This is a genomic window from Streptococcus sp. M334 (assembly GCF_000187745.1).
GTDB lineage: Bacteria > Bacillota > Bacilli > Lactobacillales > Streptococcaceae > Streptococcus.
In genome coordinates, this window is sequence record NZ_GL732486.1 from 420712 (window position 1) to 611408 (window position 190697).

At 38.0% G+C, this 190697-nt stretch carries 167 protein-coding genes, 1 tRNA gene, 7 pseudogenes and 1 riboswitch; of the genes and pseudogenes, 46 read left to right on the top strand and 129 right to left on the bottom strand.

What is annotated here, in order from left to right; all coding sequences use genetic code 11:
* Positions 1-68: 68 nt before the first annotated feature.
* The 5 genes from tet(M) (at position 69) to HMPREF0851_RS06620 (ending at position 3596) form a co-directional block, all read left to right on the top strand.
* Positions 69-1988, top strand: coding sequence for a tetracycline resistance ribosomal protection protein Tet(M) (gene tet(M) / locus HMPREF0851_RS06605; protein WP_000691735.1), 1920 nt, complete (start codon positions 69-71; stop codon positions 1986-1988).
* Between the two features lie 363 nt (positions 1989-2351).
* Entirely contained in the window at positions 2352-2597 is a 246-nt protein-coding gene (locus HMPREF0851_RS0103755) for a hypothetical protein (RefSeq protein WP_001813542.1), read from the top strand.
* On the top strand, positions 2594-2929 hold the full coding sequence (locus HMPREF0851_RS06610) for a hypothetical protein (protein WP_000806926.1): 336 nt from the start codon (positions 2594-2596) through the stop codon (positions 2927-2929). Before HMPREF0851_RS0103755 ends, HMPREF0851_RS06610 begins: the two co-directional genes overlap by 4 nt.
* Before the next feature lie 12 nt (positions 2930-2941).
* On the top strand, positions 2942-3310 hold the full coding sequence (locus HMPREF0851_RS06615) for a hypothetical protein (protein WP_000567222.1): 369 nt from the start codon (positions 2942-2944) through the stop codon (positions 3308-3310).
* Complete coding sequence (locus tag HMPREF0851_RS06620) at positions 3297-3596, top strand: DUF5960 family protein (protein ID WP_001072467.1); 300 nt, start codon at positions 3297-3299, stop codon at positions 3594-3596. Before HMPREF0851_RS06615 ends, HMPREF0851_RS06620 begins: the two co-directional genes overlap by 14 nt.
* Before the next feature lie 117 nt (positions 3597-3713).
* Here HMPREF0851_RS06620 and msr(D) read toward each other — a convergent pair whose 3' ends face one another.
* From msr(D) to HMPREF0851_RS06635, 3 genes are all read right to left on the bottom strand, one after another.
* Positions 3714-5177 carry an ABC-F type ribosomal protection protein Msr(D) gene (msr(D), locus tag HMPREF0851_RS06625; protein ID WP_000420313.1) on the bottom strand — a complete coding sequence of 488 codons (1464 nt, stop codon included), beginning with the start codon at positions 5175-5177 and terminating at the stop codon, positions 3714-3716.
* A gap of 119 nt (positions 5178-5296) precedes the next feature.
* Complete coding sequence (mef(A), locus tag HMPREF0851_RS06630) at positions 5297-6514, bottom strand: macrolide efflux MFS transporter Mef(A) (RefSeq protein WP_000417519.1); 1218 nt, start codon at positions 6512-6514, stop codon at positions 5297-5299.
* A 385-nt stretch (positions 6515-6899) separates the two neighbouring features.
* Positions 6900-7070, bottom strand: coding sequence for a hypothetical protein (locus HMPREF0851_RS06635; protein WP_000873143.1), 171 nt, complete (start codon positions 7068-7070; stop codon positions 6900-6902).
* Positions 7071-7591: 521 nt separating this feature from the next.
* Between HMPREF0851_RS06635 and HMPREF0851_RS15575 the strand changes: the two genes are divergently transcribed.
* Positions 7592-7783: a cysteine-rich KTR domain-containing protein gene (locus HMPREF0851_RS15575; protein ID WP_001860868.1), complete on the top strand. Its 192-nt coding sequence runs from the start codon at positions 7592-7594 to the stop codon at positions 7781-7783.
* Positions 7784-7842: 59 nt separating this feature from the next.
* Here the strand turns inward: HMPREF0851_RS15575 and HMPREF0851_RS06645 are convergent, their stop codons facing one another.
* Positions 7843-8196 (bottom strand): helix-turn-helix transcriptional regulator, encoded by a 354-nt coding sequence (locus HMPREF0851_RS06645; protein ID WP_001227347.1) that lies wholly within the window; start codon positions 8194-8196, stop codon positions 7843-7845.
* A gap of 504 nt (positions 8197-8700) precedes the next feature.
* Between HMPREF0851_RS06645 and HMPREF0851_RS06650 the strand changes: the two genes are divergently transcribed.
* Both HMPREF0851_RS06650 and HMPREF0851_RS06655 read left to right on the top strand, forming a co-directional pair.
* Positions 8701-9123, top strand: a complete 423-nt coding sequence (locus HMPREF0851_RS06650) for a sigma-70 family RNA polymerase sigma factor (RefSeq protein WP_000804885.1) — start codon at positions 8701-8703, stop codon at positions 9121-9123.
* The gene (locus HMPREF0851_RS06655) at positions 9120-9350 is read left to right on the top strand and encodes a helix-turn-helix domain-containing protein (RefSeq protein WP_000857133.1); all 231 of its coding nucleotides are present in this window, start codon (positions 9120-9122) and stop codon (positions 9348-9350) included. Before HMPREF0851_RS06650 ends, HMPREF0851_RS06655 begins: the two co-directional genes overlap by 4 nt.
* A gap of 225 nt (positions 9351-9575) precedes the next feature.
* Here HMPREF0851_RS06655 and HMPREF0851_RS16425 read toward each other — a convergent pair whose 3' ends face one another.
* Positions 9576-9827 carry a hypothetical protein gene (locus HMPREF0851_RS16425; protein WP_001845478.1) on the bottom strand — a complete coding sequence of 84 codons (252 nt, stop codon included), beginning with the start codon at positions 9825-9827 and terminating at the stop codon, positions 9576-9578.
* On the opposite strand from HMPREF0851_RS16425, the gene HMPREF0851_RS06660 reads away from it, so the two are divergent.
* A complete protein-coding gene (locus HMPREF0851_RS06660) occupies positions 9811-10014 on the top strand; it encodes an excisionase (protein ID WP_000814511.1) in 204 nt (67 codons plus the stop codon). The two genes, HMPREF0851_RS16425 and HMPREF0851_RS06660, sit on opposite strands and share 17 nt — an antisense overlap.
* 81 nt (positions 10015-10095) lie before the next feature.
* Complete coding sequence (locus tag HMPREF0851_RS06665) at positions 10096-11313, top strand: tyrosine-type recombinase/integrase (protein ID WP_001291557.1); 1218 nt, start codon at positions 10096-10098, stop codon at positions 11311-11313.
* Positions 11314-12329: 1016 nt separating this feature from the next.
* Here the strand turns inward: HMPREF0851_RS06665 and HMPREF0851_RS06675 are convergent.
* The 15 genes and pseudogenes from HMPREF0851_RS06675 to HMPREF0851_RS15590 form a co-directional block, all read right to left on the bottom strand.
* Positions 12330-15143, bottom strand: coding sequence for a phage tail tip lysozyme (locus HMPREF0851_RS06675; protein WP_000653458.1), 2814 nt, complete (start codon positions 15141-15143; stop codon positions 12330-12332).
* Positions 15144-15154: 11 nt separating this feature from the next.
* Positions 15155-17467 (bottom strand): VirB4-like conjugal transfer ATPase, CD1110 family, encoded by a 2313-nt coding sequence (locus HMPREF0851_RS06680; RefSeq protein ID WP_001820715.1) that lies wholly within the window; start codon positions 17465-17467, stop codon positions 15155-15157.
* The gene (locus tag HMPREF0851_RS06685) at positions 17460-17819 is read right to left on the bottom strand and encodes a PrgI family protein (RefSeq protein WP_001097591.1); all 360 of its coding nucleotides are present in this window, start codon (positions 17817-17819) and stop codon (positions 17460-17462) included. The genes HMPREF0851_RS06680 and HMPREF0851_RS06685 overlap by 8 nt, the downstream gene beginning before the upstream one ends.
* Positions 17820-17872: 53 nt before the next feature.
* Positions 17873-18727, bottom strand: coding sequence for a conjugal transfer protein TrbL (locus tag HMPREF0851_RS06690; RefSeq protein WP_001054257.1), 855 nt, complete (start codon positions 18725-18727; stop codon positions 17873-17875).
* 16 nt (positions 18728-18743) lie between these two features.
* Complete coding sequence (locus HMPREF0851_RS06695) at positions 18744-18986, bottom strand: hypothetical protein (RefSeq protein ID WP_000627865.1); 243 nt, start codon at positions 18984-18986, stop codon at positions 18744-18746.
* Between the two features lie 20 nt (positions 18987-19006).
* Positions 19007-20884: a VirD4-like conjugal transfer protein, CD1115 family gene (locus HMPREF0851_RS06700; RefSeq protein WP_009014197.1), complete on the bottom strand. Its 1878-nt coding sequence runs from the start codon at positions 20882-20884 to the stop codon at positions 19007-19009.
* Positions 20884-21372, bottom strand: coding sequence for a hypothetical protein (locus HMPREF0851_RS06705; protein WP_000093677.1), 489 nt, complete (start codon positions 21370-21372; stop codon positions 20884-20886). Before HMPREF0851_RS06705 ends, HMPREF0851_RS06700 begins: the two co-directional genes overlap by 1 nt.
* Positions 21362-21661 carry a hypothetical protein gene (locus HMPREF0851_RS06710; protein WP_000869757.1) on the bottom strand — a complete coding sequence of 100 codons (300 nt, stop codon included), beginning with the start codon at positions 21659-21661 and terminating at the stop codon, positions 21362-21364. The genes HMPREF0851_RS06705 and HMPREF0851_RS06710 overlap by 11 nt, the downstream gene beginning before the upstream one ends.
* Positions 21662-21995: 334 nt before the next feature.
* Complete coding sequence (locus HMPREF0851_RS06715; RefSeq protein ID WP_000821306.1) at positions 21996-22583, bottom strand: CPBP family intramembrane glutamic endopeptidase; 588 nt, start codon at positions 22581-22583, stop codon at positions 21996-21998.
* Positions 22584-22585: 2 nt separating this feature from the next.
* Positions 22586-22819 carry a hypothetical protein gene (locus HMPREF0851_RS06720; protein ID WP_000840776.1) on the bottom strand — a complete coding sequence of 78 codons (234 nt, stop codon included), beginning with the start codon at positions 22817-22819 and terminating at the stop codon, positions 22586-22588.
* 12 nt (positions 22820-22831) lie between these two features.
* Complete coding sequence (locus HMPREF0851_RS06725; RefSeq protein ID WP_000566529.1) at positions 22832-23212, bottom strand: hypothetical protein; 381 nt, start codon at positions 23210-23212, stop codon at positions 22832-22834.
* Positions 23205-23654, bottom strand: coding sequence for a hypothetical protein (locus HMPREF0851_RS06730; protein ID WP_000645880.1), 450 nt, complete (start codon positions 23652-23654; stop codon positions 23205-23207). The genes HMPREF0851_RS06725 and HMPREF0851_RS06730 overlap by 8 nt, the downstream gene beginning before the upstream one ends.
* Positions 23638-24996: a DNA (cytosine-5-)-methyltransferase gene (gene dcm, locus HMPREF0851_RS06735; protein WP_001210979.1), complete on the bottom strand. Its 1359-nt coding sequence runs from the start codon at positions 24994-24996 to the stop codon at positions 23638-23640. Before dcm ends, HMPREF0851_RS06730 begins: the two co-directional genes overlap by 17 nt.
* Positions 24997-25095: 99 nt before the next feature.
* Positions 25096-25754 (bottom strand): annotated as a pseudogene (locus tag HMPREF0851_RS06740) (replication initiator protein A).
* Positions 25751-25924: a hypothetical protein gene (locus HMPREF0851_RS15590; protein ID WP_000159601.1), complete on the bottom strand. Its 174-nt coding sequence runs from the start codon at positions 25922-25924 to the stop codon at positions 25751-25753. The pseudogene HMPREF0851_RS06740 and the gene HMPREF0851_RS15590 overlap by 4 nt, the downstream one beginning before the upstream one ends.
* Positions 25925-26513: 589 nt before the next feature.
* On the opposite strand from HMPREF0851_RS15590, the gene HMPREF0851_RS06745 reads away from it, so the two are divergent.
* Complete coding sequence (locus HMPREF0851_RS06745) at positions 26514-26801, top strand: type II toxin-antitoxin system RelB/DinJ family antitoxin (RefSeq protein ID WP_000105961.1); 288 nt, start codon at positions 26514-26516, stop codon at positions 26799-26801.
* Positions 26791-27132 (top strand): type II toxin-antitoxin system RelE/ParE family toxin, encoded by a 342-nt coding sequence (locus tag HMPREF0851_RS06750; RefSeq protein ID WP_000385026.1) that lies wholly within the window; start codon positions 26791-26793, stop codon positions 27130-27132. Before HMPREF0851_RS06745 ends, HMPREF0851_RS06750 begins: the two co-directional genes overlap by 11 nt.
* A gap of 342 nt (positions 27133-27474) precedes the next feature.
* Here the strand turns inward: HMPREF0851_RS06750 and HMPREF0851_RS06755 are convergent, their stop codons facing one another.
* The 6 genes from HMPREF0851_RS06755 to HMPREF0851_RS06780 all read right to left on the bottom strand — a co-directional run bounded on the left by HMPREF0851_RS06755 (position 27475) and on the right by HMPREF0851_RS06780 (position 48364).
* A complete protein-coding gene (locus tag HMPREF0851_RS06755) occupies positions 27475-32673 on the bottom strand; it encodes a ZmpA/ZmpB/ZmpC family metallo-endopeptidase (RefSeq protein WP_000054785.1) in 5199 nt (1732 codons plus the stop codon).
* Between the two features lie 43 nt (positions 32674-32716).
* Complete coding sequence (locus tag HMPREF0851_RS06760) at positions 32717-39205, bottom strand: ZmpA/ZmpB/ZmpC family metallo-endopeptidase (RefSeq protein WP_000417198.1); 6489 nt, start codon at positions 39203-39205, stop codon at positions 32717-32719.
* Between the two features lie 240 nt (positions 39206-39445).
* Positions 39446-40624: a hypothetical protein gene (locus HMPREF0851_RS06765; protein ID WP_000174762.1), complete on the bottom strand. Its 1179-nt coding sequence runs from the start codon at positions 40622-40624 to the stop codon at positions 39446-39448.
* A gap of 17 nt (positions 40625-40641) precedes the next feature.
* Positions 40642-44292 (bottom strand): helicase-exonuclease AddAB subunit AddA, encoded by a 3651-nt coding sequence (gene addA / locus HMPREF0851_RS06770; RefSeq protein WP_000802632.1) that lies wholly within the window; start codon positions 44290-44292, stop codon positions 40642-40644.
* Entirely contained in the window at positions 44289-47564 is a 3276-nt protein-coding gene (gene rexB / locus HMPREF0851_RS06775) for an ATP-dependent nuclease subunit B (protein ID WP_000772315.1), read from the bottom strand. Before rexB ends, addA begins: the two co-directional genes overlap by 4 nt.
* A 128-nt stretch (positions 47565-47692) precedes the next feature.
* Positions 47693-48364 carry a CPBP family intramembrane glutamic endopeptidase gene (locus HMPREF0851_RS06780; RefSeq protein WP_000746014.1) on the bottom strand — a complete coding sequence of 224 codons (672 nt, stop codon included), beginning with the start codon at positions 48362-48364 and terminating at the stop codon, positions 47693-47695.
* A 218-nt stretch (positions 48365-48582) separates the two neighbouring features.
* Between HMPREF0851_RS06780 and HMPREF0851_RS06785 the strand changes: the two genes are divergently transcribed.
* From HMPREF0851_RS06785 to HMPREF0851_RS06795, 3 genes are all read left to right on the top strand, one after another.
* Positions 48583-49392: a Cof-type HAD-IIB family hydrolase gene (locus tag HMPREF0851_RS06785; RefSeq protein WP_000593594.1), complete on the top strand. Its 810-nt coding sequence runs from the start codon at positions 48583-48585 to the stop codon at positions 49390-49392.
* A gap of 141 nt (positions 49393-49533) precedes the next feature.
* Positions 49534-50442: an ATP-binding cassette domain-containing protein gene (locus HMPREF0851_RS06790; RefSeq protein ID WP_000859642.1), complete on the top strand. Its 909-nt coding sequence runs from the start codon at positions 49534-49536 to the stop codon at positions 50440-50442.
* A gap of 10 nt (positions 50443-50452) precedes the next feature.
* Complete coding sequence (locus tag HMPREF0851_RS06795) at positions 50453-51205, top strand: ABC transporter permease (protein ID WP_000581957.1); 753 nt, start codon at positions 50453-50455, stop codon at positions 51203-51205.
* Between the two features lie 39 nt (positions 51206-51244).
* Here HMPREF0851_RS06795 and HMPREF0851_RS06800 read toward each other — a convergent pair.
* The 9 genes and pseudogenes from HMPREF0851_RS06800 to HMPREF0851_RS06840 all read right to left on the bottom strand — a co-directional run bounded on the left by HMPREF0851_RS06800 (position 51245) and on the right by HMPREF0851_RS06840 (position 61282).
* Positions 51245-52124, bottom strand: a pseudogene (locus tag HMPREF0851_RS06800) (sensor histidine kinase).
* Complete coding sequence (locus HMPREF0851_RS06805; protein ID WP_000101112.1) at positions 52121-52822, bottom strand: response regulator transcription factor; 702 nt, start codon at positions 52820-52822, stop codon at positions 52121-52123. The pseudogene HMPREF0851_RS06800 and the gene HMPREF0851_RS06805 overlap by 4 nt, the downstream one beginning before the upstream one ends.
* Positions 52823-53012: 190 nt before the next feature.
* A complete protein-coding gene (aguB, locus tag HMPREF0851_RS06810; RefSeq protein WP_001246746.1) occupies positions 53013-53888 on the bottom strand; it encodes an N-carbamoylputrescine amidase in 876 nt (291 codons plus the stop codon).
* Between the two features lie 9 nt (positions 53889-53897).
* The gene (gene aguA, locus HMPREF0851_RS06815) at positions 53898-54983 is read right to left on the bottom strand and encodes an agmatine deiminase (protein ID WP_000610893.1); all 1086 of its coding nucleotides are present in this window, start codon (positions 54981-54983) and stop codon (positions 53898-53900) included.
* The gene (gene nspC, locus HMPREF0851_RS06820; protein WP_000764392.1) at positions 54980-56107 is read right to left on the bottom strand and encodes a carboxynorspermidine decarboxylase; all 1128 of its coding nucleotides are present in this window, start codon (positions 56105-56107) and stop codon (positions 54980-54982) included. The genes aguA and nspC overlap by 4 nt, the downstream gene beginning before the upstream one ends.
* Positions 56107-57366, bottom strand: a complete 1260-nt coding sequence (locus HMPREF0851_RS06825) for a saccharopine dehydrogenase family protein (RefSeq protein ID WP_000088758.1) — start codon at positions 57364-57366, stop codon at positions 56107-56109. The genes nspC and HMPREF0851_RS06825 overlap by 1 nt, the downstream gene beginning before the upstream one ends.
* Positions 57363-58223, bottom strand: a complete 861-nt coding sequence (speE, locus tag HMPREF0851_RS06830) for a polyamine aminopropyltransferase (RefSeq protein WP_000366713.1) — start codon at positions 58221-58223, stop codon at positions 57363-57365. The genes HMPREF0851_RS06825 and speE overlap by 4 nt, the downstream gene beginning before the upstream one ends.
* Positions 58224-59684: an aminotransferase class I/II-fold pyridoxal phosphate-dependent enzyme gene (locus HMPREF0851_RS06835; RefSeq protein ID WP_000660994.1), complete on the bottom strand. Its 1461-nt coding sequence runs from the start codon at positions 59682-59684 to the stop codon at positions 58224-58226.
* Between the two features lie 818 nt (positions 59685-60502).
* Positions 60503-61282, bottom strand: a complete 780-nt coding sequence (locus tag HMPREF0851_RS06840) for a hypothetical protein (RefSeq protein WP_000914787.1) — start codon at positions 61280-61282, stop codon at positions 60503-60505.
* A gap of 474 nt (positions 61283-61756) precedes the next feature.
* Between HMPREF0851_RS06840 and HMPREF0851_RS06845 the strand changes: the two genes are divergently transcribed.
* Positions 61757-62452 carry a VIT family protein gene (locus HMPREF0851_RS06845; RefSeq protein WP_000005259.1) on the top strand — a complete coding sequence of 232 codons (696 nt, stop codon included), beginning with the start codon at positions 61757-61759 and terminating at the stop codon, positions 62450-62452.
* A gap of 239 nt (positions 62453-62691) precedes the next feature.
* Here the strand turns inward: HMPREF0851_RS06845 and HMPREF0851_RS06855 are convergent, their stop codons facing one another.
* From HMPREF0851_RS06855 to HMPREF0851_RS06895, 9 genes are all read right to left on the bottom strand, one after another.
* Positions 62692-64680: an ABC transporter permease gene (locus HMPREF0851_RS06855; protein WP_000489373.1), complete on the bottom strand. Its 1989-nt coding sequence runs from the start codon at positions 64678-64680 to the stop codon at positions 62692-62694.
* Position 64681: 1 nt separating this feature from the next.
* Entirely contained in the window at positions 64682-65440 is a 759-nt protein-coding gene (locus HMPREF0851_RS06860; protein WP_000173358.1) for an ABC transporter ATP-binding protein, read from the bottom strand.
* A gap of 383 nt (positions 65441-65823) precedes the next feature.
* Positions 65824-66945, bottom strand: coding sequence for an AAA family ATPase (locus HMPREF0851_RS06865; RefSeq protein ID WP_000108001.1), 1122 nt, complete (start codon positions 66943-66945; stop codon positions 65824-65826).
* Positions 66946-66948: 3 nt separating this feature from the next.
* Positions 66949-67671 carry a hypothetical protein gene (locus HMPREF0851_RS06870; protein ID WP_000371915.1) on the bottom strand — a complete coding sequence of 241 codons (723 nt, stop codon included), beginning with the start codon at positions 67669-67671 and terminating at the stop codon, positions 66949-66951.
* A 10-nt stretch (positions 67672-67681) separates the two neighbouring features.
* Positions 67682-69370, bottom strand: coding sequence for a hypothetical protein (locus HMPREF0851_RS06875; RefSeq protein WP_001262750.1), 1689 nt, complete (start codon positions 69368-69370; stop codon positions 67682-67684).
* A 115-nt stretch (positions 69371-69485) separates the two neighbouring features.
* Entirely contained in the window at positions 69486-69758 is a 273-nt protein-coding gene (locus tag HMPREF0851_RS06880; RefSeq protein WP_001085049.1) for a PspC domain-containing protein, read from the bottom strand.
* Positions 69759-69816: 58 nt separating this feature from the next.
* A complete protein-coding gene (locus HMPREF0851_RS06885) occupies positions 69817-70266 on the bottom strand; it encodes a SprT family protein (RefSeq protein ID WP_001054504.1) in 450 nt (149 codons plus the stop codon).
* A complete protein-coding gene (locus HMPREF0851_RS06890; RefSeq protein ID WP_025169845.1) occupies positions 70253-72382 on the bottom strand; it encodes a Tex family protein in 2130 nt (709 codons plus the stop codon). Before HMPREF0851_RS06890 ends, HMPREF0851_RS06885 begins: the two co-directional genes overlap by 14 nt.
* 101 nt (positions 72383-72483) lie before the next feature.
* Complete coding sequence (locus tag HMPREF0851_RS06895; RefSeq protein WP_000442115.1) at positions 72484-73800, bottom strand: DUF1919 domain-containing protein; 1317 nt, start codon at positions 73798-73800, stop codon at positions 72484-72486.
* A gap of 243 nt (positions 73801-74043) precedes the next feature.
* On the opposite strand from HMPREF0851_RS06895, the gene HMPREF0851_RS16645 reads away from it, so the two are divergent.
* From HMPREF0851_RS16645 to HMPREF0851_RS06910, 3 genes are read left to right on the top strand one after another with little or no spacing between them, the layout of a single operon-like run.
* Positions 74044-74175, top strand: coding sequence for an SPJ_0845 family protein (locus HMPREF0851_RS16645; protein ID WP_000268684.1), 132 nt, complete (start codon positions 74044-74046; stop codon positions 74173-74175).
* Positions 74176-75081 (top strand): permease, encoded by a 906-nt coding sequence (locus HMPREF0851_RS06905; RefSeq protein WP_000123611.1) that lies wholly within the window; start codon positions 74176-74178, stop codon positions 75079-75081. It abuts the gene before it with no gap.
* Positions 75078-75893, top strand: a complete 816-nt coding sequence (locus HMPREF0851_RS06910) for a TIGR03943 family putative permease subunit (RefSeq protein ID WP_000617830.1) — start codon at positions 75078-75080, stop codon at positions 75891-75893. The genes HMPREF0851_RS06905 and HMPREF0851_RS06910 overlap by 4 nt, the downstream gene beginning before the upstream one ends.
* Positions 75894-76084: 191 nt before the next feature.
* Here HMPREF0851_RS06910 and HMPREF0851_RS06915 read toward each other — a convergent pair whose 3' ends face one another.
* From HMPREF0851_RS06915 to HMPREF0851_RS06990, 17 genes and pseudogenes are all read right to left on the bottom strand, one after another.
* Positions 76085-76471, bottom strand: a complete 387-nt coding sequence (locus HMPREF0851_RS06915; RefSeq protein ID WP_232197001.1) for a type II toxin-antitoxin system death-on-curing family toxin — start codon at positions 76469-76471, stop codon at positions 76085-76087.
* 23 nt (positions 76472-76494) lie between these two features.
* A complete protein-coding gene (locus HMPREF0851_RS06920; protein ID WP_000260556.1) occupies positions 76495-76665 on the bottom strand; it encodes a hypothetical protein in 171 nt (56 codons plus the stop codon).
* A gap of 166 nt (positions 76666-76831) precedes the next feature.
* Positions 76832-77548, bottom strand: a complete 717-nt coding sequence (locus HMPREF0851_RS06925) for an alpha/beta hydrolase (RefSeq protein ID WP_000759785.1) — start codon at positions 77546-77548, stop codon at positions 76832-76834.
* A 3-nt stretch (positions 77549-77551) separates the two neighbouring features.
* Positions 77552-77863, bottom strand: a complete 312-nt coding sequence (locus HMPREF0851_RS06930; protein WP_000420556.1) for a hypothetical protein — start codon at positions 77861-77863, stop codon at positions 77552-77554.
* 119 nt (positions 77864-77982) lie between these two features.
* A complete protein-coding gene (locus HMPREF0851_RS06935; RefSeq protein WP_000423945.1) occupies positions 77983-79725 on the bottom strand; it encodes a glycoside hydrolase family 13 protein in 1743 nt (580 codons plus the stop codon).
* A gap of 176 nt (positions 79726-79901) precedes the next feature.
* The gene (locus HMPREF0851_RS06940; RefSeq protein WP_001086574.1) at positions 79902-80393 is read right to left on the bottom strand and encodes a hypothetical protein; all 492 of its coding nucleotides are present in this window, start codon (positions 80391-80393) and stop codon (positions 79902-79904) included.
* 63 nt (positions 80394-80456) lie between these two features.
* The gene (locus HMPREF0851_RS06945) at positions 80457-81338 is read right to left on the bottom strand and encodes a diacylglycerol/lipid kinase family protein (RefSeq protein ID WP_000710103.1); all 882 of its coding nucleotides are present in this window, start codon (positions 81336-81338) and stop codon (positions 80457-80459) included.
* Between the two features lie 111 nt (positions 81339-81449).
* A pseudogene (locus HMPREF0851_RS06950) lies at positions 81450-81623 on the bottom strand (hydrolase); the annotation flags it as partial.
* Complete coding sequence (locus HMPREF0851_RS06955; protein ID WP_000573122.1) at positions 81622-82239, bottom strand: SAP domain-containing protein; 618 nt, start codon at positions 82237-82239, stop codon at positions 81622-81624. The pseudogene HMPREF0851_RS06950 and the gene HMPREF0851_RS06955, both read right to left, overlap by 2 nt.
* 119 nt (positions 82240-82358) lie before the next feature.
* Positions 82359-82471 (bottom strand): annotated as a pseudogene (locus tag HMPREF0851_RS15605) (ADP-ribosylglycohydrolase); the annotation flags it as partial.
* A complete protein-coding gene (locus tag HMPREF0851_RS06960; protein WP_000668462.1) occupies positions 82465-83289 on the bottom strand; it encodes an alpha/beta fold hydrolase in 825 nt (274 codons plus the stop codon). The gene HMPREF0851_RS06960 and the pseudogene HMPREF0851_RS15605, both read right to left, overlap by 7 nt.
* A 289-nt stretch (positions 83290-83578) precedes the next feature.
* Positions 83579-84316 carry a CPBP family intramembrane glutamic endopeptidase gene (locus tag HMPREF0851_RS06965; protein WP_000134976.1) on the bottom strand — a complete coding sequence of 246 codons (738 nt, stop codon included), beginning with the start codon at positions 84314-84316 and terminating at the stop codon, positions 83579-83581.
* Positions 84317-84496: 180 nt separating this feature from the next.
* Positions 84497-85105 carry a Type 1 glutamine amidotransferase-like domain-containing protein gene (locus tag HMPREF0851_RS06970; protein WP_000344264.1) on the bottom strand — a complete coding sequence of 203 codons (609 nt, stop codon included), beginning with the start codon at positions 85103-85105 and terminating at the stop codon, positions 84497-84499.
* Positions 85106-85440: 335 nt separating this feature from the next.
* A complete protein-coding gene (locus HMPREF0851_RS06975) occupies positions 85441-87123 on the bottom strand; it encodes an ABC transporter ATP-binding protein (protein ID WP_009014206.1) in 1683 nt (560 codons plus the stop codon).
* A gap of 21 nt (positions 87124-87144) precedes the next feature.
* The gene (locus HMPREF0851_RS06980) at positions 87145-87864 is read right to left on the bottom strand and encodes an ABC transporter ATP-binding protein (protein ID WP_009014207.1); all 720 of its coding nucleotides are present in this window, start codon (positions 87862-87864) and stop codon (positions 87145-87147) included.
* Positions 87865-87999: 135 nt separating this feature from the next.
* Positions 88000-88740, bottom strand: a complete 741-nt coding sequence (locus HMPREF0851_RS06985; RefSeq protein ID WP_000949751.1) for an ABC transporter permease — start codon at positions 88738-88740, stop codon at positions 88000-88002.
* A gap of 170 nt (positions 88741-88910) precedes the next feature.
* Positions 88911-89546: a TetR/AcrR family transcriptional regulator gene (locus tag HMPREF0851_RS06990; protein WP_000113540.1), complete on the bottom strand. Its 636-nt coding sequence runs from the start codon at positions 89544-89546 to the stop codon at positions 88911-88913.
* Positions 89547-89900: 354 nt separating this feature from the next.
* On the opposite strand from HMPREF0851_RS06990, the pseudogene HMPREF0851_RS06995 reads away from it, so the two are divergent.
* Positions 89901-90195, top strand: a pseudogene (locus tag HMPREF0851_RS06995) (DUF5960 family protein).
* Positions 90196-90223: 28 nt separating this feature from the next.
* On the opposite strand, the gene HMPREF0851_RS07000 reads toward HMPREF0851_RS06995, so the two are convergent.
* The 14 genes from HMPREF0851_RS07000 to HMPREF0851_RS07065 form a co-directional block, all read right to left on the bottom strand.
* A complete protein-coding gene (locus tag HMPREF0851_RS07000) occupies positions 90224-91477 on the bottom strand; it encodes a hypothetical protein (RefSeq protein WP_000386580.1) in 1254 nt (417 codons plus the stop codon).
* 38 nt (positions 91478-91515) lie between these two features.
* The gene (locus HMPREF0851_RS07005; RefSeq protein WP_009014208.1) at positions 91516-92304 is read right to left on the bottom strand and encodes a DUF262 domain-containing protein; all 789 of its coding nucleotides are present in this window, start codon (positions 92302-92304) and stop codon (positions 91516-91518) included.
* Positions 92305-92306: 2 nt separating this feature from the next.
* A complete protein-coding gene (locus HMPREF0851_RS07010) occupies positions 92307-93827 on the bottom strand; it encodes a DUF262 domain-containing protein (protein WP_000510392.1) in 1521 nt (506 codons plus the stop codon).
* Positions 93828-94193: 366 nt separating this feature from the next.
* Positions 94194-95549, bottom strand: a complete 1356-nt coding sequence (rlmD, locus tag HMPREF0851_RS07015) for a 23S rRNA (uracil(1939)-C(5))-methyltransferase RlmD (protein ID WP_000914562.1) — start codon at positions 95547-95549, stop codon at positions 94194-94196.
* Between the two features lie 73 nt (positions 95550-95622).
* On the bottom strand, positions 95623-96597 hold the full coding sequence (locus tag HMPREF0851_RS07020; protein ID WP_001227747.1) for a DUF1002 domain-containing protein: 975 nt from the start codon (positions 96595-96597) through the stop codon (positions 95623-95625).
* A gap of 73 nt (positions 96598-96670) precedes the next feature.
* Entirely contained in the window at positions 96671-97285 is a 615-nt protein-coding gene (gene pmp23, locus HMPREF0851_RS07025) for a cell wall hydrolase Pmp23 (protein WP_000476391.1), read from the bottom strand.
* Positions 97285-98259, bottom strand: a complete 975-nt coding sequence (locus HMPREF0851_RS07030; RefSeq protein ID WP_000356106.1) for a nucleoid-associated protein — start codon at positions 98257-98259, stop codon at positions 97285-97287. Before HMPREF0851_RS07030 ends, pmp23 begins: the two co-directional genes overlap by 1 nt.
* Before the next feature lie 7 nt (positions 98260-98266).
* Positions 98267-99523, bottom strand: a complete 1257-nt coding sequence (gene glyA, locus HMPREF0851_RS07035; RefSeq protein WP_000575483.1) for a serine hydroxymethyltransferase — start codon at positions 99521-99523, stop codon at positions 98267-98269.
* Positions 99524-99584: 61 nt separating this feature from the next.
* Positions 99585-100016, bottom strand: coding sequence for a GNAT family N-acetyltransferase (locus HMPREF0851_RS07040; RefSeq protein WP_000942939.1), 432 nt, complete (start codon positions 100014-100016; stop codon positions 99585-99587).
* Between the two features lies 1 nt (position 100017).
* On the bottom strand, positions 100018-100620 hold the full coding sequence (locus tag HMPREF0851_RS07045; protein ID WP_000969294.1) for an L-threonylcarbamoyladenylate synthase: 603 nt from the start codon (positions 100618-100620) through the stop codon (positions 100018-100020).
* Positions 100604-101440: a peptide chain release factor N(5)-glutamine methyltransferase gene (prmC, locus tag HMPREF0851_RS07050; protein WP_000761875.1), complete on the bottom strand. Its 837-nt coding sequence runs from the start codon at positions 101438-101440 to the stop codon at positions 100604-100606. Before prmC ends, HMPREF0851_RS07045 begins: the two co-directional genes overlap by 17 nt.
* Positions 101440-102519, bottom strand: a complete 1080-nt coding sequence (gene prfA, locus HMPREF0851_RS07055) for a peptide chain release factor 1 (protein ID WP_001028815.1) — start codon at positions 102517-102519, stop codon at positions 101440-101442. The genes prmC and prfA overlap by 1 nt, the downstream gene beginning before the upstream one ends.
* A 9-nt stretch (positions 102520-102528) precedes the next feature.
* Positions 102529-103008 carry a GNAT family N-acetyltransferase gene (locus HMPREF0851_RS07060; RefSeq protein WP_000151347.1) on the bottom strand — a complete coding sequence of 160 codons (480 nt, stop codon included), beginning with the start codon at positions 103006-103008 and terminating at the stop codon, positions 102529-102531.
* A complete protein-coding gene (locus tag HMPREF0851_RS07065; RefSeq protein ID WP_000068151.1) occupies positions 102998-103597 on the bottom strand; it encodes a thymidine kinase in 600 nt (199 codons plus the stop codon). Before HMPREF0851_RS07065 ends, HMPREF0851_RS07060 begins: the two co-directional genes overlap by 11 nt.
* Positions 103598-103720: 123 nt before the next feature.
* Between HMPREF0851_RS07065 and HMPREF0851_RS07070 the strand changes: the two genes are divergently transcribed.
* Positions 103721-103903, top strand: a complete 183-nt coding sequence (locus HMPREF0851_RS07070) for a 4-oxalocrotonate tautomerase (protein WP_001117401.1) — start codon at positions 103721-103723, stop codon at positions 103901-103903.
* Between the two features lie 135 nt (positions 103904-104038).
* Positions 104039-105412 (top strand): tRNA uridine-5-carboxymethylaminomethyl(34) synthesis GTPase MnmE, encoded by a 1374-nt coding sequence (gene mnmE / locus HMPREF0851_RS07075; RefSeq protein WP_000632765.1) that lies wholly within the window; start codon positions 104039-104041, stop codon positions 105410-105412.
* 45 nt (positions 105413-105457) lie between these two features.
* On the opposite strand, the gene dapA is transcribed toward mnmE, so the two are convergent.
* The 4 genes from dapA to HMPREF0851_RS07095 form a co-directional block, all read right to left on the bottom strand.
* Positions 105458-106393 (bottom strand): 4-hydroxy-tetrahydrodipicolinate synthase, encoded by a 936-nt coding sequence (gene dapA / locus HMPREF0851_RS07080; RefSeq protein ID WP_000121606.1) that lies wholly within the window; start codon positions 106391-106393, stop codon positions 105458-105460.
* A gap of 55 nt (positions 106394-106448) precedes the next feature.
* Positions 106449-107525 (bottom strand): aspartate-semialdehyde dehydrogenase, encoded by a 1077-nt coding sequence (locus tag HMPREF0851_RS07085; protein ID WP_000542460.1) that lies wholly within the window; start codon positions 107523-107525, stop codon positions 106449-106451.
* A gap of 388 nt (positions 107526-107913) precedes the next feature.
* A tRNA-Thr gene (locus HMPREF0851_RS07090) sits at positions 107914-107986 on the bottom strand.
* Between the two features lie 99 nt (positions 107987-108085).
* The gene (locus tag HMPREF0851_RS07095; protein ID WP_000737067.1) at positions 108086-108595 is read right to left on the bottom strand and encodes a QueT transporter family protein; all 510 of its coding nucleotides are present in this window, start codon (positions 108593-108595) and stop codon (positions 108086-108088) included.
* Positions 108593-108689: riboswitch (PreQ1 riboswitch) on the bottom strand. Its footprint overlaps the gene before it by 3 nt.
* Positions 108690-108717: 28 nt before the next feature.
* On the opposite strand from HMPREF0851_RS07095, the gene HMPREF0851_RS07100 reads away from it, so the two are divergent.
* On the top strand, positions 108718-109149 hold the full coding sequence (locus HMPREF0851_RS07100; protein ID WP_000409693.1) for a GtrA family protein: 432 nt from the start codon (positions 108718-108720) through the stop codon (positions 109147-109149).
* An 82-nt stretch (positions 109150-109231) separates the two neighbouring features.
* On the top strand, positions 109232-109615 hold the full coding sequence (gene mscL / locus HMPREF0851_RS07105) for a large conductance mechanosensitive channel protein MscL (RefSeq protein ID WP_000910202.1): 384 nt from the start codon (positions 109232-109234) through the stop codon (positions 109613-109615).
* A 40-nt stretch (positions 109616-109655) separates the two neighbouring features.
* On the opposite strand, the gene hemH is transcribed toward mscL, so the two are convergent.
* On the bottom strand, positions 109656-110750 hold the full coding sequence (gene hemH, locus HMPREF0851_RS07110) for a ferrochelatase (RefSeq protein WP_000709239.1): 1095 nt from the start codon (positions 110748-110750) through the stop codon (positions 109656-109658).
* A gap of 153 nt (positions 110751-110903) precedes the next feature.
* Here hemH and pepT point away from each other — a divergent pair, with 153 nt between their 5' ends.
* Positions 110904-112127, top strand: a complete 1224-nt coding sequence (gene pepT, locus HMPREF0851_RS07115) for a peptidase T (RefSeq protein ID WP_000222018.1) — start codon at positions 110904-110906, stop codon at positions 112125-112127.
* A 35-nt stretch (positions 112128-112162) separates the two neighbouring features.
* Here the strand turns inward: pepT and HMPREF0851_RS15610 are convergent, their stop codons facing one another.
* From HMPREF0851_RS15610 to adcAII, 4 genes are all read right to left on the bottom strand, one after another.
* Positions 112163-115510, bottom strand: coding sequence for a pneumococcal-type histidine triad protein (locus tag HMPREF0851_RS15610; protein WP_000777406.1), 3348 nt, complete (start codon positions 115508-115510; stop codon positions 112163-112165).
* Positions 115511-115722: 212 nt separating this feature from the next.
* Positions 115723-118215, bottom strand: a complete 2493-nt coding sequence (locus HMPREF0851_RS07125) for a pneumococcal-type histidine triad protein (protein ID WP_000700254.1) — start codon at positions 118213-118215, stop codon at positions 115723-115725.
* A gap of 157 nt (positions 118216-118372) precedes the next feature.
* The gene (locus HMPREF0851_RS07130) at positions 118373-121390 is read right to left on the bottom strand and encodes a pneumococcal-type histidine triad protein (RefSeq protein ID WP_000700253.1); all 3018 of its coding nucleotides are present in this window, start codon (positions 121388-121390) and stop codon (positions 118373-118375) included.
* Positions 121391-121397: 7 nt separating this feature from the next.
* Complete coding sequence (gene adcAII, locus HMPREF0851_RS07135) at positions 121398-122315, bottom strand: zinc-binding lipoprotein AdcAII (protein ID WP_000744916.1); 918 nt, start codon at positions 122313-122315, stop codon at positions 121398-121400.
* Between the two features lie 153 nt (positions 122316-122468).
* On the opposite strand from adcAII, the gene HMPREF0851_RS16430 reads away from it, so the two are divergent.
* Entirely contained in the window at positions 122469-122684 is a 216-nt protein-coding gene (locus tag HMPREF0851_RS16430; protein ID WP_009014211.1) for a hypothetical protein, read from the top strand.
* On the opposite strand, the gene HMPREF0851_RS07145 is transcribed toward HMPREF0851_RS16430, so the two are convergent.
* The 5 genes from HMPREF0851_RS07145 to HMPREF0851_RS07165 form a co-directional block, all read right to left on the bottom strand.
* Positions 122657-124048, bottom strand: a complete 1392-nt coding sequence (locus HMPREF0851_RS07145) for an APC family permease (protein WP_001020331.1) — start codon at positions 124046-124048, stop codon at positions 122657-122659. The genes HMPREF0851_RS16430 and HMPREF0851_RS07145 overlap by 28 nt on opposite strands.
* A 120-nt stretch (positions 124049-124168) precedes the next feature.
* Entirely contained in the window at positions 124169-124735 is a 567-nt protein-coding gene (sdbB, locus tag HMPREF0851_RS07150; protein WP_000723278.1) for a thiol-disulfide oxidoreductase-associated lipoprotein SdbB, read from the bottom strand.
* An 11-nt stretch (positions 124736-124746) separates the two neighbouring features.
* On the bottom strand, positions 124747-125454 hold the full coding sequence (gene ccdA2, locus HMPREF0851_RS07155; protein ID WP_000448001.1) for a thiol-disulfide oxidoreductase-associated membrane protein CcdA2: 708 nt from the start codon (positions 125452-125454) through the stop codon (positions 124747-124749).
* A 203-nt stretch (positions 125455-125657) separates the two neighbouring features.
* On the bottom strand, positions 125658-125933 hold the full coding sequence (locus tag HMPREF0851_RS07160) for an HU family DNA-binding protein (RefSeq protein WP_001284637.1): 276 nt from the start codon (positions 125931-125933) through the stop codon (positions 125658-125660).
* A 117-nt stretch (positions 125934-126050) separates the two neighbouring features.
* Positions 126051-126890, bottom strand: a complete 840-nt coding sequence (locus HMPREF0851_RS07165) for a DegV family protein (RefSeq protein ID WP_000161406.1) — start codon at positions 126888-126890, stop codon at positions 126051-126053.
* A gap of 141 nt (positions 126891-127031) precedes the next feature.
* On the opposite strand from HMPREF0851_RS07165, the gene HMPREF0851_RS07170 reads away from it, so the two are divergent.
* On the top strand, positions 127032-127880 hold the full coding sequence (locus HMPREF0851_RS07170; RefSeq protein ID WP_000592069.1) for a YitT family protein: 849 nt from the start codon (positions 127032-127034) through the stop codon (positions 127878-127880).
* An 87-nt stretch (positions 127881-127967) separates the two neighbouring features.
* Here HMPREF0851_RS07170 and HMPREF0851_RS07175 read toward each other — a convergent pair whose 3' ends face one another.
* From HMPREF0851_RS07175 to eno, 6 genes are all read right to left on the bottom strand, one after another.
* Positions 127968-128885 carry a bifunctional riboflavin kinase/FAD synthetase gene (locus HMPREF0851_RS07175; RefSeq protein ID WP_000587439.1) on the bottom strand — a complete coding sequence of 306 codons (918 nt, stop codon included), beginning with the start codon at positions 128883-128885 and terminating at the stop codon, positions 127968-127970.
* 361 nt (positions 128886-129246) lie between these two features.
* Positions 129247-130107 carry a methionyl aminopeptidase gene (locus tag HMPREF0851_RS07180; RefSeq protein WP_000631532.1) on the bottom strand — a complete coding sequence of 287 codons (861 nt, stop codon included), beginning with the start codon at positions 130105-130107 and terminating at the stop codon, positions 129247-129249.
* Between the two features lie 15 nt (positions 130108-130122).
* Positions 130123-131400 (bottom strand): CBS-HotDog domain-containing transcription factor SpxR, encoded by a 1278-nt coding sequence (spxR, locus tag HMPREF0851_RS07185; RefSeq protein ID WP_000033814.1) that lies wholly within the window; start codon positions 131398-131400, stop codon positions 130123-130125.
* A complete protein-coding gene (locus HMPREF0851_RS07190; RefSeq protein ID WP_001028737.1) occupies positions 131393-131944 on the bottom strand; it encodes a GNAT family N-acetyltransferase in 552 nt (183 codons plus the stop codon). The genes spxR and HMPREF0851_RS07190 overlap by 8 nt, the downstream gene beginning before the upstream one ends.
* 15 nt (positions 131945-131959) lie before the next feature.
* A complete protein-coding gene (locus tag HMPREF0851_RS07195; protein WP_001227098.1) occupies positions 131960-133219 on the bottom strand; it encodes a UDP-N-acetylglucosamine 1-carboxyvinyltransferase in 1260 nt (419 codons plus the stop codon).
* Positions 133220-133489: 270 nt separating this feature from the next.
* Complete coding sequence (gene eno, locus HMPREF0851_RS07200) at positions 133490-134794, bottom strand: surface-displayed alpha-enolase (protein WP_000022813.1); 1305 nt, start codon at positions 134792-134794, stop codon at positions 133490-133492.
* 163 nt (positions 134795-134957) lie between these two features.
* On the opposite strand from eno, the gene HMPREF0851_RS07205 reads away from it, so the two are divergent.
* Positions 134958-135404, top strand: coding sequence for a DUF1694 domain-containing protein (locus tag HMPREF0851_RS07205; protein ID WP_000131070.1), 447 nt, complete (start codon positions 134958-134960; stop codon positions 135402-135404).
* Here HMPREF0851_RS07205 and HMPREF0851_RS07210 read toward each other — a convergent pair.
* From HMPREF0851_RS07210 to HMPREF0851_RS07270, 12 genes are all read right to left on the bottom strand, one after another.
* Complete coding sequence (locus HMPREF0851_RS07210) at positions 135401-136516, bottom strand: glycerate kinase (RefSeq protein WP_000706396.1); 1116 nt, start codon at positions 136514-136516, stop codon at positions 135401-135403. The two genes, HMPREF0851_RS07205 and HMPREF0851_RS07210, sit on opposite strands and share 4 nt — an antisense overlap.
* Before the next feature lie 8 nt (positions 136517-136524).
* Entirely contained in the window at positions 136525-137169 is a 645-nt protein-coding gene (serB, locus tag HMPREF0851_RS07215; RefSeq protein ID WP_000084500.1) for a phosphoserine phosphatase SerB, read from the bottom strand.
* A 58-nt stretch (positions 137170-137227) separates the two neighbouring features.
* Positions 137228-138661, bottom strand: a complete 1434-nt coding sequence (glgA, locus tag HMPREF0851_RS07220) for a glycogen synthase GlgA (RefSeq protein WP_000697305.1) — start codon at positions 138659-138661, stop codon at positions 137228-137230.
* On the bottom strand, positions 138658-139797 hold the full coding sequence (gene glgD / locus HMPREF0851_RS07225) for a glucose-1-phosphate adenylyltransferase subunit GlgD (protein ID WP_000687039.1): 1140 nt from the start codon (positions 139795-139797) through the stop codon (positions 138658-138660). Before glgD ends, glgA begins: the two co-directional genes overlap by 4 nt.
* A complete protein-coding gene (locus HMPREF0851_RS07230) occupies positions 139787-140929 on the bottom strand; it encodes a glucose-1-phosphate adenylyltransferase (protein WP_000787249.1) in 1143 nt (380 codons plus the stop codon). Before HMPREF0851_RS07230 ends, glgD begins: the two co-directional genes overlap by 11 nt.
* The gene (gene glgB, locus HMPREF0851_RS07235) at positions 140919-142847 is read right to left on the bottom strand and encodes a 1,4-alpha-glucan branching protein GlgB (RefSeq protein ID WP_000358750.1); all 1929 of its coding nucleotides are present in this window, start codon (positions 142845-142847) and stop codon (positions 140919-140921) included. The genes HMPREF0851_RS07230 and glgB overlap by 11 nt, the downstream gene beginning before the upstream one ends.
* 274 nt (positions 142848-143121) lie before the next feature.
* The gene (locus HMPREF0851_RS07240) at positions 143122-144546 is read right to left on the bottom strand and encodes an NADP-dependent glyceraldehyde-3-phosphate dehydrogenase (RefSeq protein ID WP_000199364.1); all 1425 of its coding nucleotides are present in this window, start codon (positions 144544-144546) and stop codon (positions 143122-143124) included.
* Between the two features lie 371 nt (positions 144547-144917).
* Positions 144918-147197: a type I pullulanase gene (gene pulA, locus HMPREF0851_RS07250; protein WP_000283056.1), complete on the bottom strand. Its 2280-nt coding sequence runs from the start codon at positions 147195-147197 to the stop codon at positions 144918-144920.
* Between the two features lie 118 nt (positions 147198-147315).
* On the bottom strand, positions 147316-149274 hold the full coding sequence (ligA, locus tag HMPREF0851_RS07255; RefSeq protein ID WP_001042581.1) for an NAD-dependent DNA ligase LigA: 1959 nt from the start codon (positions 149272-149274) through the stop codon (positions 147316-147318).
* A gap of 92 nt (positions 149275-149366) precedes the next feature.
* Positions 149367-150545 carry an MFS transporter gene (locus HMPREF0851_RS07260; RefSeq protein ID WP_001083044.1) on the bottom strand — a complete coding sequence of 393 codons (1179 nt, stop codon included), beginning with the start codon at positions 150543-150545 and terminating at the stop codon, positions 149367-149369.
* Between the two features lie 79 nt (positions 150546-150624).
* Positions 150625-151488, bottom strand: a complete 864-nt coding sequence (locus HMPREF0851_RS07265; RefSeq protein WP_000400542.1) for an XRE/MutR family transcriptional regulator — start codon at positions 151486-151488, stop codon at positions 150625-150627.
* Between the two features lie 2 nt (positions 151489-151490).
* On the bottom strand, positions 151491-153392 hold the full coding sequence (locus tag HMPREF0851_RS07270; RefSeq protein WP_000584843.1) for an ABC-F family ATP-binding cassette domain-containing protein: 1902 nt from the start codon (positions 153390-153392) through the stop codon (positions 151491-151493).
* A 153-nt stretch (positions 153393-153545) separates the two neighbouring features.
* Here HMPREF0851_RS07270 and HMPREF0851_RS07275 point away from each other — a divergent pair, with 153 nt between their 5' ends.
* Positions 153546-155264 carry a phospho-sugar mutase gene (locus HMPREF0851_RS07275; protein WP_000121694.1) on the top strand — a complete coding sequence of 573 codons (1719 nt, stop codon included), beginning with the start codon at positions 153546-153548 and terminating at the stop codon, positions 155262-155264.
* Between the two features lie 111 nt (positions 155265-155375).
* Entirely contained in the window at positions 155376-155723 is a 348-nt protein-coding gene (locus tag HMPREF0851_RS07280; protein WP_000434640.1) for a thiol reductase thioredoxin, read from the top strand.
* Between the two features lie 33 nt (positions 155724-155756).
* Here the strand turns inward: HMPREF0851_RS07280 and HMPREF0851_RS07285 are convergent, their stop codons facing one another.
* The 15 genes and pseudogenes from HMPREF0851_RS07285 to HMPREF0851_RS0103825 form a co-directional block, all read right to left on the bottom strand.
* Positions 155757-159011 carry a DEAD/DEAH box helicase family protein gene (locus HMPREF0851_RS07285; protein WP_001143837.1) on the bottom strand — a complete coding sequence of 1085 codons (3255 nt, stop codon included), beginning with the start codon at positions 159009-159011 and terminating at the stop codon, positions 155757-155759.
* A gap of 22 nt (positions 159012-159033) precedes the next feature.
* Positions 159034-159984, bottom strand: coding sequence for an Abi family protein (locus tag HMPREF0851_RS07290; protein WP_000658133.1), 951 nt, complete (start codon positions 159982-159984; stop codon positions 159034-159036).
* 109 nt (positions 159985-160093) lie between these two features.
* Positions 160094-161971: an Eco57I restriction-modification methylase domain-containing protein gene (locus HMPREF0851_RS07295; RefSeq protein ID WP_000150987.1), complete on the bottom strand. Its 1878-nt coding sequence runs from the start codon at positions 161969-161971 to the stop codon at positions 160094-160096.
* Positions 161972-162045: 74 nt separating this feature from the next.
* Positions 162046-162300, bottom strand: a complete 255-nt coding sequence (locus tag HMPREF0851_RS07300; protein ID WP_009014215.1) for a type II toxin-antitoxin system RelE family toxin — start codon at positions 162298-162300, stop codon at positions 162046-162048.
* 1 nt (position 162301) lies between these two features.
* Complete coding sequence (gene relB, locus HMPREF0851_RS0103810; protein WP_025169847.1) at positions 162302-162544, bottom strand: type II toxin-antitoxin system RelB family antitoxin; 243 nt, start codon at positions 162542-162544, stop codon at positions 162302-162304.
* Between the two features lie 90 nt (positions 162545-162634).
* The gene (locus HMPREF0851_RS07305; protein WP_000004961.1) at positions 162635-163444 is read right to left on the bottom strand and encodes an MBL fold metallo-hydrolase; all 810 of its coding nucleotides are present in this window, start codon (positions 163442-163444) and stop codon (positions 162635-162637) included.
* A gap of 1 nt (position 163445) precedes the next feature.
* Positions 163446-164795, bottom strand: a complete 1350-nt coding sequence (gene vicK / locus HMPREF0851_RS07310; RefSeq protein WP_000593402.1) for a cell wall metabolism sensor histidine kinase VicK — start codon at positions 164793-164795, stop codon at positions 163446-163448.
* The gene (gene yycF, locus HMPREF0851_RS07315) at positions 164788-165492 is read right to left on the bottom strand and encodes a response regulator YycF (protein WP_000722064.1); all 705 of its coding nucleotides are present in this window, start codon (positions 165490-165492) and stop codon (positions 164788-164790) included. The genes vicK and yycF overlap by 8 nt, the downstream gene beginning before the upstream one ends.
* Before the next feature lie 55 nt (positions 165493-165547).
* The gene (mutY, locus tag HMPREF0851_RS07320) at positions 165548-166723 is read right to left on the bottom strand and encodes an A/G-specific adenine glycosylase (RefSeq protein WP_000886159.1); all 1176 of its coding nucleotides are present in this window, start codon (positions 166721-166723) and stop codon (positions 165548-165550) included.
* A gap of 234 nt (positions 166724-166957) precedes the next feature.
* Positions 166958-167932, bottom strand: coding sequence for a phosphate acetyltransferase (pta, locus tag HMPREF0851_RS07325; protein ID WP_000451581.1), 975 nt, complete (start codon positions 167930-167932; stop codon positions 166958-166960).
* 43 nt (positions 167933-167975) lie between these two features.
* The gene (locus HMPREF0851_RS07330; RefSeq protein ID WP_001209986.1) at positions 167976-168872 is read right to left on the bottom strand and encodes an RluA family pseudouridine synthase; all 897 of its coding nucleotides are present in this window, start codon (positions 168870-168872) and stop codon (positions 167976-167978) included.
* The gene (locus tag HMPREF0851_RS07335; protein WP_000799057.1) at positions 168869-169687 is read right to left on the bottom strand and encodes an NAD kinase; all 819 of its coding nucleotides are present in this window, start codon (positions 169685-169687) and stop codon (positions 168869-168871) included. Before HMPREF0851_RS07335 ends, HMPREF0851_RS07330 begins: the two co-directional genes overlap by 4 nt.
* The gene (locus tag HMPREF0851_RS07340; protein ID WP_000171683.1) at positions 169671-170342 is read right to left on the bottom strand and encodes a GTP pyrophosphokinase family protein; all 672 of its coding nucleotides are present in this window, start codon (positions 170340-170342) and stop codon (positions 169671-169673) included. Before HMPREF0851_RS07340 ends, HMPREF0851_RS07335 begins: the two co-directional genes overlap by 17 nt.
* 487 nt (positions 170343-170829) lie before the next feature.
* On the bottom strand, positions 170830-171729 hold the full coding sequence (locus HMPREF0851_RS0103820; RefSeq protein WP_029693029.1) for a GH25 family lysozyme: 900 nt from the start codon (positions 171727-171729) through the stop codon (positions 170830-170832).
* Positions 171730-171776: 47 nt separating this feature from the next.
* Positions 171777-172484 (bottom strand): annotated as a pseudogene (locus tag HMPREF0851_RS0103825) (ORF6C domain-containing protein); the annotation flags it as partial.
* A 53-nt stretch (positions 172485-172537) separates the two neighbouring features.
* On the opposite strand from HMPREF0851_RS0103825, the gene HMPREF0851_RS07345 reads away from it, so the two are divergent.
* On the top strand, positions 172538-173158 hold the full coding sequence (locus HMPREF0851_RS07345) for a hypothetical protein (RefSeq protein ID WP_000139988.1): 621 nt from the start codon (positions 172538-172540) through the stop codon (positions 173156-173158).
* Here HMPREF0851_RS07345 and HMPREF0851_RS16275 read toward each other — a convergent pair.
* Both HMPREF0851_RS16275 and HMPREF0851_RS07350 read right to left on the bottom strand, forming a co-directional pair.
* A complete protein-coding gene (locus HMPREF0851_RS16275; RefSeq protein ID WP_001003833.1) occupies positions 173130-173276 on the bottom strand; it encodes a hypothetical protein in 147 nt (48 codons plus the stop codon). The genes HMPREF0851_RS07345 and HMPREF0851_RS16275 overlap by 29 nt on opposite strands.
* 9 nt (positions 173277-173285) lie before the next feature.
* On the bottom strand, positions 173286-173483 hold the full coding sequence (locus HMPREF0851_RS07350; RefSeq protein WP_001057654.1) for a hypothetical protein: 198 nt from the start codon (positions 173481-173483) through the stop codon (positions 173286-173288).
* 224 nt (positions 173484-173707) lie between these two features.
* On the opposite strand from HMPREF0851_RS07350, the gene HMPREF0851_RS07355 reads away from it, so the two are divergent.
* The 10 genes from HMPREF0851_RS07355 to HMPREF0851_RS07400 all read left to right on the top strand — a co-directional run bounded on the left by HMPREF0851_RS07355 (position 173708) and on the right by HMPREF0851_RS07400 (position 181758).
* The gene (locus HMPREF0851_RS07355; protein ID WP_000862004.1) at positions 173708-174457 is read left to right on the top strand and encodes a S24 family peptidase; all 750 of its coding nucleotides are present in this window, start codon (positions 173708-173710) and stop codon (positions 174455-174457) included.
* 24 nt (positions 174458-174481) lie between these two features.
* Positions 174482-175375 (top strand): type II toxin-antitoxin system PemK/MazF family toxin, encoded by an 894-nt coding sequence (locus tag HMPREF0851_RS07360; RefSeq protein WP_000535390.1) that lies wholly within the window; start codon positions 174482-174484, stop codon positions 175373-175375.
* Between the two features lie 333 nt (positions 175376-175708).
* Entirely contained in the window at positions 175709-176854 is a 1146-nt protein-coding gene (locus HMPREF0851_RS07365; RefSeq protein WP_000592967.1) for a site-specific integrase, read from the top strand.
* 131 nt (positions 176855-176985) lie between these two features.
* Positions 176986-177555 (top strand): CYTH domain-containing protein, encoded by a 570-nt coding sequence (locus tag HMPREF0851_RS07370; RefSeq protein ID WP_000681282.1) that lies wholly within the window; start codon positions 176986-176988, stop codon positions 177553-177555.
* Between the two features lie 112 nt (positions 177556-177667).
* Positions 177668-178627 (top strand): ribose-phosphate diphosphokinase, encoded by a 960-nt coding sequence (locus HMPREF0851_RS07375; RefSeq protein WP_001283824.1) that lies wholly within the window; start codon positions 177668-177670, stop codon positions 178625-178627.
* A gap of 9 nt (positions 178628-178636) precedes the next feature.
* A complete protein-coding gene (locus HMPREF0851_RS07380; protein ID WP_000639647.1) occupies positions 178637-179752 on the top strand; it encodes a cysteine desulfurase family protein in 1116 nt (371 codons plus the stop codon).
* 4 nt (positions 179753-179756) lie between these two features.
* Positions 179757-180104, top strand: a complete 348-nt coding sequence (locus HMPREF0851_RS07385; protein WP_000863540.1) for a DUF1831 domain-containing protein — start codon at positions 179757-179759, stop codon at positions 180102-180104.
* A gap of 7 nt (positions 180105-180111) precedes the next feature.
* Complete coding sequence (locus HMPREF0851_RS07390; protein ID WP_000462495.1) at positions 180112-180327, top strand: DUF4649 family protein; 216 nt, start codon at positions 180112-180114, stop codon at positions 180325-180327.
* Positions 180328-180409: 82 nt separating this feature from the next.
* Positions 180410-181051 (top strand): redox-sensing transcriptional repressor Rex, encoded by a 642-nt coding sequence (locus HMPREF0851_RS07395; RefSeq protein WP_000653418.1) that lies wholly within the window; start codon positions 180410-180412, stop codon positions 181049-181051.
* Between the two features lie 17 nt (positions 181052-181068).
* A complete protein-coding gene (locus tag HMPREF0851_RS07400) occupies positions 181069-181758 on the top strand; it encodes a gamma-glutamyl-gamma-aminobutyrate hydrolase family protein (RefSeq protein WP_000743347.1) in 690 nt (229 codons plus the stop codon).
* Here the strand turns inward: HMPREF0851_RS07400 and radC are convergent.
* The 3 genes from radC to HMPREF0851_RS07415 form a co-directional block, all read right to left on the bottom strand.
* A complete protein-coding gene (gene radC / locus HMPREF0851_RS07405; RefSeq protein ID WP_000286934.1) occupies positions 181755-182435 on the bottom strand; it encodes a RadC family protein in 681 nt (226 codons plus the stop codon). The genes HMPREF0851_RS07400 and radC overlap by 4 nt on opposite strands.
* Positions 182436-182477: 42 nt before the next feature.
* Positions 182478-184769 carry a DNA helicase PcrA gene (gene pcrA, locus HMPREF0851_RS07410; protein WP_000992911.1) on the bottom strand — a complete coding sequence of 764 codons (2292 nt, stop codon included), beginning with the start codon at positions 184767-184769 and terminating at the stop codon, positions 182478-182480.
* 312 nt (positions 184770-185081) lie between these two features.
* Positions 185082-186752 carry a formate--tetrahydrofolate ligase gene (locus tag HMPREF0851_RS07415; protein ID WP_000845252.1) on the bottom strand — a complete coding sequence of 557 codons (1671 nt, stop codon included), beginning with the start codon at positions 186750-186752 and terminating at the stop codon, positions 185082-185084.
* Positions 186753-186977: 225 nt separating this feature from the next.
* Here HMPREF0851_RS07415 and coaB point away from each other — a divergent pair, with 225 nt between their 5' ends.
* The 5 genes from coaB (at position 186978) to HMPREF0851_RS07440 (ending at position 190009) form a co-directional block, all read left to right on the top strand.
* On the top strand, positions 186978-187667 hold the full coding sequence (coaB, locus tag HMPREF0851_RS07420) for a phosphopantothenate--cysteine ligase (protein ID WP_000699516.1): 690 nt from the start codon (positions 186978-186980) through the stop codon (positions 187665-187667).
* An 11-nt stretch (positions 187668-187678) separates the two neighbouring features.
* Positions 187679-188230 carry a phosphopantothenoylcysteine decarboxylase gene (coaC, locus tag HMPREF0851_RS07425; protein WP_001284131.1) on the top strand — a complete coding sequence of 184 codons (552 nt, stop codon included), beginning with the start codon at positions 187679-187681 and terminating at the stop codon, positions 188228-188230.
* Entirely contained in the window at positions 188214-188777 is a 564-nt protein-coding gene (locus HMPREF0851_RS07430; RefSeq protein ID WP_000747412.1) for an ECF transporter S component, read from the top strand. The genes coaC and HMPREF0851_RS07430 overlap by 17 nt, the downstream gene beginning before the upstream one ends.
* A gap of 177 nt (positions 188778-188954) precedes the next feature.
* Positions 188955-189482, top strand: a complete 528-nt coding sequence (locus tag HMPREF0851_RS07435) for an ECF transporter S component (RefSeq protein ID WP_001097390.1) — start codon at positions 188955-188957, stop codon at positions 189480-189482.
* A gap of 11 nt (positions 189483-189493) precedes the next feature.
* Entirely contained in the window at positions 189494-190009 is a 516-nt protein-coding gene (locus HMPREF0851_RS07440) for a transcription repressor NadR (protein ID WP_000159192.1), read from the top strand.
* Here the strand turns inward: HMPREF0851_RS07440 and HMPREF0851_RS07445 are convergent.
* Both HMPREF0851_RS07445 and HMPREF0851_RS16280 read right to left on the bottom strand, forming a co-directional pair.
* Positions 190006-190230 (bottom strand): annotated as a pseudogene (locus tag HMPREF0851_RS07445) (NUDIX hydrolase); the annotation flags it as partial. The gene HMPREF0851_RS07440 and the pseudogene HMPREF0851_RS07445 sit on opposite strands and share 4 nt — an antisense overlap.
* Positions 190231-190325: 95 nt before the next feature.
* The coding region (locus HMPREF0851_RS16280) for an LPXTG cell wall anchor domain-containing protein (RefSeq protein ID WP_198004167.1) at positions 190326-190697 on the bottom strand (372 nt) is incomplete at its 5' end.

The following is a 190697-nucleotide window of genomic DNA, read 5'->3' on the forward strand; positions in this document are numbered from 1 at the left end:
TACGTAGTAGTATATAGTATNTGNTGATTTTTTATGCCCTTTTGGGCTTTTGAATGGAGGAAAATCACATGAAAATTATTAATATTGGAGTTTTAGCTCATGTTGATGCGGGAAAAACTACCTTAACAGAAAGCTTATTATATAACAGTGGAGCGATTACAGAATTAGGAAGCGTGGACAAAGGTACAACGAGGACGGATAATACGCTTTTAGAACGTCAGAGAGGAATTACAATTCAGACAGGAATAACCTCTTTTCAGTGGGAAAATACGAAGGTGAACATCATAGACACGCCAGGACATATGGATTTCTTAGCAGAAGTATATCGTTCATTATCAGTTTTAGATGGGGCAATTCTACTGATTTCTGCAAAAGATGGCGTACAAGCACAAACTCGTATATTATTTCATGCACTTAGGAAAATGGGGATTCCCACAATCTTTTTTATCAATAAGATTGACCAAAATGGAATTGATTTATCAACGGTTTATCAGGATATTAAAGAGAAACTTTCTGCCGAAATTGTAATCAAACAGAAGGTAGAACTGTATCCTAATATGTGTGTGACGAACTTTACCGAATCTGAACAATGGGATACGGTAATAGAGGGAAACGATGACCTTTTAGAGAAATATATGTCCGGTAAATCATTAGAAGCATTGGAACTCGAACAAGAGGAAAGCATAAGATTTCAGAATTGTTCTCTGTTCCCTCTTTATCATGGAAGTGCAAAAAGTAATATAGGGATTGATAACCTTATAGAAGTTATTACTAATAAATTTTATTCATCAACACATCGAGGTCCGTCTGAACTTTGCGGAAATGTTTTCAAAATTGAGTATTCGGAAAAAAGACAGCGTCTTGCATATATACGTCTTTATAGTGGCGTACTGCATTTGCGAGATTCGGTTAGAATATCGGAAAAGGAAAAAATAAAAATTACAGAAATGTATACTTCAATAAATGGTGAATTATGTAAAATCGATAAGGCTTATTCCGGGGAAATTGTTATTTTGCAGAATGAGTTTTTGAAGTTAAATAGTGTTCTTGGAGATACAAAGCTATTGCCACAGAGAGAGAGAATTGAAAATCCCCTCCCTCTGCTGCAAACGACTGTTGAACCGAGCAAACCTCAACAAAGGGAAATGTTACTTGATGCACTTTTAGAAATCTCCGACAGTGACCCGCTTCTGCGATATTATGTGGATTCTGCGACACATGAAATCATACTTTCTTTCTTAGGGAAAGTACAAATGGAAGTGACTTGTGCTCTGCTGCAAGAAAAGTATCATGTGGAGATAGAAATAAAAGAGCCTACAGTCATTTATATGGAAAGACCGTTAAAAAAAGCAGAGTATACCATTCACATCGAAGTTCCACCGAATCCTTTCTGGGCTTCCATTGGTTTATCTGTATCACCGCTTCCGTTGGGAAGTGGAATGCAGTATGAGAGCTCGGTTTCTCTTGGATACTTAAATCAATCATTTCAAAATGCAGTTATGGAAGGGATACGCTATGGCTGTGAACAAGGATTGTATGGTTGGAATGTGACGGACTGTAAAATCTGTTTTAAGTATGGCTTATACTATAGCCCTGTTAGTACCCCAGCAGATTTTCGGATGCTTGCTCCTATTGTATTGGAACAAGTCTTAAAAAAAGCTGGAACAGAATTGTTAGAGCCATATCTTAGTTTTAAAATTTATGCGCCACAGGAATATCTTTCACGAGCATACACCGATGCTCCTAAATATTGTGCGAACATCGTAGACACTCAATTGAAAAATAATGAGGTCATTCTTAGTGGAGAAATCCCTGCTCGGTGTATTCAAGAATATCGTAGTGATTTAACTTTCTTTACAAATGGACGTAGTGTTTGTTTAACAGAGTTAAAAGGGTACCATGTTACTACCGGTGAACCTGTTTGCCAGCCCCGTCGTCCAAATAGTCGGATAGATAAAGTACGATATATGTTCAATAAAATAACTTAGTGTATTTTATGTTGTTATATAAATATGGTTTCTTGTTAAATAAGATGAAATATTTTTTAATAAAGATTTGAATTAAAGTGTAAAGGAGGAGATAGTTATTATAAACTACAAGTGGATATTGTGTGCTGAGAGCTTTCTTCTATACTAATAGACGAAAGGGTGTGAAAATGATTTTTAAATGATACTGTGGAACGGAACAGTAGCCCTAGTATTGACTACTGTCGTTTCTATTCATATTGGCTATTCTAGGACTGAGATGAAAAAATCTATAAATGCTCAGAATAAAATTGAACCCGCAAATCTCCCCAAAACAATGGTGAGTCATGTACTTGTATTATTCCGAAAAAATACACCTCTGGTGCAGTGAGACAAATTGGTGTATCTTATAGTGGCTTCGTAGATGAAAGCTATACTCTACTATCACTCTTTGATGATGTAGAACAAATTGAAAAAGATAATAGACTTCAGACAGCTATTGATGTTGTCAGAGAACAGTTTGGTTTTTTAGCCATACAAAAAGGAACCGTCCTAACTGAAGGTTCCAGAAATATTGAACGCAGTAAACTTATCGGTGGTCATTCCGCGGGTGGATTGGAGGGATTAAAATGAAACAAGAAAAAAATACAGTACAATTTTCAGAAATCCGTAGCAAAGGATGTAATGATATTGAAATGCTTGAAAGATTTTTACATGGAATCGTTGAAACAGCAACTTCAAAACTTCGTCAGAGAAAACTCAAAACAACTGAAATATCGATACGACTAGTACATGCTAAATCTGAAAACCGATTACCATTGGAATTTACATTTAGCATTAAGCCAACAAGCTCATCTGTGATAATCTATACTGAGGTAATCAATCGCTTTAAAGAATGTTACACAGGTGGGGGAATTCAAGGTTTTACGATTCAATTTGATAAAAATACCCTTGCCTCTGCATAGAAAGGATTTGATATGATTGACCGTTCATATTTACCATTTCAATCAGCAAGAGAGTACCAGGATACAAAGATGCAAAAATGGATGGGCTTTTTCCTATCTGAACATGCATCAGCACTCTCTGATGATACAAACAAAGTAACGTACATGTCTGACTTATCACTAGAGAAGAAATTATTACTCCTCAGTCAAGTATACGCCGGGCAGCTACGCACACGCATTCAAGTGATTGAAAAAAACAAGCGTGTTTCCTACACTGGAACAATACCAAGTCTGACCAAAGATTTCATTTTGATAAAAACTACAACAGGTCACATCAATTTGAAATTAAAAGACATTATTAGTATTGAACTTGTCGAGGAGGTGCTCTATGAATCAGCTTGAGTTTCAGCGTAATCACCTACAAATGGACTATTATAGCGAGAGCTACCAAGATTTTGAACGTGACTTCTACCGCTACTCTAACATGAATATTCCATTGACCTTCCTAACTGATGATATCCTAAAAACAATGGCGACTTCACGTAAGAATTACTTTGTCCTCAATAAGGAAAAGTCCAGAGATAACCGCGATCACTTCTTCATATTTGAAGTAAGTACCGTAGATGAGAATCCGCTAATCTATCATTATACATATAAGAAAACTACAATATATTTAGCAGAAAAATAGGAGCAGTTCAATTGACTGTTCCTATTTTTAATATTCATAAAATCTAAAGTCTTTATACTCTTTAACAATGGAGTCGCCAACCAGAACAGACTATACTGACCAGCGACTACCTTAAATTTAATGTTTCAGATTTATTTTCTTATCTCTAATTTCATAAACTACATCTGCTACATTTTCGAGTAATCGTTTATCGTGGGTGATAAACACGATAGTTCCGGTGTACTCCTTCATTAGTATTTCCAAAGCCTCTAAACTTGGTATGTCAAGGAAGTTACTGGGTTCATCCATTATTAGGATGTTATATCTACCCATGAGCATTTTAGCAAGCAACAATTTTATAATTTCTCCACCGCTTAAAACAGATAAACTTTTTCCAATATCGTTCTGTTTGAACCCCATAGATGCTAGCACTGAACGAATTTCTGATATATTGTAGTCACAATCCTTCTGCATAAACTCCATAACATTCTGATTACTGTTGTACTTGTAACCATTCTGTGCAAAGTAACCTATTTTTGCCTTAGGCGAAATAGAAATTCCTTCTTCATGGTTTAAGATCATTTGGATTAAAGTTGTTTTTCCGATTCCATTACCACCAGTTAACGCCACTTTTGCTCCTAACGGAATTTGAAAAGATGCATTTTCAAACAGAGCCTTATCCCCAAATACTTTATTAATTTCTGCACCGACTATAGGGTATGGATTATGGAGCTCCAATGCTTTACTTTGCCTGAAACGAATTCTGCGAATGCCTTCCGGAGCTTCTACTTTTCCTAAGGCCGCAATCCTGTGCTCTAGGGTTTTAGCAGCATTATACATCTTTTTTTCCTTACTTCCTATTGATTTTTGATGAGCTAAACGCCCTCCGTCTTCAGTACTTTTTTTCTTTGAAGAACCTTTTGCCTTCTGTTCTATTTTACGAGCCTGTTTTCGCTTTTCCTCCGCAGCCCTTTCCAATCGGGCACGTTCCGCAATAAATTGTTCGTATTCTGCAGCTTGGCTCTTACGTTCTTCCTCTTTCTGACGAAGATAATCAGAATAGTTTCCCCAATACTCAGTGATTTTGCCATCTTTCAGTTCCCATATTTTATCTACTATTTCATCAAGAAAATAGCGGTCATGGCTAATAACTAACAGTGCACCTGTAAAATATTTTAGCTGTCCTATTAGAAAATCAATTCCTTCACGGTCTAAATGGCTCGTAGGTTCATCCGCTAAAATACCATGAACCTGTGCCGATAAGGCCTGTGCTATTTTAAGCCTTGTTTCTTCACCACCGCTCATAGTCTGTATATTTAATTGCTCAACACCTAGCTTGCCTACAAGTGCAAAATCTTTTTCCTCCTGCAGAGTTACTTCGTCCAACTGGGGAATATAGGCAAGTTCACCCAGACGATTCATTTTACATCCTGGGGGAGTTAATTCTCCTAAAAGTACCCTGAGTAAAGTGCTTTTTCCAGCACCATTTGCTCCTACTAAACCAATACGGTCATAATCATATACTTCTAATTCATTTATATCTAAAACATCGCGTCCTTTGAATTCCACACGAATGTCTTTTGCTTTTAATATTAATTCCATAACATTTCCTCCTGTCTATAATCGCATGCTTTCATTTGTTTGTATGCAGGGAAAACCCTGCGATTTTAGCAGGAAGAGTTACATGAAAATAAGATACATAAATATTCCTCCAATATTGTTTATTTTAAATCTAATTTTCTAACCTCAGTTATCATTTGGCAAACTATAGCAATGCCAATAATTAAAATACCTGATAGTAAAAACCAATGATTTACACCGATTTTATCAGCAAAGAATCCAGAAAGAATTAACCCAATTGGCATAGCAAGTGACATGATACTTCCGATCAAAGAAAATACACGTCCTAAATATTCAGGCTTAATTTTCTCCTGAAAAAGAGCTGTTTGCACACCGCTATAAAATGGCACCGAAAGCCCCATTATTGCACAGCAAACTACGAATATTACAAATCCATTTGGAGGAAGTATTCCCGAAACGGCTAAACTGGTCCCCATTATAAAAAATGAACTTGTTATTAGTAATACATGCTTTTCGAAGCCCCCTAATCTTCCTAATAATAAGCCTCCTGCTAGCATCCCAAATGCAAAGGAAATTTCCGTAATAGAAATATGCACAGGCGTTCCATTAAAGTGTTCCATGCTTATTAAAGGAAATAGTGCATTGATTGGCATATAAACAAAAGTATATAGTGTTCCTAAGAGTAATAAGGCAAACAATCCTTTGTTTTGTCTCAGAACCACAACTCCTTCTTTCATCTCCCTTATGAAATTTGGTTCTAAACTTTGCACTTGATTACCCAGCTTAGGTATACGTACAATTGCTACCGTAATAGATGCAATCACAGCACCCAATACGTCGATGGCAATAATAGCATTTAAATCCCAAACGGAGTATAAGAGTGCTGCAACTGCCGGACTAACAATATAGCTTATAGACTGCAAAGACTGACTATAGCCTGCGCATTTCGTTAGCTGTTCTTCTGGTACTAAAAGTGGTGTAACCGCATTGAGTGCTGGGGTATGAAAAGCTGTTCCAATGCTACGGATAAACAATACTATCATAATCATCCAGACAGGTAGCTCCATACAGAATGCAACAATAGCAAGCACTGCACCAGCTGCTGCGATAATTAAATCGGCACCAATCATTATCTTCTTCCTATCATGACGATCCACTAGCACACCAATGGCAGGTCCCAAAATCGCATAGGGTAAAAAACCTACTAATGAAGCCATAGACAAGACCATCGCAGATCCTGTTTTTTCTGTAAGGTAAAAAATAATCGCCATTTGCAGGATGGCACTAGTGATTAATGATACTGCTTGCCCTGCCCATATTGCATAAAATTTTCGTTTCCAATTGTTGTATTTTTCCATTTATATTATCTCCTGCATATTATTTTGCTTGAATTTCTATTTTGAATAGCATTCTAGGCAATAAAAAATGCAGGCCAAACCCCACAATGTGGCTTTTGGTCTGCATACATACAATTTGGAAACATTCATATTAAAGACATAGTTAAATAAAGGTATAGTTAAATAACCAATATCCTCACCGTAACTAATGAATGCTCAATATCGTATAAATAAGCACAACAAAAAAGCCTATCATCGGGTATAGATTCTGCTTTTTTTATTGCCAGCTTATCTTAAACGCATTGAGGCTGTCATAGTTTCGGTTCCTCCTACATCTTTGTTTATATCAATTTATAGTATAACACAACAAGATGATATGTTCAATATAAAAGTTATGGAATGAGACTCATACTTCCAATTCGATGCCAGATTTAAAGGATATGACGAAGTTTTCTTCATAGACTGTAACGCTCTGGATTATCTTCCTTAGTAGCAAGCGATTAGCTTTCACAAAATCTTCTGTTTGTAGTTTTAAAAATTCATCAGGATTTTCTAACTCAACCTCAAAATATTTCATTTTACATTCCCTCATTTCATTTATTGATAAATTGAGTTTGCAAAAAAGAGTGGACAATTTTTGTCTACTCTTAACCTTTAAAATAGTTTTTTTTAATCGATTTGAAGTTGCCTAAATTATTACTTATTCGGTAAAATGAAGTATTGCTTTCAACAGATTTCCTTCAACTACACTTCACTTGATTCAAACAAGGTGGGTACATTTCTATTCCCACAAACTCCTTGTCAATGGAAACAAACACGTACCCACAGGGTAAATGGAAATAGAAACTGATAATTTCTAGCTATCACTTCTACTCATTCCAAAAATTTTCTCACTCTGATACTTACCCACCATAAAGCAAAAAGCCTTGCAATCAAGGCTTTCATTATCCCTTTCGTTCAAAGGTTTCTAAGCTTTTACGAGCAGAGCGACACACTCAGCGGTTCGCTATCTCCGTTCTGTCTGCGTGCTAGCACTTGTCAATCACGGACAGCTATCGCATGGGCGGAAGTAAATGCTAATCTTCGTCGTTTTACTCCTTGACTAGCAAACTTACCGCCTCAACATGTCCTGTATGTGGAAATAAAACACGATTAAAGATAAGGGAAGATACTGAATTAAAAAAATTCCCCCTCTATTGTCCGAAATGCAGACAAGAAAATTTAATTGAAATAAAGCAGTTCAAAGTAACTGTGATTACAGAGCCAGACGCAAAGACGCAGAGCCGATAAAATGAGATTAATACAATCTCATTTTATCGGCTCTTTCCGTTATGTATGGATTCTTTTAATTAGTCTTCGATGTTTCTTGCTTCGTTGATACCGCTGGCTAAAGATTCCATTAAGGATAGTTCTTTGTCTGTAAAGCTATCCATGTATTTCTCTATCTGTAATCGTCGGGTGCTTTTTACCAAGTTATTAGCAGGTAAGAAAAATTCATCAACGGAAACATGAAGTAACGATACAAGGTCATAAAGAACTTGTATGCTGGGGTGTTGCCCTTTATTTTCAATATTAGTTAAGTACCGTGGGTCAATTTCAATCAATGCTCCCACTTGTTCACGAGTTAAACCTCGTTTCAATCGAGCTTCTTTAATGGCTAAACCAAAGGCTCTAAAATCATATTTATCTTCTTTTTTACGCATAGTAGACCACCTCTATACATTTTATTGTTCCTACTGAATTAAAAACAGGTATAGAAAAACGTGTTATATGGTTTATAGGTTTATATTTAATAAAAAGCACTACTAAACGCCAATAAAAAAAACCGTTATATGGTAGTGCTATTTACGCTGTTAAAATATTGTATATTACTTCCAAATGGCGGTTTGTTGGAGGTCAACGTCGCCATGAAGTACATCATATACAATAAATTTCCTTACATTGGGTTCTTGTCAAAAAAAGTCGTCTATCTGCAATAGATAAGTACGTCCACCAATGTGGTTTTATAAATCATATAGATAGAATAACAGAAGCATGTAAACAGAGAAATAAATCTGTTTATATGCTTTTTTGGCTATTCAGAACTTTTTTACAAAGTTTATTTATCAGTAATGCAACAAATCCCCCTTTCACATTGGGACTAAGAGTGAAAGGAGATAAACGAGCAAGGCTCACTTCCTTTCCTAGACAGAAAGGGGGTGAGAAACATGAAACCATCTTCTTTTCAGACCACAATAGAAAATCAGTTTGACTATATCTGTAAACGTGCTATGGAAGACGAGCGAAAGAATTATATGCTTTATCTTTCAAGGATTGCAAAGCGTGAGGTGTCCTTTTCGGATGTTGGCGATTATCTTGTTAGCCAGTTTGCGACAACAGATAACTATTCAACTGACTTTCAGATTTTTACACTCAATGGGTTATCAGTAGGCGTTGAAAATGATTTGTTGAGTGAAGCATTACGTGAGTTGCCAGACAAGAAACGTGAAATTCTACTGCTGTTTTACTTTATGGACATGAGCGATTCAGAAATTGCAGACCTGTTGAAATTGAACCGTTCTACTGTCTATCGGCATAGAACCAGTGGACTAGCCTTAATTAAAAAGTTTATGGAGGAATTTGAAGAATGAAAACACAATATCCTATGATTCCCTTTCCTCTCATTGTAAAGGCAACAGATGGCGATACCGAAGCGATTAACCAGATTCTACATCATTACAGAGGGTACATAACGAAGCGTTCCCTACGACTTATGAAAGATGAATATGGCAATCAAAGTATGGTCGTTGATGAAGTCTTACGTGGAAGAATGGAAACCAGACTGATTACAAAGATTTTGTCATTTGAAATTAAGTAATATCCTCTCTCCTTTCGTGGAAGCGTGCTAAACCATTCCACGCTTCCCGAACAGGGAGGTTTGTTATTCCACCAAAGCATATTGAGCTTTCAATGTGTTTTGATAGGCTAACGAGCCATTGTTCTTTGAAAACTGAATAAAAGTAATCGAATACGTTTCGATAAGAAAAGAGCCAACGGAACTAACCGCCATGACCTATCTTATAAAGATAGCGAGCGATTCATGTTAGTGATCCGAGAAGCAATCTTTAGCAGGATTGCCTGCAACGACATTCTTATCGTGATAATGATACTCCCATACAGTCAATAGTCCGAGCGTGATAAAACCGTCGCAGGCAATGAGTATGGCTACATGAGAACCATGCAGGGGTGGAACTCCCGTGAGCTTTGCTAAAGCTGTTCGATTGCTGGTAAAACAACTTTTATGAAATCCAAATAAGTGATTTGGAAAGGAGGATTTTATGAAGCAGACTGACATTCCTATTTGGGAACGTTATACCCTAACCATTGAAGAAGCGTCAAAATATTTTCGTATTGGCGAAAACAAGCTACGACGCTTGGCAGAGGAAAATAAAAATGCAAATTGGCTGATTATGAATGGCAATCGTATTCAGATTAAACGAAAACAATTTGAAAAAATTATAGATACATTGGACGCAATCTAGCGTCGCCAAAGGGTCTTGTATATGATAAAATAGTATTAAGTCGTATCAAGGCTCTTTCCATAAAGGAAAGGAGCAAATGCCATGTCAGAAAAAAGACGTGACAATAAAGGTCGAATCTTAAAGACTGGAGAGAGCCAACGAAAAGACGGAAGATACTTATACAAATATATAGATTCATTTGGAGAACCGCAATTTGTTTACTCGTGGAAACTTGTGGCTACAGACCTAGTACCAGCAGGAAAGCGTGATTGTATCTCACTTAGAGAGAAAATCGCAGAGTTACAGAAAGACATTCATGATGGTATTGATGTTGTAGGAAAGAAAATGACACTCTGCCAGCTTTACGCAAAACAGAACGCTCAAAGACCAAAGGTTAGAAAAAACACTGAAACTGGACGCAAATATCTTATGGATATTTTGAAGAAAGACAAGTTAGGTGTAAGAAGTATTGACAGTATTAAGCCATCAGACGCTAAAGAATGGGCTATTAGAATGAGTGAAAATGGTTATGCTTATCAAACCATCAATAACTACAAACGTTCTTTAAAGGCTTCATTCTATATTGCTATACAAGATGATTGTGTTCGGAAGAATCCATTTGACTTTCAACTGAAAGCAGTTCTTGATGATGATACTGTCCCTAAGACCGTACTAACAGAAGAACAGGAAGAAAAACTGTTAGCCTTTGCAAAAGCTGATAAAACCTACAGCAAAAATTATGATGAAATTCTGATACTCTTAAAAACAGGTCTTCGTATTTCAGAGTTTGGTGGTTTGACACTTCCAGATTTAGATTTTGAGAATCGTCTTGTCAATATAGACCATCAGCTATTGAGAGATACTGAAATTGGGTACTACATTGAAACACCAAAGACCAAAAGTGGCGAACGTCAAGTTCCTATGGTTGAAGAAGCCTATCAAGCATTTAAGCGAGTGTTAGCGAATCGAAAGAATGATAAGCGTGTTGAGATTGATGGATATAGTGATTTCCTCTTTCTTAATAGAAAGAACTATCCAAAAGTGGCAAGTGATTACAACGGCATGATGAAAGGTCTTGTTAAGAAATACAATAAGTATAACGAGGATAAATTGCCACACATCACTCCACATAGTTTGCGACATACATTCTGTACCAACTATGCAAATGCAGGAATGAATCCAAAGGCATTACAGTACATTATGGGACATGCTAATATAGCCATGACGCTGAACTATTACGCACATGCAACATTCGATTCTGCAATGGCAGAAATGAAACGCTTGAATAAAGAGAAGCAACAGGAGCGTCTTGTTGCTTAGTAGTACAAATGAATTTACTACTTATTTACCACTTCTGACAGCTAAGACATGAGGAAATATGCAAAGAAACGTGAAGTATCTTCCTACAGTAAAAATACTCGAAAGCACATAGAATAAGGCTTTACGAGCATTTAAGAAAATATAAAAAGATAATTAGAAATTTATACTTTGTTTACTGTTAAAATTTCTATTTCCTCTGAATCTCGAATAAAGGTCTTCAGCGAACTAAGAATTTTTTTCTATTACCTTAATAGTATCATAAATGAGGCTTGATTGAAAGCGTAAACATAGCTTTGATAAGTGATACAACTATTCTATACAAAATTTAAACATAAAACTTAGGTATACTTAATAAATGAGAATTTAAGTTAGCTATAACGAAGATAGTAGCATATGTAAAACTCTAAGCAGGCAGAGCCTGCTAACTCATGACAGAAAAAGATGTTTAGCCTATAGTGCTGTCATTAAAAAATCCTCACACATCACGCAAGGAAATCGCTAAATAAAACAGGCTTTGACCATGTCGGGATTAATTGCAGCACATTCCAAGGATCCAGCTTTTTCTTTTTTTTATAATCGAATTTCCCAAAGAGTAAGCAAGATGAAGGCCGTCATTGCTTATGCTCATAAGATTCTCAGAATCATTTACAAACTACTTTCCGCCAAGCATACTTATCAAAAAGAGAAGGGGCTAGGACTGAGGAAACAGTTCTAACGCCAAAACTAAAAAATTTCAATTACACGCTAGTACAGGAATTGATTTTTTACGCTTTCTTACTGTTTTTCCAAATAAAAAAGATGACTTACTGAACCTGTAAGCCACCTAATCAGTCGGTTTATTCTGGTGTCTGCCACCGCTTGGCCCGTACGTCCAAGATTGCTATCGGATTTTGTTCTGGTGTCCGCCACCGCTTGGCCCTTATGTCCAAGATTACTATCAGATTGACCATGAGCCGACCACTCATTTATAGACATATTGTATCTTTAAATAGCTACAATTTCAAGTGTAAACTCTTCTATTTGGTCGTATAAGCAAAACTGATGGCACTATCTGCTTGAGAGATTTTTCTAAAGGTATAGTTAGGGTTGCCCCCATAGTTGGTTTCAGACACAAGGAAAGAACCATCATCATAGACCTTCTCTACAAAAGCCACATGACCATAGCTGGCTGGTGTACCATGTGTACCTCCTACAAAAGAAACAATAGCACCTGCTCTTGGTGTAGAGCCCGTTTCCCCACCAAGACTTGAAGCTGTCGCAACCCAGTCTTGACCATTTCCCATGGTATTAATGATTGAAATCTTTTCTCCATTTCTACCTTTTAATTTTAAGCCTAACTGGTTCATACGAGCCGCAACACCCCATGTACATTGTCCATAAGCATAGGCCATACCATCTCCACCACCAGGAACAGAATGATCATACAAGTCCCCACGAACCCCTTCAAGGGATTGTGGATCACTTTTTGCCTGTCCTCCATTTGTTTGACTAAAGCCTTTTTCAATTTGGTAATACCATTCCGTTGCTCTGGTTTGTCTTTCCAGTAGTTTGTCACCAGAATTTCCCTCCCAATAGGTCAGAAAGAGTTGGGCCAGATTGACTGCACTGCCTGTATTTTTAAAGAAATCCTTTAACCAACTTTGATAGTAAGGACTATCCCCATGAAGCATAAAATCAAGTTGTAGGTCTAAATCATACCATTTCTTATTTTGGGTGCGTGCATAATTTAACAAGGCTGTATGCCGTGTTGACCCATCTGCGGTATCTGTCCATTGCCCTAAACCTAGACCTCTATGAAGAATATTAGGATAAGCACCACTATAAATGGCTGGACCTCCAATCGCTAACCAGCTTTCATCATCCCATGAGGAATCGGTAGCGCCAACAGGAGGAGTTAAATAATCTCCTTCAGCTCGTTTAGGATTAATAGAAGACTCTACCGACCAATTTCCTAAAATTGCCGCAATGGCTTGGGGACTTGCCCCTTGAGATTTCAAAAACTCATAAATATGTTTTGCTCGTTCAAACTCATCCCCACCAAACTGACCAATGGCTGGTAAGATAGTGGTCTGAAGTTGAATGACTTTTGGAAAATAAAATTGCGGATTGACATACACAAATTTTTCTTTCTTGTTTTTATACTTTTGATAGGAAACTTTCAAACCTGTATCGTCTGGTGTTTCACCAATAATATCACCCGTTAGGACTCTTGTCCCCTCAATCGCACGGCCATTATGAATAGAATACAAGGTCAATCGACTCTCATTCTCTCCTTTTCCGTTAGTGAGAATAACATCATCTCCGTCTAGAGATACAACACCATCCATTGGTGCGACAATTGTTTGGTGAGCCTTCGCTTCTAGTAGAATATACTCCTGAAGAGTAGGTTTTCCGTCTAAATCATAGTATCCATAACGATAAGTCATGGTTAGACTATCTTCGTTGCTTTTCCCCTCAAATGGATTGTCCAATTCCTGCATGGAAGCATAGACACCCTCTTCTTTTAGTTCCTTTATTTCCTCTTGATCGTCTTTCGATAGTTTATACTTAGGAGTTTCATAGAGGTCTTGCATGGATTTCAAATCATCCCCATCGTTTAAATCATGCCACAAAGTAGACAGATAATCCTTGTAAGATTCTGAACTAAATAAGTGAACTGGTTTGTGTAACTCATAGTCATGGAATTTAAAGTTCATATAGCCCATCACATCATCAACTTTTGTGTAATAAGTAATTCCTTTGTCATTTGTGCGAGTATGTTCTGCATCTTCCCAAGTTAGGTGGGTATAAGCTTTTGTTAATTCAAATTCATCTTGTTGAATCAAACTAGCAGATGAAAATCCTAAAAAGAAGCTCATTATAAGTAAAAGAAGAAAGACTATTCCTCCAACTATCCAGGTTACAAGATTTCCAGCCGCAAATGTAAAGAAGGAAAAGGCTGCTTTTAGTTTTTGATAGATATTTCGGACACTTGTAAGACCTTGTTTCTTTAATTTTCGAAACCGATTTTTAAAAGAACTTGGGTTATCTTTCGCTAGTTTCCATCCTTTTCCATCCTTAAAATGATGGTATCGCTCTTTTGTGTTGGTCAGTCTTTTCTTGGTAAAACGACCTGTTGCTTGTCCTGTTTTGACACTAGCTTTTCCAAGGTTATAAGAAAGGCGACTGTAGCGTTTTCCTTTTCTAATTGTCTCTTGAAGTGTGTGATAACCTTCTAAATCTTCATTTTCTGAAGCTAACTCTCCACCTTCACGTCCAAGGACATAAAGAAAAGTTTTGGCTTTCCTACTGACTTTTTTGGACTTATAGACTTGTTTAGTAGATTTTAGATTCTCTTTTGCGGCCTTGACTTCTTTCTTAGCTTTTAATTCTTCTAAACTCTTCCCTTGAAAGAAAAAATTAGATTTATGTTTCGATTCCTGACCGTAGAAAAATTTTTGATTGGTTTTTCTTTCTTTACGACTCTCTTTTCTTTCTTCTTTTGCTTCTACCTTTGCTTCCTTAAATTGCTTCTTGGCTATTTTCAATCGTTTCCTAGCATGAGGCAACCGTCTGTCTCTTAATTCTTTGCGATTTAAAAGAGATGGAGGACTATTTTGAAGAATATGATTGTAGTCTTCATTTGCTTGTTTTACTCTAGCCTTTGAAGCTTCTCTCATCTCCTCTAGCTTTTCTTTTATCTCTTTTTTCCATGCTTTTTCATCCAGTCCAGCGGAATCTTTTTTCTGTTTCCTCACCTCCTTCTTTCCTTGTTTCAAGAATTTCTTCTCATCTTTTAGACTTCTTCTAAATGCCTTTCGGGCACGTATGATTTCTCTTTTATCCTTCATTTACCTTCCCCTTAATTAGAAGCCATTTTATCAGGATCTGTACTCATGATATCAAACAATTGAGTACCTTGAGGAATCTTATTTTTAAAGGGAACAACAACTGAACCAGCTTTTATCAGTCCTGCCCCTTTTTCTGGATTGACAAGGTATTTTTCAAGTTCTTTTGACAAGCCTAAGAGTTGAACCAGTTCTTCTCTATCATTTTTTGCTTGCTTGAGGAGAATCATAAATTCACTATTTGCAATAATCCGTCTACCATTTGGATCTAACAATAAGGTTTCGACGTTTTGAGTTATTCCAGTCGGACTGGCTCCATATTTTCTGACACGACTCCACAATTTAAAGAAGAAATCACTGGCATATTTATCTAATAAGAGAAGCTGCATTTCATCAAAATAAATCCAGGTCTTCTTCCCTAATTTTTGGTTCCGAACGACACGATTCCATATCTGATCAAAAACAACCATAAGGGCGATTTGTTTCAGCTCATCTCCTAACTTCTTAACGTTATAAATCAAGAAATTAGATCCTGTCTGAATATTGGTCTTATGAGAAAAAATATCAAGAGAACCTTCGACATACAGTTCCATATCAAGTGCCAAATTCTGCGCTTCTTCTTCTGGTTGTTGACTCAATACAAAGACCCATTCTTCCAAAGAAGGCTCTTTAAATGACTGATAGGTGAGCCTCGTAACTCGGTCGATAATCGATTTTTCTCTTCCATCCATTTTTCTATCCAATAACTTGCCGATAAAGGATAAAAGAAATTCTGATTTTACCTTTACAGGATCTTCATCCATATTTTCCTCAGACAAGTCAAGGACATTGAGATAGGTTTGGGAATCAGGCGCAATATCAATCATTTCTCCCCCAAAAGTCCGTCCAATGACACTGTACTCTGCTTCTGGATCCACGATGATAATTTCAGTATTTTCACCAGATTCCTTGATTTTGGTCGTGATAATTTCATGCTTGGTTGCCATCCCTTTCCCTGCTCCAGATGTTCCTAAAATCAGACCAGACGGTGTATTTAATAGGCTGCGATCAATGGTAATAATATTACTTGATATTTGATTGATACCGTAATATTTCCCACTACGGTCTTGTAGGTCTACTGAAGTCCAAGGTGAGTTCACTGCTATATTGGACGTTAATAAACTCCGTGATACTCCCTCTAAAAAATCACAACCAAATGGCAGCAAACTATTAAAGGCTGCTTCTTGCATATATGGTAGTTTATCAATCATTAGGTCATTTGAACCGGCCACTTGTTGGATAGTGTCTAGGGCTTGTTTAAGTTCTTCTTCATCCTGACCAAAAACACCAATCAAGAAGACTGTTTGAAACAGTTTATCTCCTGTCTCGGTCATGGTTTTTAAGAGTTCCTCAGCTTCATCGATATTGCTTTCTAATACATGACCTACTTTTTCCAAATAGATACCTGTACGAGCTAGTTTTTGTTGTTCCCCAATCTTTTGGGATTCCATCAAGGTCTTCTTTGTTCGTAGTTTCTTCATGGCATCCGCCTTAGTCGAACTTTGAGCATGAAGGCTCACAATCAATTCCAAATCTCCTTGCATGAGGTCTCGGATAAACTGATCCCCTAATTCCATGCCGTAGTCTCTCACATAGACAATCTGTAATAAGCGGTCATTGATTTGTAGGTAATTCTTGTTTTTAAAATCCAAGAGATTAGGTGCTATGAAGTGACGAGTTGTCTGACCCGATCTCGTTAAATCACGGTAAGAAAAAGGAAGATGGTGTTCTCCTCTAAGCATATCTGCCAACAAGTTGACACGGTCTTCTCCAGCCAAGGATTCAAATCGAGCATCAATTTCTGAGAAACCACTCTTGAAATATTCTCCAATTTGAGACAAGGAACGATAAGCTTGTTTGGGATTAGAATCCTTTCTACCAAAGCTAATCAGTTTCACAGCTGAAAAGTTATTTTCACCACTGTCTAAATTTTGATTCATCATTCGATTCAATTCTTTACGATAGGTATCATACCCATCTTCTTTCTCCTCATACAGAACACTCTGTCTAAACTTTTCTAAATTCAATCTTTTATTAAAGATGGTCAATTGGAAGTTGGTTTGGTCATCTAAAGAGTTAATCAAATCAGAATACTTCTCAATGATTGCGCCCTTATCTTCTAAACCAACGGTCTGGTAATTGACATCACCAAGTAAATAGCTTTGTGAGAAATAATCTTCTTTTACCTGCATCAGACCATTTTGATACAGGGCTTGATAGGAAAGAGTATTAGCCGTTGAGGGTAACACTTCCTCTTTTTTCCCTTTAACTTCTTTCTGATTAGTCATTGAAGTTTTTTGTTTCTTTAATGTATTTGATTTTCTTTTCATGTTCAGATCCTTTCTTTCCTGTAATTGTGCGTAGGGGAACCGTTAATTCAAAATGAAGACGGTATTTCAAATAATGTTCAAAATATAAATCATTGGGTTTATAGACTCCAAAAAGCATGAGGGGGATGGTAAAGGCAAACACAAAACCGTAAACAAACCAATCTCCAAATTGCCAGAAAAAGAGATTCAAGCCCAAAACAATAATTGTGACAATAAAGGCTGGTAAAACAAAGATGATTTGTCTTGTGGTGAAACCTAACCAAGCCCTGTGTTGGTATTTTGAGATGTCTTTAAAGACACGTGTATTCATGACTTTCCTTTCTAAAAAGGCTAAGAAGCAATCACTTCCTAGCCTTTATCTAATTACATACCTAAAATTGAGCGAGCCGTACGTTGAGAACCAACGAGGGCAATAATTAGTAAGATAGCTTGTACCAAACTACCAAACATAATCGCAAGTGATTGCAGGACTCCTGCACCATTTGAAACAGCTATTTTTCCAGCAGATTCAAACAAAGGAACAAGAGAAACAATCAGAAAAATAAGAACCCCTTGTACCGCATAGACCATAATATTTTTTAAATAGCCAATACCAATAGACTTCCATTCATCACTTAAAAATGTTGGAATCGTAAGAGGGGCAAATGGGATCATAAGGTAGAGTTGAATAAATCGAATAGATACTAAAAGATTAACCATGGCTGCACTTACTATCCGAACAAGCCAAATGAGGAGGGCAAAAAAGCCCACAATCATCCGGCCAATAAATCCTGAACCTTTTAATCCAGAGATGGTATCATACTTTGCCCCACCGTGAGCCACAATCGAGGCCACTTGTTCAATGGCGTGACTCGCAATCCCGATGATGGCTTCTACAATAACGGTAGTGTTGGTAATTACAACTGCGACCATAATATAACTAATCAACATCGGCGCTAAGGCTTCAAAGGTCATCGCTCCACCAGAGTTAGCAATTTTCTTTGCCATCTTCGAAAATTCTAGGATGAGAACAACTGATAAAATCGCAACTCCAAGAGGCTGCATGACACTTTTAGTAATACTAGACATATAAGTCCAAACAGTTGGATTGTAGCTAGATAGAGATTTAATCAGATCTACCGTAGATTGTAAATCCACATTAAATCCTTCAAATAAATTTTCAGCTGATATTTTTTCAGATGCAAGGTAAACAAAGGGTGAGACTAAACTAAGATTCATGTCATTGTTTATCCTCCTAAATTGAAATTTGAGTTACAAAGGCTCCAGCAGCTCCGACCATAACACCACCGACAATTTCAAGAATGGCATTTCGAACACCTGGTCCACCATCTTTAATGTTGGTTGCAAGATTGACAATCCCCACAACAACGAGAAAGGCACCAACCGCAATCAATCCCTTCTGCAATAAAGACATAGCTTGTGCAAACATAGCACTTGCGTCAACTCCATAAACAAAACCTTTAAAATGCGTAATCATCTATTTCCTCTTTTCTATTTTTATTTTAAACTAGATTCAAAAGTTAAATCACGAATTTTAAGGCCTTCAAGATGATTTTCTTGTCTTTGATTCAAAGGATTGATTTGATAGTTCCACCACCGTTCATCGGTTTCTTGATTGGCTAGGTACTTCCAGTTTGGATGCTTAGTAGAATTGTATTTTTTGCTTTTAAAGACAGGCATATTGGCAATTCGAACCAAGCATTCATGCCGTTTCATATTTCCGACTTCATCAGGTGTCATTAAATCACGAGCAATCTTTTGATGAGAAAGGGATCCTGAACCTGTCTGGCCAAAGGAACGACTAGTATTTCGAACATCAATGGTTTGTTTACCGAGTAAGCCACTCATAAATTTAAAGGTATCTTCATCATTCCCACCTAAGTAGACTAAGCTATCACAGTTCCCCAAAATGGTTTTCCAAGCTTCTTTTTCTTTATAGAGCCCTTGAAGTTGGGCAATATTTTGTAGAATAGGAACGAGACTCATGTTCCGAGAGCGGACTGTTGAGGTTTGTTCAGCAAAATCTGGGATTTCTCCGATATTTGCGAACTCATCTAAGTAAACTCTCACATGAAGAGGCAATTGACCCTTAAAATCAATATCTGCTTGTCTTGTTAGGGTTTGAAATGCGGTTGAAAAAAAGAGGGCTGAAAGAAAGCGAAAGGTACTATCGTTATCTGGGATAACTAAGTAAACCATTGATTTTTCCTGGCCCCATGTCTTCATATCGAGGGTATCTCTTTTGGTCAAATCCATGACACTTTGAATATTGAAGAGGGCAAATTTAGCAGTGGTTACAGCTATAACAGAATCCAGAGTCTTATCCTTATAATTTTGGAAATCTGCCCAATTTCGCATGGTAAAATTTTCAGTCCCATACTTTTTAGCATAATTTTCAAATAGAATTTCTAAGACACTTTTTTCTTGGTTTTCACCTTTGGATAAGTGTTTAATGAGTTTTGAGATTTCAGCAAAACTTGGATAACGCCCTCGTTTTTTTCGCTCTTCCACTTCTTTTTTTTGACGTTTCAACAAGTTTTGGTATTCTGTTTGACTCAAACGACTTTCTTCTATGAGCTGTTCTCTTGTTTTAGGTGGGTTATAGAAATCGACCAAGTAAGAGGCTAAAGCTCGTACCAAAGTCATAGAAGCTTCATCCCAAAATGGATCACTACGGGAGCCAGAGCCTTTGGTGTTATTGAAATAAACCGTCAGCATGCGATTCAAATCATTTTCTGTCTCTATATAGCGAAAAGGATTGAAGCCATCTGAGTTCTTCATATTAACTAAATCTAACACCTTTACTTGGTAGCCATGTTCTAAAAAGAGTTTGCCTGTTTTTTCGGCCAAGTGATCTTTAGGATCCACTACAATATTAGAACTATTCATCTGAATCAGATTGGGTTTCACAAAGCGAAATGTCTTCCCACTTCCTGAACCTCCGATCACCGCAATATTCTTATTTCTATCATATTGGGGTGGTTTTTTATCTAATAATGTCAAACGAACATCTTGAGCTAAGATCGTATCATGAGAAAATTCCTTACCGTAAAAGAGATTCTTTTCTTTTAGAGTTCCAAAACGGGCGCTCCCGTATTCTACTCCTTCTCGATATTGTTTCTTACCGGTCTCTAGATAGAGATAAACCAGCAACATCATCACAAAGCCTAGTAGAAAAAAAGCACTTGATTTTCCAGTGAAAGAAATATTCCATGGCGACTGAAGAACTTCCTCTTGACCTTCCATCAGGAGACGAGTCCATTTATCTAAAGTATTTCCAGTATAGGAATCATACAAAAGCGTCAAACGATGAAAAAGATAGCCTAGTAAGATGCCTAACAGTGAGAATAGTAGGAATTTCTTTCCACTGTACATCATCTCACCATCTCTTTCTGTTTGACGGCCCCTTCTTGTCTAAAGGTAATTTGGGATTTAGCCTCATCAATTGCATCGTCTAATGACTTATCCATGGTAAAATCAGCTAATTTCTCCGGATCATTAACCATTTTTTCTAACAGATGGTCTAAATGATTGTCTAGAATCGAACGGTCTTTCGTGTAGAAATGCAGAGAATCTCCTTGCCAAGCGATGGCTAAAGGAATCTCTTCTTTTTCTAAAAAAGCTTTAAATTTCTCTATATCAATTGGTTTGTCTAAGAAATCTTTTTTCAGATTAATCGTATCAATCGAATAAGGAGATTGTAGCAATTCTTCTAATTTCTGCACCCCTATCTTATAGGCGGAATCCTGTGCTAAAGCCTGACGTCTAGACCATTCTAGAATCTTTAAAAGACTTTTGACAGTGAATAAAAGACTACGCTCAGCATATTGAACTGCCATTCGTTCCTGTTGTTCAGAGGACATCTGATGCCTCCTTCTTCACAAATAGCAGCTTTTCTTCCTTATAACGATAAGCTATCAATTTCTGACGTTGCTTAATCGACTTGACAACCTTCAGTAGATCTCTCGAATAAGGTTCTCGAAGAGTAACTTCTACTGCTTTCCCATTAAAGATACCAACACGTTTAAATTCAATGTAGTCTTTTTTGAGATGTCCTAAGCCCATACCAAAAGGAAAGTGATGAATCAATTGGATGGTACAACCACCTTTATTTCCCATTTGTTTCAAATCATACAAGTTTACTACCTTCATGATTAACTCCTTTATCTAGTTTGTCGCATCGTTTAAGTCTGGTAACGATAAACTCCGTGTCTGTTAGAAAATTCTCACACACGTCTTGTGCCAGTTGCCCTTCACAGGGAAATACTCTCAGTCCCTACTTACACAGGCACGCTAATCAAGACGGAGTGGATTCAATTTTCAAAGAACAGGTAGCTTTATTATAGATAAGAGTAGTTGAAATTTTTATCACATTTCTTATTTTTCTGTCGAGCTAAATTCATATTAATCAAAGACCTTTGAAATAAAAGACTAACATTGTTACATAACGTTAGCATTTCATTTCCCTAAAACAAGCTAATTTGGTCTAAAAAAGCAGCAAACTATAAACTAGTAGGTTCCACACCAAATGTAGCCCCATACTGCCCCATAAGTCCGATTTATAGCGTACCATCCCTAAAAACATTCCCAATGAAACATACAAACACCAAGCTAGAATGGTTCCTGGATGATGAGCTAAAGTGAACAAAACACTTGTCAACGCAATTCTGATATCTAATTTTTTGACCAAGTTCCATAAAATTTCTCGATACAAAAATTCTTCAACCATACTCGCATTGATTAAAAACAATAAAAATGAAAACCAAGGAACTTGATGTTGAAGCCCAACTAAGTTTGCTTGATTCGTGCTTCCTTGAGCATGAATCAGACTAAAACATAGACTTATAATCAGTAGGCTGACAAATCCAATACCAAGCCATTTTATCCTAGTTTTCATATTAACCTTGATCACTTGTTTTCGTTGACCATACATCCATAAAAAAGAAATGAGCGACGCTCCATAGAGAATCTGTAGTATAGTTAACTCACCGATACAAAGCAATTTCAGTAAGTATAGAGATACCAATAGGACATTTACTTGTTGGAATATATAAACTGGAATTATTCTTTTCATAGTTACCTCCGAAATAAATCTTCATAATCTAAATCTAATACCTGCACAATCCTTTCTACCCATGGACTTTGAGGCATTCGTTGTTCCATCTTATAGTGGCGAATCTTTTGATACAAACGATTCAATTCACTTGGATAGTGAAACTCTCCCGCAAACATTTTTCTGGTTAACTCAATCCAGCTGATATTTCTTTCAGCCAAAATAATGGACAAGTTCTCCCAAAATCGTTCAGCCATATTGCTTCTCCTTTAGTTAGATAAATAATGTGTTTGTGCCATGTAAATCAATTGTTTCGTATCTCTTGGCAATAAAGCTCTAACCTCTTCCAAATTCAGATTTGGATAAACCCGCTTATTTGAAACCGCAAGAGGAAGTCTGATGTTTAGTTCAGGATTTTTTAAAATCATCTCAACGAAATCCGTTAATCTTAAATTGTCACGGTTCTTAAATCGTAATAAATTGGGAGATAAAAACTCGAAACAATCTGAAGAATAGCTCATCATCTCAATTAATTTGTCCTTTGTCATTTCAGAAACTGAATGACAAGATACCTCGATGCCATAGTTTTGGAAGAATTCTAAAAGAAGTTGATTTCTATGGTTATTTTTACTTAGATAGAGATCAATCATGGGAGACCTCCCAAAGTTTCGGTTCCATTTGATATTCTGAGACTATTAAGGAATCTAATAAATTTGCGAAGTTAATCGGTTGCTTGTCTTCATCATAAGCTTTTACAGTTACTTGGGTTGTAAGTATTCCCTCTTTTCCCTCGGATCGATAGCCTTGCCCATATAAAACAAAAACAATATTATGATTATCATCTACAAAGGCATCAGCTCCGTTCTTTATATCCTGACTTTCAAGGAATTCCATAATGTTTTGAAGATAGGATTCATAAAATAGTGGGTAGTTGTGTTTTTTATGGTAATAATCTAAAAATTTCACTTCAAACTCACATGGATAATTGGGCATCAAAAATATTTGTTCATCCAGTTGTTTGATTTCTGCGTCATGTAATTCTGTTTCTAATTCATCACAATCTAGTATTGATTCTTTATTTAATGCTTTCATCTTTTTCCTCTACTTCTTTTAATTTCTTTGCGATTGCGGCAATCACAGGAACGGTTACACTATTACCAGCTTGTTTATAGAGCTGACTATTACTAGAGACTTTTCTAGCAGCTTCAAAAGCCCAATCAGGAAATCCCTGCAGTCTAAAACACTCTTTAGGGGTGATTCTTCGTATCCTCAAACGGTAAAATTGCCCATCAATTAAGACACCGGCTACATGATAAACTTGCTTATCTTCCCCTTCATAGCTAGCCACTACTACTCCCATTTGCCCACTAGTTGTTAACGTATTCGCTATACCTTTTCCAACTCTACCACGACGATACTGAGAACTTGGTCTTTCTAAATTGATTGAATCCCCAATCTCTGCTTGAGCATATCCTTTTTTCGTTGCTTCCCGGACTTTTAGAAATTGGATTGGTTCTGGAATTAGTATTTTGGGGATTTTATCTCCTCCTTGCATCGTAGTCAGTGTTGGAGATAAGCCCTCACTTCCATAGACGCGACCAGTTTCCTTAAAGCTAGTTGGTAAATCTCCAACAACGACAATACCATGGCGATCCTGAGTATTTAAAGTAAACATCACCTCTTGATTATCCTTGAAACGTCTACCATTTTGTCTTTTGTCTAATCTATCTGGTGTCATACAAGGAATCGCAACTTTAAATCCTTCTCCTTTACCACGAACTAAGGTTGGCGCAAGACCTTCTGAATAATAGACTTTACCGCTCATTCCACTTTTTGATGGATTCAAATTCCCTAATGTTTTTAAAATCTCAGAGTTAGTTGCTTGACCTTCTCGTCTGAAAGGAAATAAGAGTCTGGTACCTTTCTTTCTAGAATGTCCGATAATAAACACCCTCTCTCTGTTTTGGGGAACGCCAAAATCCTTACTGTTAAGCACCTGCCACTCAACATCAAACCCCAACTCATCAAGTGTGGTAAGGATTGTGGTGAACGTCCGTCCCTTATCGTGATTGAGTAGGCCTTTAACATTTTCAAGAAAAAGAAAACGTGGTTGGATTTGTTTGGCCGCCCGAGCAATTTCAAAGAACAGAGTGCCTCTAGTATCTTCAAATCCCAATCGTCTTCCTGCGATTGAAAATGCTTGACAAGGGAATCCCCCACAGACGACATCGACTTTCCCTCTAAGTTTTTTAAATTCGTCATCTGAAACATCTCGTATGTCATGAAATTCTATTTCTCCTTCCGTTTGAAAAATGGACTTATAAGATTTCCTAGCAAATTTATCAATCTCACAAAATCCAATACATTCGTGTCCGACACTTTCCATTCCAAGTCGAAAGCCACCGATACCTGAAAATAAATCAATAAATCTCATTTCTTTATCACCCCTTTCTTATCAACTATCATTGTCAGAACTGTCACTCCACTTGAAATGACAATGAGTATAACTAATATCCACTCGATTGGCGACATTTTAACCACCTCCTTTTCTAACACGGTTATTCCAAACAGAATACAAGCCGTTAAACACAAATTCAGCCAAAACTTCCGCTCGTCTAACAAAGCGAACATTGTCAAGAGCATACTGATAGATTCTCTCAAAATAGGTTGAGAATTCCTATCCTCCTCATCCTCAATAAATAAAGAATCAGTCTCACTATATTTAGTCTCACTAACTTCAGTCTCACTAGGGGCTGAATGTGAGACGGGGGGCGTTTCATTTTCAACCTGCCCTAGTCTTTTTTTAACACTAGGCCTGTTCGGACTAGCTACTGGGGTAGAAGACAACTCCCCTAAATAAATCTTATTAGCTAGCCTCCCTTTCTCACTTGAAGACTGTTGGACTTCATCAATTAGGTCATATTCTTTAAGAGTTTTTTTGATGGACAGTAATTTTGACTTCGAACAACCTAACAGCCTCATCAGTTTAGAATTAGAAAATACTAAATAAACCGCCCCTTCTTCATCTATCCAACCACGACTAAGAGATAATTCTAAACGATCTTTTAAAATAGAATAACCCACCTTTACTTCTAGTTTCATATCCATATATTTCTCATCCTCAAAAAGAATTTTAGGTAATTTGTAATACCGTTCTGAAGTTTGGTATTGATTTGCGGTAATTCGTTTCATAGCGCTCCTCCAAGTTCTTTGAGTATTAAATCTCCACTTGATTCCAATCGAACCAAGCCATTTTTTTCTAATTCAGCCATAAGAGAGATGGCTTCAACAATGTCAATTCCCATTTCACGTACTAAAAATGAAATGACAATATAGCGTGATGATTGTAGTTCTTTTGTCATTTTCCCTCCTGAAAATAAAAAAACGGAAAGATTGTGAAATTCCTTTCCGTAACATAATAAATATTTGAACACCAAACTCAACACCAAAAAAATGTTTTTATTGATGATTATTGCTCAATCAAGCATATATAACAATGTGAAGAATTAAAATCTAAACCAATAAAAACCCTTGAATTTCAAGGGCTTTAAGCATTTATTCTACTTCACAATGTTTTATTATTTTAAATCTTCTAGACCAACCATTGAATAGTAGCCATTGAGTTTTTTTCCTTTCATAGCAAGGGTTTAGAGCCCCTATTTTATTATCGTTTGAACATAAAATGAATGATGTTCAAACAGTTCTTGCTTTATAACATAGAAATCTAATTTATATTATATCATGACTTCTTTATTTTGTCTGCTCTTGTTTCCAGATTAAGAAACTTTTAAATCCGATTAAAATTCCAATCTTTTGCTATTCACTCATTTATCTTTCTACAAAACTGCAACGTAATGAAAAACTGCCAATGCTTATTTTCCCCATACTTGACTTTCTCTATCTTTTTTTGTAAGATATATGTAATACAACAACATTACAAGGAGAAATACTATGTCAACACTTACACGAGACCGAGTTTATAACTTCCGAGTCAATAACCAACTATTCGAAGAAGCAAAAAATATTCTAGAAAGCAAAAACATCAGCCTTTCAGATGCTCTCAACCTTTTTGTAGAACAAATCGTCCTTGAAAAAGGTCTCCCAATTAAGACAGCCGACCAACTCAAAGCAGAAGTCTTCCTAGGCGAACTCAAAGCAGAACTAGATAAAGGCTACCAAGACATCATCGAAGGACGTCTCTACGACGCAGACGAGGTCTTTTCAAAGTATGGACTATAAAGTACGCTTTACAGAACAAGCTAGACAAGACTTAGACGATATTTTCATCTATTACTCCACAGAGTTCAGTGAAAACATAGCCAAGAAAGTCATCACTCGCCTCCAACAAACCAGCAACCTACTCATGTTCTCACCAGAGGGTGGTATTAACTTTGATCATAAAATCGGATACTCCCTCTATCAAGGAAACTCGCTCAGAATGATTGTCTCTAAACAATACCTACTCTTTTACCTCATTCATGAAAAAGAAGTCCATATCCTGAGAATTATCAATTCACGCACCGACTACCTAAACCAACTCGACCACCTCTTTCAACATATCCAAGACTGAGAAGTAAGCTCTCAGTCTTTTTATCTACTGCAAATCGCTTGCAGATGAAAAATCATAAACAAGAATTTTTTATAATGAAATGAAATAAAATATGAACAAATCAATTTCTAATAATATTTTAGAAGCCACACTGTATTATTCTAACTTCAATCTTTTGTATTACTAAGGTGCAATACTTTTTACGAGGTTCTTATGTCCTCTTCTTGTTTCAATTGACTATAAAACAAAACCACACAATGTTTCTTTCAGCTTCATTGAGTATAAAACTGAAATTATCACTGTGTGGTTTTATTTTAAAGCTAGTTTTTGTCTAGCATCATATTAAATAGCTATTTGTTATATTCATTTAAACAAAGGATCAAAGAAACCATCTGTATTTTTAAGAAGGGCTTTGAATACTTTAGATTTCAAATTCTCAGTATTTGAGTAGTTTCCAGCTTTCTTGAGGTCTTCTGTGACAGCTTTGTCGAATAAGGCTTTCAATTCGTTATAATTGTGAATGGTTTGTCCATCAATTGTAATCTCTGTGAATCCTTTTTCAGCTCTGGCTTTAACATCATGATACCAATGTTTCTTCCAATCTTCAAGGTTTAAGAATTGGTTGTTTGAAACTTTTTTGATAATGAAATCATCACCCAATCTACCTTGGTTTTGTTTATCCGCTTCACCTTGGTATTTGCTAGATACATATCCGATAAATCCATTTGCATAGCCAAAGTAACCCCACATACGGAAGGCATTATGCTTGAATGATAATGAACCTGGAGCACCTTTGCTTGTATTACCACCATAAATACCAGCCATCATTTGAACATTAACATATGCTGAGTTAGGCGTGAAGTCCTCTGGTCGGAACACACCATTGCCAGGATTATTATGTTTAGTCATAAAGTTATTATCAACCAAATCATCAATACTTGCCAATGGCTTAGTTTTCTCTCCGTCATTTAGGTCACGAACTCTATCCCATTGATGTGGAGCGGTTAATTTATTTAAACTATCAACATGTCTATCGACCCTGTCAATTTTTTTGAACCACTTGCTATTGTCCCCTTTAATTTTAGGAAGTACAGCATCAGCTTCTACATGATCAAGCAACATCATAGCTTCATTGTAGTTTCTCATGTAGCGGTCAATGTCATCACGTGTCTTTAATTTGTCAGGATCTGGGTTGTACCATTGGTTACCATCATTTTCACGATGATAGGCCATGTTAAGACCTAGAGCACCATATTCACCGTTACTTGTAGATTTATCCGGTGTTTGCAACATACCTTGTGCATAGGCTTCAACGTCTGTACCTTGGCGGTGTCTATGACCACCGAAGTAAAGCATTCTATCATTTACGTGTGTTGTTTCGTGAGTAAAGGCTGAAATACCAAACGGACTAATCATATCCGTTACCATGAACAAGACCTTGTCATCATTATTTGGATTAGGGAATATTGAGGCCATAGCGCCCATACGCCAGTCTCTATCATGGTGTCTCCATGTTGGACCATATAATTCACGAATTGGGGCTACAGGGTTACCCTTACTGTCAAATCCTCGACGACCTACAGGGGAACCATTGTAGGTCTGGTTATCCCAAACTGGTGTCGGTACCATATTTTGACTCTTAAGAAGTCTATCACGAACATTAGGTAGAGCTAATCTTGACCAGAAATCAAGATAAGTTTGTTGCCCTTTAGCAACTTTATCAATTTCTTTCTTAAATTCATTTCTAGATTCTTCTGTTAACTTACCATATTTCTCAAATGAACTATAAGCCATTGTATTATAGGTTGAAATTAAGAACATATGAGCTTTCTTCAAGTTGAGCAATGGTAAAATCATACGTCCATGAACGCCGTTATCTAGCCCATCAAAGACTCTATGACGTTTATTAATAAAGTCAGGATTTGTAGTTTGAGGTTCTGAAACATAAACATTCTTAGCTGAGTGGATAAACCAATCATTGATGTCTTTATCCTCTGTAAACAAACGCATGTTGTATTCTAAGAAGTTACGTAAATTACCTTTACCAGTGTTACCTGAGATGATCTCACGGTAAGCATCCTGAGTCCGATCCCCCTTCAAGTTCTTTTCACTCGAACCGATGTTGATGAGTCTGTCAATAACACTTGGTGTCTTACCATAAAAGTCAGGTTTAAACATCATGATGTTTTTTATACTCATGTCACCGTATTTAATATCATAGTAACGATTGAGATAAGTCAGAGCCATCATGATTTTAGCTTTATTGGTTTCTACTTTCTTGAGAAGTGCTTTTATCGCAGCTTCATCACCATTCAATTGATGGTCTTCGTTTTCAACAATAGCTTTAACTAGTTTGTCAAGATTTTCTTTCACGTCCGCAAAGCTTTCTTCAAAGAATAGATCTTTAATATAACCATTCTTACGTTCATCCGAATTAGCATTAGAATCTCTAGATGTATCTCGTTTATCCATCAAGGCACGGACTTCTTGTGAAATCAATTCTACACTTGATAATTGAGCTTTAACATCAGCAATCAATTTATCACGATTTTTAACAACCATATTCGGTGTATAAACAACATTTTGTCCAGCAATCGCATACTCACGAACTTGTTTCACTTTGGAATCAGCATTAGCAGTTACAAACATTTCTTCTTTAGTGCCATCTGCATAGTGAATCATTATTTTATCGATATCCGATAAATCGGTCACGAATTGACCATCCTTCATTCCCGTAACAGAAAGGACTTCTTTCTTAGCTAAGTTTGAATCTTCTGCAAGTTTGTTACCTTGGTTGACAATCCATTCTTTATTATAAAATGGTTGAAGTTTCTCAATATTACGATAAGCCAAATCACGTTCGGATTTGTAGTCTTGAGTTGATTTGTATTCCTCTGATTTTGGTGCTGTACGGTTAAGCGTATCTTCAGGAAGAGCACTAATTTCAAATCCACTAGCTGTTATATTGTACCCTGTAATTTTCTTATTAGCTTCTTCTAAACTAATTTCTTTAACACGTTTAGAACGTTGATATGAAGAGGCTCCTGTACTCATATCACGAACAACGAAATCATTTTCAAGTCTATTACCTGAGAAGTAACCACCTTCGTCATCTATATTTCTTGAACCATAGAAGATCTCACCTTTAGAAACTTTCACCATTGATACGTTATCTTCAATTTGCCCTAATACCCAGTTAGAACTGATAAACCCACCAACATCAACTGGATTATCAATGTCAATTGTACCTTTAGCAACTGAATGACGAACAGAACCCTCTTTTCCTACAGTGAAATTATCCATACCATTATCAGATTTCGCGACAAGTCCAGCAGCTCTAGCTCGTTTACCTGTGATTGTTACATCAGCATATGCTCTATCTAAGTTACCTTTCCAAATTTCACCAGCAATACCAGCTAAATTCCCATCACGATCACCAACAGCCTGCAATTTACCGATAAATGCCACATTTCTTAACAGGCCACCACGATCAATCTTATTAACAATACCAGCAATACTATTGTTTCCAAGAATGCTACCAGTAACCTTGATATTCTCAACTGTCGCATTTTTAACAGTCTTAGCAAGTGCTGAAATATCATTAATCCAAGGCATATTGATATTAACGTTTGCTAAGTTAATATTTTTAACTGAACCGCCTTCGATACCACCGAATAATTGACGTTTCATGTTATGAATTGAATACTGGTTTCCTTCTACACTGGTCAATGTACCTCTAAATGTCCCAGGTACATATTCTTTATTAGGCGTTGGTACATTTTCTGCATTCAAATCTGCTCCGATTTTAAATGTACCATTTTTATCAGCATTCATAGCATCCACTAAATCTTTAAAATTATAGTAAACATTATCAACCTTAGGACGAGGTTTTTCAATGTAATGAATGTATTCATTTCTGGTTTTAGATGGGTCAACATGTTGAATCAAATCTTGAGCAGTTGCTGTAATTTTATAAAGTTCTTTTTCTTTTTCAGTCACCAACTCAATCTTATCAACTGCTAAACGTGTTATTTTATTATCACGACTAGTGATTTTTAAGTACATTTTCTTCACATCTTCATCTGAAGGTTTTTCAGTCATGAAATCACTAGGTGTTTCAGTACCATCGTCATTTACCTTCACTAAATTAGTAGATGCGATATTTTTAATTTCAACTTTTTTCAACTCTAAACGTAAAGGTTTTTCATCCAGTTTAGATGTTTCATCACCTTCACCACGGTTGTAAGTCATTGTTGTTGCAATTTTATAATCTTTGAATAAATCCAAACCTTGAATAGCGTCTGTCAATTTTTCTTTAGATAAATCAACTCGCTTAACAACAGTGTCCCCATCTTTAATCTCAGCTATAATGCTCTTGATTTCAGCATTACCTGTATTTTCAAGAGTGTAATCCAATTTAGCTGAACGATCCATCGCATCTTCTGTTACCTTATCCAAAGTCAAAGTTGGTGCAACTTTTGTAGTATATTCAGGTAACACTTGTTGAACTTCAGGTTCGCCTTTTTCAGTTACAACTGCTTCTGATAAGGCTGGTTGAACCTCAGGTTCCCCTTTTTCAGTTACAACAGCTTCGGGTAAGGCTGGTTGAACTGCTGGCTCCCCCTTTTCAGTGACTACAGCTTCTGGTAACACTTGTTGAACTTCAGGTTCTCCCTTTTCAGTGACTACGGCTTCTGATAAGGCTGGTTGAACTTCAGGTTCCCCTTTTTCAGTTACAACTGCTTCGGGTAAGGCTGGTTGAACTGCTGGCTCCCCTTTTTCAGTGACTACAGCTTCTGATAAAGCTGGTTGAACCTCAGGTTCTCCCTTTTCAGTGACTACAGCTGCTGGTAATTCTGCTTGAACTTCGGGTTCTCCTTTGTCGGTCACGACTGCTTCTGGTAATTCTTGTTGAACTGCAGGTTCGCCTTTTTCAGTTACAACTGCTACTGGCAATTCTGCTTGAATCTCAGGTTCCCCTTTTTCAGTTACAACAGCTTCTGGTAAGGCTGGTTGAACTTCAGGTTCGCCTTTCTCTGCTACAACTTTGGATTGTTCAACTAGCGAAACCGATGAAACCGTTCTCTCATCAAATTCCAAGTAACCAACATATCTGTAACCAGAAATTTGCAACACACCATCACGTCCAGACTCATGGATGTTAGCATTCAAATTAAGTGCTGAAGTAGTTGATAGTGTAACTAAACCTGTCGCCCCTACAATCAAAAATGTAGCTATTTTTTTATTTCTCTTATCTTTTGTAATAACTACAACAAGACTACCGATGGTCAATAAACCAAATACAGTCATAATAGATTGTGATTGACCAGTATTTGGTAGTGCGTCTTTCTCATAAACCAAAGCATATGATTCTTTTGATTCGTCAGGTCTACCTTGTTTGAGCTGATCACGTTCAGTTTGTGTCAAATTACTATAATCCAAGTAGTGATAAGTCGATGCACCAACAATTGACGGAGCGAATAAAAGACTTCCCAAGAATACTGAGCCAACAATACCTTTTATTTTCCTAATGGAAAATTTATCTTTTTTTAATAATGACAATTGTAATCCTCTACCTTTACTTTTTATTTCCTAATAGCAAACACTATTTTTTATTCTCAAAAATTGAATTTCTAAAGTCATTCGTTTGATCGAGATAAGCTTTATATATTGCCTGTTTAAGTTTATGAACTCTACTTCTTTCTGGATATATATTCACAAGATAATCCTCAGCATCTTCATTGACAGCATCAGTCATCATTCTTTGAAGCGCATTTATATTTGTTATTGTCACTCTATCTTTTCTGAACCAATCTCCATTTGGGTTAATGAAGCTAATGCTCATTAATTTATTAAATTTAGCTATTCGCTCATTATACATTGCTTTTTTGAAATCAATCCATGATTTATATTCATTATTAAACACTTTCTTAAGCACTAAATCATCAGTTACATTACCGATTTTTTTACCATATGATGTAATAACGTCACCATTTGCTTTTGCTTCTTCCGCGTATTGATTAGAAATATATGGTACCATTCCATCTTTAAAACCTTTTGCAGCTAACAACTCAAACGCCATACGACGACCCATTAAATCACCCGGAGTTCCTTTATCATTACTTAGAGCAGAATATATTGGTGAGAATAGTTTAATTGTATAATATCCATTTCGTTTAAAAGTATTGTCATTTCCATTTTCGTATCCTCTTCTAGTAATGACATCATTTTCAATTAAACTATTAAATGTAGTTAATTTTCTAAGTTCACTATCATTTAAGTAACGAATAACATTAGTTGCATAAACCTTACTTCCATCTGGATCTGTTTCAAATTTATTTTCTATTCTTCTCAATAACTCATTTTTCTTAGAAATATCCAAGTTAACAACTGCATTACCTTCTAGATATTCTAGCATATAAATTACATCAAACATATTATGCATATATGTTTGCAAGTCTTCTGCATTATTAAATCGTTTTGTAGGATCTTTTACCTGAAGTCTAGTTGGATCTTCTGATTCTTCATATTTCAATATAGAGTTAATTGTAATAGTTGGGTCGTTTGGATGATCTGGAGCTTGTAATAATCCTTTAGCATAAAACTCTGGTCCAAGTCCATTTCGTCTTCCGTATCCTCCAAGATAAATTTCTCGATCTGAGTTATGTGTCATTTCATGTGTATAAGTTACCGCACCATCTTTATCAAGCATACGATATGCCATATAATAGAATGCATCCCCTGTAGCGTAGGCTCCATTAGAATTATGAACAACATTATTTCCCGCTGGACCGAAGAAATGTTTTATCGCTGGATGATTAGTTTCAAAATTAGCTTGGTATGTATCTTTATCTACTTTTTCATCTGTACCAAATCTAAATGCATCATAGACTAGAACACTTCTATACAATTTTGATTTATTTTTATCATCTAATATTTTATACCAGTAATCATAGTGATCTCTAAATCTAGCAGCCGCTTCTTTAGCTTTTGTTTCAACATAGTCATTTAAATTAGTTCCTGCTGGATGTTCTTTACTTCTATATCTATCATAAGCTCCAAATCCTATAGTCGAAATGTTCGCAATAATAAACACCGATTTTTCAGGTAATGTTAATAGCGGTAAGACCATACTTGGGTATTTCCAAGATGGGCTAGTTAATCTATCATATACTCCAATTGAATATGGACTACCAGCTATTGATTGCTTATCACTTACCTCTTTAATTGTAGATTTTTCTTCTACTATATAGGCTTTAGTTTGTTCTTTAAACCACTCATTATTTGTTTTATCTGGTACAAAAGCTTTTCTATATTTTTCCAAAGCATCAAATAAATTATTAGTTTTATAATTTTTCGCTAATAAAACGTTATAAGTTATAACATTATTTTTCGCTAGTAAATTATTATATCCAGATTTACCTAGTTCGATAACATTATCTAACGCTGAGCTATTTGATTTACCGAAGAAATCCAAGTGGTACATAATTAAATCTTTCGCTTTTGTATCACCATATTTGAAATTGTACCAACGTTCTAAATATGTTAATCCTAGAAGTAAAGCTTCCTTATTATTTTTAATTTTTTCGATTACATAATTATCTATTATCTTATTATTATTTTCAGCTATTGCAGCATCTGCAGTAAGTAGTTTCGTTAAACTATCTCTCAAGTTATTTTTTGTAGTATCGAATTGTTCTTCTAAATATAATTCCGTTAAACTAACATCCTTAGAAACATCTAATACTTTTCTAATTGCGTCTGATTTATATTGTATACTATTTAACGTTGGTAATACTTTATCTAAAATATTATTATAATTGCGAAGTAATGTATTTGGTGTGTAAATTAATTTTGTATCGCCTATTCTATACTCAGCTACATTTGAAAAATCACTTTGATAATTTACATTAAGTTTCTCTGATGTATTGTCTGCGTAATATAGTAATAATTTATTTATACTTGATTTGTATTTGTTAATATCACTAATTACTTCATTATCTTTCATTGGAACAACTGATAATAATTCTTTATTATAAAGATTACTACTTGACTCTACTAAATTTCCGTACTTAACTATTGTTTCTCTATTATAGAACGGTAATAGTTTTTCTATATTTTTATATACTTTTTCTTTAGATGAAACGGCATTCTCAAGATTTTTATAGTCAGTTACATATCTAGAAGAGAAATTAAAGTCTTCTGTTTTAATAGTATTTCTAGATACAAAAGCAGCTTTTTTCTCTTTAATCTGTGCGTCTTCTAATACTTCTCCTCTTTGAACATCAGAATCCTTAGTTAAGATTTCATCATCTTCTTGTACTACGTTTACAACCTTATTATTTTTGTTGCTATATACATGATTTGCTTTCATGTCAGTGAAATCTTTTCCAGTTATTGCATTACCGTTTGTAACATTAACATCACTTAGCACATTAGATAGTTGACCAGATTTTTCTAATCCGCCTACTGGGTCCCAAAGATTACCAACTACTCCACCAACGTTTGCAAAACGTTGCACATTATTAAGATTTCCTTCAGCATAACTATTACTAATTAGCGCACTATCTTCTACTGCACCAACTATTCCACCAATAGATTGATCCCCTTTAGTTGCGTTTGATGCTAAATCAATTGATGCGAACGACTTATCTATTAATCCCCTCGAACCAGAAAGTTTACCTACTAAACCTCCGATTTGATAACTAGCAACTGTGTTATATGTATTAGTTATTCTACCTGTATAGCTACTGTTAGAAATAGTAGAATTATTAACTTGTGATACTAATCCCCCTATTCCATGTTCCCCAGCTATTGCTCCATCAGCATGAACATTACTAATTACAGTTCTATTTCTCGCTTCTTTCGCTAATGTTGCAGCATCTTCTTTTGATGAAATATTGGCATCTTTTATTGAAATATCTTTTACTGTAGCGCTATTTAGCACATTAAACAGTGGTTTTTTCAGGTTATATATAGCGTAATACTTATTATTATTTTGCCCTATTAATGTTCCATGAAATTCATTTTTCACATAACTTTCTTGACCATCTGGAAGTTCAAGTTCACGAGCATCCATAGTTGCACCTAAACGGAATGTGCCATTAGGAGTGTTATTCATTGCATCTACTAAATTTTTAAATGATGTATAGACACCAGTTTCACTTTGCTGAGTTTTTGGTAAATAGTATGTATAATTTTCTAGTACATTATTATTTTCATGTTGTATCAGATTATTTACACTTGCTACTATTTTATAAACATCTCTATTATCTTTATTAGTATTAGTAATGCTTGTAACTGGTAGCATCACATCTTTAAAATTCTCTGATTTAACTTTCATGAAGTAATTTTGTGGAGCATTTGGCACAGAATCTAATGAAGTAACATGACGATACTTATCACCTTCTTTAGAATATAGTTCAACAGAAGTTATATTTCTAAGTTCCAATTTCTTAATAACTTCTTCTTTAATATCGTCTTTTTTCTCATCTTTATGACGATAAAGTTTATCGTATACTGGTGGAATTTCATTACCTGCTATAATACTCTTAATCCAAGCTAATTGTGTAGGAGATAAAATCAATCCGCCTGAGCGATTTTGTGCTCCATTTTGGTGGACACCAATGACTTCACCATTAGCATTAAATATTCCTCCACCACTCATACCAGGATTTCCACCTTGATATTGAACACCGTAGGTGTTATTCGCATATTCTTGTTCCATTTCTACCCTAGCATCTTTTAAGTGCGTATATTTCCCACCTGGATATCCATGAACATTTAGTTTGTCATTAAGATTTACTTTAGTATAATTTTTAACTAATTCTACATGTTCTCTGTCAGTTGTTGCAGGTAGCTTAATCACTGCTAAATCATAGATAAATCCTTTTGGATAATCTTGTTTATTATAAAAATGGATATCATTAGCAGTAAATCTTCCTTTTCGCCCATCGGGAGTTACCCATTCATATGTATTTTTGGTTTCATCCCCTATGAACTTACCTGTAGTATTATCAGAAGAACTGCTAATAAAATTATGAGCCACTGTTAAAAGTACATTTGGTGCAATAAATGTGGCTGAACCTACTGCTGGCTGAGTATTTGAATTAGTAACAAAATTCATATTAATTAATGCACTAGATTTTTTCTGAATACTCATTTCTTCTGATGTATTAGTATTTTCATTATTTGGTTTAGTCTCTTCTGTACTTGGTCGTTCAATACTTCCAGAAAACTCACTAGGCGGTTCTACTTTTTCTGGTTCTACTATAGCTCCAGCTTGCACTCCTGTATATTCTCTTGGCGATTCTACTTTTTCTGGTTCTACTATAGCTCCAGCTTGTATACCAGTATATTCTCTCGGAGCTTCCACTTTCTCAGGCTCTGCTATTGCTCCAGCTTGTATACCAGTATATTCTCTCGGAGCTTCCACTTTCTCAGGCTCTGCTATTGCTCCGGCCTGTACTCCTGTGTATTCTGGAAGTGGAGCTACTTTCTCTGGTTCGACTATTGCTCCAGACTGGATGCTGGTATATTCTGGTTTTTCAGCTGTCTCAGGGGCTACAACAGCTCCTGATTGCTCACCTGTATATTCTGGTAAGGAAGCATGGGTCTCTGGTTCGACGATGGCACTAGACTGAGTCCCCTTGTACTCTGGTTGTGGAGTTACTTGTTCTGGTTCTACTATAGCTCCAGCTTGTACTCCTGTGTACTCTCTTGGCGCTTCTACTTTCTCTGGTTCTACTAACGCTCCAGCTTGTACTCCTGTATATTCTGGAAGTGGAGCTACTTGCTCTGATTCACCTTTGTCTGTTACAACTGTTTCAGGTAACGCAGGTTGAATTGCTGGTTTGTCTTTATCTGTTACAACTGCTTTTGGCAATTCAGGTTGAACTTCTGGGGTGCCTTTGTTGGTTACTACAGCTTCTGGTAAAGCTGGTTGAACTGCTGGCTCAGCTTTATCACTTACAACAGCTTCTGGTAAGGCAGGCTGGACTGCTGGTTTGTCTTTATCTGTTACAACTGCTTTTGGCAATTCAGATTGAACTTCTGGGGTGCCTTTGTTGGTTACTACAGCTTCTGGTAAAGCTGGTTGAACTGCTGACTTACCTTTGTCACTTACTACCGCTTCAGAAAGCTCTGGTTGAATTGCAGGTTCACCTTTGTTGGTTATAACTGCTTCAGGTAACGCAGGTTGAACTGCTGGTTCGCCTTTATCTGTTACAACTGCTTTTGGCAATTCAGGTTGAACTTCTGGGGCGCCTTTATCTGTTATCAAAGCTCCAGCTTGTACATCCTTATGTTCTGCTAATTGTGATTGAGAATTTGAAGATTGTTTCTCTTCTTTTCTTGGATTGGTTAATTTAGTAGAAACAGGTTTTTCTTCCTGCATAGTTTGTACTTTTGATGGCTTTTCTACAAAATTCGGTGTAACACTATAATCTACCTTTTGTTGATTTGTTGGACTAGATACTGATTTCTCTTGATTATTTACTTTAGATTCAGAAGTTATGTTTCCCTCTTTGATATATCCAATATAAGTGTAACCTGAAATATCTTTAGGAAGAGGTAATTTTTCTCCTGAGATTAATTCATAGTCAGTATTGTAATTCAGTAAGAGATTATTTTCTAAAGCATGAGCTGAAACTAAGACACCATTTCCTATTCCTGCAACCAATACTAAATGTAATACTGTTTTATTCTTAACCTTTTTCTTAGAAACGGAAAAAATTAAAATCCCCAGAGCAGCTAAGCTAACACCAGCAACCAAGGTTTGAACATCATTCTTGCTTCCAGTATTAGGTAATTCTCCCAGTTGATTTTGGGAATTTAATTTATAAACAAGATAATAAGTCTCATCATCATTATCCATGTATGTCGGAATATCATAGACAAGCTGCTTCTTCTCATCTGATGATAGCTCTGACTCTGTCACATATTTATAGTGAACACCTTTAGTCTCTTGAGCCTCTACAGATGAACTACCTAATACAGACATAAAAAATAAACTTGAAATCGTTGCAGATACAAGTCCTACTGATAATTTTCTAAATGAAAAACGCTGCTGTTTTTCACCAAAATACTTTTCCATGATTCCTCCTTGAAATAAAATTTAAAAATATGTAAGGCAAACTTTATTATATTAGCTTGTTATCTTACAAAAAGGTAATACACTTCAATTATACTCTTAATTTACAAAAAAGTCTTAAAATTAAGTTGCGCTTTCATACTTTATTTTATATATAAAATACGAAGGAGCAGGGTTTGTAATTTCCTATTTTCTTTTTGGATAAAATATAACCTACCATGGAATTTCCACGGTAGGTGTTACTTATATTAGCAATCGTTCTAAAAATGGTTTGAGGCAGTTGAGGAGAATTCCTTCTATCCAGCTTTCCTGTGCTGAGGAGAGATGATCTGCCTGAAGGCTTTTTTTTAGAAAATCTCGAACTTGTTCTGGTGCGATTTCAAACTCAAAAGCTTTCATTTTATAGAAAAAGTCGATGAGAGGATCTGACAGGTATGCGGTTGAAAAGGGTACTTCACCACTTTTTCGATATTCTAATAAAAGCCGAGCAAATCGGGATTTTTCTTCAGGAAGCTCACGAAAATAGGAATTGAGGAGCCAGGTCTGCTTCTGCTTTCTTTCAATTGGATCCTGACTAGCAATTCGTTGGTCTTTTTCCAGCTCTTTTTGGTATTGTTTGGCCTTGATAGCCCGTTCTGTTCGATTTTTACCAAAAAGAATTTTCTCCCACTTGCGTTCTTCTTGAGTCAGAGTCTCTGTAAAGCCAAAGTAATCTTGATAGGCACGCTCTGCTGGGCCCATGGCTAGAACTAGATTGTCTGCATATTGCTTAGCTATTTTATCCCTCTTCTTACGCTCTTTTTCTGCCTGGATACGGAGTTCTTGTTCGTAGTCAATTTTCTCCTTACCTAGCTTGACAAGGTAGAGTTGGTCATCTGGCTTTCCAAGTAAAAAGGGTTTGATACATTTTTCTAAGACTTCTTCCATACGAGCCTTTTTCTTTGGCTCTGCCTTGGTCCAACTTCCTCCTTGAAAGACTTCTAGGAAGAGATGGTAGTCTTTCTCAGGTGAGAACTGATTTCCACGATTGGGTTTAAAAACACCTTTTTCCCAGAGCCACTTTAGAAGACGCTCGTCAAAGTCACTTTTATTGATCTTGATTTTTTCCTTTTTCTGGGCTTTTCTGGTTAGATTTTCGACCTTTCTGAGCAGTTTTTCTTCCTCTTCTAGTTGCTGGTCAAGGCTTAATCGATGAAAATGTCGAACACAATCGCTACCAATCGGAAAGAGGCGTTGACCTGTGACGCCGTTAAAGAGTTCGTAAGCGTATTTGATAGCATTCCCACAGACACAATTGCTACGGCCGATACCGTTAAAAATCAAGGAAACTTCATTCCATTCCTTGGTAGCTTGTTCCCAAGTATCCGCTTTTGAAGCCTGTAACACCGCATCATGTAGGGATTTTCTAACTGGAAGTGTCATGAGGTCTCCTTTCTAGATTATACTTTTACAACTTGAACCTCGTTTTTACCTAGTAAAATTAAGTATTTTTCAATATTTTCAATCGAATAGGCTCGAGATAAAGCCTCTCCGTATAGGGATAATTGACTACGATAGCGATCTATGAGTTGACTTGGTTTATCATAGCGGTCTGTCTTATAGTCGAACAGAACGATTTTATCCTCGTAAAGTAGATAGCCATCAAGGATACCACGGACAACGAAATCTTCCTGACTCTTTGGATCTCGTTTGAGCATGGAGAAAGGTTGCTCGCGATAGAGATGGTCGGTATTGGCAAGAATTTCCTGACCGAGTGCTGTGTCAAAGAAAGCTAGAATTTTAGCAAGATTAATCTTGTCTCTGACAGCTGGGCTGGTTTGAACTTGTTTGAGAGTTTCTGTCAGGCTAGCAAGCGTTGGTCGGTGACTTAGGTCAATTCTCTGCATGAGTTCGTGGGTAGCACTACCAATCTCAGCTCCTGTTACCTTTTCTTTGGTTGAAAAATCTGGCAAATCAAAGCTGATTTTCTTGTCTACTGACTGGGCTCGACTAGCAATCTCTACACCTTCCATATCCATAACTGGTTCGTAGAATTTCTTGATTTGGCTTGGGGTTTGAACACTTGGCAATTCAATAGCTGCCTGGTGAAGAGTATTATAAACTTCCACTTCTTTCAGCATTTCAAGAGCTTCCTTAATGGTTTCTGACTGGCGATTGTCTGCCTGGGAGCTATCTTGGAGAGGACTTTTGTTTTCCAATTCTCCTATATCTTCTCTGGTTAACTGATCTTCTCCAACAAAACGATAGCTAAAGTTGAGATGATCCTTAGCAAACACTTTACTGATAGCCCAAATCCAATCTTGGAAATTCCTTGCTTGCAGTCTAGTATTGCTATTTAGTTTTCCATTTTTAGCTGCTGGGTATTCCTTGGCTTCCAGCTTTTCGCGAGAACCCTTGCCGACAAGATAGAGCTTTTTCTCAGCCCTCGTCATGGCAACATAAAGGAGACGCATCTGCTCTGAATAGCTTGCCAGCTGTAATTCCTCTTCATTCTGCCTATAGGTCAGGCTAGGAATGGAGAGTTTGATGGTTTTCGGATAGTGATCTTCCACTGCTCCTGTTTCCATTTTGGCAATATACTTAACACCTAGTCCATTTTTTCGGCTGAGAATGACTTCTGACATGCTGTCTTGCTTGTTAAAATCCTGATCCATATTGAGGATAAAGACGTAAGGAAACTCTAGCCCTTTACTCTTGTGAATGGTCATGAGTTCAACTGCATCTTTTGGCGGTGCAACGGCCACGCTTGCCAAATCGTGTTGGGCTTCTAAGATTTGGTCAATCATACGAATAAAGCGGGACAAGCCCTTGAAATTGCTCTTTTCAAATTGATCAGCACGCAGAGCTAGGGCATAGAGATTGGCCTGTCTAGCAGGACCATTTGGCAAAGCCCCAACATAATCGTAGTAAAAACGGTCGTTATAAATCTTCCAAATCAAATCATAGAGGGAGTGGGTTTTGGCATACAAGCGCCAAGAAGCCAAGATATCCATGAATTGCTTTAGTTTCTCAACTAGAGCCGTGTGAATCAAGTTTTTCTGGCTTGTTACCATTTTTTGTGCATTGACTAGCTTATCATAGAGATTTTCTTGGATTTTATCCTCTGCTTTCTGAAGGGACAAGCGTGCTAACTCGTCCTCATCAAAACCAAACATTGGAGACTTCATAAGAGCAACCAAGGCGTAGTCTTGCAGAGGATTGTGAATGACACGAAGGGTATCTAGCATGACTTGCACTTCTAGGGATTGGAGATAATTGTTTTGCTCTCCGTCAGTTTTGACAGGAATTCCGTACTCAGACAGGGCGAGGAGAATCTGGTCATTACGACTGCGACTGGAGGTCAGAAGGGCAATTTCTTTAAAGGAAACACCTTTTTCCTGATGAAGTTTCAGAATCTCCTTGATAACCAAGCGCATTTCGCCTGTTAATTTCGTTTCTGCCTGCACCTCTTCTTCCTCACCTGTGTCGTCCTTATCATAGAGGAGAAATTCTGCCTTGTTGTCTGGATTGGGAGTCAGTTTGGTATTGGCAAAAACAAGCTGGTGCATGTTATCATAGTTGATTTCGCCAACCTCTTGGTCCATAAGACGTTCAAAAACATCATTGGTTGCTGACAGCACTTCTGAACTACTACGGAAATTTTCCTTGAGGAGAATCAACTTGCCTTCTTGGGAATCTTGTGCATAGCGTTGGAATTTCTCATTGAAAATCTGCGGATCTGCCTGACGGAATCGGTAGATGGACTGCTTGATATCTCCCACCATAAATCGATTGTGGCCATTAGACAGCAATTCCAGCATCCGTTCTTGAATATGGTTGGTATCCTGATACTCATCGACCATGACTTCGTGGAAGCGATCCTGATAAGCCTCACGGACTTGCGGGAATTTCTCTAAAATCTCAATGGTGTAATGGCTGATATCAGCGAATTCAAAGGTATTTTCCTGGCGCTTACGTTCACGATACGCCTCCACAAAGTCACCCATGAAGGCTTGGAAAGTCTTAGCTAGTTCCCATGTATCTCCATGATAACGTTCTTGATAGTCGAGAATGGTTATCTGGTCTGACAGTTGTCCTAGTTTAGCAAATTGGGTCTTTCTCTCTTCGTTGTAGGCATCGGTCAGTGGCTTCAAATCAGCCTTACGACTGGCATTAGTCAGGGCCCGACCGTTTTTCTCTTTCGAAATTTCGACAACACGCGCAAGCGCCGTTTGGTAAGCCTGACTATCGGACTCTTGATTCAAGGAACCAATTTCATCCAGAATCAACTGGACATTTTCTAAATAAGCTGCCTTGGGAAACTCCTTAGCATCATTATCCAGATGATAACGGAAAAAGCTTTCCAAATCCCAAAGGGTTTGTTTGATTTGCTCAGTCAGTTTTTCTTTTTCACTCGTAAAATCAGCTTTCTCAAAGCCTTTGAGGAAAGATTCACTTAACCATTTCTGAGGATTACTGGTAGATTGGAGGAAGTCATAAATTTTGTAAACTTGCTGGCGCAGCCCCCGTTCATCTTTTCCACGTCCAGCAAAGTTTTTCAGCAAATGACTAAAGGTCTCTTTCTGTTTACCTTGGTAATGCGCTTCAAATACCTCATGAAAGACTTCATTTTTTAGAAGAAGTTGTTCGCTTTGGTTTTGTAAAATACGGAAATTAGGCGCAATATCAAGTAGATAGCCATGTTTACCAAGGAATTTTTGTGTGAAAGAGTCCATGGTTCCGATGGCAGCATTGGGTAGGTCTGCCAACTGGCGACCCAAGTGTTGTTTGAGCTCGACATCATTCGTTTCTTGGATTTGTTGGCTGATTTTTTTCTCCAAACGTTCCTTAAGCTCTGTGGCAGCCTTGACGGTAAAGGTTGAGATAAAGAGTTGAGAAATTTCGACACCACGCGCCAATTGATCTAGAATGCGCTCTGCCATGACAAAGGTTTTACCAGAACCAGCCGACGCTGAGACAAGAATATTCTGACCAGAAGTATAGATGGCTTCAATTTGCTCGGCAGTTTTCTTTTGTTTCTTGCCCGAATGCGCTTCTGCTTCTTGCAGTTTTTGAATTTCTTCCTCAGTTAAAAAGGGAATGGGCTTCATCGATTCAACTCCTCTCTTATTTTTTCAAACCAAGCTTGCTTGAGTTTTTCTCCGACAAGACGCTTGCCGTCAGCCAAGTCCAACTTTTCTAGAAAACGGGCTTGGCCCAAGTGGTAATTGGCTTCAAATCCTGTGATGGCTTGATGTTGCTGAACATACGGTGCAATACTTCTGCCATTTTCAGTATAAGGGTTAATGGCGAACTGACCTTCTAAAATTTTCTCAGCTGCTTTCTTGTAAAGTTGGGCATTGTAGTCCAGTAGGAGCTGAAATTCCTCATCCGTCAGCTGATTGGCCTTATTTTTATTGTAAAATTCACCCAAATGACTGCTTTCTTTTTCTAAAAAGAGGCCTTGGTATTTCATTGACTTGCTAGCTTCTACTACTGCACCTGCCAGACTTTTAACGGCCATCAAAGATTGGACAGGCTCAGCCATTTCCAAGTACATGGCACCAAAAAAGTTCTGCTCCCCTTCTCTTTTTAAGGCAGCTAGATAAGTTGGCAACTGAGAATTGAGACCATTAAAGAAATGAGGAAACTGGAACTGAGTTAGACTAGACTTGTAGTCTACTACTCCTATCGCCCCATCAGCTTTCAAGCGGTCAATGCGGTCAACCTTACCTCGTACAAAGACACTCCGACCATTGTCCAATTGAATAAAGGCTTGGTCTTTTCCACCAAAATTTGCCTCTTCTTTAATAGTCTCGATGGCTGGATTGTGTCTGAGAATATGTCCAGTCGTCCGTGCAACATCCAGAAGAACTTCTTTGGTAAACTGGGCTTCCAAACTTTCTTGATAAATAGCTTCAAATTCGCGTTCTTGACTGGTTTCTTGAATAGCTTGTTCTAGACGGTGGTCAAAGGAATCTTCATCAGGCAACTGCAAGGCACGTTCAAAAATTCGGTGCAAGAAATTTCCGTGACTGCGGGCATCAGGACGCAGGCGTAATTCCTCCTGCAAGCCTAAAACATAGCGGAGGAAATAACTGTATTGGTTCCGGTAAAACTCCGTCAAACCAGAGGTAGACAGGTAAAACTCCTGTTCTGCAGGATAGAGAGCTTGCAAGGTATCCTTGGTCAAGGGCTTACTGCTTGGGCTTGTTGGTAGGGCTGGATTTGCAAGGCCGTGCTGGTTTAGTTTTTTACCCATCACACGAGCCAGAACCTTGACAAAGGTCAAATCTTGCTCAGTCTCACTCATCTCACCCTGCTGGTGATAGGCAACCAAACTAGACAAAAGACTGTGATAGGACCCCATATCCTCCTTAGACAGCCCTTTGTGATTCATCCTCTTCTCTCTCCGACTAAATCCAAAATGGACCAGCTCTTGAAGATAGGTTGATTCCTTACTTTCACTTTCATTAAAAAGGCTTGGAGCCGACAAGACCAACTGCTTACGAGCAGAATTGACCAAGGAAATCATGGTATAGCGATTTTTCTTGAGATTTTCACTGCTGGCAATCAGCAATTGTGCTCCCTCTTCAGTCTCTTGGTTTAGGTTTTGCCTTTCTTCATCTGTCAAAAGACTGGTGTTTTGCGCGATTTTTGGTAAATTGTCCTGAGTCAGACCAATGGCATAGACAAAGTCAGCTGTTAAGGGCGCAATCAAATCGTAACTCTGCACTAGAACAGTGTCCACTGTTGCTGGAATGGTACGGTATTGGGACAAACTCATTCCAGAATGGAGCAAGGCTAAGAAGTCCTCTAGACTAACCTGTGAACCAGCAAAAACAGTCGCAAATTGTTCTAAAACATGACAGAAAGCCTTCCAAACTTCGGCTTGTCTTTCCTGTTCTAGGGCTTCCATAGTGGCTGTCAAATCTTGCAACTGCTTGGTCACCGCTCCCTCTTTTAGAAAGACATTCCATTTTTGTAGGAGATTTTCAGTCTTTTGTTTTCGACTGGTAAAGAGGGTTTCAAGAGGGGTTAAAATACGCAGACGAAGAGCATTCAAACGCTCAAGACTAAATTTCCCATGGTGGGATTTGGTAAAGGTTTGCTGAAAGGCTGGTAAGCCATTGATGCCAAGATAGCGGATATATTGCTCAAAAGCATCAATATCAGACTGATTAAGGTCGGTATATAAACCAGTTCTGAGGAGATTAATCAAATCTTCCTGACGGAAACGATAGCGTTTTAAAGCTAAAATAGACTCGACAAACTGAGTCAAGGGATGATGCGCCATGGATTCGCTTCTACCAAGATAGAAAGGAATCTGATACTGGTCAAAAATCGTTTTTAGAGATAATTGATAAGAAGGCACATCACCTAAGAGAATACGGAAATGCTTGTAACTCAGGTCTGGATTGGCATGTAATTTCTGACGGATGCTACGGGCTACCAACTCCAACTCTTCTTTTTGCGTCAAACAAGACCAGATTTGTAAGTTTTCACGATCCTTCTCATCGACATCCAAAGTGAGTTCTGAAAAGTCATAAGAAGACTCCAGCAAACGAGAGGCCTTGTCAAAACTATCCATCTTCTCATGAGTTTGAGAATAATCCTGAGCAGGAGTTTGGTATTTAGAGGCCAGATGATGGAGAAACTCCACACTAGCTTGGTAGAGATTGCCCTCGCGAAAAGGACTGGCATAAGCTTTCTTACTAGCATAAGCCCCAATGACAATCTCAACACCCTTGCCATGAAGTAGATCCACGATTCGCTCTTCCTCAGCAGAAAAACGGGTAAATCCATCAATGACTAAAGCAATTTGAGTGAAATCACTACTAACTTTGTCATCCTCAATAGCCTCAATCAAATGGGACAACTGACTTCCCTGAGCTAACTGGCCTTGATTGAGATAGGCCGTTACTTTCTCAAAAATCAAGAGCAAATCCGCTCGCTTATCCTCATCAGTCAAGCTTTCCAAGTCCAAAAAGTTCATCTGAGCAGTCGCTATCTCATGATAAAGCTCAATCAACTGCTGGATAAATTGAGGATCCTGCTTGATAGCTCCATAAACACGTAAATCCTTAGGATCAAGTTCAACAAGGCATTTATAAAAGACCATCCCAAGTCCAATGTCATCTAGACTGGTTTTAGCAGGCAAATCATTTAAGACCAGATAACGAGCCATCTGCGCAAAGCGCGTGACGGTAATCGCAAAAGAAGCCTGCTGGGACAAGCATTCCAGCACGGCACGTTCCTTTTCAAAAGAAAGAGAGTTAGGAGCGATATAGAAGATCCGCTTGCCAGCAGCAACTAGCTCTTCTGCCTCTCTAGTTAGAATTTCTGTTAAAGAAGTCCGAATATCAGTATAAAGTAATTTCATCTCTGCCTCGTTGCAATTTTCATTACCTTTTATTATACCATGATTAGCCACCCAAGTCTGTAAATAATCAGTTCTTGCTCATCCGTTGAAAAGAAAATGCCGGAAAGTTCCGACATTATTTTATTAAGCTAACTTCCTGAAAATAGGAGTAACCACACGTCCCAAAAGGCAGTGATATTAATGAGAATATGAACTAGTATTGGATAGTAGAGATTTTTAGTCATGCGATATAATAGAGCCAAAATAAAACCTCCACTAGCATAAATGAAAAAAGCAAGAGGAGTTAAAGCAAAATTGATATGAATATAACCGAAAATAATAGCAGAAAGCAAAACATCTCCGTACCAAGGTGAGTTTTTGAAAAAGGTTGTCATAAGCACACCGCGATAAATCAATTCCTCAGCAATAGGGGCGATGAAGCAAACGATGAGCAAGAAATAAGGGAACTCCTGTCGTCCCATCATTTCTACCGTTTCATTCAAAGAAATCTGATTTGAAGGCGTGGATATGAAATACGAAAAGAGGAGATCAGACATATATGAAATGATGTAGCCCAGTAAAAGGTAGATAAAGTACCTCAACTGCCACTTAAAATGAAAAGTTTGCTTTCCTGCAAAAACTAGTAGGTAGATGACCGCTAAGAAAAGAACTCCACTCTCCATCAAAAGAAGAATCTGAAAAAATTCACGACTTGCTGGTAGATAAGGCTTTGCGAGGTGATTGAAAAGCCCCCAAAACCATGTTGATTTGTAAAAAATTAAGGACAATGCTAGTAAAATCTGAATAATCCGTTTTTTCATATTAAACCCTCTGTTTTCCTTGACTAGATTATTGAATATAATGATTTACTTAACTGTATAACAAGTTTAGTATAGCATATCTTTTCAAAATATCCTCTTCAAATCATGAATTGCCCTCAAAGCATCCTAAACTGTAAAATCACTTAGTCCCAAGCTTCTTATCAATTTCTTCTCAAAAATATGCTATAATAATACCAAAAGATAAAGAAGGAAAACCTATGATTAAACTACTAGCCTTGGATATGGATGGAACCCTCCTCAATGAAGCTAAGGAAATTCCACAAGCTCACATTACTGCTATTCACCAAGCCATTGAAAAAGGTGTCAAACTGGTTCTCTGTACGGGTCGCCCGCTTTTCGGTGTCCTTCCCTACTATAAAAAACTGGGGCTGGACCTCCAGAATGAGTATGTCATTGTCAATAACGGTTGCTCAACCCACCAGACCAGTGACTGGGGATTAGTTGACTGGCAAGAACTCAGTCCATCTGACATCGAATACCTCTATGACCTAGCTGAAAAAAGTGATGTTCAGTTGACCCTTTTTGATGAGGAACATTATTTTGTCCTCGGTGGCAAGCCCAATCAAGTCATCCAAAATGACGCCAAACTAGTTTTTTCAGACCTGACTGAAATTTCTTTTGAGGAAGCGACTAGTGGTAAGTATCGTATGTTCCAAGGTATGTTTTTGGGAACAAAAGAACAAACAGATGATTTTGAAGAGCGTTTTGCTGAGGAACTCTGCCAACGATTCAGTGGAGTTCGTTCGCAGCCTGTCATTTATGAAGCTATGCCACTTGGTACGACAAAGGCTACTGCTCTTTCTCGACTGGCAGAAATTTTGAAGATTGATTCCTCAGAGATTATGGCCATGGGCGATGCTAATAACGATATCGAAATGCTCCAGTTTGCAGGGCTTGGCATTGCTATGGGAAATGCCAGCGATTATGTCAAATCTCTTGCGGATGCCGTTACAGCAAGCAACGAAGAAGACGGCGTTGCGCGTGCTATTGAGAAATATATTTTATAATTAAGAAGCCCAGTTCGTGTCAACTGGGTTTTGATATTTAAGCATGCCTAAAACTTTAGAAACTCTTTAGAAATCCTTGAGCTTTCTTTGATTTCTATGCTTTATACTAAAGTTATCAAAATAAATCAAAAGGAGAGAATCATGAAAACAGTACTTGACATTCATGGATTGTCCAAAAACTTTGACAAACAAGCTATCCTTCAGGATCTTCATCTAACGATAAGAGAGGGAGATATTTATGGACTTATCGGGAAGAACGGAGCTGGGAAAACCACCTTGATAAAAATCATTACGCAACTACTGTTTGCGGATAAAGGAACTGTTTCCCTCTTTTCTAGTAAGTCGGAAAATGAGTGGACCAAGGCTCTATCTCGAGTAGGTTCAGTGATAGAATCACCCGTAGCTCATAATCACTTAACAGCTTATCAAAATCTGAAATATTACTGTATGATTCGTCATATTCCAAATGCTGATCAAGTCATTCGAGAAACACTAGACTATGTAGGTTTGTCAGATACAGGTAAGAAAGTCTTTCGTGATTTCTCGCTAGGAATGAAACAAAGACTTGGTATTGCCATTGCCCTCCTATCCAAACCAGACTTCCTAATCTTAGATGAACCTATCAATGGTCTCGACCCAATCGGTATCAAAGAATTTCGTCTGATGATTCAACGGCTCAATCAAGAAAAAGGGATCACCATTCTCATCTCTAGCCATATCTTGTCAGAACTCTACCTCGTAGCTAATCGTTTTGGTATTTTAGATCAAGGCAAGATTATTCGTGAAATCAGCAAAGCTGAATTTGAAACACTAAGTGAGGATTATATTGTGCTTAAGACAGCCGACCAAGAGAAAGCTTGTCAAGTATTGAAAGAACAAATCCAGCTCCAGTTCAAGGTTGTCAATCCTGAGAACGAAATCCACATCTTTGGTCAGGAACAAGATGTCAAACAGATTCTCAAAGAATTAACCTTGGCAGATGTTGCCATTGACGAGATTTACTATGCCCGTCAAAACCTAGAAGAATACTTCACTCAATTGGTCCAATAGGAGGAAAATCATGATACATACCATTCAAGCAGACTTTTACCGTCTTTTCCGTTCCAAAGGATTCTGGATTACAGAATTCATTCTCTTTATACTCATGTTAATGGGGGCTATTTTTGGGGCTACTGGCCATCTGATGGCAATCCAGACAGAAGAACCAGAAATTCCAACCCATGGCTGGGACGGTGTACAAGCCCTGATCAACGCATCTAGTCAAGGTTCAAACCTCGTTTTTCTCTGTATTGTTCTAACTTGTCTAGTTCTCGGTGTTGATTTAATCGGAAAGCTCTATAAAAATAGTTTGACAGTAGGGGGTTCTCGTACAGAGTTTTTCCTTGCCAAATCCTTTGTAGTGGCTTGTATTGCACTTTTGCAACTTATCATCAGTCTTGTGATTGCCTTTATTCCAGCAACTATCTTAAATGGATTTGGAACCATGCCTGATGGCTTTATCGGCAATCTACTGATAACCATTTCCCTTCAATTTCTTTGCCTTCTAGCTTGGCTTTCCATTGTTTCCTTCATTCTCTATGTTAGTCATTCTTATCTTGCGGTATTTATTGGTTATTTGGTCAGCTCTATCATCCTTTCTATGCCAATGCTCATCTTCCCAAGTATCAAAATTTTGCCATATTTATCATTGCAGTTTTTCTATGCTATGACTGCTAATAGTGAATCAATTTTCTATACCCTTATAGTTACTTTAGTTGTTATCGTAATCTTTAATCTAAGTGGATTGGCAGTTTTCAAAAAGAAAAGTCTATAAAAAATGACCTCCTCTAGCCTACAGAGGAGGTTTATTTCGTTAAAAGTAAATGAAAACCGACAACCATTGCCCATCTGTGCTTAGTTTCATCTCTGCACCAAGAAGATGACATAATTCCTCAGTGATATAAAGGCCTAAACCAGAGGATTCTTCCGTGTCTGATAGATTTTCCGAATAAAAACGGTTGCTGAGATTTTCTATTCTTTTGATGGGCTGTTTAACAAGGTTTGCAATCTCTAAGACAAGCTGTTCCTTTTCCTTTCTCAAAGATAGCCGCGCTTCTTCCTTGCCATGTTTGAGGACATTTCCAAGCAGATTTTGTAAAATTCGATCCAGCAAGTCTTCATCAGTCCTCATTTTCAGACCAGTTTCAACCTTAAAATCAAGCATGATATTTGCCGACTGAAAAACATCATAATAAGCCAAAGTCTTTTTGGTGATAAAAGTTGAGAGATCTATTTCTTCCAGTTTCGGTTTGACAGCTCCTTCCATCAAACGACGATATTCTAGGAGAGCCTCCAAACGTTTGGAAACTAAATCAAGATGCTGGGCTATTTTTTGTAAGGTTTCTGCTTTGTCTTCAGGAGACTTTATCAATTGTTGGGTGTAACCTGAAGCGATAGTCAGAGGCGTCCGAATATCATGAGCGATATTGCTGATGGCCATATCCAGAGTCTGCTTTTCCCTTTTCATAACCAATCGAGATTGTTCCACTTCTTGAAATAAATTCTCAATCTGCTGGTAGAGTTGTAAAAAAATGTTTGGAAAAAATGCTGACTCCGACTCTTTTCATACTACCCGTGAGAATCTTGTCTTCAATCTGTTGACTCAGGTTTTTAAGTGCTAGATGGTAGCGAATTAATAGAATCGATAAAATAATTAGGAGTACCAGTAGAACAAAAATTATCATGTAGGTCATTGCTTGTCTCCTTTTAATCTTACACCAACTCCCCAGATGGTTTCAATATATTCTTGATTTGGATCAAGCTGGTTTAATTTTTTACGAAGATTACTCAAATGCGTATTGAGAGTATTATCTCCAGGTAGGTAGCTATCCTCCCAGACCAATTCATAAAGTTCTTCCTTGGTGAAGATTTTCTTTGGATGTTTGAGGAGAGTTTGGAGAATCAAGCATTCTTTCTTAGCAAGACGAATCGTTTCCTGGCTATTTTTGATTTCAAAACTTTCCGCATCAAACTGGATATTTTTCAAGTTTTGTGGCAGATTTTCAGTTTTTCCTATTTCCATAGGCTGTTTTTCTGCACTTTGGCGTAATTGAACAGTAACTCTAGCAAAGACTTCGTCCAAATCAAAAGGTTTGACTATGTAATCATTGGCACCGTCTAAGAGGTATTGACTGATTAACTTCTTATCGCTCAAAGCCGTTAGCATAATGACTGGAGTTTGGCTTTGTTTCCTGATGGCTTTTAAAACCTGATCACCATTTTTCCCAGGAAGCATGATATCTAACAAAACGAGGTCAATCCCACCTTGGTCAAAAAGCATGATTCCTTCAGTTCCTGAAAAGGCTTGAATCACTTCATGCTCCTCAGTAAGAAGTGTTCGCAAAATTTCTTGAATGTCACTATTGTCTTCAATAACCAATATCCTAGCCATAAATACCAACCTTTCTGCAACTATTATAGCATGTTTTATTGATAAAGCTTAAACAGAAAAGCTCCTCGCATCAAAGCGCGAGAAAGCCTTAGAGGGTTAAAATGTAAAATCCACTTGCTAGATAACATTGTATCCTTATAGTTGCTAGTGAAAACGAGTCTAGCAGAATGAATCTCTCATTTTTCCCCTACTAGTCCGTAATGCGTTGATACATTTCGGGTCTTCTATCTCGAAACAAGCCCCAGTTTAGGCGTTCGCTTGCTCCCTTGTCTAGGTCATAAGTAGCTAACAGAACAGTTTCTTCTTGTCTTTCAGCTCGTTCTAAAATAGCTCCTGTTTCATCCGTCATAAAGGAGGAACCGTAGAAGTCAAGACTGGAACACTGTCCACCATTTTCCTCACTTGGAGTGACTTCTTCAAAGCCATAGCGATTGGCTGCAATGACTGGAACAATATTAGCTGCTGCGTGTCCTTGCATGGTACGTTGCCAATGACCACAACTGTCCTTATCTAGGATAGGCTCAGAGCCAATAGCAGTTGGATAAAAGAGCAATTCTGCCCCATTTAATGCGAGACAACGGGCTGTTTCAGGGAACCATTGATCCCAACAGATACCGATCCCAATCTTAGCATAGCGAGTATCCCAGACCTTGAAACCTGTGTTGCCAGGTGTGAAATAAAATTTTTCTTGATAATAATGGTCATCTGGTATGTGAGTTTTCCGATAAACGCCCAGCACTTCCCCATCTGCATCAATGACGGCAATAGAGTTATACAAGACATTGCCATCTTTTTCATAGAAACTGATCGGTAAAACAACCTGTAGTTCCTTAGCAATCACCTTAAAATGCTGAATGGCAGTATTTTCTGCTACGGATTGGGCATGCTGGTAGTAGTCATACTGACGTTCCTGACAAAAATAAGGACGTTCAAACAACTCCGGTAAGAGAATGATTTGGGCGCCTTGTTCTGCAGCCTGACGTACTAAACGCTCTGCGGTTTGGATATTTGTTGTTACATCCTTGGCACATTGCATCTGAATGGCTGCAACTCTTACATTTCTCATCTTTTTCTCCTATTCTGGGATTTGTTGGGTGATACAGTGGATATTGCCACCACCTAAGAGAATATCTCTAGCTGGAATTCCGACAACTTTACGGTCTGGGAAACACTTGCTGAGGATTTCCAAGGCTACTTGGTCGTTGACATCTTCAAACTGGGGAACAAGGACAACCTTGTTGGCGATATAAAAGTTTACGTAGGAAGCTGCTAGTCGTTCACCTGCGTATCGCTCTTCTTCTCCTTCTTCATAGATGTAGCCTGGCAAATCCTCTTCTGTCACAACTTGACGAACTGCAGGGATAGGCAATTTATGAATGGTGAAGTGACGACCTTTTGCATCTGTCTCTTGCTCTAAGAGTTCGAGATCTGCTTTTGACATGGTATACTGAGAATCACTTTCGTCGTCCGTCCAAGCCAAGACAAGCTCAGCAGGACCAACAAAGGCAGCAACGTTGTCAACGTGTTCATTGGTTTCATCCTGATAAATACCATAAGGAAGCCAGATAACTTTTTCAGCTCCAAGGCACTCTAATAAGGTATTCTCGATTTCCTCTTTAGTCAGGTGAGGATTGCGACCAGAACTAAGCAAGCAACTTTCAGTCACAAGAATGGTTCCTTGACCATCGCTATGTATCGCTCCGCCTTCTAGGACAAAAGGCTTGGCATCGTAAACAGGCATTTCCAACTCTTCAGCAAAACGACTGGCTACTTGGTCATCATCTTCATAGTCTTGGTATAGACCATCTACAGCTCCACCCCAAGCATTAAAAGACCAATCCACGGCTAATTTCTGGCATTTATCATTGACAAGAATAGTCGGACCTGTATCACGGGCCCAGGCATCATTGGTGGGAATGTCTAGATAAATAACGCTATCTCCAAGGTAGTCTTGGGCTTCAGATAGATAGTCTTGCTCCACCAAGAGATAAACGGTTTCCCCTTCTGCTATGGTTTTTATAATCTGGCTAAAAGCCTTTTTAGCTGCCTTACCTTGATAAGGCCAAGATCCTGGTCTTGTAGGCCATATCATGAGGGTACCATGATGGGGTTCGTACTCTGCTGGCATGCGATAGCCTAATTTTTTTGGACTGTTTATCATGATAATCTCCCTTTAAAGTCTTGATAACCAAAATCCTTGACCAAGTCACAATCTCCATTTTCATCCATGATATAGAGACTCGGCAAGCCAATACCGTTAAAGGTATTATTTTTGACAAAAGAATAAATAGCCATGTCTTCGAAATAAAGTCTGTCTCCGATTTGGACTGGATTTTCAAAGCTATAATCACCAATCACATCGCCCGTCAGACAGGTATTGGAAGAAAGTCTATAGGTATGGGCTTTTTCTTGTGCTTCATAGCCATTTCTCAAAGGTGGACGATAGGGCATCTCAAGTACATCAGGCATATGACAGGTCGCGGAAGCATCTAAAACCAAGATTTCCATACCGTTTTCTACAATATCCAATACCTCAGTTGCTAGATAACCCGCATTGAGCGCAATGGCTTCACCCGGCTCGATATAGACTTCAAGATTATAAGTTTCTCGGATACGCTTGATTTCTGAAATCAGCAAATCCACATCGTAACCTTCTCTTGTGATGTGGTGTCCGCCCCCCATATTGAGCCATTTAACGTGATGCAAATAGGAACCAAACTGCTCTTCTACTGCTTTCAAAGTTGTCTGTAAATCATCTGCTCCCTGCTCGCAAAGGGTGTGAAAATGAAGACCATCCACCAAATCCAACAAATCACTAGGAATTTTATCTAGTATCACGCCAAAACGAGAACCTGGTGCACAAGGGTCATAGAGCGCGTGATCACCCTGAGTTGAACATTGGGGATTGAGACGTAAACCAACACTGATACCAGCCTCACGACAACGCGAACCATGCTTACGCAACTGTCTCTCAGAATTAAAAACGATATGGTCTGTTATCTCAAGCAATTCCTCCATGTCCTCATCCTTGAAAGCAGGTGCAAAAACATGGACTTCGCCAGGAAATTCTTCCCTTGCTAATTTGGCCTCGTAGAGACCACTTGCAGTTGTACCTGATAGATACTGGCTAATCAAGGGATAGGTTTTGTAAAGGGAATATGCCTTCTGGGCAAGCAAAACCTTGCAACCAGCTTCTTCTTGTACATATTGTAGAATGCGGCAATTGGCTTCTAACTTTGCTAAGTCAACAACATAGGCTGGTGTTGGTACTTGTTCTAACTTCATCAGTCCACCATTTGTGGATTTTCAACCACAACCCAAGGTAAACCATACTCATTCAAAGCTTCCATGAATGGATCTGGATCCAATTCTTCAAGGTTATACACTCCAGCTTGTTTCCAAGTACCGTTCATGACTAATTTTGTCCCAATCATGGCTGGAACGCCTGTCGTGTAAGAAATTGCTTGTGAACCAACTTCTGCGTAACATTCCTGATGGTCGCAAACATTGTAGATGTAGATGGTTTTTTCAACTCCATCTTTGACACCTGTAAAGATACATCCGATATTTGTTTTTCCAACAGTACGTGGACCAAGGCTTGCAGGATCTGGAAGCAGAGCTTTTAAAAATTGAATTGGAACAATTTCTTGGCCGTTGAAGTTAATGGTATCCGTACGAAGGAGTCCAACATTTTCAAGACATTTCATGTGCGTCAAGTAAGATTGACCAAAGGTCATAAAGAAACGAATGCGTTTAACGCCTGGAATGTTCTTAGCCAATGATTCAATTTCTTCATGGTGAAGGAGATACATGTCTTTTTGTCCAACTTGAGGGAAGTCATACTCGCGCTTGATAGACATAGCTTTGACTTCGACCCATTTTCCATCTTCCCAGTAAGAACCTGGTGCTGAAACCTCACGGAGATTGATTTCTGGGTTAAAGTTGGTTGCAAATGGATAACCGTGGTCACCACCATTACAGTCTAAAATGTCGATATAGTGGATTTCATCAAAATAATGTTTGAGAGCATAAGCTGAGAAAACACTGGTCACACCTGGGTCAAAACCAGAACCAAGCAGAGCGGTCAAGCCAGCTTCTTTGAATTTTTCCTGATAAGCCCATTGCCATGAGTAGTCAAAGTAGGCTGTAAAACCAAGTTCCTTACAACGTTTCTCATAAATAGCACGCCATTCAGGGTCTTCTGTATCCTCAGCCTCGTAGTTAGCTGTGTCGATATAGTGAACACCTGTTGCCAAACAAGCGTCCATAATTGTTAAATCTTGATATGGTAAAGCTACGTTCAAAACAGCTTCTGGTTTGTAGCTTTCAATCAGGGCAATCACTTCTTCAACCTTGTCAGCATCAAGAGATGCTGTTTCAATCTTAGTATTTGTTTTGCCTTCTAATTTAGCTTTCAAGTCATCGCATTTTGACTTGGTACGGCTAGCAATCATAATTTCTGTAAATGTTTCGCTATCTTGACAAATCTTTGAAATAGCAACTTGGGCAACGCCCCCACATCCGATAACTAATAAACGACTCATTTTTTTCCTTCCTCTTCTTCTAAAATGTCCTCAACATACTTGGGCAACATAAAGGCACCCACGTGTAAGTTTGCAGTATAGTATTCTGTGAAAAGCTGGCGTTTTTTCCAGCCTTCCTTGTCAAAATCTTTGACAGGGTGGTATTTTTTCGATGCAAATCCAAACAACCAATAGCCAGCTGGACTGGTTGGGATGTGGGCTTGGTAGACCCGACTAATTGGAAAGGCTTGATTAACCTTACGGTGCATGCTTCGGCAAGCCGACTCATCTTCGTCAAAGAAAGGACTACCATGCTGGTATATCATGATACCGTCCTCTTTCAAGGCTCTGTAACTATTTCCGTAAAATTCCTTGGTAAAGAGCCCTTCCGTATGTCCAAATGGATCTGTCGCATCGTTGATAATGATATCGTAATCATCTTCGCAGTTTCGCAAAAAGCGTAGCCCATTTTGATAGTAAATGGTAACACGAGGATCATCTAACCCTGCAGCAAAATCTGGGAAATACTCACGACAGACTTCAACCAACATCTCATCTGGTTCCACAATATCGATTTGCTCCAGTTCAGGATAGAGTGTTAAAACTTGGGCAACACCTCCGTCACCACCCCCAATAACCAAGACTTTCTTGGGATTGGGATGCACAGCCATGGGAACATGAACTGTCATTTCATTGTAGACAAAATCATCCGCATCTGAGAACAAGACGTGCCCATTTAAAATCAAAATCTTTCCAAAAGCTGGAGTGTCAAGAACCTCGATATCCTGCCATTCACTTTTACCAGCGTAGAGTTGCTTGGCTGTTCTCAGGGACAATTTCACATCTGGAGTATGAACTTCAGAAAACCATAAATCCATCTAGTTCTCCTTTCTCTTAATGACGTTGATGTGATTGATCTCAGGATCTTCCGTCCCTTGGAGGGAACAACCACGTTCCTTGGCAAATTGGATATAATCCACAATTTCACGTGTAATGCGTTCACCAGGAGCCAAGATAGGAATTCCTGGAGGATAGCACATGACAAATTCTCCACAAACTTGTCCGACAGATTCGTTCAATGTCAAACTTTTTCTCTCTGAATAGAAGGCTTCTTGCGGAGACAGCACTAACTCGGGCTGGATATATTCTCCTGCTATCAAGTCTTTCCCATCTCTTGAATAGAGTCTCTTGATATCAGCAAGAGCACCAACCAAGCGCTCGATGTCTTGGATGCGGTCACCAATTGAAATATAAGCCAAGATATTGCCAATATCACCAAATTCAATTTGAATATCGTATTCGTCTCGTAGGAGGTCATAAACCTCGATACCTGTTAAGCCAATACCCTGAGTGTAAACTGACAGCTTGGTTACGTCAAAATCACAAACAGACACTCCGTCTATTAACTCTTTTGAGTAAGCATAGTAACCGCCAATGGCATTGATTTCACGGCGAGCGTACTCGGATAGCTCAATGACTTTCTCAAACGACTCTTTACCACGAAGGGCCAAGTTGCGACGTGAAATATCCAAACTAGCCATCAACAAATAAGAGGCGGATGTTGACTGGGTCAGGTTGATAATCTGACGAACGTATTCAGGATTCATCTGCTCCCCGATTAAAAGAAGCGAACTTTGGGTCAAACTCCCACCAGACTTATGCATGGAGACTGCTGCCATATCAGCACCTGCATCCATAGCAGAAATTGGCAATTTATCTGTAAAATGCAAATGCGCTCCGTGGGCTTCATCTACTAAAACCAGCATGCCAGCTTCATGAGCCATTTCTGTCAATCCCCTTAGGTCTGAACAGATTCCGTAGTAAGTAGGATTGTTAATCAAAATGGCCTTGGCATCTGGATGCTCCTTTATGGCCTTAGCTACTCGGTCATTTTCAAGACCTAAAGCGATACCAATCTTAGAATCCACACTCATCTCGATATAGATGGGAATAGCACCACATAGAACCAGCGCATTGATGGCAGATTTATGGACATTTCTCGGAAGAATAATCTTATCTCCAGTCTTACAAGTTGACAGAATCATAGTCTGTACCGATGAAGTTGTTCCACCAATCATGAGAAAGGCATGGGCAGCTCCAAATGCATCCGCAGCTAATTCTTCTGCATCCCTGATAATAGAGATGGGATGACCTAAATTGTCCAAGGGTTTCATGGAGTTGACGTCAATGCCTACACATTTTTCACCTAGCAGTTCGACAAGTTCTGGATTTCCCCGTCCACGCTTGTGACCTGGAACATCAAAGGGAACAATCCGTTTCTTGCGTAACTTCACCAAGGCTTCATATATTGGGGCTTGGTTTTGATCTAACTCTTTCAAGACATGCTCCTTTATCGTATTTGTAGCGCCTCAAGAAGATAAAGGCGACTAAAGGTTGACTTATGAAAAAAGAGCAGGTTTTCACCTGCTCTGCAATCTTCTGACGTTTTTATGTTTGTTTCTTTTGAGTATGTCTGTTCCCGATGTTTCCTAACTCTCTAGTAGCAAATATTACGTACTTTATTGATCGTTTCACAAGATGACGTGTGCTTTCACCACACTAAAAATTTATGAATTAGGACAAGTGTCCTAACATCAACTTATAAAAGTAGGCTTTTAACCCTATCAATAATGTGGCTTTTCAACCACGCTTCGGCATTCAACCCTGCCTGTCCGTAGGCATTTTTTACTCGGGTTTATATTTGCTAGAAAACATCATCTCATTTTCTAAGCTCCATTACTATATCATGTTTTTAAGAACTTGTAAAGCGTTTTACGAAAAAAATATAAAAAAGTTCGCAAAATATTTGGATTTTATTTGATTTAATACTAATTATTTTCTTGTAAACGATTATAAAGTGAACAAAATGATTTTCATATTTAATTTAAATTTTTTATGCAATTCTATACTCATTACCCTCGGTGTTTGATTTATCAGAAAAAATGCTGAAATTTCTACATCATTAGAATCGTGCAACTTTTTTCAGATACTTTTAAAAGATTGATTTCATTACCTCTTTCCTTTATGCTGGATAAAAAGGAGAATAGTATGTCAGAAACCCACTACAGTTGACAAAGAGCCGATTTTTTGTCTATAATCTATAATTTTAATATGTTTAAGATATGTAACTCATATAAAAGGCTATAGAAATATATAGTTATTCAACCACTTTAAATAAGAGCGATTGTTTATTAGATAGTTCCAATTTTGGAAAACCATTAGAAAAATCTAGCTTGCCGACGGCGACAAAATGATAAATTTGTTTTTCATCAATACTATCTTCCGTAGCACCTCTATAAATTTGTGTTTTTTTCTTCCACTCTCTATTTTTATTTTCACAAAAGATATCTAAAAAACAATAGAAGTATGACTCTCCTGCCTCATTAGTTTTTTCAATCCTTTGAACCTTTAATTTCACTTCACCATAAAACAAATAAAGTTCTCCCGCAATCTCTTCACCAAGCCATGTACTCAATTTTTTGCGTCTGAGTGACCTTCGGATTTGTTGACCATTCTTCTCCTTCTTTAGAAGCAATGGATTATCAACTTCTACATTGTTCGTTGCTTGGGTGGTAATCACCCTATTAACTAGGGGATCCCGTAGCAATAATCGCATCATAGAGGCCATTTTATCCTGTATTTGTCCATCCGTCAATGACTCATAATACTCCTTAGAAAATTGAATAGAACTATATTCATGAATGTAGGAGCAATACGGTAAATGTCTCGAACTAGATTTCCTTCTCAAAAATGCTCTTTTTTTAGAAGTTTTATGCACATAACTTAGCTCTGCAGATCTACACTCTGGACAAAACATAGTGCCCTCATAATTACCTAACTTACCATCATGACTTTCCACAAAATCAGCTATATCATCCAAGGTTGCAATATCATGTATTGAAGTGCAGTAACATTCATCAAAAGATTTCTTGAGCATTATTTGCCTCCTTCATTCTTACTCAATTGATTTGAAACGTCAATTACAAATACATACTAACAATTTTGTACATTTTAACGATTAACAATTACATTAACATTATACTACATTTTTAAAATTCATAAATTACACGACTAAGCAATAAAATTTCAATTTTTCTAAAACAAGCTTATTCCAAGACTTTCTTAGTATTCTATTGTATAAATTACTTTATTCCGATTTCTGTTGTTACTAGTTTAATCATAAAATCTTTCTTACTCCGATTAGTAAATCTACCTCCTATTATACCATAGATAAGTAGAAAAAGGACAAGTCTATCAGCTTTGCTTCTCTTTTATCCTTCTCTACTAGCTAGTGCTGTTTCTAACTTTTAAAAAAGCTCGTAAAATTAAAATCGTGCAACTTTTTTCAGATACTTTTAAAAGATTGATTTCATTAGCTATTTCCTTTATACTGGATAAAAAGGAGAATAGTATGTCAGAAACAAATCACGAAATTGATTCAAATTTTGCAGGTCGTTTAAATATCCTGCGTGCGGGTGTTCTTGGTGCAAATGATGGAATTATTTCCATTGCTGGTGTGGTTATCGGGGTTGCCAGTGCCACTAGCAATATCTGGATTATCTTTTTATCAGGATTTGCAGCTATTTTGGCCGGTGCCTTTTCAATGGCTGGTGGAGAATATGTATCCGTTTCAACTCAAAAAGATACTGAGGAAGCAGCTGTTGCGCGTGAGCAACTCTTACTAGACCAAGATATAGAACTAGCTAAAAAATCCCTCTATACTGCCTATATCCAAAATGGAGAATGTGAAACCTCTGCTCAACTCTTGACCAATAAGGCCTTTCTTAAAAATCCACTCAAGGCTCTGGTCGAGGAAAAATATGGGATTGAGTACGAAGAATTTACCAATCCTTGGCACGCTGCTGTTTCCAGCTTTGTTGCCTTTTTCCTTGGAAGTTTGCCTCCAATGCTGTCAGTGACCATTTTCCCAAGTGATTACCGCATTCCAGCTACTGTCCTGATTGTAGGTCTTTCACTCTTGATGACTGGCTACACTAGTGCCAAACTTGGAAAAGCCCCAACCAAAACAGCTATGATTCGTAACCTTGCTATTGGTCTCTTGACTATGGGAGTTACCTTCTTACTCGGACAACTTTTCAGCATTTAATACTCTTCGAAAATCTCTTCAAACCACGTCAGCGTTGCCTTGCCGTATATATGGTTACTGACTTCGTCAGTTCTATCTGCAACCTCAAAACAGTGTTTTGAGCTGACTTCGTCAGTTCTATCTGCAACCTCAAAGCAGTGCTTTGAGCAACCTGCGGCTAGCTTCCTAGTTTACTTTTTGATTTTCATTGAGTATAAAATACAAGAAATACCTCGATTTTGAAGTCGAGGTATCTTTTTTTACATTTGTACAATCTTGCGATAGCTTCTAGAAGTAATCATGAAAATCAGCACATAGGCGATGAGGAAGATAGCGCAGATAGACAAGGTCACAATCAACATCATAGTCGTATCTATTACACCAATCACTTTTAAAATCAGACTAAGCATATGGTAGGCAAAGGCGAGATGTATGAAGGCAAAGAGCAAAGGAAGGAAGAAAACAGTTAAAACCTGTTTGTTGATGGTTTGCTTGATTTGCTTTTGATCTAAACCGACTTTCTGCAAGATAATAAAGCGTTCACGGTCTTCATAACCTTCAGAAATTTGTTTGTAGTAGATGACCAGAACGGTTCCGACCATAAAGATAATGGATAGGAAAATACCGATAAAGAAGACACCACCAAAGAGGGCACTCATCTGAGCACTAGCATCTGCTAGATTGCTACCGTAAACATAGCTACCTTCCGTGTTTAATTGAGCATTAAACTGATTGAGGTATTTATCATATTCTTCAGCGACCTTGAGTTGTTCTTCTTCACTGATATTTACATTCATACCACCGTAAAACTGATTATAGATAGCCGAATCTGGGAATTGGTCAAAAAAGGCTTGTAAATTAGGTACAACAAGGTAATTGTAATCAGCAGTCAAAATATTAAACTGATTTGGAACATGGTTTACAATGAAATCTTTAGTAAATTCTTCTTTGACAGAAAATTGATGATCATTTAGAGTTAGAGCTTTCTGTTCTTTAACTCCCTCATTCTTTGCAAAGAGTCCGACCTCATTTCCTGATAGAGACAGTTTTTGGCCAGTCATATTTTCATAATCTTTTTGGTCAAATACCATGAAAACTGTTGTGGGTTGGACACGATTTTGTCCTTTTTCAAAAAGGGTTAACTTGCTACCTTCTTGGTTTGCAACACCAAAGTAAGCGTAACGAAGAACTTCTTTCTCTTTAATCTTATAACCTTTGTCACTTGCAAACTGGCTCAAGAGTTTGTCCAAATCTTCTTTTTCAACATTTTGCCCTGAAACCCCAAAATCATGAGGATTTAGAACTTTTTTAAAGCTTTCTGAGGCATTGAAAATGCTTGTCGCTGCTGACATGGTTACCAAAACCATTGTTGACAAGATAGCGATGGTTGCTAGCCCAACCGCATTTTTCTTCATACGAAAAATCAAGTTGGAAACAGAGATGAGGTTATTAGGTTGGTAATAGTATTTCTTGTTTTTCTTTAAGATTTGTAGGAAGACTGTAATTCCTGCATTAAACAAGAGATAAGTACCAAAGATAACCAGCAAAACAGCTAGGAAGAAAGTTGTTAGGGCTGTAAGAGGATCTTTTACAGTAAGGGAAAGATAGTATCCAATCCCTAAACTAATCGTACCAAGAATAGTTTGGAGAGATAGGAAACGACCTTTTTTCTCACCGCTAGCTTTCTCACGTGAGAGCTGGAGGGCATTCATACGGGCGATTCGAAGAGCATTCAGAAACATGAGACCTAGGAAAATCAAACCAAAGACAACAAGCACTGTAATGACAACTTTCATCTGGAAGGTAGCGACCAGCTCAACCTTCAATTTCATCAGTTTGAGTAGGAAAGCAAAAATCAACTTGTCAAACAAGGCTCCAATACCGATTCCTGCTCCAACAGTTAGCATTCCAAATAGCACTAACTCCTTAAAGGTCATACTGATTAGATGACGCTTCTCCAATCCCAACATGCCATAAATTCCCAGTTCCTTGGAACGGTTTTTCATAACAAAACTATTGGCATAGAGGACGATTATGGCAGACGCAAGGGTAACGACAAACATACCAAATCCAAGAGTAGCTTGAATCGTTTCACCTCCACGGATTTCCGCAATCTTAGGATTAAAGGTTAGGGAGTAAAAGAGATAGGTGACAGTGACTGCCAAGAGAACAGCCAGCGCAAAAGGATAGTAGAGTTTGCGGTTTTTAATCAAGTTCGATACCGCTAACTTATTGGTTAATCGAAACATACTAATTCACCTCGCTTGCCATGACAGTCAAGGTATCAGAGATTTCTTGGAACATCTGACGCTCTGTTTTCTCTCCACGGTAGATTTGGTTGTAAAGAATGCCGTCTTTGATAAAGAGTACACGTTTAGCTCTGCTAGCTGCTGCCGTTGAGTGGGTTACCATGAGAATGGTTTGGCCGCGCTCATTGATTTCATCAAAGACATCAAGTAAGGCTGCAGAGGACTTGGAGTCAAGAGCTCCTGTTGGCTCATCCGCAAGGAGAATTTCAGGTTCTGTAATGATGGCGCGGGCTACTGCTACACGCTGTTTCTGACCACCAGAAATCTCGTAAGGGTACTTCTCTTGTAATTGGTTGATGCCTAGATTCTCAGCTGTCACCACCAATTTCTTCATCATCTCCGTAATAGGTCTTCTTGACAAGACAAGCGGAAGCAAGATATTGTCTTTTACAGAGAGAGTATCTAGCAAATTAAAGTCTTGAAAGACAAAGCCCAACTTTTCACGACGGAAGCTAGAAGCCTGTGAATTTTTAATGGTTGCTGTATCAGTTCCATTCAGGTAAACCTGACCACGACTTGGTTTATCCAGCATAGCTAGGATATTGAGAAGAGTTGATTTACCAGAACCAGACTCACCCATGATGGCAACGTAGTCGCCCTTTTCGACGGTAAAGTGAATATCCTTGAGAGCTTCTACTTGGTTGCCCTGAAAACGAGTTTTATAAATTTTTTGAACGTGTTTTACATCTAAAAGTGTCATGAGAATCTCCTTTCTTAATATCCCATCAAATGAAATGTCTCTTGCATCATAGCGCATCCCAGCTGAACGCGCTCGATATCTTTGTGGCTTGGTTTTCTTGTTTTCTTATGTAAGATTTGTTTCATGATGTTACTCCTTTGTTCTTTATGAGTCTAGTTTACATCAAAAAAAGACCGCTTGCCATAACCTAACCTTACAAAAAAGACTTTAATCTTACATTTTTGTAAGATTGGGGGGAATTTAGAAATTTTATTAAAAATATTTTACCATAAAAAGAAGGCAAGAAGAAAACCCTTGCGGATACAAGGGTTCAGATTCGTAAATTGACTGCAACGGTCAATAATACATTCATAAACAGTTTGAAGATTCATTCTTTCGTTTGATTATAAATCTATGTCACTAGAACAATTTTCATCTAAACAAAAATCATCTTTAATCAACAAAGTTAATTCTTTTAAATTCACATCTTCACTTTGGTTAAGTCGGACAGCTTGATTCATTATTAAATCCTCATATAGATTTCGAACAAAGCGACCGTTAGAAAAATTGGTGAGATTACTTTCTAACTTTTCATTAAAATAATTTAATAATACTTCTTTCAGCTTGTCATCTATATTGTAGTCGTCTTTTCTTGCTAATGTTTCAAAAATATCTAACAATTCTGTAGAAGAATAATTTTCAAAATTAATAAAATAATTAAATCGAGATTTCAAACCAGGATTTGATTCAAAGAAATGGTTCATTGGTTCGGTATAACCAGCCACAATAACAATTAAATCATCTCGTGAATCTTCTAAAGCCTTTGTAAGTTCTGTTAAACATTCTCGCCCGTATGAATCAGTATTTTCATTTTCAGTAATACTATACGCCTCATCAATAAAGAGAACTCCACCTTTTGCCTTTTCTATGACATTTTTAACTTTCAGTGCAGTTTGTCCTTGGTAACCTGCAATTAAATCTGTTCTGGAGACTTCTAAAAAATGTCCTTTGGATAAAAGTCCCAATTGGTAGTACATTCTTCCAATAATTCTAGCAACAGTTGTTTTTCCTGTTCCTGGATTTCCCATAAAAGCCATGTGTAAAGTTCTTTTAGGAATATTTAAACCAGACTCTTTCCTTTTTGACTGAACTTTTTGATAAATAATTAAACGACTAACTTCTTTTTTTACCTTCTCTAAACCTACTAACTGATTTAGTTCCACCAAAAGGTCGTCTAAAGATGATTTCTTTTGGTGACTTAGTTCTTTTTCCAAAGTATCAAATAGATAAGTATATCCAAGAAAACTAGCTAGATTATCAGATAAATCTTTCAATAAAGGTGTAAGCTTGTTTCGTTTGTTAATTTGTTGTAATAAAAAAATAGATTTATACAATTCTGCTACTGATTTTGTATCAGTATGATTTTCTATAATATTATTTACTTTATCAAGATAATTATTTTCTTTTCCAAAATAGAAGTCTAATTTCTTTGCACTACAAATTAATTTATCTCGAGAAGTTGACATATCTTACCTCAATAACATGAAAAGCAAGGCAATCACTAACATACCAATAGAAATTCCAGAAACAATAAAGACTGTTAGAAGGCGATTTGAAATAAATTGAATTTGTTGTTTACTTTCATTTAATTCTCTCCTAAGTTGCTCAATTTCTCCAGTATTTGAAACTGGTTCTGAAGGAAGAGTACTTGCGAATTGTTCTAGATTTTCAAGTCTATCATTGAATTTAGAAAGCATTACTTCATGTTTTTCTATAGAGTTTTTGCTATTTTCTTCGTTAAGTTTCTCTTTGAACTGCTTAAGAGCTACTAGAGTTGCTTTCTGATTTTCAATCGTCTTTTGAAGACGTTCTTGTTCTCTTATAATTTTTTTATTTGTATGATCAATTGCTGCCACTGAAGATAAAATTGCTTGAATATAATCTTTATCAAGAGCCTCCAAAGCTATATATACTTGACCAAATTCTTCTACCATCTTTTGTTGTCTCTCATAGAATTTTGAGAAATAATTTTGAATTTGCTCAACTAAGGTATTAAACTCATTTCCAGTCACTCCGTGTTCAGCAAATTCAAAACCAAAGAAATCTTCATGAGTTCTAACTCTATCAAAATAAAGTTCTTCTCCAATTTGCTCAGCAAATTCTTTTAGTTGTTCTTTAGCTTGGTCAAAATCATGTCTACTAATGTTTCCATTAAACGAATCTTGTTCTTGCTCAAATACTTCTTGGTCCATATTTTTCTCCTTAATCTAATAATTCTTGTAATAAAGTATCAATCTCATCAAAGTCACTTTTATCGTCTCTTGTAGATTCTGCAAAAATATCTGACAGCTTTTCTTTCATCATTGAAGCAGCTATATCATGTCTTTCCTTAATAGTATTGATAACAGAATCTTTTTCAACTTGTAACTTTATACTCTTAACATCTAATAATTGATCTTGGATTACTAACATTTCATTATTTTGATCAATTTTCTTAGAATTTAGCTCGGAAATTTGTTTATTGACAATTTGCTGATCAATCATTTTTAGTACGAAAGCGCCAATAATTCCTGATAAAGTTGCTCCCATAAATGTTCCAATGACGCTACCGATTGTTCCCAAAAGTGGTATTGAAATAGCCAAAACTGGAAAACTTGCTGTGAGGGATGCTCCTAAAGCTTCCCCAACTACAATTGCACCTGTAGCTGTTAAACCCGCAACAATAATTTTTCCAACCTCTAACATCATAATATCAAGGCTTTTATCTTTATTTTCAGGATTATTTATATAATCTATTGCTTCTTTCAAAGATTTCCAACCTTGGTGTATAAAGGTCCAAGCTTTAAGAGCTGTATTAATTACAGGTCCAACAATTGCAGACGCAATCATTGTAACTACAGATTTACCGACATTTAATACATGATTTGCTAAGTTATTTACAAAAGATATGATAGCCTCTTTTATTTTATCAATAAAAGTCGATAAGTTTCTTTCTGTATCTTTTAGCCAGGAGATAAATTTAGAAATCAATTCTCGCAAAAATTCTGATAATAACTGTAAAAGCGCTGCTTTCAAAGCTTTTCCGGAAATTTTTAATGCCTCATCGCGTCGTGATTTTTTACCTGATTGAATAGCTCGCTTCTCAGCCTCATCTCTCACTCTGTCGTATTCCGTGCGTGCCTCTTTATCTTTCTCTCTTAACTGTTTCTCTTCTTTTGAACTAATATTATGGACTTCTCTAGCATATTGTCCCTTAGAGTTTGGATTATCGAATAATTCTGATGTAGATAAATCTCCCTTCGCTTGATTAACCTCACTCCTAATTTCGTTAAGATTAGCTTTACTATTTGCAAAAGCAATCTGCTCTTCTTTTGTCAAAAAAGCATTTGCTTTTGGATCACGTATAATCTCTCCAGCAGAAACTGTATGATCCATTTGGGTTCCTTTTTCTTTTGAACCTGTTGGCCTTCCGGTGTCAAATGGTTTTCTCGCTTCTTTGGTTAAAGTATTTACAATTTTACCTGAACGAGTTGAGTGTGTTTGAATATTTCCTAAGTCGTCTTTAACAAAATTATTTTGCCAAGTGTCGTATCTTTCTTGATAATTAACATCTCTATTATGGGTTGCAAATTTACCTTTTTCAAAATTTTCAGCAGTTTGTATATGTGCTTCTTTTCGTAAATCTAGGGTTTGTCCGTTGTTCTCTTTAATAAACTCATCACCAATTTGTGCAGCAAGTTGAAGTTGTACTTGCTCCCAGACTATATTCTCAATAGATTCTTGAAGGTATTCATTATTTTGTAATTTTTCCCTATCTAAATCAATTTTTTCTATATCTTTAATAAGATCTTTGAGATTATTTTCTAGAGAATTTTCTAAATTAAGCAATTGGTCGTATTCAAACTCTATATCTGATAATTGTAATGCGAGTAACTCATTTTCATTAGCCATAATCCATTTCCTGTCAAATTATTTTTATACGCTTATTATACCATTTAGCCATGAATTCTGACAAGATGAAAAAAGCCTTGTCTTTTATAGTACAAAGCTTATTTTCTTATTTACCTCACCAAAACCATCCTTCATTATCGTCAATGGCTTGGGCTTCTTTGCGCTTACGTGGGCCTGTTCCATACATTTCTGCTTCGATTTCTTCCTTGGTTGGCATGATAGAAGCTAGGACGATATAGATAATCACGCCAAGTCCAAAGTTTGCAACTGTAAAAATGGCAAACAAAAAACGAACAAGGGTAACATCAAAGTTCCACTTGTCTGATAGACCTGCCAGAACTCCTGAAATCATGCGATTTCGTCTCATTTTATAAAATTTACTGTTCATGGTATTACCTCTTTCTACTAGGTTAGACATAGTATATCACGGGTAGGCTCGGCTTTCATCAGTCCTCAGGCTGATTTACTAGTAGCAATTTACCTCGACAAAGTCCACAGCGATAGCGTTTGGTATCAATCCTTCGCTTGCGATGATAAGTTTGCTGGCAGGATTGGCAACGATAGAGCTTGATTGGCTTGGAGTTGCTATTGGGCAAGGGGGGCACAAAGCGTAATCCATCCACTGCTTTCAACAGTTCCTTAAAATCCCGATCCTTGTGTTGATAGCCCTTCCCTTGAAAATAGAGGTGATAATGACAGAGTTCATGGCGAACAATTTTCCTAAAAACATCCAAACCCAGTTCATCATAGACCTTGGGATTAAAATCCAAATGCCCATCTTTTGGGAAAAATCGCCCACCTGTCGTTCGTAGACGAGAATTCCACTGGGCTTGATGGATAAAAGGTCTTCCGAAGTCTTCTAGCGAAACTTTCTTGACGTAATCAGTTAGATTCATCTGGAGCTAGGAGCGACAGATTGACTTTTTCCCGTTCAGTATCGATTTTCTTAACCCAAACCGTTACCAAATCTCCAACTGACACCACTTGGCTAGGGTGTTTGATAAATTTGCGACTCATATGAGAAATGTGAATCAAGCCGTCCTCGTGAATCCCGATATCAACGAAGGCTCCGAAGTCAACGACGTTACGAACCACACCTTCTAACTTCTGACCAACCACTAAATCCTTGATGTCTAGGACATCTTGGCGAAGTACAGGTGCGTCAAAGGAATCACGGAAATCTCGACCTGGTTTGAGAAGGTCCGCAATGATATCTTTAAGAGTTTCTGGACCAAGGTCTAGCTCTTGCGCCATTTCCTTGATTGATAGCGACTTGAGTTTGCCTTGGGCTTCTTCATTCAGGTTCTTGATATCCAAGCGTTTGAAGAGCTCCTTAACCGCAGCATAGTTTTCTGGGTGAACTCCTGTATTATCAAGGATATTGCTACTTTCTGGAATACGGAGGAAACCAGCAGCCTGTTCAAAAGCCTTGGCTCCCAGACGAGGAACCTTCTTGATTTGGGCGCGTGAAGTGATTTTTCCTTCTTCCTCACGGTATTTGACAATATTTTCAGAAATGGTTTTATTGAGTCCAGCAACATGGGAAAGCAGAGCTGGGCTGGCAGTATTGATATTGACACCGACTTGGTTGACCACGGTATCCACGACAAAGTCCAGACTTTCAGATAGTTTCTTCTGGCTGACATCGTGCTGGTACTGACCAACACCGATTGACTTAGGATCGATTTTGACCAATTCAGCAAGGGGATCTTGCAAACGACGGGCGATAGAGATGGCAGAGCGTTTTTCAACAGTCAAGTCTGGAAATTCCTGACGTGCAAGTTCACTAGCAGAATAGACAGAAGCACCACTTTCATTGACGATAACATAGCTGACTTCTGGAAAATCTTTAAGAACTTCCGCCACAAAGGCTTCACTTTCCCGACTGGCCGTTCCATTTCCGATGGCAATAATTTCCACGCCGTATTGACCAATCAAGTCGGCCAAATCTTTCTTAGCTTCTTCGATTTGACGAGCAGATGCTGGTTTGACAGGATAAATGACCTGTGTTGTCAGCATTTTTCCTGTTGCATCAACGACAGCTAACTTAGCACCTGTACGAAAGGCAGGGTCAAATCCAAGAACCACGCGCCCTTTCAGCGGAGCAACCAAGAGGAGATTGCGCAGGTTGTCAGAAAAGAGTTGAATAGCTCCCTCTTCTGCCTTTTCAGTTAATTCTGTACGAATACGGCGCTCGATAGCAAGCAGGACTTTTTTCTTAACAGATTGCTGAACAACTTCATCTATATAGGCATTTTTCACCTTGAAACGAGCAGCAAAGAAAGCTAGAATACGGTCCGTCGCATGTTCAAAACTGACCTTCAAAATTCCTAGTTTCTCCCCACGATTAAGCGCCAAGGTACGATAGCTCTGCATATTGCCAACGGTCTCTGAAAAATCATAATATATCTGAAAAACTTGTTTTTCATCAAGACTTTCATCCTTGACTTGAGAAGTAAGTTTAGAGTGTCTCAGCACCTCCTGATAAGTCATGGAACGCAAGGTCACATCTTCCGATAAGGCTTCAACCAAGATATCAACTGCACCAGCTAAAGCTTCCTTACCAGTCACAAATCCTTCACAGACAAACTTCTCAGCTTCTTTCTCTAAGTCAGCTACATTCTGCAAAATCAGGCGAGCAAGAGGAAAGAGTCCAGCTTCACGGGCAATGGTTGCCTTGGTTCGACGTTTTTCCTTGTAAGGAAGGTAGAGTTCTTCTACGTCGGCTAATTTTTCGGCAGATAAGATAGCTTCTTCCAATTCCTTGGTCAACTTACCTTGTTCTTGAATCTTAGCTAAGACAGCCTCCTTACGGTCGTTGAGGTTGGTCAGACTTTTATCCAAGTCAATAATAGCCTTAATCGCCACCTCATCCAGACTACCAGTCATGTCCTTGCGATAACGCGCGATAAAGGGAATAGTCGCCCCTTCAGCAGTCAAACTTAGAACGGTATCAATTTGCTTTAACGTCACTCCCAAATCTTGGGAGATTTTTTCATATTTTTTATCCATGAATCTATTATACCATAAGCCAAACATTTCAAATTAACTCGTAGAACATTTAAAAAATATGTAGGGAATAGATTTATATGCTATAGCGCAATAACTTGTACTTATAGAGCATTGCCGCCTTTTTTTAACCAAGCCATGATATCAAAAGTATTTAATGGATCAGACATAATAGCCAGTTCTGGAAGATGTTCCTGACCTGGAATAACACATTGACTTTTCAAATTTTTATATGGACGATTGACTAAAATTAATTTGTTAGAATAAGGAAGATTATCCATCTTACTTAGAATTTCTTCACTAGCTGAATCTTTATTGTCAAATTTAAAATATAGATTATCCCAATTTATGCGTTTTTTTCTTTTTTCCCACTTAGTCCGTGCTTCTTCAATACTAGAATAATGTAGAAAATGAATATCTATATCTCCTAAATGTCCCAAAGGATAAACTTCATGAGTCCAGCTCGGTGAAATAAGTTCCTCTTCGAAAACAAGTTCTTGTTCCATATAATAACGAAAGTCCTTTGTAAGTTTATAATAATCATCAGGAAGAATAAATAAACCAACAAAAGGTGTTCTATATTGAAAACCAAGTTGTTTATAAATTAATCCTCCAACACAATTATTACTTATAATCGAAAAATCTAATCTATCAAGGTCAAGAAAAGGGAAAATTCCTTTCTCTGCAGCTATCAACTTATGATAAACAATTTCAGAATCTAAATGTTCACCGTCATTTTTTAACTGAGCACTAAAATTTGCTAATTCTTGAATATACTGTTTTTTCGCTATTTCTATATCATAGTTTTCTAAGACAGAGCAATCTTTGATTCTATTTTCATAATTTTCTAATATGATTTTGTAGGAGCCTTTTAGAGGTTTAGCATCTACAACAGGTTTATAGATATATGTCGGGAAATTAATATAGGTTGCAGTTTTAGAGTGAATATAAAGTCTCCAAATAAGGTTGTTTATATCAAATTGATTTATTTTTCGTAAAAGCTTACTATTGAATAATTTTCCGAATAATGAGCAATATTGTTTTCTAATTCGATGATCTGTATCATCCATCTTTTGCAAAACTTGAACATTCGTTAAATTTTCTGTCAACCAATTATCCCCCCAAGGATAAAAGTAAAATACTCCATCATTCAAATCAGCAAAATTACCAAGAACCACATCAGAATCGGATAATCTTATCGCATGATACATCTTTTCAAATGTCCAATCAAATAATGAATCATTTGAAGATAGAAACGTAATATAATCTCCTGTAATCATATCAGACAACTCAGAAAAAGAATTCTCATCTATAATCTTAATATTAAATGATAGATCCATCTGTTGGCTAATGGAAGCTATCTCCTCTGTAGATTGATTTACAATAATAACCTCTATATCTTTTAATGTTTGTCTTTCCACTATTGACAAAGACTCTAATAAACTATTTCTGTCTCCTTGATGTAATAAAATAACACTGATTAAGCAAGTCAATTTTACTACCTCCCATAATCTTCTTTTTATTTAATTATATCACACTTATGATATATATCAGCTAATATCAAGCTATATTATCTATTAGCTACTCAATTTGAAATTTTAACTTTTTCCTTTTCCTCAAAATAATAGTATAATAGAGGTAGAATTTAGAATCGAGGTACACCTATGGCTGTAAAATTTACAAAACGAGACGACTTGGACAAGATGTTTGAAGAGTTTGCTAAACTCCCTGATTTGAAACAAGTTGCTTTCCCTGATGACAAAGAGAAAAAAGCTAAAGCAGAAAAGAAAAACTAGATGACTGCTTTCCAACAACTCCCATCTAGTGTGCTTCAGACTGGAGCCATTTTTCTCTCCATTATCATTGAAGCCCTCCCCTTCGTTCTGATAGGAAGTATTGTTTCAGGGCTGATTGAGGTCTATATCACACCTGATAAGGTTTATCATTTTCTCCCTCGAAATCGTTGGGGGAGAATCTTTTTTGGTACCTTCGTAGGGATACTTTTCCCTTCTTGCGAATGTGGGATTGTCCCCATTATCAATCGTTTTCTGGAAAAAAAGGTTCCCAGTTACACGGCTGTTCCCTTTCTTGTAACAGCACCTGTTATCAATCCCATTGTTCTCTTTGCGACCTATTCTGCCTTTGGCAACTCCTTCCATGTCGCCCTGTTACGAGCTCTTGGTTCCATTCTTGTGGCTGTGATACTTGGGATTTTTCTAGGATTTTTCTGGCAAGAACCGATTCAGAAAGAAAATCGGTTGGCCTGTCATGAACATGATTTTTCTCACTTGAACCCTGCAAAAAAAGTTTTTCAGGTTTTTGTGCAGGCCATAGATGAGTTTTTTGATACGGGGCGTTATTTGGTATTTGGCTGCCTCTTTGCTTCTGTTATACAGGTTTATGTTCCGACTCGGATTCTGACCTCTATTAGTGCGACCCCTCTTTTTGCCATCCTGCTCTTGATGCTTTTGGCCTTTCTTCTTTCGCTCTGTAGTGAGGCGGATGCCTTTATCGGAGCCTCTCTACTCTCGAGTTTTGGTTTGGCACCAGTTCTGGCCTTTCTTGTTATTGGCCCAATGCTGGATATCAAAAATATTCTCATGATGAAAAATTACTTGAAAGCACGATTTATCAGTCACTTCATTACGATTGTGACTCTCGTTGTCTTAGTCTATTCTCTCTTGATTGGAGTCATCCTATGATTCGATTTTTAGTTTTAGCTGGCTATTTTGAACTGACCATTTATCTCCATCTGTCGGGCAAATTAAACCAGTACATCAACATGCACTATTCCTATCTTGCCTATATCTCCATGGTGCTTTCCTTTATCTTGGCTATTGTTCAATTGTATATCTGGATTAAGCAAGTCAAAACCCACAGTCATCTGAATAGCCGATTAGCTAAAGGAACTAGTATTGCTCTTCTTGTCATTCCAATTGTCGTCGGTTTAACTTTTCCAACTGTTAGCTTGGATTCTCAGACCGTTTCTGCCAAAGGCTATCATTTCCCCTTATCAGAAGGAACGGATCAAGCCATTCAGACAAGTGAAGGGACGACAAGCCAATATTTGAAACCAGATACCAGTTCTTATTTTTCAAAATCAGCCTATGAAAAGGAGATGCGAACAGCGGCGGATAAATACTTGTCGCAAGATAGTATTCAGATTACCAACGAAAACTATATGGAAGTCATGGAGGCTATCTACGACTATCCAGATGAGTTTGAGGACAAGACAGTCCAGTTCACAGGCTTTGTCTATAACGACCCCAGTCATGCCAATAGCCAATTTCTGTTCCGCTTCGGCATTATTCACTGTATCGCAGATTCAGGTGTCTATGGATTGCTGACCAAGGGAAATACCCGGCAGTATGAGAACAACACCTGGATAACAGCCAAAGGAAAACTGGTCAATCACTACCATAAAGAACTCAAACAAAACCTCCCAACATTGGAAATCGAAAGCTTTACCAAAGTCGATAAACCAGAGAATCCCTATGTGTATCGCGTGTTTTAAAAAAGCAAGATAAAAACGAACAAGTTCTCTTCTGAATGACGGAAAAAGAGCCTGTTCGTTTTTTGTTATATGAGATACAGGAAGATGCCGAAAATTCTCCCCCATCAAAAAAAGAGACAATAGTCGTTTCTGCATTACAGATTTTTAATATAGTCTCTTTATTTATACTTACAAGAATTGAATAGTTGAGCTTAATTTTTTCCAATAATTCTAAACGAATGTTCAGAGACCCATTTGGCGTAAGTGGTTAAGCTTTCATCTGTTAAGGACTCTACTGCGATAGTTACACACATATTTACCGCTTCTTCAACCGTTACAGAAAAACGATAATGATTTAACTGTAGAAATTTCACCAAAACGAAGAAAGCAGTTCGTTTATTAGCATTGGCAAAAACATGCTTCTTTATCAATTGGACAAATAGTATCGTTGCTTTATCAAAAATTGTTGGATAAAGAGGCTTCCCAAAGACAAATTGTTCTGGTAAATTAACAATCATATTTAAAGCCGAAGGACTAACTGTTTGAATTTTCTCATTTGGAGAATACCGTTGAATTGCTAAAGCATTTATTTTTTCAATTTACTTTTCTGTCAATTATACTGTTATTTTCCCACCAAAGCTTTGAAAACATCGTCGTATCTGTCAAAGATTTTATCTACATTTAAGTCAAAGGCATCATCAGATATATAAGAAACCTGCTGATCCAATTCTTCCGATTTTACACCACTTGGAATAGTGATTGAATTTCCTTGTTTTCTTATTTTCACAACCATCTTATTTTCTCCTTTTCTGTATTAAAATAAATAATTGCGGTAATTACAATGGCAGGATAATTCGCTCCCGTAACAATCTCTATCAGAGCAAATAAATATTATGGTTTTGAAAAGTTATTAATGCTGCTATTTTAAATCCTATAACATTTTAAATAATACAAGTAGCTCATTGAGAATAAGAGAACCACTCATTAATCAGACTAGCAACTTCTCTAGGTGCTTCAGTATAAAGCTCATGGCCAAAGTTCTCTAGAAAAATAGTATCAAAATAGTCTGGCAATTCTTTTAAGGCTTCCTCTCTCCATGTGGTTTCATTAGAATAGCAAGGACTGATAAACAAGGTCTCTCCCACTTCTCTCTTAAAAGCTTGTATTTTCCTCCGTAGGCTGAGTATCGCTTCTATATTTTCATATTTTATAGCTAACTCATATCTATTATACTCCGCATTCCAGTGATAGGACTGTCTTACTGCTTTCTCCATATTTTTTGACCAATGCTTTGCTTCAGATTTTTCTTTAGAAATAAGAACATCTAAGTCCGAAATAATTTGAGATTTGATATAGTTTTTAGTTTCCTCTAATTCCGCATCTAAAGTTAAAATCTTATCTAAATCTAGATAGCCACCATCCAAAAGAATTAGTTTTTTCACTTCATAAAATTCCGATGCAAGGTAACGCGCCAAATCTCCTCCAAGAGAATGACCTATCAGACAGATAGATTCTTCCTCTACAATCTCATTTTTAAACCATGATTTCAATTCTGTTTCATCTCGAAGATGCTTTTCATATGGATTTAGAAAATAAATCTGCGAATTTAGTTCCTGAAGAAAATCCTTGCTATGATAGACATTGCTTCCCAAACCGCCAATAAAATATTTTTTCATTCTCTACTTAATACTATGCTTATTCATCTTTTGTTCAAAGATAGTTGTGATAATCTGACGCAATTCTTCTCTTTCTTTTTCTGGAATCTCACCACTTGTTTGAGCTGCAGCGTAGAGCTCAGGGTGTTCAATTGAAATGCGTTTAATAGTACGTGTTGTAGCATGTTTTCTGACGAAAAATGGGATTCGCTTAATCAAGTCTTGTGGTACTAGCGCAAGAATCTTCTCAGCAGTTTCCTTGTCACTAATCTTAGACGTAGTCAGCCCCTTCTTAATCATTTCCTGTTCTTTTTCTGTAAAATCTTTTAATTCCATTCGATTAGTCCTCCTATTTTCTTTAAGTTAAATTATATACCAATTGTAGCAAGACGACAAATAGTCTGTTTGTAAAATGATCTTTATATTACAATTTTCCTGTCACTCTTAATTGCTCTTTAATGAAAAATCACAAATCCTTTTGGAGAGATGACAAGCTGATTTTCCAATTCTTGGCAATTGCTTGCTAGTGCTACTACTTCTTTCTCTAAAAGATACTCTTCTCTTGATTGGTTAAAGATGGCTTTAAGGACTCGGCCTTCGTATGTCCATTCCAGAGCTACTACATCAGCTTTAATTTCTTTTAGGTTATACTTGCCATGCGGAATGATTGCTGACGCATATTTCCGTATCTGGATCAGCTTCTTCATGAAATTCAGCATATCATTGTCACTTGAGACACGTTCCCAAGGCATACAACGACGACAATCTGGGTCTGGACCGCCAGTTAAGGCTAACTCTGTTCCGTAATAGATACAGGGTGTTCCTTTTTGTAAAAAGAGAAAGGCTAGGGCTGATTTAACCAGTTGAGCGTCTTCATTGGCCGTCCACAAGATTCTCTCTGTATCATGAGAATCCAAGAGATTAAACATAACCTCTGAAATCTGTTGCTTGTAATACATAGATTGGCCATTGATTTCATCGATGAACTGGTCTGTCTTCTTAATACCTCGTAAGAAATACTCTTTGATGCTATCAGATAACGGATAATTCATGACAGCATGGAACTCATCTCCATTTAGCCATGGCTGAGACGTATGCCAGACTTCTCCAAGGATATAAAGATCAGACTTTTTAGCTAAAACTGCCTTTCGAAAATCCTTCCAAAATTGATGGTCAATCTCATTAGCCACATCCAAACGCCAAGCATCGATATCAAACTCTTCAATCCAATAAGTCGCAACCTTTAAAAGATAATCCTTAACTTCTGGATTGGCTGTATTTAGCTTAGGCATATAGTCCTCAAAACCAAAAGCATGATAGGGTAACTCTCTCTTATTGGCTAGCTTTTCAGTTGTCACTGGGAATTGTTGAATATGGAACCAATCCCTATAAGCAGATTGCTCACCATTTTTGACAACATCTTGCCATTGAGGAGATTGCGAACCAATATGATTAAATACAGCATCCAGCATGATTTTCATACCTCGCTGATGCGCTTGCTCGACCAGTTCCCGAAAAGTCTCCTTGTCTCCAAAATGACGGTCAATTTCAAAGTAATCTGTCGTATTGTACTTATGATTGCTCGTAGATTCAAAGATCGGACAAAGATAAAGTCCAGTAATGCCCAAGTCTTGCAAGTAATCCAGATGGTCAATAATCCCCTGTAAATCACCACCAAAGAAATCATCACTCTTAGGTGTGATAGATGATTCCCAGTCTAAAGTCCCTTCTGGGTTTAATTGAGCATTTCCATTGGCAAACCGCTCAGGAAATATCTGATACCATACCGTATTTGAAACCCAGTCAGGAACCTGGCATGAATCAATTTCATGAAGATAAGGCAACTTAAATCCATTTCCAATAGCATGAAGATTTTCTAGAGAATTGTCCACACACCCTTTATCACCATACAAAATACTTTGACCTCCTGTATCCGTGACTTCAAAGAGATACTGGATACGTGCAAAGTCGACAGACACTTCAACCTGCCAATGGTCAAATAAGGCATCAGAAGTTATCTTGGCCATTTTCTTTGTATCTTGATAAAACTCCTCCATAAAGATAAAAGGATCACCATAATGCAAGTTGATACTTTCAATATCCCCTTTCTTAGTTCGAATCCGAATATGAAGCTTCTTATCCTTATAAAGATAGGCATACTCCGACTCAGGCCTATGGTAAATGGCTGTTAATTCCATTGTATCTGTCTCCTAGTTTACTTTCATCCGTATACAACGCAAACGTTTTCACAATTGTTAATCTAGTATACTACTTTCGTATTTTATTTGCAAGGTTTGTCCATAGTTTCGAGTGGTTTAGTTCTATAAATAAAAAAGCAGCCAATCTTACAACTTGCTACTTTTCAAATGATGATTTACAAATGTCTTTCCAGCCACTCAATTTTTTTAAAATCCTTATTGTTATTGTGCTCATTTCGATAAGAATCTTGGGAAGAAGCCTTGTAAATACTTAAAAACTGTTCTAGATTTGGAATGCGAAAAGTGATGTTTTCGAGATGAATCAACTCTATATCCGATTCCGAAACTCCTGCAAAATCAGGTAAAGAATCGATACTTCCGAATTCAACACTCAGACCATCTTTTTTGAATTCATGCTCATGAATATCTATTAAGGCATAGTCTAAGTGTTTCATCACTTTCATTATCTTGTCCCACTCATAAATTCTGAGATGATCAGGTGCTTCCCAACCTCTAGGATCACCAGGCACATGAATGTCAATGTCAGACGGCCCCCATTCTTCATTTGATCGGTATTCAAACCCCAAAGACCCCATGAGCGTCGGAGTGATTCCGACTTGGTTTAAATGAGAACAAATTGTTCGAAATTCATCAAATAGAGAATTCATTCCTCCTCCAATCGTTGATATAGAACTTAATTTCGTTGTGAATGATAAACTAATTTTTATCTTTTACTCTTTCGGTTTTGAAAATACTTCTACTCGCTGAGCTAGAACTTTGATTTCTACAGGTAGGTTATCCGATTTATCGCCGTCAACATCCGACTCCAATTCACTATCAGAAGAAATTTTAATAGTGCGGGCTTTGATATATTCGATATTATCATTTGCGACAACATCTCCTTTTAGTAAATCAGGAATAACGGATAGTTTAGAGAATATAGAAGCATCTTTCAGAATTAAAATATTGGCATAGCCGTCTTTGTTCTCTTCAAAAATTTTCTTATCAGCAAAGTAATTTGTCAAGAGAACCAACACATGGCTAGCTTCACCAACATAATTTCCATTTTCTGTCTCAACCTTAATGTTAAAGACTTGATCCGTCATGACAGACTTCATTGTATTTACAGCATAGGCTAAAATACCGAATTTTGTCTTGTCCTCAATCTCCACATTGTGAATCGCCTCAGGTAGAGAACCGATACTAAAAATATAACCAAAATAATTGTCATTCGCTTTACCGATATCAATCTTATTGGTTAAGTTGAAATCCAGTTCATCAATTGCGCCATCGATGTCTTGATTGATTTCCAACAGTTTTGTAATGAGGTTACCCGTACCCCCAGGGATAATCCCCAACTTAGGAATGTAGTCTCTCTCAGCAATACCCGAAATGACTTCGTTGACAGTCCCATCTCCACCAAACACAACCACTGCATTGTACTGCTCACGAGAAGCTTCCTCAGCAAAATGTGTTGCATCCAAAGCTTTTTCGGTAATTTTGGTTTCCACGTGTTCAAAGTATTCTTTTGCTTTATTTTCCAGCTTATCTTTGTAATCCAAAGCCTTTTCCCCACCAGAAGTAGGGTTAATAATTACCATTGCTTTTTTCATTGATTTTCTCCTTAATCTTCGTTAGAAATCTTTATATTTCATTATATGAAACTAAATGTAACCCTATTATACAATGAAAATATAGAAAATAGAAATCTGACGTACTGGAGATTAATACGCTTTTATTTTATTTTCCCATCTAATGACTACATCCTTTAAGGGTTCATCCAAGTAAGAATAGGCCTTATCTTTTATCCAATAAGGAATACCGTAAGCTGCCTCGGCAATGCTACCAGTTATTGCAGCAAGTGTATCACTATCGCCACCAAGTGAGATGGGGTTTCTACTTACCATACTCTTTTATTTTATCAGCATATTCAGTCAAAAGATTCTTTGAATAAATTTTTTCAGCTTTTGAATTTCTAACTTCTTTCCAAAGAATAGAAGCTACTTTTAACTTGTTTGAGTAGTTACGACTATTTTCGTCTGCACAGAAGTCCTTTAAAAATTGGTTCCATTGACAAACCGAATGATCATACTTGGCATAATCTGAATTTCCATAATAAACTTTTAGCATATCTTGGATTGTAAAATTCAAATCATTTTCTCTTTTTACTTTTCTCCAAGCAGTCGCCATATCAGCAGTAAATTTAAATGGCGAAATACCTGTTAAAGTTGAGAAATATTCTCTAAAGTGTGCATTAAAGGAGAATCCACATTCAAGTAAAGGCGTATCTAAGGTAACGATTTCTACTCGTTTCTTTTTCCTTTTTATTGATGACTTCTTAATCAAGTTACCCTTAAAGTACTGCTCAATAATATGATTGAGTTCTTGTTTAGTGCCCCTATATTCAAGCCCTAATGATTTGCATATCTGTGAGAGTTCATCACGATACCAATAGTATTTATTAAACTCATCGAATGATACGATTTTATCAAACTCAGGTCTGCTTTCTATCAATATAACACCTCCTTAAAACCAGTTTAGGTTGTCATCTCAAAATAATGGAGTTTTAGTTTCTTTATTTTGAGGATTAGCTACGTTTCACTAACAAGATTACACACTCAACGGTTCGGACTTACCGTATCATCCGTGAAAAACAATCCTCAAGAAATAAAGGAAAATCCTTCGTTTTGATATTGTTCCATTCGTAAACAGAGTCTACAATGTCTCCAATAATTGCTCCTAGCATACGATTCCTCCTTGTGACATATCAGATTCATTACACATTCCCAATGGATTGCTCTTTAAAAATGGCTCAACTAAATCAATCCACTCCTGATGTAGGTAAGATGATAAATAACCATGATTATAACCTTTTGCTTCATACAAAATTGTATTTGAATGTAGCTGATGAAATAATTTCGCTGATTCTTTCACACAGTTCAATTCTTTTTCACCATAGATATACAGAACTTGAGCTTTGCTAGCAGAAATCATATCTTTCAGCTTGTAATGCCCCATATAGTTTTTGTAAATGGTCACCAATGTTTTGACAGGCGTCCTTGGCAAATCCTCCAAATAATAAGCTTTTATTTCCTCTGGATAAGGCAGTTTAGGATAGAGTTTGTTCATCATGCTTAACTGAAGTTTGCAAGAGAATTTATTGAACATCAGTTTACCAAATAGAGACACTAGAAAGATGCTGATTTTAGCTAACCTTGGTTGAGGAATACAGAGGATTCCGTCTATAATGGCCTTCTCAGCAATTTCACTATCTAAAGATAAAAGCTCCATGGCAATTTGACCACCAAGTGAAACACCACTGATTGCAAACAATTTCCCACCACAGTTTGCTTTGATATAGTCTAGAATCTCCAATGTAGAATCTTCAGTAGAAACATAATCAAGTTGATATTCCTCGCCGTGACCATTCAAAGTGGGTAGAATAATACGGTATTTTTCTGACAAGATACGTGCTTGACGAAGATAATTCCACCAAGAACTGCCGCCACCGTGTATTAGTAAGATAGGAGGTAAATTCTTATCCCCAAATTCATGGAATTTCATGTTTAAACTCCTTACTGTAGGACTTTCACTAGCTACATCCTTGTTTAATCAGTTTGAATAAGCAGTGATACCGCCTCAACATGTGGTAATATTCTTCTTTTATATTAATAAACGAAAGGCAGTAAAAATCATTTTAGAATGATACTGTGGAACGGAAAGATTTTCACCACTTCAAAAGAAACGACATTCATCACTCCACTTTAAATTATAATAGATAATTCTCTAACATAGATCATCTAATTAGCCAATCGTTACTTTTAATAATGGATATACTAATCTAAAGTTAAAATTACTTTTCCTTACTAATTCTATTACTAGCCAACATTGTATAAATCAAATAACCAATAAAAATGATGATAAAAATAACATTAATTTTTAACACAAAATAGAGATTTAACAAATTTGCGAACGCATGAAATAATAGACAGTATCCCACAGATTTCGTTTGACGGTAAAGAAGCCCTAAAACAAAACTTAAAAATAATGTATATATAAAAAATAAAATAAAAGGAAATCCTTGATGGCTTTCTCCAACTATAAACCATAAAGGCAGATGCCAAATCCCCCAAATTAATCCTACAATCAAATTAGATTGCCAATAAGTATATTTTTTATCAAGTAACGGTTGTAATATACCTCTCCATCCTAATTCTTCATGTCCACCACCAAAAAAAATTAGTTGTATAAAGAATAATGGCATCAGATAAATTGATACTCCATTTAATTCTAAGGAAGATACAGAAAATAGTATCAAAATTGCTAACAAATGAATAATAAAATAAATACTACTATTTTTTCTTTTATTAAATACAAAATGTTTAAATTTTATATTATTCCTTTTCAAATAAAAGCCACTTGCAATAGCTGGACCAAGTGCACCTACTATATGTAACATTCTCCCTATAAATGTTTCTAATCCCAAAATATGAGATTGCGTAAAGATGGCAAGAAGCCCCCAAGCTATATAAGTAATTCCAAATGTACAATAAAGATAATTTTTTAAATTCCTTTTATCAATTTCTGTCATTTTATCTTCCTAATCTTGATTATTCTACGTATAATATTTTTTTACTGCTTCTTAGTTGCTCTCGATTATAACTACCTATATTCTATCACAAAAAACCAAAAAAAGCCTTACAATCAAGGCTTTTCATTATTCATTTCGTCAATACTTTAGTTTCGTAGATTCAGATTCGCATGATTAAAACTAGTCAATTTTCTCTGTGATGTTTCCAAGTTTATCCAATACAAGACAGGAATGATCATTTAGTGGAATTATGGGAACATTAACGAGTTCTTCAGCTCTCTCCTTATTAGCTTTATCATTCCAGGAATCATAATGGACACTAATTAAAAACTGACTAAAGAGTCCTAATCCATTTTTTATCTTTATCTGATGATCTGAATTATCATTAGGTGAAACATAGACTTTTTCTCCTAATAATAGGGCTCCTGCAGAAAATCCCATAACTTTTGTCCCTTTATTCAGCATACGATCGATATAATTTTTGAACTGCTGATTGACGTAAGTAGCTAAATACTTTTCCGTATTTCCACCACCGATAATAACTAGATCAGCATCTAGATAGCTATCAAAATTAATCTGCTCAGTGTCCAAGAGTAAGTAATCAGTGTTTAGGTTAGAAAGATGGCTTCGGAAAACTTCCGTGTACTGTTTCATATACGGTTCCCAATTTTCTCGATAAACTGTAAAAATGACAATTCTTTCGATCTTCCTTGATGACACAATTTTATTAACAATCGTATGGTTCTTTATCGGCGGATTTCCACCCATCAAAAAAATTTGTTCGTCCAATCTTTCACACTTTCTAAAGATATATAAAGTTTAAACAAGTTTATTCACGTTTCGAAATTATAAATTTTTAAAACATATCATTTTATTATAAACTGACTAAGATCGCACCAGCAATACTACATACTAGACGATTCGGACTTACCGTATCATTTCGTCGGTTTCCCTCCTTATTCTACGAGTCCTATCGTATGGGAGATCGTTTACTTCTACTTCGCTGATGCCTCAGCTTGTACAAGCAGTGATATCGCCTCAACATGTGGTGCTAGTCAACATCTATATTATAAAACGAAAGTAATAGAGTGTTTTATAGAATTATACTATAAAACGAAAGAGAATTACACACTCAACTCAACCAATTTATAAAATTCACCTTTCCGATCCATCAAGTTATCAAAAGAACCATCTTCAACAATAACTCCATTTTTCATAAAAAGAATTCTATTGTATTTTTTCAACATGCTCTTATTTAACTTATGCGTAACAACAAGAACCGTCAAATCTTGAATTTCTAAAATTGAATTTTCAATTTCACTAGTAACTTTATTATCTAAAGACGAGGTAGCCTCATCTAATAATAAGATTGGAGTTTTTCGAATCAAGGCACGCGCAATACTAAGTCTCTGTCTTTCTCCCCCAGATAGATTTGATCCATTCTCTCCACATAAAGTTTGTAGACCTAATTCATTTTCTAAAATATAACTTTCTAAGCCAGACTGCTGTACAGCTTTTTTTATATCATCTTCAGTAAAGGATTGACTAAGGGTAATATTTGCTTTTAAAGTATCATCAAAGATATAAACATCTTGCTGAACAATAGTCATTAAGTTATAAAGGCTCTCTGCTGAAATAGCTTGCAAATCTTGATTATCAATTGAGATATACCCACTTGTTACATCATAGAAACGCAGTAATAGATTGAGTAAAGTTGATTTTCCACTACCTGACATACCTACTATTGCAATTTTTTCCCCCTTTTTGATCTGCAAAGATAAATGATTAAAAATCTTTTCCTCAGCATTAGGGTAGGAAAAATCTACATTTGAAAAAGAAATGACATCATCAAAATATTCTTTCGTTTTACCAGTTTGAAGTTCGATTACATCTTTTACCTCAAATGAATTCAGTGTAGCCTGACCTTCACGGAATTTACTCATTCCCATACCAATTTCATTTAGTGGCATTACTACAAAATTGACTAGTTGAACAATAGCTGTAACACTCCCAATTGTGGTATGCCCACCGAAGACCAGATACATTCCTCCACTAAAGGCTACTAAAAAAACAATCATCCCTGAAACTTGAGAAATAACATTAGATAAAACATCAAATTTCCCTTTGATGAAATATATCTCATCCAATTTTTCGCTTTCGTTTCTGTAATCTTGACGGATAGCCTCTTTCACATTAAAACTTTTTATAACTAGAAACCCTGCTAAAATATCTTTAACCTTAGCTAAATATTTCTGATCGGCTATCATAGAACTATTTTGTAGAGAGGCTGATTTTTGTCCAATGAATCCTGAAGTCATCATAGGAATAATGCTAGCAATGATAACTAATAAGGTCAAAAACCAATTGCCTATAAACATAGCTAGGAGTGAGAAAATCATTAAGGAAATATTTTTTGAAATATTAAAATACTGGTGCAAATAATCCTGCTCAATTTTCTTTATGTTCTCAGTTAATATTGAAATAAATTTCCCTGATTTTTCCTTAGAAAATTCTCTATAATCCCTATCTAAAATAGATTTAAACACCTTATTTTTGTATCTTGACATAATCTGCCTAACAAGTTTATTTCTTAATCGAAGGGATATAAAATTAAGACTGGCATAGATAAATATTACGATAGCGCCTATTAGTATCGCTTGGGTTAGAGCTTCCCTATTTTGGGACATTCCACTATCAATTATAATTTTAATAGAATAAGCAAAAGCAATATTAGTTAAAGGAACTAGTATATTAAAAATCATGAAAGTATAAAAAGACTTCTTATGGTACTTTGTCAATTGTTTCATTCCTAAACTACCTCATAATTCTTAAATTTCATTTAGAAAATGTGACATAAAATATTCTTCTAAGTCAATATTCTCTCTCCTAAGCTCTTTCATAGAGACTTGTTCTAGCATTTCTCCATTTTTGATAACACCAATCTTATCTGCTATCTGTGAAATTTCTGATAAAATATGACTTGATATGAATATTGTAACACCACATTCCTTAGAAAGAGACAACAAAAGATTCCGAATTTTTTGAATTCCTATTGGATCTAAACCATTGATTGGTTCATCTAAAATTAACAATTTAGGTTTTGTTAGGAAAGCCCGAGCTAAACCAAGTCTCTGTCTCATTCCTAACGAAAACTCTTTTACTTTTTTAGTCGTATTTTTTAATCCGACCATCCTTAAGGCTCTTATTATATCTGATTCGGTAATATTTTTCCTCATATATTGCGCGTGAATTTCCAAAATTTCTTTTGCTGTGAGGTTTTCATAAAAAATTGGTGTTTCAATAACACTTCCAACCTGACTTAGAATCTCCTCTCTGTGATCTTGTAAATTTTTTCCAAAGATTTCAATACTACCAGATGTAACAGTTGATAAGGATAACATGCATTTCATTAAAGTTGTTTTCCCTGCGCCATTTGGTCCTAAAAATCCATAGATTTCTCCTTCAGAAATTTGTAAGTTAATACCACTTAAAATTTCTTCCTTAGCAATAGTTTTAAAAAGTTCTTTTATTTCAACAATATTTCCCATTTCTATCTCTCTTTCTATAGCCAGCTTTAAATGCAAAAATTTTTTATTAAGGATCATAAATACCAATTTATACAGTTCTTCTTTTAAAGTAATCATCAAAGAATTATCACTTTACTTTCATTAAATTCAGCTATACTACTTGGTATTAATATCTTTTCTTGAAATATTATAAATTAAAAATGAAACAATCATTAAACTTATGAAACTAGCAAATATTAAGAAGAATAAGTTATCAACAAAATTATTCGTTAAACTGCCTGGACTTACATTCGAAAGTAACGCTGCTAAACCAAGTCCTGAAAGCATAGTTATAGCTATTGAATGCCTAATCATGCCTAAAACAAAAGGTAGTATTCCGATTAATACCGTTCCAAACGTAATTCCAGCTAAGTTAATCATTTGATTAGCTACTGGGATATAATTTGATTCAGTTAAAACTGCAACTAATTTTATTAATAATTGAATCACTAAATGTGCAGTAAAATGAGCAATAAATGATATCAGAATTACTGTAAGCACTTTTCCCCATAGTAACTTTATTTTAGAAACAGGGTAGGAAAACAGCTGAAAAATTGTTCTTCGTTTAAATTCATCAATAATAATCGTAGACAATAAATAAGATTCAAAAATCAAAAATGCTGCTTTAGTAAATAAAGATCCAAACAATGATGTTGCAATTGCCCAATTTTCCCATTTATCAGCAATTCTAAAATTATCAGAACTCTGCCCTACAAATTCTCCCAATTTATTATCCGTACCTAGCCCCATGATGATAATTCCTGTAATACCTAAAACTATCAATATAGTACCCAACCAGGCTAAAAATAATTTAGATTTAGAAACTTTATTTAATTCAATTTTAATAAGCGACAACATAGATTTTTCCTCCAAAAAATTTTGTTAATATTAATTACACTATTCAAAAAACACCTTACATACTCCCGATATGTTAAGATTCAAAAATAAACATACTAAAGGTATGTATACTGGAATTTTTAATACCATATCTAGAGTATGGTATTTTTTAAAATATCAATACTTAAAATTTATTTGACACCTTTTAAGTGATCAAATAATTGGAAAATTACTTCCATCATTTCATCAGTAATCAACTGCACTCCCAAACCTTCAAAAGTTAGTTTAATGAACTTCATTTTACTCTTTAATTCTTCTACTGAATAAATAGAAATTTGAAACCCAATCCAAATATTCAAAGTTAAAACAATCAAATCAGCTAGCTCTTCAGGATATTCTGTTTTAATTGATTTATCTTTAACACCTTCGAAAACTTTTTCTCTAATCCCTGGTAAAAAATCAGAAAATAAACTTAAATACTGCTCTCCTAACAAACGTGGACTTCTTAGCATAATTGAGACAGAGTATACTAATCTTTGTTGTTCTAAATTAGAGAACGCATCCATCAAAGAATTTTGTATTTTTTCTAATGCAGTATCTCCTCTCCAATTGTAATTTAAAATTTCTTGATTATTTTCGCTAATGATTGATTGCAATATTTCATCTTTAGACTCGAAATGATGATAAATAACACCTTTTGTCAACCCACCTAACCCATCGATTATATCTTGTATTGAGGTATTATCAAATCCTTTTTCTAAAAATAAATCTTTCGAAACTTCTAGTATTTTTTTTCTAGTTTCATGTGGGTTTCTATTCCTTGCCATTATAACTCCTTTCCAACATACTAATGGTACGTAATTTCATTATAATGCAAGAAACTAATAATGTCAAGTTCTTTATTGGAAAATGCAAAAAAGCCTTAAAATCAAGGCTTTCAGAACGTAGACAACCCCTACCAGCAATAGAAAAATTGCCATATTGTAGGTTGGATACTATATTGTAAAAACTCTTAGGAATGTTGGTATAGCGCTATTCTTAACAGTTTTTTAGTTTCTCTAATTAAAGAAAAAGACTGAAGAAAATTGTCCAAAATGAACTTTTTTCTTCAGTCTGAGGTCACATTAATGTGCCCTTTTCAAGGATATTCACAATATTGAATTGATTGAGAAGGTGCAAAAATGAATCTGCTTGAGTTCCATAGGAACCAACTACAAATGGATTACTTCAGTGATAGCTATCGTCAGTTTGAGTTAGACTTCTATCGCTTTTCAGCACTTGATATAACATTAACATTTTTGACAGATGATATCTTGTTAACTATGGCTAAATCCCCCAAAAAACTATTTTAAGCTTAACAAAGATAATTCCAAAGATTGTCGAGATCATTATTTTCTATTCAATGTTGAAACTGTCGAAAAAAATAATCTCACTAGGAAATATATATACTTAAAGACTGTTTATGCTATAGATTAAAAAGAAGACCCTTCTTCTTTTTAATCTATTATTTTTTTGAATTAAAATCTGATAAATATTTAGCCACAGACTTATAATCAGATGGAGTCCTTTCACTTGGATCAATAAGTTTATGCTGGGTATGATCCTCATTCTCAATAAGGAAAAAATTACCTTTAAAATAGATTTGAGTCTCCAAAGAATGGATATATATATAACGATAGGGAGTCCACAATCCAAGCTCACTCTCATAGGTAGAATATATTCCATACTTTTTTAATTCCTCCATTAAAGCCAATAAATGAATATCCGTATTTTTAGCTCTGGAGTTCTTATTAGTTATCATAATCATATCATTAGCGGAAAATGCACTTTTAAGCCTGTAATGGTTAGCTGCCATCTTATTAAACATTAATTCGTAATTTTCTATAAAGGCATATCTCCAATCATGACTATCAATTTTCCCTGAATTTTCAAAAACAATTCGTATATACTCATTCTTCAAGTCTTTATTCAGATTAATTTCATCAAGAATTCTTCTAACAAATATATTCCGTGATGAAAATAATTTTTTCAGACTCGGTGTGCTCGAACTCTCGTTTGGATCATCTTGGCAAAGTGTCTTATAACTATCAACATTAAGTGTGTAATCTCCAAGGGATAATAAAGCAACTCTCAGTAAACGTCCTTCAATAGCTTTATTGTTATCAAACATATTTGATATCTTATTCCAATAATGTGATATCGTTTCACGTTTATATATTAAAGAGTCGTCAGATTCGAAGAAGAAACAGCTTCGTATTTGACCGCTAAAATAAGGATGCTCTTCAGCTCGAAAAATAAGAGCCTTCAAAGATTTATCAGTAATAATTAGTTTAGCTTTTTCTATCTCTTCAGAAACTTGTTCATAATTAAAACCTGAAATTCTATTGCCTTCAGATAAATGATCTAAAAGATCTGACATATAAGGGATTTGCTCGTTTATCCCATTAATAGCCCTTTCATATGGAGTTTGATAATCAATATCAGAATTATCTATTAGGTTCCTGAAGATACGGTACCATTTTTCAAAGCTATTATCTAAATGTAATCCATTATGAAGTATAAACTTTGAAATAACATGGAAATAAACTCTAGATTTCAGACTTTTATTCTCAATTGCCTTAACTAAAGTACTAGAGACATCTGGATACTTATTTTCAGATAGAAATTCAAGTACACCCACTATTAAATCTACATGTTCTAAATTTATAGATTCAAAATTAACTTTAGAAGTCCAATTTTCACGCTCAGAATAATCCAACGAATCTAAATTATTGATAAGGGCGATTTCAAATAAATTTAAAAATTTATATCAAATTTATCTTTATCGATTTTCCATACAGTATCCGTCCACTTAGTATCCAAATTTTTAGTAAAACTACTAGCTAATTCTCCGTTAATTATATGTAATCTAGAAATGAATCTTGCTTTGAAGTTTTCAAAATCTGTCAGAGGCCTTCCTCTGGAATTTAATTTGATATAAAGTTCATCTTCAGAGCCAAGTTCATCAATATCTAAGAAATTGAATACAACTTTATGTCCATCAATTTTACTTAAAATTTCCTCATAATCAAAATTATCATGAAATTGTTCAGTTATCTCATCTAATGTAACAAGTGCTCCTTGAACAGTAGGGTCTAACAGCCAAGAGTCTGCAAACCATGATGCATCTTTAATAAATTCAGATGGAAGTACAGTAGTTTCGAAAATATCTTTTCTGAATTCAAACAAACTAGTGAAAAACTGTTTGGAAGAATCTCTTGTCTCGTAGGAAAAATTACGTAGAAAATCGCAGCTCTCACTATTTCTAAATGCGTACAAGTAAACTAAAAACAAAGTTGTCAATCTTTGCTGACCATCTAGCGGAATAAATTGACCGTTTGATGACTTTCCATAGATAAAATTTAAGTCTAAAGGCAGATTATCCTCACTTGTTAAGGCTGTATTTATGTCTTGTAGTAGCTTCTTCCTAACATCAGTAGTTCTAACGTCTAGTCTACCTTGGGCATAATCTCTCTGAATTAAAGGAATAACAACATTATAGTTTTCCAAAAGTGTTTTCAAGTTGAACTTAGTTTGCTCACTCATACCTACTCCTCTTCCAAATTAAAAAACTTAGCTAATTCTTTCTTCATAGAACTAATATAATCAGATTTGTCATCCTCAGTCCAAGAGTTAAAGTTTTCAGGATTACAACTATATACCTTCAAAAAAACATTCCGAGTACAAACAGGTACAAATTTACCTTCAGCATCAACTTCGATAATAGTTTTCCTTTTTTCATAAAAGGGGGCATCCTGATAACTTCTATTGGTATTCTGATCCAATAATGTCAAATTTCCAATACTGTCATCAGGCTCCGCACTTTCATCGGCAGTTGCATGAATATGCTCAATATCCCATTTTTCTTTTTTATATAAATCAAATGGAAAACGGTACTGTTTTTCTCCTTTATTAATCAACGTCACTAAGTTAAAAAGCAACAATAGACTCCGTACAGATTTGCTTCCATATGAAAGATTCTCAATATCTTCAATCTCAGGGATTGTTTCACAGGCAAGCTCTTTTAACTTAGTGAAAGCCTCCGACTTTTTATTTTCTCTCGTAGCAGCAAACACTTTATTAATATTCAAGCTATTTAAAGAAAGTAAATAGCCGATAAGGTGATATCTATCTAGATCCATATACCAATTGTTCAATTCCTCAAATAACAATTGGATAGAATTCCAGAACTGATTTATAAACTCTACTTTATTTTTCGCAATCTTATATCCCTCATAAATAGTGTAAAAAGTGCTATATTTGTCTATACTACTATTGACTGGGTCATTGTTAGCTTGTAGGTTAAATAAAAAATCAATCCTAGTATCGTATATTGCATTATTAGTTAAAAAGTTCCAAAATGTATCTTGCTGGAGTCGGTGTTCAATCCGATTCCAGGCTATCGAACGATGTATTCTTTCACTCTCATATCCATCCACATAATTATTTTTATCTAATATAAGAGCTTTAATAAGTTCTGCATTTGTCAATGGAATTTTTCCCAAGTTTACTTTCGTAAAAATATTAATTGGATCCTCAGTTTCATCAATTTCGTACCAAATGAAGAATACTGATTCTGTCAGTACCTTGTATATATCATGTAAAGCATTATCCGAATTAATATCATCTTTATCAAGCCAATCATCAATTGCAGAAAAAGCATTGCTAATATGACTAGCATCAATATCGTATTCTGCAATAAGTTTGTATGTATCAAAACTTAATTCTTTTAAATATCTGCTACTTTTTTCTCTCGTTTCGTATGCTAATTCAAAAAACTCATATTGATTACTTCTTCTACGGCTACTCCCAAATTCTGCGGACATAAATTTCAGGAAAATAAAAATAGTTGTCAACCTCTGTTGTCCATCAACAACATCATAGGTGTTTTCAGAAACTTTTTTTACAATTAAAGGTTGCAAACAATACTTTAATTTAGAATCATGATTGTACAAGTCCTCTAATAGAGTGATCACCTCGTGCTTAGTCCAACGATATCCTCTTTGATACGATGGAACATTAAATTTCATACCTTTCAACTCTTCAATTCGTTTCTCAGCAATTCCCATATATAGTACTCAACTTTCTTATGTTAAAAAACCAAACACTTTCAGCGCGAATGGTATTATTAATATCAACAATTATTATACCACAAATTCTCTTACACTCCTATTTGATTACAGTATAAATTAGCGGCATCAATCTTAAAAATATAACTTCACGCATTTAACCAATTAAAAAAGGTATACATTTATTCCTATAAAGCCATGCCCATTGGAAATAAATATATACCCTAAATGTTAATGGAAATAAAAACCCAACTACTCCACCTATCAAACCAAGACACTCAACTGCTGCTCTCAGTTTGATACTTCACCATACATCACAAAAAGTATTGATTTAAAGAATTTTTCTATTCGATTTATCAAAAGGTTCTAGGCTTTTACCAGCAAAGCTACACACTCGACGTGGTGTGTCTGAGGAAATAAGTCCACTGGCTGTACTTTCTTCAACTCATATCCCAATTCTCGGTAGAGTTTGATATCACGCGCCATAGTTGCAACATTACATGAGATATAGGCGATGCGGTCTGCTCCAGTTTGGCTACTTGCCTTGATAAAGCTTTCTGTGAGTCCTTTTCTTGGTGGGTCCACTAGGATAAGGCTTGGTTGAATGCCATCTTTAAGCCAGCTTTTCATGGCGTTTTCAGCTGTGTCGCAAACATAGTGGGCGTTTGAAATATTGTTCAGTTGAGCATTCTTCTCGCTATTTTCAACCGCCTCTGGAATCACTTCAACACCATAAACTTCTTTGACGAGTTTCGCAACAGAAAGACCAATCGTCCCGATACCAGAATAGGCATCAATAACCACATCATCTGATTTTAATGCTGCAAAGTCAATAGCTGTTTGATAAAGTTTTTCAGCCATTTTAGTATTGACTTGGTAAAATGCTGGTCCAGAGATTTGGTAGTCATTTCCCAACATCTGGTCAGTAATAAAGTCTTGTCCATAAAGTGTGTGCCATTCCTTACCAAAAATCGCATTAGTATTTTTGTCGTTGATATTTTGCATGACAGACACAATCTCTGGGAACTGCTTGACTAGTTGTTCAATCAATTGCTCCACTCGGAAAATTTTAGGACGAGTTGTTACTAAGATAACCATGATTTGGCCAGAATAGTGCCCACGACGCACCACAAGATTCCGAATCAAGCCAGCTTGTTCCTTTTCATCATAAGGTTTCAAATCATAACGGCGGAGCAAGTCGCGTAGGGCTACTACTAGCTCATCAATCACAGAATCTTGGATAAAGAAATCTTCAATAGGCAGGAGGTCGTGGGAATTCTTATGGAAAAATCCAGTTTCCAAAATACCATTTACTCGACGAACAGGGACCTGCGCCTTGTTGCGATACTTGACTGGATGTTCCATACCGAGCGTTTCAGCAACCCCTACATCTGCAATTCCAGCAATCTTGTAGAGACTGTCCTTGACTTGCTTAGTTTTAAATTTGAGCTGTTCTGGATAGGCAAGATGACCCAAATCAGCGATTCCTGAACGCAGGTAATCCAAATCTAGATCTTGATTACGGTGTGGCGACTGGACAAGGTATTCTTCAACTTTCCCAAAGCCAATCTTTTTATTAACCTTGAGAACTCGCATGAGGATTTTTTCACTTGGTAAAGCATTCTCTACAAAAAATACCAAACCATCCACCTTGGCCACCCCGGCCCCTTCGTGGGTCAAATCAACAATTTCAACTTCTACAATATCATTTTTCTTTAACATTTTATTCTCTTTCTATTGACCGACAAAAAAGACGGCAACATTACGGTTACCATCTATTATACCATGATTTTTCTTAAGAACCAAAACTCTTGAAGAAGTTGACAATGGCTTGCCAGAGGGAGCTTAAAAAGTTCGCGCCGTCCTCTATCGCCTTATCAGCATCAAAGTTAAGGTTGATATTTTTAAAACTATCGCCAGCTTGTGAAACAATACTTTGTTTAAGGTCATTTAGGGTTTTAGTGAAGTCAGCATTGCTGAGAATATCACTCTTTGAGAGATTTAAAGCAAAATTGATGATGATATTGATCTGGTTTCCTGTTATAACCTGATCAAGTTTGTAATTTTTTAAGGTATCTTCAACGATTTTACGGACATCTTCCTCCGTCAGATTTCCCTTGCTTTCTTTAGCTTTGGCGAGTCCTGACTTGATGTCGGCTAGGGCAACGTTTAATTTATTAGCATCATAGCCTGACTTGTCCTTGTTTTCAGCATTGATATCTGACAAAGCCTTTAGCTCTTCTTGAGCCAAATCTTTGTTGGCTTGCGGCACCTTGGCTCCATTAGCTTCTAGTGAATAATAAATTCCTGCTAAAGCACTTTCTCCTGTAACGGGAATAGGGGCTGCTACAGTGATTTTGGCGTGTTCCACACCCAAAGTTACGGCCGCATTGCGGTACATATCCTGCGTCACCTTAGTGATGTTTTCTGGTGTTTCAATCTTGACCTCAAGGGGCGACTTGTCACCTAGTTTTTGAATCTTGGCTGATGAATACAGTTGTAAGCTAGAGTCATTTGCCACATTCATGATTTTAGAATAGACATCAGGTGTCATGGTCTTGAGTTCTTTGGTGTCTGTTGAGGCATTGTATCCCAGTTTTTTAAGGGTTTGATTTTTTTGGTCGTCAGACAATGATGAACCTAGGACATATTCAGGTTGGACATAGGTTTCATCGATAACTTTTTGCACATCTGTTGCTGCATGGGCGCTATTCATAGCTGTTACTGCCCACAAGACCGCAGCACTGGTCAGAAAGAGTTTCTTTCTCATAGGGAATTTCCTCCTTTACCTTTCTAGAGTAATATATCTATCTTAAAGAAAACTTATAACAAAAACACCTGGTCTAGCCAGATGTCGAAAAGAGAGTGAAACATTTGATGATGTAAAGGTTGAGTTGCACCTGTCTAGAATAATAATAGTTTCCTCCATTTACATAGAGTTCAGCACCGTGAAAAATGGAAATGGGGTGCATATAACTATAAGTCTTTCCAGTGGTATTGCCAAGCAAAGGGGCAACAGTCTCACGAGAGTACTGTTTGGCCAGAGCCAAGGTGTTTTCCTTGCCATTTTGGGCGATAAAATCGATATAGGCAGGTCCAAAATTATAGGCTTGAACAGCTGTCCAGACATCAACACCCTTCTTCTGAGCCAGATACAGATTGTCTGTCAGAGTTTGAACGCCTTGCCGAATGCTAGAGGCATTATCATTGATGGTGTTGGTGGAACCACTTGCAGACTCACTAGACTGCATAACATCGCCTTCTTTTCCTTTTGTTTCGGTATAAATCATAGCGAGCACAAGCTCTTCGTTTGCTGGGGTGTCTTTTTCACTCAAGATTTCTCTAACCATGGGTTGATAGGTCATGACTTGCTTGACATCTTGGTGAACACGGTAAACTTTGTAGCCAGCAAAAAGGAAGACTGCTAGTACAAGCACTCTTCGAATTCGTTTAAACATTATTTACTTTGGATATCCTCGATATTTTTGATTAAGATAGAGTAGGTTCCATTATCATTTTGAATAAACTCAACAGACTCGGCGTCTTGATAGACGTTATTGGGAACGATGAGCTCAATTCCATTTGACAAGGAGAGTTTTTGGTTTTCAAATTTCTTTAATTGGCGACTGGCATCAATTTCATCAAATTGAACAGGTTCTGGTACAGATTCTTTAACTTGGTCAATAAAGCTTAAACGAGCCGTCAGATTATTGTCAAAAAGGTCGTTTGCCAATTTCTCAGGCGATAATTCATTGCTTTCTTCCAGGTTGTTGAAAATCGCTGATTTGACCTTAGATTGAAATTGAAAATCATCTGTGTTAAAAGATTCAGCAATTCTCTGGGCCGTTTTTTCCAGTTCTTTGATAGATTTCTTAGGAGAAATCTTAGGAGCGACAGCTAAAAGATTTTCTGAAAAATAGTTCAAAAAAGTCCCGTTGTATTTGATTCGTTTTTCAATCAGATGATACTTGCGGCTCTGAAGATTGACCACCAAGGCTTCGTCGGCACCCGTTCCAAATCCAGGCAGGTTATTCTGAGTCAGCTTGATTGGATTATCAACTTCTCCACCGAGGTGAGTCAAGGTCTCCCGCAGAGCAATTCGCAAGAAAGCCAAATGTTCTACACCTTCTTTAGAAAATTGTACAAAAATCAAGTCATTGGTCTTGAGATTTTCTGAAATGCTGAACTCCTCTTTCCAGAGATTAGCCAGTGTTACTGATGTCTCCAACAAATCATCTGTGATGTGATTGAAGAAGGGATTTTCTTCTTCGAAAATCCCAGTCTTAGCCTCATCTGAATACACACGTTCAATTTTTTTACGTAGGTATTCTTCGATTTTTGGAGTAATATTGAGAAACTTATCCGCTAGGAACAGCTCGGTATCATCCGGACTGAACTGGTGAATAATGGCTTTCTTAATATAAATATCCATAAAAATTTTAGTCCTCGTATAATGGGAAGGCATCTGTCAATTCTTTGACTGCACTTCTCACTTCTTCTAAGACAGCCTCATTTTCTGCATTCTTAAGGGTTTTAATGATGAGTTCAGCCACTTTGCGACTTTCTTCTTCACCAAATCCACGTGCAGTAATGGCTGCAGATCCAATACGAATACCACTTGTCTTGAATGGTGATAAGGTTTCGTAAGGGATTGAGTTTTTATTTAGGGTAATATTGACTTCATCCAGCAAGTTTTGAGCAACTTTTCCGTTTTCTACAACCTTAGTTACATCCACTAGGAAGAGGTGGTTTTCAGTCCCGCCAGAAATAATACGGAAATCAGGGTCTTGCAAGAAGACATCTGCCATAGCCTTGCTGTTCTTGATAACATTAGCAGCATATTCCTTGAAGGCTGGATCCAAAACTTCTTTGAAGGAAACTGCCTTAGCAGCAACAACATGTTCCAAAGGACCGCCCTGAATACCTGGGAAAATAGCTGAATTGATTTTCTTAGCAAGTTCTTCGTCATTGGTCAAAATCAAACCACCACGAGGGCCACGAAGGGTTTTGTGAGTCGTTGTTGTCGTGATATGAGCATATGGTACTGGACTTGGGTGAAGACCAGCAGCCACCAAACCAGCGATATGAGCCATATCTACCATGAGCTTAGCTCCAACAGCATCCGCAATTTCACGGAATTTTGAAAAGTCGATAATTTGAGAATAGGCTGAAGCACCTGCTACGATCAATTTTGGTTTTACTTCTTGGGCTTGTTTCAAGATAACATCAAAATCCAAGAGTTCCGTTTCAGGATCCACACTATAAGAAACAAAGTTGTAGGTTTGACCAGAGAAGCTTACAGGAGCTCCGTGGGTCAAGTGACCACCTGCTGCCAAATCCATTCCCATAACCGTATCACCTGGCTCAATCAAGGCCATGTAAGCCGCACAGTTAGCTTGGCTTCCAGAGTGAGGTTGGACATTGGCGAATTTAGCACCGAAAATTTCTTTTGCGCGTTCAATGGCTAGAGATTCTACCACGTCTACCACATCCGTTCCACCATAATAACGGCGTCCTGGATAACCTTCGGCGTATTTATTCGTCAAGATAGACCCTTGAGCTGCCATAACAGCCTTGGAGACAACGTTTTCCGAAGCAATCAACTCGATATTATTTTGTTGGCGTTCTTCTTCTTTGGCAATAGCATTCCAGAGATCAGCATCATATGCTTTAAAATCATCTTTGTCAAAAATCATAGGTCTTCTCCTTTATTGTGTGACTAGTCCATTAGTTTAATTTTCTTATTAGAAAATCAAACTAAAAGATGCGAATAAACCGTTTCTGCATTTTATCACAAGTATAACCAACTTTTTCATAAAATGCATGAGCACCCAGACGATGATCGGCAGAGTTTAAGCGGATAAACCCATAACCACGTCTTTTTGCTTCTTCTTCCAACCCTTGCAATAAGCTTTTGCCAATACCTTGACCTTGTACTTGAGGTGAAACTGCTAAGCCTAAGATATTAAATCCTGCTTTAGAATAAAGTGATTCATAGACCTCAGCGTGTACATATCCAAGCAAGGCATGACTAGCTTCATCCTCATAGCCAAGTAGGAAATGATGGGAATCCTGAGACAGTCTATCTAGTTGACTAGCTGTCTCCTCTTGACTAAAAGAATAGCTCAAAGCCTCTTGGTTGATGTCACATATAGCTTTCACATCTGTTTCTTGCAAATCTCTTAGCATCTCATTCCTCCTCAAAAGAAATCTCTGGCAACTGAGCAAGAATATCTTCTCGCTTAATGGTTCCTTGTCGTAAGATTTTCACCTTGTCTCCAGACAAATCCAAAATCGTTGAATCCTGTCCAGTTAGAAAAGCATCGTCTTCCATACCCAGAACCTCTTGGTCAAAATCCTCTAGAATTTGTTCAAAAGTTACACCACTTGCCTGACCTGAAATATTGGCAGACGGCCCAATCAAGGGACCTGTCTCTCGAATCAAATTAAGGGTAAAAGGGTGACTGGGCATCCGAAATCCAACAGTTGCAAGGCCAGAATTGACCCAATAGGGAACTCTGTCATTGGCTTCTAGGATAATGGTCAAGGGACCTGGTAAAAAAATCTCGACAAGTTTTTGTAGATAAGCTGGCTGATTCTTTGAAAAGTGCAAGATGTCCTCTAGAGAGGCGATATTTAGATTGAGCGCCTTATCTCTAGGACGATGTTTAAGTTGGTATACATGATCAACTGCTTTTTCGTCTAGAGCCTTGGCAAAAAGACCGTAAACAGTCTCTGTAGGCAGAACGACAGCTCCACCATTTTCCAACTCTTGTCTAATCCTGTCCATCATCAACTACAACCATCCTATCTTGACCAAATTGGTCCTTGAGTGTTCGAACTCGCTTTTCAGGAAGATGTTTCCTAAAAAGCTCAGGAACACTTTGACCTTGTTTGTATCCAATTTCAAGGTAAATCTTACCACCATCTTTGAGATAGTCTTTTGCATCTTCCGCAATTCTACGGTAAATAGCTAGGCCATCCTCGTCTGCAAAGAGAGCTAGGTGAGGTTCCGAATGCAAAACATTCAAACCGACCTCTGACTCATCTTCACGAGAGATATAGGGTGGATTGGAAACAATTATATCATATTTTTCAGAAATTTCTGTAAAACAGTCAGATTTTTTTAAAAATATTTGAAGATTTTGATTTTTAGCATTTTCACTAGCTAATTCTAAAGCCTCTTGAGAAATATCTGCTGCTGTCACTGACCAATCTGGTCTATTTTTAGAGAGTGCAAGAGCTATAGCTCCACTTCCTGTTCCAATATCAAGAACCGAAAGATTTTCTTCATGATTTTCATCCAGAATAATCTCCACCAACTCCTCTGTTTCAGGTCGGGGAATCAAAACACGCTCATCAACTATTAACTGCATACCAAAGAAATCTGCATGACCGATAATGTACTGGGCAGGTTTATGAGCTGCTAACTGCTGGTAAATTTCTTTTACAAATTGTTTTTCTTCCTCGGTTACCTCTTGCTGGAGGGCAAAAACGAAATCTGTAAAAGATAGATTTTTCAGGCTACGATAGACAAAAGAGAGGCTTTCAGCTTCCTCTCCTTGTCTTATCAACTCTTCTTCAAAATCTGAAAATAATTGAGCTAATTTCATTATTTGTTTAATTCTTCTAATTTCTGTGTTTGGTCATAGAGCACCAAGGCATCCACAACTTCATCCAATTTACCAGACAAAATCGTATCTAGTTTTTGGAGGGTTAAGCCAATACGGTGATCTGTGACACGGTTTTGTGGGAAGTTATAAGTACGGATCCGTTCTGAACGGTCCCCAGTACCAATCGTTGACTTACGCTCAGCGTCTTGTTCATCTTGTGCAATCTGAGCAAAGTGGTCAGCAACACGCGCACGGATAATCTTCATAGCCTTCTCACGGTTTTTCTGCTGGGTACGTTCTTCCTGCATCTCAACCTTGATATTGGTTGGCAAGTGAACGATACGAACGGCAGTCGCAACCTTATTGACGTTCTGTCCACCAGCACCAGATGCGTGATAGATATCAACACGAAGGTCTTTTGGATCAATATCGTACTCTACTTCTTCGACTTCAGGCATGACAAGAACTGTGGCAGTTGATGTATGGACACGACCTTGGCTTTCTGTCACAGGGACACGTTGCACACGGTGGGCACCTGATTCGTACTTGAGTTTAGAGTATACAGACTGACCAGAAACCATAGCAACCACTTCTTTGAAACCACCGACACCGTTCATAGAAGCTTCCATAACTTCAAAGCGCCAGCCTTGGGCTTCTGCATACTTTTGGTACATAGTTAGCAAATCCCCAGCAAAAAGTGCCGCTTCGTCACCACCAGCCGCACCACGGATTTCAAGGATGATGTTCTTGTCATCGTTTGGATCCTTTGGAAGGAGCAAAATTTTAAGTTTTTCTTCGTATTCTTCTTTTTCAGCCTTGGCATCTTTGAGCTCTTGCTTGGCCATTTCTTCCAAATCCGCATCTCCGCCTGATTCCTTAATCATCTCTTCAGCATCGACGATATTTTGAAGGACTTGTTTGTACTCACGGTAGGCTGTTACAGTATCACGAGTAGAAGCCTCTTCTTTTGAAAGCTCCATAAAACGCTTGGTATCCGATACCACATCTGGGTCACTCAGCAATTCTCCTAATTCTTCATAACGGTCTTCTACAGCTTGTAGTTGATCATAGATGTTCATTTTTTCTCCTTATTTCTCAATTGTTAAATCATAGATTGCTACTACTTCGTTCTCGGATATTTCCCCAGTTTCTTTAAATCCATAACTGAGGTAACATGATCTCGCATGTTCATTTTCTGGTTCATAAGACAACCAAAGTTTATTGGCTAAACCTGCAGGCTCTGTTCGAACATAGTCTAGTACTTTATCCATAATTGGTTTAAAATACCCTTGATTTTGAAAATTCTTATCAATCATAAAACGAAATAGTAAATAATTTCCACTACTAATTCCGTTCTTTTTATCATAAGCTATCATCACAAAACCTATAATTGCATCATTATCATAAACTGCCAATGGAGCTACAAAATCTCCATTTTTAGTGTAGACGTATGCTTCAGCTAAACTAATTGCGTTGGTTGCAATGAATTGTTTTTGATATTCCTTGACATCCAAATTCAAAACATCAAAATAATTTTCCATTGTAACACCTCTTAGTTCAATTGTCATAGTTTTGCTCCTTGTTAGAGGTTATCATTGGCGCAAAATAATGTTTACGACAAACCGAGATATAGGTTTCATTTCCACCGATTTGAATCTGCTCACCATCATAAACGGGCAGTCCATCCTGAGTTCGTAATACCATGGTCGCCTTTTTCTTGCAATACTGACAGATGGTCTTGATCTCATCGATTTTATCTGCTAAAAGCAGGAGATACTTGGAACCTTCGAACAACTCATTTCGAAAATCATTTTTCAAACCAAAAGCCATGACAGGTATGTCTAGCTCATCGACAACACGAGCGAGGTCGTAAACATGGTGACGCTTGAGAAACTGGGCTTCATCGACCAACACACAGTATGGTTTTTCAGGTAAGTCTCGGACATAGCCAAAGATATCCGTCGTTTCCTCAATCGCAAGAGCAGGGCGTTTCATACCGATTCGACTCGACACATAGCCAACACCGTCACGCGTATCCAGAGCCGAGGTCATAATCACAACACCTTTTCCTTGCTCCTCATAGTTATAGGCCACCTTGAGAATCTCAATAGTCTTACCAGAGTTCATGGTCCCATAACGATAATACAACTGTGCCATGTTTCTTGCTTCACGTCCATTTCTAAATTTTTGCTACATTCTAGTATATCATAATTTTCTTAAGCTTTAAACGGCAAAATGTGGTAAAATAGAAGAAATCAAAAACTAGTGGAGGAAGCTATTATGCCATTTGTACGCATCGATTTATTTGAAGGACGCACGCTCGAGCAAAAGAAAGCTCTTGCTAAGGAAGTAACAGAAGCTGTTGTTCGCAACACAGGAGCCCCTCAATCAGCCGTTCATGTCATCATCAACGACATGCCAGAAGGAACTTACTTCCCTCAAGGTGAAATGCGCACCAAATAAGCTAGCTTAAGCAGAATTGCTTAGGCTTTTTCAATATCCAAGTAGCAGCCATTGAAGAAATAGTCCAAATTTGTTACAATTTGAGAAGAGACTTGGAATATTCCAAGAAAAGAGCAATTTATTAAAGGAAACATTATGATTACACGTGAATTTGATACCATCGCTGCTATCTCTACTCCACTAGGTGAAGGGGCTATTGGTATTGTCCGCCTGAGCGGAACAGAAAGTTTTGCTATTGCGCAAAAGATTTTCAAAGGAAAAGACTTGAGCAAGGTTGCTAGCCACACTCTCAACTACGGTCACATTGTTGATCCTCAGACAGGAAAAGTCATGGACGAGGTTATGGTTGGGGCTATGAAGTCTCCAAAGACCTTCACTCGTGAGGATATTATCGAGATTAACACTCACGGTGGGATTGCGGTGACCAATGAGATTCTCCAGCTAGCTATCCGTGAAGGAGCTCGATTGGCTGAACCTGGTGAATTTACTAAACGTGCCTTCCTAAATGGACGTGTTGACTTGACTCAGGCTGAAGCCGTTATGGACATCATCCGCGCCAAGACAGACAAGGCCATGAACATTGCGGTCAAACAACTGGACGGCTCCCTTTCTGATCTTATCAATAATACCCGTCAAGAAATCCTCAATACACTTGCCCAAGTTGAAGTCAATATCGACTATCCTGAATACGATGATGTTGAGGAAGCTACTACTGCCGTTGTCCGTGAGAAGACTATGGAGTTTGAGCAATTGCTAACCAATCTTCTTAGAACAGCCCGTCGCGGTAAAATCCTTCGTGAAGGAATTTCAACGGCTATCATCGGACGTCCCAACGTTGGGAAATCCAGCCTTCTCAACAACCTCTTGCGTGAGGACAAGGCAATCGTAACCGATATTGCTGGTACGACACGTGATGTCATTGAAGAATACGTCAACATCAACGGTGTCCCTCTCAAACTGATTGACACAGCTGGCATTCGTGAAACAGATGACATCGTCGAACAAATTGGAGTTGAGCGTTCGAAAAAAGCCCTTAAGGAAGCCGACTTAGTTCTACTAGTGCTAAATGCCAGCGAACCACTGACTGCTCAAGACAGACAACTGCTTGAAATTAGTCAAGAGACTAACCGCATTATTCTACTTAATAAAACAGACCTGCCTGAGGCCATCGAAACCGAGGAACTTCCAGAAGATGTCATCCGTATTTCAGTCCTTAAAAATCAAAACATTGATAAGATTGAAGAGAGAATTAACAACCTCTTCTTTGAAAATGCTGGTTTGGTTGAACAAGATGCTACTTACTTGTCAAATGCCCGTCACATTTCTCTAATTGAAAAGGCAGTAGAAAGCCTACAAGCTGTTAATGAAGGTCTTGAACTAGGTATGCCAGTTGATTTGCTTCAAGTTGACTTGACTCGTACTTGGGAAATCCTCGGAGAAATCACTGGGGATGCTGCTCCAGATGAACTCATTACCCAACTCTTTAGCCAATTCTGTTTAGGAAAATAAGAAAAATCCATGATCCTTTTTGCGGTCATGGATTTTATTGTCTTATTAGTAATCTGGTCTTAAAACACCTGTTACAGTTGCCTTAGTCGCTTCGTAGTCGCCATCTACAACAACCTTGATAATGCGTTTGGCATCTTCTTCTGGTGCCGGAACTAGAGGTAGACGAGTTGGACCAGCTTCAAATCCCATATAGTTAAGAACCGCCTTAACAGGAGCAGGGCTCGGATAAGAGAAGAGGGCATTGACTTTAGGAATGAATTTACGCTGAATAGCCGCTGCTTTCTTCATATCGCTTTCTGCAATAGCAGTAAACATCTCGTGCATTTCATCCCCATTTGTATGAGATGCAACAGAGATAACCCCATCCGCACCAAGGTTCATGGCATGGAAAGCATCTCCATCCTCACCTGTATAAATCAAGAACTCCTCTGGCTTGTGTTCAATCAAATAAGCCATGTTAGCCAAGCTAGTACATTCTTTGACACCGATGATATTTGGATGGTCAGCCAAACGAAGCATGGTTTCTGGAGTTAATTCGACAACCACACGACCTGGAATGTTATAGATGATAATTGGTAAGTCAGAAGCATCCGCAATAGCTTTAAAGTGCTGGTACATTCCTTCTTGAGAAGGTTTGTTGTAATAAGGTACGATAGCAAGCCCAGCTGCAAAACCACCAAATTCTGCTACTTCTTTGACAAATTCGATTGAGTCACGCGTATCATTGGTACCTACACCCGCAATCAAAGGAACGCGTCCATTGACAATCTTTTGTACAGCCGCAAATAGCTCCAATTCCTCATCGTGGGTCAAGGTTGGACTCTCAGCAGTCGTTCCAGCTAGGAGAATGCCATCTGTGTGATGGGCCAATAAATGCTCAATCAAGGCTGGAATGGCATCAAAGTTGATAGAACCATCCTCGTGGAAAGGAGTAATGAAGGCTGTGATGATTTTACACTCTTTTAAATCTTGATAAGACATGAAAACACCTCTCTATTTCAAAGAAGGAGTTCATCTGAACTCCTAAACGATATAACTATTTTAATTCAAATTTCAATTCGGCAGTTGGACGAACCAATCCGCGTTCATGAAGAGTTTCTGCAATCTGAACTGAGTTCCAAGCAGCACCTTTAAGAAGGTTATCTGAAACAACCCACATGTGAATTCCCTTTTCTGCATCCAAGTCTTTACGGATACGACCAACAAAGGTATCACGTGAACCTACTGCATTGATGGCTTGCGGATAGATTTGATGAGCTACATCATCTTCAAGAACAGCACCTGGGAAGGCTGCGATAGCTGCTTTGACTTCTTCGATTGGAGCCACTTCTTTGGTTTCGATGTAAACAGACTCAGAGTGAGCTGACAAGACTGGAATACGCACACATGTTGCTGAAACGGCTATGCTATCATCTTCCATGATTTTCTTAGTTTCCTTAGTCATCTTCATCTCTTCGTAAGTGTAATCATTGTCAGTGAAGACATCGATTTGTGGAAGAGCGTTAAAGGCGATAGGATAGTGTTTCTTGTCACCGCCTGAAGGTAAGATTTCTGCATGTAAATCACGTGGATTCACACCATCATTCAAGACTTCACGGAGTTCACGTTGTGTTTCAAGAATCGCTCCCATACCAGCACCTGAAACGGCTTGGTAAGTTGAAACGATGATACGGTCCAAGCCCCATTTTTGATGAACTGGCTCAAGCGCCACCATCATTTGGATTGTTGAACAGTTAGGGCAAGCAATGATTCCGTTGTGGGCATCAAGTGCATGAGCATTGACCTCTGGAACAACCAATGGTACATCTGGATTTTGACGGAAATAAGATGTATTATCAACTACTACCGCTCCAGCTTTAACTGCGTATGGTGCATACTTAGCTGATGTAGAACCTCCTGCTGAAAAGAGAGCAATGTCAACTCCTTCAAAAGCTGTTTCAGTCGTTTCTTCAATCGTAATATCTTGATCTTTAAATTTCAAAGTCTTGCCTGCTGAACGTGCAGAAGCAAGTAAACGGATTTTATCGATTGGAAGTGTTGATTCTTCCAACATTTTTATCATCTGAGCACCGACAGCACCTGTCGCGCCGACTACAGCAACTGTATATCCCATAAATAACCTCTTTCGGAATTTTCTAAAAATTTCTATAATAGATGTATTATACTACTTTTTCCATGAATTGCAAAGCTTTTTCATCATTTTTTGGAAAATAAAAATCCCCAGTCGCTAGACTAGGGACTAAGAGGCATCTTCATGTGATGAGCAGGTTCACACAACTCATCAAGGTCCGCTCCTGCGTTATGACCTCCTTATGCTCAATAGTAGTCCAAAGACTACCTATCGACTCATCGCATCTTCTATTCTACTAAAGAGAATGACTTTTGTCAACAGACAAAACTCTTTAATTTTATTTACACAGGTGCATAAGAAACATCTTTGAAAAATTTGGGGCAAACATAACAAAAACCCTTGTAAATCAAGGGCTTTTCTGTTTATTTCATGCTAATTGCCGGGATTGAACCGGCGACCTCATCCTTACCATGGATGCGCTCTGCCAACTGAGCTAAATCAGCTTACCTAAAAAGTATACTACAGTTAGAAAAACTTGTCAAGTTTCCTTAGACATTTTCCATAAGAAAAAGCCAGGTAAGAACTACCTAGCTTATCTTCTTCTATTTGCTTAAATCGATTCGACGACCAATTTTACCAATGATAATCGCTCCAATAATTAATGAGGCAAATTCACCGATTCCTGTTGTGAACCAAGTAAGGAAGAATGGTAATTGCGCTACGATATTCAACTCTGCAGCGATAGTAAACATGGAAATTGAAAAGAGGATTGAAAAGAAGAAATGATCTTTTCGAATCAATCCGTTAAAGAGGTAATCCTTTCTGTATTTTGCAAAAAGCCAAACACCTAGACTGAGAAATACCAAGGTTGATCCACCACCAACAAAGACATCAAGCAGTCCAAAGCTAAAGAAATTAGCAATCATACAACCGATGGTAACTCCGATGATGTACTTAGGATTGTAAAAAGCCATAAAGTTCATCATTTCTGAAATACGGAACTGATAAGCACCATAGCTAATGGCATTTAGGGGCGGTGTGACAGTCAAAACGACGTAGATAGCAGCGACGATTGCAATATCTGCTACATCACGAATAGTTAATTTTTTCATCTTTTCTCCTTTGGCGGGTACCCACGTGTAATATGCTTGGTGAAAGAAGCTAAGCACCAAGGGTTGATTCAATCAACCTTACTAGTATAGCACAATAACTTACTTTATGCTATACTTAATACATGGAAAAATGTATTCAAAAAATTTTTAACAATGAGATTTTTGCCTATCTCTTCTTTGGCTTTGCGACAACTCTAGTTTCTATTCTCTCACGACTAGTCATTTATCAGCTAACTCATAAAGAACTCCTCGCCACTGGACTAGCAAATAGTATCGGTATCCTCTTTGCCTTTATCACAAATGATACGATTGTGTTTAAACAAGCAAGGAAGAATCGACTTATCCGTTTAGTAAAATTTTCTCTTGCCCGCCTTTCTACTTTTCTGTTAGATTTGCTCCTTACTTTTCTGTTTGTGACTCAGTTTCCTCACATCATAGGACAATTCGTAAATGAAAGTCTTGACAAAATCAATGCAATCGAAACAGTTCTTGCACAAATATCAATAATTATTCTTAATTATATTCTAAGTAAGCTATATGTTTTTAAAAAATAAAAAATTTTGAGCATATATCTTGCAAGCTCTTCTTAATTAATATATAATTAAGAGTAAAAATTTTTTGAAAGGGAAAATGAAAATGTTAAAAGATCTTAAAGCATTTTTGCTTCGTGGTAATGTTGTTGACCTTGCTGTCGGTGTGATCATTGCCTCTGCTTTTGGTGCTATCGTAACTTCATTCGTTAACGATATCATCACTCCACTTCTATTGAACCCTGCTTTGAAAGCTGCAAAAGTACAAAACATCGCTGAGCTTGCATGGAATGGTGTTACATATGGTAAATTCTTAAGTGCTATTATCAACTTCCTTGTTGTAGGTACTGTTCTCTTCTTCGTTATTAAAGCTATGGAAAAAGCTCAAAGCCTTACTAAAAAAGAAGAAGTTGTTGAAGAGGAAGCACCAGGTGCACCAACTGAATTGGAAGTACTTCAAGAAATCAAAGCTCTTCTCGAGAAAAAATAATCGATTAAAAGGATCTAGCGCAAAGCTAAATCCTTTTTCTTTACTCTTTTGGTAACTTACCTGCTTTCTCAAGCATTTTCTTGATAAGATAAGGCATCTTAACATTTTCCCGACCTTTTTTCTCAATCAGTTTTTTCACAAATTCTGGCATTTGTAAATCTTGAGATTCGGCCAAGATATTTTTAGTCTCATCTGAAGGAACTAATTCATCAAAGGTTTCTTCTTCTGGGAGAAATTCCTTAAATTCTTGATGTTCATTAGCTCTGACTGTATTAACCAAGGCATCAATCAAACGAGAATCTGTATTTGGCATTGGTGGACGATGGTAGTTCACCCCAAATTCTTGACACAAGTCAAAACATTCCACATCGTTGTCAAACAAGACTTCAATATGTTCACTGATGAAACTGATAGGAACAAAAATATAATGGTCTGGATGTTCTGTCTGTTCTCTAAGATACTCCAAGACATCTGGCTTAATCCATGGAATACCTATATCACTCTCACTTTGCCAGGTGTTGGTGTATTGCTCGGAACTCAAACCTAGTTTTTCAGCAACTAACTTGCTATTTTCAAAAATTTGGTCGATATAAGGGTCACCAAAATCCAAGGCAAAAATGGGTACACTATGGGCTGAAAAGATAACTTTAAAGCTATCTTGCTTCACTTCTTCTTTTAAAATCTTAGCAATTTCATCTGCCCAATAGTTTAAGAGCGCTTCTTCTTGATACCAATCCTTAATAACTAAAAATTGAATTTGCTTGCTTTCTAAAAATTTCTCGTATCCCATGACAGAGTAGAAAGAATAATGGGGCTCCAAAATCAAGCAAATACACTGCTCAACTCCGTCTGCTTCCATCTGACTAATCACATCTGGAATAAAGGGTCTTGAAAACTTATTGGCAAAATAGACACTATACTCATTCCCCAGTCTAGCTTCTACCAAGGCAACTTCTTCTCGAGTAATTTTTTGCAGAGGCGTGCCCCCAATTCGTACATAATTATCGTAGAGAGTTTGAATCTCGTGGTCTTGAGGTCTCACCCCACGACGAATATTTGTGAAAAAATCAGCCACACCTTCAAAGGTAATCTCTTCTGGCGAACCGAAAGTCATCATTAAAATTGCTTTTTTCATAACTGCTTCCTTGTGATATTCTTATCAAGTATATTTTATCATTAATTTATTGATAAGTAAACGCTAACACAAAGAATTTCCCTAACTTCTGTCTTTTGTTTTTCTCTTCTTTCTATGATACAATGGAAAAAATGAATTCAAAAGGAGTTTTTTATGACTTACCCCAATCTCTTGGACCGCTTCTTAACCTACGTTAAGGTCAACACGCGCTCTGATGAACACTCTAGTACTACTCCAAGTACGCAGAGTCAGGTTGACTTCGCAACCAATGTTCTAATTCCTGAAATGAAACGTGTTGGACTGCAAAACGTCTACTATCTACCAAATGGTTTTGCAATTGGTACCTTGCCAGCCAACGATCCGTCTTTAACACGTAAGATTGGTTTTATATCTCACATGGATACTGCAGACTTTAATGCCGAAGGGGTCAAGCCTCAGGTAATTGAAAACTACGATGGAGGTGTGATTGAACTAGGGAATTCTGGTTTCAAACTCAATCCAGCTGACTTTAAGAGTCTTGAAAAATATCCAGGACAAACACTAATCACAACAGATGGAACAACCTTACTAGGAGCTGATGACAAGTCAGGTATTGCTGAAATTATGACAGCTATTGAATATCTGACTACTCATCCTGAAATCAAACACTGCGAGATTCGTGTTGGTTTTGGTCCAGATGAGGAAATCGGTGTTGGTGCTAATAAATTTGATGCAGAAGATTTTGATGTGGATTTTGCCTACACTGTTGATGGTGGTCCACTAGGTGAACTTCAGTACGAGACCTTCTCAGCAGCGGGTGCTGAATTGCATTTCCAAGGACGCAATGTCCACCCTGGTACTGCAAAGGGACAGATGGTTAACGCCCTTCAGCTAGCAATTGATTTTCATAATCAACTTCCAGAAAATGACCGACCTGAGTTAACTGAAGGTTACCAAGGTTTCTACCATCTAATGGATGTGACAGGTAGTGTCGAGGAGGCACGTGCAAGCTATATCATTCGTGATTTTGAAAAAGATGCCTTTGAAGCGCGTAAAGCAGCTATGCAGTCTATCGCTGATAAGATGAATCAAGAACTTGGTAGCGACCGTATCACCCTAAACTTGACAGACCAGTACTACAATATGAAAGAAGTCATTGAAAAAGATATGACTCCAATTACCATTGCCAAAGCCGTGATGGAAGATTTAGGTATCACTCCTATTATCGAACCAATCCGTGGTGGAACAGATGGCTCTAAGATTTCCTTTATGGGAATCCCAACTCCCAATATCTTTGCGGGTGGCGAGAATATGCACGGACGTTTTGAATACGTCAGCCTTCAGACTATGGAATGTGCAGTTGATACCATCATTGGTATCGTAGCTTATAAAGACTAAAAAGACGAGGTAGCTCAGCTACTTCGCCTTTCTTTTTATACCACTGGTGTTTCTTGATTTCCAGTACTTGTTGTAGATTCTGTTTTTTCCTTTTCTGAAGTTGATTCAGCAGGTTTAGAATCTCCTGTGTTGCTTGGTTTGTTTTCGTCGCTTGCAGTTTCATTGTTTGATTCCGCAGCTACTGATGTTTCCGTTTCGGTACTGGTCTTCTCAGCATTTGTTGCTGGAGTTACGCTTGATTTTGACTTGATTTCTTTATTCAATACTAGAATAGCTTTTGTCAATTCAAGTAAAGCAGCCTTATCTTTACTCTTAGCAGAAAGTTGGTCTAGTAGAGCATCTACCTTATCAAAGTCCGCATCAGAACCCTTATTGTTTTCTAAATAAGCATGAAGCGACATAAGAATATCGTAGAGTTTTTGATAGAGTACAAGCGTCTGAGGGTCTTGTTCAGCATTTTCCTTCTCTTGTTGAAGGGCGCTGGCAATACGAGTCAAGACGTCTTTCACCTGACTATTTACTTCATCAAAGTCTGCATCAGCCTTGTTTGTAGCAGCTTTGAGATTTTCTACTTCTTCTGCCAAGGATTGTCTGATTCCTTCTTCTTGAATTTGTTCCAAGAGTTGAGTTGCCTTGCTCAAAAGACTTTCAACTTGTTCCTTGCTAACATGATTGACATGTTCTTCTGGCATAAAGTCTCCGTACAATTCTTTCAAGAAGCCATAAATAGCTGTCTTGGCAGTTTGGTTATCTACTTTTTCAGTATCTAGAACTGTCTGAGTCGATTTAGCAGTAGTTGGTTGAGCTTTCAAAGCTTCTTCCACTTCTTGTTTTGCTTGATAGATGCTTGGGAATAATTTGTTCAATTCTGCTGCCTTAAGGAAGGATTGAGATTGATACAATGTCCAAGTAAGCTGAGCGACCTTGTTTCGAAGTGCATCACTCAAACGCCCGTCATTGACGTGTTCGTAGAAATACTTGATGTATTCCACTGTTGTAACACCTGTTCGATCATTAAAATCTTGCAAGGCTTGAAGTTGTGATTCAACCGCTGCTAAAGCAGCCTCATCTTTTGCCAACTTAGCTTCTTGGAGTCGAACGAGAAGGTCTTTCTTAGGAAGTCCATAAGAATCTGTATCTAGTGTATTGATTTTATCAATCAAGGCTTGATATTTCTTATCTAGAGCGCTTGTTTTAACAGGCTTAACACTTTCATCAATATGGATATATTGCTTATCAAAGAGATCCAGTGTTGCAAGATAACCTGCTGTAGAGTTAGTTGCCAGTTTCTTCATGTTTTCAGTAAACTGACCTAAAGCTAACTCAATCTGTCTTTGTTCGATAGGCTTGTCTTTGTAGATACTTCTGCTATCAGCTAGAAGCTGATCTACTTTTGCCAAGACTGCCTTCTCGTCAAAAGCTCCAGGTTGATAGCTAGATTGCAGGGCTGGAATCTTGTTTTTTAAAGCCACTTCATAGCCCTTCGTTTGAACCTTGATGTAGTGATTGTGGTCGCCATGAGGAATCACAAAACTACCATTTTCTACCTGCAAGCTATATGGAGACACACCATCTCGCAAAGCAGTGGTATAGAGTTCATTTAGGAAATCAAGTTCTGGATTGCCAGTTTGAAGAGGAATCCGAACGTGTTCCTTACGAACAGCATAGGGATGGATATGAGTTGGATCGTAGGCTTGGTCTGGATTTCCAAAGACAAAGAATCCGTTTGAAATTCTAATAGCTTCAAGTGGAACTCCATAAGTTTTAGAAATATAAGCAATCTTTTCTTCATCGCTAGCATCTCTTGAGAAAGACTCTACCGTTTTAGCAAGAGGTTTTACAGGCTCTGCATCATGATGTGCTTTCAAATGATCCTGAGCTGCCTTAATTTGCTCTGCTGTCAAATCTTTCTTGAAGAAGTAATGATTGTGGTCACCATGACTCATGACAAAGCCTTGCTCATCTTCACTGAGGACACGATTGGCATCAAATCCATGATCATGGTCTTCATCATGATGGTGTCCATGATGATCTTCATCGTGATCGTCATCATGAGCTGGATTTGGTGTTGCTGTATTTGCACCTTTCAAGTGGTCTTGCGCTGCCTTAATTTGTTCAGCTGTCAAATCCTTCTTAAAGAAGTAATGGTTATGATCACCGTGTGAGATGACAAAACCTTGATCATCCTCACTAATGACACGATCGGCATCAAAACCGTGATCATGGTCTTCATCATGATGGTGGTCATGTCCATGCTCTTCATGCTTAGGATTCTGACTTCCATGCTCACCGTCTTGCTCATGATGATGGTTTTGCTGAGTAGGTTTTTCTGCTGGTTTGCTTGGATTCTCCAATGGTGTTGGTTTCACACTGTCACTATCTAGAGGAATCATTCTGGCAATCTTTTCTTCTAATGCAGAAAGCTTTGTATAGGGGATGAAATGATAGTGATTTCCATGAGGAATCGCTACACCACTTGGTGTTCTGCTTGAAATCTTAGCAGGGTCAAAAGTCAAACCATCTGATTCAGCATATCGTTGAGTACTTGGAAGAGCATAGAGCTGCTGTAATAGACTTTGAAGACTCTCGGCTTTATTACTTGGTATTTCAGTCTGTTGAATAGGCTTGGTAGTTTGACCAGTCCCATTTGTACTTGGACGATAGTCAGTCACACTCGGTTGTTTTCTAGTTCCAGAGAGATAGGCTTGAGCTGCAGCCAATTCACTAGCAGACAAATCACTTTTTGGAATGTAGTGATAGTGTCCTCCGTGAGGAACGATATAAGCATCACCCGTATCTTCGATAATATCAGCTGGATTAAAGACATAACCATCATCTGTCGTATAGCGTCCCTGAGACCTTGCTACAGCAACATCTGAGCTGACCTTCTCATTATCTTTGACGTGTTCTTGTTTTTGGCGATTGATTTCATCTTTTGTTCGAACATTATCAGCATGAGCTACATCTTTCAGGTAGACATAATATTTTCCATCGACCTTGATGATATAGCCACCCTTGACCTCATTGACAATATCTCCATCCTTAAGTTGATAGTTTGGATCCTTCATCAGAAGCTCTTCACTAAAGAGGGCATCATAAGGAACTTTTCCGTTATAGTAATGATAGTGGTCACCGTGTGATGTCACATAGCCCTGATCTGTAATTTTGATGACAATTTGCTCAGCCTGAATTCCTTCTTTCTGGCTAACCTGATCTGGTGTCAAGTTTTCAGTTTTCTGACTTGACTGACTACCATCCACATAAGAGACCCGATTATTGTCCTTATTTTCCTGCGAGCGATGCTGATTTAATGCATAAGCACATAGACTCAAAGATACGATAACAGCTGATCCAGCTGCTATATATTTTTTACTTAATTTCATAAATCCCTCATTTCAATAAATGATGAAGCTTTTTCTTAACTTCTTTTTCTCGGTTAACCAGTTTTTTCATAAACTGGTTATTTAACCAATTAATTAACCAGTAAATAGTTTACCTTTTTAAGTTTATCTGTCAAGATTTTTATTACATTTTAAAAAATAAAAGCCAGTATTGCTACTGACTCTTACATCATTTTCATTTAACGAGATAAAATTTATGCTTCTGGTTTCGTCGTAACTGACTCACTACCTTTTAACAAAGCAAGCAATTTTTCTGCTTCTGCCATGATACCATTATTATCCATGGTTTGAAGACTCAAATTATTTCGTAAACCAGCTAGGCTCTCTGTCACATTGTTTTTCAAACTAGCATCGGTTACTGTATCAAGTAGAGCTTCTACTTCTTTGAGTTTGGCTTCTACTTTTTCAGTCTCTACTTGAGGAACTTTAGCCTCATCTGTAGTATCTTCAGCTTCTTCCTCTGTCTCTTCCGTATCAGTGCTCGGTTTATAAAGATTATCTGCTGAAGGATTTAAACCTGCGTGATTCTCTTTTTCATCAGATTCAGGGCGAGTTGGCTCACTTACTTCATCATGTTTCTTATCTTCATCAGGTTTACTGTCTTCTGGCTTATTTTTACGAACATGGTCGCTGGCATTTCCCCAACCATTATCTGAGTGAGGACGTTCGTCTGGATGTTCTACATAATATTTTACAGTTGCAAAGAGATCCTCAAGGCTATAACCCTTAGGTGCCTCGTAGAGTCCTTCGTCAAACCAACCAAATTTAATGTTATGGTAATGATCATAATGGGGAATAATCAAGCTTCCGTTTTTGACTTCAACAGTATGTTGGAGATTGTAAGGCATGTGATCAAGTGGAACCTTCTTAGCTGCCTTCACTTTATTATAGATTGCTTCTACTCCTTTAACTTCAGTATTTCCTGACCCCTGATTATCTGTTGAAGGAGGCGTCAAACCTTTCTCTTTAGCATAAGCCTGAGCTGCTGCTCTTTCAGCTTCAGACAAGCTTTCTTTCTTAATCCAATGACTATGAGTCATATGTGGAGCTACATAGGCATCGCCTTCATCGCTAGTTATATCACTAGGATTAAAGATATAGCCATCTTCTGTTGTATACTTACCTGCTAATTTCGCTAATTTAATTTCATCGTCCGTATAAGCAATCTGAGAATTTGGTTTGCCAAGTCGCTCTGGGTGGGTAATTGGTGCTAGGAATGCTAATAAATCATCTACTAATTTTCCTTTATTAGAAGATTCATCATTCAAGCGTTCTGCTAATTTGTCTAAGGCTTGGAAATCAGAAGTACGACCCTTATTTTCAGACAAGGCTTTATGAGCCTCGGCCAATAAATTATATGCTTTATCATAAAATTCTTGGTCACGAGGTGGTACATTTTCTTTCTTCGCAACTAGATTATGTGTTTCTTGAGTTTTCTTAGACAAGAAATTTTCAATAGCATCAATCTTATCCTTGGCCAAATCTTTAGCAAGAACATAACGACTGACTCCCTTATCCTCGAAAACATAACCGTCGCCAACTTTTCTAACAACCTGGTTGACATCAAATTCAGTCGGTTTATTTTCCACTGGTGCTAGCGGTTTGGTAGTAGGGGCTGGCTTCAAAGGAGTGACACATGGCAAGACACTACCATTTTGTCCCTTAACAGCTATCATACGAGCCAATTTTTCTTCCAGCGGTGACATTTGTGAATAAGGAATAAAGTGATAATGGTCTCCGTGAGGAACTGCCACACCATTGGCAGTACGTTTTGTAATCTGTGCTGGGTCAAATACTAATCCATCAGATTCTACATGTCGTTGGCTAAGTGGCAAAGCGTACAATTCTTGAAGGAGACTAGCTAAATCCTCACTTTGACTCTCAGAATTTGTTGCAGAATCTTGAGGAGCCTCAGATTGACTCGTTCTCACACTAGATCTTGTTTCTCCCCTGCTTGAACGGTATTCAACAGTACTTAATTGACCACCTTTTCCAGATAAGAAGGCTTGGGCGGCAGCCAATTCCCCTGCAGACAAATCACTCTTAGGTATATAGTGGAAATGATTTCCATGCGGTACGATATAGGCATCACCCGTGTCCTCGATGATATCAGATGCATTAAAGATATAACCATCATCCGTTGTATAACGACCTTGAGCTCTGGCAGCAACTACCGCCTGATCGTTAGAACCGCCTCCATGATTATGACTGTGTTCCTGCTTCTGACGCTTAATCTCTTCTTTTGTACGAATATTATCCGCGTGGGCAGCATCCTTGAGGTAAACATAGTATTTCCCGTCTACCTTAATCACATAACCACCCCTGATTTCATTGACAATGTCTGAATCCTTCAACTGATAATTCGGATCTTTCATGAGGAGCTCTTCACTGATGATTGCATCATAAGGAACCTTGCCATTATAGTAATGATAATGGTCTCCATGAGACGTCACATAACCTTGATCCGTAATCTTGATGACGATTTGTTCGGCGTTGATTCCCTCTCTCTTACTAACTTCATCTGGTGTCAAGTTCTCTGCCTTTTGGCTTGGTTGGTTGCCATCGATGTATGAAACACGGTTATTTTCTTTTACAATTTGAGCTTGATGCAAACCTAGTTCATAAGCACAGACACTTAAAACAAGTGCAACTGCTGACCCAGCTAGATATTTTTTATTGATTTTCATTCTTTTCTCTTTTCTTAAATCTATATGATTCACCACAAGATGGTGAACTAGTTAATTAACTAGTTAATAGTTTACTCTTTTTAGTATTGCTTGTCAAGAATTTTACATATCCACATAATAAAAATAAAAGCCTCTTTATCGAGACTTTCATTTTTCATTAGTTTATTTTTTCCTTACTTACAGATGAAGGATTACTACCTTTTAACAACGCAAGTAATTTTTCTGCTTCTGTCATGATACCATTATTATCCATGGTTTGGAAACTTAAGTTATTTCGTAAACCAGCTAGGGTTTCAGTTGCATTGGCTTTCAAACTCGCATCAGTCACTTTAGTAAGTAAAGCTTCTGCTTCTTTGAGCTTGGCTTCTACTTTTTCAGTCTCTACTTGAGGAACTTCTGGCTCAGCAGGTGTTTCCTCTACTGGCTCTTCTTCCGTTTTGAAGTTCTTATTTGGATCTTCACTGTGGTCTTTCTTACCTAAGACATGCTCGCTGGCATTACCCCATCCATCATTAGAATGTGGACGTTCATCAGGATGTTCAACATAGTACTTAATCGTCGCAAATAAGTCTTCCAAGGTATAACCGTTTGGAGCTTTGTATGAGTGGTCGTCAAACCAAGCAAATTTAATGTTATGGTAATGATCCTTATGAGGAATAATTAAATTCCCGTTTTTAACTTCAACTGTATGCTCTACCATGTATGGAAGTCGAACGAGTGGAATTCGTTTCTCACCTTTCACACGATTGTAAATGGCCGCCGCACTATCTCCAGTTGGATTTGCTTGAGCATCTGCGTCTGGAGATGGAGGTAGGATACCTTTTTCTTTAGTATAGGCTTGAGCAGCTGCTTTTTCCTTATCAGAAAGACTGTCTTTTCCAATCCAGTGACTATGACCCATATGAGGCGTTACATAGGCATCTCCTTCATCACTGATAATATCATGTTCGTCAAAAATGTAACCATCTGACGTTGTATACTTATCAGCTAATTGTGCAATACGGACTTCGTTTTCGGTATATTCAATTTGAGAATTTGGTTTACCAAGACGTTCTGGATGGGTAATTGGTGCTAGGAATGCCAATAAATCATCTACTAATTTTCCTTTATTAGTCGATTCATCATTCAAGCGTTCTGCTAATTTATCCAAAGCTTGGAAATCAGAAATACGACCCTTATTTTCAGACAAGGCTTTATGAGCCTCGGCCAATAAATTATATGCTTTATCATAAAATTCTTGGTCACGAGGTGGTACATTTTCTTTCTTCGCAACTAGAGCGTGTGTCTCTTGAGTTTTCTTAGACAAAAGATTTTCAATAGCATCAATCTTATCCTTGGCCAAATCTTTAGCAAGAACATAACGACTGACTCCCTTATCCTCGAAAACATAACCGTCGCCAACTTTTCTAACAACCTGGTTGACATCAAATTCAGTCGGTCTATTTTCCGCTGGCGCTTGAGGTTTGGTAGTAGGGGCTGGCTTCAAAGGAGTGACACTTGGCAAGACACTACCATTTTGTCCCTTAACAGCTATCATACGAGCCAATTTTTCTTCCAGCGGTGACATTTGTGAATAAGGAATAAAGTGATAATGATCTCCATGAGGAACTGCTACACCGTTAGCTGTACGTTTGATGATTTGTGCCGGATCAAAGACGAGTCCATCAGATTCTACATGTCGTTCTGATAAAGGTTTGGCATACAATTCACTTAAAAGTGTTGAAATGTCTTCCCCTTGATTTTGATGATAAGTTGGAGTAACAGTCAGATTTGGAGTCTCTGTCAAACTTGGTTGAGCTGGTTTAGCATTATCACTACTTGGTTTACTTGAACTTGTAGAGGAATGTGCGCCTTGTTTGCCATTCCAATAAGCTTGGGCGGCAGCCAGTTCTCCTGCAGATAAATCACTCTTAGGTATGTAGTGGAAATGATTGCCATGCGGTACAACAAAAGCGTCTCCTGTATCTTCAATCACATCTGTCGGACTAAAGACATACCCATCATCAGTTGTATAGGCTCCTCCAGTCCCTCGATTTGTTGCCGGCTTATTGAGATTAAAGTTTGGTTTAATGGTTGAGCTTGGTGTTGAACTTGGTTTCTCAGGACTACTTGGTTTCGTACTGTCAGAATGACTTTGAACTGGCTGACCTCCAATTGGAAGATTTCGAGCCAATTTTTCTTCCAAAGCAGACATTTGCGAATAAGGAATGAAATGGAAATGATCTCCGTGAGGAACTGCCACACCATTGGCAGTACGTTTTGTAATCTGTGCTGGGTCAAATACTAATCCATCAGACTCCACATGACGTTGGCTAAGTGGCAAAGCGTACAATTCTTGAAGGAGACTAGCTAAATCCTCATTTGGGCTTTCAGAATCTGTTGCAGGATTTTGAGGTGTCTCAGATTGACTCGTTCTCACACTAGCTCTTGTTTCAGCTCTGCTTGAACGATATTCAACCGTACTCAACTGGCCACCTTTTCCAGATAAGAAGGCTTGGGCAGCAGCTAATTCACTGGCAGACAAGTCACTCTTAGGAATATAGTGGAAGTGATTACCATGAGGAACGATATAGGCATCACCCGTGTCCTCAATGATATCAGATGCATTAAAGATATACCCATCATCCGTTGTATAACGTCCTTGAGCTCTGGCAGCAACTACCGCTTTATCGTTAGATCCACCTCCGTGATTACTACCGTGTTCCTGCTTCTGACGAGTGATTTCTTCTTTTGAGCGAACGTTATCAGCATGTGCTGCATCCTTTAGATAGACATAATACTTACCATCTATCTTAATCACATAGCCACCCTTGATTTCATTAATAATATCTGAATCCTTCAACTGATAATTTGGATCTTTCATCAGAAGTTCTTCACTGATGATAGCATCATAAGGAACCTTGCCATTATAGTAATGATAATGATCTCCATGAGAGGTCACATAACCCTGGTCAGTAATCTTGATAACGATTTGCTCGGCATTTATACCTTCTTTTTTACTGACTTCATCAGGTGTCAAATTCTCTGCCTTTTGGCTTGGTTGGTTACCATCGATGTATGAAACACGGTTATTTTCTTTTACAGTTTGAGCTTGATGCAAACCTAGTTCATAAGCACAGACACTTAAAACAAGTACAGCTGCAGATCCTGCTAGATATTTTTTATTGATTTTCATTCTTTCCTCATTTCAATTCTTCTGCTAGAACACTCATATTTTCTTCCAGATTTTCTAAATAAGTCTTGTCATTTTGTGGGTCTGCCTCTAAAGGATTCAGAGTTTTAAGACCCACACCTGTTGATTTGACAAGAGTTTCAGCTACTTTCGAAGAAGCATTACTTTCTGTAAAAATCGTTTTAACCTTATAGGTTTTAACAAATTCCTGAATTTCTGTTAGTTGTCTCGGACTTGGTTCTTGTTCTGGAGAGATACCAGCGATTCCAAGTTGATTGAGTCCAAATCGCTTAGCTAGATAAGAAAAGGCTGTATGTTGTGTTACAAATGTTTTCTGAGTCGCTTTTTCAAATTTAGGCTGAAATTTCTTAGTCAATTCTTGAGCTTTTTTGATAAAGGCTTGCGCATTTTTCTGGTAAGTTTCTTTATGCTCACTATCCACCTCTGAAAGTTTATCAGCGATAATCTGAGCTTCTTCGCCAGCTTTTTCAGGATCTAGCCAAGTATGAGGGTCATAGAGCGTTTTTTCATCAACTCCATCACCTGCTTCCACATCTTCTAGCCCTGGGACGCGATCTAAGGTCATTCCTTCTGAAGCCTCTAAAACCTTAACTTTGGATTTTTTAAGATTGGGATCCAGACTTCCTGCCCAAGATTCGAGCGTATGAGAATGGTAAACAAAGACATCTGCATCATAGATGGCCGCGATATCATTTGCTGAAGGTTCAAATGAGTGAATTCCGCTACTTGACTGAATCATTCGAACATCATTCAAGTCACCAGATACTTCCTTGACCATGGCATAGATAGGATAAAAACTGGTTACAATCTTCATCCCTTTACCTGTCTGACTTTCCTTTTGACCACAAGCCCCTAAACACAAAAGAAAGACACTTAACAGTACCAAAAATAAACTTTGTTTTTTCATGGATAACTCCTTAACTATTTAATTAACTGGTAAACATTCTACTCCTAAAAATTTAATCTGTCAAGCTATTTTTCGAAAAAATTTGAAATTTCTTTCACATATAAAAATCTGCTGAGTTTCAATAACTCAACAGATTCTCACTTTATATACTCAATGAAAATCAAAGAGCAAATTAGGAAGCTAGCCGTAGGTTGCTCAAAACACTGTTTTGAGGTTGTAGATAAGACTGACGAAGTCAGCTCAAAACATGTTTTTGAGGTTGTAGATGAAACTGACGAAGTCAGTAAGCATATATACGGCAAGGCGAAGCTGACGTGGTTTGAAGAGATTTTCGAAGAGTATTATTCTTCTATGGTTGAATGCTTATAGCCATAAGTAAAGTAAATAATACTTCCTATCAACAAAGCAACGAGGAAAGCAACCCAGGTTTCCACATTATACTGCAACATGAAGGACAAACAAATGATGATTGATAAAATGGGTAATAAGGGGACCAATGGTGTTTTAAATTCTCCAGCTTTGGGCATCCCTTTTTCTTTCCGTAAGCGAATCAGGCCGTATGCTAGCATGATCAAGTAGGCCAAAGTACAAATATTTAAAAAGGCTGCAATACTAGCTAATGGAAACATTCCTGCAGCTACCGCTGAAGCTAGACCTGTCAAGATAGTAGCATTCTTTGGTACCTTACTTGTCTTCGTCAGTTCCTTAAAGGCGGAAGGCATTAACCCGTCACGCGCTAAACTGTAAATCATACGCGATAGGGCATAGGTCATCGAAATACAAACTGTAATCAAGGTTAAGATAGCCACTAATGACACATAGTTAGCTGCCCAACTAATCCCAACGCTACGAAGAGCAAAGGCAACGGCATCATCGACATTTAGATGACTATAGTGAACTACACCAGTCAAGACAAGCGTTACCAAGGCATAAAGAATGGTTACGATAGAAAGCGATAAGACAATTCCTCTAGGAATATTTTTTTGAGGAGTCTTGACTTCATCTACAGCCATAGAGATGGATTCGAAGCCTAAAAATCCGAAGAACATCAAGGATGCACCAGCCATAATACCAGTACTAGCTCCATAGATTTGTCCAAAACCATAAGGAGCAAAATTGCTCCAATTATCAAGTTTGATATGCCAAATTCCTACTAAAACAAAGAGAGCTAAAGCGGAAAATTTCAAAATAACTAAAATAGAATTAAATCGTAAGGCTGCCTTGGCATTGAGTAAAACAAGCGATGTCACTAAGGCCAATACAAGAATAGGCAATAAGTCAACAAAGGTCCCTGCTTGAGGATTAAAGGTACCATTTAAAGCACGAGGAAGGGCTATCCCGTATTGAGACAGTAACCCTTTAAAATAAGCTGCCCAACCCGAAGCCACACCAGATATGGCTGTCATGAACTCCATCATGGTTAACCAGCCAGCCAACCAAGCTGGAAATTCTCCTAAGATAGCATAGAGATAACTATAGGCACCACCCGTAGCAGGTACTCGTGAAGCGAATTCTGCAAAAAATAGTGCTGATAATCCCACACACAAGGCAGAAATAACGATTGAAATCACTAGCGCTGGACCAGCAAGTGTTGCAGCTGCAGTACCTGTAATTGTAAAGACGCCTGTCCCTACCATGGCTCCGATACCAAGCAAAATCAAATCCCATAACTTCAAATGCCTGTGCATCTCCGTTTTATCCAAACTTACATTCTTTGTTCTAAATATATTCATCTTTCACTCCAAAATAAAATGATGATTCTATTTTACCATAAATATAGGATATTTGTGAATATTTATAAAATAATTTTCTAAAAAATCTGACTACATATTGTAATCAGATTTTTATCTATTCTAGTTCATTTCTTTAAATGCTGCTTCTGCATCCGCGTTGCTGATGACACCAAATTGAATCTTTCCAATCTTTCCTTGGCTATCAATTAGGTATTCTGTAGGAATGCTTCGAATTTGATAAGCTTGGAAGGTTGTTGCTTTAGTATCATAAAGAACTGGGATATCCTTATAACCTTGTTCTTGGAACCACTGTGGGAATTGCTCGACAGTTTTTTCACCTTGAATTCCTGGTGCAATGACACTAAGAATTTCGAAATCGCGATCTGGTTTTGCAGCCAATTCCATCAACTCAGGCATACTTTTCTTACATGGACCACACCATGAAGCCCAAAACTTCAAATAGACTTTTTTACCCTTATAATCAGATAACTTGACTTCTTTGCCATCCATAGATTGCAAGGTGAAGTCTGGAGCTTCTTTTCCAACAGCAATTTGTTGTACAGGCGTTTGTTGCTGTTGTTTTGGGGCTTGTTGTGGTTCTTGAGTCTTTTTAGTTTCTTTCTCACCACAGGCCATCAATACGACTAATGATAAGAGGCTTAAACCAGCAAACATTATTTTTTTCATCTTTTTCTCCTTTATTCAAAAATTCCAGCTAGAACATTTACTTGTCCTAGTATTAACAAAATTCCCATTAAAATAATAAGGAAACCACCAATTTTCTTCAGAAGCATCATATGACGCTTGATTTTACTAAAATAAGGCATCACTACACCTGAAGCTAGAGCCAAGACCAAGAAAGGAATGGCCATCCCCAGAGTGTAAATAAGAGTATAGATGGCTCCTTGCCAAGCACCATTGCCTCCAGAAGCCGCAAGCGCTAAAACAGAACTCAAAACTGGACCAATACAAGGCGTCCAACCAAAGCTAAAGGTAATACCGAGTAAAAAGGCTGACCAATAACGATTGGCTTCTGATTTCTTAAAAGTTAAGCTTTTTTGAACCTCTAATTTCTTAAAATGAAAAATTTCCATCTGGTGAAGCCCTAAAATGATGATAATCGTACCCATGGTATAGCGAAACCAATTGGCATAGAGAATATTACCAAAGTAACCAGCACCAAATCCTAGAATAAAGAAAATAAGAGAAATACCTGCGATAAAGCAAAGTGTGCGAATCAAACCTGACCAGAGAACCTTTCTCCCAAACAAAGAAAAACTTTTTGCGCTTTCCTGATCATCCAGCAAAATTCCAGTATAAACTGGTAACAGAGGAAAAATACAAGGGGAAAAGAAAGACAAGACCCCTGCTAAAAAAACGGAGATTGAAAATACTATCGTTTCCAATAAAGAACCAACTTTCTTAATAATTCATATCCTATTGTACTATAATCAATTTTATTTGTATGATTTCTGCTACGCAAATTGAATTAGCCTATATATGAATGGTCATTTCTGCCACTAGTTAATTCAGATTTTGGCTCTAAAGCTACAAAAAAGCCTACTGACCAAGCTAGAAAGCTTGATACAATAGGCTTTTTAAAGGCTGATTATTTAACAGCGTCTTTAAGAGCTTTACCAGCTTTGAATGCTGGAACTTTAGAAGCTGCAATTGTGATTTCTTTACCAGTTTGTGGGTTGCGACCTTTACGTGCAGCACGCTCACGAACTTCAAAGTTACCAAAACCTATCAATTGAACTTTTTCACCAGCTGCAAGGTAGTCAGCTACTGCTGCGAATACAGCTTCAACTGCTGCTGCTGAGTCTTTCTTAGTCAATTCTGTAGCTTCTGCTACTTTAGCGATCAAATCTTGTTTGTTTGCCATGTTAATGATTCCTCCAAATTAATTTCTAATTAACAACTATAATCATATCCTAAAATCCCTTTTAGGTCAAGTTAAAAACGCTATTTATTCGCATTTTCTTTATTTTTTTAGGAGTTTTTAGGAATTGTAACGAACTAAAATAGCCCAAGCGTTCTCACCCGTGTGAGTTTGAATAATAGACCCTGTCTCCAATACTGAAATTGGCTTTTCAACATAAGGTTGCAAATTGTCTTTCATCTCTTTTGCCCAATCAGAACTACCAGAATATGAAATTCCAATCTCTGCTACAGAACGGTCAGAGAGCAATGTTATCAACTCATCCAACCATTTTTTAAAAGTTTTAGCTCCACGCCCTTTAACCATTGGTTGCAATTCATGATCCTTCATCTGCATGACAACACGTATATTGAGAAGTGAGCTCAACAATCCAGTTACACGACCAATTCGTCCACCTTTTACTAGATTTTCTAGAGTAGAAACGCCAATATAGAGCTCCGTATGTTTTTTTACTTCTTCTACATGAGATAAAATTTCCTCCAACTCTTTACCTTCTTGTGCTAACTTCGCAGCCTCAACAACTTGGAATTTCAAGGCTTGGTCAGTGAAGGAACTATCAATAACTGTCACGTCGGCAGTAGATAAACTAGCACCCTGGCGCGCTGCTTCTACAGTACCTGAAAGGGCATGGGACATATGAATAGCAAGAATCTGACTGCCATCCTTGCACAAGTCTTCAAAAACTTCAGCGAAAACACCTACAGGTGGTTGACTTGTTTTAGGAAGATTCTTAGCTTCTTGCATCAAGTGAAGAAATTTACCTTCTTCTTTTAAATCAGCATCCGAATAAACAACATTATCAATCATTACAGATAGAGGAACTACCGTGATATCTAATTGCTTTACTAATTCTGGCTCAATAGTAACAGATGAATCGGTAACAATCTTAATTTTTGTCATAGTATCAATCTTTCTATTTTAGGATTCAGATTGGTTTTCTTACTTTTAATTATATCAAAAAAAGATTAAAAATCCTAATGGAGTCATTCAAATTTTCCTTAAAAATTTGATATAATCAACTTATAAGAAAAGAGGTGTCCTATGATTAAAAAAATCTATCCCATTTTAACTATTTTACTAGGTGCTGGCATTTATGCTTTTGGTCTAACCTATTTTGTAGTTCCCCATCATCTCTTCGAAGGAGGGGCTACAGGCATTACTCTTATTACCTTTTATCTTTTTGAAATCCCTGTTTCCATCATGAATCTGCTGATTAATATTCCTCTATTCATCCTAGCTTGGAAAATATTTGGAGCAAAATCTCTCTATTCTAGTTTGCTTGGGACCTTGGCTTTATCTGCCTGGTTAGCTTTTTTTGAGCGTATTCCCCTTCATATTGATCTTCAAGGTGATTTACTAATTACTGCCCTTATATCTGGAATTCTATTAGGAATTGGTCTTGGAATTATCTTTAACGCTGGAGGTACAACTGGTGGAACTGATATTCTAGCTCGTATCCTCAACAAATACACTCATTTCTCCATGGGGAAACTACTTTTTATCTTAGATTTTTGTATTCTCATGCTCATTCTCCTTATTTTTAAGGATTTGAGATTGGTTACTTACACCCTACTCTTTACTTTCATTGTATCCCGAGTGATTGATTTGATTGGGGAAGGAGGATACGCAGGTAAAGGATTTATGATTATTACCAAACGTCCTGACCAACTTGCTAAGGCTATTAATGATGACCTAGGAAGAGGTGTTACTTTTATCTCAGGGCAAGGCTACTATAGTCAAAAAGATTTGAAAATCATCTACTGTATTGTCGGAAGAAATGAAATTGTTAAAATGAAGGAAATGATTCATCGAATCGATCCTCAAGCCTTTATAACTATTACAGAAGCCCATGAAATCCTAGGAGAAGGCTTCACCTTTGAAAAAGAATAAAAAGAGGTAATGTAGTAACCTCAGAAGTTAGACTAAATCATCTACCTTTTGGGTTACAGACAACCTCTTTTTTATTTATTTAGGCACTTAAGACCAATTGCGAGCTACTTCTTCATCAGCCTTTAACTGATCCACTAATTGATCAACTGAATCAAATTTGGTCATATCTCGAATGCGATCAAGCCAATAAACCATGACGGTTTCCCCATAAATATCTTGATTAAAATCAAAAATATTGACTTCAAAACGTGCTTCTTCTCCATCAAAGGTCACATTTTTCCCGACACTAGCCATAGCACGATACTTCTGTCTTTGAATCTCAACATCAACGACATAAACGCCATCTGCTGGCATATAAGTACGATCTAAAAGCACCAAATTAGCTGTTGGATAACCAATCGTACGGCCACGAGCATTGCCATGAACCACCATACCTCTTGATGGAAGCGGTGCCCCCAAAAGTTCTCCTGCTTCTTTCACATTTCCGTCTAAAATAGCTTGACGGATACGTGTTGAACTAATCTTTCCTTTCTCATCTTCTACAGGTGGGACAATAATGACTTCTCCATCAAAGTAATCCTTCAAATCTTCTGCCGTTTTTTGGTCAGAGCCAAATGTATAATCAAAACCTGCAACAATAATTTTGGCATTCATAGCCTTAATATAAGTTGCAAAAAATTCTTCTGCCGTGAGACTAGCGAATTGACTACTAAAATCAAGGAGATATAATTCTTCTACACCTTCACGCTTTAATTTTCTCTCACGTTCAGCAGGGTTCAAAATATGTAAAAATAGGTCAGGATGATAAGGCTCTAAAGCGATCTTTGGGGATTCATTAAAGGTCATAACGACGATAGGCAACAAATCCTTTCTCGCAGCCTTGTTGGCAACACGAAATAATTCTTGATGTCCCTTATGTATACCATCAAAATAGCCAAGAACTACGACTGAATCAGATGGTGTGCCAATATCTTTTTGGTTTTTTATAGGAATAGTAATAATCATAAAATAATTATATCATAGTGATAGCTATTTCTGAACCAGAAAATCTGAAATGACATTTTTTTAACCTGAAGTGTATCATTTTAGAAGAATTTTATTTTTGATACTCTTCGAAAATCTCTTCAAACCACGTCAGCGTCTCCTTGCCGTACTCAAGTACAGCTTGCGGCTAACTTCCTAGTTTGCTCTTTGATTTTCATTGAGTATGAAATCGTAATACAGACCAAGAGATTGAGATAAGAATCTTAAAATCAGAAAAACACATCATATCAGCTAGTTAAAACTTGATACAATGCGTTTTATTATAAAAAGATCTACTGGATTTTTTATCAAAATAAACTTCCAGTAGTCTTTTCACTTTTTACTAATAAGTTCCTTCTTCGCCTTGGCTAGTCAAGATAACAGGTCCATCTTTCGTAATGACAAATTGGTGTTCATACTGACATGACAATCCACCGTCAATGGTCTTATGCGCCCAACCAGTCTTCATATCTGTATCAATTTCCCAGTCGCCAGTATTAATCATCGGTTCAATGGTCAAGACCATTCCTTCACGAAGGCGAAGCCCACGACCTGCAATACCATAGTTAGGCACCATTGGTTCTTCATGCATTGTAGGTCCTACACCGTGGCCTACTAGATCTCGGACAACCCCGTAACCACGACTTTCAGCATATTCTTGAATGGCTGCACCGATATCACCAATACGGTTTCCAACAACAGCTTGTTCAATCCCCTTATACATGGCTTCTTTAGTTACATCCATCAGATTTTTCACTTCTTCAGACGGTGTACCAACAGCATAAGCCCAACAAGAGTCTGCTAGACCACCAGAGTAACTCTGAGTGTATTTTTTCATTTGCTCCACATTGTTGAAGTTTAATTTTGAGACATTCAGGTCAGATTTAGCTATAGGACCTCCCAAAACCATATCAACTTTGAGTAAATCACCATCTTTCAAGATATAGTGACGAGGGAAAGCATGAGCTACTTCATCATTAAGAGAGCAACACGTAGCATAAGGATAGTCCATCATGGCACCGTCAACTCCAATTTGAAGCGGAAGGAAATTTTCTTCCTTACAACGACGTCGGACATATTCTTCAACTTCCCACATATCTATGCCAGGCTTAATCAAATCACGTAAGCCGATATGAATACTTGCTAGAAAATCACCAGCCTTATCCATAGCTTCGATTTCACGAGCTGATTTTAATGTTATCATTTTTTCTCCTAGTTTCTAATTAATTTTAACGGTTACATTTGCTTTTGAAACAATCCGGTGACCATGATAAATATCGTAGTCAATAATAGCTGACCGTCTCGTATGATGGATAATCCGTGCCTGAATGCGCAATATATCATCTATCTGAACAGCCTGCAAAAAGTAGATTAGCATCTGCTCGATAATGAGATTGCGACCACTATTAACAACTAAATCTTGGGTCATGTGGGTCAAAATTTCTGCCAATACACCATTAGCCAAAACTCCGTTCTTCTCGAGCATAAAGGGTTCAACTGTAATCACTACCTCATCATGGTGATAAGAGAGCTTTTGTCCAATCTGCTCAGAAAAAGTTGGTAAAGCAGAAACTTGAGAACGGCTCATCTTCTCCATGACATCTCGTCTAGTTACAACGCCAAGCAAAGTTTGATTGCTTCGAGCAACTGGTACCATTTCAAAGTCTTCGGCAATCATCCGTTGACTCACATTGGCAATATTTGTCGATAATCCAACTAAAAATAGACTACGAGACATGACTTTATCAATTGTGGTACTTGGTGACTTGTCACCAGCATCTCTCATAGTTACAACTCCAACGACAACCTGATGTTGGTTAATAACTGGAAAACGACTGCTTCGATTCTTACGTACTAAGTCCAAATAATCTTTGACTGTGTCAGTCTCTCTCAGAAAACCATATTCATGACTTGGACGATAAAGTTTCTCAACTGTCAAAATATCAGTCTTGATTTGGACATTTGACAAGGCTTTATTGATCATGGTCGCAACGGTAAAGGTATCATGCTTACTTCTTAAAACAGGAATCCCTTTTTGATTAGCCAGTTTTAGCACATCATCATGGACATGAAATCCACCTGTAACGAGAACCGCATTTTCATTTTCCAAGGCTAACAACTGAATACGGGTTCGGTCTCCGACAATCAAGAGTCCCCCATCATGAAGATAGGATAGGATGTTTTGTTCGGTCATAGCACCAATAGAGAACTTACTAAATTCTCTTTCTAAACCTTCTTGTCCAGCTAACACCTCAGAAGAAGTTACTTCTGCAATTTCTGCATATGTTAATCTTTCGATAGCAACTTTCTTCGATTTAATGCGAATTGTTCCACTACGGGGACGAGTCTCTACAATTCCACGATTTTCAGCTTCCTTGATAGCGCGATAGGCCGTTCCATCACTGACTCCCAGATGATTGGAAATACTACGAACACTGACCCTTTTACCTACTGGTAATTCCTCCAAATAACTTAGAATTTCCTGATGCTTACTCATTGAATTCTCCTTTTACATACCGAAATTCAAGATAATCTCGCATTTTCCTTGTATAGCGATCACTGCCTTTAAACTGACGGAACAAACTAAATCCAGACTTAAGAGCAACCTTTTGGCTAGCTTCATTTTCAAGATGGGTTATAATAGATAATTGTTTTAAATCAAATTCTTCAAAAGAAAGTTGGCAAAGTTTTTTTACAACTTCTGTCATAAATCCTTGTGACCAAGCATCTTTTCTCAAAAAATAGCCAAGCTCTGCTTCTTTTTTGATTTCATCTAACTTCTCAAATTTAATAGAACCAATCATTTGTTGATTTTTCTGGTCACAAATAGCCCATACTCCTAATGGAGATTTCATAAAATAATTGGCCAGTGCATATTGACTCTCTTCGAGACTAGCTTGACTTGGAAAAATAAATTGAAGATTTTCTGGATTCGAAGCTATCTCATAAAAATCCTGGCTATCACTAAAAAAGAAAGGACGCAAATACAAGCGATCCGTTTCAAAAAAAGAAAACATTGCTAATTTGGTCCAAATATTCATAAACACCTCTACGGTTTAATCCTCAACAAGTCTAATATCCGCTCCTAGATTACGTAATTTTTCGATAATATCAGAATAACCACGTAAGATAAACTCGATATTGGTAATTTCAGTTTGTCCCTCGGCCATCAAACCAGCAATAACTAAAGCTGCACCAGCTCTCAGGTCAGTCGCTTTAACACTTGCTCCACGCAAACCACGTCCACCTGTGTATAAAATATGACCATTTGTTGTTGATATATCTGCGTCCATCTTAGCTAATTCAAAAACATGGTTTACACGTTTTTCGTAAATCGTATCAACAATTGTACCACGACCATTAGCTGTTAGCAAAAGAGGGGTAATCGGTTGTTGCAAATCAGTTGCAAAGCCTGGATAAGGAGCTGTCTTAATATTGATTGCTTTCAAATTAGACTGTTCTTCGACAAAAATACTGTCTTCAGATACTGTCATTCTCACTCCCATTTCTTCTAACTTAGCAATAAATCCTTCTAGGTGTTCGTAAAGAACATTATTTATACGAATTCCCTTACCCACTGCAGCAGCTAAGGAAATATATGTTCCCGCTTCAATACGGTCTGGAATCACCTGATGACGTGTCCCATGTAATCTTTCAACACCATCAATAATGATAATATTGGTTCCAGCACCACGGATATGGGCTCCCATATTATTCAAGAGAGTGGCAACATCAATAATCTCAGGCTCACGAGCTGCATTTTCAATAATGGTACGCCCATTTGCTTTAACCGCAGCAATCATTGTATTAATCGTCGCACCCACACTAACCGTATCCATGTAAATACTTGCTCCATGGAGTCCTGTATTTTTAGCAGATAACTTCATGTTATCTCCCTCGTAGCTAACAGTGGCACCCATAGCTTCAAAAGCCTTAAGGTGTAAGTCAATAGGGCGAGGTCCCAAATCACATCCACCAGGCAAGCCAACAGTGGCTTCCCCAAAGCGACCTAAAAGACTTCCATAAAAATAATAAGATGCACGAAGACTATTGATTTTCCCATAAGGCATTGGAATATTTTGAACACCTCTTGGATCAATCTCTAACACATCGTCATAACGCTTAACGGTAGCCCCCATTAACTCCATGATTTCAACAAGACTAGCAACATCAGAAATATCTGGTACACAATCCAAAGTCACCACATCATCAGCCAAGATAATAGCTGGAATCAAAGCTACTACACTATTTTTTGCGCCACTAATGGTAATCTCACCTTGCAGGGGCAAACCACCATTGATAACAATTTTTCTCATTTTTAATTTTTAATACTCTTTCAAAATTTCTAAAAAGGTCCTATGTTAAAGTATATCATAAATTCACCCTTTTTTCCATCATTTTCAATTATATTAGCTAAATCGTATTTATTGGTAACTGAGCTTTCTTAAAAAAGTTATGCCCCTTTTTTGCCCCCTGAATACAAAAATAGCCCTTCGGATAAATTCCGAGGGGCTAGAAACGTTGTTAAATCAACGGCCGAACTTTTGAATTTCAAGGTTCGGGATAAAATAGTTCACTGAACTATTTTATTTTTTAAGATTGTAGAATGATTTCAATCCACGGTATTCAGCTACTTCACCAAGTTGGTCTTCGATGCGAAGTAATTGGTTGTATTTAGCGATACGGTCTGTACGTGAAAGTGAACCAGTCTTGATTTGTCCTGCGTTAGTTGCAACTGCGATGTCAGCGATTGTTGAATCTTCAGTTTCACCTGAACGGTGTGATACAACGGCAGTGTAACCAGCTTCTTTAGCCATTTCGATAGCTTCGAAAGTTTCAGTAAGAGTACCGATTTGGTTAACTTTGATAAGGATTGAGTTAGCAGCACCTTCTTGGATACCACGTGCAAGGTAGTCAGTGTTTGTTACGAAGAAGTCGTCACCAACAAGTTGTACTTTCTTACCAAGACGTTCAGTAAGAGCTTTCCAACCATCCCAGTCGTTTTCATCCATACCATCTTCGATAGTGATGATTGGGTATTTGTTAACCAATTCTTCAAGGTAATCGATTTGTTCTGCAGATGTACGAACAGCAGCGCCTTCACCTTCAAATTTAGTGTAGTCGTAAACTTTACGTTCTTTATCGTAGAATTCTGATGAAGCACAGTCAAATCCGATAAATACGTCTTTACCTGGAACGTATCCAGCAGCTTCAATCGCAGCAAGGATAGTTTCAACACCGTCTTCAGTTCCTTCGAAACGAGGAGCGAATCCACCTTCGTCACCTACGGCAGTTTCCAAACCACGTGATTTAAGGATTTTCTTAAGAGCGTGGAAGATTTCAGCACCGTAACGAAGAGCTTCTTTGAATGTTGGCGCACCAACTGGCAAAATCATGAACTCTTGGAAAGCGATTGGAGCGTCAGAGTGAGAACCACCATTGATGATGTTCATCATTGGAGTTGGAAGAACTTTAGTGTTGAATCCACCAAGGTAGCTGTAAAGTGGGATTTCAAGATAGTCAGCAGCAGCACGAGCTACAGCGATAGACACACCAAGGATTGCGTTTGCCCCCAATTTACCTTTGTTAGGAGTACCGTCAAGAGCAATCATAGCACGGTCGATAGCTTGTTGATCACGTACATCGTAGCCGATGATAGCTTCAGCAATGATGTTGTTTACGTTGTCAACAGCTTTTTGTGTACCAAGACCACCGTAACGAGATTTGTCACCGTCGCGAAGTTCAACTGCTTCGTGTTCACCAGTAGAAGCTCCTGATGGAACCATACCACGTCCGAAAGCACCTGATTCAGTGTAAACTTCTACTTCAAGTGTTGGGTTACCGCGTGAGTCTAGGACTTCGCGAGCGTAAACATCAGTAATAATTGACATTTTTTACTCTCCTTATGAGTTAAATTTTTTACACCTCTATAATACCTTAAAACCCCTCCTTTTTCAAGAAAAAACGTTATCTTTGTGCAAATTTTCCTTAACTTTATAAAGTAATCGCTTTCTTTTGTCTGTTTTATTCTAATTTTTATGATATACTGTTTTCATGACAGATTTATCAAAACAATTACTTGAAAAAGCTCATGGTGGAGCAAAATTAAATCCAGATGAGCAAAGACGCTATCTTGGTACTTTTGAGGAAAGAGTTCTTGGATATGCAGATATTGATACAGCAAATAGCCCTCAGTTAGAAAAAGGGTTTTTATCTATTATAGAAAATCTTCAGGAAAAAGCAGAGCCACTATTTGTGAAGATTTCACCAACTATCGAATTTGACAAACAAGTTTTCTACTTGAAAGAAGCTAAAGAAACTGATAGCCAAGCCACCATAGTGTCTGAAGAGCATACTTCTTCTCCTTTTGGCCTGATTATTCATAGCAATGCACCGGTTCAAGTAGAAGAAAAGGATCTTCGACTTGCTTTTGCAAAACTTTGGGAAGTTAAAAAAGAAGAACCAGCCAAAACATCCATCTGGAAGAAATGGTTTGGCTAAATCTTGCGCATATTTAATAAACGCCCAATATTAGCAGCAGTGTGCTCCAGATAGAGACTGGCATTTTTCAAACTGTCTTCTAAAGCTTCACTTTTCTCCAAAATAGAAAAGGCAGCTTGAATATTTTGAAATGGTAGGGAAGGTAAATCGTCAGCAAGACTACCACAAATAGCAATAACAGGAACTCCGACAGGGGTTCTTTTTGCTACACCAATTGGTGCTTTACCTGCTAAACTTTGACGATCTAGTCTCCCTTCTCCAACAATAACCAAATCAGCATCTGAAACTGTCTTATCAAAGTTGATTAGCTCCAAGCAGGTATCAATTCCAGACACGATATTTGTCTGAGCAAAGGCACACAAACCCCCAGCAATGCCTCCACCAGATCCTGCTCCTTTAATTTCCAATATTACAGGGGAGACTTTTTCATAAAAATCTTGTATTGCCTGATCTACGACTGCAAACATAACAGGATCTAAGCCTTTTTGTTTGCCAAAGGTATAAGTCGCACCTTGAGGACCACATAAGGGACTCACGACATCTGCTAAGATACAAATTTGAACATCTTCAGGAATTTCATAGCGATTTTCTATTGAAACAGAAACTAATTTTAGTAAGGACTGACCGCAAGCGGGCAAGACATTTCCATCCCTATCATAAAATCGATAACCTAAACCAGCAGCGATCCCAATTCCTCCGTCATTACTGGCCGTGCCACCAACTCCGATATAGATATCTTTAATCCCTTGAGCAATGAGATGACGAACCAACTCTCCAATACCACAAGTTTGGATTTGCAGTGGATCTCGTTTCTCTAGCGGAATTTTCCCAAGGCCAACTAAATCAGCAACTTCAAATAGTGCCAGTTTCCCATTTTGAAAATAACGCATTTCTTCTTTTTGTCCAAAAGGTCCTGTCACTTGGACCCATTTTTCTTCAAGATCAAGAGAATGTCGAATAGCATCTACAGTGGCTTCTCCCCCATCACCAACAGGGCAGAGGAAACATTCTACATCTGCCATTGATTGTTGGAATCCTCTTTTTATAGCTTTAGCCACCTCTTCGGCAGTCAAGCTTTCCTTAAACGAATCTGGTGCAATTACAATCTTCATATTTTCCCTCATTCTAAAAAGTTAATCAAAGGAAGTACTTCTAAAAAATCCCTCTTGTCAACATGATGTTGTATTTCTTTTTTGAGCACTTCTTTGGCACAAAAGGCAATTCCAAGTCCCGCCGACTTCAACATCAATAAATCATTGGCCCCATCACCGATTGCTATTGTTCTTTTTTTAGAAAGTTTTAGTTCCTTTCTCCATTGTTCTAGGGTTGCTTGTTTGACTTCAGGGCTTATAATTGCTCCAACTAATTTTCCTGTTAGAAGACCGTCTTTGACTTCAAGTTGATTGGCAGAGAAATAGGCAATACCAAGTGATTTCGCTAATCTCTCAACTATTGGTATAAAACCACCTGACACCAGACCAACTAGAATGCCATTCTTTTGGAGAATAGAGATGAATTCTTGAACATTTGGCGATAGATGAATAGAGTCGAAAACTTTATCAAAGACCGAAATAGGAAGACCTTCCAAGAAGGACACTCTTTTTCGTAAACTCGTTTCAAATTCTATCTCTCCTCGCATCGCCTGACTTGTAACCTGCGCAATTTCTTCCTCACAACCTACCTCTCTTCCCAAAAGGTCGATTACTTCTTCTAGGATTAAGGTTCCATCAACATCCATAACACACAAGCCTTTTACTTGAGACATATCTTCTCCTCTCTAAACAGCCCAAAAATCGTATGAAGTCATCATACGATTTTATCTATTAGTTAACTAAACTATGATACAAGTCAAGGTATGACTTGCAGGCTGTATCCCATGAGAAGTCACACTCCATAGCTTGTTTTTGTAAGTTTCTCCAAACGTCAGGATGGTTTCGATACAAGTCCAATGCGGTTTGGAAAGTCCAATTCAACCAGTAAGGAGATAGATTGTCAAAGCTAAAGCCAGTACCGCTTCCTTCAATCGGATTAAAGGCTTGAACAGTATCTCGCAAGCCACCAACCTCATGAACCAATGGCAAGGTTCCGTAACGCATTGCCATCATTTGAGACAAACCACATGGTTCAAAACGACTCGGCATGAGGAAGAGGTCACAAGCAGCGTAGATTTCTTGGGCAAGTTTGACATCAAAAGTGATATTTGCTGATAGCTTGTCTGGGTAAATCTGAGCAAACCACGAGAAAGCACCTTCAAAGGCTGGATCTCCAGTTCCCAAAAGAACAATCTGAACATCTTCTTGCAAGATATGGTGCAGACTTTCCACCACCACATCAAAACCTTTTTGACGTGTCAAACGAGAAACAATTCCCACCAGTGGAACGTCAGCTCTAGCAGGCAAGCCAACTCTTTCTTGCAATTTTGCCTTGTTTTGGGCTTTCCCAGACAAATCTTCCTGATTAAAATGATAGTCTAATAGGGCATCCGTCTGAGGATTATAAAGGTCAGCATCAATCCCATTCACGATACCAGAAACTTTACCAGACTCCATTCGAAGAATCTGATCCAAGTTACAGCCGAACTGACTGGTCATAATTTCATGGGCATAGCTAGGCGAGACAGTTGACACACGATCCGCATAGAGAATACCTGCCTTCATCCAGTTGAGACAGTTGTTCCAGCGAAGGGTACCATCCGCATAACGTTCAAAGCCAACTCCAAATAAATCACCCAACATTCCTTCTGAGAATTGTCCTTGGAATTCCAAATTATGAATGGTTAAAACAGTTTTTATTCCTTGATAGGCTTGAATCCAACGGTATTTTTCCTTTAACAAGAAAGGAATCATAGCTGTATGGTAGTCATGAACATGGAGAAGGTCAGGGATAAAATTAATTCTTTCCATTGCTTCAATGGCAGCAAGTTGGAAAAAGGCAAAGCGTTCTCCGTCATCAAAATCACCGTAAACATGACCACGGAAGAAATAATATTGATTGTCAATAAAGTAGAAGGTTACACCATTTAATACTGTTTTCTTAATTCCACAATACTGTCTGCGCCAACCAACACTCACCTCAAAATGAAGAACATCTTCAATCTGATTTCCAAATTTAGCCTCTACCATGTCATAGTAGGGGAGAATCACTGCAACTTCGTGCCCAGCTTTTACCAGTGATTTGGGAAGAGCGCCAATGACGTCTCCCAAACCACCTGTTTTTGAAAAGGGTGCCCCCTCAGCTGCTACAAATAAAATTTTCATGAATGAATATCCTCTGTTACTTTAGCACCTTTCTTAACGACGACTGGATGTTCTGCAGTTCCACGGATCACAACGCCATCCGCAACTTCAACACCCTTGTCCAAGATAGCATATTCTACCTGAGCACCTTCTCCAATAACAACACGAGGGAATAAGATGCTATCTTTAACCAAGCTATCCTTATGGACATGAATATTACGTGATAAAACAGAATTAGCCACTTGACCTTCAATAATACTACCAGACGCAAACTGAGAAGTACTTACCTTAGATGTATTAGCATAGTAAGTTGGTTCTTCGTTTTTAACCTTTGTATAAATCTTTTGGTTTGGTGAGAAAAGAGAATAGAATTTTTGAGATTCAAGCATATCTTTATTAGCTTGGTAATAAGACTCTACAGAATGAATATTTGCCAAATAGCCTGTGTACTCGTAGGCAAAAGCCCCTTCTTTTGCAGCCAAATCCCGTAAAACATAACGCAATTTCTCTGGATGTTCTTTCTTAGCTTCTTCTTCTAAGCGTTCAATCAACCAAGGTGTATCAATAACAAAAATATCTGTAGACATATTGAACATTTCTTCTGTTGATTTTCTATCAAATAGCGTGTGAGAACGAACATGGTCTGTTTCATCCACTTCCAAGATTGCGTTCACTTCTGAAATATCTTTCTTAGGAAGTTTCTTATAAACAACTGTAATAGGCCTCTTCGTTGTGTTATGAAGATGGAACACTTGGTTCAGATCGATATTAATCAAAACATCACAGTTAAGTGACACTGTTTGGTTTGAGCCGGAACGTTTCAAATAAGTAAGAAGCTGTTGGTAGTATTCTTTTCCTACTGTGCTACTCTCAACGCGTGTATTATAAATTCCTAGATAATAGTGACTAAGAAGAGTGGACAAGCCCCACTCACGCCCTGAACGGATATGGTCAAAAACAGAACTAATATTATCCTGCTGAAAAATACCAAAAACACTACGAACACCAGCATTGGCAAGACTTGATAGCGGGAAGTCAATCAAACGATATTTACCGCCAAATGGCAAACTAGCTACTGGACGGTGGTCTGTCAGTGTTGACATATCATGAAAACCAACTGTGTTTCCTAAAATGGCAGAATATTTATCAATCTTCATCTGTTGCTACCCCCACTACTTCATTATATCCTACAACTTGTACTTCTTCTGTTCCATCAATTTCGACACCATCAGAAATAACTGCACCTTCACCAATAATGGCACGTTTGATTTTAGCTCCGTGTCCAATAATGGCTCCACTCATGATAACTGAATCAACAACTTCTGCCCCTTCGCGAACTTGCGCACCTGTTGAAAGGATAGAATGTTTAACAGTTCCATCAACGAAACATCCGTCTACAACCAAGGAATCTTCCACATGAGCATTGGCCCCAAGGAAGTTTGGTGGTGAAATTAAGTTTCTTGAGTAAATCTTCCATTGACGGTTACGGCTATCCAAGGCATTTTCTGGTGAAATGTACTCCATATTCGCTTCCCAAAGCGACTCAATCGTACCGACGTCTTTCCAGTAACCATTAAATTCGTAGGCATAGACACTTTCACCTGACTCAAGGTAATTTGGAATGACATTTTTACCGAAGTCTGACATATCGACATTGCTCTTTTCTGCAGCGACTAACATATTGCGGAGACGTTGCCAATCAAAGATGTAAATTCCCATAGAGGCTTTGGTAGATTTTGGTTGGGCTGGTTTCTCTTCAAATTCTACAATACGATTGTTAGCATCTGTGTTCATGATGCCAAAACGGCTAGCTTCTTTAAGAGGAACATCAAGAACTGCTACTGTCAAACTGGCATTATTATCCTTGTGAGACTGGAGCATAGCATCGTAGTCCATCTTATAGATATGGTCACCCGAAAGAATCAAAACATACTCAGGATTGACACTATCGATATAGTCGATATTTTGATAAATAGCGTGACTAGTTCCTTCAAACCAACGATTTCCTTCACTTGCAGAATAAGGTTGAAGGATAGAGACACCAGAATTAATCCCATCTAGACCCCAACTTGAACCATTCCCGATATGGTTGTTGAGAGCAAGTGGTTGATACTGTGTGATGACTCCAACATTGTGAATGCCTGAGTTGGCACAGTTTGAGAGAGCAAAGTCAATGATACGGTAGCGCCCACCAAATTGCACAGCTGGTTTTGCGATGCTTTGAGTGAGTTTACCGAGACGAGTTCCTTGCCCACCAGCAAGAATCAAAGCTAACATTTCATTCTTCATTTTCTACTCCTTTTTGGTTTTTACTTGTGACGGTTTTTGCAGATTTCAAGCGACGTTTGATTTTCCAAACACTTGCTCCCATAGCTGGCAGGGTAAAGGTCAAGGTCTGCTCATAATCTTTCCATAGTCCTTCTTGCGTTTGCACAGTTTGATTATGTTCTTTCCAGACACCGCCCCACTCTTCTAACTCAGTATTCCAGACTTCTTCATAAATCCCTGCAACAGGAAGGCCGATTGTAAAATCTTTTCGTTCAACTGGTGCCATATTAAAGACACAGACTAACATGTCGCCCTTTTTACCCTTACGGATGAAGGACAGAACACTCTGGTCACGATTATCCGCATCGATGATTTCAATACCATCATAGCTGGTATCAATTTCCCACAAACAGCGATGGTCTTTGTAAAACTGGTTTAGCTGAGAAGTGAAATACTTCATCTTAGCATTCATTGGGTCTTCTAGATTAGACCATTCCAACTGTTCTTCAGATTTCCATTCTAGAAATTGCCCGTATTCACTACCCATGAAGAGCAATTTCTTACCAGGGTGACAAATTTGGTAAGTGTAGAGATTGCGTAAGCCTGCGAATTGATTGTAGCGTTCTCCCCACATCTTATGCATCATACTCTTCTTGCCATGAACCACTTCATCGTGTGAGAATGGTAAGAGATAATTTTCCTTGAAGACATACATAAAGCTGAAAGTCACCAAATTAAAGTCATACTTACGGTAAATCGGATCTTCTTCGTAGAAACGGAGGATATCATTCATCCAGCCCATATTCCATTTATAATCAAAACCTAGACCATCTGAATCCTTGGTGTCAGTAATCTGAGTAGCTGATGAGCTTTCTTCTGCAATCATCATAACGTCTGGATGAACTTGTTTAATCACATCATTCAAGCGTTGAAGGAAATAATATCCTTCATAGTTGAGATTGCCACCATCTTTATTAGGCGTCCATGGCGCATCATCATAATCAAGATAGAGCATGTTGCTAACCGCATCCACGCGAATACCATCTAAATGATAAAAATCAATCCAAAACTTAATACTAGAAATCAAGAAAGACTGGACTTCATTCTTTCCAAGGTCAAAATTGAGTGCTCCCCAACCGTAGTTATGAGCCTTATTATGATCCTGATACTCAAAAGTCGGTGTTCCATCATAATAGGCTAAGGCATCATCATTGATAGTAAAGTGACCAGGTACCCAGTCCACGATAACCCCAATATTGTTTAAGTGACATTCCTCAACAAAATCTTGAAACTCTTCAGGGCGACCATAGGCATGCTCTAAAGCGAAGTAACCCATAAGCTGGTAACCCCAACTCAAACCGAGTGGGTGAGACATCAAGGGCATAAACTCAATGTGAGTATAGTTCATCTCAACCAAGTAAGGAATGAGTTCATCTTTCAGTTGAGCAAAACTATAAGGGCTACCATCAGGATTTCTCTTCCATGACCCAGCATGTGCTTCATAAATATTAACGGGACGCTCTTCAAAGCTCAAGCGTTTTCTACGGGCTAGCCAAAGGCCATCCTTCCATTTTTTCTCTGGGATCTCTGTTAAAATTGCTCCAGTACCAGGTCGTGCCTCATACCGTACAGCCAAAGGGTCAATCTTCATCAGCTGATGACCATTTGCACGTGTAATATTGTACTTATAAATTTGGCCTTCTTGAGCAAGACTGGTAAAGACTTCCCAGACTCCAAATTCATTCCGTTCCATCGGAATTTGATTTTCAACCCAATTAGTGAAATCCCCTACCAAGTGAACAGCCTGAGCATTGGGTGCCCACACACGAAAAGTATAGCCAGACTCTCCATTTTTTTCTTCCCTATGTGCTCCCAGATAGTGCTGGAGGTGAAAATTTTCACCCGTCATAAAGGTTTCTAAAGCTTGTTTCTTATCCATACACCCTCCTAATTCTGTAAGCGTTTTCTATAGATTTATTATACTACCTTTTTAGAGAAGATTCAAGTAAATTACTATATTTGCTAAAAATTCTTTTGAAAGTCTTCAACAAATTCACTGATGTGTTCACTTGTAAATCAAGAAATTTTCAGAAACGCTTTGAAAACGAATTGTTTTTTTTACAATACTACCATAAAGTTCGTTATTTTACTAATAAAAGTGTTTCTTTTAACTAAAAAAAGAAACCAGGAAACCAATTTCCTGATTTTATCTTTTATTTCACATCAAAAACAATGGATTTGACATTTGTCATCGCTTCAATGCTATATTTAATTCCTTGAACACCAGCACCAGAACCTTTGACACCAAGGAATGGGAAATTGTCTGGACCACGTTGGGTTTTATTATTAATATGGACTGTACCCACTTCAAGTTTTTCAGCAATTTCAAAGGCTTTTTTGAAATCATTTGTAAAGACTGATGATTGAAGGCCGAATTCAGATTCGTTGGCAAAAGCAATAGCTTCCTCTACACTAGCCACACGAATAATCGGTAAAACTGGACCAAATGGCTCTTCCCATGCTACTTTCATATCTTTTGTAACTTGGTCAAAAAGCACTGGCCAGAGAAGATTGCCCTCACGTTTGATTGGTGTAAGAGCCTGAGCCCCTTTTTCTTGTGCATCCTCAATCAAGCCCCAAATGAAGTCAGCTGAAGCATTGTCAATAACTGGTGTGATATCAGCATTGTCGAATGGATCACCTACTGTTAACTTGGCAACCTCTGCTTGAAGTAAATCAGCTAATGTATCTGCAACACTTTCGAGAGCAATGACACGTTTAATGGCCGTGCAACGTTGACCTGAGTAGCTAAAAGCTCCTGCAACGATTTGCTTGGCAGCATGTTCCAAATCTGCATCTTCTAGTACAAGAGCCGCATCTTTTCCGCCAAGTTCCAACATGATAGGACGCATACCAGCTAAACGACCAATACGTTCCCCGATAGGGGTTGATCCTGTAAAGTTGATGAAGTTGACTTCTTTGTGCTCAATGATATAATCCCCAATTTCTGAACCACGTCCCGTAATGGTATTGAAAACACCTGCTGGAATCCCCGCTTCTTCAAAGGCTTTAGCCAACAAGAGACCAGAAATAGAACCTTGTGTTGGTGGCTTAAACATAACCACATTCCCTGCAATCAAGGCCGGAGCAATCTTAGATCCAGAAAGGTTGACTGGATAGTTAAAGGGAGCAATAGCTAGCACGACTCCAACCGGCTCACGACGAACAACAGCCAGTTTGTTTTTACTTGCTACCTCAAAACCACCACCTTCCATTGCTTGACCTGTAATCCGTAGCCCTTCTTCTGCAGCATAGCGGATCAATTCTGCGGTACGCACCACTTCTCCAATAGCTGCTTTAAACCCTTTTGCTACTTCTTTGGCAAGGATAGTACCAATTTCTTCCTTATCGCGTTCTAAAATAGCTGCTGCCTTATGCAAATAAGCTGCACGCTCAACTGGTGCTAAATCACGCCATGCAGGGAGAGCTGCACGCGCAGCTTGCATAGCCTCATCTACTTCTACCTGACTCATAGCAGGTACTGTCCCTAATTCTTCTTGATTGATTGGTGAATAAATCGTAATTTCTTTTTCAGATGATTTCCATTCTCCATTTACTAAATTCTGATATCTTGTCAAATTCTCGTCCTCCTGAAAATTGTTAAGATATATTTTACCAAATTTTCAGAAAATTGCAACCCTTTTTTACAATATTTTTGAGATTATTTTCACAAGCTTAATTTTTCAAACTATTTGAACACTCTTGTTAAGCAGTATAGTGGATTGAACCTAAAGTAGTACACTACAGATTCTAAAACATTTCTAGAAATTAATTTGACTTTCCTAATCTTGCTGTTCATATCTTATTTCAATCTACTATAAGTACAAAAAGAAAAGGCTTAGATGAACTAAACCTTTTTCATGCTATACTATTTTTCATTGAGTTTTATAATTCGAGTATCAAGATATACTAGAAATTATACGGCCCAATTGAAAACTTTTGATTTCATCTACAAAACTTTAAAGACGCTGGCGCTAACGCCACCAACCATGTCTTTATCAGCTAAATGGCTGTTGGTTACCAAGAGTTCTAGATTTCCAGCATTTTCAAACTGGAAGTCTTGCCCTTTAGCATTAAAGACAACCAATAGATGTTCTTCCCCGTGAATCTCATAAACAATCCAACCACTATGCTCATTTGCTGAATGAACAAAGACATGATGGTAAATTTCTTCATAAGTAGGGTAAGAAAAGGCGCTGGTTTCGGTCTTCAATCGAATCATCTGACGAATAAACTCAATACTATCTTGACGCTCATTGATCAAGTCCCAGTTGACTTGATTCACACTGTCAGGAGCATTGTAGCTATTCATAGCACGTTCTCTATCATCATGGGTCAACTCACCATTCTCACCAGTTGCAACCAGTTTGGTACGACCAAATTCTTGACCGATTTCCATAAAGGCCATCCCTTGCATGAGTAGGTTCATGGCTGTGGCAGTTTCGACCTTGCGCATGATTTTCTCTGAACTTTGGTCTGGATGTAGGGTTGCCAACAAATCGTGAAGATTGTAATTGTCATGGGCCTCTACATAGTTAAGCACCTGATTTGGATGTGTATAGGTTCCTAATTCACGACTGCCTAGGATGGCTTTGGCTAGGATTGGTTCTGTCGCAGCACCACTAACAAAACCTGACTTGATAGCACCATAAACTTCTCCACCTTTGACAGCATCGCGCTGATTGTCATTAAAGAAACCAATATTTGGCATCTGGTAGGCATTGTCTTTCTTAGCCTTATCATAAGGGGCCAGACCTGTTCCCATATCCCATCCTTCTCCATAGAGGATAATGTTAGGGTCGATTTCATCCAAACTCTGACGAATCATCTGCATAGTCTTGACATCATGAATCCCCATCAAGTCAAAACGGAAGCCGTCAATATTGTATTCCTGCACCCAGTATAGAAGAGAATCAATCATATACTTGCGGAACATTTCGTGTTCGCTGGCTGTTTCATTTCCAACACCCGTTCCATTCTGGAAGGTACCGTCTGGATTCATACGATAGTAGTAATCAGGGACAGTTGTTTGGAAAGGTGCATCAACAACTGAAAAAGTATGGTTATAGACTACATCCATAATGACACCAATACCCGCATCGTGATAAGCTTGAACCATGGTCTTCAAATCACGAATAACCTGAGCTGGATCCTCTGAATTTGTTGAAAGGCTGGTTTCTGGTGCGTTATAGTTTTGTGGATCATAACCCCAGTTGTAGGTTACATTCCCATCAGCATCGTATTCTTTGTGACGGTCTGCAATTGGTTGCAATTGAACATAATTGTAGCCCAGCTTCTTGATGTGATCAAAAGCAGTTGACTGACCGTACTGGTTAACCGTTCCAGTCTGAGCAGCACCCAAGAAAGTTCCTCGAAGATGTTCATCTACACCTGAGGTCGGTGATTTGGTCAAATCACGAATGTGCATTTCACAAATAACTGCCTTACATGGATTTGCCAAGCGCCAAGTAGCCTCAGAACCATGCTTGACCTCGAAGTTTGCAACTTGCTTTTCTTCATGGCTCAGGATAGCTGAACGTTTGCCATCAGGACTGGTCGCAATTGTGTATGGGTCGCGTGTCAGTGTTTGGTGATGGGGGAATTGGACTTGATACTGATAAGCCTTACCAGTCAAATCTTCCTCAACATCCAAACTCCAGACACCGATTGTATTGTCTTTATGGTTATAAGAGTAGCTATTGCCTCTTTCCATCTCAAAAGTTTTCCAAACAGGAGCATCGTTAGTAGCTGATTCATAAACGACAACCTGCACTTCTGTCGCTGTTGGAGCCCAGAGAGCAAAATGAGCCTGATTGTCCTCTACACGGCAACCCAATTCACCTTGGTAGCCCCAATGATGATCAAAACTAGCACTGTTAATGGCCTTATCAAAGGCAAAAGGATTTTGATTCTTATAGAAAGGACTGGCAATAGCAGGATTTTCAGAATAATAAATCCTATCATCCCCTTCCAAAATCCAGACCTCTGTTAAAAGAGGGTAGTGATTAAAACGGATAGCATACTCTTTACTGGTTTGGCCTGTATGAACCACAAAATTCAAACTTTCTAGTGGATGAGAACTTGGGTGTTCAAAACTAAATAAAGCGCCAAAATAATCTTCTTTGTAGGTTAGCAAATCAATTCGTTGATCCTGACTTTTCACAAAAGAGCAAGTATCGTATTCTCCATTCTTACGATGGTAATGAATGCGCATAGGGTAATTATACATTTTTTATTTTTCCTTTTTAATTCTTGATTTGTTTCTATTTCACTAATAAATTATTGACCAATTTTGTCACGACTAACAAACATAGTTATATTATCTAAACTCTGGTTTTAAACTATCATTACAAACTTTCTAGCCAAGCTTCATCTCGAACTTCGATACCAAGTTCTTGTGCTTTTTGCAGTTTACTTCCAGCGTCTGCACCTGCAACAACAAGATCGGTCTTTTTAGAAACACTGCCTGTTACCTTGGCACCAAGACTTTCTAGTTTGCTTTTAGCTTCTGAGCGTTTGAGACGTTCCAATTTTCCAGTCAATACAACGGTCAAACCTGACAAGGCCGCATCTGCCACTACAGTCTGACCTTTATAATCCAGATTTACCCCAGCTTCTTTCAATTCTCTGAGGAGAATTTCAGAGCCTTCTGTCGCAAAATAAGTCTGAAGACTTTTGGCAATCACACCACCCAGACTTTCAATACTAGCCACTTCCTCTGGATCTGCCTGAGCCAGATTTTCGATTGAATGAAAATGTTGAAGTAAGAGCTGACTGGCCTTGCTTCCTACATGGCGAATTCCCAGACCAAACAAGAGCTTCTCAGCTGAGTTTTCCTTAGATGCTTGGATGGCCTGATACAGTTTAGCAGCAGACTTTTCCTTAACACCTTCTAAAAGGAGGAAATCTTCTTCTTTCAAACGATAAATGTCTGCCACGTCCTTAACCAGATTGGTAGCAAAAAGCTTCTCAACAATAGATGGACCAAGGCCTGTAATATTCATGGCATCTCGAGAGGCAAAGTGAATCAAGCCTTCCATGATTTGAGCAGGGCAACGCGGATTGATACAACGGAGAGCCACTTCATCTTCAAAGTGCAACAAGTCAGAGTCACAACTTGGGCAGTTTGTTGGAATATCTAGTTTCTCTTCAGAAATTCGTTTTGACTCTACTACACGTAAAACAGCAGGGATGATGTCCCCAGCCTTATAGACAATGACCGTGTCGTCCTTACGAATATCTTTTTCAGCAATATAATCCACATTGTGCAGAGTCGCACGGCTAACAGTTGTTCCAGCTAGTTGTACTGGTGTTAGATTTGCAGTTGGCGTAACAACTCCAGTACGGCCAACAGTCCAATCAACTGATAAGAGTTGGGCTTCTTTTTCCTCAGCAGGAAACTTGTAGGCTACAGCCCACTTTGGAGCCTTGACGGTAAAACCGAGTTCTTCTTGGCTTGCTAAGTCATTGACCTTGATCACCACCCCATCGATATCATAAGGCAGATTGTCCCGTTCTTGTCCTACTTCTTGAATAAAATCCCAGATTTCATCTATGTTTTCAGCCAAGATTCGCTTAGGATTGACCACAAAACCAAGCTGTTCTAGGTGCTTCAAAACCTTTTCTTGGCTATCACGAGTTGAAGGGCTGGCTTCTTGATAGAGAAAGGTAGCAAGATTGCGCTTAGCTACTACTGCTGTGTCCAGCTGACGTAGTGTGCCTGCTGCCGCATTACGAGGATTGGCAAATTCAGGCTCTCCATTTTCTTGGCGAGCTTGGTTGACCTGGTCAAAAGAAGAGCGTGGCATATAACATTCCCCACGAACTGTGATATCTAATTCTTCTGGCAAGGTCAAAGGAATGTCCTTAACGCGCTTGAGGTTTTCCGTGATATTCTCCCCAACAGAACCATCACCACGTGTTGCCCCAGCAACCAAAATACCCTTTTCATAAGTCAGTGAGATAGACAAGCCATCGATTTTCAGCTCACAAATATAGGTTGGATGGGCCACTTCCTTACGAACACGCGCATCAAAAGCTTCAAGCTCCTCACGTGAAAAAGCATCCTGCAAACTGTAAAGAGGATACTGATGACTGTATTTTTCAAAACCATCTAAAACCTTACCACCAACACGATGGGTCGGACTGTCTGCTAACACTTGATCTGGATAGGCAGTTTCTAACTCAACCAACTCTCGGTAAAGGCGGTCATACTCACTGTCAGAAACCGACGGATTATCGCTGGTATAGTACTCAGTCGCATAGCGATTGAGCAAGGCGACTAACTCATTCATTCTTTTATTCATAAGACCATTTTACCACAAAGTAAGCCCTCCTCACAAACGAGAAGGGCGGAAAAAACACTCAGATTGGAATTATTTTTGAAGTCCAAGCAAACTTATGTCTCTTTTTCAAAATGAGTTCGAACATACACGAGGGATAGACAAGACAGGATGATAACCCCGCTTCCAATTATCAAGAAAGAAAAGAGATGTACACTTGGTAGCACTGTCATAAAGCCTTTGGCAATAGGCATAAATAGAATGGCTAAGGTAAAAATTGTGCTTAATACTCTCCCCAAATATTCCCCCTCAACCTTGGTTTGCACCTGAGTAAAAAAGTGAATATTAAAAATTGTCATAAACAATTCACAAACTAAATTTCCAGAAAAGGAAAGCAAATTTGGAAGTGGTAATCCCATCATAAGAACTCCGACACCTGTCAAAGCCAGTAAAATCAAAAGATTATAAACATTAGCTTTAATTTTACTAGCTAGAAGAGCCCCAATGATGGAACCAATAGCCCCCATAGTCAAAATACTTGCGTAAGCTCCTTCTACTCCGTAAAGCCTATTTGAAAAGGGGAGGAGAAATTCAAAAGCGGCAAAAAAGAAATTAACACTGGAAGCTACTAACAAAAGGAAAAAGATTTCTTTCTGGCGCCAAATATAGCCAAGTCCATCTTTCATATCAGCAAAAATGGCTTTCCAGCTGAAAGTCTTTTTCTCTTGTTCCTGAGTCTCTTTTTTAGGGAGAAAAGCTACCAAGGTAAATGCGATGAAAAAACTAATGGCATCTAAAACAAGCGTCGTATGGAGACTGGCAAATTGTAAAACAAGGAAGGAAAGTACAGGAGAACTTACAGCTACAACCTGCAAGGCCAACTCTAAACGAGCATTGTAGGTCACAATCTCGTCTTTCTCAACAACCTCAGTTATGATAGCTTTATTGGCTGTACGAGAAAATGCAAATGCAACCGCCTGAACAATATTGGCAAAAATCAAAGCCCCAATCATCCAGCTGTCATTCCTTATGAAAGAAATAGTCAGACAAAGAATCCCACAAACAAGGTCTGTCGTCATTAAAATCTTACGACGAGAAAAACGGTCTGAAATGACTCCGCCAAAAGGATTTACGAGAATAGATGTAACGAGTTCAGAAATCTGATACATTCCTAAAACAGTCTGCCCGATAGTCCCCATGGAAGCCAACCAGACACTATTTCCATAATCATAGAGCATATTCCCTATCTTGTTAACAGCTCCACGGCTAATTAACTGTACTGCATAGCGATTCATATGAAAACTCCTCTCAAATTTTGAAACTATTGTATCAAAACCGAAAGGAGCTTTTTATTTTTTCCCTTATTTGGGAAAATTAATCTTTGACAAATTTTTCGTAGTGTTCCTGATAGTAGGCTACTTGCTCTGGAAGAGCTAGCACATCAAAAATATGCATGGCCTCTTGCATCTGCTTACAGCCTTCTTTACACTGTCCTTTTTGGTACAAGGCAAAACCTTTGAGGTAATGTAAAATATTCCGTTCATAAAGACTAATGTTTTTACCAATAATCTTCTCTGTATAAGTCTCGAAATAGCTTGCATTGTCAAAAGAAAGATGCTCTAAACAATGCTGATAACAATTGAGGGCCAAAATCAAAACCAATCTCTTATGGCGACCAATCTCTTGGTAAAATTCTTCCCTCTCCATAACTTCTCTTCCAATTCGAGTGACATAATCCACATCATAGAAACTATAGAGGTTACCGAAAAGAATCAACTCATACATGGTCCATTCTTCTGTTTTGAAGAGATAATCTGCCACCTTATCCAGATCATCCTGCTTCATCTCATAAGTCGAATCTCTTTGACAAATCAGACCCTGTAGCAAAATCCAGTTCAGCTCAAAATAGAGAGGATTTGTCGAACTCTTAGCCTTTTCAAGTTGTTCACTTTGCAGCTTTTGAAAACCTGCAATATCATTTGAATAATAAAGGGGTACAATTTGTCCCATCATGGCAACATGTTCATGATTGTGAAAATTCCTTGCCTTATCCATAAAATTTTCGATTGTTACATGAATGTTATCCAAAATCTCAAAGAAACGTGAGACTGCTAGGTCAGACTCCCCAAGTTCAAAGCGAGATAACTGAGAGGTTGAACAGGATTCCCCGGCAGCCTCCTTTAAAGAATAATTTCCACTTGTTCGAAATTCACGAAATACTTTTCCAAGATGTTCCATCTTTACACCTGCTCTGATAATTCTTCCCACTCAAGCATGGCTTCTTCCTGACGGTGGCTGATTTTGTCCAGCTCAACCTGCAATTCCATCAGTTTTTCGGCATCGTTTGTTTCCAACATTTGTTCAGAAATGACTTGACTTTGACTTTCTAGCTCTTCAATTTCAGCTTCTAGACTTTCGATTTGTCGCATGAGCTTACGAACTTCTTTTTGACTTTCTTTCTGGGCTTGATAATCATTGACTGGACTTGCTTCTTTTACTTGATTGTTAGTTGAAGCTTCCTCTGTCAGACTCATTTCTACTTCTGCTTTCTTCTCGACATAGTAGTCGTAATCACCCAAGTAAAGAGTCGAGCCATTCTCAGACAATTCCAAAACATGAGTTGCCACACGATTGATAAAGTAACGGTCGTGGCTGACAAAGAGCAAGGTCCCATCAAAGTCAATCAAGGCATTTTCCAACACTTCCTTGCTATCAATATCCAAGTGGTTGGTCGGCTCGTCAAGGATCAAGAAGTTGTTGTTTTCCATAGACAATTTAGCTAAAAGCAAACGAGCTTTTTCGCCACCAGATAACATGCCGACTGATTTTTTAACATCATCTCCTGAGAAAAGGAAGGCACCTAGACGGTTGCGAATTTCAACTTCCGGCGTCAGTTTAAAATCATTCCAGAGTTCATCTAATACAGTATTACTTGGTGTCAGCTTACTTTGGGTTTGGTCATAGTAACCAACCTCAACATTGGCGCCAAAGCGCTTTTCACCCTTGATAAAAGGAATTTGATCCACAATAGACTTGATAAAGGTTGACTTGCCGATACCATTTGGTCCAACAATAGCAACAGCATTCATTTTACGAAGGTCTAGGTTGATAGGCTCTGACAATACTTCCCCATCATAACCAATAGCCGCATTTTCAACAGTCAAGACAATATTACCCGAGGTTTTCTCAGACTGGAAGGTCATGTTGGCTGATTTCTTACCAGCTTCAGGCTTGTCCAAACGTTCCATTTTTTCCAGTTGTTTTCGACGAGATTGGGCACGTTTGGTCGTTGAAGCTCGGACTAGATTACGATTGACAAAGTCTTCTAGAGCTGCAATTTCCTTCTGTTGCTTTTCATAGTTTTTTGCCTCAGTAGCTAGTTTTTGCTCTTTCAACTCGACAAAACGAGAGTAGTTGCCCACATAGCGATCCAAGGAATGCTTGGTCAAATCTAGCGTAATTGTCGCAACCTTATCCAAGAAATAACGGTCGTGACTGACAATAATGAGGGCACCGCTATAATTTATCAAGTAATTCTCTAGCCAAGCAATAGTTTCAATATCCAAGTGATTGGTTGGCTCGTCCAAGACCAAGAGATTGGGCTTTTCAAGAAGCATTTTAGCAAGAGCCAAGCGAGTATTTTGACCACCTGAAAGTTCGGCAATTTTCATCTGCCACATAGATTCGTCAAACTTGAATCCATTCAAAATCACTCGAATATCAGTTTCATAGGTAAAGCCACCTGCCTGACGAAAATTTTCAGATAAGCGGTCGTAATCTGACATCAGTTTATCCAAATCATCACCAGACTTTTCACCCATCTCCAACTCCATCTGACGAAGTTGTTTCTCCGTCCGACATAAGTCATCAAAGACATGAAGCATCTCATCGTAGATGGTATTTTCAGACTCAAAACGGCTATCTTGGGCTAGGTAAGACAGAGAAATATCTTTTTTCTTATTGATTTCTCCACTAGTTGGCTCCTCTTCTCCAACCAAAATCTTCAAAAGAGTAGACTTACCTGCTCCATTTTTCCCAACAAGAGCAATCCTGTCTCGTTCATCAACTTGCAGATTGATATTATCAAAAAGAACCTCTCCTGCAAAAGAACGTTCAATTTTATTAGCTTGTAAAATAATCATACAAGTAGTATAGCATGTTTCCCTGAGGCATTCAAGACTTGATAAACCAGCATATGACACCACTTTTCTGAAAATTATGCTACCGTTTTACTAAAACGCTAAAAAGTGCTATAATGTGAACGGTTAAAACAATTTACAAAAAGGAGAATGTTAATGTCTTACCAAGAAAATTACCAGAAATGGGTTGATTTTTCGGAGCTTCCTGACTACCTTCGTCAAGATTTGGAAAATATGGACGAAAAAACTAAGGAAGATGCCTTCTATACAAATCTTGAATTTGGTACTGCAGGCATGCGTGGCTTGATTGGTGCTGGTACCAACCGCATCAACATTTACGTTGTTCGCCAAGCTACTGAAGGATTGGCTCGTTTGATTGAATCAAAAGGTGGAAATGAAAAAGAACGTGGTGTCGCAATCGCCTACGATAGCCGTCACTTCTCACCAGAGTTTGCCTTTGAATCTGCGGCAGTTCTTGCTAAACACGGCATCAAATCTTACGTATTTGAAAGCCTTCGTCCAACTCCAGAACTATCATTTGCAGTTCGTCATCTCAACTGTTTCGCAGGTATCATGGTCACAGCCAGCCACAACCCTGCTCCATTTAACGGTTATAAGGTTTACGGTGAAGACGGTGGACAAATGCCTCCACACGACGCGGACGCTTTGACTACTTATATCCGTGCAATCGAAAACCCATTTGCGGTAGAAGTTGCTGATGTGGAAGCTGAAAAAGCTTCTGGCTTGATTGAAGTTATCGGCGAAGCTGTTGACGTAGAATACCTTAAAGAAGTTAAGGACGTAAACATCAATCCAGCCTTGATTGAAGAATTTGGTAAAGACATGAAGATTGTCTACACACCACTTCATGGTACTGGTGAAATGTTGGCTCGTCGTGCTCTTGCCCAAGCAGGATTTGACTCTGTTCAAGTCGTTGAAGCGCAAGCAACTGCTGACCCAGACTTCTCAACTGTAAAATCTCCAAACCCAGAAAGCCAAGCAGCCTTTGCCCTCGCTGAAGAACTTGGTCGTCAAGTTGGTGCAGATGTTCTTGTGGCAACTGACCCTGATGCTGACCGTGTTGGTGTTGAAGTTCTTCAAAAAGATGGTAGCTACCTCAACCTATCAGGTAACCAAATCGGTGCTATCATGGCAAAATACATCTTGGAAGCCCACAAAAACGCTGGAACTCTTCCTGAAAATGCAGCCCTATGTAAATCTATCGTATCAACTGACTTGGTAACGAAGATTGCTGAAAGCTACGGCGCAACTATGTTCAACGTTTTGACAGGTTTCAAATTTATCGCTGAAAAAATCCAAGAATTCGAAGAAAAACACAATCACACATACATGATGGGATTTGAAGAAAGCTTCGGTTACTTGATTAAACCATTCGTACGTGATAAAGACGCTATCCAAGCTGTTCTTGTCGTTGCTGAACTTGCCGCCTACTACCGTTCACGCGGTTTGACACTTGCTGACGGTATCGAAGAAATCTACAAAGAGTACGGCTACTATGCAGAAAAGACAATCTCTGTTACCCTTTCAGGTGTCGATGGTGCAGAACAAATCAAAGCGATTATGGCTAAATTCCGCAACAATGCTCCAAAAGAATGGAACACAACAGCTATCACTGTCGTAGAAGACTTCAAGGCTCAAACTGCTACTGCTGCTGACGGAACTGTTACAAACTTGACAACTCCTCCAAGTGATGTGTTGAAATACACACTTGCTGACGGTTCATGGATTGCCGTTCGCCCTTCAGGTACAGAACCAAAAATCAAGTTCTACATTGCAGTTGTAGGGGAAACCAACGAAGAATCACAAGCTAAGATTGCTAATATCGAAGCAGAAATCAATGCTTTTGTAAAATAAGGCCCTATAAAAGATGAGACTAACCAATCTCATCTTTTTTTCGTATCAAATCTAAGCAATTTTAGAAACTTTATGGCATACTAGACTTATCAATGAAAGCGAGGTAATCTCATGGAACAATTTTTAGATAATATCAAAGACCTTGAAGTCACTACAGTTGCGCGTGCGCAAGAAGCTCTTGATAATAAAGAAACTGCAACCTTCTTCATCGGTCGCAAAACTTGCCCTTACTGCCGTAAATTTGCTGGTACCTTGGCAGGTGTCGTAGCTGAAACTAAAGCTCACATCTACTTCATCAACAGTGAAGAAGCAAGCCAACTCAATGAGTTGCAAGAATTCCGCTCACGCTACGGAATTCCAACTGTACCAGGCTTCGTTCACATTGCAGATGGACAAATCAGTGTTCGTTGTGACTCTTCAATGTCAGCACAAGAAATCAAAGAATTTGCAGGATTGTAAAAGATATAAAAAAGAAGGCCCTCGCCTTCTTTTTTAATTATTTTCAAAATAGGAATCAACCAACTCCTGAATTCTTCCTTCTTTGGCAGCAGGAATGGTATCTTCTAAAACAAAGTTCTTTCTACTGATATCTTGAGAGAGATTTCCAAAGATAAAATTAGTCGAGATGTTATAGATAATCTCTGAAGGTGCAAATCCATAAACTTGATTTTCCAGGATATGCTTTAAGCGTTCCTCAGAATTTGGAAATACATCTTTCAAGCCTTCGCTATTATATAGTCGCTTAACAAGCTCAGCAATATAGAGACCAGACTTCATGTACAAATCAATGAATGTCTTAAATGGATCATCAAATATTCCTGGATTTTCTTTTTCAAGATCATCTACCATCCTCTTCACTACCCGTTTAGGAGTAAAAATCTGGTTGGTTTTCTGTGGTGGAATATAGTCAAAAATATCTTCTTTTTGATCTTTAAAATAATCCGCCAACTCCTCTTTCTTACGAAGAAATTCTTGGATTGCTTCATTAAATGTTGCTCGATCAAAGAGATGCCCTGCAAAATCTTGCCCACCATCTCTTAGGTAACGAAATTGGTCAATCGTGATTCCCGTTACTTCATAAAAAACATGCTCAGGTACAAAGGTATCAAAATTATCAAGCGTTAGAGATTTATCACCATAGGCCATGATAAAACTAGGGATTGTTCGTGCAAAGCCTCGAAGGTGATCACGAATCTCATCCTGAGCTGATTGTTTCAACTGTTCAACACGTTTTATCTCAACCTGTTCGATAAACTTCTCAGGCATTTTTTCCACTTCTTTTTTAAGTGTTTGCTCTAGTTTTTCTTTGTGGATGAGATTATTTTCTTCTATTCGTCTTTCAAGATCTTCTTGAATCTTATCTTTCTGCTCCTTATCATTTACTTCCTTGAGCTGTTGCTGCAACTCTTCCTTGATATGAGCTTCAGTAATTTTACGTTCTATCTCATTTTTTCGAACTTCATTCTCAAATGTTGCTACAATTTGCTTCTTGATTTGATCTGTTTCTCGAGTTTTAAGGTTGTATTCACCTTTCAAATCTTCTACAATCACTGAAGAAACTGTCTTGCTCAAATCATTAACCAGCTGTTTTTGAGTTCTGTCCTCATCCTTAGTGAACAAATCTGTCACAGATTGACTAAGTCCATAGACTTTTTCACCAAAAAGTCGCATTTGCTGATTAATTACAATTTCATGGTCTACTACTGCATTTCCTTCATCATCTACTGTAACATCTGAAAAATCTAGTAAATCAGAAGGTGTTTGTAACTTGCCTTCCTTTTCAACTGGCAGCTCATTTAAAATATCTAGAACTGTTTGACTAGCTTGGAAAATACCGCTGATATTATCAAATAAGAGATTGGACATAAAGCCTCGTTTGAGGACTTCCCTAGCTTTTATCTGACGCGGTATAGTCAGAACTGCCTTGGCATCAATTTCAACCATCTTACCAGCACGATCTTCAGCTATGACAGGGAAGAAATTTAGTAATTCTCTGATATTTTCTTCACGAGTTGCAGAAGTCCCACCACCTCCTACAGTTGCTAGTGATAAGTTGTTAGCAAACTCATCAAAGAGAATTAAGGTCCTTTCTGGCGCAAAGTCAAATACATAGGCTCTTTCTTTGCGGAAGTGATTTCCTTTGTTATCGCTCCATGAGTATGGATTTTGAGCACGGAAGGTAGCCTGCATATAAAGTGCAGGTGATTTCATGTTCGATAACATCAATACACCTGTCCACTCAGGGATAGTGACACCTGTCGTCAATTGACCGACGGATAGGGTGATAGTTTTATCATTCTCTGCTATCGCTTTTCTAACCAAGTCTAAGGATTTGAGTTTGACTTTATCGTCTTCTTCGGACATGCGTCCGTCACCAGCAGCTAGAACAATCTCATAGTTTTCATAGATTGGGTGTTCTTCTAGTAGTGCTTTTAAGGCTTTAGCTGAGGCTACACGTTCTAAAAGCCAAAAAGTATGTTTGAGTTCATTTCGAAGTTCTTTAGTTGAAAATGGATATTTTTCATTGCTAGATAGAGTATCTAACCAATTTCTGACATCTTGCTCATGGATAAATTTCCCTTTATCATCTGTAGCGAAAAATTCACTTAAGTCAAAAGCATAGTCAATATTTTCACCATCAAGTTGAGCGCCTTTTTCTAACTCTTCACCAATCATCTGAGACATTTGATAGGTAAAGAGATTTAACTGAGGTAAGGTTTCATATGGATTTTCCTCTTCTTGCTCAGAAGACCAAGTCGATTTAGCAGACTGTTCATCCGCATAAGACCAGTTGTAGATTTGATCCTCTGTAAAATCTCCTTTGGCCAATGCCTTAAATGGTGTACCTGACAAATGCAGAGTGAAATTCCGCCGAATCTTATTAAAAGCTTGGTCTGTCTTAAAGGTATCAACTCCTTCGTGAGCCTCATCGATAACCAATAAATCCCAGTGGAGATCTGTAACCCATTTAAGTTTGTTATGCTCTCCACCTAGATAAGCAGAGCCTTTCAAGTCTTGAAGACTGATAAAAGCAAGTTGTCTTACATCGTCATCTAAAATACCAACAAATTCTTTTCGTGACAAGGTTGGACGACTCTTAAGGCTGTCTGATTCAGAAACAAACTTATAAGTCGTTTGACCTGCTATGAATGTTTCGAAATCATCATACCATGAGTTAGCTATTGCAGGTCTGTTGGTTACAATTAAGACATTGACAGCCTCCATCCGTCGAGCTAAGTCATAGGTAGATAAGGTTTTACCAAAACGTGGCTTGGCATTCCAGAGGAACTTACCTCCTAGATGATTCTGGAAATAAGCTAAGGTCTTAGAAACTGCTTCTTCTTGCTCTTGTCGAAGAGTATAGTCCTGTCCTTGCCCAGGCTGATAACCTGACAAATCATGCTGAACAAACTTATCAAAAAGATTTTTTGATTTTTCAGGAGTTCCATTAAAGTAAAACCATTCCGTCTTAGGACGACGTTCCACATCATGGAAAGAAAGGAAATGGTGAAAATCATGGTCCTTAAAAGTCTTTCCCTTATCAGGTTCTTCCGTATAAGCTGCATCTCCAGTCCATAAAACATCTGTATCTATATGAGCTGTATGCGTTTGTTCTTTAATCCGTTGTCTGACATCACGCTCCGTATAACCAATCTTAATCCAGCCCTCATTGCTGGTTACCGTCGGTGTAGTGTAGGCATAGATTTTAGGATGAATTTCTTTAGTTGTTTTAATTTCTACTGGCATAAGTATTCCTTTTTTTAAAAAACTAAGATAATTTTTCTAACTCTGTTAAATCGATTCCCATCGTGTTTAAAATGTCATCAAACACTACAGTTTTAAATTCATCAGCATACTGATTGAATAGATTCATTAAAGCTTTATATAATCTTTGAAAATCTTTCTTATCAAGTACAATTTTTAAAAATAGAATAACCACTATAAAACGTTTATTATCATATCTCCTTATCCCAAAATGATTTGCTATTTGAGATATTCTGACATTTCTTAAATTAACATTATACAGTCGTTCATCATGTGCACAGATATTTCTAACTAGGTTAGCCACTTTCAAACATGCACTTAAATCTGCACTAGATAGTCTAAATGTATTGTCTTTATTTTGTGTTCTATATTTATCTGTATAAAATTTTGCAATAATATTCTTTGTACTATCCGTTAAAATATTGTAAAAATTAGCAATGTTTCCCATTGTAAGAAAATTAACTAAAACCCAAAGTGGTACTTCCCCATGTTCTTCAATGTAATGTTTAATAGCGCCAGTTCTATCTACCTTATCATGAATCGTCTTGGTTAAGATAGAGATTTGTTGAAGAACTTTTTTAGGATCATTGTCTACAAAATTTGCAATATCTAAATAAGCATTCTTACGAGGGTGTTTTTTAGAGAATTCATATGCAACTGTTGTCTTTATTGAATTTTCGAATATCAATAAATATTTCAATAATAATATCCTTAATTCTCTATCAAATAAAAACAAGGCCTTTAGTTCGTTAAAGTGAGTTCCTTTTTGATAAATTTCAGGTTCAACAGGTCGATTATTGCTGTCCTTTACTAAAAATAAATCTTTATAACCGTTTATAACATTGTAATAGTTTTCTTGTTCTAAAAATCTCTTTGGCTTCCCATTCGTTGGTACTACAACACCCCTATTTCTTAAGATTGTTAACTGTTGATTAAATGTTTTATGTTCCTTCAAACTTATCTCCTATAAAATAAAAAGGGTCAGGGCATCGTATGCTTCCTGACCTAATCCTATGTGTCTATTATAGATCACTGAGCGCTATTTGTCAAATAAAAATACTTCTCTAATCCATCTCCCTTACATGTGTCTCAATAAAGGCAATTTCCTCTGGAGAAAGACCATATTTTTGATAGAGCTGACGGTCAATATCAGCCACTGATTGTGTCCAATCAATGTCTGAATTGACCGTAAAGTCTTGGAGAGGGACATATTTCCATTTATCTTTAGTATTATCTTGGGTAATTTTTAAAATTCCAAGCATTGTGCGCAAAAACTTAGATTTAATATATTTTAAACAAGCCTCCGCCTCTTCTAAAGAATCAAATTCACCAACAGAAATAAATGTCTCTGTGTACCCGATGACGGGGGACCCGATGACGGGGGTCGATAGGACTTCGCCAATCGCCCCACTTCCATTTGCTTTTGGAAGAATTATTTTATACTTTTCAAAATTTGATGGGCATGTTACATAATCTTTTCTAAACCATTTATATACACGTTCATTATTAAAACGTCCATATATTTTAATATACTCATTACCATCTTCAGGTTTTATATCGAAAAATAATTCAGGCAATTTTTCAAAAGCATTAGAGGCAACTCTCCTATCAGAAACTCTGCTCATTAGTTTAGGAAAATCTGTATAAATCAAATCAGAATAGCGATATGATCCTCTATTAGTAACAAACTGATCAATAGATTCAAAATTTTTCTTTATAACTTTCTTTCTAATTGAATTCATTTCTATAAAGGGAACAAAAACTTCAATTGGTTCAAATTCTCGTTCAGCATCATAATAAGTAACTGCTACCCCTCCTTTTATATCAGTTCCAGGAAATACATTACCGCTCTTTTGTTCAAAAAAAGATACCTTTACATGCTGATTATTCAACATTTGTTGATTCCAAGTTTTTGGAGTCCCTCCAGCATTTGATAAAAATCTTGCAGGAGTTATTAAAGATGCTTTTTTAGAAATTTTATATGATTCTGAAATAAATTTATGATATATAGGCATATCCTTTGTACTTGTTCCCTGTGCCTCCTCTTGGTAAGGCGGATTTCCTATCACGACATCAAATTTCATTTCACTTTCCTCACTTGATAGGCGCTCAAAACCTATCATTTTATTCTTTTTCCAGTCTTTGATTTGGGTTTTAGATTCTTCTACTTCTTGGACTTCTAGCTCATCTGAAAACAAGCTTAACTGTTGAGATTGCTCTTGTTTAGCCGAGTAAGGACTATTTTTTTCCAATCCATCCATCTGAAAGACATTGTAGGATATAATAGTCGCAATTTCTTTCTTTTGCTCTAAGGTTGGTTGATTTCCAATATTTGCAAGATAGTAGTCCTCAAATGTTGCTAAAAGATTTTCACGCGCCAAAAGGAGAGAATCTCCTTGATACTCATAACCATAAGAAGCACGATAAGCTTTTTTTACAAGTTCATAGAAGGTAGCTTCGTCCGAAACCTCACGACTAATGCGCTGCAATTTTCTATCAACAAAACCAACTCGTTCAGATAATGGAATTTCCTCACCAGTTACGGTATCATAGCGCGTTACCATATAAGGTGCTTCACCACAGGTAATTTCTAGCCAGCGTAATTGGATATAATCTTCAAGATCCAGAGATTCAAGCTCAGCTTCCACGTAACCATTTTGCTTTTCAACTAACCAAGTTGGCGTAAAAACTTCGGCTCTAATCTTAGTTCGATCTTTTTGTTCATACTTGGACTTTTCTGATCGGGGTTGAACCAAGTCTGCATAGGTTCCCGTCACCTTACTTGCATTGATGCGATCACTTGGAGCAAATCCCTTTCCTAACAATTCATAAGAATGCGTTGCCCAAACAATATTTTTCTTGGTCGTTCGATCTTTTAAAAGAATTTTTAATAAGTCGGCAGACTCCATAGCCAAACTTTCTTCACTAATATCTATTGTCATAAGCAACCTCTCTTATATTGTAAGCCCTATTATATCATATTTTAAAGAATGAAAATTTACTTGAAAAAAGTAATTCAATAAATATCTCTCCGATGACCAACTTCTAGAGTAGCAATGACTAATTCATTATCTATAATTTGTACGATAACTCGATAATTACCAATTCTATAGCGCCATTGACCAACGCGATTACCAACCAAAGGCTTTCCGTGTCGTCTTGGGTCTTCCAAAACATTGGTTTGTAAATAGTTTGTAATTAGCTTCTGCGTATAACGGTCCAATTTTTTTAATTGCTTGATGAAGCGTCTTGTCGGAACTAATTTATACAAATTATTCATCCTCCAAGCCTAAATCATGCATCATTTCTTCCCAAGTAATGGGTTCAACTCCTTTTTCCAAGTCTTCTAAATACTCTTGATAAGCTAAATCTGCCACACGAGCGTCGTATTCGTCTTCTAAAGCTTCAAGAGTTTTGGTGCGGACAAGTTCCGACAGAGAAACTCCTTCAAACTTAGCCATTGCTTTCATAAATGTTTTATCAGCTTCAGAAACTTTTAATGTAATAGTAGTCATCTTTTGTACTCCCTTTTTTAATGGTAACACCATTGTATTACTTTTTAGGTGTTCAGTCAATATAAAAAGAACACCTTCTCAGCATTCTTTTTATATATCTGTCAATGGTGTTGCAGTATCTGGTGAGGTATCGTAAACCTTAAAGTCTACTCCAACTCCCAGATCCGCTTGGGCTAGCTGGTTGACCATGGTCATGTGAGCCAGCTCCTTGATATTGTTTTCCTTAGACAAGTGACCAAGATAGATTTTCTTAGTGCGATTTCCTAGGGTCCGAATCATAGCTTCAGCACCGTCCTCGTTAGAAAGGTGACCTAGATCAGATAGGATTCGTTGTTTGAGTCGCCAAGCGTAAGAACCTGCTCGCAAAATCTCTACATCATGGTTGGACTCGATAAGATAGCCATCCGCATTTTCGACAATTCCTGCCATACGGTCACTGACATAACCTGTATCTGTCAAAAGGACAAAACTCTTATCATCCTTCATAAAGCGATAAAACTGCGGTGCGACTGCATCATGGCTAACCCCAAAACTCTCAATATCAATATCTCCAAAGGTTTTGGTTTTGCCCATTTCAAAGATATGCTTTTGTGAAGAATCTACCTTGCCAAGGTATTTGCTATTTTCCATAGCTTGCCAAGTTTTTTCATTGGCATACAAATCCATACCATACTTGCGAGCCAAAACCCCCACACCGTGAATATGGTCTGAATGCTCATGGGTAATCAAGATGGCATCCAGGTCTTCTGGTTTGCGATTGATTTCAGCAAGTAGGCTGGTGATTTTCTTACCAGACAAACCTGCATCTACTAAAAGCTTCTTTTTTGGGGTTTCCAGATAAAAGGAATTTCCACTGGAACCCGACGCTAAAATACTGTATTTAAAGCCTGTTTCACTCATTCTAGTCTTCTACTTCGTCCTCCCATACTTCTTCTTTCACTGCATCCTTATCATAAGGGAGCACAATGGTAAAGGTCGATCCCTTACCGTATTCACTCTTAGCCCAAATAAAGCCCTTATGTTGTTTGATAATTTCTTTAGCAATAGCTAGTCCTAAACCAGTACCACCTTGGGCACGACTTCTAGCACGATCCACACGATAAAAACGGTCAAAGATACGTGGTAAATCCTGCTTTGGTATCCCCAATCCTTGGTCTGAAATGGATAAAATCATCTGATCATCAGTTGTCTTCATGGTCACTGTGATTTTCCCACCATCTGGAGAATATTTAATGGCATTGTTGAGAATATTATCAATCACCTGTGTCATCTTGTCTGTATCAATTTCAATCCAGACTGAGGTAATTGGGTAATCTCTCACCAGTTCATATTTCTTCTCTTCATCCTGCCCTCTTATCTGATCAAAACGGTTGAGAATAAAGGTTATAAAGGCAGTAAAATTAATCAATTCCACATCCAGATGACTGGTTGCATTATCAATTCGAGAAAGATGAAGAAGGTCTGTTACCATCCGCATCATACGGTTGGTTTCGTCTAGAGACACCTTGATAAAGTCTGGTGCTACAGGTTCTGACAAGGCACCCTCATCCAAGGCTTCAAGATAGGATTTTACGCTAGTCAGAGGTGTCCGTAGCTCATGACTAACGTTGGAAACAAAGAGTCTCCGTTCCCGTTCTTCCTTCTCCTGCTCCGTCGTATCGTGTAAAACTGCAACCAAACCTGAGATAAAGCCAGACTCACGACGAACCAAGGCAAAACGTACACGAAGGCTTAGATACTCTCCATTGGCATCCTGAGAATCAATCATAAGCTCAGGAATCTGGGTGATCAAATCGCGAAGTTCATACTCGTCTGCAATCTTAAGCAATTCTAGAATACTTTTATTAAGAACCTCTTCCTTCTGAACGCCTAGCTGTTTCTTAGCCATATCATTAATCATGGTAATCTTACCACGACGATTGGTCGCAAGAACTCCGTCCGTCATGTATGAGAGGATACTATGCAATCGTTTACTCTCTTGTTCCAGATTTTCTTGAGTCAAGCGAATTACTTCTGATAAATCATTGAGATTATTGGTAATATTAGTGATTTCAGAGCTTCCCTGCATGTCCAATACCTGAGAATAATCTCCTGCAATTAGGTCTTTTATCTTTTGATTGATTTGTTTCAGTCGAATATTATCCCGACGATTTTCTAGCAAGAGTAAGGTCACAACTAAAATAAAGCCAAGTAAAATGAGGCTAAAGATAAAATCACTGGTTAAAACTATGTCTTTAATTAGTTTAATCATTATTTCTCATATAATAACCAACACCACGACGTGTTAGGATATACTCTGGACGGCTTGGTGTGTCTTCAATCTTCTCACGCAAACGTCTGATCGTTACGTCGACTGTTCGAACATCTCCGAAATAATCATAACCCCAGACCGTTTCAAGCAAGTGTTCACGCGTAATTACTTGACCGATATGAGACGCCAAGTGATACAAAAGCTCAAATTCACGGTGAGTTAAGTCTAGTTCTTCACCGTATTTTTTAGCTACATAGGCTTCTGGAACAATCTCCAAGTCGCCAATTTGGATAGGCTGAGGTTTGCTATCTGCTTCCTGCTCATCTACTGGTATAGGATGAGAACGCCGAAGAAGAGCTTTAACACGCGCCTGCAACTCACGATTTGAGAAGGGTTTTGTCACATAGTCATCTGCCCCAAGCTCTAAACCGATAACCTTATCAAATTCACTGTCTTTAGCAGAAAGCATGATAATAGGTACACTACTTGTCTTGCGAATGGTCTTAGCAACTTCTAAACCATCAATTTCTGGAAGCATCAAATCCAGAATAATAATATCTGGCTGCTCTGCTTCAAATTGTTCTAGCGCTTCACGACCGTTAAAAGCAGTTACAACCTCGTAACCTTCCTTGGTCATATTAAACTTGATAATATCCGAGATTGGTTTTTCATCATCTACAATTAATATTTTTTTCATTTGTTCACCTTTTTCTCTACTATTATATCAAAAAAATAACAAGAAAACACAATAGCTAGTCTTTGCTACTGTCTAAGTTGGCTTTTGCATAAGCCTGCCAGATTTTTTGTTGGGGTTTAGCAAGCGGAACATCCTTAAACTCTTCTGGTGAAAGCCAGCGAACTTCCCTATCTGAAAAATTATGGAAATCACTCACCTGACCTGCTACAATTTGAACATGCCATTTACGATGGCTAAAGACATGCTTGACAGTCTCAAAATAAACATCAAGCCAATCAACATCTAGGTCGTAGTCCTGCTGGAAACTCTCTTCTGGACTTGGGCCAAAGTTCACACTTTCTTCTGCAACCTGATGAAAGAGGTCAAACTGCTCTTCTTGCGAAAAGTCATCTACTTCTATCAAGGGAAAATGCCAAAATCCTGCTAACAACTTTTCGCTTTCATTTTTTTCAAGAAGAAATTTTCCCTGACTATTTTTTACCACCAAGGCTTTAAGATAAATAGGAACAGGCTTTTTCTTGGGAGCCTTGATTGGATAACGGTCCATGGTTCCATTCTGATATGCCGCACTGAAGTCCTTCACTGGACTCTCTTCTGGTCTAGGATTTACAGGAGCCTCAATGTCTGAACCCAAGTCCATCAAGGCTTGATTAAAATCACCTGGACGTTCTGGGTCAATCAAGATTTCCATCATTGCCTGAAAAATTTTGCGATTACTTGGAATACCAATATCGTGGTTGACTTCAAATAGACGCGCCAAGACCCGCATGACATTACCATCTACAGCTGGCTCAGGCAAGTTAAAAGCAATACTAGAAATGGCTCCTGCAGTGTAAGGACCAATTCCTTTTAAACTGGAAATTCCTTCATAGGTGTTTGGAAATCGACCACCAAAATCAGCCATAATCTGTTGAGCAGCAGCCTGCATATTGCGAACTCGAGAATAATAGCCCAATCCCTCCCAAGCCTTCAACAAACTTTCCTCAGGGGCATTTGCCAAACTTTCCACTGTTGGAAACCAGTCCAAGAATCGTTCGTAGTAAGGAATAACCGTATCAACTCTAGTCTGCTGGAGCATAATTTCAGATACCCAGATATGATAAGGATTTTTACTTCTACGCCAGGGTAAATCTCTTTTGTTTTCATCATACCAAATGAGAAGTTTCTCACGGAAAGAAACAATCTTCTCCTTTGGCCACATGACGATACCGTATTCTTTCAAATCTAACATATCTCTAGTATAACACAGAAGATTCTAACTGTCCTTTTCCTAGTATTAATACTCTTCGAAAATCTCTTCAAACTACGTCAACGTCGCCTTGCCGTAGGTATGGTTCCTGACTTCGTCAGTCTTATCTACAACCTCAAAGCAGTGCTTTGAGCAGCCTGCGGCTAGTTTCCTAGTTTGCTCTTTGATTTTCATTGAGTATAAAAAGCCTCTTCCCAAGGGAAAGAGGACTAAATCTTATTGATGAACAGCTTGGGCTGCTGTGATAAGGGTCAACTTGTAAACATCATCAGCATTACATCCACGAGAAAGATCGTTAACTGGCTTGTTCAAACCTTGCAAAACAGGACCTACGGCCGCAAAGCCACCAAGACGTTCTGCCATCTTGTAGCCGATATTTCCTGCCTCGATACCTGGGAAGATGAAGACATTTGCTTGACCAGCTACCGTACTTCCAGGAGCTTTCAGAGCTGCAGTTTCAGGAACAAAGGCTGCATCAAATTGCAACTCACCATCGATTTCAAGGTCAGGACGCAAGTCGTGAGCAATTTTAGTTGCTTCAACAACCTTATCAACACTTTCTCCAAATCCTGAACCTTTAGTAGAATAGCTTAGCATAGCAATTTTAGGTTCGATACCAAACATCTTAGCTGTAATTGCTGAGTTGATGGCAATTTCAGCCAAAGCTTCCGCGTCTGGATTGATGTTGATGGCACAGTCTCCAAACAGGTAACGTTCCGTACCACGAACCATGAGGAAGGCACCTGATGTACGCGTTACATTTGGACGAGTTTTGATAATTTGAAGGGCTGGACGTACTGTTGAAGCTGTTGAGTGAATCGCACCTGATACCATTCCATCAACCAAGCCCATGTATACTAACATAACACCAAAATAGTTGACATCTTCAACCAAAACCTTGCGTGCATCTTCTTCAGACATTTTGCCCTTGCGACGCTCCACCAAAGCAGCAACCATTTCTTCAAATTGAGGATAATGTTGAGGGTCAATGACTTCATAACCATCCATGATCCCTTCAATTTCAAGATAAATTTTAATTTTTTCAGGATTTCCAAGCAAAACAGGAATCACTTCTGTTTCTTTTACCAAGCGTTTAGTTGCTTGAAGAATACGAGGCTCTTCCCCTTCAGGGAGAACGATACGAGCATTTTTGCCAACAAGGTTGGCTTTGAGACTTTCAAAAACTTCCATGAGTTTTCTCCTTTAAAATAATAATTATACTCTGAATCAGTTTTTATAGAGTATTAGTTGATAACTGTTTAATAAGGTTACTGAAATCATCCGGCAAGGGACTTTCTAACTGCAAGTCTTGCTCTAAAAATGGATGATAAAAAGATAGGTAATGGCAATGCAGGGCCTGACGTTGGATGCCGTCGTCCAGACTACCACCATACAAATCATCTCCCAACAAAGGAAAACCAATATGAGAAAAATGGACTCGGATTTGGTGGGTTCGTCCAGTATGCAGGCGAATGTCAACCAAGTGAATATTCCCATAAGATGCCACAATCTTGTATGAAGTATGGGCATACTTTCCACCTTTGGCCACACGTCTAGTAATAATGGAGTCTTCATCACGCGCAATCGGAGCAATAATTTCCCCCTCTGACTCCAAATATCCATCACCTTTAACCAAAGCAAAGTAGCGTTTTTCAATGGACTTCTTCTGCAACTGCTTGTCTAATCGTGCGTGGGCATAGCCGTGCTTGGCAAAGAGCATCAAGCCAGAAGTGTCCCTATCAAGCCTAGTCACAATGTGAACCTGCTGATTTTCATAGTCTTGCTTGACGTAGTAACCCTTGATAAAATTGGCAATTGTATTGGAGTGGTTGACACTAGGAATAGAAGCCACTCCATAGGGTTTGTTCAAGACTAGAAAATGGTCATCCTCATAGAGAATATTCAGTGGGCGCTCGATAGCTTCTAGAGTTTCAAAGCCTTCCTCAGCAGGAATATTGATGATAACTCGGTCTCCAATATCCAATAGATAAGTTGCATTTTGCGGTTGGTCATTGACCAGAATAGCTCCGCCTCGAAACTTAATCTTGGCCAGCAGCCCTTTAGAAACCTCGTGCTTTTTTAAGAAGGTCTTAACCTTTACATGCTCATCTGCGATAAATTCAAACCTCATTCGTCCACCTCGCCGATAAATGCATCCTTAACACGATTCCAGAAACTGGTGTGGCTCGGTGACGCGACAAAGTGAATCTTATGATGATCGATTTGATACTCAATACGCTCAATATTGCGGAATGAATAAACGCTATTGTCAACAGAAATGGTATGGTAATCGTTTCTCGTTGGAATGAGTTCAATCTTATCCTTTTTAGGAACAATAATGGAAGAACCCAGCGTTCGATAGACACGATTGTTTAGGCTGGCAATTTCCGTCAACTGAAGAGCTTCAATGGTAGGGTGTAAAACAGCTCCACCAAGTGATTTGTTATAGGCTGTACTACCAGTCGGTGTCGAAACTGTTAGCCCATCTCCTCGAAAACGTTCAAAGGGGACACCATTGATTACAATATCTGTTACCATTGTTCGATCCGACCTGCGGATACTGGCTTCATTTAGTGCCCTGAAAATCTTCACTTCACCATTTTCAAGAAAGACCTTCACATTTAGAACAGGGTAAGAGACTCTTGCTCCCGTATCTAGCTGCAAATTAGTCACTAGCTTATCCAACTCAAAATCACGGTAGTCCGTATAGAAGCCCAGATGTCCCGTATGAACACCAATAAAGCGTACCTTGTCAAGTTGGTTTTCATACTTATGAAAGGCCGACAAGAGCATACCATCCCCACCAATGGAGATGACAATGTCCGGATTGGTATCATTGAGTATAAACTGATTTCTCTTCAAACGATCTCGCAATTCATACAAAACCCTTTGACTCTGTGGTTTTCTATTGGCTATCAGGTCAATTCGTTTACCTGTATTCTTCATCTGTATCGTCACTGTTTCCTACACCGTCATTTAATTTTCTACTCAAAGGATCAAACAGAGCCTGGGCTTCCTGGATATCATCACGAATTTTACCCATTTCTTCATCCAACTGATGGGCAATCTTGGCAGTAATTTCCAGTCGCTTTTTAATCTCCTCTGGGAAATCCCCTTGGTACTTGTAGTTGAGAGAATGTTCTATTGTTGCCCAGAAATTCATGGCCAAGGTACGTATTTGAATTTCTGCTAAAATTGTCTTAGCACCATTAATGGTATCAACCGTATATTCTACTACCATATGGTAGGAACGATAGCCTGAGGATTTTCGATGAGTAATGTAATCTCGCTCCTGTATGATCCGCATATCCTGACGTTTGCGCAAAATCTCCACTACTTCCTTGACGTCATCTACAAACTGAACCATCACACGCAAACCAGCAATATCTTGCAAATCGTGCTCTAAGGTCGCATAAGTAATGCCACGCCGAGCCATTTTTTCCTTGATACTTTCAATTGGCTTGACTCGACCAGTCACAAACTCAATCGGAGAATGCTTATTTTGCTTGCGATATTGCTTACGAATACCACGTAGTTTAATCTTTAACTCACCAACAGCTTGAATGTAAGGATCTAGAAATTCTTCCCATTCTAAGGTCATATATTCTCCCTTATTCTCATATTATCCTTCAAAAATATCTTTGATTTTTTCTCCAGATTCATATACAATAAATACAATGCTTATTATACCATAAGTGAAAAACGTTTACAAATAGTTGTCATTGCTTTTCAATAGTTGAGTTTTTACTTATTTTTCTTTTAAATCATTTCTATTAATTTCTACCGTTTTTTAAAATCGTATTCATCTTCGTATTCATTTTCATAGTCATCTTTGCCCGTATAGTTGAGAAGGTGTCAATTTACTTCTAATAGTTTACAAAAGAATCAGTGAGCAATTTCACTGTTTTTATTTTTGACAAAACCACTACTCCTCCAAGCAGATGATTTTACTCATTTGAAATGCGTTTATTCGATTTACATTTCTTGGATTTTAAATCCATTTTTAAGCAAACAAAAAAACCGCAAGCCTGAGCCTGCGGTCTAGTGTACTATATTTTTGACTTTATACAGGTTTTTTAGTGAGTTCATTAAGAAAGCAATTCATTAACTCGATTTTGAACCGCTTGTGCGTCGTAACCAGCGCTCGATAAATTATCATATCTTTCTTGACCGTTCCCCCACAAGCCTTGTAGCACTTCATTTGCTACGGTATCAAGGTCTGACTTAGCGTTTCCACCATTTAAAAGACTATTCACTCTGTCTTGTACAGCTTGTGCGTCATAACCAGCGTTTGTTAAGTTGTCGAAACGTTCTTGTCCATTGCCCCACAAACCCTGTAATACTTCTTGTGCTACGCTGTCAAGGTCTGAATTAGCGTTTCCACCATTTAGAAGACTATTCACTCTGTCTTGTACAGCTTGTGCTTTGGGCTTAGCTTCTTCATCATCTAGTAAAACAATGTTCTTGTCGTAAGGATTTGAAGAGTATTGCCACCAGCGAATACTATCCATGGATGGGAAATATTCAAAGTCAGCGTTCCCATCGTTCAAGCCATATCCTGCAATCCAAAGGCTATTTGGGAATTTTGCAAGAATCTGTTCATAATAGATATTATTAAGTGTAAATGGCTTGTAGCTGTAATAGATTGGCTCATAGCCGTTTTCTTTGAGGATTTCCATAAAGCGAATACAAGCATCTGTGTTTGCCTGTTTATCTCCACTAGCGTGATCTTCGTAATCAAGACACAAGTATTTTACTTTTTGAGGTACATTATTAAGAAAGTAGCGTGCCTCTCGTTCGGCTTCTTCAATGTCACCTCCAAACCATGCGAAATGATAAAATCCAACAGGGGTTGATTGCTCAACTTGAGCGGACAGGCAAGGGTTGATATAGCTTGTACTTTCAGAAATTTTGATAATAGTATTCTGTGTACCCATGTCAGCCAAAATACCTGTAATATCGTATCCATTGTGGCTAGATACATCGATGAATAAGTCGTTTTCTTCATTTTTTTCCTCCTAGTCTTCGCCTTCGCTTGGCTAAAAGCGTTCAGTTCCATAATCTTCATCTTGGTATTAGTGCTTGGCTCCCACGTCATCCAGTAAGCTAAAGCAGCGTCCGCATGCTTCTTGGGTAGCAGGTCATAGCGACTAATATTGAAGTGGTCTTTAAAGTCAATCTCAGCTTGTCTAAAGACTGACTGAGCGAAAATCTTATCCGCATAAGCTGGACTGTCGATACCACCCAGGCATGCCACGACCCTAGCCTTACGCTTCTTCAGGAGCGATTGAGCATAGCTTGGATGAATCGGTTGCTCACTCTTCAAATAGTCAATATCTTCCAGCATGGTAGCCTGTTGCTCACGCAATTTCTTTTGACCAGTAAACAGAGCGATGAAAGCATCCTCGTCCAAATCCTCACGGATAAATCCGCCCTGCTTACGAATAGCTGGCAAGACCTCTGATGTCACCCAGCGTTTGAACTCCTTGGCCTGAGGCAACTTGCTGGATAAGATAAGAGAGTAGAGCCCAGATTCATTGATGATGATAGTTTCTTGAACCCTTCCTAAATTATCTGTGAGGCCCTGTTTTAGGGCGTCATCTTCATCAACGTGAAGAGCAATTGCATTTCTAGCCTTGCTATATCCTAGGATGTCCGCAACATCTTTCCCAACGAACCACGGCTCGTCATCAATTGTCAAAGTACGGACTTCCTGCCCGTGAAAGTTAAAAATTTCGTTCATAGTATTCCTTTCTAAATTTGGTATAATGAAAATAAAACGATTGGAGAGAAAATATGACTGAAAGAATTTGTTTTATTGTAACTGCTATCGGTGAATCTGGAACAGAAACTAGAGATAGAGCAGATGAGGTTTTTTCTTACCTGATAGCCCCAGTCTGTGAGGAATTAGGATATAAACCAGTACGAGTTGACCAAGTAGATGCAGTTGATAATATCAATGAAACTATTATCAACTACCTTAAGACTGCCCCTATGGTTGTAGCAGATATGACAGGACACAATCCGAATGCATTTTATGAATTAGGATTTCGACAAGCAAAAGAACTCCCCTTAGTTCCTATCATACAAGCAGGTAATGGACTTCCTTTTGATGTTATATCCCAAAGAACTGTTTTCTATAACCTTTCTGTTGGAAAAATCGAGCAATCCAAAAAGGATTTAAAAGCTAAAATGAAAAGCTTTGAAAACTTTGAAATGCCTGAGAATCGTGCCGAAAGAGATCTTACACTTGAGGATCTCAATGACAATTTGAACAAAAAGCTAAACAAGATACTAAATCTGTTAGAGAAGCAACAGTCTTATTCTCCTCTCGTACACACGCATGATTTTGAAACATCGCATGACGGTAAGGTAATTATTACACGAACTAGAAAGAACCGTCCATTATTCCCCTAAGATAAGAAATAGCTAGCTCTTGTTGACTTTGCAGTTCCCCAATCTCAGCAACTTTTTCATTTATAAGTCTAACGGTCCTCAATACTTCATTGAGGGCTGTTCTTTCTAGTTCGTTCATCTTCCCCTCCTACTCCAGCACCTTACTGCCAACTACCAATCGTTTAACGACAACGTCCATCTCCTTAAATTCGGCATTCTCTGCACAGTAGCGGACGCTCTCGCTAATGATGTGACAAATAGAAACGCCGTACTCGTTCGCCAGCTCCGTAGCAATCTCCCAGGCATCTTTGTCAATCCGTGTTACTTTTTGCGCTGCATTGTTCATACTATTTCCTCATTCTCTAACTATTTTCCCATCTGTGTTATAATTCAATTAGTAATTTTTGATATGCGCCTGATTGCCGTCAGGTGCTTTTTTTGGTTTTAATTACATTGTTACGGTTAAACCGCAATGTCAAGTATTTTTTGCGTTTTTTTCGCAATTTTTTATTTTATTCTTTACTTTTTTGCGTTTTTGCCGTAAAATATACTATGTAAGGAGGGGCGGAAATGAAAGTCGAAAACAAAGAAATTTTTGCCAATAATCTAAGTTTTTACATGGAGCAAAAAGGAGTAGACAGAAATACATTATGTGCAGACTTGGATTTGAAATACACTACAGTTCGTGACTGGCTAAAAGGAATAACTTATCCTCGGATTGGTAAAATTGAACTTTTGGCAAACTATTTTAATATAAATAAATCTGACCTTATCGAAAACAAAATTTCTACTGCTCAACCGTCAGACTCCCTTTTAGAAGAAATTACAAACACCGCTCGAAAATTATCCCCTGAAAATAAAAAAATCGTTCTACGAACGTCTGAGGAGCTTCTGGAGAGTCAAAACGAAGAAGAAACGAAGGAAAACGAAGTGTCGGAAGTCATCCAGCTTTATAGTTACGACTACTACGACCATGCTGCTTCTGCAGGTACAGGCCAGTATTTGAACGATGTAAGAGTGGAACGGATTGAGTTACCAGTAGATATCGATGCCGACTTTGTCATTCCGATCAAAGGGGACTCCATGGAGCCAGACTATCACGATGGCGACCTGGTATTTATCCAGACCAGTGTGGACTTAAATAACGGTGTTATCGGAGTGTTCAACTATAACGGTGATGCTTATATCAAGCAGCTTGTCATCGACAAAGACCAGGCATACCTACATAGCCTAAACCCAGCTTACAAAGATATGCCAATCACACCCGACACCGACTTCCGAATTATCGGCGAAGTCGTGGATTTGTATAGAGAGAAATAAAAGTAATATAAGAAAGGAAAAAATATGGGAAGTAACAGAACTAACCAAGAAATAGCTATCTATACTGCAACGATAATACAAGAACTGGAGGATTATCTTCACCACCTTCAGAGAATGAACGACGAAGAGAGTAAACGATCTGATAAAATAGCGCAATGGATAGAGAATTGGGTAAAATACCTAAAGCTTGAGAAAGTTTTTAACTCGCGAAGTATTCCGGCTTTAAAAAGAGGAAGTATCGTTTATGCTGATTTTGGTTTCAATGTTGGCAGAGAATATGGAGGACTTCATTATGCAATAGTTCTGAATAAAACAGATGCACGTTCAAACCATCTTCTTCATGTATTGCCTTTAACCTCTGTAAAAGAAACAACTGATATGTCTAATTTAAAATATTTTCAATTTCCAATTGGCGACGAAGTGTTTCAATTGTTAAAAAATGAGGCTACTCAAAAAATTATAGAATTAACTAAATTATATAAACGTTTTTCAAACAAAGATGCTGAATTACGCGAAAGAGCTGTAATAGTTGAATCACTAATCGATGATAATATAAAAGCTTTTGAAGTGATTAAAAACTTACCAGCTTCTGATAGAGACGATTCTTTTCTCGAACAAATACGAACTATTAATAAAAATATAGACTTTACAAATGCTGAAGCAGATAAAATAAAACAAGAATTGAAAGATAATACAGCTTTGCTGTCAGAACTTGATGAGAAAATAGAGTATGCTAATAAATTTATTCTAAAAATAAAAAATATGAACAAAGATAGCATTGTTTTATTGAATCAGGTTACAACAATTAGTAAAATGAGACTCTATGATCCCAAAAATAATAAATCAATTTTGAATGGTATTGTACTGTCTAATAATACTATGAACAAAATAGATGAGGCGCTGAAAAATATTTTTTAAAATTCGAGTATTTTTATTGACTTTTCTTAAAATTAGGGTTAGAATTAAATCATAAGGTCGCTTGACGACAAAATATATGATACTGTCCCAAGAGGACAATTCTAGCCCTGCTCTTATGAGTTGGGCTTTTAATTTTTATCTAGCAACTGTTTCCATTTTGGAAACAACTCAAAAAAATCCCCACACTCTCCGACGGCCATCTTTGAGTGTGAGGATTCAACCCTCCATCTAGCAAGCAATGGAAAGGATGATAAAAAAATACAACTATAGTTTATCATAAGTTCGACACCTTTTCAACTATGCGGGCAAGCAATCGAAAAGAAAGGGCTTTTTATGATAAAAAAATATATTACAAAAAAAGGAGAGACTAGATATCTCTTTCAAACATATCTGGGTATAGACCCTGCTACTGGAAAAGAAAAGCGCACAACAAGACGTGGATTTAAAACCATTAAAGAGGCAAAGGTTGCCGAACGTGACCTTCTCTTAGACGTTGAAGAAAATGGTTTTTCAAACAATGAAGATTTCCAGAACCCTACTTTCGCTGAAGTCGCTGAGTTATGGCTTGATAGCTATAAAAACACCGTAAAACCAACAACCTATCAGAACGTTAAGAAAAAACTTGATGTTATGATTGACTTGTATTTTACAGATATGAAAATCCAGCAGATCAGTGTAGCTTATTGTCAAAAAGTTGCTATCCAGTTAAGTAATCGCTATATCCTCTATGCCAATTACTACTCTGTCATCAGCCGTATTTTCAAGTATACCACTTCTATTGACATTATTAAGTCAAATCCCTTAGATAAGATTATCAAGCCTAAAAATAGGCCATTAAAGGGCAAAGAAAACTACTATACAAAACAGGAACTAACCGAGTTCCTTAAAGTTTACAAAGCAAATTGCAAACCAGTAGACTATACCTTTTTTCACTTACTCGCTTTTTCTGGATTGAGAACTGGAGAAGCAATCGGCCTCATGTGGTCAGATGTTGACTTTGAAAATAAACGATTAAGCATTTCTCGGACGGCTGTCGTTGTTAATAAAAAACAAACTGTTCAGGACCCTAAAACCAAAATGAGTAAGAGGGTTATCACTTTAGATGATGAAACTCTAAATGTATTGAAATTCTGGAAGCGTCAGCAGATAAAAGAGTATTTTCGGGCTAGTGTGCCTTACAAACATGATTCAAATTATATCTTTACGAATAGTTTCGGAGGATGGATTTCTCCTTCAGCTGTTAAAGAGAGACTTAGAAGATTCTTTTATGAACATAAGGATGTCAAAAAAATCACTCCTCACGGTTTCAGGCACACACACGCTTCTCTCCTCTTTGAAGCAGGTGTTACAGCCAAAATCATTTCGGACAGATTAGGTCACAACAATGTCCAAACCACTCTTGATATGTACACCCACATCAATGACAATCAACGTGTTGAAGTCGTTGATCAGCTTATGACTTTTATCCGTTCAAGCTAAAAGTAAAGTCGTATTCAATCTCGTATTCACTTTTAGATATACACTGTAAAACCAATGATTTCAAGGGTACAGGGAACCGTGAGCAGTTTATACCATAATCCGCTTTCAACGATAAAGAAAAGGTAAGAAAAATGAAACATTTAGAAATTGAATTGAAAACACTCTTGAAAAAAGATGAATACAATCGTCTAAAAGACCAATTCACAGGTGTCACTCCTGTTCTTCAAAAAAATTACTACATCGACACACCTGATTTTGAACTGCGAGAAAAGAAAGTCGCTATGCGCATTCGAACCTTTGAAGACTGGGCAGAATTGACACTCAAAGTCCCGCAAAGTGTTGGAAACATGGAATACAACCAAAAATTGCAACTAAAAGATGCTGAAAACTATCTGAACAAAAAAGAGCTTCCTCAAGGGCTTGTGCTAGATGAATTAGCAAAACATGGTATCCAAAGCAAGAAATGGCAGGTGCTTGGTTGTCTCACAACACTTCGCTATGAAATGCAAACAGCTATTGGTCTCATGGCACTAGATGAGAGTCAGTACTTTGATATTACAGATTACGAGTTGGAGCTTGAAGTGGAAAATCATGAGCAAGGCAAACAGGATTTCCAACAATTTTTAGAGGAAAATCAGATTTCCTACCAAAAAGCTCCTTCAAAATTGGTTCGATTTGTCAAAAGCATGAAAAATAGCTGAAATAATCTCCATTTTTTGGTAAAATAGAAAAGATAAAAATACACACATCCTAGTTCATATATGTAAGGCAGATATAACTAGGATTTATAAAGTTTACAGAGGACGGTCTATAATGTCAGATAGAAAAAACATGAAACTTTTCGCACTCAACTCTAACCAAGAGATTGCACAAAAAATTGCTCAAGCTGTTGGTGTCCCACTTGGAAAACTGTCATCACGTCAATTTTCTGATGGAGAGATACAAGTTAATATCGAAGAGAGTGTCCGTGGTTATGATGTTTACATCATCCAATCTACAAGTTTTCCTGTTAACAACCACCTAATGGAATTGTTAATCATGGTCGACGCTTGTGTGCGTGCAAGTGCTCACAGTATCAACGTTGTCCTTCCATATTTTGGCTATGCACGTCAAGATAGAATTGCATCATCTAGAGAACCACTAACAGCTAAACTAGTTGCTAACATGCTGGTTAAGGCTGGTGTTGACCGTGTCCTTACTCTTGATTTGCATGCCGTTCAAGTTCAAGGCTTCTTTGATATTCCTGTAGATAATCTTTACACTGTTCCTCTCTTTGCTAAACACTACTGTGATAAAGGATTAAGAGGTTCAGATGTTGTTGTCGTTAGCCCTAAAAATTCAGGTGTGAAACGTGCTCGTAGCCTGGCTGAATATCTTGATGCTCCTATCGCCATTATCGACTACCCTCAAGACGACGCAACTCGTAACGAAGGCTATATCATCGGTGATGTTGAAGGTAAAAAAGCCATCTTGATTGATGATATTTTAAATACAGGACGTACCTTCTCTGAAGCAGCTAAAATCGTTGAACATGAAGGGGCTACAGAAATTTATGCTGTTTCTAGCCACGGTCTCTTCGTTGAAGGTGCTGCTGAACTTCTTGATAATACTAATATTAAAGAAATTCTTGTGACTGATTCAGTAGCAACAAAAGAAAAAACTCCTAAAAACGTATGCTACATCACTGCTAGTGAGTTAATTGGTGATGCCATCGTCCGTATTCACGAAAGAAAACCAGTCAGCCCACTCTTTGCCTACAACAAAAAGAAATAAGGTGATTCTTTGATTTATTTGGACAATGCTGCAACGACTCCCATGTCAGCAGTTGCTATTTCAGCTATGACCGAGGTTATGCAAGAAATCTATGGAAATCCTTCTAGTATTCATGCTCATGGTCGTCAAGCTGGCAAACTCTTGCGAGAAGCCCGTCAGGAACTAGCCCAGTTACTGGGGACAAAACCTCAACATATCTTTTTCACTTCTGGTGGGACTGAAGGCAACAATACTGCTATCATTGGTTACTGCCTTCGTCACCAAGAACAAGGAAAACATATCATCACAACTGCTATTGAGCACCATGCCGTTCTTGAAACCATTGATTACTTGGTTCAGAACTTTGGGTTTGAAGTAACCATTATCCAACCAGAAAAGCAAGAAATCACTGCCCAGCAAATTCAAGAGGCCTTACGTGACGATACGATTTTGGTTTCTACCATGTTTGCCAATAATGAGACTGGAAACCTACTGCCCATTGCTGAAATTGGCCAAATACTCAAACAACACCCTGCTGCCTATCATGTCGACGCAGTTCAGGCTATTGGCAAACTCCCTATTCATCCAGAAGAATTGGGTATTGATTTTCTCACTGCTTCTGCCCACAAGTTCCATGGGCCTAAGGGAATCGGTTTTCTCTACGCTTCTAGCATGGACTTTGACTCCTATCTACATGGCGGAGATCAGGAACAGAAGAAACGTGCAGGAACTGAAAATCTGGCTGCCATCGTAGGCATGGTTGCTGCCCTAAAAGAAGACCTAGAAAAGCAAGAAGAACATTTTCAACATGTACAAAATCTAGAAACTGTCTTTTTGGCAGAGTTAGAGGGCATTCAATATTACTTGAATAGAGGACAACACCATCTCCCTTATGTCCTCAATATTGGATTTCCTGGGCAGAAAAACGACCTCTTACTCCTTCGGCTAGATTTAGCTGGCATTTCTATCTCTACTGGATCAGCCTGTACGGCAGGCATTGTCCAATCCAGCCATGTTCTTGAAGCCATGTACGGGGCAAATTCAGAACGCTTGAAGCAATCCGTTCGCCTCAGTCTCTCGCCACAAAATACTGTTGAAGACCTACAAACCCTCGCAAAAAACTTAAAAGAAATTATCGGAGGTTAGCCATATGGCATTTGAAAAAACCATTCAGTTAAAAAATTGTCGTTACGACTACACTCTTAGCCCTTCTGTTAAAAAATTCACCCTCAAGGACAACACCTTTTTTGAGACTAAGGTTGGTAACTATGAACTGACTCGCCTTTTGGAAAAAGTGCCAAACAGCGGTGAAGGATTCCAACTCAAAATCATCATTAACAAGGAACTTACAGGTGCTAAAATCAATATCACTGACAAGTTCGGACTACGTCTGGTTGATATTTTCAAATCAGAAGACCACCACATTCATCAGGAAAAATTCTATTTCCTCATGGATAGCTTGGTAGAACGTGGTGTCTTTACAAAATCAGAAAGATAGAGCCAAAATGTTTGAACTAACCTATAAGGATAGCTACCAAGTAGAGCGTACACTCAAATATGAAGATCATGAAGCTCTCATGCTGGCTCTGTCAGGATGCGTGACCCTACCAGATACACTTTATGTGACTTCTTTGACCTTTAAGAGCCAGAAAGTTTATCAAGGTCTGATCGGAGACCTCTACCGTTTTCTATCACAAGCAGAATTTTTACATCAAAACTAAGATTTTTCTTAGTTTTTTCTTATTTTTGTTGATTTTTTCACAATGTTTCTATAAAATAGAAGAATAGAAAGGTTGTGATTTTGTGAAAGATAAACAGTCTGCTATTCCAAAAGCTACAGCGAAAAGACTCTCTCTCTACTATCGAATTTTTAAGAGATTTCATGCAGAAAAGATTGAACGTGCCAACTCTAAACAAATTGCAGAGGCCATCGGTATTGATTCAGCGACAGTTCGTCGTGATTTTTCCTATTTTGGTGAACTAGGTCGTCGTGGTTTTGGCTACGATGTCAAAAAACTGATGACGTTTTTTGCCGATTTGCTCAATGATAACTCCATCACCAATGTCATGCTTGTGGGAATTGGAAATATGGGCCATGCCCTTCTCCACTATCGCTTCCACGAGCGTAACAAGATGAAGATTATCATGGCCTTTGATCTAGATGACCACCCTGAGGTCGGGACCCAAACTCCTGATGGGATTCCCATTTACGGAATTTCTCAAATCAAGGATAAAATCAAGAATGCCGATGTCAAAACTGCGATCCTAACTGTTCCCAGCGTCAAGTCACAAGAGGTTGCCAATCTCTTGGTGGATGCTGGCGTGAAAGGAATTCTCAGCTTTTCACCTGTCCATCTGCATTTACCAAAAGACGTGGTCGTTCAATATGTCGATTTGACAAGTGAACTCCAAACCCTCCTCTATTTCATGAGAAGAGAGGATTAGAAAGCGAAAATCATTTTATGAAAAAACCAGTTATTGGGATTACAGGAAACGAAAAAACTCATCCAGATGATGACATCATGATGAGCTACGCAGCAAAAGGCTTTGTTGAAGGCGTTAAAAACGCTGGAGGGATTCCCATCATCCTACCGATTGGTGATCAAGAAATGGTCTGCCACTATATCAGTATGATTGACAAGCTCATCTTGACAGGTGGGCAAAATGTTGATCCAAAATTCTATGGTGAACCAAAAACCATTGATAGCGATGACTACCACCTTCAAAGAGACATCTTTGAACTGGCCCTCATCAAGGAAGCTATTAAACAGAAAAAGCCTATTTTCTCCGTCTGTCGTGGGACTCAACTCTTTAACGTTGCCATGGGTGGAACTCTGTACCAAGATATCGAAGACCACTGGCAGGATTGTTCTGCCGAGTACACAACTCAACGCTTGGTGACAGAACCAAATACTGTTCTTCGAGAAATCTATGGAGAAATTTCCCATATCAACTCCTTCCACCATCAGAGCATCAAGGATTTAGCACCAAATTTAAAGATTGCGGCTTATGATCCTAAGGATGGTATCATTGAAGCTGTTATGAGTACAGATGATGTTGCCTTTCTCGGTGTCCAATGGCATCCAGAATTTCTATTTGAAAATCGTCCCAAAGATAAAAACCTCTTTGACTATGTCGTTAATGACCTTTAGATTAAATCCGTCTTTTCACGGTAACTAAAGTAACTAGAGTGAGAGACGATCAAATGGTCCAAAAGGACAATTCCCATCAGGTCGCAGGCTTCTTTAACAAGTTTAGTGACATGATCATCATTTCGGCTAGGGGCTACCGCTCCCGAAGGATGATTGTGAACCAAGATGAGAGAGGTCGCCATATGCTTGATGGCATAGTGAAGAATCTCTCGCGGTTCAGCAATACTGCGAGTGGCAGAACCGATAAAAATGGTCTGTTGATGGATGATTTGATTTTGAGTATTGAGATAGAGCGCCACCAGGTGCTCTTGTTTTTTGTCCCCCAATTCCTGTTGCATCTTCTTGGCCAACTTTTGACTACTGAGAATACTTTCCATTTCAAGGGTCTCGTGTTTGTGAATACGATGCCCCAGTTCGATCATAGCTTGTAACTCTATAGCCTTAACACGACCGATACCAGATAGACTCTGCAACTCCTGCAGGGTCATTTTTTTCAAATCCGTTAGACTTGAAAGATTGCTCAAGACTTTCTGGGCAATTTCAAAAACACTAGACTGACGTGTTCCTGTTCTAAGTAGAATAGCTAGCAACTCTTGGTTACTGAGCGCTTCCACTCCTTCTTGGGCAAGTCTTTCTCTTGGTAATAATGAATCTTCTTGGAATGAAATACTGTACATAAAAATCCTCCTCACTTTATTATTCGTGAGAAGGATGGAAAATTAGATTTTTTTCTCAATTGGGGCTACACTAGCTAAAAGTTTTTTCAAACCTACTTCTGGGAAATTGATTTTTAATTCCTGAGTAGCTCCGTTACCTGAAACTTCCAGAACAGTTCCCTCTCCCCATTTCTTGTGGAGAGCAATGTCACCAATGGACCAATTTGTCTCGCTAGACGCTGATTTTGCACCAGCTGAAAATTGACTAAACGGAAGGCCACTTGACTGGATAGTTTTTAGGGCCGCACTGCGTTTACGGTCTTGGAGGGCCTGGGCAAGACTCATACCTTGACCGAAGGCAAGGCCACCACTGCTATATGATGCCTTAAAGCTTGTATTTGCTGGACGAGCCAATCCTTGATACTCAAGCAATTCTGAACTGATTTCGTTAATAAAACGAGTCGGACGGTTGTAGTTGGTACGACCAAAAAGCAGGCGCGAGTTGGCATTTGTCAGATAGAGAATTTTCTCTGCACGCGTAATTCCTACATAGGCCAGACGGCGTTCTTCTTCCAATTCATCTGGATCTTCAGCCGCACGACTAAGCGGAAAGACATTTTCTTCCATCCCAATCAAAAAGACAACTGGAAACTCGAGACCTTTGGCAGCATGCAGGGTCATCAGGGTCACTTCTGATGTCTCATGACTACCTGAATCTGTGTCTGCAATTAAGGCCAAATCATTTAAGAAACGACTCAGTTTATCCAGACCAGTTTCCTCTTCTGACACATCAGAGGTGTCATCAAAGTTTTTCGTCACAGAAAGGAACTCTTCGATATTTTCAACCCGAGCCTTGCTTTCTAGAGTCGCTTGGGCATTAAGAATATCGACGTAACCTGTTTTTTCTAGAACCGCCTCAACCAACTCAGTAATGCTTAAGTGGTCCAGTTGCTCTCGTAAATCTAGAATCATATTGGCAAAATCCCAGATAGACTGGGCTACTTTACCCTTGATACCAGATAACATGATATTGGCTGAAGCATCTAGCATAGACATGTCTTGCATATTCGCAAAGTCACGGATTTTCTCAACTGTACCTGGCCCAATTCCACGTTTCGGTTCGTTGATAATACGCTCAAAACTGATATTGTCACTCAAATTGGCAATGAGGTTGAGATAAGCGATAATATCACGAATTTCCTTACGACTGTAGAATTTAGTTCCGCCAACCATGGTATAAGGAATATTGGACTTGAGCAGGGATTCCTCAATAGTACGGGACTGCGCATTTGTACGATAGAGAACTGCAAAATCCTTGTGAAGGAAGTTTTGACTCCGACCAAGTTCATCGATAGTTCTGGCTACAAATACAGCCTCATCTAGCTCATCATTGGCACGATAGTAAACGATTTGTTCACCATCAGCGTTTTGAGTCCAGAGATTCTTAGGACGGCGGTTTTTATTGTTTTTAATGACCTCGTTGGCCGCTTGAAGAATGGTTTTAGTGGAACGGTAATTCTCCTCCAACAAAACAACCTTGGCTTGAGGATAATCCTTTTCAAAATCCAAGATATTCTGCATATCAGCACCACGCCAACCGTAGATAGACTGGTCCGCATCCCCAACCACACAGATATTTTTAAAACGGGAAGCCAAGAGTTTGACCAGTTGGTACTGAGCATGGTTGGTATCTTGGTACTCATCAACATGAATGTACTGAAACTTCTGCTGGTAGTAGGTCAAAACATCAGGATTCTGATCAAAGAGACGCAAGGTCAGCATAATCAAATCATCAAAGTCAACCGACTCTGACTGACGAAGCTCTTTTTGGTAAGCCGTGTAACACTGAGCCACGATTTGTGTATACATATCACCTGCTTGGGCAGCATAAGCTACATCATCAATCAAGTCATTCTTGGCATTGGAAATAGTCCCTAAGATGCTTCGTTCATTCCATTTTTTCGGATCCAAGTTCAACTGCTTGAGAATCCGTTTCATGAGAGTTCGCTGTTCACCAGGATCTACAATAGTGAAATTGCGGTTGTAGCCAATATGGTCCGCATCACGACGCAGAATACGAACACACATGGAGTGAAAGGTCGCAATCAAACAGTCCTGGGTTGATGGATTAAGATTATAGGCACGCTCTTTCATCTCACGCGCAGCCTTATTAGTAAAGGTAATAGCCAAGATATTCCATGGATTGACCAGCTTTTCATCTATCAAATAAGCGATACGATGGGTTAAAACACGGGTCTTTCCAGAACCAGCCCCTGCCATGATTAACAAGGGACCTTCTGTCGTTTGCACCGCCTCAGCCTGACGTTCATTCATTCCATTTAATAATGCGTTCATCTTCTCTTCCTTACTCTTGAAGTCAATATTTCTATTATATCAGAATTCAGGGAAAATATCTTTACCTAGACTGGTTGCGTGTAGAAGACGACTCCTTATATCTAGATAAAAAATGAGCTTGGATATTATTTCCAAACTCATTTTTTACTCAATGAAAGTCGAAGTGCAAACTAGGAAGCTAGCCGCAGGTTGCTCAAAGCACTGCTTTGAGGTTGTAAATAAGACTGACGAAGTCAGTCACATATATAATCCAAGGTGAAGCTGACGTGGTTTGAAGAGATTTTCGAAGAGTATAAAGTCAATTTCAATATACTAGAACAATCCTAGGACTGTTCCGTCACTTTCAACATCCATGTTGAGAGCTGCTGGTCGTTTTGGAAGTCCTGGCATGGTCATGACATCACCAGTTAGGGCAACGATAAAGCCTGCCCCTAATTTTGGTACTAATTCACGAATGGTAATTTCAAAGTTTTCAGGTGCTCCAAGTGCATTTGGATTGTCAGAGAAACTGTACTGAGTTTTAGCCATACAGATTGGTAATTTGTCCCATCCGTTTTGAACGATTTGAGCGATTTGTGTTTGAGCTTTCTTCTCAAAGTTCACTTTGCTACCACGGTAGATTTCAGTAACAATCTTTTCAATCTTTTCTTGGACAGAAAGGTCATTATCATACAAACGTTTGTAGTTAGCTGGGGTTTCAGCAATAGTTTTGACAACTGTTTCGGCAAGTGCTACTCCACCTTCTGCACCATCAGCCCAGACACTTGCTAGTTCAACTGGCACATCAATTGAGGCACAGAGTTCTTTCAAGGCTGCGATTTCATCTTCTGTATCAGAAACAAATTCGTTGATAGCTACTACTGCTGGAATACCGAACTTACGGATATTTTCAACGTGGCGTTTCAAGTTAGCAAAACCTGCACGAACTGCCTCTACATTTTCTTCAGTCAGAGCGTCTTTAGCCACACCACCATTCATCTTAAGGGCACGAAGGGTTGCGACAATGACAACTGCATCTGGAGATGTTGGCAAGTTTGGTGTCTTGATATCAAGGAATTTCTCAGCACCAAGGTCTGCACCAAAACCAGCTTCAGTAACTGTATAATCAGCCAAGTGAAGAGCTGTTGTAGTTGCCAAGACTGAATTACATCCATGAGCAATATTGGCAAATGGACCACCGTGTACAAAGGCAGGTGTACCGTAAATTGTCTGAACCAGGTTCGGCTTAATCGCATCCTTCAAGATCAAAGCTAAAGCACCTTCAATCTGCAAATCACCTACAGAAACAGGTGTACGATCATAGCGATAACCAATAACGATATTCGCCAAACGGCGTTTCAAGTCCTCGATGTCTGTTGCCAAGCAAAGAATTGCCATGATCTCTGAAGCAACTGTAATGTCAAAGCCATCCTCACGTGGAATACCATTTAGAGGGCCACCAAGCCCAACGGTCACATGGCGAAGAGCACGGTCGTTCAAGTCTACAACACGTTTCCAGAGGATACGACGTTGGTCAATTCCCAACTCATTCCCTTGGTGCAAATGGTTGTCAATCAAGGCAGAAAGAGCATTGTTGGCAGTCGTAATGGCATGCATGTCCCCCGTAAAGTGGAGGTTGATGTCTTCCATTGGCAGAACTTGAGCATACCCACCACCAGCAGCACCACCCTTAATCCCCATTACAGGACCAAGAGATGGTTCGCGGATAGCAATCATGGTTTTCTTGCCAATTTTATTCAAGGCATCCGCCAGACCAATGGTAATGGTTGATTTTCCTTCACCTGCAGGTGTTGGATTGATGGCAGTAACCAAAATCAATTTCCCAACTGGATTGCTCTCAACTGCACGAATTTTATCAAAGCTGAGCTTAGCCTTGTACTTTCCATACAACTCCAAATCGTCGTAAGAAATACCAAGTTTCTCTACAACATCAACGATTGGCTTCAACTCAATACTCTGTGCGATTTCAATATCTGTTTTCATTCAAAACTCCTCTAACCTCTTATATGATAATTCATTATATCACAAAACAAGATTTTTAACATCCTTAAACTATCTAAACGTTCGTAAATATCTCTATTTTTAAGGTTTTTAGACTCCTTTCTTAAATTTTATATGGCTTTATAGTTTGAAACTATATTCTTTTCTTTTACCAAATTTTTATCACTTTCATTTTACTTACCGTTTATTTTTGTGTACAATAGTGCTATGAAAATTTTAGTTACATCGGGCGGTACCAGTGAAGCTATCGATAGCGTCCGCTCTATCACTAACCATTCCACAGGTCGCTTGGGGAAAATCATCACAGAAACCCTGCTTGCTGCAGGGCATGAAGTTTGTTTGATAACAACAAAACGAGCTTTGAAGCCAGAATCCCATCCCAACCTAAATATTCGAGAAATTAACAATACCAAGGACCTTCTACTAGAAATGCAAGAACGTGTTCAGGATTATCAGGTCTTGATTCACTCAATAGCTGTTTCTGACTACACTCCTGTTTATATGACTGGGCTAGAAGAAGTTCAGGCTAGCTCCAATCTAGAAGAATTTTTAAGCAAGCAGAATCATCAAGCCAAGATTTCTTCAACTGACGAGGTTCAGGTTTTGTTCCTAAAAAAGACACCCAAAATCATCTCTCTAGTCAAGGAATGGAATCCTGCTATTCATCTGATTGGTTTCAAACTGCTGGTTGATGTTACCGAAGACCATCTGGTTGACATTGCTAGAAAAAGTCTTATCAAAAACCAAGCTGACTTAATCATTGCAAATGACCTGACTCAAATTTCAGCAGATCAGCATCGAGCTATCTTTGTTGAAAAAAATCAGCTTCAATCTGTTAATACTAAAGAAGAAATTGCAGAACTCCTCCTTGAAAAAATTCAAGCCTACCATTCATAGAAAGGAAAGCTATGGCAAACATTCTCTTGGCTGTAACAGGATCAATCGCCTCTTACAAGTCGGCAGATTTAGTCAGTTCTCTAAAAAAACAAGGTCATCAAGTCACTGTCTTAATGACTCAGGCTGCTACAGAGTTTATCCAACCTTTGACACTACAGGTACTCTCACAGAATTCCGTCCACTTAGATGTCATGAAAGAACCCTATCCTGATCAAGTCAATCATATCGAACTTGGAAAAAAAGCAGATTTATTTATCGTGGCCCCTGCAACAGCTAACACTATTGCAAAACTAGCCCACGGCTTTGCGGACAACATGATAACCTGTATGGCTCTGGCCTTGCCAAGTCATATTCCTAAACTAATAGCTCCTGCTATGAATACAAAAATGTATGACCATCCAGCAACTCAGGCTAATCTGAAAACATTAGAAACCTACGGCTATCAGCTGATTGCTCCTAAGGAATCCCTACTAGCTTGTGGAGACCACGGACGAGGAGCCTTAGCTGACCTCACAATTATTTTAGAAAGAATAAAGGAAACTCTCGATGAAAAAACGCTCTAATATTGCACCCATTGCTATCTTTTTTGCAACCATGCTCGTGATACACTTTCTGAGCTCACTTATCTTTAACCTTTTTCCATTTCCAATCAAACCGACCATCGTTCATATTCCTGTCATTATTGCCAGCATTATTTACGGTCCACGCGTTGGGGTTACACTTGGATTTTTGATGGGACTTCTTAGCTTGACGGTTAATACAATTACGATTCTACCGACAAGCTACCTCTTCTCACCTTTTGTACCAAACGGAAACATCTACTCAGCTATCATTGCCATCGTCCCACGTATTTTGATTGGTTTAACTCCTTATCTGGTCTATAAACTGATGAAAAATAAAACTGGGCTAATTCTAGCTGGTGCCCTTGGTTCACTTACCAACACAGTCTTTGTACTTGGTGGAATTTTCTACCTTTTTGGAAATGTATTTGATGGTAATATCCAAAAACTCCTAGCAACCGTTATCTCAACAAATTCGATTGCTGAATTAGTCATTTCCGCAGTTCTAACCCTAGCCATTGTTCCAAGACTACAGACTTTGAAAAAATAAAAACAATCTCCACTTTCAAACCTGAAGGTGGAGATTTTGTTTGATATAGTTACTATTATTAGTGAAATCTTTACCAATATCTAACTAAAAATGACCTATAAACCTAAGTAAATCCTTGCTTTATTGTCTTCTTTATTGTACTATACTAGTGTATATACAGATAAAAAGGAGATTCTTATGAATACACGGAAAAAGACACAATTTATGACAATGACAGCCCTCTTAACAGCTATTGCAATTTTGATTCCGATTGTTATGCCTTTCAAGATTGTCATTCCACCTGCTTCTTACACTTTAGGAAGTCACATTGCTATTTTTATAGCCATGTTCTTGTCGCCCTTAATGGCAATTTTTGTCATACTAGCCTCTAGTTTTGGATTTTTGATGGCTGGATATCCCATGGTTATCGTATTTCGAGCTTTTTCCCATATCTTTTTTGGGACTCTAGGAGCTCTTTACCTACAAAAATTCCCCGATACCCTAGATAAACCAAAATCTTCTTGGATTTTTAACTTTGTTTTGGCTGTCATTCATGCCCTTGCTGAAGTATTAGCCTGTGTCCTTTTTTACGCAACTTCTGGTACCAATGTAGAAAATATGTTTTATGTTCTATTTGTACTAGTTGGATTTGGCACAATTATCCATAGTATGGTAGACTATACATTAGCACTAGCTGTCTATAAAGTGCTTCGAAAACGCCGTTAAGAGGAAAAACTATGACAAAAGATCGCAAACAAGCCCTGCTCCAAGTCTTGAAAGAAGCTCCTAAAGCCCTCAATGGTCAAAGTTTGGCTGAACATTTTCATGTCACGCGTCAGGTCATTGTACAGGATATTGCAATTTTGAGAGCCGATGGCGCTCCTATCCTATCCACCAATCGTGGCTACGTCTATAAGCAAATTGATACTAACCCTTATGTTCATAAACTTTTTAAAGTGAAACATGAAGTTGAAGAAATCGGTCAAGAACTCCTCGCTATCGTTGATAATGGAGGACGTGTCCAGAATACTTTGATTGACCATCCTGTTTATGGAGAAATTGAAACCTTGCTTAAACTTTCTTGCCGCCGAGACGTTCAACATTTTCTAGAACAAGTCGAGCATTCTGATTTTAAACCTTTATCTGAATTGACAGATGGTATCCATTACCACCTAGTTGAAGCCGAAACACAACAAGACCTCCACTATATCGAGGAGGCCTTAGATCAGCTAGGTTATTTAGTAAAGGATTAGAAAATTTTCTTTTCCCAATCGTCTTCTGTACGGCGAGGGTAGAAAAATTCAGATTTGTCCGGTGCTTCCATCATCTCCATCAAGGGTAACATATCATAGGCCAGATCCAAGTTTGGAATCTGGTCTTTTTGCACCCAAGAAACTTCTCCCTCTTCTGAAGATTGAAGAGTTCCAGTAAACTCTGTCATTTTATAGATAATTGAACTATAAAAACCTCCAGATTAGAAACTATGATTTAATTCACTAACCTGGAGGTTTTAGATAATTATTCGACTCTTACAAATTTGCTAGCCATTTTATCAAGTAAATATACTGATTAAATTTCTTCATTCTCTTTACGACGACGTCCTCCTACAAGACCTAAACTAAGTAAAGCACTTGTAATTGCAACTGGAATAGCTAATGTTGATTTTACTGTACCAGTATTAGGTAATGCTTTTGCTGCGGTCTTAAGCGCTTCTAGGTCTCCATTGTTGTGGACGCCTCGAATTGCTGCTTTACCTGGTAGGGCAACACTTGCTGCTGTACTTGCGTCACTGTTGCCGTGTTTTGCAGTTGCGCTAACTTGTGTTCCTGCACTCGCTGCATTATGCGCTACAGTGACTACTCCAGTCCTTGGATCTACACTTACACCGTCTTTAGATGGTGTTAGACTCCATGTTGAGCCAGTTTCGTTGCGACCACTGTT

Bases quoted from the DNA above. Each gene is read 5' to 3' on its own strand.
- HMPREF0851_RS06610 (WP_000806926.1), top strand. From the start codon at position 2,594: ATGAAACAAGAAAAAAATACAGTACAATTTTCAGAAATCCGTAGCAAA.
- HMPREF0851_RS06615 (WP_000567222.1), top strand. From the start codon at position 2,942: ATGATTGACCGTTCATATTTACCATTTCAATCAGCAAGAGAGTACCAG.
- HMPREF0851_RS06620 (WP_001072467.1), top strand. From the start codon at position 3,297: ATGAATCAGCTTGAGTTTCAGCGTAATCACCTACAAATGGACTATTAT.
- HMPREF0851_RS06635 (WP_000873143.1), bottom strand. From the start codon at position 7,070: ATGAAATATTTTGAGGTTGAGTTAGAAAATCCTGATGAATTTTTAAAA.
- HMPREF0851_RS06645 (WP_001227347.1), bottom strand. From the start codon at position 8,196: ATGCGTAAAAAAGAAGATAAATATGATTTTAGAGCCTTTGGTTTAGCC.
- HMPREF0851_RS06650 (WP_000804885.1), top strand. From the start codon at position 8,701: ATGAAACCATCTTCTTTTCAGACCACAATAGAAAATCAGTTTGACTAT.
- HMPREF0851_RS06655 (WP_000857133.1), top strand. From the start codon at position 9,120: ATGAAAACACAATATCCTATGATTCCCTTTCCTCTCATTGTAAAGGCA.
- HMPREF0851_RS06660 (WP_000814511.1), top strand. From the start codon at position 9,811: ATGAAGCAGACTGACATTCCTATTTGGGAACGTTATACCCTAACCATT.
- HMPREF0851_RS16425 (WP_001845478.1), bottom strand. From the start codon at position 9,827: ATGTCAGTCTGCTTCATAAAATCCTCCTTTCCAAATCACTTATTTGGA.
- HMPREF0851_RS06665 (WP_001291557.1), top strand. From the start codon at position 10,096: ATGTCAGAAAAAAGACGTGACAATAAAGGTCGAATCTTAAAGACTGGA.
- HMPREF0851_RS06675 (WP_000653458.1), bottom strand. From the start codon at position 15,143: ATGAAGGATAAAAGAGAAATCATACGTGCCCGAAAGGCATTTAGAAGA.
- HMPREF0851_RS06680 (WP_001820715.1), bottom strand. From the start codon at position 17,467: ATGACTAATCAGAAAGAAGTTAAAGGGAAAAAAGAGGAAGTGTTACCC.
- HMPREF0851_RS06685 (WP_001097591.1), bottom strand. From the start codon at position 17,819: ATGAATACACGTGTCTTTAAAGACATCTCAAAATACCAACACAGGGCT.
- HMPREF0851_RS06690 (WP_001054257.1), bottom strand. From the start codon at position 18,727: ATGAATCTTAGTTTAGTCTCACCCTTTGTTTACCTTGCATCTGAAAAA.
- HMPREF0851_RS06695 (WP_000627865.1), bottom strand. From the start codon at position 18,986: ATGATTACGCATTTTAAAGGTTTTGTTTATGGAGTTGACGCAAGTGCT.
- HMPREF0851_RS06700 (WP_009014197.1), bottom strand. From the start codon at position 20,884: ATGTACAGTGGAAAGAAATTCCTACTATTCTCACTGTTAGGCATCTTA.
- HMPREF0851_RS06705 (WP_000093677.1), bottom strand. From the start codon at position 21,372: ATGTCCTCTGAACAACAGGAACGAATGGCAGTTCAATATGCTGAGCGT.
- HMPREF0851_RS06710 (WP_000869757.1), bottom strand. From the start codon at position 21,661: ATGAAGGTAGTAAACTTGTATGATTTGAAACAAATGGGAAATAAAGGT.
- HMPREF0851_RS06715 (WP_000821306.1), bottom strand. From the start codon at position 22,583: ATGAAAAGAATAATTCCAGTTTATATATTCCAACAAGTAAATGTCCTA.
- HMPREF0851_RS06720 (WP_000840776.1), bottom strand. From the start codon at position 22,819: ATGGCTGAACGATTTTGGGAGAACTTGTCCATTATTTTGGCTGAAAGA.
- HMPREF0851_RS06725 (WP_000566529.1), bottom strand. From the start codon at position 23,212: ATGATTGATCTCTATCTAAGTAAAAATAACCATAGAAATCAACTTCTT.
- HMPREF0851_RS06730 (WP_000645880.1), bottom strand. From the start codon at position 23,654: ATGAAAGCATTAAATAAAGAATCAATACTAGATTGTGATGAATTAGAA.
- dcm (WP_001210979.1), bottom strand. From the start codon at position 24,996: ATGAGATTTATTGATTTATTTTCAGGTATCGGTGGCTTTCGACTTGGA.
- HMPREF0851_RS15590 (WP_000159601.1), bottom strand. From the start codon at position 25,924: ATGACAAAAGAACTACAATCATCACGCTATATTGTCATTTCATTTTTA.
- HMPREF0851_RS06745 (WP_000105961.1), top strand. From the start codon at position 26,514: ATGTCAACACTTACACGAGACCGAGTTTATAACTTCCGAGTCAATAAC.
- HMPREF0851_RS06750 (WP_000385026.1), top strand. From the start codon at position 26,791: ATGGACTATAAAGTACGCTTTACAGAACAAGCTAGACAAGACTTAGAC.
- HMPREF0851_RS06760 (WP_000417198.1), bottom strand. From the start codon at position 39,205: ATGGAAAAGTATTTTGGTGAAAAACAGCAGCGTTTTTCATTTAGAAAA.
- HMPREF0851_RS06765 (WP_000174762.1), bottom strand. From the start codon at position 40,624: ATGACACTTCCAGTTAGAAAATCCCTACATGATGCGGTGTTACAGGCT.
- addA (WP_000802632.1), bottom strand. From the start codon at position 44,292: ATGAAGCCCATTCCCTTTTTAACTGAGGAAGAAATTCAAAAACTGCAA.
- rexB (WP_000772315.1), bottom strand. From the start codon at position 47,564: ATGAAATTACTTTATACTGATATTCGGACTTCTTTAACAGAAATTCTA.
- HMPREF0851_RS06780 (WP_000746014.1), bottom strand. From the start codon at position 48,364: ATGAAAAAACGGATTATTCAGATTTTACTAGCATTGTCCTTAATTTTT.
- HMPREF0851_RS06785 (WP_000593594.1), top strand. From the start codon at position 48,583: ATGATTAAACTACTAGCCTTGGATATGGATGGAACCCTCCTCAATGAA.
- HMPREF0851_RS06790 (WP_000859642.1), top strand. From the start codon at position 49,534: ATGAAAACAGTACTTGACATTCATGGATTGTCCAAAAACTTTGACAAA.
- HMPREF0851_RS06795 (WP_000581957.1), top strand. From the start codon at position 50,453: ATGATACATACCATTCAAGCAGACTTTTACCGTCTTTTCCGTTCCAAA.
- HMPREF0851_RS06805 (WP_000101112.1), bottom strand. From the start codon at position 52,822: ATGGCTAGGATATTGGTTATTGAAGACAATAGTGACATTCAAGAAATT.
- aguB (WP_001246746.1), bottom strand. From the start codon at position 53,888: ATGAGAAATGTAAGAGTTGCAGCCATTCAGATGCAATGTGCCAAGGAT.
- aguA (WP_000610893.1), bottom strand. From the start codon at position 54,983: ATGATAAACAGTCCAAAAAAATTAGGCTATCGCATGCCAGCAGAGTAC.
- nspC (WP_000764392.1), bottom strand. From the start codon at position 56,107: ATGAAGTTAGAACAAGTACCAACACCAGCCTATGTTGTTGACTTAGCA.
- HMPREF0851_RS06825 (WP_000088758.1), bottom strand. From the start codon at position 57,366: ATGAGTCGTTTATTAGTTATCGGATGTGGGGGCGTTGCCCAAGTTGCT.
- speE (WP_000366713.1), bottom strand. From the start codon at position 58,223: ATGGATTTATGGTTTTCTGAAGTTCATACTCCAGATGTGAAATTGTCC.
- HMPREF0851_RS06840 (WP_000914787.1), bottom strand. From the start codon at position 61,282: ATGCTCAAGAAATCTTTTGATGAATGTTACTGCACTTCAATACATGAT.
- HMPREF0851_RS06845 (WP_000005259.1), top strand. From the start codon at position 61,757: ATGTCAGAAACAAATCACGAAATTGATTCAAATTTTGCAGGTCGTTTA.
- HMPREF0851_RS06855 (WP_000489373.1), bottom strand. From the start codon at position 64,680: ATGTTTCGATTAACCAATAAGTTAGCGGTATCGAACTTGATTAAAAAC.
- HMPREF0851_RS06860 (WP_000173358.1), bottom strand. From the start codon at position 65,440: ATGACACTTTTAGATGTAAAACACGTTCAAAAAATTTATAAAACTCGT.
- HMPREF0851_RS06865 (WP_000108001.1), bottom strand. From the start codon at position 66,945: ATGTCAACTTCTCGAGATAAATTAATTTGTAGTGCAAAGAAATTAGAC.
- HMPREF0851_RS06870 (WP_000371915.1), bottom strand. From the start codon at position 67,671: ATGGACCAAGAAGTATTTGAGCAAGAACAAGATTCGTTTAATGGAAAC.
- HMPREF0851_RS06875 (WP_001262750.1), bottom strand. From the start codon at position 69,370: ATGGCTAATGAAAATGAGTTACTCGCATTACAATTATCAGATATAGAG.
- HMPREF0851_RS06880 (WP_001085049.1), bottom strand. From the start codon at position 69,758: ATGAACAGTAAATTTTATAAAATGAGACGAAATCGCATGATTTCAGGA.
- HMPREF0851_RS06885 (WP_001054504.1), bottom strand. From the start codon at position 70,266: ATGAATCTAACTGATTACGTCAAGAAAGTTTCGCTAGAAGACTTCGGA.
- HMPREF0851_RS06890 (WP_025169845.1), bottom strand. From the start codon at position 72,382: ATGGATAAAAAATATGAAAAAATCTCCCAAGATTTGGGAGTGACGTTA.
- HMPREF0851_RS16645 (WP_000268684.1), top strand. From the start codon at position 74,044: ATGGCTGTAAAATTTACAAAACGAGACGACTTGGACAAGATGTTTGAA.
- HMPREF0851_RS06905 (WP_000123611.1), top strand. From the start codon at position 74,176: ATGACTGCTTTCCAACAACTCCCATCTAGTGTGCTTCAGACTGGAGCC.
- HMPREF0851_RS06910 (WP_000617830.1), top strand. From the start codon at position 75,078: ATGATTCGATTTTTAGTTTTAGCTGGCTATTTTGAACTGACCATTTAT.
- HMPREF0851_RS06920 (WP_000260556.1), bottom strand. From the start codon at position 76,665: ATGGTTGTGAAAATAAGAAAACAAGGAAATTCAATCACTATTCCAAGT.
- HMPREF0851_RS06925 (WP_000759785.1), bottom strand. From the start codon at position 77,548: ATGAAAAAATATTTTATTGGCGGTTTGGGAAGCAATGTCTATCATAGC.
- HMPREF0851_RS06930 (WP_000420556.1), bottom strand. From the start codon at position 77,863: ATGGAATTAAAAGATTTTACAGAAAAAGAACAGGAAATGATTAAGAAG.
- HMPREF0851_RS06935 (WP_000423945.1), bottom strand. From the start codon at position 79,725: ATGGAATTAACAGCCATTTACCATAGGCCTGAGTCGGAGTATGCCTAT.
- HMPREF0851_RS06940 (WP_001086574.1), bottom strand. From the start codon at position 80,393: ATGAATTCTCTATTTGATGAATTTCGAACAATTTGTTCTCATTTAAAC.
- HMPREF0851_RS06945 (WP_000710103.1), bottom strand. From the start codon at position 81,338: ATGAAAAAAGCAATGGTAATTATTAACCCTACTTCTGGTGGGGAAAAG.
- HMPREF0851_RS06960 (WP_000668462.1), bottom strand. From the start codon at position 83,289: ATGAAATTCCATGAATTTGGGGATAAGAATTTACCTCCTATCTTACTA.
- HMPREF0851_RS06965 (WP_000134976.1), bottom strand. From the start codon at position 84,316: ATGACAGAAATTGATAAAAGGAATTTAAAAAATTATCTTTATTGTACA.
- HMPREF0851_RS06975 (WP_009014206.1), bottom strand. From the start codon at position 87,123: ATGAAACAATTGACAAAGTACCATAAGAAGTCTTTTTATACTTTCATG.
- HMPREF0851_RS06980 (WP_009014207.1), bottom strand. From the start codon at position 87,864: ATGGGAAATATTGTTGAAATAAAAGAACTTTTTAAAACTATTGCTAAG.
- HMPREF0851_RS06985 (WP_000949751.1), bottom strand. From the start codon at position 88,740: ATGTTGTCGCTTATTAAAATTGAATTAAATAAAGTTTCTAAATCTAAA.
- HMPREF0851_RS06990 (WP_000113540.1), bottom strand. From the start codon at position 89,546: ATGGCAAGGAATAGAAACCCACATGAAACTAGAAAAAAAATACTAGAA.
- HMPREF0851_RS07005 (WP_009014208.1), bottom strand. From the start codon at position 92,304: ATGAGTGAGCAAACTAAGTTCAACTTGAAAACACTTTTGGAAAACTAT.
- HMPREF0851_RS07010 (WP_000510392.1), bottom strand. From the start codon at position 93,827: ATGGGAATTGCTGAGAAACGAATTGAAGAGTTGAAAGGTATGAAATTT.
- rlmD (WP_000914562.1), bottom strand. From the start codon at position 95,549: ATGTTAAAGAAAAATGATATTGTAGAAGTTGAAATTGTTGATTTGACC.
- HMPREF0851_RS07020 (WP_001227747.1), bottom strand. From the start codon at position 96,597: ATGAGAAAGAAACTCTTTCTGACCAGTGCTGCGGTCTTGTGGGCAGTA.
- pmp23 (WP_000476391.1), bottom strand. From the start codon at position 97,285: ATGTTTAAACGAATTCGAAGAGTGCTTGTACTAGCAGTCTTCCTTTTT.
- HMPREF0851_RS07030 (WP_000356106.1), bottom strand. From the start codon at position 98,259: ATGGATATTTATATTAAGAAAGCCATTATTCACCAGTTCAGTCCGGAT.
- glyA (WP_000575483.1), bottom strand. From the start codon at position 99,523: ATGATTTTTGACAAAGATGATTTTAAAGCATATGATGCTGATCTCTGG.
- HMPREF0851_RS07040 (WP_000942939.1), bottom strand. From the start codon at position 100,016: ATGCTAAGAGATTTGCAAGAAACAGATGTGAAAGCTATATGTGACATC.
- HMPREF0851_RS07045 (WP_000969294.1), bottom strand. From the start codon at position 100,620: ATGATGGACAGGATTAGACAAGAGTTGGAAAATGGTGGAGCTGTCGTT.
- prmC (WP_000761875.1), bottom strand. From the start codon at position 101,440: ATGAAATTAGCTCAATTATTTTCAGATTTTGAAGAAGAGTTGATAAGA.
- prfA (WP_001028815.1), bottom strand. From the start codon at position 102,519: ATGAACATCTATGATCAACTACAAGCTGTAGAAGACCGTTATGAAGAA.
- HMPREF0851_RS07060 (WP_000151347.1), bottom strand. From the start codon at position 103,008: ATGACAATTGAACTAAGAGGTGTTACAATGGAAAATTATTTTGATGTT.
- HMPREF0851_RS07065 (WP_000068151.1), bottom strand. From the start codon at position 103,597: ATGGCACAGTTGTATTATCGTTATGGGACCATGAACTCTGGTAAGACT.
- HMPREF0851_RS07070 (WP_001117401.1), top strand. From the start codon at position 103,721: ATGCCATTTGTACGCATCGATTTATTTGAAGGACGCACGCTCGAGCAA.
- mnmE (WP_000632765.1), top strand. From the start codon at position 104,039: ATGATTACACGTGAATTTGATACCATCGCTGCTATCTCTACTCCACTA.
- dapA (WP_000121606.1), bottom strand. From the start codon at position 106,393: ATGTCTTATCAAGATTTAAAAGAGTGTAAAATCATCACAGCCTTCATT.
- HMPREF0851_RS07085 (WP_000542460.1), bottom strand. From the start codon at position 107,525: ATGGGATATACAGTTGCTGTAGTCGGCGCGACAGGTGCTGTCGGTGCT.
- HMPREF0851_RS07095 (WP_000737067.1), bottom strand. From the start codon at position 108,595: ATGAAAAAATTAACTATTCGTGATGTAGCAGATATTGCAATCGTCGCT.
- HMPREF0851_RS07100 (WP_000409693.1), top strand. From the start codon at position 108,718: ATGGAAAAATGTATTCAAAAAATTTTTAACAATGAGATTTTTGCCTAT.
- mscL (WP_000910202.1), top strand. From the start codon at position 109,232: ATGTTAAAAGATCTTAAAGCATTTTTGCTTCGTGGTAATGTTGTTGAC.
- hemH (WP_000709239.1), bottom strand. From the start codon at position 110,750: ATGAAAAAAGCAATTTTAATGATGACTTTCGGTTCGCCAGAAGAGATT.
- pepT (WP_000222018.1), top strand. From the start codon at position 110,904: ATGACTTACCCCAATCTCTTGGACCGCTTCTTAACCTACGTTAAGGTC.
- HMPREF0851_RS15610 (WP_000777406.1), bottom strand. From the start codon at position 115,510: ATGAAATTAAGTAAAAAATATATAGCAGCTGGATCAGCTGTTATCGTA.
- HMPREF0851_RS07125 (WP_000700254.1), bottom strand. From the start codon at position 118,215: ATGAAAATCAATAAAAAATATCTAGCTGGGTCAGCAGTTGCACTTGTT.
- HMPREF0851_RS07130 (WP_000700253.1), bottom strand. From the start codon at position 121,390: ATGAAAATCAATAAAAAATATCTAGCAGGATCTGCAGCTGTACTTGTT.
- adcAII (WP_000744916.1), bottom strand. From the start codon at position 122,315: ATGAAAAAACAAAGTTTATTTTTGGTACTGTTAAGTGTCTTTCTTTTG.
- HMPREF0851_RS16430 (WP_009014211.1), top strand. From the start codon at position 122,469: ATGAAAATCAAAGAGCAAATTAGGAAGCTAGCCGTAGGTTGCTCAAAA.
- HMPREF0851_RS07145 (WP_001020331.1), bottom strand. From the start codon at position 124,048: ATGAATATATTTAGAACAAAGAATGTAAGTTTGGATAAAACGGAGATG.
- sdbB (WP_000723278.1), bottom strand. From the start codon at position 124,735: ATGAAAAAAATAATGTTTGCTGGTTTAAGCCTCTTATCATTAGTCGTA.
- HMPREF0851_RS07160 (WP_001284637.1), bottom strand. From the start codon at position 125,933: ATGGCAAACAAACAAGATTTGATCGCTAAAGTAGCAGAAGCTACAGAA.
- HMPREF0851_RS07165 (WP_000161406.1), bottom strand. From the start codon at position 126,890: ATGACAAAAATTAAGATTGTTACCGATTCATCTGTTACTATTGAGCCA.
- HMPREF0851_RS07170 (WP_000592069.1), top strand. From the start codon at position 127,032: ATGATTAAAAAAATCTATCCCATTTTAACTATTTTACTAGGTGCTGGC.
- HMPREF0851_RS07175 (WP_000587439.1), bottom strand. From the start codon at position 128,885: ATGATTATTACTATTCCTATAAAAAACCAAAAAGATATTGGCACACCA.
- HMPREF0851_RS07180 (WP_000631532.1), bottom strand. From the start codon at position 130,107: ATGATAACATTAAAATCAGCTCGTGAAATCGAAGCTATGGATAAGGCT.
- spxR (WP_000033814.1), bottom strand. From the start codon at position 131,400: ATGAGTAAGCATCAGGAAATTCTAAGTTATTTGGAGGAATTACCAGTA.
- HMPREF0851_RS07190 (WP_001028737.1), bottom strand. From the start codon at position 131,944: ATGAATATTTGGACCAAATTAGCAATGTTTTCTTTTTTTGAAACGGAT.
- HMPREF0851_RS07195 (WP_001227098.1), bottom strand. From the start codon at position 133,219: ATGAGAAAAATTGTTATCAATGGTGGTTTGCCCCTGCAAGGTGAGATT.
- eno (WP_000022813.1), bottom strand. From the start codon at position 134,794: ATGTCAATTATTACTGATGTTTACGCTCGCGAAGTCCTAGACTCACGC.
- HMPREF0851_RS07205 (WP_000131070.1), top strand. From the start codon at position 134,958: ATGACAGATTTATCAAAACAATTACTTGAAAAAGCTCATGGTGGAGCA.
- HMPREF0851_RS07210 (WP_000706396.1), bottom strand. From the start codon at position 136,516: ATGAAGATTGTAATTGCACCAGATTCGTTTAAGGAAAGCTTGACTGCC.
- serB (WP_000084500.1), bottom strand. From the start codon at position 137,169: ATGTCTCAAGTAAAAGGCTTGTGTGTTATGGATGTTGATGGAACCTTA.
- glgA (WP_000697305.1), bottom strand. From the start codon at position 138,661: ATGAAAATTTTATTTGTAGCAGCTGAGGGGGCACCCTTTTCAAAAACA.
- glgD (WP_000687039.1), bottom strand. From the start codon at position 139,797: ATGAAGATTGATAAATATTCTGCCATTTTAGGAAACACAGTTGGTTTT.
- HMPREF0851_RS07230 (WP_000787249.1), bottom strand. From the start codon at position 140,929: ATGAAGAATGAAATGTTAGCTTTGATTCTTGCTGGTGGGCAAGGAACT.
- glgB (WP_000358750.1), bottom strand. From the start codon at position 142,847: ATGGATAAGAAACAAGCTTTAGAAACCTTTATGACGGGTGAAAATTTT.
- pulA (WP_000283056.1), bottom strand. From the start codon at position 147,197: ATGTATAATTACCCTATGCGCATTCATTACCATCGTAAGAATGGAGAA.
- ligA (WP_001042581.1), bottom strand. From the start codon at position 149,274: ATGAATAAAAGAATGAATGAGTTAGTCGCCTTGCTCAATCGCTATGCG.
- HMPREF0851_RS07260 (WP_001083044.1), bottom strand. From the start codon at position 150,545: ATGAATCGCTATGCAGTACAGTTAATTAGCCGTGGAGCTGTTAACAAG.
- HMPREF0851_RS07265 (WP_000400542.1), bottom strand. From the start codon at position 151,488: ATGGAACATCTTGGAAAAGTATTTCGTGAATTTCGAACAAGTGGAAAT.
- HMPREF0851_RS07270 (WP_000584843.1), bottom strand. From the start codon at position 153,392: ATGATTATTTTACAAGCTAATAAAATTGAACGTTCTTTTGCAGGAGAG.
- HMPREF0851_RS07275 (WP_000121694.1), top strand. From the start codon at position 153,546: ATGTCTTACCAAGAAAATTACCAGAAATGGGTTGATTTTTCGGAGCTT.
- HMPREF0851_RS07280 (WP_000434640.1), top strand. From the start codon at position 155,376: ATGGAACAATTTTTAGATAATATCAAAGACCTTGAAGTCACTACAGTT.
- HMPREF0851_RS07285 (WP_001143837.1), bottom strand. From the start codon at position 159,011: ATGCCAGTAGAAATTAAAACAACTAAAGAAATTCATCCTAAAATCTAT.
- HMPREF0851_RS07295 (WP_000150987.1), bottom strand. From the start codon at position 161,971: ATGACAATAGATATTAGTGAAGAAAGTTTGGCTATGGAGTCTGCCGAC.
- relB (WP_025169847.1), bottom strand. From the start codon at position 162,544: ATGACTACTATTACATTAAAAGTTTCTGAAGCTGATAAAACATTTATG.
- HMPREF0851_RS07305 (WP_000004961.1), bottom strand. From the start codon at position 163,444: ATGAGTGAAACAGGCTTTAAATACAGTATTTTAGCGTCGGGTTCCAGT.
- vicK (WP_000593402.1), bottom strand. From the start codon at position 164,795: ATGATTAAACTAATTAAAGACATAGTTTTAACCAGTGATTTTATCTTT.
- yycF (WP_000722064.1), bottom strand. From the start codon at position 165,492: ATGAAAAAAATATTAATTGTAGATGATGAAAAACCAATCTCGGATATT.
- mutY (WP_000886159.1), bottom strand. From the start codon at position 166,723: ATGTTAGATTTGAAAGAATACGGTATCGTCATGTGGCCAAAGGAGAAG.
- pta (WP_000451581.1), bottom strand. From the start codon at position 167,932: ATGGAAGTTTTTGAAAGTCTCAAAGCCAACCTTGTTGGCAAAAATGCT.
- HMPREF0851_RS07330 (WP_001209986.1), bottom strand. From the start codon at position 168,872: ATGAGGTTTGAATTTATCGCAGATGAGCATGTAAAGGTTAAGACCTTC.
- HMPREF0851_RS07335 (WP_000799057.1), bottom strand. From the start codon at position 169,687: ATGAAGAATACAGGTAAACGAATTGACCTGATAGCCAATAGAAAACCA.
- HMPREF0851_RS07340 (WP_000171683.1), bottom strand. From the start codon at position 170,342: ATGACCTTAGAATGGGAAGAATTTCTAGATCCTTACATTCAAGCTGTT.
- HMPREF0851_RS07345 (WP_000139988.1), top strand. From the start codon at position 172,538: ATGACTGAAAGAATTTGTTTTATTGTAACTGCTATCGGTGAATCTGGA.
- HMPREF0851_RS16275 (WP_001003833.1), bottom strand. From the start codon at position 173,276: ATGAACGAACTAGAAAGAACAGCCCTCAATGAAGTATTGAGGACCGTT.
- HMPREF0851_RS07350 (WP_001057654.1), bottom strand. From the start codon at position 173,483: ATGAACAATGCAGCGCAAAAAGTAACACGGATTGACAAAGATGCCTGG.
- HMPREF0851_RS07355 (WP_000862004.1), top strand. From the start codon at position 173,708: ATGAAAGTCGAAAACAAAGAAATTTTTGCCAATAATCTAAGTTTTTAC.
- HMPREF0851_RS07360 (WP_000535390.1), top strand. From the start codon at position 174,482: ATGGGAAGTAACAGAACTAACCAAGAAATAGCTATCTATACTGCAACG.
- HMPREF0851_RS07365 (WP_000592967.1), top strand. From the start codon at position 175,709: ATGATAAAAAAATATATTACAAAAAAAGGAGAGACTAGATATCTCTTT.
- HMPREF0851_RS07370 (WP_000681282.1), top strand. From the start codon at position 176,986: ATGAAACATTTAGAAATTGAATTGAAAACACTCTTGAAAAAAGATGAA.
- HMPREF0851_RS07375 (WP_001283824.1), top strand. From the start codon at position 177,668: ATGTCAGATAGAAAAAACATGAAACTTTTCGCACTCAACTCTAACCAA.
- HMPREF0851_RS07385 (WP_000863540.1), top strand. From the start codon at position 179,757: ATGGCATTTGAAAAAACCATTCAGTTAAAAAATTGTCGTTACGACTAC.
- HMPREF0851_RS07390 (WP_000462495.1), top strand. From the start codon at position 180,112: ATGTTTGAACTAACCTATAAGGATAGCTACCAAGTAGAGCGTACACTC.
- HMPREF0851_RS07400 (WP_000743347.1), top strand. From the start codon at position 181,069: ATGAAAAAACCAGTTATTGGGATTACAGGAAACGAAAAAACTCATCCA.
- radC (WP_000286934.1), bottom strand. From the start codon at position 182,435: ATGTACAGTATTTCATTCCAAGAAGATTCATTATTACCAAGAGAAAGA.
- pcrA (WP_000992911.1), bottom strand. From the start codon at position 184,769: ATGAACGCATTATTAAATGGAATGAATGAACGTCAGGCTGAGGCGGTG.
- HMPREF0851_RS07415 (WP_000845252.1), bottom strand. From the start codon at position 186,752: ATGAAAACAGATATTGAAATCGCACAGAGTATTGAGTTGAAGCCAATC.
- coaB (WP_000699516.1), top strand. From the start codon at position 186,978: ATGAAAATTTTAGTTACATCGGGCGGTACCAGTGAAGCTATCGATAGC.
- coaC (WP_001284131.1), top strand. From the start codon at position 187,679: ATGGCAAACATTCTCTTGGCTGTAACAGGATCAATCGCCTCTTACAAG.
- HMPREF0851_RS07430 (WP_000747412.1), top strand. From the start codon at position 188,214: ATGAAAAAACGCTCTAATATTGCACCCATTGCTATCTTTTTTGCAACC.
- HMPREF0851_RS07435 (WP_001097390.1), top strand. From the start codon at position 188,955: ATGAATACACGGAAAAAGACACAATTTATGACAATGACAGCCCTCTTA.
- HMPREF0851_RS07440 (WP_000159192.1), top strand. From the start codon at position 189,494: ATGACAAAAGATCGCAAACAAGCCCTGCTCCAAGTCTTGAAAGAAGCT.